The organism is Pseudomonas cistanchae (genome assembly GCF_054483635.1).
The window spans coordinates 280,213-498,022 of record NZ_JBTLWN010000003.1; the positions used below are offsets into that span (position 1 = coordinate 280,213).

The following is a 217,810-nucleotide window of genomic DNA, read 5'->3' on the forward strand; positions in this document are numbered from 1 at the left end:
TGGGTGCCTCGCGCATGTCGTCGGTGTTGGGTTTGAAACTCAGCCCCCACAGGGCAAAGGTCTTGCCTTGCAGGTTCCCGTTGAAATGCGCGCTCAGTTTCTTGAACAGCACTGTCTTCTGCTCGGCATTACGCAGCTCTACAGCCTTGAGCAAGGTCGGCTCGAAATCGATACTTTCGGCCGTATGAATGAGTGCTTGAACATCCTTGGGAAAACAAGAACCACCGTAACCCGCACCGGCATAGATGAAATGGTAACCAATGCGCGGATCAGAGCCGATACCTTGCCGCACCATCTCAATATCAGCACCAAGCTTCTCAGCAAGATTGGCCATCTCGTTCATAAAACTGATTTTGGTCGCCAGCATGCAGTTGGCAGCGTACTTAGTTAGTTCGGCGCTACGCACATCCATGATGATGATTTTTTCATGATTACGATTGAAGGGTGCGTACAACTCACGCATCACATCTTCAGTCTCAGTACTGCTGGTGCCAATAACAATACGGTCAGGGCGCATGCAATCAGCTACGGCCGAACCTTCTTTAAGAAACTCGGGATTTGAAACCACGTCAAAGCTCAAATCTTCACGACCTCGTTGCGCGAGCACTTCAGCTACGCGGGCGCGAACTTTGTCGGCTGTGCCAACCGGGACAGTCGACTTGTCGATGATGATCTGGTGGCATTCCATATTCAATGCAATGGCTTCGGCTACCGCTAGAACATACTTCAAATCTGCCGAACCATCTTCGTCCGGTGGTGTACCGACAGCGATGAACTGTACTTCCCCGTGCTTAACGCCAGCGGCAGCGTCAGTCATAAAGTTTAACCGTCCGCCAGCATGGTTTTCCTTCACCAGCGACTCAAGACCGGGCTCATATATGGGGATATGCCCTTGATTGAGGCGATCAATTTTATTGCTATCTACATCAACACAAACCACATCATGGCCAACCTCAGCGAGCACGGCCCCCTGCACAAGTCCGACGTAACCAACACCAAACACAGTGACTTTCATAGATATTCCTGCCTAAGCCAAAACTTTATTTAGCGCCTGAAGATGCAGACTGCACAGCGAATAGCGCGGAGTTAACACCCACAGTCAAATGATAAAAATAACAAATAAACCCACTCATAAATTATCGCCTACCGCAGCACAAAAAAAACACCTAGGAACATGTAAAACACCACACCAGCGACGAAGTCACACAGGGAATCTAGAATTTCAGGAAACGCAATGGCAAAAAAAACCAACTCTAACCACACACTACGCTACAACCAGAAACCCCATGCCCAGCAAACAACATTCACCCTCTAAATTTACTTAGTTTGTACTTTCTTACCAATATGCGAACAAGTGCAATGGATACACCAAGCACGCCACCGAGAAAAACACCCACCACAACAATAAGTTTCTTCTTTGGCTCCACTGGCGTCTCAGGCACTTCAGCAGGACTATCAAGAGTAAACACCGAGACCTTATCGGCATTAACATCAATCTTCTTCAGAAAATCCAACCGATTCTCAAGCCCGCGCAACTCAGAGATAAAAGGGTCATCGTTCTCTCTTTTTTCCAAGACATCTAGCTCTGCTCGCACCGCTTTGGCACCACGCATGTACATCAAATTACCGTCAATAAACTCAGCCAGATCACCGTCAGAAGAGGTTTTTCCCGCAACTACTTGAGGAGCTTCCAAACTCACAGCCTCAGCAACTACTAGGGCTTCACGCAAACGTACAATACGATCTTCACGGAGTTTCTGAGCAGTAATACGCAAGGCATCAATTTTCCGCTCTATTTCTTGTGTTTTGGCAGCGATCTCTGTAAGCACATTATCCTGCATGTCTTTTTCAGTTTTCGTGGCTGCCATATCTACATACAAATTCACCCACTCCGCGGCCAACTCCGGAGTTTGATGCACAACCATAATTTCATAAAAACCTGGATTAAGTTTGACATCTGGAGCCCTCACAGTTATGGCACTATTAAAACTAGCCCACAACTGATCCTGCGCAACACCGCGCTGCTCAGGTGTCAAATTTGACAAATAGACCTCACGAAAAAAAGAACGCTTTAACGATGTGGACAACAGGTTATTCTTAAATACCGAGTAGACATCCTCCACTTTAAAACGAGAAAGATCGGCCTCACTACGCCCTACGTTATAACTTGCTATATCACTCAAACGAGGCGGAAGAACACCAGCCTTGGTTTCATACGTCGGTGCACTGAAAAATGCAAAAGCTGCGGCAGCCAAGGCTGTCACCACAGTAAAAGCAATAATTAGCAGCCTTTGTTGCCAGAGTCCCTGAAACAACTCAATCAAATCAATCTCATCGGCGACGGCGGGCATGGGTGTATTCGAGTTCACTGCAACTCCATTTCTAATTCAAGTTTCAAACTATTAAGTATAACTAGATCGGGTGACTTTTCTGCAGCTTATGCTATGCCTGAAATCTTGTTTCGAAGCGCGACTGGCCATAACTTGCTGTAAGGAGAAAACATCTGTAAACCCCAACAGGACATCGGCCTACGGCTAGATAACTCAGCCTCATTCAGACACGCTACCGAGTTTGTATTTATCAAAGGTAAAATAGCGACTGTCGATTTCACTTACCTAGCTTGCTGGGTACTTTTGGATAACACCCAAGCGGGTTACCTACGCAAGCTTTGTCCTCGCCAGAAAATTCGACGCCGGAAACAGCGCACAATCTGCCGACAGCGCACGACCGGCTACAGCCTTTAATTAACGGTCAAAGACCATTACACCAGCGACAGAACTATGGTGCAAAATCAGATAAGAACCACCAGCTAGTGCTTTAACTTCGCTACGCGACGCTTGTCAGTCAGCATGAGGCAGGCTCGAACTCATAAATCCCAATACTGAATGCTCAATTTCAAAGGGCGGCATTGTGCCATGACATAACACTGATCACCATCCTAGAAACCTAACACGGTGGCTATAGATTAATGCAAAGCGACTTTTTGATACTCAAGGCTAGAGAAACGCAATACGAGAAATATTACTCGTCCTCATTAACTCGATCTCGCAATTCCTTTCCCGGCTTGAAATGCGGCACAAACTTGCCATCCAGCCTGACCGAATCACCCGTTTTCGGGTTACGCCCAACACGCGGCGCGCGATAGTGCAGCGAGAAGCTGCCAAAGCCACGGATCTCGATACGGTCACCGGTCGACAGCGCCTGCGACATCTGCTCAAGCATGGTCTTGATCGCCAACTCAACATCCTTGGACGAGAGCTGCCCCTGATGGGTGACGATGCGCTCGATCAACTCCGACTTGGTCATGGTTTTCCCTTCTTTTTCAAGCGGCTAGATCACTAGATAAACAGGTTTTAGCATGCTTGATCGGATTTGAACAGCCTATAAAACAATACGTTAGCGATTTTCAGGCACAAAAAAGGGCGACCGAAGTCGCCCTTTTTCTCTGGATCAACCGAACTTAGTTCTGTTTTTCCATTTGCGCGCGGAGCAGATCACCAAGGGTGGTCGGACCAGCAGTTTCAACTTCCTGCTTGCGCATTTCTTTGATGGCTTCTTTTTCGTCTTCAACGTCTTTCGACTTGACCGACAAGCTGATTACGCGGCTCTTACGGTCAACGCTGATGATCTTGGCTTCGACTTCTTCGCCTTCTTTCAGAACGTTACGCGCGTCTTCAACGCGGTCACGGCTGATTTCGGAGGCTTTCAGAGTGGCTTCGATGCCTTCGGCCAGAGTGATGATGGCGCCTTTGGCGTCAACTTCTTTAACGATGCCGCGCACGATGGTGCCTTTATCGTTAACAGCAACGTAGTCGGAGAACGGATCTTCTTCCAGCTGCTTGATCCCGAGGGAAATGCGCTCACGCTCCGGATCAACGGAGAGGATAACGGTTTCCAGCTCGTCGCCCTTCTTGAAGCGGCGTACAGCTTCTTCGCCTACTTCGTTCCAGGAGATGTCGGACAGGTGAACGAGGCCGTCGATACCACCATCCAGACCAATGAAGATACCAAAATCGGTGATCGACTTGATGGTGCCGGAGATTTTGTCGCCCTTGTTGAACTGACCGGAGAAATCTTCCCACGGGTTAGTTTTGCACTGCTTGATACCCAGGGAGATACGACGACGCTCTTCGTCGATATCCAGAACCATAACTTCGACTTCGTCGCCGACGTTAACGACTTTCGAAGGATGGATGTTCTTGTTGGTCCAATCCATCTCGGATACGTGCACCAGGCCTTCCACGCCTTCTTCCAGCTCTGCGAAGCAGCCGTAGTCGGTCAGGTTGGTTACGCGCGCAGTAACACGGGTGTCCTGCGGGTAACGCGCCTTGATGGCAACCCATGGATCTTCGCCCAGCTGCTTGAGGCCGAGGGAAACACGGTTGCGCTCGCGATCGTACTTGAGGATCTTGACGTCAATCTCATCGCCAACATTGACGATTTCAGACGGATGTTTGATACGCTTCCAAGCCATGTCGGTGATGTGCAGCAGGCCGTCGACGCCACCCAGATCCACGAACGCGCCGTAGTCGGTGAGGTTTTTGACGATACCTTTGACTTGCTGACCTTCCTGCAGGGATTCCAGCAGAGCTTCGCGCTCGGCGCTGTTCTCGGCTTCCAGCACGCTGCGGCGGGAAACGACAACGTTGTTGCGCTTCTGGTCCAGCTTGATGACTTTGAATTCGAGCTCTTTGCCTTCCAGGTGAGTGGTATCACGCACCGGACGCACATCGACCAAGGAACCTGGGAGGAACGCACGGATGCCGTTAACGTCGACAGTGAAGCCGCCCTTAACCTTACCGTTGATAACGCCCGTAACCACTTCCTCAGCGGCGAAAGCTGCTTCCAGAACGATCCAGCACTCGGCACGTTTGGCTTTTTCGCGGGACAGCTTGGTTTCACCAAAGCCATCTTCAACCGCGTCCAGGGCAACGTGAACTTCGTCACCGACCTTGATGGTCAGCTCGCCAGCGTCGTTGTGGAACTGTTCCAGCGGGATGAGGCCTTCAGACTTCAAACCGGCGTGAACGGTTACCCAACCAGCTTGGTAATCGATGTCGACGATGATAGCGGTGATGATCGAGCCAGCCTGAAGATTCAGGGTTTTTAGGCTTTCTTCAAACAGTTCAGCAAAGCTTTCGCTCATTTTAATTCCTGTTGATTCAGGGCGGGGAATCCGCCCAAACCACACTCCAGACAATGTGGGTACGTTCATATAAAAAGAGGCCTACGGGACTAGGACTGGTCTCCCGTATGCCTCCTTGCGAGCTTGCCGACTTAAAGCAGCCGGGGCTCATATCATCCGGCGAGATCGCGGTTGGCGACTTCGCTCAGAATTCGTTCAAGCACTTGCTCGATGGAAAGTTCGGTTGAATCCAGCTGAATCGCATCGGCCGCCGGCTTGAGCGGGGCCACTGCTCGCTGGGTATCACGCTCGTCGCGCGCCCGTATCTCATCAAGAAGACTCGCGAGATTAACATCATCGCCCTTGGCCTTCAACTGCAAGTAGCGGCGGCGCGCGCGCTCCTCGGCGCTGGCAGTGAGGAATACCTTCAACGCGGCCTCGGGAAACACCACCGTACCCATATCGCGACCATCGGCGACGAGCCCTGGCATTTCCTGAAACGCCCGTTGGCGCTGCAGCAATGCCTCGCGCACCGCCGGCAATGCTGCAACCAGCGAAGCGCCTGCGCCGACATGCTCGTTGCGAATGGCGTCGGTCACTTCCTCGCCTTCCAAAATGATTTTCTGACTCTTGCCAGCGGAAGCAGCCACGAACTGCACGTCCAAGTGCGCCGCGAGCACCTTGATAGCCTCCTCATTGGTCAGGTCGACGCCATGGTTACGCGCGGCGAATGCCAACAATCGATACAAGGCGCCGGAGTCCAAAAGATTCCAGCCGAGCTGTTTGGCCAGCAATCCGGCGATGGTGCCCTTGCCCGACCCGCTCGGCCCGTCAATGGTGATGACTGGTGCTTGGGTTGTCATGACTTGCGCTCCTCCGCCACACGGATACCGACCTGCGCTGCCAATGTCAGGAAATTCGGAAATGACGTCGCCACATTGGCGCAATCATGGATACGGATCGGCGCGCTAGCGCGCAGCGACGCCACGCTGAACGACATAGCGATGCGGTGATCGCCATGGCTCCACACCTCGCCGCCGCCAATGCTGCCGCCTTCGATGACAATACCGTCCGGTGTTGGCTCCGCTTTAACGCCCAGGGCGATCAAGCCATCAGCCATCACCTGGATACGGTCGGACTCCTTGACCCGCAACTCCTCAGCACCGCGCAACACCGTACGCCCTTCGGCGACAGACGCTGCCACGAACAGGACCGGGAACTCGTCGATAGCCAGCGGCACCAGGTCTTCCGGAATATCGATGCCTTTCAACTTGGCACTGCGCACGCGAATGTCCGCCACCGGCTCGCCACCTACTTCACGCTGGTTTTCCAGGGTGATATCGCCCCCCATCAGCTTGAGGATATCGATCACACCGGTGCGGGTCGGGTTGACACCGACGTGTTCGAGCACCAGCTCCGAGTCTTGTGCGATGCTGCCGGCGACCAGGAAAAAGGCGGCGGAGGAAATATCTGCCGGAACTTCGATATGCGTTGCGCGCAGCTTATGCCCCGACTCGACGCTGGCTGTGCTGCCATCCACACCTACCGGATAACCGAAACCACGCAGCATGCGCTCGGTATGGTCGCGAGTGGGCGCAGGCTCGGTCACTGCGGTTTCACCGGCCGCGTACAGCCCCGCAAGCAGCAGGCAGGACTTAACCTGAGCGCTGGCCATCGGCATTTCGTAACGCATGCCGCTCAGGCGCTGACCACCGCGTATGGTCAGCGGCGGCCGGCCTTCGGGAGCGGTCTCGATCACGGCGCCCATTTCCCGGAGCGGTTTGGCCACACGATTCATCGGACGCTTGGACAATGACGCATCGCCCGTTAGCGTCACGTCGAACGGCTGTGCTGCGAGCAGCCCCGAAAGCAGACGCATCGAGGTACCCGAATTACCCAGGTAGATCGGCCCAGGCGGCGGCTGCAACCCATGCAGGCCAACGCCATGAATGGTCACACGGCCATGATGCGGGCCTTCGATGACCACGCCCATGTCGCGAAACGCCTGCAGGGTCGCCAGTGCATCTTCGCCCTCGAGGAACCCCTCTACCTCGGTCGTACCCTCGGCAAGCGAGCCGAGCATGATCGAGCGGTGGGAAATTGACTTGTCGCCAGGCACACGGATGCGCCCGGAGAGTTTGCCACCGGGATTTGCCAGAAAAATCAGATCGTTCGAATGCATAGCGTCCACATAGGCCCGACGGGCCAGAATTTTGCTGAAATGCTCGCGGGCCACCCGGGCGCGAGTGAATACGCCCAGCAACTGATGCCCATCCCCTGCGTCGACCGCGGCGCGCAGGGCGTCGAGGTCGTCGCGAAATACGTCCAGTGTGCGCAATACCGCCTCGCGGTTGGCGAGAAAGATGTCGTGCCACATCACTGGGTCGCTGCCGGCAATCCGCGTGAAGTCGCGAAATCCGCCTGCGGCGTAGCGGAATATCTCCAGGTTTTCGTTGCGCTTGGCCAATGAATCGACCAGCCCGAAGGCCAGCAAGTGAGGCAAATGGCTGGTGGCAGCAAGCACCTGGTCGTGGTGCTCGACCTGCATATGCTCGACGTCCGCGCCCAGCTCCCGCCACAGACCATCGATCAGTTGCAGCGCTTGCGGATCGGTCTGCGACAACGGCGTGAGTATCACCTTATGACGACGAAAAAGGTCTGCATTGGCCGCCTCGACGCCGCTCTGCTCGGAACCGGCAATCGGGTGCCCGGGAACGAAGCGCGGCGGCATAGCGCCGAACGCCACTTGCGCAGCACGCACCACATTGCCTTTGGCGCTGCCCACATCCGTGAGGATGGCGTTGCCCAGATCCAGCTTGGCCAACTCGACCAACAGCTTTTCCATGGCCAGGATAGGCACCGCCAACTGAATCACGTCGGCGCCCTGACAAGCGGCCGCCAGATGCTCCTCGCAGCGATCGACCACACCCAACTCGACCGCCAGGCGTCGCGAGTGCGCATCCAGATCGACACCCACCACCTCGCGGCACAGGCCTCGCTCACGCAACCCTTTGGCGAACGAGCCGCCAATCAGGCCCAAGCCCACCACGACCAGGCGACCGATCATAGGTGCGGTGATTTGCGCGTCAGCGCCAGGCGTCGGCTTGCTCTCGCTCACGCGCCCAGCACCTTCGTCAAGGCTTCCAGGAAGCGTGCGTTCTCATCGAGCAGGCCAATGGAAATACGCAGGTAGGTCGGCATGCCGTAGTTCGCCACGGGCCTCACGATTACGCCTTCACGCAGCAGCGCCTGATAGACCGGCATCGATTCACGCGCCAGGTCCACCGCGATGAAGTTTGCCTTCGACGGAATCCAGCTCAGGCCTAAGGTACGGAAGCCGGCCTCAAGCTGCGCCATTCCGGTTTCATTCAAACGGCGGCTTTCAGCCAGGTACTCGGCATCGTCGAACGCCGCGCAGGCAGCGGCAAGGGCCAGGCTGTTGACATTGAACGGCTGACGCACGCGGTTGAGCACGTCGGCTATTTGCGCCGAGCTGATCGCATAGCCCACCCGTAATGCCGCCAGGCCATAGGCCTTGGAGAAAGTCCGCGAGACCAGCAGGTTCGAATGACCGGACAGGTAATCGAGGCCGTCAGGCAACTCCTCGCCCTCGGCATATTCGATATAGGCCTCGTCGAGAACGACCAACACATGCGCAGGAACCTTGGCGAGGAAATCACCGAGCGCCTTGGGGCCGAACCAGGTGCCGGTCGGGTTGTTCGGGTTGGCGATGAACAGCACGCGGGTGTTGGCATCGATAGCCGCCAGCATCCCGTCGAGGTCGTGAGCGTGATTCTTGGCTGGCACCACTTTGCCCTGCGCTCCCACCGCCTGGGTGGCAATCGGGTACACGGCAAATGCATGCTCGCTGAACACGGCGTTAAGTCCGGGCGCCAGGTAGGCGCGGGCGACTAGCTCGAGAATGTCGTTGGACCCGTTGCCCAGCGTGACCTGGCCAACCGTTACACCATAGCGTCGGGCCAGTCGATCTTTCAGCGCAAAGCCATTGCCATCGGGATAACGGGTGAGTTCCGCCAATTCGCGCTGGATTGCCTCAAGCGCCTTACGGCTAGGACCGAGCGGATTCTCGTTGCTGGCCAGCTTGATGATGGTCGCCGGGTCCAGATCCAGCTCTCGGGCCAGCTCGTCCACCGGCTTGCCTGGCACATAGGGCGACAGCTTTTGTACGCCTGGCTGGGCCAGGGCGAGAAAGTCGGTCATAGCAAAGCCTCATCGTCACGCTGAAAGCCGCAAAAACCGCCGGGCGTCGGTACGCCGAGCGGTTTGGCGCTGATTTAAAGTACCGCCTTGGGATAGGAACCCAGCACCTTGAGCGCAACGGCCTCTTGGTTGAGCTTCTCCAGCACATCCTTGATCAGCGGGTCGCGGTGATGGCCGACGAAGTCGATAAAGAATACGTAGGTCCACTTACCGCTGCGTGACGGCCGCGTTTCAATCCGGGTCAGATCGATGCCGTTGTTGTGAAACGGCACCAGCAGTTCATGCAGCGCACCGGGCTTGTTGCGCATCGATACGATGATCGAGGTCTTGTCGTCGCCAGTCGGCGGTACCTCCTGGCTGCCGATGATCAAGAAACGCGTGGAGTTGTCCGGGCGGTCCTCGATCTTCTCGGCCAGCTTGGTCAGGCCATACAGGCTGGCCGCCATGTCGCCGGCGATCGCCGCGCTGTTCCATTCGCTCTTCACGCGCTTGGCCGCATCGGCGTTGCTCGACACTGCCACACGCTCGACGTTGGGGTAATGCGCGTCCAGCCACTTGCGGCACTGCGCCAGGGACTGGGCATGAGAATAGATGCGAGTGATCTTGTCGGTCTTGGTGGTTTCACCGACCAGCAGGTGGTGGTGAATGCGCAGCTCGACTTCGCCGCAAATCACCATGTCATGCTCGAGGAAGCTGTCCAGGGTGTGGTTGATTGCGCCTTCGGTGGAGTTTTCCACCGGCACCACGCCGAAATTCACCGCCCCGGCGGCCACCTCCCGGAATACCTCGTCGATAGCCGCCATCGGCACGCTGATCACCGCATGGCCGAAATGCTTCATTGCTGCCGCCTGGGAAAAGGTCCCTTCCGGGCCGAGGTAGGCGACGCGCAGCGGGTTCTCCAGCGCCAGGCAGGACGACATGATTTCGCGGAACAACCGCGCCATCTCTTCGTTACCCAACGGGCCCTGGTTACGCTCCATGATGCGCTTGAGCACCTGGGCTTCACGCTCGGGGCGGTAGAACACCGGCTTCTCGCCTTCCGGCAGCGCCTTCATCTTGACCCGCGCGACTTCTTCAGCGCAGCTCGCGCGGTCGCTGATCAGCTCGAGAATGCGTTCGTCGAGACTGTCGATGCGCAGGCGCAGGGCCTGTAACTCTTGCTCGGAGATAACGTCGGTCATCAGCCGTGCTCCTTCTCGAACTCGGCCATGTAGGCGACCAGCGCTTCGACTGCATCCAGCCCGACGGCGTTGTAGATCGATGCGCGCATGCCGCCAACCGAACGATGGCCTTTCAGATTGAGCAGACCCCGTGCATCGGCACCCGCCAGAAACGGTTTATCCAAGCGTTCGTCAGCCAGTCGGAACGGCACGTTCATCCAGGAGCGGGCATTCACCGCGATCGGGTTGCTATACAACCCGCTGCTATCGATGGCGCCATACAGCAGCTCCTTCTTGGCGCGGTTGCGCTGCTCCATGGCAGCAACACCGCCCTGTTCCTTCAGCCACTCGAAAACCAGGCCGGAGAGGTACCAGGAGAACGTCGCTGGAGTGTTGTACATCGAGCCGTTATCGGCAGCGATCTTGTAATCGAGCATGGTCGGGCAGGCGCTACGGGCCTTGCCCAGCAGGTCTTCGCGCACGATCACCACCACCAACCCGGACGGGCCGATGTTCTTCTGCGCGCCCGCATAGATAAGGCCGAACTTCGAGACGTCCAGCGGACGCGACAGGATGTCCGAAGACATATCCACCACCAGCGGCACGTCGCCCGCATCAGGAATCCAGTCGAACTGCAGGCCGCCAATGGTTTCGTTGCTGGCGTAATGCAAGTAGGCAGCATCGTTCGACAGCTGCCACTCGCGCTGCTCGGGAATCGCGAAATACTCGTAGGGCTTGGCGCTGGCGGCGACATTGACGGTGCCGTAGCGGCGCGCCTCTTCGATGCTTTTCTTTGACCAGATGCCCGTGTCGATATAGTCGGCGACGCCATTCTCAGGCAGCAGGTTGAGCGGAATCTCGGCGAATTGCTGACTCGCACCACCCTGCAGGAACAGCACCTTGTAGTTTGAGGGAATGGCGAGCAGATCGCGCAGATCCTGCTCGGCCTTTTCGGCGATGGCGGTATATTCCTCGCTGCGATGGCTCATCTCCATCACCGACAGGCCTTTACCCTGCCAATCGAGAAGCTCCGCCTGGGCGCGCTGCAGAACAGCTTCGGGAAGCGCGGCCGGGCCGGCGCAGAAGTTAAAGGCTCGCTTGCTCACATCCACTCTCGCTCATGTTTGTCGCTCCCACGCACGGCCTGGGAGCGTCACCCCGAGCCCCGACGCTGGCGCGCCGGGGCCATCAGAACGGCGCTGTGCCGATCACTCTTCGCTGGCAGGCCCTTCATCGACCTCGATGTCGGCTGCTTGCGCATCGTCCATCACATCGCCATCAAAGCCCTCTTCACCCTCAAGCAGTTCGTCGCCTTCCTCTTGGGACGGCTCCTGAACACGCTCCAGGCCAACCAGTTTCTCGTCCTTAGCCAGCTTGATCAGGGTGACCCCCTGAGTATTGCGACCCAGGCTGGATATCTCGCCGACGCGGGTGCGCACCAAGGTGCCCTGATCGGAGATCAGCATGATCTCCTCGCCGTCGAGTACCTGCACGGCGCCGACCAGCTTGCCGTTACGCTCGTTGCTGACCATGGCGATCACGCCCTGGCCACCACGACCGCGTCGCGGGAACTCGGCCATTGCCGTGCGCTTGCCGTAGCCGCGCTCGGAGGCGGTGAGGATCTGCGCATCGCTCTCAGGGATCAGCATGGAAATAATGCGCTGGCCTTCCGGCAGACGCATGCCGCGCACGCCACGGGCAGTACGGCCCATGGTGCGCACTTTGCTTTCCTTGAAGCGAATCACCTTGCCACCGTCGGAGAACATCATCACGTCACGGGCGCCGTCAGTGATGGCGGCGGCAATCAGTGTGTCGTCTTCGTCGAGACGCAGGGCAATCAGGCCGGTACTGCGCGGACGGCTGAATTGCACCAGTGGAGTCTTCTTCACCGTACCTTTGGCGGTACTCATGAAAATGTAGGCACCCGTTGGTTCGTCTTCGCCTTCGACATCGTCGGCATCGTCGCCTTCGACGAGGTCTTCGACGTCGTCCTGCTCAACCAGCACACCTTCGATATCGTCCGGCTCGTCACCTTCCGGCGCCTGCTGACGCAGGGCTTCGAGGTCGATTTCCAGCATCGCGGTGATGCGCTCGCCTTCATCCAGCGGCAACAGGTTGACCAGCGGACGGCCGCGGGCGGCGCGCGACGCTTCCGGAATTTCATAGGTTTTCAGCCAGTACACCTTGCCCTTGCTGGAGAACAGCAGCAGCGTGGCGTGGCTGTTGGCGACCAGAAGGTGTTCGATGTAGTCCTCATCCTTGACCCCGGACGCCGACTTGCCCTTACCGCCACGGCGCTGCGCCTGGTAAGCGGTGAGCGGCTGGGACTTGGCGTAGCCGGTGTGGGAAATGGTCACCACACGGTCTTCTTCGGTGATCAGATCACCCAGCGTCAGGTCCAGGCGCGCATCCAGAATCTCGGTGCGGCGCTTGTCGCCGAATTCGGCCTTGACTGCTTCCAGCTCTTCGCGGATCACTTCCATCAGGCGCACGGCGCTGGTGAGGATGCGGATCAGCTCGCCGATCTGGGTGAGAATTTCCTGGTATTCGGCCAGCAGCTTCTCGTGCTCGAGGCCGGTCAGGCGGTGCAGACGCAGCTCGAGAATGGCCTGGGCCTGCTCCGGCGACAGGTAGTACTTGCCATCGCGCAGGCCGTATTGCGGCGGCAGGTCTTCAGGTCGGCACGAGTCGGCACCAGCACGCTCGACCATGGCTTCTACCGCCGACGATTCCCAGGCGGTGGAAATCAGAGCTTCCTTGGCTTCGGCAGGGGTCGGCGAGGCCTTGATCAAGGCGATGACCGGGTCGATGTTGGACAGTGCCACGGCCTGACCTTCAAGGATATGCCCACGCTCACGAGCCTTGCGCAATTCGAACACGGTGCGCCGGGTAACCACTTCACGGCGGTGCAGGATGAACGCTTCAAGCATGTCCTTGAGGTTGAGGACCTTCGGCTGGCCGTCGATCAGGGCGACGACGTTGATGCCGAACACGCTCTGCATCTGGGTCTGGGCGTACAGGTTGTTGAGTACCACCTCAGGCACTTCGCCGCGGCGCAGCTCGATGACGATGCGCATACCGTCCTTGTCGGACTCGTCGCGCAGCTCAGTGATACCTTCGAGCTTCTTCTCTTTAACCAGCTCGGCGATCTTCTCGATCAAGCGCGCCTTGTTCAGCTGATACGGCAGCTCGCTGACGATGATCTGCTGACGACCGCCCACCTTGTCGATGTCTTCGATACTGGCGCGGGCACGCATATAGATGCGCCCACGACCGGTGCGGTACGCCTCGATGATGCCGGCGCGGCCGTTGATGATCGCCGCGGTCGGGAAGTCCGGACCGGGGATGTACTGCATCAACTCGTCGACCGTCAGCTCGCCGTTATCGATAAGGGCAAGGCAGCCGTTGATCACTTCAGTCAGGTTGTGCGGCGGGATATTGGTCGCCATGCCGACGGCGATGCCGCTGGAGCCGTTGACCAGCAGGTTGGGAATCTTGGTCGGCATGACCGCAGGAATCATCTCGGTGCCGTCGTAGTTCGGCACCCAGTCCACGGTTTCTTTGTGCAGATCGGCCAGCAGCTCATGGGCCAGCTTGGTCATGCGCACTTCGGTGTATCGCATGGCGGCGGCGTTGTCGCCGTCCACCGAGCCGAAGTTGCCCTGACCGTCGACCAGCAGGTAACGCAGGGAAAACGGCTGAGCCATACGGACGATGGTGTCGTACACCGCAGTATCGCCGTGCGGGTGGTACTTACCGATCACGTCACCGACCACACGGGCGGACTTCTTGTAAGCCTTATTCCAGTCGTTGCCCAGCTCGCTCATCGCGAACAGCACGCGGCGGTGCACGGGCTTCAAGCCATCGCGCGCATCCGGCAGCGCTCGCCCGACGATTACGCTCATCGCATAGTCGAGGTAGGACTGCTTGAGTTCGTCTTCAATATTGACCGGGAGGATTTCTTTGGCCAGTTCGCCCATGAGTAGCCTGATTCCTTTTTCTAGTGAAACTCCGTGCCGCCTATCCTGAACGGGACGAAGTTCGTCGTTGTGGCAAAAGGCCAACTACGACTCACGACAAATCAATGAGTTATGCCATGTAACTGCGCTGATCAGGCACCCTGGACGGGCGCCCCTGAAAGCGGCGGGAGCTTATCACAATCACCGCCTCGCACCTATCCCCGACAGCCAGCCTGACGTCAGGCGCAGGCATGGAAATGTCCGCTCGCGCCAGCGCCGCGCTGGGGACCGAGCGCGGCGCTCAATGCAGGCGCTTGCGGCACATCAGCAGCGCCATTTTCGCTGCATCCGGGCGCTCGACCACGCCCTTCTCGGTCACGATGAAGTCGATCAGATCCGCAGGCGTCACATCGAACACCGGATTGACCGCCTCCACCGCAGCTGCCACGCGCTTGCCGTTGAACTCGAGCAGCTCGCCGCCATCGCGCTCTTCGATGGGGATGTCGTCGCCGCTTTGTATCGTCATGTCGATGGTCGAGCTGGGCGCGACCACCATGAACCGCACGCCATGGTGCATGGCGCTGACGGCCAACTGGTAGGTGCCGATCTTGTTGGCTACGTCGCCATTGGCAGCAATCCGGTCGGCGCCGACGATCACCCAGGTGATGCCACGGGTTTTCATCAGGTGCGCCGCCGCGGAGTCCACGTTCAGGCTTACCGGGATGCCTTCATTGGCCAGTTCCCAGGCGGTCAGACGCGAGCCCTGCAGCCATGGCCGCGTCTCGTCGGCGTACACCCGCTCTACCAGGCCCTCCAGATAAGCACCGCGAATCACCCCGAGCGCCGTGCCAAAACCACCCGTGGCCAGGGCCCCGGTGTTGCAGTGAGTCAGCAGATTCTGCAGGTTGCCCTGATGCTTGCGGATCAGATCAACCCCGAGCTGGGCCATGGTCAGATTGGCCTCGCGATCACTCTGGTGGATGCCCAGCGCTTCGGCCTCCAGCAGGGCGAGTGGATCATCGGTCGGCTTGAGTCGCCCCAGACGGTCGCGCATGCGATCGAGCGCCCAGAACAGGTTGACGGCGGTAGGCCGTGAATTGGCCAGCACCTCGAAATCCTCCTGCAATGCGGCACGCCAGTCGCCACCTACGGCCAACCGCTTACCGGCGGCAAGCACCACTGCATAGGCTGCGGCGATGCCGATTGCCGGCGCACCGCGCACGATCATCAGGCGTATGGCCTCCGCCACCTCAGAAGCAGTGTGGTAGCTGCGCCAGATTTCCTCGAGAGGCAACACGCGCTGATCAAGCAAATGCAGGGCGCCGTCTCGCCATTCGATGGCCTTAACCTTTTCCGCCGCTAGCAGTTGCTCGCGCATCACAGACCTCACCCTGAAAAAGCCGAGCATTATACCCAGACCGCACACGAATGGCTGAAACCGGACGGAGGGCTGATGGCCAGGCCGGATAACCAGCCGAAACGGCCCACCCTCCTTTCAGCTTCAAGCCTGGGGCAATCCCCTATAAACTCGCGCGTTTAAGCCAGCGGAAGCCCTTCCCATGCCAGACGCCCCTCTCGACCTTCTCCTGCTCCCCACCTGGCTGGTGCCGGTCGAACCCGCCGGCGTGGTATTGCACGAGCATGGCCTGGGGATTCGCGACGGCCGCATCGTCCTGATTGCCCCACGCGCAGAGGCGCTCAAGTACTCGGCGCTGGAAGTACGCGAGCTGCCGGATCGTCTGCTCGCACCGGGCCTGGTCAACGCCCACGGGCATGCGGCCATGACCCTGTTCCGCGGGCTGGCCGACGACCTGCCATTGATGACCTGGCTGGAGCAGCATATCTGGCCGGCCGAGGCGAAATGGGTGAGTGAAGACTTCATCCGCGACGGCACCGAACTGGCCATCGCCGAGCAGCTGAAAGGCGGCATCAGCTGTTTTTCAGACATGTATTTCTTCCCGGAAATCGCCAGCGAGCAGGTTCACAACAGCGGCATGCGTGCGCAGATCACCATCCCGATCCTGGACTTCCCGATCCCCGGCGCCCGCGATGCGGACGAGGCGTTTCGCAAGGGCCTGCAGCTGTTCGACGACCTCAAGCACCACTCGCGCCTCAAGGTCGCCTTCGGCCCCCACGCCCCCTATACCGTCAGCGATGACAAGCTGGAAAACATTCGAGTGCTCGCCGACCAGCTGGACGCCAGCATTCATATGCACGTCCAGGAAACTGCATTCGAAGTGCAGCAGAGCCTGGAGCGGTGCGGCGAGCGCCCCCTCGCCCGGCTGGCGCGGCTCGGCCTGCTCGGCCCGCGCTTCCAAGCCGTGCACATGACGCAGATCGACGAGGACGACCTCGAGCTGCTGGTCAGTACCAATACCAGCGTGATCCATTGCCCCGAATCGAACCTCAAGCTGGCCAGCGGCTTCTGCCCGGTGGAAAAGCTCTGGCAAGCCGGGGTCAATGTCGCCATTGGCACGGATGGCGCCGCGAGTAACAACGACCTCGACCTGCTCGGCGAAACCCGCACGGCCGCGCTGCTGGCCAAGGCGGTCGCGGGTTCGGCTACCGCGCTGGACGCCCACCGGGCACTGCGCATGGCGACCCTCAACGGCGCGCGCGCACTGGGCATGGACAAGGAAATCGGTTCACTGGAAGTGGGCAAAGCCGCTGACCTTGTGGTTTTCGATTTATCCGGCCTGGCCCAGCAGCCCGTGTACGATCCGGTCTCCCAGCTGATTTACGCCTGCAGCCGCGCCTGCGTCGAGCATGTCTGGGTCGGCGGCAAACAGCTGCTCGATGGCGGTCGGCTTACCCGCATGGATGAGCAACAGATCGTCGCCAATGCCCGCACCTGGGGCGCCAAGATAGCCACCAGATGATGCATCCATAGGGGTGCGGGACGCCTCGCTGCGACAAACTGACATACAAAGCTGCGCCATGCGGCGCCCACTGCACAACGCGAAACTGGCACCATGGGCAATCGAAACCTCAGCTCTGCCGCCGCCAGTTTATTCAGGGATATCTATGAGCAACGTCGACCACGCTGAAATCGCCAAATTCGAAGCCCTCGCCCACCGCTGGTGGGACCGCGAAAGTGAGTTCAAGCCGCTGCACGACATCAACCCGTTGCGGGTCAACTGGATCGATGAACGCGTCGGCCTGGCTGGCAAGAAGATCGTCGATATCGGTTGCGGTGGCGGCATTCTCAGCGAAGCCATGGCGCAGCGCGGCGGCACCGTTACCGGCATCGACATGGGCGAAGCGCCACTCGCAGTTGCGCGCCTGCATCAACTCGAATCCGGCGTTTCAGTCGACTACCGGCGGACCACCGCCGAAGCCCTTGCCGCCGAAATGCCAGGCCAGTTTGATGTAGTCACCTGCCTGGAGATGCTCGAGCACGTGCCGGACCCCGCCTCGGTCATCCGCGCCTGCCACACCCTGGTCAAGCCCGGCGGTCAGGTGTTCTTCTCCACCATCAACCGCAACCCCAAGGCCTATCTGTTTGCGGTGATTGGCGCGGAATACCTGCTGCGTCTGCTGCCGCGCGGCACCCATGACTTCAAGAAATTCATCCGCCCCTCCGAGCTGGGCGCCTGGAGCCGCGAAACCGGCCTGCAGGTCAAGGACATCATCGGCCTGACGTACAACCCGCTGACCAAGCGCTACAAGCTGGAAGCGGACGTCGACGTCAACTACATGATCCAGACCCTCAAGGAGGCCTAATGCGTTTGCGCGCAGTTCTTTTCGACATGGACGGCACCCTGCTCGACAGTGCGCCGGACTTCATCGCCATCTGCCAAGCCATGCGCGTCGAGCGTGGGCTGGAGCCCATCGATGACAAGCTGATTCGCGACCAGGTTTCCGGCGGCGCACGCGCCATGATCGCCAGTACCTTCGCCATGGCGCCCGAAGCCGCCGGCTTCGAGGCCTTGCGCCTGGAGTTTCTCGAGCGTTATCAGGACCACTGCGCCGTGCTGACCCGGCCTTTCGACGGGATAAACGAGCTGCTCAAGGAAATCGAGCAGGCCAAACTGATCTGGGGCGTGGTAACCAACAAGCCGGTGCGCTATGCCGAACCCATCATGCGCCAGCTCGGCCTGGCCGAACGCTCGGCAATCCTGATCTGCCCGGACCATGTGACCCGCAGCAAGCCCGACCCCGAGCCGATGATTCTCGCCTGTTCGCAACTCGAGCTGGACCCTGCCAGCGTGCTGTTCGTCGGCGATGACCTGCGCGACATCGAGTCAGGCCGCGCGGCGGGCACACGCACCGCCGCCGTCACCTATGGCTATATCCACCCCGACGACAATGCGCGTAACTGGGGTGCCGATGTGGTGATCGACCACCCGCTGGAACTGCTCACGGTGCTTGATCAGGCGCTGTGCGGCTGCTGAGCCACCCACGGCGCCAGATCAGTTGCCGCGCGCTACCTAGGTGCATTCACAACGCTGCCCACCTTTCCCTGAATAGAGAGACCTTACGATGTTCCAGTACTCCGCCCGGCCCGACCTGCTCAAAGACCGAGTGATCCTGGTCACCGGCGCCGGCCGGGGGATTGGCGCCGCCGCCGCGCAGGCATTTGCCGCCCATGGCGCCACTGTGCTGCTGCTGGGCAAAACCGAAGGCAATCTGGCCAAGGTCTATGACGCCATCGAAGCCGCCGGACATGCGCAACCAGCGGTGATCCCCTTCAATCTGGAAACCGCCCTGCCGCATCAGTACGACGAACTGGCGGCGATGATCGAGCGCGAGTTCGGCAAGCTCGATGGCCTGCTGCACAACGCCTCGATCATCGGCCCGCGCACGCCGCTGGAGCAGCTTTCGGGCGACAATTTCATGCGCGTCATGCAGGTCAACGTCAACGCCATGTTCATGCTGACCAGCACCCTGCTGCCACTGCTCAAGCTGTCCAGTGACGCATCGGTGGTGCTTACCTCCAGTAGCGTGGGCCGCAAGGGCCGCGCCTACTGGGGCGCCTACGCGGTATCCAAGTTTGCCACCGAAGGCTTGATGCAAGTGCTCGCCGATGAAGTCGATGGCATCAGCAACGTGCGCGCCAACAGCGTCAACCCAGGCGCTACCCGTACCGACATGCGCGCCCAGGCGTACCCGGGAGAGAACCCGGCGAACAATCCACTGCCCGCTGCGATCATGCCGGTTTACCTGTACCTGATGGGTCCGGATAGTGTTGGGGTAAACGGCCAGGCGCTCGACGCGCAGTAAACCACCGACGCCGCCAATTTTTCGGCGGCGCCTTCTGACCCCTGGCAGCGAATTGCCATGACGGCGTCAGGCAACCGGCAAGAACTTGCCTCCGCCACCCTTAAAATTGCGGCATGTCATTGAAAAATAATGACATTATCTACATGGCTTGATGTTTGCTTCCCTCTGCGTACAACAGCGCCGCGCGCCAGAGGCTGAGCACCATGGGTCCGAATAACCACTCCAACACCATCGACTTCGACGCTGCCAAGCTGCAGCGGTTGGGGTATGCAACCCGTCCCCAGCCGCTCAAGCCGATTGGCTTGGCTCAACTGCGCCAGCAGTTGAATCTGCAATTGCAGACTTCTTTGGAAATGGACCGCATCCTCGAACTGTTCTACCGGGAAGTGCAACGCCTGGTACCGCTGGACGCGCTCGGCTATCAGCTGGCAACTTATAACCTGCGTATCGAACTGGGCGAGCGGGCCAACCATTCGGCCGGCTACCGCCTGTGTCACGATGGCGAATACATGGGCGAGCTGATTTTCCGTCGCAGCCAGCGTTTCAGCGAGGACGAGCTGGGCATGCTCGAATCCCTGCTCGCCAGCCTGCTGTTCCCGCTGCGCAATGCCCTGCTCTATCGCGCAGCGGTATTGAGCGCGCTGCGTGACCCGCTGACGGACACCGGTAATCGCCTGGCGCTGACCCAGTCATTGCAGCGGGAAGTGGACCTGGCGCGACGCAACCTGCAGCCACTGTCCGTGCTGATGCTGGACATTGACCATTTCAAGCAGATCAATGACATGCACGGCCATGCCTATGGCGATGAGGTGCTCAAAGCGGTCGCCGAAACCATGCGCGACCAGCTGCGTAACGTCGACATGGCGTTCCGCTATGGCGGCGAGGAATTCCTGATACTGCTCTCCGGCACCGGTCGTGAAGCGGCCAGCCTGGTCGGCGAACGCCTGCGCAACGCGGTGCAGAACCTGCAATGCCTGAATCAGCATCAGGCAATCATGGTCTCGATCAGCCTTGGCTGCGCGACGCTGCTGCCCGGCGAGTCGCCCGACAGCCTTTTACGCCGAGCAGACAGTGCGCTGTACGCCGCCAAACGCAGCGGCCGCAACCGCCTGAACATGGCTGGCTGAGCCGCCAGAGGCAATAAAAAAGGGACTCTTTCGAGTCCCTTTTTGTTTCACAGCCCACCGGTTATTCAGGCTTGCGGCTACCGCGACCAAAGCCTGGGCGCTGACCTTCACCCGTTGGTTGACTGCGACGTTTCACCGGCGCACCGGCAGGCTTGCGGACTGGGCGTTCAGCCAGTTCGACCCCGGGCCGCTTCGCGGCTGGCTTGGCCGGGCGCTTCTTGTTCACGTCACGTGGGCGATCAGCGACCGGCGTACCTTTGTCAACCTGATTGCGACCCTGGTCCGCGCGTGGCGGACGCGGCGTGCGAGAGCCGCGTTCGCCATTTTCGCCGCCAGAGCGCCCACGTTCTCCACCTTCGCCGCGGGGCGTGCGCACCGGGCGGTCTGCCCCTTCGCTGCGGGGAGCACGCGAACGGCCTTGATCACCGTCCACCTGGCCGCCGCCATGGGCAGGACGCAGGGTCCGCACCGGACGCTCGGCACGACCGACCGGCTTGGCCGATTTGCGCTGCAGACGCTCGAGCTTGTCGCGGGTCTTTTCTTTCATATCCGGCAGGGCCACCGGCTTGAGACCAACTTCCTCGCTGAGGATATCGACCTCGCGCTGGCTCATCTCGCGCCAGCGACCCATGGTCAGGTCCGAGGTCATGAACACCGGGCCGAAGCGCACGCGCTTGAGTCGGCTGACCACCAGCCCCTGGGACTCCCACAGCCGGCGCACTTCGCGGTTGCGACCCTCCATCACCACGCAGTGATACCAGTGGTTGAAGCCTTCGCCGCCGGGCGCTTCCTTGATGTCGGTGAATTTTGCCGGGCCGTCTTCGAGCATGACGCCAGCTTTCAGCCGCTCGATCATCTCCTCATCAACTTCGCCGCGTACGCGCACCGCGTATTCGCGGTCCATCTGATAGGACGGGTGCATCAGGCGGTTGGCCAATTCACCGTCGGTGGTGAACATCAGCAGGCCGGTGGTGTTGATGTCGAGGCGGCCGATATTGATCCAGCGACCTTCTTTTGGCCGCGGCAGGCGATCAAACACCGTCGGCCGGCCTTCCGGGTCGTCGCGGGTGCAGATCTCGCCTTCCGGCTTGTTGTAGAGAATGACGCGGCGCACGCTTTCGGCCGCTTCTTCACGCTTGACCAGGCGACCATCAATGGCGATGGCGTCATGCAGGTCGACGCGCTGACCAAGGCTGGCGACCGCGCCGTTGACCTTGACCCGGCCTGCGCTGATCCAGCCTTCGATTTCGCGGCGCGAAGCCAGGCCCATACGCGCCATGACTTTCTGCAGTTTCTCGCCTGCGGGGCTGTATTCTTCGGATTCACTCATCTGGGCACCTCCCGGTGTTTTCTTTAGTGATTGGACGACTCGGGTCGTCGAAGGGCCGCGGAGCATACGCTAATCGCGGCTGTTAAGCACCTTGAGCCTATAAGCACCTTGAGCCTAGCCGCTCGGCGGGCCGACGTCAGCCTTTGCGACGCCCGGTGGCGGCCAATGCCAGCAGGCGCATATCCGCCTCGGCCAATATCGCGCGACGCTCGGGCTTGTCGAGTTTCTTCCAGGCCCTGATCTCCACCTTACTGCGTCCGCAGCCCAGGCAGATATCGCGCTGGAACTTGCATACTTTGATGCAGGGATCTTTCAACTGTCGATGCCTCGCTCCAGGTGTCGCCAACCGAAACCGCTGCCGTCAGCGGCCGGCTAAATCGTCTTCACCCGACTCCGCAGGCACCGCCGCGTCCTGCTCGGGCAGATCATCGAAGTCGGTTTTCAAGCCCTGCTCCATCGAATCGAGTTCGGCCAGCAAGCTGCTGAAACTGGTTTCCTCGCCCGGCTCGTTCGCAGGCTCATCGGCGTTCGCCAGATCAGCACGTGCCTGCAAGCCTGCCGGCGCTTCCAGCTCATCGTCGAAGGCCAGCAGCGGTTCCGGCTCCAACTCGCGTAGCGCAGCCAGCGGCGGCAGCTCATCGAGACTCTTGAGGTTGAAGTGATCGAGAAACGCCTTGGTGGTGGCGAACATCGCCGGTTTGCCGGGCACGTCGCGGTACCCGACCACGCGGATCCACTCGCGTTCGAGCAGCGTCTTGACGATGTGGCTATTGACCGCCACGCCGCGCACGTCTTCGATCTCGCCACGGGTAATCGGCTGGCGATAGGCAATCAGCGCGAGGGTTTCCAGCATCGCCCGCGAATAGCGCTGCGGCCGCTCCTCCCATAAACGACCCACCCAGGGCGCATACAGCTCACGCACCTGCAGGCGGTAGCCGGAGGCGACCTCCTTGAGTTCGAAGGCGCGGCCGTCGCAGGACTTGCGCAAGTGCTCCAGGGCTTTCTTGAACACCTCGGGTTCGGGCCGCTCGCCGTCTTCGAACAACTCGTACAGGCGCTCCAGGGATTGCGGCTTGCCCGAGGCGAGCAGAAAGGCCTCCAGCAGGCTCGCAAGTTCGCGGGGTTCGGTCAGGTTCATGCTTATTCGGCTCGCGCACGCAAGTGGATCGGCCCGTAAGCCTCGGTTTGTACCAGCTCGACCAGGGATTCCTTGATCAGTTCGAGCACGGCCATGAAAGTCACCACCACCCCCAATCGCCCCTCTTCAGCGGTAAACAGCGCCACGAAAGGAACGAAGCCTCCGCCCTTGAGGCGCTCCAGCACCTCGCTCATGCGCTCGCGGGTAGACAAGGCCTCGCGGGTGACCTGATGACTTTCGAACATGTCGGCGCGGCGCAGCACTTCGGCCATCGACAGCAGCAGTTCCTCCAGGCTGACGTCCGGCAGCAGCTTGCGCGCCCGCGCTTCCGGCGCGTCCAGGCGCGGCACGATGTGATCGCGCCCCACCCGCGGCAAGCGGTCGATACCTTCGGCAGCAGCCTTGTAGCGTTCGTATTCCTGCAGGCGGCGAATCAATTCGGCGCGGGGATCGTCTTCCTCGGCTTCGGCTTCGCTGGAACGCGGCAGCAACATGCGCGATTTGATTTCCGCGAGCATCGCCGCCATGACCAGGTATTCGGCGGCAAGCTCCAGCCGCACCGACTGCATCAGCTCGACGTAGCCCATGTACTGGCGGGTAATTTCGGCAACGGGAATATCCAGTACGTCGATATTCTGTTTGCGAATCAGGTAAAGCAGCAGGTCCAGCGGGCCTTCAAACGCCTCGAGAAAAACCTCTAGAGCATCCGGTGGGATGTACAGGTCCAGCGGCATTTCGGTAACTGCCTGACCATAGACGAGGGCAAACGGCAGCTCCTGCTGGGCATTGGCCTGGCTGTCGGCAACATCGGCGGGCGATGGATTTTCCATAAAGGTCTCGGCCTGGCTCAGCGGTAGTTCAGGCCCAAGGCATGTCGCACCTCGGTCAGGGTTTCGCGCGCTTCGACGCGAGCATGCTCGGCGCCTTCGGCGAGAATGCGCCGCACCAAATCGGGGTTGTCCTGATAATCGGCCGCGCGGGCCTGCAACGGAATCAGCTCCTGCTGCACTGCTTCGATCAGCGGCGCCTTGCACTCCAGGCAGCCGATGCCTGCGCTGCGGCAACCCTCCTCGGCCCAGGCGCGGGTCTGCTCGCTGGAATACAGCTGGTGCAGCGACCACACCGGGCAGCGCTGCGGCTCGCCTGGATCGGTGCGATGAACCCGGGCCGGGTCAGTGGGCATCCGCTTGATCTTTTCCTCGATGTCGTCAGGCCGGTCTCGCAGGAAGATCGCGTTGTGGTTGGACTTGGCCATCTTGCGACCGTCCAGCCCGAGAATCTTCGGCGCCTCGCCGAGCAGCGGCTGCGGTTCAGGCAGCAAGACCTTGCCGCCCCCCTCCAGGTAACCAAACAGGCGCTCCTTGTCGCCCAGGGTAATCGTCTGCTGATCCTTCAGCAGCGCCCGCGCGGTTTCCAGCGCCTCGACATCGCCTTGCTCCTGAAACGCCCGGCGCAAATTGGTATAGAGCGCGGCAGTTTTCTTGCCCAGCTTGACGATGGCCGCTTCCGCCTTGCTCTCGAAACCAGGCTCGCGTCCGTACAGGTGGTTGAAACGCCGGGCGACTTCCCGGGCGAATTCGATATGCGCCAGCTGGTCACCGCCGACCGGTACCACGCCGGCGCGGTAGATCAGGATATCGGCGGCCTGCAACAAGGGGTAACCGAGAAAGCCGAAGGTGCCGAGGTCCTTGCCATGGGCCTGCTCCTGCTGCTCTTTATAGGATGGCACCCGCTCCAGCCAGCTGACCGGGCAGATCATCGAAAGCAGCAGATGAAGCTCGGCGTGTTCCGGCACCTGGGACTGGATGAACAGCGTTGCCGAACTGGGACTGACGCCGGCGGCCAGCCAATCCACGGCCATGTCCATGACGTTTTCGGAAATCTGCCCGACTTCGGCGTAATCGGTGGTCAGCGCGTGCCAATCGACAATGCAGAAAAAGCATTCGTAGGTGTGCTGCAACCTGATCCAGTTCTTCAGCACGCCGTGGTAATGGCCAATGTGCAACTGGCCGCTGGGGCGCATGCCGGAGAGCACGCGGCGCGCAGGGTCAACAAGGCTCAACGGGGTTTACCTAAATGAATCGACAGGGGCCGATTATAGCCAGGGCGTGGGGCGCGCCGACTAGGCCTGATTGGAAAAAGGCGACGCATCGCCACAACCAACCCGAATCACCTGCGGCTCGTCGTCGACCAGACTGACCACGGTAGAGGCTTCCAGGCCGCCAAAACCGCCGTCGATGATCAGGTCGACCTGATGCTCGAGCAACTGACGCATTTCATAGGGATCGCTCATCGGCAAGGCCTCACCTGGCATGATCAAGCTGACGCTCATCAGCGGCTCGCCGAACTCTTCGAGCAGGGCCATGGCGATCGGGTGACTGGGTACACGCAAACCGATACTGCGGCGCTTGGGGTGCAGCAGCATGCGCGGCACTTCGCGGGTGGCGTTGAGGATGAAGGTGTACGGGCCGGGCGTGTGGGTCTTCAACAAGCGGAAGGCAGCGGTATCGACCTTGGCGAACGAGCTGAGCTGCGACAGATCGCGGCACACCAGAGTGAAGTTGTGCTTGTCGTCCAGCTGGCGCAGCCGGCGAATCCGCTCCACCGCGTTCTTGTCGCCGATATGGCAACCGACCGCGTAGGAAGAGTCCGTAGGGTAAACCACCACACCGCCGGCCCGGATGATTTCGACTGCCTGCTTTATCAGACGCAGCTGCGGGTTTTCCGGATGAATCTGGAAAAATTGACTCACGCTCAATCCCTGTTCAGGTTGCAGTAGGCTGCTGGACATGCTGAAAACGCGTCCAAAGGGGTGACAGATCCTCGGGTAATGGGCGATACATGCCCAATTCCGACCAGTCACCCGGTGCATGAAAATCACTGCCGACGCTCGCCAGCAGACCGAATTCCCGCGCCAGGATCGCCAATCCCCCGACCTGCTCGGCCGGTTGCATGCCATTGACCACTTCCAGCGCATGGCCACCGGCCTGGACGAAATCGGCAATCAGCTTGCGACGCTTGCTACGAGTAAAGTCGTACTGCCACGGGTGCGCCAGGCTGATCCAGGCGCCCGCCTGTTCCAGGGTCGCGACCGCCTGCTCCAGCGTTGGCCAGTGCTGTTTGACATCGCCGAGCTTGCCCGAGCCCAGCCACTTGCGGAACGCTTCGGCGCGGTCCTTGACGTGGCCGGCGCGCACAAGGAACTCGGCAAAATGCGGCCGCGCCGGTGCGTTGCCGCTATCGCCCAGTTCCTGCTGCACCGCCCGCGCACCGTCCATCGCGCCTGGCATGCCCTTGGCTTCTAAGCGTTTGCCGATTTCCACCGCACGCAGCCAGCGCCCCTCGTGCAGTTCGGCAATCGACTGGCGCAGGGCCGGCGAATCGGCTGCGAAGGCATAACCGAGCACATGAATGGTTGCGCCACCCCAGGTGCAGGACAGCTCGATGCCGTTGACCAGATCCATGCCCAGGGCCATGGCGGCGACCCGCGCTTCTTCGATGCCTTCAAGGGTATCGTGGTCGGTCAACGCCAGCAGCCTCACGCCGCGCTCATGGGCGCGCGCCACCACCACGGCAGGCGCTAGGGCGCCGTCCGAAGCAGTGCTGTGACAGTGCAAATCAACATCCATAAGGGCCGCTTTCCGAGTCATTTATGTTTGTTATTATGCCGCCACCTGCGATTTCCCGCTGCCGTCGCGTAACAATTCCTCGACTTTGCCCGGCCGTACTGCTTTTCTGCGCGACAGCTCGCCCATCAAAGACTCAATAAGGATTGAGATGCTCTACGCCATCATTGCCACCGACGTCGCCAACTCCCTGGAAAAGCGCCTGGCTGCGCGCCCTGCTCATCTGGAGCGGCTGGGACAGTTGAAAAACCAGGGCCGCCTGGTTCTCGCCGGCCCCCATCCGGCCGTCGACAGCATCGATCCAGGCACTGCGGGCTTTTCCGGTAGCCTGATCGTGGCCGAGTTCGAATCGCTGAGCGCCGCACAGACCTGGGCCGATGCCGACCCTTACCGCGCCGCCGGGGTGTATGCCTCGGTCGTGGTCAAGCCGTTCAAGCTGGTCCTGCCGTAACCCTGAAAACCTCGTGACAACGCTGCTCAACAATAACAATCAGAAAAATAGGAGTTCCGATGCGTCCAGGCCCGTCGTTGTTGCTAATTGCGCTGTTGTTGTCGCCCTATCATGCAAGCGCGGAGCAAAGCCCGCCGCAACCAGCGGTTACGCCGCCATCGCCCCAGGCCGATATCGCGCCGCCAGCGCCACAGCCGCAACCGGTTGCCGACGTGCAGCTGCCCGCCACCCCAGTTACCCAATCGCAAGCCGACGATGGCGAGCGCGATAGCGTTCAGCTGCAGCGCCTGCGGCAGGAAAACCAGCGGCTCAAGCTGCGCTTGAAAGAAGCCCTGGCCGCTGCGCCCGAGCGCCTGGTGAGCGAGCAGCAGCTGTGGTTCGCCATTGGCGCCGGGGCCAGCCTGCTGGGTGTTATCATCGGAGCGTTATTACGCGGCGGTCGTCGCTCGCGCCGCGAATGGCTGAATTGAACCATTTATGAATGCTTTTATATGAGCGCCTTGCTGTTAATCGATGACGATGTCGAGCTGTGCGACCTGCTGGCCAACTGGCTGACCCAGGAAGGCTTTCAGGTCAGCGCCTGCCATGACGGCCTGAGCGCTCGCCGCGCCCTGGCGCATCACACTCCGGATGCAGTGGTACTGGACGTGATGCTGCCCGACGGCAGCGGCCTCGAACTGCTCAAGCAGCTGCGCAGCGATCACCCCGAACTGCCGGTGCTGATGCTCTCGGCACGCGGCGAGCCGCTGGATCGGATCATCGGCCTGGAACTGGGCGCGGACGATTACCTGGCCAAACCCTGCGACCCCCGTGAACTGACCGCCCGCTTGCGCGCGGTGTTGCGCCGCAGCACTACAGTTCCAGTGACGGGACAGTCGCAGCTGGGCGATCTGTGTTTCAGCCCGGCGCGAGGCGTGGTCAGCATCGGCGAGCAGGAAGTGATCCTGACCCTGTCGGAAAGCCGCGTGCTGGAAGCCTTGCTGCATCAGCCGGGCGAGCCGGTGGACAAACAGGTGCTGGCGCAACTGGCGCTGGGTCGCAAGTTGACGCTTTACGATCGCAGCCTGGACATGCACGTCAGCAACCTGCGCAAGAAGCTCGGGCCCCATCCAGACGGGCGGCCACGCATTCTCGCCCTGCGCGGCCGCGGCTATTACTACAGTGGTTGAACAGCCTCCATTGAACCGCACAGCCATGCCACCGACATTCTCTTTACCCAAGCTTTACCCTTGCCTGACCGTCTTTGACCTTGACGGCCCTAAGCTGGGCACATCCGGCGCTGACCGGCCTCAGACAAGGAGACATACCATGCGCACTACCCTCACCGCCCTGCTGCTCGCATTGACGCTGCCGACCCTCGCCATGGCGATGCCCGAAGGTGGCTCACGCCTCGGCGGCCACCACGGCGATCATGGCTACCGGATGTTCAAGGAACTCGACCTGAGCAAAGAGCAGCACCGCGAAATACGTAAACTGATGGGCGATCAAATGAAAGACCGCCATGACATCACTCAGCGCTACCTGGAAAAACTCCCGGCGGCCGAGCAGAAGGCCATGCAGGACGAGCTGAAAGCGGCCAAGGAAAAGCAGCACGCGAGTATCCGCGCCCTGCTCAACCCCGAGCAGCAGAAAGCCTTCGACGAGCAACTGAAGAAAATGCAGGAACGTCGCGCCGAACGGCAAGCACTCGAGGCCTGGAAAGCGGAGCAGGCCCGCAAGAGCTGATATCAACCGTCCACCCTTGCCATCGCCCAGCGGTTCGATGGCAAGGTCTGTTAACAAGGAGGTACCGTGCGATCACTGTTCTGGCGGATTTTTGCCAGCTTTTGGCTAGCCATCGCCCTGGTCGCCGGGCTCTCGCTGCTACTGGGCCGGGCGTTGAATCAGGACGCCTGGATTCTCAGTCAGCATCCGGCCGTCGACGGCCTGGCCGAAGAATGGACGCAGCGTTACGAACACCAGGGCGCCCAAGCCGCCCAGGCGTTTCTCGAGCAGCGTAAAAAGCAGTTCCGGATCAACGTGCAGGTGCTTGGCGACAATGGCCAACCCCTGGTCAGCGGCACCTTCCCGCCCCGCGCGGCCGCCTTCGAAGCGCGTGAAGAACACCGCAAGCGCCTGCCCTGGCGCCGCCTTAATGCCGATTTCCGCAGTGCGGAAAGTGGCGAAACCTACCTGTTCATTTACCGCATCCCGCACCCTGAGCTTGCCGCCTGGCATCGCGACAGCCTGCTCTGGCCGTTGAGCGCGCTGGGAATCGCCCTGGTGGTACTGACCTTGCTCAGCCTGCTGCTCACGCTTTCCATCACCCGCCCGCTGGATCGCCTGCGGGGCGCGGTGCACGATCTTGGGCAAACCGCCTATCAGCAACACAGCCTGACCCGCCTGGCGGGGCGGCGTGACGAACTGGGTGTGCTGGCCAGCGACTTCAACCGTATGGGTGCCCGCTTGCAAGGGCTGATCAGCAGCCAGCGCCAGCTGTTGCGCGATGTGTCCCATGAACTGCGTTCGCCGCTGGCCCGCTTGCGCATCGCCCTGGCCCTGGCCGAGCGCGCCGAGCCTGCTGAGCGGGAAAAGCTCTGGCCGCGACTGAACAAGGAATGCGATCGGCTGGAAGCGTTGATCAGTGAAATCCTCGCCCTCGCCCGCCTTGATGCCGACAGCGGCGCCGCGAAACCCATCGACCTAGTGGCGCTCCTGCACAAACTGCAGGACGACGCGCGCCTGGATGCGCCCGAACAACAGATCAACGTCCGCATTGCAGCCGGGCTCAGCTTCAACGGCTGGCCAGAAATGCTGCAGCGGGCCCTGGAAAACTTGCTGCGCAATGCCCTGCGGTTCAACCCGCCCGGTTACCCCATCAGCCTCAGTGCCGTGCGGCGACCGGGGGAGTTGTGCCTGAGCGTACGTGACCATGGCGTCGGCGTGGCGCCGGAGCACCTCGCGCGCCTGGGCGAGCCGTTTTTTCGCGCGCCGGGGCAGACCACCGCCGGCCACGGCCTGGGCCTGGCCATCGCCCGCAGGGCCGCGGAACGCCACGGCGGACGCCTGGAAGTCAGCAATGATCCGGCAGGCGGCTTCACGGCCCGCCTGATTTTACCGATCAAGGATGGCGCCGACGTCTAGACGGCGCGGCGTGTCTAGGCTGCGGGCCAGGCAGTGACGAAGTCGGCGACCTGCAATTGCGGCGGCGTCCGTAACTCGCGCTCAGGCGTGCCCAGGTACAAAAACCCGATGATCTGCTCGGCCTCGCTCAAGCCAAGCCGGCTGCCAACCAGCGTGTTGTAGGCCAGCTCGCCGGTGCGCCAGACCGCGCCGATGCCCTGCGCATGGGCAGCCAGCAGAATACCGTGCGCCGCACAGCCGGCTGCAATCACCTGCTCCTGCGCGGGCACCTTGCCATTCGCGTGCACACGGGCGATCACCACCACCAGCAACGGCGCCCGTAACGGCATGGCCCGAGCCTTGGCCTGCGCTTCATCGCTGAGCGGCTCGCTGCTGGCGCCTGCCAGGGCTTCGACGAACAGCTCGCCCAATTGCTCGCGCGCCGCGCCTTCGATCGTGAGAAAGCGCCATGGCCGCAATTGCCCGTGGTCCGGTGCGCGCAACGCGGCGCGAAACAGCAGCTCGCGCTGGGCGATATCCGGCGCAGGTTCACGCAGGCGCGGTACGGAAACCCGATTCAGCAGGCCGTCGAGCGCATCCATTGATCTTCTCCTGAAATAAGCAAAAGCCAATTCTAGCGGCCGAGGCCAATCCCCTGGAGAAAAAACCGCACGGCAGCGTGCCTTTAGGGGCCCGGCTAGGCGACCCGGTCGGGCGACAGGCTCGGCTGTATCGGCGGGGTCAGGGGCGGTAACCCATGCGCCTTCCGCGCTTCATCGCAACGCGGGTTGTGCTGGCCGTCCACCCACGACGCCTCGAACTCACGGCAGGGGCTGGCGCGCTGTTCGTACAGCGTGCAACGTACGACGTCACCCACTTCGCCTAGCAAGGCAACGCAGCGGGTAGGCTTGTACTCGGTGCCGCGCATGGCGACCCGATGCGGGGTGATCAGCACCACCTGCTCGTCGGGCACGGTTCCGCCGGCCGACTGGCATTCACCCCAGAAGAAAGACACACGAAAATGCGCGCAGCAGGCGCCACACGTAAGGCAAGGATTAGCGTTCGACATGATTTAGAGGGCTCAGAAACCGGCAAGGGCCGGCACCTGGCGGCTATTCTATGCTGCGCCATGCGCTTGTAAAGCGCCGGATGATGCTCTGCTCAACGGCTCGATTTTCACCGCTGCATGGCACCTGTAATAGCCGGTTTACAGCCGTTTCAGCGCGAGTAGAATGGCGCGCCTCGCCGTCCCACTTCGAGCCCGTTCATGGCTTTTTCGACGCTGCGCATCATCGGCTTCATTCTTGGCATCTTTCTGATCACCCTTGCCGTCAGCATGGTCATTCCCCTGCTGACCCTGGTGATATTCGAGCGCAATGACGATCTGGACGCCTTTCTCTGGTCAAGCTTGACCACCCTGATCGCCGGCCTCGCGCTAATTGCTCCCGGCCGCCCTGCTGATGCCCAGCTGCGCCCGCGTGACATGTATTTGCTGACCACCGCCAGCTGGTTGATCGTCTGCACCTTCGCCGCCTTACCGATGGTGCTGATTCAGCACATCAGCTACACCGACGCGTTCTTTGAAACCATGTCCGGCGTCACCACCACCGGCTCGACCGTCCTGGTCGGGCTGGACAACGCATCACCGGGCTTGCTGATCTGGCGCTCGATGCTGCACTGGCTGGGCGGCATCGGCTTTATCGGCATGGCGGTGGCGATTCTGCCGCTGCTGCGGGTTGGCGGCATGCGCCTGTTCCAGACCGAATCCTCGGACTGGGGCGAGAAGGTTCTGCCGCGATCGCATATGGCCGCCAAATACATTCTGCTGGTGTATTCCGGCTTTACCCTGCTCGGCGGCCTGGCCTTCTGGCTGGCGGGCATGAGCCCCTTCGACGCCATCAACCATGCCATGGCCTCGATCTCCACCGGCGGATTTTCCACTTCGGACTCTTCCCTCGCCCACTGGTCCCAGCCAGCGGTGCACTGGGTCGCGGTACTGTTCATGATTCTCGGCAGCCTGCCGTTCACCCTGTATGTGGCGACGATGCGGGGCAATCGCCGAGTGCTGATGAGGGATCATCAAGTTCGCGGCTTTATCGGCTTCCTACTCGTGAGCTGGCTGATATTCGGCACCTGGCTGCACCTCAACTCCGATCACAGCTGGCTGGACGCATTTCGCATCGTCGCAGTCAACGTCACCTCGGTCGTCACCACCACGGGCTTCGCGCTGGGCGACTACACCACCTGGGGCAGCTTCGCGGTTCTGCTGTTCTTCTACCTGACATTCGTCGGCGGTTGCTCCGGCTCCACCTCTGGTGGCCTGAAGATCTTCCGTTTCCAGGTCGCCTATGTACTGCTCAAGGCCAACCTGCAGCAGCTGGTTCACCCGCGCGCCGTGATCAAGCAGCAATACAACAACCACAATCTTGACGAGGACGTGGTTCGCTCGCTGATCACCTTTTCCTTCTTCTTCGCCATCACCATCGGCGTGATTGCCCTGGGCTTGACGCTGACCGGCCTGGACTGGGTGACTGCGCTGACCGGTGCAGCCACCGCCGTGTGCAACGTCGGGCCTGGTCTCGACCCAATCATCGGTCCGGCTGGCAACTTTTCCAGCCTGCCGGATGCCGCCAAATGGTTGCTGACCATCGGCATGCTGCTCGGCCGCCTGGAAATCCTCACCGTTCTGGTGGTCATCACCCCGGCCTTCTGGAAGCACTGATCACCTGCACGCCCAGCGATTTTTCGGCCGCCCTTACGGCTGACACGCAGATGCTTTTAGAATGGCAGCACTTTTTCCGCGGAAGCCCACTTAATGGCTTGGTCGACCCTGAGAACCATCGCCTTTATCAACGGCATTTTCCTGGTGACGTTGGCCATCAGCATGGCCGTACCGATGCTCACACTGGTGCTGTTCGACCGCGCCCATGAGCTCAACTCGTTTCTCTGGTCGAGCCTGATCACCTTCGTCGCCGGCATCAGCATGATCGCCCAGGGTCGCCCGCTGGACGTTCAGCTGCGTCCTCGGGACATGTACCTGCTGACAGTGTCCAGCTGGGTACTGGTGTGCATCTTCGCGTCCATTCCATTCATGCTCACCCAGCGCATGGGCCTGGCCGACGCGATATTCGAGAGCATGTCGGGGATTACCGCCACCGGTGCCACCGTGCTCATCGGCCTGGACGAGATGTCGCCCGGCATCCTGATCTGGCGCTCGCTGCTGCACTGGCTTGGCGGTATCGGCTTTATCGCCATGGCGGTGGCGATTCTGCCGATGCTGCGAATCGGGGGGATGCGCCTGTTCCAGACCGAATCCTCGGATCGCTCGGACAAGGTCATGCCGCGCTCGCACATGGTGGCCAAATACATGGTCGCCGCCTATGTCGGCATGAGCCTGCTCGGCGTACTGGCGTTCAACCTGGCGGGAATGGGGCTGTTCGACTCGATCAACCACACCATGTCGGCAATCGCCACGGGCGGGTTCTCCACGTCCGACCAGTCCCTGGGCAACTGGACCCAACCTGCCGTTCACTGGGTGGCGGTGGTGCTGATGATTCTCGGCAGCCTGCCCTTCGTGCTCTATGTCTCGACCTTGCGCGGCAACTTTCGCGCACTGATCAAGGACCAGCAGGTGCGCGGGTTTCTCGGCATCCTGTTCAGCGTATGGATAGTACTGGGCGCCTGGTACTGCTACAGCACCGACCTGCACTGGGCTGAAGCGTTGCGCCACGTGGCGGTCAACAGCACCTCGATCCTCACCACCACCGGCTTCGCCCTGGGCGACTACACGCTGTGGGGCGGTTTCTCCGGCATGCTGTTCTTCTATCTGGGTTTCATCGGCGGCTGCTCGGGCTCGACCGCCGGCGGGCTGAAGATCTTCCGCTTTCAGGTCGCCTACATCCTGCTCAAGGCCAACCTGCTGCAACTGGTGCACCCGCGCGCGGTGATCAAGCAGCAGTACAACCGCCATCGTCTGGACGAAGACATCGTTCGCTCGATCCTGACCTTTTCGTTCTTCTTCACCATCACCATCGCCATGCTCGCCCTGGGCCTCACCCTGTGCGGCCTGGACTGGATCACCGCGCTGAGTGGCGCAGCCAGCACGGTTTCCGGCGTGGGACCGGGCATGGGCCCGATCATCGGTCCGGCCGGCAACTTCTCCAGCCTGCCGGACATGGCCAAATGGCTGCTTACCCTCGGCATGTTGCTGGGCCGCCTGGAAATCCTCACGGTACTGGTGTTGCTGATGCCGGCCTTCTGGCGGCATTGATCGCGCCAGCGATGCTCTGGCTGGTCGGGGCACCGCTAAAGGCGCGCGCGGTATTCGCTCGGGGTGATCGAAAACCAGCGGCGGAATGCGCGGAAGAAGTTGCTCGGGTCAGCAAAGCCCAATAGATAAGCCACCTCCAGCAAGGTCAGCTTGGGCTGCGCCAAGTACTGTTCAGCAAGCTCGCGGCGCGTATCGTCAAGCAGGTGCTGGAAACTGGTGCCTTCATCCTGCAAGCGGCGTTGCAGCGTACGTTGCGAGAGGTGCAACGCCTGCGCCACTGTCTCGCGCTTGGGTTCGCCCTGGGGCAGCAGGCGGCACATCACCTGGCGCGCCTGATGTGTCACCCGACTTTCCGAAAAACGCGCCAGATACTCGCCGGCAAAGCGGTCATGCAGCTGGGCCAGCGATTCATTGGCGGTCGGCAGTGACATCTCCATCTCGGCGCGATCGAACACCAGCGCGTAATAGGCTGCGTTGAACTTCAGCGGCGCCTGAAAGACCTGCTGGAACGGTTCGAGATCGGCCGGCGGTGGGCCTTGGAACAATATCTGCTGCGGGCGGATCGGCTTGCCGGTCATCCAGCGGCAGAATGCCAGGGCATACGCCAGCGACGCCTCGATGCTTTGCCGGGCGGGCGGCAGCCGATCGCCGTGAATCGCCAGAACCAGCTCGTAGCCCGACGGCGTGGCGCGAAAGCTCAGGTCCGCGCCCTCGCCAATGATGCGCTGATAGCGAACCAGGCGGGCAAAGCCCTCCTTCAGCGTGCGGCTGGACATCAGCGCATAACCCACCACGTGAAACGAGGCCGGGCGCACTACCTTGGCCATGTTCAAGCCAATCGCCGGGTTGCCCGACAGCTCGACCGCGCGCTGCCACAGGCGCGTCATGCCGTCCTGGGGAAAGCGTGCATCGGGATCTTCCAGTGCGAGGTAATCGAGGCCCAGTTCGGCAAAGATCGACCGGCAGTCAACGCCGCCCATTTCCAATGCCTGGGCGATGCCCAGGGCCCAGTTCGACGAGGTGGTACGTTCGCTCATGGCGGCTTCTTGTTCGAGTCAGCGATAGGCCACTTAGCGCGGCGTGGCGGCCCAAGGATACTAAACTGGCACCTAATGTCACTGGCCCAGCAGGCCTCGACAACTAGACTGCAGGCATCGCCAGCGACCATCCGCCCGCTGGCCAACGACCGACCCGGAGGCATGCCATGGCCACTCAAACCAGCGATCGCTACACCAGCTTCGCCGAGTTCTACCCCTACTACCTGCAGGAGCACAGCAACGACACCTGCCGGCGCCTGCATTACGTCGGCAGCCTGCTAGTTCTGGCGATCATCGCCTATGCCATCGGCAGCGGGCAGTGGCTGTGGTTACTGGCGGTGCCGCTGGCCGGTTACGGGTTCGCCTGGGTCGGTCACTTCGTCTTCGAGAAGAACCGGCCGGCGACGTTTCAATACCCGCTCTACAGCCTGATGGGTGACTGGGTCATGCTCAAGGACGCCCTTACCGGCCGCATCCGTTTCTGAAAGCGCCCGCGCCGCGGGCACTTGCCGGCGATAAAGTCACCCAACCGGTCGATGGCGCAACGACACCGTTCAGCCGCCATGCTTGGCTGTGGCGGCCGTGCTTGGTTATGATCCCCCAACTTTGTCGCTTACCGCTCTGAGTCGGCTGTTGAAACTACCTTCGTAGCCCTCAACGCTGCGGGTTTGCCGACTTCCAGGCGTCCGGTAGAGACGTCGGATACCAGCAGGGATCATCGCTTGCATGAATGTCACCACCATGAACCGGCTTAACGCGCTACCGGCTCCGCCGCTGCGCGAATATTACTCGCGCGTACTGGCGTATATCGCCATTGCCGCAAGTATCGCGGCGGGCACCTACGTTCAGCATTTCGGTTACGACATCCTGTGGATGGTGCCCTACGCCCTGCTCTACCCCCATCTGGCTCACCAGCTGAGCTTGCGCTTCAAGCGTGATCATCCGCAGCGCACCACCCTGGTTCTGCTGTTTGTCGACGCCATGCATACCGGTGCGGGGGTGACCTTGCTCGGTTTCTCCATCGTGCCCAGCCTCATGGCCATGCTCGTTCTGGTATTCAGCGCGCTGGTGGTCGGCGGCCTGCGCTACTTGGGCCTGGCGCTGTTGATCGCGTTCAGCGCCAGCATCCTGATGGCCGCGCTGAGCGAGGTGCGCTTCAACCCTGAAACACCGCCAATAGCCTCCGCGGTCAGCATCATTTTCGCCACCCTGTACATCTGCATCACCGCCTACTTCGTTCACCAGCAGGGCCTGCGCTTGGCCCAGGTGCGCAGCGACATCAAGCGCGAGCAGGAAAAAGCCGCACGGCTGGCTCGCAACCTAGCCAAGTACCTGTCGCCGCAGGTGTGGGAATCGATCTTCAGCGGCAAGAAAAGCGTGCGCCTGGAAACCCAGCGTAAGAAGCTCACCGTGTTCTTTTCCGACATCAAGGGCTTCACCGAGCTGTCCGAAGAGCTGGAAGCCGAGGCGTTGACCGACCTGCTCAATACCTACCTGAACGAAATGTCGAAGATCTGCCTGAAATACGGCGGCACCATCGACAAATTCATCGGCGACAGCGTCATGGTGTTCTTCGGCGACCCCGCCAGCAAAGGCGCCAAGCAGGACGCCGTGGCGGCTGTTTCCATGGCCATTGCCATGCGCAAGCACATGAAGGTGCTGCGCCAGCAATGGCGAGCCCAGGGAATTACCAAACCGCTGGAAATCCGCATGGGGTTGAACACCGGCTATTGCACGGTCGGCAACTTCGGCGCCGACACCCGGATGGACTACACCATCATCGGTCGCGACGTGAACCTCGCCAGCCGCCTGGAAAGCGCCGCAGAAGCCGGCGAGATTCTGATCTCCCACGAGACCTATTCGATGATCAAGGACGTGGTCATGTGCCGCGACAAGGGCCAGATCAACGTCAAGGGTTTCACCCGCCCGGTACAGATCTATCAGGTAGTGGATTTCCGCCGCGACCTGGGGGCGACCTCGAGTTATGTCGAACACGAGCTGCCGGGCTTCTCCATGTACCTGGACACCAACGGCATCCAGAACTTCGACAAGCAGCGGGTCATCCAGGCGCTGCAACAGGCTGCCGAGAAGCTGCGCGACAAGGTCATCATGTAGGGCATAAGACTTCGCCCCCACGATAAATTCACCTCTGCGAAATCGCAGGGCGGACATGCCGCAGGCTTGTCCGCCATTGGCGTGGCCAGCAGCGGTGGACAAGGCTTCGCCATGTCCACCCTACAAATCCACTTAAGAAGCGACATCTGTAGCCCGAATCCAATCCGCCGCCGAGCTAGCAGCCTGCCTGGGAACGGAGCGTCTAGATGCTTGACGCCGACAGCTGGGGTTGCAGGTAGCGTTCGCCGTCGATCAATGGCTGCTGCGCCAGAAAATCCAGGGTCGATGCGCGCCACGATTGCCGCGCTGCCGACTCGACACAACGCTCTTTATCCAGTTGCATTGCGGCGAGGCAGGCGACGCGCAAATCGTCGTCCATCACGCCGGTGACACCGGGCTCGAGCACATCCAGCGGCCCGGCCACTGGGAACGCGGCAACCGGCGTGCCGCAGGCCAGGGCTTCGAGCATGACCAGGCCATAGGTATCGGTACGCGACGGAAACACCAGCACGCTCGCTTGCCGGTAGGCCTCGGCCAGTGCCTCGCCATGGCGATACCCGAGAAATTGCACATGCCCGTACTCGGCCTGCAACGCTTCGCGCTGCGGGCCGTCGCCAATGACCTGCTTACTGCCGGGCAGATCGAGGTCGAGAAAGGCCTGCAGGTTCTTTTCCGGGGCGATCCGGCCGACGTAGAGGAATACCGGTGTGGCCTCATCCGGCTGTTGCGCGGTCGGGCGAAACAAGCCGGTGTCGACCCCTTTGCGCCACACCACCAGGCGCCGCAAACTCTGCCCGGCAAACTCCTCGCGCAGCCGCTCGGTGCTGACCAGAACCGCCTGGCTCGGACGGTGAAACGCACGCAGGTAGGCGTAGCCCCAGCGCAACGGCAGCCATCGCCAGCGGGTGTTGATGTACTCCGGAAAGCGCGTGTGAATGGCGCTGGAAAAAGCCAGCCCGCGCTTTTTCAGCCAGCGCCGCGCCGCCCAGCCCAGCGGCCCTTCGGTGGCGAGGTGCACGCAATCGGGCTGAAAGTCGCGAATCGTCGCGCCGACTCGCCAGAGATCCCAGACCAGCGGAATTTCCGGGTAGCTCGGGCACGGCAGGTGGTTGAAGTCCTGCGGCGACAGCATCTTTACCAGGTGGCCGAGGCCGCGCAGTTCGGTCACCAGCGCCTGCAGGCTGGTGACCACACCGTTGACCTGGGGATGCCAGGCGTCGCTGACGATCAGGATTCTCATGCGAGCTGCCCGAGTGCGGCTACTTCAGCCTCGCGCGCCTGCTCGTCGGCCAGGCGGTAGAGCTGGATGCTGCCGTCGAGGTGCTCGATCAGCGCCGAACAGGATTCCACCCAGTCGCCGCAGTTCATGTACTCGACCTCGCCGACCTTGCGGATCTCGGCGTGGTGGATGTGCCCGCAGACGGCGCCGTCGAGGCCACGCTTGACGCACTCGTGGGCGATCGACTCCTCGAAGTCGCTGATGAAGTTAACCGCGCTCTTGACCTTGTGCTTGAGGTACGCCGACAGCGACCAGTAGCCATAGCCGTAACGGCGGCGCCAGTGGTTGAGCCAGCGATTGAGGGTCAGGGTGAACTCATAGGCCGAGTCGCCGAGAAACGCCAGCCAGCGGTGGTAGCGCGTGATGACGTCGAACTGGTCGCCATGGATCACCAGCAGCCGGCGCCCGTCAGCGGTGACATGCACGACCTCGTTAACCAGACGGATATTGCCCAACACCAGGCTGGAATAGCCGCGCAGGAACTCGTCGTGGTTGCCGGTGACATAGATCATTTCGGTGCCGCGCTTGCTCATGGTGAGCAGGCGGCGGATCACGTTGGTGTGAGCCTGGGGCCAGTAGATGCCGCTTCGCAGCTTCCAGCCGTCGATGATGTCGCCGACCAGGTACACCTTGTCAGCCTGGTAGCGCTTGAGGAACGCCGCCAGGTGCTCGGCCTGACAATCGCGCGTGCCCAGATGAACATCGGAAATCCACAGGGTGCGGACACGTTGCTTGCGACTCGGCTTGACCAGTTGCGCGATGCTCATGGGCGGGCTCCACCAGGGTTTGCCCGAGCTTGCGCACCCAGGGTGAAGCGGTTGTGACAGCGCGGTGGCATTTCGGTGACAGACCTCCCGCGATACTGGCCGCGCAGGGCTGGTAAACTGGCCGCCCCGCTGAGGAAGCCGCCATGTCGTCATTGCTCTCGTTGCGTCGCTACAGCCATGAATTGATCAGCCACAGCCATGCCCACGCGCAGCTGGTGTTCGGCCTGAGCGGGCAACTGGATTTCGAGGTGGACGGCCTGGGCAGCCAGGTCATACGCCAGACGCTGGCGGTGGTACCAGCACAAACGCCCCATGCCTGCGGCAGCGCAGGCGGCAGCCACTGCCTGGTTCTCGATGTGCCCTCCGAAAGCTGGCTGCACCTGCACCTCGGTGCCCATGCCGATGCCGGCAGACGGCTGCTGGACAAACCCGGCGCGCTGCACCTCGCCCCGGCGCAGAGCCAATTGGTCAACTGGCTCGCGGCCAGCGCGATCAACGACCCGGTGATTGCTCAACAGGGCGCGGCGCTGCTGTTGGCGAGCCTGGCCAGCGAGCGTGCGTTCGTTGCCCGCGAGCAACTACCGCTGGCGGCAATCGATGCGCATATCGATCGCCACGCCGCGCACCCGTTGCAGGTGGCCGATCTCGCGCGCCTCGCCGGGCTGTCGGCGGCCCGCTTTCACGCGCGCTTTCTTGCCGAAACCGGGCACACGCCGATGGAGTACGTGCGCGCCCGGCGCCTGCAACTGGCCCGGCACCTGCTGCTGCACAGCCGCCTGGCGGTCGGCGACATTGCCGCGCAGGCCGGCTACAGCTCGCAGAGCGCCTTTACCGCCGCGTTTTCCCGCCAGTTCGGAGTAACCCCGCGAACGCTGCGCGGCGTGCGCGAGTAACGCGCTAAACAGCGCGATTCGCGCGACAGACAAGCGCGGCGCACACACCCTAGACTGCAGCCACGAATGGTCGAGGACAGTGTCATGGCGCACATCGAGTGGGACGATTTTCAACGAGTGGAATTGCGTGTCGGTACCGTGCTGAGCGCGGAGCCGAACCCGAAAGCGCAAAAGCCGGCCTACGTGCTGCAGGTCGACCTGGGTGAATTCGGCGTGAAGACTTCCAGCGCGCAGCTGACCGGTCACTACCGCAGCGCCGAACTGGTCGGCCGCCAGGTACTGTGCGTGTGCAACTTCGCCCCCAAGCGAATTGCAGGCATCCGCTCCGAGGTGCTGGTGACGGGTGTCTACGACGCCGAGCAGAAGGTCGTGCTGGCCAGCTTCGACAAACCCCTACCCAATGGCGCGCGCCTGGCATGACGCAGACGCGGGCACTCCTGGCGATTCACCTCGGCGCCCTGCTGTTCGGCCTTTCGGGTATTTTCGGCAAGCTGGCCGCCACCACGCCCTGGGCGATCGTCGGCGGCCGCGCCATCTTTGCGGTGGCCGCGCTGGCGCTATTCGCCCAGTTGTTCAGCAACCGCCAGGCGCAACGGCCGACTATGCGCCAGTTGGGCATGCTGGCCGTCGGTGGCCTGTTGCTCGGCAGCCACTGGCTGACCTTCTTCGAGTCGGTGAAGATCGCCGGCGTGGCGATTGCGACCCTGGGTTTCGCCAGTTTTCCCGCCTTCACCGTGCTGCTCGAAGGCCTGCTGTTTCGCGAGCGCACCCGCCCGTTCGAATACGCCATGGTCGCGGTGGTCTGCATCGGCCTGGTGCTGGTGACCCCCAGCTTCGATCTGGCCAGCGAGGCCACCCTGGGGTTGTTGTGGGCGGTGTCGTCGGGCCTGCTGTTCGCTTTGCTATCGCTGCTTAACCGCGCCAGCACCCGCGGCCTCGACCCGGTACAGGCGGCGCTTTGCCAGAACCTCACGGTGCTGGTGTGCTTCATGCCGTTCGCCTGGTCGACGCTGCCGAGCATGAGCGCACGTGACTGGTTCTGGCTGGCAATGCTGGGAATCTTCTGCACCGGCCTGGCCCACAGCCTGTTCGTCGCCAGTTTGCGGGTGATCAAGGCGCGCAGCGCTGCGGTGATTTTCGCCCTGGAACCGGTCTACGGCATCTGCTTCGCCTGGTGGCTGTTCAACGAGCAGCCGACGCTGCGCATGCTGGCCGGCGGCACCTTGATCGTGCTGGCGATCTTCGTTTCGGCGCGCATGGCGCGCTGATCAGCGGGTACGCTCGCTATGGCCGAGGTCGCGTTGCGGGTCGATCTGATCGCGCAGGCGCTGCTTGAGCACCTTGGCCTCGGGAAAACCGCCATCGGCCTTGCGTTCCCAGAGCTGCACGCCGTTGCAGGTGATGCGAAACACCCCGCCAGTACCCGGTTCGAGGCTGACCTTGGCCAGGTCGTCGGCGAAGGTCAAGAGCAGCTCCTGGGCCAGCCAGGCCGCGCGCAGCAGCCACTGGCATTGGGTGCAATAGGTGATGGTGACTTCGGCTTTGACGCTGGGCATGCTCTGCTCGACTCGCAGGTGGGGTCGCCATCATAGCTGCCTCGCGGTGAACCGCGCGATCAGCTGCGGTTGCGGCGCATGCCCCAGGCGGCCAGCACGGTCAGGGCGAACACTGCGCCCATCAGCCAGAAACTCTGCTGAAACGCCAGCGCCTCGGCTGCCCGGTCCGCGCCCTCATGACGGTGCCGCCACTCGAGAAAGAATGTCAGTAAGTTGACGCCGAAGGCACCGCCCAACTGGCGCACGAAGGTAATCGCGCCCGCGCCCTGGGCCAGTTCTTCGGCGCTGAGGATATCCAGAGAGCCGGTACTCAGTGCCGGCAGCAGCAGGCCCAGCCCCACCCGGCCGACACAGGCCCAGAAGCACAGTTCGACGAACGAGGCGCCCGGCCCGATCCAGCCGAGGCCCGCCGAGGACAGCGCGAACACCAGCAAGCCACCGATCAGCAGCACCGCCGCCGACAGGCGATCGCTCAACCAGCCGCCGAAAAACGATGCGGCGCCCATCAGAATGCCGGTCGGCAGCAACAGCAAACCCGCGCGCCCTGCACTGTAGCCTTCCACTGTCTGCAGGTAGAGCGGAATCAGGTAGGTCGACCCATACAGCCCCACACCCAGCGTCAGCGCCACCCAGCTGGCGCTGCGAAACCCGGCGTGGCGCCACAGACGCAACGGCAACAAAGGCTTGAGGCTGCGTTTACTGCGCACGAAGAAACCGGTGAACGCGGCCAGGCCAAGCAACCCCGGTAGCCAGACGCGCAGCTCGTACCAGTTGAACCGCTGCGCCTCGGCCAGGGCGCCAAGCGATGCGAACAGCGCCACGCCGAGCAAGGCGAACGCCCAGACATCCAGAAATGGCGTGCTTTTCTCGCGCTGGCTCGGCAGCAGCCATTGCGCGCCGATCAGCGCCAGCACGCACATCGGCAGCGGCAACCAGAACACCGCCGCCCAGCCGAAATGATCGACCAGATAACCGCCGATGGTCGGCCCCAGGGTCGGCGCGACCATCACGCCCAGGCCATACACGCCGAGCGCCATGCCACGTCCGCCCTCGGCGAACACGCGAAAGATCAGCACCGTCGCCAGCGGCTGAATGATGCCGGCACACACGCCCTGAACGATACGCAGGAAAATCAGCTGCCAGGCGCTTTGCGACACCAGCGCCAAGACCGAGGTGATGATGAACAGCAGCAGGCCGAGCTGCGCCGTACGCCGCGCGCCAAAACGCGCCTGGGCCCAGGCCGCCAGCAGCAAGCCTGCGGTCATTGCCGCGAGAAAACCGGTGGACAGCCACTGCGCCATTGGCCGGCCAATGGCGAAATCCAGCATGATCGCCGGCAACGCCACGTTGATGCTGGTCGAGGCCAACACCATGGCCATGCTGCCGACCATCAGGATTCCCAGCAGCCAGCGCGGGTAATGCGCGCCAAAGCGCGCCTGAAGCGCCGCCAGGTCTTCCTGCATCAGCGCTTTTCCAGGTTACTCAGGATGCGCGCGTGCACCAGTTGGCAACGACGCAGCTCTTCTTCGTCGATGCCGTCGAACAGCTCTTTACGCAACTGGGTGGAGATCGCCTCGATCTTCTCGATCAACGGCAGGGCTGGCGGACAGAGCGCGATTTTCTTGGCACGGCGATCTTCCGGCACGGCGTGGCGACTGACCAGGCCCTGCGCTTCAAGGCTGTCGAGCAAGCGCGCCAGGGTCGGCCCCTCGACGCCGACGCTCTGCGCCAGTTCGCGCTGGGTCGGCAGCTCCTTGAAACGGCCCAGGTGCAGGAGCACCAGCCAGCGCGCCTGGGACAGGCCCAACCCGACAAGACGGCGATCCAGCTCGGCGCGCCAGGCGCGGGATAACTGGGCTAATTGCATGGCAAAACGGTGCTGATCTGAGTGGGACATGGATTACGGCTCTAACCATCAAAATCTAATTATTAGTTAGCTAACCATAGCCGCAAGCCCGAGATCAAGGTTGGGTTTACCCTGACGTCGCATTCAGGAATGAAGGCGTCACCACTTCACATATTGGTCCTCGACGAAGCCCCACAGATTGTCGATGGTCACGGCTGGGCGCCCCTGCGGCCGCAACACGCCGCTGAACCGACCGAAAATCTGCTTGAAGTTGCTGGCCAGGATGCCCAGGTTCATCCGCTCCGCATGCAGGCCGTAGGCGTCGAAGCGCAGTTGCACCTGCCCATCGCCCGACTCGATGCGCCATGGCCGTAGCGCGTGGTCGCGGTCAAACTCGAAGCGCACTCCATCGCACCTGATCAGTTCACCGTCGAGCCAGAAACAGTTCTCGCTGAAACTGGTTTCGTTGACCCCGCACGACAGGTTCAGGCCGACGCGCTGAGCGCCCGCCTGGCCGGACAGGCACGCCCAGTTCCAATTGGTTTCCGGGCGCATGTAGCCCGCCGACCAATCGTGGTGGGCGAAGGCGTCGATCGCCGTCAGGTCGAAATCGCCCAGGCTGCTGCGCACCTCGCCCTGGCAGCGCACCCCCGCGACCTTCTGCGCATAGACCCAGCCGTTGACCGCAGTCGGCGTGTTCAGGCACATCGGCTGAAACGCCGGCTGCTGCTCGGAAAAACAGGCGTCGATGCGTGTGCCGTCGTCCAGTTCCACCAGCAGACGCTTCTGCCGCGGCGTTGCGCTGTTCTCCAGGCGCAACAGGTTGCGGCCGCTGCGCAACTCGCAGGTGCCTTGCTGCGGCCGCTGAGAAAAGCGGCTGCCCACTCCCAGGGGCAATTTGAATTGGCGCTTGAACATGCGCCCGCTGGCCGGGTGGAACAGATAGACGAAGCCGACCCCGGCCAGGCTCAGGTTGGCCAGCGCGCAGCCGCCGATCAACTGGTCGCTGATCAACCCGAAATACTGGAACTGGTGAAAACGCCGCCATTTCGCCAAGGCGCCGAGGCGCCTGCCCATGGGCGAGCGGAAGTCGAAATCGCGGTAATTGATCACGTCGGGCGGCGTCTGGAACAGGCCATAGAGCGGCTGGCCATTGGCTTGAATCAGTCGGTCCATCGGGGTCGCGCTCATGAGGAAGTCGCGGCGATGCTAGCACCGCCCCTGCTGAACCACAGTCACTGCAGGCGCCATCGTGAGCGGCAAAATCGGCCAGCGTCTCGCCGCTACACCACCACCTGATTGCGACCAAAGGCCTTGGCCTCGTAAAGCGCCCGGTCGGCATGTTCGTAGAGTTGCGCCAGGGCACCACTCTCGCTGGGTTGCAGGCAGGCCACGCCAATCGACATGGTCAGCGCATCGGCGGTGTCCGAACCGCGGTGCTCGATGGCCAGCGTCTGCAGCGCCGCGCGCAGGGACTCCGCACGGTGGCGCGCCTCATGCGTATCGATGTCGTACAGCAGCACGGCGAACTCCTCCCCGCCCAGGCGTACGGCCATGTCCAGCGGCCGCCGGGCGGACTCCGCGAGCAAGCCCCCGACGCGGGCCAGCACCTTGTCACCGGCCTGATGCCCGTAATGGTCGTTGTACGCCTTGAAGTGATCGATATCGCACAGCAGCAGCGCCAGCGAACGGCCTTCGCGTTGCGCCTGACGCCACAGCAATTCGAACTGGCGGTTGAAGCTGCGGCGGTTATGCAAGCCGGTGAGGCTGTCGTGGTCGGCCAGCACGCGCATCAGCTGGCTGATCAGGAAATGCTCGCGGGATTTCAGCTCCAGCAGGTAACAACCGACCGCGCCGATCAGGTTGCCGAACAGCAGAAAGAAAATATTGTTGGTCAGGCGTGACCCGGGAATGCCCGCGACCCATTCGACGCCGACATAGACCAGCAGAACCACCAGCGAGCAGCCAAGTGCCTGAATTAGGCGCAGCCCCACCAGAAAATACGCGGCCATGCACACCAGCAGCAGACCTTCATAAGGATAGAACGGGTCACCGGTATGGCCGAAGCCGATCACCAGCGAGGAGCCGACGCCGAACGTAAGGATGCTGGCCATGCTCAATTGCGGCAGCCAGGCCAGGTAGCGCCGACGCAGCAGAATGCCAGCGTACCCCACCAGTATCGCCAGCACCGCTACGCGCACGGCCAGCATCCACCAGACCTCGGGGCCCTTCACTAGCAGCACGTCGAACACGGAGAACGCCAGCCAGATCAGGATGCCGACGCACAGCGCCATCCGCCTCAGGTCGTAGGAATCCTCCAGCATGTACGCGCGGTATTCGCGCTCCAGTGGCCGGTTAAAACGCAGGGAACGAAAACCCAGCGCCAGCTGATCGGCATACGGGCTGGGGCGGACATCATCGAGCCAGGCAAGGGGTTGCTGCACCGTGACCTCTACTATGGACGGCCTGCTGAGCCACTGACATCAGTGCAGCACAGTTCGCCGACTTTAACACCGCCCCGCGCCGATAAAACGCACGGATCAGGCTTCGAATTCCGCCTGCAGTGCCGCCCGTACGCAATGCAACACGCCGAGCTCAACGCGCCCGGCGAACAGCTCGCCAATGGTTGCGGCGGCTGGCAATTCGCCTTCGCCATCGAGGAAGGCGTCCTGAATCTCGCCGAGCAACGCCTGCGGCAGGTCCAGCGCCTGCTCGAGGGACAGCTGTTGCCGGCCAATCGCTTCGGCCAGCAAGCCATAGACGTTCTTCTCGGTGCACTTGAGCTGGGCGGCGATCTGCGTCGGGGTCATGCCCGCGCGGGCCAGGCTGACCAGTTCGTGGCGCAGGTCGAGCACTGCGCGGGGCGCCTCGTCCTTGCCTGCCAGTACGTCGAGAAACGCCTCGCCATAGCGCTCCAGCTTGCGCGCGCCGACGCCGCTGACGCGGGCCATTTCGGCCAGGGTACTCGGCTTGCTGCGCAGCATTTCCAGCAAGGTGGAATCGGGGAAGATCACATAAGGCGGTACCCCATGCTCTTCCGCCAGCTTGCGCCGCAATGCACGTAGCGCTTCCCACTGCTCGCGCTCGTCGCCACGCACCAGTTGGCTGGCGGCGCTGCTGGAGCTTTTAGCGGTGTGCTGCGGCTTGAGGTCGCGGCGCAGCTGCAGCGTGACTTCGCCGCGCAGCAAGGGTCGGCAGCTGTCGGACAGGCGCAGCCCGCCGTAACCCTCGATATCGACATCGGCCAGGCCGCGCGCCACCAGTTGGCGGAACAGCGAGCGCCATTCGCCTTCGGCAAGCGCCTTGCCGACCCCGAACACCGACAGGTGCTGATGGCCGAGGCTGCGCATCTTGTCGTTGTCGCGACCGAGCAACAGGTCGACCAGATGCCCAACGCCGTAGCGCTGGCCGCTGCGGTAGATCGCCGACAGTGCCTGGCGCGCCGGCTCGGTGGCGTCCCAGGTCTGCACGCCATCGACGCAGTTGTCGCAATGGCCGCAAGGCTGTGGCAGGTCTTCGTCGAAATACGCCAGCAAGGCCTGACGCCGACAGCGGGTTTCTTCGCACAGCGCGAGCATGGCATCGAGCTTGTGCTGCTCGACCCGCTTGTGCCGCTCGTCGCCTTCGGAATTGTTGAGCATCTGCTTGAGCAACAGCACGTCCTGCAGGCCGTAGGCCATCCAGGCGTCCGCCGGCAGACCATCGCGGCCGGCACGCCCGGTTTCCTGGTAGTAGGCCTCGAGTGACTTCGGCAGGTCGAGGTGGGCGACGAAGCGCACATTGGGCTTGTCGATGCCCATACCGAAGGCGATGGTCGCCACCATGATCAGGCCTTCCTCGTTGAGGAAGCGCTTCTGGTGATAGGCGCGCAACTCGTTGGCCAGGCCGGCGTGGTAAGGCAGCGCCGGGAAGCCCTGCTCGGAGAGGAAAGCCGCCACCTCGTCGACCTTCTTGCGCGACAGGCAGTAGACGATGCCCGCGTCGCTCTTGCGTTCGGCAAGGAAGGCGAGCAGCTGCTTGCGCGGCTGATCCTTGGGCACGATGCGGTAGAAAATGTTGGGCCGGTCGAAGCTCGACAGAAAACGTTCGGCGTTCTGCAGGTGCAGGCGCTGGACGATCTCCTCGCGGGTGCGCATGTCCGCCGTGGCGGTCAGGGCGATGCGCGGAACATTCGGGAACAGCTCGGCAAGCTGGCCCAGCTGCAGGTATTCCGGGCGGAAATCATGGCCCCACTGCGATACGCAATGCGCTTCGTCGATGGCGAACAGGGCGATATCCAGGCGCTGCAGAAACCCCAGCATGCGCGGCTGCACCAGGCGCTCCGGAGCCAGGTAGAGCATCTTGATCTCGCCGCGCTCGATTCGCGCGGCAATCTCACGCTGCTGCTCGGCGCTTAGGGTGGAGTTCAACGCCACCGCCGCCACGCCGAGTTCATCCAGGGTCGCGACCTGGTCATCCATCAGGGCGATCAACGGCGACACCACCACCGCCAGGCCGTCGCGCAACAACGCGGGCACCTGGAAACACAGCGACTTGCCGCCGCCGGTCGGCATCAGCACCAGCGCATCGCCGCCACCCGCCACCCGCTCGATGATCGCGCCTTGACGGCCACGAAAGCTGTCATAGCCGAAAACGTCTTTTAGGATGCGCAGTGCCTGGTCGAGCATGTAGGGGTCTCCGAAACGAGCGGGGCATTATACGCACCTGCTTGCCCGGCAGGTTTCGATCTGTTTTACCGTGGATCTCCTAGAACTCTGGCTGCTGTAACGGGTCTGGACTAGAATCCAGCCTCGTTTACTTCTTCTAGGTAGCCCCCGATGTCCTTCGCCGAGCAATTGTCCCGCCTGCAAGCCTTTCTCGACGCCGATGAGCTGCATGAAGAGGCCCTGGACTACGTGGCCGCTCACGGCTACCTCACCGCCCTTTCGATCTGCCCAGAGCAGGTGCCGACGCGTGAGTGGATCGACGCGCTGTTCTCCGAACCGCCGCATTATCGCAGCGATGCCGAGCGCGACGACATCGAAGCGACCCTGGTGCAGTTGCAGGCCCATATCGCGCGGCAACTGGCCAGCGACGACGACCCGGAAGTGCCCTGCGAGCTGGACCTAGGCGAAGACCCGGACGATTCCGACCTGCGCGGCTGGTGCATCGGGTTCATGGAAGGGGTGTTTCTGCGCGAAGCGGTCTGGTTCGACGACGCCGAAGACGAAGTCAGCGAGCTGCTGCTGCCGATCATGGTCGGCTCCGGTCTGTTCGATGAACAACCCGAGTTCGCCGAAATCGCCCGCGACCGCGATCTGATGGACAGCATGGTTGAGCAGATCCCCGAGCTGCTGACTGCGCTGTTCCTGCTGTGCAATGCGCCGGAAGAAAAACCGGCGCTGCTCAAGCCCCGCCACCACTAAGCCTGCGCCATCGCCATGGCGCGGCGTATCGAAGAAAACGCCAACCCGGCCATCCGCTACGCCCTGCTGACCCTTGGTTGGCTGTGCGTGGTGCTTGGCGTGGTCGGCATCTTCCTGCCGGTATTACCCACCACACCCTTTCTATTGCTGGCGGCTGCCTGTTTCGTGCGCAGTTCCCGGCGTTTCTACCTGTGGCTGGTCGAGCATCCGCAACTCGGCCCATGGATTCGCGATTACCTTGAAGGCCAGGGCATACCGCGTAAGGCCAAGGTCTACAGCATCGCGCTGATGTGGCTCAGCATCGGCCTGTCCTGCTACCTGGTGCCGCTGTTCTGGGCGCGGGTATTCATGCTCAGCAGCGCGGTGCTGGTCAGCCTGTACATCCTCAAGCAGAAAACCCTGGCCGGCCCTCGCTCCGCTCCGGCTACGGCGGACTTCGAGCAAAAAAAACCCGCCACCCACGAGAGTGACGGGCCGCCCCGCCGCGGAAAGTAACCGCCAGTACTCAGCCCCTCACACCCATCACGCGGCGAGGGTTTGATCGCTCAGCATGCCCTCGATGATGGTTGCCGCATCGCCCACGCCGCCGGACAACAGAACGTTCTCCAGGGTGATGGTCTGATCGATGCTGGCGGGGTCCGACACCGTTCCCACGCTGGAGACGCTGATCACCGTATCGGTCGCGGTAAACGCGAAGCTCAGGTAATTGGCCAGCTCGTCGGCATCGCTGCCGTCGCTGACGCCGACCAGCAATTGCGACAGATCCAGCTTGTCCCCCGCGGCGGTATTGAAATCAGCGACGACGTCGCCGTAATCACCGCCCCTGTCGCCTGCATTCCAGACGAAGGTATCACTGCCCTCGCCGCCAATCAGGATGTCGTCGCCCGCTCCGCCGATCAGCGAATCGTTACCACCCAGGCCGGACAGGCTATCGTCGCCGCTGCTGCCCTGGAGTACATCGGCGCTGGCACTGCCGACAAGGCTGCTGCCCGCCTCGATGGTCACCTGCAACGTCACGCTGGAGGTGGCGTCGTTATCTGCATCGCGTACCGCCACCTGGAAGTTGAGGGCAGTGTCCAGGGTCTGGGTCTGGCTGACGATCAAACCGACGTCGGACACCTTGATGACGTCGCTATCGGTCGAATTGCTGAAGCTGGTCAACGAGGTGGAAGCGCCCGACTCACCGAAGTCGCGGTCGTAGTTGATCGCAACGGCGGTGGTGATGCCCTCCACGGTGGCCAGCACCTGGGCGCCATAGATCTGCCAGTTCTCACCTGCAGCGTTGAAGTCGTTGTGCTCGATGACGATGGCGCCGTCATTGTTGTCGAGCACGATGCCGTACACCGCCAGGGCGGCGATGGCGGTCGAGCCGCTGCTCGACCGGTAGATATCCGAGTTGCCGACCACCAGCGCACGGGTGGTGGTCACCCCGCCGGCGCCCACCAGTTTGAGCACCACCACCAGATCGTCGCTGTTATCGACACCGTCGAGCTTCAGGTACATCCCGCTGGCGCGGCCGTCCGGGGTGATCGCCAGGTTGCCGAAGGGATTGCTGGTGAAGAAATTCAGGTCCAGCACTTCGCCCTGGCCGATGGTATCGCCCGCGACGCCGTTGGCGGAATTGGACACCGTGACATAGGACGCCGCCTGGCTGAACAGCTCACCGTTGGCGAACACGCTGCTGTTCGTACTACCGGCCTGCAGGTTGTTGCCGCCGGTGCCACTGCCCGGCTCGGCATAGCTTCTGAACTGCACATAGAAGTCGTCGTCGAGCTTGGACACCGCCACCACTGGGTTGCTGCTGTCCGGCGTGCTGGTGCCGGGGTTGTAGCCAGTGATATTCAGTGAAGCACTGGTCTTGAGAATCTCGAAACCGGTAATCGGCTCGCTGAGGGCGACCGAGTAGGTTCCCGCGACCTTGTCGAAGACCAGGCTGCCAGTGGCCTGTGCGGTGACCGCAGTATTCAGCGGGTTGGGCGCATAGCTGAACTCGATGGAGAAGGACGCGCTGCTGGCGTCTTCCGCAACCCAGGTTACCGATTGCCCGGTGATCGCCCCGCCGCCGACGGTTCCGCTCAGACCGATGACTGTGAAGTCCGAATCGGCCGCGCTGTAGGGCCCGCTGTCGCGCGAATCCGCACCTGTGCTGTAGACGAACAGCCCCTGCCCGCCGGCCGGATTGCTGTCGTTGGCATACACCAGGTGGGTAGAGGCAAGGATCGCCGGTACGTCGTTCTCGACCTGCACCAGAAGCGCGCCGGCCAATGGCAGCGGGTTCGTGCCATCGCTGGCCTTGATCGCGTGGCTCAGGTCGAGCACCAGCAACTGCTCGTCGTCGCCGGCAGCACCCGGATGGTCGAGCGCGCCGAGCAACGTAAAGGTGTAGGCGCCACTGGTTTGCACCACCAGGGTGAACACCGCCGTCGCTCCCGCCAGCGCGGTCAGGGTGTTGCCGGCGAACTGGTAGGTGACCGCGACGCCGTCGGACGTCAACGCAGGCATCGTCGTTGGCGTGCTGTTCAGGCTGAACTGGGCGGAGCCGGTTCCCACCAGCAGGCTGCTCAGGTCGCCGCTGGCGACAGTGGTTTGGCTGTCGTGGTCGCTGATGCCGCCGGCCAGTTCGTCCTCGTCGACGCGGATCACCTCGGGCGCCACGTCTTCGACGGCGACGGTCAGCTGCGCCTGCGCGGTGTCGCCATCGCGGTCGATCAGGGTGTAGACGAACACCTCATTGCTATCGGCTGCCACACTTTGTGGCGCGTTGTAGGCCCAGTTGCCGGTGGCAAAATCGAAACTCAAGCTGCCACCCAGGGCGGTGGTGATGTTGTGCAGCTGGCTGCCGACGACATCCGCGCCGACGCTGGCGTCGATGGTGTTGACGCCGTCCCAGGTGTACAGCACGCCGTCGATTTCAATCGACAGAATCTGGCCGGCACCGTCGGCACCGAAGCCATCGTCGTCGCCGCCGCCAAGCACACCGTCGTTGCCGAGCAGCACGTTGCCGCTGACATCGCCGCTCCCGACCTGTTCCAGCAAGGTATCGATCAGCTCATCAACGCCGGTGAGCAGAATCGGTGCCCCGCTGCCGTCAAGATCGACATCCTGCAGCCGCACCAGGTTGATGCCATCACCCACGCCAATGGCGGTGACGCTGACACCGTTGCTGTCGACGAAGCTGTTCCAGGCTGCGGCAGTCGCATCGCTCAGCGAATTGCCGGCCGTGCCGGTCTGCTGGTTCGGGTTGCCGTCGCTGATGAAGAACACCTGGTTGCTCCAGCCCGGCATTGCGCTGTAGGCATCCAGGGTTTCCTCGATCGCCGCGGTGAAGTCGGTCTGCCCGCTGAAGGGGCGGTTGTCGATGATCTGTTCTATCAGCGCATTGAACGCCGCCAGCGTGGTTACCGGCGCGTAGGATGCCGCGTCGGAGGAAAACGCCACGACAGTGACATTCACCTCGCCGCTGGTGCCATTGAACAACGCCTGCCCCGCCGCTTTCACCGCGTTCAGCATGCTGGTGAATTCGCTGTTGCTGATGCTGCCGCTGGAATCGAGAACGAAGGCGACGTTGAAGTCCTTGCCGCCGTCTTCCACCACAGTCGCGCTGTCGGCAAAGGCCTGGGGCGTATCGTCGTCGACATTGATCGACAGGCTGCCGGTGGCGCTGTCGCCATCCTGGTCGGTAACCCGATAGGTGAGCGTGAACGCCTGGTTGTTCTCCTGGTCGCCCACCCCATGCAGGATGGGCGCGTTCTGGGTAACGCTGTAGCTGCCGTCGGTGGCGTTCAGCGTCACCGTCAACACCGTTACGCTGCCCTGGTTGACCAGCAACGACGTGCCGGCGCTGTGGTAGCTGAAACCGAGCGGCGCGCCGCTGGTCAGCCATTGCACGCTGCCTGCACCGTCCGCACCGTAGTTCAGCCCGAGGGTGCCGCTGGCGTTCAGCGAATCGACGCCATCGCCCGTGCCACCTGCAATGCCATTCGCCAGCGCGTCGTCATCCAGCAGCACGCCGGGGTTGGCCTGGGTCGAAGGGCCGTCGTCGTCGAAGGCAATCTTGCCGCCCAGGTCGAGCACCTTCACGGCGCTGGCCAGGTCGTCATCACCATCGCTGATGCTCGCCTGCAGCTTGACCCCGACCAGCCCGGCCGCAAGAAACTGCTCCTGGCTGGCATATGCGGTGGTGACACCGGGAAGAGCATGGGTGATGGCCTGCAACTGGGTCAGCGTCACCACACCCGTGGCCGAATCGATCGCCAGCGAGAAGACCGTATTGCCGGCGGTGATTCCCGCCTGGGTGACGGCGGTGGAGCCGACGATCTCGTTACCCACCTTGTAGAGAAGCACGACGCCGCTGCCGCGGGTTATGCCGCTGGGCTGCGGGCCGCCGGGCGGTCCGGCAAGCAGTCCGAGGCTGTACACCTGCTGAACAAGGCCCGGGCCGTCGGCGCCATGATCGGCATTGACGACAAACCCCGCCGCGAAGTTTGCGCTGGCGCTGTCCGAAGCGGCGCCGATGGTTTGCCCGTCCTGGGTGTTGAGCACCGGCAACGCAGTGCTGGTGAGCGCCAGGCTGATGCTTGGGCCGTCGTCGTCGAAGGCGACTTTGCCGCCCAGGTCGAGCACCTTGTCGGCAGACGCACTGTCGCCGTCGCCATCGGTGATGGTGACCGTGGCTCTGAGGCCGACCAGGTTGCTGGCCAGCACCGCCTCCTGATTGCCGTACAGGCTGGTCGCAGCGTCGGCGCCATGGTCGATTTCCTGATGCTGGACCAGGGTGACCTGGCCAGTATTCGTGACCGACAGGCTGAACACGCTGTTACCACTGTTCACCCCGGCCTCGGTGGCCGATGTCGAAGCAATGACCACCCCGGCTTGCTCGTACAGATAGAGGGTGGCGCCGTTGCTGCTCAAGCCGGCGGGGCTGCCTTCACCAGTCAGCAGGGTCAGCGCGTAGCTGGTGGTGACGCTGCCGGCACCGTCCGCACCGAAGCTCGAAGTGATCACGCTGAACGCGCCACTGAAACTCTGGCTGTGACTGTCCGAAGCCGCGTCTATGGTCTGCGCATCCTGGGTGTTGAGTACCGGCAGCGCGCCGCCGGCGAAGCCCAGGCTGATACTCGGACCGTCGTCGGCAAACGCGACCTTGCCGCCCAAGTCGAGCAGCGCGGTGTCGCTATGGCTGTCGCCGTCGTAATCCGTTATTGAAGCCCTGCCTTCCAGCGCCACCAGCCCGGCCCCTAGCATCAGTTGCTGGGCGTCATAAGGACTACCGCCTGCCGGTGCGTGATCGATCTCGGCGTATTGGTTGAGGGTCACCTGCCCGCTGCCGCTCACCGACAAGCTGAAGATGGTGTTGCTCGCGCCGACGGCTCCTTCGCTGTTGGCAGTCGAACCGATCAGGGTGCCGTCGCCGGACTGATACAACTTGATGCTGAGACTGTTGCTGCTCAGGCCTGCCGCGCCACCTTCGCCGATCAGCAGTTTCAGCGCGTAGTTCCAGCTCACCGCCCCTGGGCCGTCGGCGCCATGGTTGGCTAATGCAGAAAATGCACCGCTGAAGTCGCTGCTGGCACTGTCGAGGTTCGCGCCAATGGTCTGGGCGTCCTGCGTGCCGAGCACGCTCGGCTGCATGCCGCTGAGCTGAGCATCGACAAGTGGAATGTCATCTTCGACATGGATCAGGAACTCCCCTGCCAATGGCAGCGGGGCAACGCCATCGCTTGCCTGCAGGATGCTGGTGAAGTTCAGCGTCAGCAGCTGCCCGTCGTTGCTGCCATCGAGCGGATGGTCCAGCGCCTGCTTCAGGTTGAAGCTGTAGCTGCCATCGCTCGCCACCTGCAGGATAAACACCACGGCGCCCAGCGGGCCGGCCGTGGCGGTCAGGGTATTGCCGAACACGCTGTACACCAGGACAACCCCCGCCGCCGATGCAGCGGTCAGCCCGCTGGTATCGCCGGACAGGCTGAACTGCGCGCCGGCATCCGGCCCGAGCACCAGCGTGGCAACATTGCCACTGACCACATCGCTGACCGAGTCGGCGTCGCCAATGCCCGCCGGCAGGTCGTCCTCGTCGACATAGCCTTCGACCGCGCCGGCGCCTTCGACGTGAATGTGCAGCGTGGCGCTGGCAGGATCGCCGTCATTATCGACGATGACGTAATCGAACTGCTCCGTCCGGTCGCCGACGACATCCGCCGCAGCCTGATAACTCCAGGCGCCGCTGCTGAAATTGAACGACAGCTTGCCGCCTTCGGCGGTGGTGATGGCGGTGAGCTGTTCATCGCCATCGACCACGCCGTCCCAGTCATACACCACGCCATTGATTTCGATGGACAGAATCCGCCCCGGCCCATCGGCGCCAAAGGCATCGTCGTCGACGCCTGGGGCATTATCGCTGCCCAGCAACAGGTTGCCGTTGACCAGACCACCGCTCACCTGTTCGAGCAGCGTGTCCACCAGGTCAGCGAAATTGGCCACCAGGATCGGTGTGCCGACACCGTCCAGATCGACATCCTGCAGACGGTTGCTGTTGATGCCATTGCCGATGCCCAGGGCGGTGACATGAATGCCGTGGCTATCGACGAAGCCGTTCCACGCACTGGCGGTCGCGTCGCTCAGGGCGTTGCCGCCAGTACCGGTCTGCTCGTTGGGGTTGCCGTCGCTGATGAAGAACACCTGATTGCTCGCGCCAGGCAGCGGAGTGAACGCGGCCATGGTGGTTTCGATCGCCGCGGTGAAGTCGGTCTGCCCGGAGAATGGTCGGGTTCCACCATCGGCCGGGTTGAGGCTCTCGAGCAACGCCGAGAAGGCGGCGAAATCGGTCACCAGCGGATAGGCGCTCGCCGTGCCGGAGAATGCGACGAGCTGGATGCTCACCTCGCCACTGGTGCCCTCGAACAGTGCCTGCCCCGCCGCGCGCACGGCGTCGAGCATCTGGTCGAGTTCACCGTTATCGATACTGCCGCTGAAGTCGAGAACGAAGGCGACGTTGAAGTCGAGCCCCTCGCCCGCCAGCACGATGGCGTGGTCATTCTGCGCGAGAGGTACGTCGTCCTCGACCTGCACGACGAAACTACCAGCCGCGAAGCCGTTGACCGGGTCGCCGTCGCCATCGACTGCCGTCAGCACGCCGGAGAAATCGATGGGCAGGCCGAGCAGCTGGCCGTCATCGTCGCTGCCCGGCAGCGGATGATCCAGCGCGCCGAGCAGATTGAAGCTGTAACTGCCATCGGCGTTCACCTGCAAGGTGAAGACCGTCGCCGCCCCTGCGCTGGCGGTCAATACGTTGCCCAGCACGGCGAAGCTCAACGCCGCTCCGCCGCTGGTCAGGCCCTGGCCTTCCAGTGTGCCTATCGCCGCCGGTACGTTGCTCAGGCCAAAGGCTCCGGGGCCATCGGCGCCAAAATTCACCAGCGCATTCAGCGTACCGGCAACTCCGCCGGCAGCACTGCCCTGGCTGTCGCCATCGGTAATGCCGCCGCTCAGCTCGTCCTCGTCGACCTGGGCCGAGACGCCGAGCTTCACTTGTTGCTGCTGGCCATAGCCCAGGCTGACGGCAAGCGGGATATCGTCTTCAACCTGAATCACGAAGCTGCCGGGCGACAAACCAACGAGCGGATCGCCGTCCCCGTCGGTGGCGCTGATCAGTGCAGAAAAGTCGATGGGCAATGCCAGCTGTTCGTTATCACCAGCGGGCGTGCCGTCGGCCAGCGGATGATCCAGCGCGCTGAGCAGATCGAAGCTGTAGCTGCCATCGGCGTTCACCTGCAGGGTAAACACCGGTGTCGCGCCCGCCATGGCGGTCAGCAGGTTGCCCACAACCGAATAAGTCAGTTCGATGCCGCCGGATGACAGGTTTTGCGCGGTCAGGGTGGCGACCCCAGACGGGCTGGCGGACAAGCCAACCGAGCCGGGGCCGTCGGCGCCAAAGTTAATGGCCGCATGCAGCGCACCCGCGGCGCCATTGGCCTGGGTTGCGACACCGTCGCCATCGCTGATGCCACCGGACAGTTCGTCTTCGTCGACCTGATTGCCAACCCACGGCCGTTGGCCGACCTCGCGCGCCACGGGTACATCGTCTTCCACGTCGATGGCGAAGCTGCCGCCGGCTAGCGTCAGCGTCAGCGGGTCGCCGTCGCCGTCTGTGGCGGTCAGCATCTGCGAGAAATCGATGCCCACGCCGGCCAGCGTTTCATCGTCGCGCGCCGCGTCGGCCAACGGGTGATCGAGCGGGCCGCTGAGGATGAAGGTATAGCTGCCATCGTCGTTGACGGTCAGGCTGAACACCGGCGTACCGTTGGCGCTTGCGCTGAGCACGTCGCCAACGACCGCATAGCTCAGGGCCACGCCAGCGGAGGTCAGACCTTGCTCGACGAGCGCCGTGACATCATCGGACAGGCCCATCGCACCGGGCCCGTCGGCGCCGAAAGCGACAACGCCGAACAGCGCGCCAGCTCCGCCACTGACGGTGACGGTCTGGCCAACACCCTCCTGATTGCCCGCGTGGGGCGCACCACCGCCCAGGGTCAGGGCATCCTCCTGCACCTGCAGGTTGATCGCTGCCGCGCCGTCGAGCGATGGCAGGGGTACGTCGTCTTCGACGGCGATGACGAAACTGCCCGGTCGAAAGCCGTCCAGCAAGGGGTCGCCATCACCATCGGTGGCGCTCAGCACACCCGAGAAATCGACGCCAAGGGCGGGCAGGCTCTCGCCATCGTCGCCATTGCCCAGGGGATGATCGAGCGGCCCTTCGAGTATGAACTGGTAGGCGCCGTCTGCGCTCACCGTCAAACTGAACACGGTGGCGCCACCTGCGCTCGCGGTCAGCACATTACCGGCCACGCTGTAGCTGAGCGCGACGCCACCGCTGCTCAGGCCCTGCAGCGTCATCGTGCTGAGGTCGCCGGTAAGCGCGAAGCTGCCCGGCCCGTCGGCGCCAAAATCGACCAGCGCTGACAAGCTGCCGGCCGCGCCGCTGGCGCTGATGCTCTGGCCACCTTCAGGATTACCCTCGTGGGGCGCTCCATCGGCGACAACCAGCGCATCTTCCTGAACCTCGCCGCGCACCTGGATGAACCCCTGCCCCTCGCCACGACTGGCCAGAACCGGCACGTCATCCTCCACATCAATGACGAAGCTGCCGGCGTTGAAGCCAGTTAGCGCATCGCCATCGCCATCGGTGGCATTCAACAGGCTGGAGAAATCGATCGACACGGCAAGTCGTTCGTCGTCGTTGCCGTCGGCAGTCGGGTGATCGAGCTGGCCGAGCACGCTAAAGCTGAAACTGCCGTCGCCGCCTACCTGCAGGGTGAAGATGGTCTCCGCGCCCGCCGAAGCAGTCAGCAGGTTGCCGATCACGCTGTAACTCAGCGCGCTACCGCCAGAGCTCAAGCCCTGGGCTTCAAGGGCCGCGGTCGCGCCGGGGCCGGCCAGCAGGCCAAAGCCGCCAAGGCCATCCGCACCGAAATTGACCAGCGCACCGAGGGCACCCGGGCCACCGGTTGCCACATTGCTGACGCCGTCGCCGTCGCTTATGCCGTCGACGGTTTCATCCTCGTCAACCACTGCGGCCACCTGGGCGCCTTCGCCTTCAAGCAGCAGCGGCCCGTCATCATTGATCAACACATTGAGCTGCGCGGGCGGCGAAACGTCGCCGTCCAGATCGAATACCCGAACGGCAAAGCTTTCGCCGACCTGGTCGGCGGCGCCTGTGGCGTTGGGGTTGCCATGGTCGAGGGTGTTATTGGTCAGGCTGTAGGTCCAGTTGCCCGCAGCATCCACATTCAAGATGCCGTACTGGCCGACCACCACGCCGCCAGCGGTGACATCAACCCAGACGCCGTCAAAGCCCTGCACCTGTAGCGAGGCGACGCCGTTCGGAGAGCTGATGACGAACGCGCCGCTGGCTTGCTCGGCTGCGCTGTCAGGATTGCTGCCATCGTCCAGCGCCTGCTCCTCGACCAGCGCCGGGCCAGCGCCAACCTGCCCGCTGAAATCGCGATAGACGACCTCGACCTGCGGTGCCGAATCCTCTGCAGCGGGTTCTGGCGTGGCAACGGGATCGGGGTCTGGAAACAGCACCGCGCTGCTCAAGCCCTCGGTTGGAAAGCCAATGACCGGGTCGAGCGCACCACCGACGGCATCCAGCAGCACAAAGCTGTGGCCGCCACCTGCGCCGCCCGCTCCGCCTGCACCCGCGCCCGGACCTGCGGCAGTGGCTTCAGCTGCAAGGCTGGGGTCGACTCCCGCGGCGATGGCCGCCTGCAACTGCTCGACATCGCTCAGCTCGGCGTCGCTGGGCGCCGGAGCGGACGCTGATGGTTCAGCCGCAGGGTTATTGGGGGTTTGCGCCAGCAGCTGTGCGTCGAGCATCAGGCTGCTATCGCGGCCAACGGTCAGTTGCTGGCCGTTGTTCAAGGCTATTGCGACGGCACCGGAGGCGCCCGTCACGATCTGCTCACCCGCGAAGACCCGATCACCCTCGCCGAGCAGCCGCCGCAATCCATCGCCGGACACCGCATACACCTCGCCGACAACCTGACTGACGATACCGATTAACGTCGCCATGATTCCTTCCTCACTACAGCTGCCGACTGCCGTCGACACGTTGAAAAAGGTCAAGACACCGCGAGAAATCCGGGCACAACCTACAGCAACCAAGCAGATGGAATGGCGCTAAAAAACACTAAACTTTATTCGACAATAATTTGTCACACCCTTGCGCTATCCAGGTGACTTGCTTTTATTTCGCCCTAGCTGGTGCTTAACCACCTTTTTTGCCACTGGATGAGGGCTCCCCCTCGAAATCCGCGGCTATTTGATAAAAACAATGTGCTGCTTTTCTCAGCCTGCATAAGATTTTTTCCTCATATGCCTTGTAGCAATTTTTTCTCAGCGTTCTGCGAAAAGTGTTCTTAGCTGGGAGTTACACGCCCTAACTATAAAAACCAGAAAACTGCCAAATATTTGGCAGCAGGAACCGAACACCCATCACGGAGATTCGACAATGCGCGTTTTAAATCCACTGTGGAGCTGCATCATGGTGTCGCTGGTGTGCGTCAACGCCGAGGCCATGACCCTGTCCGAAGCGATCCAGAGCACCCTCGACAACCACCCTGAGATCCAGGCCGGCATCAACAGTCGCCTGGCAGCGGATGAAGAGGTGAAGTTCGCCAAAGGGGGCTACCTGCCTACCGTGGACTTGCTGCTCGGTTACGGCCGTGAACACACCGACAGCCCGACCACCCGCGCATTGGGCGACCACAATACCGAGACGCTGACCTACGGCAGTTCGGAACTGCGCTTGCGGCAGATGCTGTTCGATGGTTTCAACACCCCCAATGAAGTGGCGCGCACCGAAGCGGTGTCCAATTCCCGCGCCTACCGTGTGCTGGGCAACTCGGAAAGCCTGGCGCTGCGAACCGTAGAGGTTTACCTGGAAGTGTTGAAGCGCCGTGAGATGGTGGCGCTGGCGAAGAACAACCTGCTCGCCCACCAGCGCATCAACGATCAGATCGACCTGCGCAGCCAGCAAGGCGTTGGCAGCACCGCAGATTTCGATCAGTCCAGCGCGCGCCTGGCCCTGGCCGAAAACAACCACTACACCGAACTGGTCAACCTGGCTGACGCTGAGGCGAATTTCCTCAGCGCAACCGGCCGCATGCCCGACGAGTTGGTGGCACCGTCGACTGTCAAGGGCGCCATGCCGAGCGATCTGCAAACCGCGCTGCAAACGGTCATGGCCAACAACCCGTTCCTCAAGTCCGCGCAGGCCGACGTCAATGCTGCAGAGCAGCAGTACGAAGTCGCCAAGTCGCCGTTCTACCCGCGAGTGGATCTTGAACTGGCCGGCGGCGCCAACAACAACATCCAGGGCGATGAAGGCCACAACAACAACTGGCGCGCCGGGGTGGTGGTCAACTACAACCTGTTCAATGGCATGCGCGACAAGGCACGCCTGCGCTCCACCTCGCACCAGATCAACGAGGCGATGGACATCCGCAACAACGCCCTGCGCGTGCTCAACGAGAACCTCTCGCTGGCCTGGAACGCCATGAACAACGCGCAGCAGCAAACCCCCAAAGCGCGTGAGTACGCGGATTACACGGCGCGCGTGCGCGAAGCCTATCAGCAACAATTCGGCCTGGGTCAACGCACCCTGCTCGACCTGCTCGACAGCGAGAACGAGCTGTTCACCGCCAACCGTCGCTACGCCGAAGTGCGCTACACCGAAGAGTTCGCCATGTACCGGGTGATCGCCGCCATGGGCGACCTGTTGCGCCAGCAGCAAGTGGTCGTTCCCGCCGAAGCGATCGCCTCGTCCGAGGTGAAGAACGAGGCGCGTCTGCCAGCAATGCAATAGTTGTGACGCGGGAGTAGGCAATCGTGACGAGCATGGAACGAGCGGGCCCTTCGGGTGACCCGCGGCTGAGCCACGACGATCCGTTACTGGATGGTTTGTTGATTCTCTGCAAGCTGCACGGCTGTTCGGCCAGCCGGGGCAGCCTGAGCGCCGGCCTGCCCATGCCGCAACAGCGTCTCAGCGCGGAGCTGCTGCCCCGCGCTGCCGCCCGCAGCGGCCTGCAGGGTCGCTTGCTGCAGCGTGAGCTGGGGGCGATTTCCGCACTCAATTTGCCGGTGTTGCTGCTGCTCAAGGGCGGTCGCTGCGCGGTGCTGCGCAAGTTGGGGGAGAACGGCAAAGCGTTGATTCTGCCGAGCGAGGCCGAGGGCGGCGAGCAATGGGTCAGCGTTGAACAGTTGGCCAGCGAGTACACCGGCCGTGCGCTGTTCGCCCGCCCGCGGCATGAATTGGAAGAAGCGCGCACGCCGCTGGTGCCGCGGATGGAGGCATGGTTCCGCGACACCCTCAAGCTGTCGCGCTGGCTGTATACCGATGCCGTGCTGGCCAGCCTGCTGATCAACCTGCTGGGGTTGATGGTGCCGCTGTTCGTCATGCAGACCTACGACCGCGTGGTGCCGAACCAGGCCACCTCGACCCTGTGGGTGCTCGCCATCGGCCTGTTCATCGGCACCGGCTTCGAGCTGCTGCTGCGCATATTGCGCGCGCACCTGCTCGACACCGCCGGCAAGAAAACCGATGTGGTGCTGTCCGCCAGCCTGTTCGAACGCATCACCGGCATGTCGATGAAGGCCCGCCCGGCCACCATTGGCGGCTTCGCCCAAAGCATTCACGACTTTCAGGGGCTGCGTGAATTTCTCACCGCCGTGACCCTGACCAGCCTGATCGACCTGCCTTTCGCCCTGCTGATGATCGGCGTGATCGGCCTGATTGGCGGCTGGCTGGTGATCATTCCGCTGCTGGCATTCCCGATCACCGCGATCTTCGCCCTGATCATTCAGTCGCGCCTGCGCGACACCGTACAAAAAAGCCTGGCGCTCGCCTCGCAACGCCAGGCGCTGTTGATCGAAACCATCGGCGGGTTGGAAACACTCAAGGCCTGCGGTGCCGAAAGTGAGCGCCAGCATGACTGGGAGAAGACCCACGGCGCCCTCACCCGCCTCGATGCACATGCGCGCTTTCTGTCCTCGCTGGCCACCAACGTCACCCTGTTCTTCCAGCAATTCGCCGGCATGGCCACGATTGTCGCCGGGGTGTACGCCATCATCGCCGGCAGCCTCAGCGTCGGTGCCCTGGTCGCCTGTTACATGCTCGGCAGCCGCGTGCTGGCACCGCTCGGCCAGGTGGCCGGGCTGATCACCCGCTACCAGCAAGCCCGGCAAACCATGGTCAGCACCGACGCATTGATGGCCCTGCCCCAGGAACGTCAGGCGAAACAGCGCCCGCTGGAACGCACTCACCTGCATGGCGGCCTGGAAGTTCGCCAGGCAACCTTCAGTTACCCCGGCCAGAGCACCCCGGCGCTGGCCAACGTCAGCCTGCGCCTGGCGCCGGGCGAGCGCGTCGGCATCATCGGCCGCAGTGGTTCCGGCAAGAGCACCCTGGCCCGGATACTGATGGCGTTCTACACCCCGGACCAGGGCCAGATCCTGCTCGACAACCTGGACCTGCGCCAGCTCGATGTCAGCGACCTGCGCCACCAGATCGGCTACGTCGCCCACGATCTGCCGCTGCTGGCCGGCAGCCTGCGCGACAACCTGACCCTGGGTGCGCGCTACGTCAACGACGCGCGCATGCTTGAAGTAGCCGAGCTGACGGGCGTCAGCGAACTGGCCCGGCAACACCCGCAAGGCTTCGATCGGCCTGTCGGCGAGCGAGGTCAACTGCTCTCCGGTGGCCAACGCCAGGCCGTGTTGCTGGCCCGCGCCCTGCTGCTGGACCCGCCGATTCTGCTGCTCGACGAACCCACCAGCGCGATGGACAACAGCAGCGAGGAAGTCCTGCGCAATCGCCTGCATGGCTGGGCACAGGGCAAAACCCTGCTACTGATCACTCACCGGTCGTCGATGCTCAGCCTGGTCGACCGCCTGATCGTGCTGGACAACGGTCACATCGTCGCCGACGGCCCGAAGGAATCGGTCATTGAAGCGTTGCGCAAAGGCCGTGTCGGTCAAGCTGCTCTATAGACCCGCTGCCCAGGAGTAATGCAGATGCAACCGCGTCACAGCTTTCGCGACTACTTCGCCCGCCTGCGCCGAAACAAGCAGGACACCGAGTTCATGCCGGAGGTCGACGGCACCATTCTGGAAGACTCACCCTGGTTTGCCCGCATCACTGTCTGGGTGGTCAGCGCGTGCCTGATCGTCGCGCTGATCTGGGCTAACTTCGCCGTGCTGGAAGAAGTCACCACTGGTGAAGGCAAGGCCGTTCCGTCGAGCAAGATTCAGGTGATCCAGAACCTCGAGGGCGGCATCGTCAGCGAGATCTTCGTGCGCGAAGGCCAACTGGTGGAAAAGAACGATGTGCTGATGCGCCTCGACGACACCCGCTTTCTGTCCAACCAGGGCGAAACCGAAGCAGACCGCCTAGCATTGATCGCCCGCATCGAACGCCTCAGCGCCGAAGCCGAGGGGCGCGCCATTGCCATGCCGGAGGAAATCAGCCGGGACGCACCGCAACTGGCCGAGGACGAACTGGCGCTGTACAACTCGCGGCAACAACGGCTGAAGAGCGAGCAGCGCACCCTGGGCGAACAGCTGCAGCAGAAGACCCAGGAACTCGCCGAGTTTCGCTCCAAGGTGTCGCAGTACCGCTCCAGTCTCGGCCTGCTGCAGCAGGAGCTGAACATGTCGCAGCCGCTTGTAGCCACGGGGGCGATTTCCCAGGTCGAGATTCTGCGTTTGCGTCGCAGCGCGGTGGAAGTGCGCGGCTCGCTGGACGCCACTACCTTGGCCATTCCCCGGGCCGAATCGGCGGTCAGCGAGATCGAGAGCAAGATCGAGGAATCCGAGCTGGCGTTTCGTGCCGATGCCTTTAAGGAACTTAACGACGCGCGCACGGAGCTGAAAAAGATCACCGCCTCAGGCTCGGCGATTCAGGATCGGGTCAGCCGCACCACGGTGGTTTCGCCGGTCCGCGGCGTGATCAAGCAGATGAAGGTCAACACCATCGGTGGTGTGGTGCAGCCCGGCAGCGACATGCTGGAGATCGTGCCACTGGAAGACAACCTGCTGATCGAGGCAAAAGTGCGCCCCCAGGACGTTGCCTTCCTCCACGGCGGCCAGAAGGCCATGGTCAAGTTCAGCGCCTATGACTACACGATTTACGGCGGCATGAAGGCCAGCCTCGAGCTGATCAGCGCCGATACCATCACCGACGACGACGGCAACAGCTTCTACCTGATTCAGGTGCGCACCGAAAAGAACCACCTCGGCAGCGCCGAACACCCGCTGTTAATCATCCCCGGCATGATCGCGACCGTGGACATCATCACCGGTGAAAAAAGTGTGTTGGATTACCTGCTTAAACCCGTCCTCAAGGCACGCGCTGAAGCCATGCGCGAGCGTTGAGCCGCCGGGTTCTGCACCCAGCGGCTGGCCGGCTTGCGCCGGCGCCTGTTGAACAGGTATCGGTTAAACGGTATCGACGCGCAGGGCATTGTCGCCGAGCATGCCATCGATAATCTGCGCCGCCCCTGAGCTGCCAACCATCCCGCCAGCACCCGGGCTGACGCCGTAGTGAGCCGCCAGGTCGATGCCGGACAGCTCGATGCTCTGACTAGGCGGTTGCCCTGCAGCGCTGCTGAGCGATACCACGGTGCTCACCGTGCCGCCGTTGTCGCTCACGGCGAAGTTGAAGTAATCCGCCAGGTTTCCACTCTCTTCGCCACTGAGCAGATCGCTCAGGTCCAGGGTATCGCCATTCGGCCCGCCGATGGTGAAGTCGAAAATACGGTCGACGCCCTGCTCGCCTGCGTTCCAGACGAAACTGTCCTGACCGCTGCCGCCAAGCAGAATATCGTCACCTTCCCCGCCAATCAGACGGTCGTTGCCACCCTGGCCGAACAACAGATCGTTACCAGCACCGCCATTCAGCAGGTCATCACCGCCGCGCGGGTCACTCGCCTGGTTCAAGGTTTGGGCCTGGGCAACGATGTATTCGCGCACCTGCGTAACGCTGGGCGCAACACCGCCGTTGCTGGCCTGCAGGTAATTCAGCAGCGCCTGGTAGCCCTGACCGTCATGACTGCCCGCGGGCTGCCCGGCCCAGGCTAGATGGTCGGTATTCAGGCTGTCGCCAAACAGGATGTCATTGCCAGCGCCGCCGCTGAGCGCGTCATCTCCAAGCGGCAACGGCACTATGGTGGTTGAACCGCCGCTGAGTAGCGCCTGCAGTTCATCGGCGGTATGGACGATCTGCGAATTGCCGGTTGGCGCCGTCACCGCAGTGCCGTCCGGCAGGGCCACGCTGCCCACGCCGCTGGGGCCCGTGTTGTCGAACATGTCGAGAATCGCCGAGGTGCTGGCAGAACCGATGCTGACACTGTGGACCTGAATCGGCTCACCGCCGATGCCGGTGTACAGCAGGCTGTTGGCGGCTTGCAGCGCTTCGTCGACATCACGGAAGTTGGTGATATTGGCGGTGTCGATGATCGGGTTGCCCAACTCGTCGAGGTACATGGTCGGCTGACCGTCCGAAAGGAAGAACGCCAGCTGCTCGAAGTTGGCCCCACTGTCCGCGCCGTTATCGACGATTTGCTCATTGAACCAGCGGGTTGCCTCGTAAAAGGCCGCTTCGTAGTTGGTGTGACCGGTCAGGCTGAGGGCGTCGATGGCCGCCAGCAATATGCCAACATTGGCCGCGTTCAACCCCTTGATCTGGGTCACCGTGCCGACGTCGCTATTGAACGGCAGCAACTGCACGTTGATCACGCCATCGTGATCCTTGAGCTGGTTGGCCAGATTGGTCAGGGCGTCCTTGGTCAGTTGAATGCGCGATATACCCGAGCCGGAATCGCGCTCCATGCTCCCCGAGGTATCGACGATCAGCGAGATGTTGTAGTTCTTGCCTGGTTCGGTAAGGCTCTGCACGCCCCCGACATCACCAATCAGCACATCGTTGCCCGAGCCGCCCTGCAGGCCGCCAGCCGCATCGGGGTTGGCCGGGTTTGGCAGCACGTGGGGCGTATCGGCGCCCTCCACATCACTGGCATTGCTGCCGACCACTAGCGCCGGTGGCACATCGACCGGCGGCGTTTCCGGATCAGGATCGGGCGGGGAGGCTTCGGGCGACGCCTCGTCGAGCGCCACTGGCAGCAGATCGGGCTCGAGTAGGTTCAGAGGCAGCGGCTGGGTGTCGAAACCGATTTCCGGCGAGAGTTGCCCAGCCGTCTCGTCCAGCAATACGAACGAATGACCACCACCACTGCCGCCCTGGCCACTGACCTGCGGGCCGGCGGCCGTTGCTTCTGCGTCTTCGGTGGGGTCTTCACCAGCGGCGATGGCACGTTGCAGCTCTTCGACTTCCGCCAGCTGCTGCGCATCCGGGTTGTCGTCCACCGGCTGTGCGCTCGCCTCGCCCGCCAGCAGCGAAGTGCTGAGCGTCAGCGTACTGGCGCGGCCCATGGTCAGCTCGCCGCCTTTGTCCAGCTGAATCGCAATGGCGCCATCGCTACCCGACACTAGCACCTCGCCCACGAACACCCGATCACCTTCGATCAGCTGGCGAGAACTCCCATCGATGCCAACCACCAATACTTCGCCGATTACCTGCCTGACTACGCCAATGGAACTGGGCATATGCACTCTCCCTTGTTAACCGCTACCTACCTGGAGGCCGCTGGATGCGTGGAACCAAGCCAAGCCATCGCACGCGCGCCGATTCGATCTGAAATGCATGGCACTGCAAACTGATCGTTGGGCAAGCAATTGGGTCGATTGGTTTAAGGGATTGTTAAGACCGTTTTGGCTGGCAAGCGGCTGCGGTCAGCACTTTTTACAAATCAACGTCGGACGGGCAGCACATAAATCGCCGAATGCCTGGCCAATTATTCAAACGTTGCGGACCGCGTCAGTCGTGACCAAGGTGATTGCGCTGGTATGTCTGCTCGCCCATCGCGTCGATCTGGCCATCAATCAAGGCATCGAAGGGCTTCAAGAGCGCGTCGAAACGCTGCGGCGCTTCGAGCAGATCGAGGGCGTTGACGATGGCTTCAAGGGTCGACACGGCATCTGCCGCTGGCGCCTTGCGCAAGCGATAACGCGACGGTTTCCCCGCTGGTAACGTCACCCGGGGAAGGCTTCCCAGCAGCGGATTGCAGTGCAGCAGCTTGCGCGCTTTGCGCCAGGTGCCATCCGGCACCACCAGTAGCATCGGCTGCGCTGTCGTGTGTTGCGCGACCTGCGCCAGCGACAGGGCGGTTTCCCCCGGAAACAGCAGATGGGCGGCATAGCCCGGCTGCGTCAGCAGCGTTGGCAGGTCCTCGAAGACCTCACCGACCTTCAGCGTTGCATTGAGCAGGCCGAGCGCGGCAAAACGCGCCGTATTGAGCGCGTGCCGGGTTTCACTCGGGTGTTGCAGGATCAGTATGCGTGTGCGGCTCGACAGGCGGGGAATCAGGGCACACAGGCAGCGGTCAAGCGGTCGGTCACAGCGGGGGCATTGAAGGCGGGGCATCGGCATCTCCTGACGCCGCGCAGTGTGCCACAGGCTTCAGGCGAAGCGCTGCAGCAAGTGCCCACCGAGAACACGTCAGGTGCTCGCCTGTCGAAATTGCGCAGTTTAGAGGCGGCCTGGTCTGCTCGTATCAGCAGACGCCCGCAATCAACGGCGTCGGCGTGGAGACTGCGGGCGACGCGAGTCGTCGTTGCGTACGGGGATGGGTTGCAGCTGCGGGCGGTCGAGCAAGCCCAGGGCAACCAGCAGATCGTGTAAGGCGTTATGCAACTTGGCGATCATGGAATTACCTCCTGCCAAGGACTTCGAGAAGGTGCTCAACGCACCCAGTGTCAGCGTAGATGAACCCCGGCGAATTGCCGAGGCCCGGGGCGAATCGAACCGCGTTTATACGACCAGCTGTCATGCCATCCGACGGCCGTATCACCTGCTATCGGCCGCGATGCCCGATTCTGTATCGACGTGTCAGACACAGATGCGTTCAATCAGGCGAATATTCAAGGGTGCGACACGTCTTGATACGCAATGCCGCGCGCCTCGGTCACTCCGTGCGCTCGGCTTTGCGTCGGTAAGGGAATACGTCGATCACCTTGCCGGCGCGGATCGCATCCTGCAGCCCTTTCCAGTAATCGGCGTCGTACAGATCACCGTGCAGCTCGCTGAACAGCTTGCGCTGCTGCATGTCGGCGAACAGGAACGGCGGGAATTCCTCGGGGAATACGTCCAGCGGCGCTACCGAATACCAGGGCTCGGAAGACATTTCATCCTCCAGGTAACGCGGCGGCGGAATGCGCCGGAAGTTCGCCTCGGTGAGATAACAGATTTCGTCGTAGTCGTAGAACACCACCCGGCCGTGGCGAGTGACGCCGAAATTTTTCAGCAGCATGTCGCCGGGAAAGATGTTGGCCGCCGCCAGCTGTTTGATCGCCAGACCGTAATCGTCCAGCGCTTCACGCACCTGGGCTTCGCTGGCACTTTCCACATACATGTTCAACGGAATCATGCGCCGCTCGGTCCAGCAGTGACGTACCAGCACCGTATCGCCGTTGACCTCGACGGTCGACGGTGCCACCTCCAGCAGTTCGGCCAGGCATTCCGGCTCGAATTTGCTGACCGGAAAACGAAAGTCGGCGAACTCCTGGGTATCGGCCATGCGCCCTACCCGGTCGACGGTTTTCACCAGGCGGTATTTCTCGATCACCGTGGCACGGTCGACGTTCTTCGACGGCGAGAACCGGTCCTTGATGATCTTGAACACGGTGTTGAAGCCCGGCAGGGTGAACACGCTCATGACCATGCCGCGCACGCCGGGGGCCATGATGAACTTGTCGTCGGTATTGGCCAGGTGATTGATCAGCGCGCGGTAAAACTCCGATTTGCCGTGCTTGTAGAAACCGATCGAGGTGTACAGCTCGGCGATATGCTTGCCCGGCAGAATGCGCTTGAGGAAGCCGACGAACTCCGCCGGGTAACCGACCCGCACCATGAAATAGGATCGGGTGAAGGAAAAGATGATCGACACCTCGGCTTCGTCGGTGATCAGCGTATCGACCTGAATGCCCTGCCCTTCGCGGTGCAGCAGCGGAATCACCAGCGGCCACTGCTCGTCGCGGGTATTAATGCGCCCGACCAGGTACGCGCCCTTGTTGCGATACAGCCGCGAGGAGAACAGCTCGATGCTCAGGTCCGGGTCCTTGCACACCCAGTCCGGCAAGTTTTCGCGCATCTGCTTGAGTAGCCGGGTCAGGTCGCGCGACAAGTCCTCGTACGCCACTTCGAAGCGGTAGTCGTCGAAGATCTGCCGCAGCGTACCCTCGATATCGCCCTTGGGCTGATAGACACGCGTCAGCGGCACGGGCGCATTGGCTCGCATGGCCGGTCGAGTGGTGTGAATGAACATGCAGCCGTCGTTGATCTGGTCATGGCTGAACAGGCCGCAATAGATCGAGTTGAACCAGGTTTCCGCCAATTCGTCGTCGCACCGCAGGTCGATCAAGGCGATGTAGGCCGACTTGACCAGCGGCCACTGGCTGACATCCAGAAGCACCTCATCGGCATAACTGCCGCGCAGCCGCTCGCCGGTTTCGCCCACGCACTCTTCGTAAAGCGCGATGCGGGCGGCCGACGCCTGCTGGATTTCCTGCCACTGGGCCTGCTCGAAACGCAGCCGCGCGCCATTGGTGATCTGGCGGAACTGCTCGCGATAGTCGTCGAAGCCATCGAGGATAAGCTTGGCGATATCGCCGGCTGGCCATTGCTGTGGCATGAACGAACCCCTGCTGAACGCGCTGATGATGCGGCGAGCTTAGCCAGTGCCGTCGCGGAGGAAAAGCGCCGATTGCACGATGCTGCAAGTAGCCCGCTCACAGGCCGGCCAAGGCGCGAATATAAAAGCGCTTTTCGGATTGCCTTGCGGCGCCCGGACCGGCAACACTGCGCGCCTTTCAAATGATTTGGAGGCCACTGTGCGCCCCGCCGATCTGATGCGTTTGCTCATGCTCGCCGCCGTCTGGGGCGCAAGCTTTCTGTTCATGCGCATCATCGCGCCCGTGCTGGGCAGCATGCCGACCGCGTTTTTTCGCGCCAGCCTCGGCGCGCTTGGCCTGCTGGTGATTTTGCTGATGATGCGGGTGCCTTGGGATTTTCGAGGCAAGCTCAGGCAGTGCCTGGTGCTTGGGGTGATCAACGCCGGCCTGCCGTCCGCCATGTACTGCCTGGCCGCGCTGGTTCTCCCCGCGGGTTACTCGGCCATCTTCAACGCCACTACACCGATGATGGGCGTGTTGATCGGCATGCTGTTCTTCGCCGAAGCGCTGACCCTGAGCAAAGCCGCAGGCGTCGCCCTGGGTCTGTTCGGCGTGGCGGTACTGACCCGAACCGGGCCGGTGGCCTTCGACCTTGACCTGTTGCTGGGCGCCGCGGCATGCCTGGTGGCAACCACCTGCTATGGTTTTGCCGGCTTTCTGGCCCGGCGCTGGATTGGTCAGCAAGGCGGCCTGGACAATCGCCTGACGGCCTTCGCCAGCCTGTGTGGCGCCAGCCTGTTCTTGCTGCCGTTGTTCGGCGGCGCGATGGCGGTGCAACCGCCTGCGCACTGGGGCGGCTTGGACGTCTGGCTGTCCCTGGCGGGGCTGGGCCTGATCTGCACGGCGTTCGCCTACGTGTTGTACTTTCGCCTGCTGACGGATGTCGGGCCGATCAAGGCATCGACGACCACCTTCCTGATCCCGCCTTTCGGCGTGCTCTGGGGCGCGCTGCTGCTGGACGAACCCTTGTCCTGGGCGTACCTGTACGGCGGCGTGCTGATCGCCATCGCGCTCTGGCTGGTGGTCCGGCCCACAACAACCCCGGCGCCGATCAAAGCCAGCTAAGCCGATAAATGGCGGATATCGAATTGCGCCATGCCTATCCGGGGTGCGCTATGTAGGGTGGACATAGCGGAGCGTTGTCCACCGCTGGCTGCCCAATGGCGGACAAGCCTTCGGCATGTCCGCCCTACGATGCCGGTGGTGCGGCCCAGTGCAGCGAAAGTGTAGGGTGCGCTGCGCGCACCAATGGACGGTCGTTTTGGTGCGCACGGCGCACCCTACAAAAAAGCCGCCCGAAGGCGGCTTGATCACAGGCCAGTGCACCCTTACTGCTGCAATTCCTGATCGGTAAACAGGTCGGCGAACAGCATGCTCGACAGGTAGCGCTCGCCGGAATCCGGCAGGATTACCACCATGGTCTTGCCTTGCATCTGCGGCTCGGCTGCCAGTCGCAACGCAGCTGCCATGGCCGCGCCGCAGGAAATGCCGCAGAGGATGCCCTCTTCGCGCATCAGCCGCTGGGCAACCGCCTTGGATTCTTCGTCAGTGACCTGCTCAACCCGGTCGACCATTGCCAGGTCGAGGTTGTTCGGCACGAAACCGGCACCGATGCCCTGGATCTTGTGCGGGCTGGGTTTGACTTCGTCGCCGGCGAGGGTCTGGCTGATGACCGGCGAGCTGACCGGCTCCACCGCGACCGACAGAATCGGCTTGCCCTGGATCTGCTTGATGTAGCGCGACACCCCGGTGATGGTGCCGCCTGTGCCTACGCCGGAAACCAGCACATCCACCGCGCCCTCGGTGTCGTTCCAGATTTCCGGGCCAGTGGTTTTTTCGTGGATCGCCGGGTTGGCCGGGTTGTTGAACTGCTGGGGCATGAAATAGGTTTCAGGGTCGGACGCCGCGATTTCCGCAGCCTTCTCGATCGCGCCCTTCATGCCCTTGGCCGGTTCGGTCAGTACCAGCTCGGCGCCCAGGGCTTTCAATACCTTGCGCCGTTCCAGGCTCATCGAGGCCGGCATGGTCAGCACCAGCTTGTAACCGCGCGCTGCGGCAACGAACGCCAGACCGATGCCGGTGTTGCCCGAGGTCGGTTCGACGATGGTCATGCCTGGCTTGAGCACGCCGCGCTCTTCTGCATCCCACACCATGCTGGCGCCGATCCGGCACTTTACCGAGTAGGCCGGGTTGCGCCCCTCGATCTTGGCCAAGATGGTTACACCGGCCGGCCCCAGGCGATTGATTCGAACCAGAGGGGTGTTGCCGATAGTTTGTGCGTTGTCTGCGAAGATGCGGCTCATGGCGATGTCCTTGTGCGTGCGTTGCCGAATAAGCGCTCAAGCCTAAGACTCATGAGCGCGGCAGTCCAGTGCCCGAATATTTGCTGGAACCCAGCCGTGGGTAACGAGTCAGTCTATTCATGAAAAGACGCTACAGCATTCCCCAATGGATACTCCTCGGCCTGCTCATCGCTTTGGTGGTGCTGCATTTCACACTGCCAATCCTGGTGCGCAACTACTTGAACGACAAGCTCGCCGACATGGGCGATTACCGTGGCCAGATCACCGATGTGGACCTCGCATGGTGGCGCGGCGCATACCAGATCAACGGGCTTGAAATCGTCAAAACCGATGGACGTGTGCCGCTGCCATTCGTCGAAGCGCCGGTTATCGATCTGGCGGTCAGTTGGAATGCGCTCTGGTACAAACGCGCCATTGTCGCCCAGGTGATATTCGAGCAACCGGTGCTCAACTTCGTTGACGGCGGCACCGACGAACAGGCCTCGCAGACGGGTGAAGGCACTGATTGGCGCGAGCAGCTGAAAAAGCTGCTGCCGATCACTCTGGATGAATTGCGCGTGGTCGATGGGCGTATTCATTTCCACAATTTCACCTCGGATCCACCGGTCGAACTGCAGGCCAGCGATGTCGATGCCAGCGTGTACAACCTGACCACCGTGGCGGACGAACAAGGCCGGCACGTTGCCCGCTTCGAGGGCAAGGCGCAGCTGCTTGGCCACGCGCCCCTGGAAGCCACCGCGTCGTTCGACCCGCTGGCCGATTTCGAGAACTTCGAACTCAAGCTGCGCACCACCGACATCAAACTGCCCGAACTCAACTCCTTTTCCAGCGCCTACGGCAAGTTCGACTTCAAGGCCGGCACCGGCAATCTGGTGGTCGAAGCCCGCGCCGACGACGGCGAGCTCAGCGGCTATATCAAACCGCTGCTGCGAGACGTTCAGGTCTTCGATTGGGAACAGGACGTAACCCGCGACGACAAGGGTTTCTTCCGCTCGGTCTGGGAAGCCATCGTTGGCGGCAGCGAAAACCTGCTGAAAAACCAGCGCGTCGACCAGTTCGCCACCCGGGTGGAACTCAGCGGCAACGTCCATCAGCAGGACGTCAGCGCCTTCCAGGCGTTTATTGCGATTCTGCGCAACGGCTTCATCCAGGCCTTCAACACCCGTTTCGAGTCCTCGCTCGAAGAGGGTGATCCCGCCCCAGCGGCCGAGTAACCGGCCATTCAGTGACTGAATGAGGCTTCTGCGTTCACAGAGGCCAAGGTCGCGCGTTATAGTCGGCGCTTCCAAATACTGAACCCGCGGGTATCGCCTGCGTATTTTTTCGTTCGAGGATTTACCGATGAAGTTCGAAGGCACCCAGTCCTACGTCGCCACCGACGACCTCAAGCTTGCGGTCAACGCTGCCATCACCCTGGAGCGACCCCTGCTGGTCAAGGGCGAGCCCGGTACCGGCAAGACCATGCTGGCGGAGCAACTGGCTGAATCCTTCGGCGCTCGCCTGATCACCTGGCACATCAAGTCCACCACCAAGGCTCATCAGGGCCTCTATGAATACGATGCGGTCAGCCGCCTGCGTGATTCCCAACTGGATTCCGAGAAAGTCCACGATGTGCGCAACTACATCAAGAAGGGCAAGCTCTGGGAAGCCTTCGAATCCGAGGATCGGGTGATCCTGCTGATCGACGAAATCGACAAGGCCGATATCGAGTTCCCCAACGACCTGTTGCAAGAACTCGACAAGATGGAGTTCTACGTTTACGAGACTGACGAGACGATCAAGGCGAAAAAGCGTCCGATCATCATCATTACCTCGAACAACGAAAAGGAACTACCGGACGCCTTCCTGCGCCGCTGCTTCTTCCACTACATCGCCTTCCCTGACCGCGCGACGCTGCAGAAGATCGTCGACGTGCACTACCCGGACATCAAGAAAGACCTGGTGGCCGAAGCGCTGGACGTGTTCTTCGATGTGCGCAAGGTGCCGGGCCTGAAGAAGAAGCCGTCGACCTCCGAGCTGGTTGACTGGCTGAAATTGCTGATGGCCGACAACATCGGCGAAGCCGTGCTGCGCGAGCGCGATCCGACGAAGGCCATCCCGCCACTCGCCGGCGCCCTGGTGAAGAATGAGCAAGATGTGCAGTTGCTCGAGCGCCTGGCGTTTATGAGCCGCCGCGCCAGCCGCTGATTGAAGCCTGCCGCCTGCGGCAGGCCATCCCGCTGATGGAGGAAGTGTTATGCATACCGGAAGCTGCCTGTGTGGCATCGTCAAATACCGCATCGACGCGCCTATCACGGCTCTGAGCCACTGCCACTGCAGCATGTGCCGTAAAGCGCACGGTGCTGCTTTTGCGACCTATGCCAGCGTGCCGCTGGAGGCTTTTCATTTCACTGAAGGCAAGGATCAGCTCGGCGCGCATCACTCCTCCGAACATGTAACTCGCACGTTCTGCAAACGCTGCGGAGCCAACCTGCAATTTGTCGACAACCGCGATCACACCGTCGGCGTGACTGCCGGCACCCTCGACTCGCCACTCGGGGTGCTGCCGCAGAAGCATATCTTCACCGGCTCCAAGGCCGACTGGTATGAGATTCGCGACGGCCTGACTCAGCACACCGGCGACACTTGATAACGGCTTTATTTCCTGTGCCTTGATACGTCGGCACGACCTGAGGTGCCCATGCTGCTCAACCTATTCAATGAAATGCGCGCCGCCAAGGTGCCGGTATCGGTGCGCGAGCTGCTCGACCTGATCAACGCGTTGAAACACAACGTGGTGTTCGCCGATATGGACGAGTTCTATTTCCTCTCGCGCACCATCCTGGTCAAGGACGAGCGGCATTTCGACAAGTTCGATCGCGCGTTCGGCGCCTACTTCAAGGGCCTGGAAAACCTCAACCAGCACATTGAGGCGTTGATCCCCGATGAGTGGCTGCGCAAGGAATTCGAGCGCTCGCTGACTGACGAGGAGCGCGCCAAGATCGAGTCCCTCGGCGGCCTCGACAAGCTGATCGAGGAGTTTAAGAAGCGCCTGGAAGAACAGAAAGAACGCCACGAAGGCGGCAACAAGTGGATCGGCACTGGCGGCACCAGCCCGTTCGGCTCCGGCGGTTTCAACCCGGAAGGCATCCGCGTGGGCGACGCCGGCAAGCGCCAGGGCAAGGCGGTCAAGGTCTGGGACCAGCGCGAGTACAAGAACCTCGACGACCAGGTCGAACTGGGCACGCGCAATATCAAGGTGGCCCTGCGCCGCTTGCGCAAGTTCGCTCGCCAGGGCGCCCAGGATGAACTCGACCTCGACGGCACCATCGACCACACCGCCAAGGACGGCGGCCTGCTGAACATCCAGATGCGCCCGGAGCGGCGCAACACGGTGAAACTGCTGATTCTGTTCGACATCGGCGGCTCGATGGACGCCCATGTGAAGGTCTGCGAAGAGCTGTTCAGCGCCTGCAAGACCGAGTTCAAGCACATGGAGTACTTCTACTTCCATAACTGCGTGTACGAGTCGGTGTGGAAGAACAACCTGCGTCGCACCTCCGAGCGCTTCTCCACTCAGGACCTGCTGCACAAGTATGGCGCCGACTACAAGGTGGTGTTTGTCGGCGATGCGGCCATGGCGCCCTACGAGATCACCCAGGCCGGCGGCAGCGTCGAGCACTGGAACGAGGAACCGGGCTACGTCTGGATCAAGCGTTTCATGGAGAAGTACAAGAAGCTGATCTGGATCAACCCCTACCCCAAGGACACCTGGGGCTACACGGCCTCGACCAACATCATGCGCGAGCTCGTGGAAGACCAGATGTACCCGCTGACGTTGCAGGGCCTGGAAGACGGCATGAAATTCCTGTCGAAATAACCACACCTCTCAGACAATCAAGGCCTTTTACGGGCCTTGATTGTTTTAGCGGCTGTTTACGCTTACTGCCTGATGGCCGACGTGGAGCACACCGCAGGGAGGTGCTTAACGCCAGTGCCGCTGCTGCACTTTCTGACTGCGTCCTGCACCCAACAGCATGCCCACCAGCAGTACCAGGCTTTCCAGCAACCAGGCCAGCAGCAGTGCGCAGGCAATGCCCCAGGCGATGGCTTCCGGCGCCAGCAACACCTGATAGCGGTAGGCCGCGAAGGTTTCCTCGATCAACTCGGGGTCGGCGGCGGTCGCAAGGTGCCAGACTTGGCCATACCAAGGCCCCTGCATGGCCTTCGCTTCCATCTCCAGAAACTGTCCGCGCTGCACCAGCACGCTCACACTGTGCGCATCGCTGCGCATCACTGGATCCTTGCTAACCTGATAATGGGCCACCAGCGCATCCAGGTCACCCTTGAAAAAGCGTCGGGCGGTGTCACGAAAGCCCTTGAGTCCCTGCTCCGACTCGATCCGATGCGCCTCGACCCGCTTGCTGTAATCGTCAATAAAACCAGGCACCTGAACGCCCACCAGCAGCCCCAGACCAAACAGCGCCAACCGCAAGTAACTCCTGAACATCGCTCCCCCCTCTGGAAAAATCCTGCACGAAACAATCACTCAGTCGGCCATGCCCCAGGCCACGCACTCGCCACCCTGCCACAAGCGCCATTCCCCCGGCTGGAACAGCGCCCAGCTTTCGTTCGCGGTTAACGGCTCGGTGGCAACCACCGTCACCACGTCGTTGGGGGTGGTTTCCGCTTGAAAATCCACCTGCAGGTCGGCGTCGCGCAGGTAGGCCGGACCGAATGGCGCGCGCCGGGTGATGTGTGCCAGCTTGCTCGAGCAGAAGCTGAACAACCAGTCGCCATCGCTGAGCAGGCAGTTGAAAACGCCATGCTGGCGATAACCGGCGCAGGCTTCGACCAGCGCCGGCAACAGCACCTCCACGGCCACCGGCTCGGGGAACGCGTTACGCAGACGGTTGAGCAAATCGCAGAACGCCGTTTCGCTGTCCGTGTCGCCAATCGGACGATAGAAATCGGCACTCGCCGGCAGATTGGCCAGCTGGCCGTTATGGGCGAAACACCAGTTGCGCCCCCACATTTCCCGGACGAAGGGATGGGTATTGGCCAGGCAGACGCGGCCGACATTGGCCTGACGAATATGGCCGATCACCACCTCGCTCTTGATCGGATAACGCTGCACCAGCAACGCCACCTCCGACTCGCTGCTCGCCCGCGGGTCCTGGAACAGGCGCAAGCCACGCCCTTCATAAAAGGCCACGCCCCAGCCGTCGCGGTGCGGGCCGGTTCGACCGCCGCGCTGCATCAACCCGGTAAAACTGAACACGATGTCGGTGGGCACGTTGGCGCTCATACCGAGCAACTCACACATGGGCAAGCTCGCTTTCCAGGGCTGCGCGCAAGCGCTGCGCCTGCTCGTGCAGGCTGCGTTCCAGACGCTTGCGGCCGAACGGCAGAAAGCGCGTCGGCACTCGCCAGATCAGCGACAGCAGGTCGCCGGCACGCCGTGGAATCAGGTGCAGATGCAGGTGCGGTACATGCTGGTTGGCCGAAGGGCCGTCGTTGATCAGGAAGTTGATGCCTGGCGCAGCATAGCCGCTGGCGCGCATCGCGGCGGCGATACGCTCGGCCAGTGGCAACAGGCGGTCACGGGCAACAGGGCAAAGATCACGGAGCAGCGGAGCGTGCTGGCGGCTGACGATCAGCACATGGGCGGGACGCAGCGGGAAGATGTCCAGCAGGACGATGAACTGTTCGTCCTCGAAGATGCGATGGGCCGGAAGCCGGTCATTGGCGATTGCACAGAACACGCAGTCCATAAGCCCTCCTTGTATGCGGTGGGCCTATGCTGAACGCCCGGCGTAAGCGACGCAAGCGGTGCGCCGCCGGAACCCGTCTAGATCCGCGGTTCCAACCGCAGGCGTCGGTCGCCATTCTGGTCGTAGCGGGTGTCGCCGTGATCCTGTTCCTGCTGCATGCGCTCGCGCAGGGTAGGTTCATAATCATCGTCGCCTGCACTGGCCGGGCCGCGCCGCGCGCGCAGCCAGCGCGCTATCGGCCAGCGCACCGCCACGAACAGCAGGTACAGCGCGAACGCGATCAGGCCATACATGGCCAGGTCAGCCACCGCCCGCCAGACGTTGTTGCCCATGTCGAAGATGAGGTCGAGGGCGGTGATGGCGATGGAGGGTGCGAACAGTTCTTTAGCCGGGTCGACGATGGTCGGGCTGAACAGCAGCACCGCCATCAGCACCCGCAGCGGCTCACGGGCGTATCGCCACATCCAGCGGGTCAGCCGGAACCCTACCAACAGGCAACCAAGCGCGGCGATGGCATAGGCGCCCCATGCGAGCAGATAGTCGTTTTCAGTCATTGAACGGCGTGTCCATATCGAAGCAAAGCTGCAGGCTGGGAAAAAATGCAACGCCGCTGCATTTTTCAACGGCTGGCCTGCGACGTGGGGCTTATGATAACGGCTTTTGCCGGGCTCGGCGCCCCTGCTGTCGGCCATCATCCATTGGAGTAGCGCTATGTCCCTCGCCCCCATCGCCCGTATCGAGCCCGGTGACGACCCTTACCGCTGGCTGGAAAACCGCGATCACGACGACGTACTCGATCACCTGCGCGCCGAGAACGCCTACCTCGAAGCCGAACTCGCCGAGCAGAGCAAACTGCGCGAAAGCCTGTTCCAGGAGATCAAGGCGCGCATCCGCGAGACCGATCTGTCGCTGCCTTCGCCGTGGGGCGACTACCTCTATTACCAGCGCACCACTGCGGGCGACGAATACCCGCGTCATTACCGCTGCCGCAAACCCGCCGACGGCTCGCTGACGGTGGACAGCCAGAGCGAGCAGTTGCTGCTCGACCCCAATGCCCTGGCTGACGGCGGTTTTCTCTCGCTCGGCAGCTTCAGCGTCAGCCCGGACCAGCAGCGACTCGCCTATAGCCTCGACACCAGCGGCGACGAGGTCTACCGGTTGTTCGTCAAGGAGCTGAACAGCAATCTCATCAGCGAACTGCCGTTCGCCGATTGCGATGGCAGCATGACCTGGGCCAATGACAGCCAGACGCTGTTCTTCGGCGAGCTGGACGATACCCATCGGCCGCACAAGCTCTACCGGCATCGCCTCGGCGGCGACGGCGCGGAGCTGGTGTTTCATGAACCCGACGGGCGCTTCTTCCTCAATTGCTACCGCAGCAGTTCGGAGCGGCAGCTGATACTGCTGCTGGGCAGCAAAACCACCAGCGAATCCTGGGTGCTGGCCGCCGACTCGCCACAACAGGCGTTTCGCTGCGTGGCCCCGCGCGAGGAAGACCACGAATACTACGTCGACCATGGCCAGCTCGACGGCGAATGGGCGTGGTTCATCCGCAGCAACCAGAGCGGCATCAACTTCGCCCTGTATTACGCGCCAGACGCCGACCCGCAGCAAACGCCAGCCCGTCAGCAGTGGCAGGTACTGCGCGAACACGAGCCGCAGGTGATGCTCGAAGACCTCAGCCTGAATGCCGGCGCGCTGATTCTCAGCCTGCGTGAAGGCGGCCTGCCGATCATCGAAGTGCAGCCTCAGGGCCAACCTGCGTACCGTGTGAAGTTGCCGGACGCGGCCTACAGCCTGCATGTGCAGGACAACCTCGAATTCACCAGCCCGGTTATTCGCCTGCGCTACGAAGCGCTCAATCGACCGGCGCAGATCCGCCAGCTGAACCTGAGCGACGGCGATCAGCAGGTGCTCAAGCAGACGCCGGTAGAAGGCCCCTTCGACGCCGAGGCCTATATCAGCCAACGGCTGTGGGCCACCGCCGCCGACGGCACGCAGGTGCCGATCAGCCTGGTGGCTCGGCGTGACGTGCTGGGTCAGGCTGCCCCGCTCTACCTGTACGGTTACGGCTCCTATGGCGAAAGCCTCGACCCGTGGTTTTCCCACGCCCGCCTGAGCCTGCTGGACCGCGGCTTCGTCTACGCCATCGCCCATGTGCGCGGCGGCGGCGAACTGGGCGAGGCCTGGTATCGCGCCGGCAAACTGGAGCACAAGCAGAACAGCTTCGGTGATTTCATCGCCTGCGCCGAACACCTGATTGCCAACGGTTACACCCGTTCCGATCAACTCGCCATCAGCGGCGGCAGCGCCGGTGGCCTGCTGATCGGTGCAACCCTCAATCAGCGCCCCGAGCTGTTTGCCGCGGCCATTGCCGAGGTGCCGTTCGTTGATGTGCTCAACACCATGCAGAACCCGGATCTACCGCTGACCGTGACCGAGTACGACGAGTGGGGCGACCCCAACCAGGCAGAGGTGTATGCCCGCATCAAAGCCTATGCGCCCTATGAAAACGTTAGCGCCCAGGCCTACCCCGCCATACTCGCGGTAGCCGGTTACAACGACAGCCGCGTGCAGTATTGGGAAGCGGCCAAATGGGTGGCCAAGCTGCGCGCCAGTAAGACCGATGACAACCTGGTGCTGCTCAAGACCGACCTGGGCGCCGGCCACGGCGGCATGAGCGGGCGCTATCAGGCGCTCAAGGATGTGGCACTGGAATACGCGTTTATTCTCAAAGTACTCAACCGGACGTAACTGCATTTACCCGCCACGCAGGCAACTCTGCGCGGCGCAAACACGACGACAATCCAAATGCCCGACAGCTCCCTGATCAACGAAATCCACACCATGCTGCTCGACAGCGGCATGCTCAATGGCCTGCAACCCAGCGAACTGCTGTGCGCGGCAGGTTACTTCAGCATCAGCCGGGTCGAGCAGAACCAGGTCATCTGCAACGAGGGCGACGCCGGAACCTTCATGTGCATCATCCATTTCGGCGCGGTGTCGGTGCTCAAGACCAATTCCAGCGGCGAAGCGCTGGAGATCGCCAAGCTGCGCAAGGGTCGGGCGTTCGGCGAGATGGCGGTACTCGATGGCGAGAGGCGTTCCGCCAGCTGCGTGGCGATCAGCGAGTGCACCTTGCTGATACTCGCCAAGGACTCGCTGGACAAGATGCTGCAGGAGGCGCCAAAACCGGCGGCCAAGCTGATCCGCGCCATCGCGGTCGCCATGTCCAAACGCCTGCGCATGGCCGATGGGCAGCTCGTCGAGCAGCAGCTCTAGGCGCCGTTACTCGCTGCGTTGCTCGCTGCGAGGCGCCGGTGACGGGCTCTCGCGCTGGCGTTGCTGCTCGAGCAACGGCAGTTCCCCATCGCGCTCCGGCAGTGTCGCTGGACGCGGGTTCATGCGACTGCCGGAGCTGTTGTCGAGCAATGGCGGACTGCTCGGCGTGGCATTGGGTAGCGGGCGCGGTGCGGGAATCTCGAACGGATGCGGGGTGGCAGTGCCGGGAGAGCCCGGCGCGCGATCATTGCTGGCCAGCATCGCATCCTGGGCCTGTACGGCACCGATCAAGGCGAAACTGAGTGCCAGGGTGGCGAGGGTTCGCATCGTCATATCCTCCTTGCAGTTATAGGCGTTGGGCTCCCGTCGCCGCGGTAAGTGCCCCTTGCGGGCATTCTCCCCGACCACCGGCGGGGCTACACTGTCGACACACCGCGCCCTGACACGAGACAGCGTCCCATGAGTACCGACAAAGCCCCCTCGGCCACCGCCAAGCTCGACCGCATCCTCGCCGACGCCCAGCGCTCGCGCGAAGAAGGCTACCGCGACAAGGCCCTGAAGATGTATCCGCACGTGTGCGGCCGCTGCGCCCGCGAGTTCTCGGGCAAGCGCCTGAGCGAACTGACGGTGCACCACCGCGACCACAACCACGACAACAACCCCCAGGATGGCTCCAACTGGGAGCTGCTGTGCCTGTACTGCCACGACAACGAACACTCGCGCTACACCGACCAGCAGTACTTCAGCGAAGGCTCGACCGCCAGCCAGCAAGGGCCGAAGTCGACCCACAAGGCATTTGCCGATCTCGCAGCGTTGCTGAAAAGCAAAGAATGAGGGCGCCGGGCCGGCAGCACGTATACTGCCGCCCCTTTGCATGAAGGCCCAGGTTCGTGGCGAAACGATACAGCTGCATCGGTTTATTCAACCCTAAATCCCCGGAAAACGTTGGCGCGGTGATGCGCGCGGCCGGCTGCTATGGCGTTGCCTCGGTGTTCTACACCGGCAAGCGCTATGAGCGCGCCCGCGACTTCATCACCGACACCAAGAAGATTCATCAGGACATTCCGCTGATCGGCATCGACGACCTGCAGAAGATCATCCCGCTGGGTTGCACGCCGGTGGCGGTGGAACTGGTCGATGGCGCGCGACCATTGCCGGAGTACACCCATCCGGACCGGGCGATCTACATCTTCGGCCCGGAGGACGGCTCGCTGGACAAGAGCATTCGTGCCTGGTGCGAGGACGTGGTCTACATCCCGACCCAGGGCTGCATGAACCTCGCCGCCACGGTCAATGTCGTGCTGTATGACCGCATGGCCAAGGGCAACAACACCAAGTCCGGACCGAAATTCTGAGCCAGTCTGCTGGCGCCGAGATTACTTCAGCAGCTTGCTGTCGAGCACCTCGGACGCCTTGCCCATCACGTTCTCGCTGATTTCGATCAGGTCGCGGGTGCTGGCCTTGTCCAGGCGCATCAGACCGCGGGTGACATCGTCCAGGGAGCGCGCTTCACCGTCCTTGGTGGCTTGGCGGATTTCCCGATCGAGTTCCTGCAGCAACAGCACCGCACGCGCGGTCACCGGCCCCGTAGCGTTTTCGCCGCGCAGGCTCTTTACCGGCTTGCTCCACTCGATCAGGTGCTCGCGCACGCTCTGGTAGCGATCCTCGCTCATGCCACCGGCGCGGCGCATCAGTTCGATCGCGTAGTACTCGGCCAGGCCCTCGCTGATCCAATCGCTCTTATCGGTGTCACGGATGCGGCTGAACACATGCACCAGTTCATGCACCAGTGAGCTGGTGCCGTTTTCGCTGACCAGTGGCCGGTCGGCGTGCATGAAATAGGAGTTGGCCGCCGACAGGCCGCCACGCCACATCGGGTCGCCCGCGCCAACGATCAACAGCTTGTCCGGGTCGCGGGGAAACACCGCCTGGGCCTCGGGCCAGACGACCGTCAGCAGCGTCAGGATGTCCATGCGGCGCATGCCCTCGCCAACCGGCGCGGCGACTGTCACGTCGGTTTCGCCGAGCTTGGCCCGACGAGTGCCGATCTTGCCGGCGAGAATCCAGCCCGTCGGCCGGTCGAACTTGCGATCCGGCACGTTGATCCGGAACTTGTTCTTGCCAATGCGCGGCCAGCCGGTTTCCACGCCCCGCCAGCCTTTCGGCAGCTCGAACGTCAGCCGCGAGACCAGCTGCGTGTTGTCTTGCTGGCGCAGCACCGCGCTCGGCACCAGATCGTCGCCGCGCAGCAACGCCCAGTCTTTGGTCATCCGCGCGTCGAAACGGTCGTCCTTGCGCGGGTGGTTGATGCGCACCCGGTAACTGAGGCTGGACTGGCCTTTGGCCGGCTTCCACACGCCCGACTCGGGGCTGTTCTGGGTCCACTGCCCGTCACCCTTGAAGTCGCTGTAGTAGCCCTTGTCGCCCAAGTTGAACGTGAGACTGACTACCCGCTCGCCTTTTTCCAGAGTCAGGCGCACTTCGGCCTGGTCGCTCTGCGGCAGGAAGCTAACGTGATAGTCCAGATCGACTTTCTGCGCCGCCCACACAGGCGTGCTCAGGCACAGCAGCAAAGCGGACGACAAGGCACGGTAGATCGACATGCGGAAAGCTCCAGAATGCTAAAGGTCAATGCGCTAAACCCTAGACCACCGATAAGCGGTGTCGTTGCCCAGGGCCGTCAGCCGGCGCGAAAGATCAGGTAGTCCTCCCAGTCGTCCTCGGCCACGCTGTTTTCGCTGAGCATGCGGCCGGACTGGGAAATGCGTTCGTGATGCACTGCCTGGGGGTCGCCACACACTAGATGGTGCCAGAGCGGCAGGTCCTTGCCCTCGCTGACCAGGCGATAACCACAGGTTGGCGGCAGCCACTGGAACTGGTCGGCCTGGGCTGGCGTGAGCTGAATGCAATCGGGGACGAACTGGGTACGGTTGGCGTAATCGGTGCAGCGGCAGCTTTTCAGATCGAGTAGCTTGCAGGCGATACGGGTGTAGTAGACGCCGCCATCTTCCTCGTCTTCGAGCTTCTGCAGGCAGCACAGGCCGCAGCCGTCGCACAACGACTCCCACTCCGCCTGATCGAGCTGAGCGAGGGTTTTGCGTTTCCAGAAAGGTTCGACTTTGGCGGCCATGGGCGGGCATTACTGACGGGCGAAAAGGCCGGCAGTCTAGCGTGCGTGGCCCTTGCGGCCAAGGCCGGCGAGTCGAATGCCGGTCAATAACCGCGGCTGAAATCGACGCCGCCGCGCACCGCACGACCGCTGCGCCAGTTCGCCAGGTTGTCGAGGAACAGCTGCGCCAGCAAACGCGGCTCGGTCGGTGCCGAACTGTGGCCGGTGAGCAGCAACCGCGGCGCATGCCAGAACGGGTGCGCTGTCGGCAAAGGCTCCTGCCGGCATACGTCGATCACCGCACCCGCCAGCTGACCCTGCTCGAGCGCGCGCACCAGGTCGGCATCAACCACGGCGACGCCACGCCCGGCATTGATGAACAGCGCGCTTGGTTTCAACACGGCAAACAAGGCCGCGTCGAACAGGTCGCGGGTTACCGGGGTATCCGGCAGCAGGTTGATTAGGTAGTCGGCGGTGGCAGCCAGCTGTGGCAAACCATCAAGCGCGGCGACTTCGCTGAACGGCGCCAGCACTCGCGCGCGGCTGGCCACACCGACCAGCTCGACCCCGAACGGTGCCAGGAACTGCGCAACCTGCACGCCGATATCGCCGGTGCCGACGATCAGTGCACGGCGCCCGGCCAGGCTGCGTGGCGCGCGATTGTCCCAGTGCCGCTGCGCCTGCGCGGCCCGCTGAGCGAACAGCGCGCGTTCATGGGCCAGCAGGTGGCACAGCACGTACTCGGCCATCACCTGGCCAAAAATTCCCACCGCGCGGGTCAGCAGGTAATCCTTCGGCAGGTCCGTGGCGAGCAGCGGCGTAATACCGGCCCAGGTCGACTGCAACCACTGCGGCTTGTGCCCCTGACGCAGCAGGCCGGCCAGCAGATCGGGCTGACCCAGCCACACCGGGCAGGACGCCGCATGCCTTGCCAGCTCAGCGGGATCGGCGCTGCCGAGCAGCTCGACAGAGGGCGCGGCCACGCTCAGCAACTCGGCATAGGTGAGGTGGTCGGTCTCGCCAATCAGCACGCGCACGGCGGATTCGTTAGCCATGGCTCAGACCGGATCGTTCCGGCGCAGCAGCTCTTCCGGCAGGTGCTCGATGTAGTCGTCTTCCGGCGGCGGCATCTGCAGGTGATAGCCCTGGGCTTCCAGGTTGGCCAGCACCTGGTGAATGTCCTCGCGGGCCAACTCGCGTTCCGGCGTCAGCACCAGGCTGAAGGCCAGCGCTGGCGGGCCGAACGCAGCCAGCAGGGTTTCCGGCACGCGCGCCAGCCCGTCGCTTTTCAGCACGTAGAGGTACATCTCGTTCTTGCGCGGGCTTTTGTAGATCGAGCAGATGCGTTTCACGGGCACTCTCCTTCAGCCAGGCAGTCGAGCAGCGCCTGGCCCATCAACGTCCGCCGCCAGCCCCTCAGGGAATCAGGCAGGCGGTAAGGTCCATCGGGGTAGCCACTTTTCAGCAAGGCTTCGAGGGTTTTCTTGCGCAGCATCAGCTCGGGCGCGATGTGCAGCCGCTCGCCTTCGCGCTGGCCAATGGCGCGCAGCTTCTTCAACAGCGCCGAGGCTTCGATCGGCAGCGGCTCCGGCAGCGGTTCGGGCCAGTTTGCAGCAGGCGTCGAGGCGGCCTGCTTGATCAGTTGCAGAATGAACTCGCCATCCTGACGTACGGTTTTCGGGTGCATGTCCTCGATCCGCGCCAGCGCCACCAGGTTGTCCGGCTGGGTCCGCGCCAGCGGCCACAACGAGTGCTCGCGAATGATCCGGTTGCGCGGCTGGTTGCGCGCCCGCGCCTGGCGTTCGCGCCAGGCGCAAACGGCTTGCAGCACCGCGAGCTGTTGCGGCGAAAGCTTCCAGGCCAGCTTGGCCTCGCGATACGCCAACTCGGGGTCGACTTCGCGGCCCAGGTTGGCGACCAGCTCGGCGCCGTCTTCGAGCACCCAGGCGTATTTCTCGTCGGACAGCTGCGCTTTCAGCAGCACATACATCTCCGCCAGGTGCAGGGCGTCCTCGGCGGCATAGCTGACCTGGGTCGCAGAAAGCGGTCGCTGCAGCCAGTCGGAACGGGTTTCACCCTTAGGCAGTTCGATGTTCAGCACCGCCTGGACCAGGCGGGAATAGCCCATGGAAAAACCCAGGTTGAGGTAGCCGGCGGCCAGTTGGGTGTCGAACAAGGGTGTGGGCAGACTGCCGGTCAGGCGCAGAAACACTTCCAGGTCCTCGCTGCAGGCATGCAGCACCTTGACCACGGCCGGGTCCTGCAGCAGCTCGGCGAAAGGCGTCCAGTCGCTGATCAGCAGCGGATCAATCAGGTAGGCCCGCTCGCCCTCGCTGATCTGCAACAAACCGGCGATCGGGTAAAAGGTGTCGACCCGCATGAATTCGGTATCGACCGCCACAAACGGCAGACGCCGCCATTCGCTGCACTGTGCTGCCAGGCTGGCGTCGTCACTGACCCAGTGAATTTCAATAGCCACACGGCTCTCCCATCAAGAATGCCGCGCAGTATATATCGCCCCGCCTCGCTACCGGGCATGGCGTCCCGGATCGACGGCGCTCACCCATTCAACCGGCGCCTGCGCACGCCATCGCATTAAGAGGCCGCATCTGTGTATTCTTGCGGCCGCTCGCCTGACTCGGGCGCACTTCAGCACAGGGACAATAATAATGAAGACACTGCTCGGACTTCTGCTGGCGGTCATCGCCGCCGCGGCCATCTACCTCGCCGTTACCCCCAGCCCGATCGATCCGCTGGCCTGGCAGGCGCCAGAAATCCCACCCATGACAGGCGTGCTGGAACCCAACGACACCCTGATGAAAGCCGAGCTGCTCGGCCGCGGCCAGGTGCACGGCCCGGAAGACACGGCGGTAGATGCCCAGGGCCTGGTGTACGCTGGCCTGCATGACGGCACGATCGTGCGAATCAAGGCCGATGGCAGCGTGGAAACCTTCGCCGACACCAAAGGCCGCCCTCTCGGCATGGACTTCGATGCCGCCGGTAACCTGATCGTCGCCGACGCCTACAAGGGCTTGCTCAGCATCGACGCCCAGGGGCAGATCAAGGTACTTACCACCGAAGCCGATGGCGTACCGTTCAAGTTCACCGACGACCTGGATATCGCCCGCGATGGCACCATCTATTTCAGCGACGCCTCGGCGCGTTTCGAGCAACCGGATTACCTGCTCGACCTGCTCGAAGCCCGCCCCCATGGCCGCCTGCTCAGCTACAACCCGGCCAGCGGCGAAACCAAGGTGTTGCTCAAGGACCTGTACTTCGCCAACGGCGTGGCACTGTCGGCCAATGAGGACTTCGTGCTGGTCAACGAAACCTACCGCTACCGCATCACCCGTTACTGGCTGAGCGGCGACAAGGCCGGCACCCACGACGTCTTTATCGACAACCTGCCCGGCCTGCCGGACAACCTGCAGGGCGACCGCAACGGCACCTTCTGGGTCGCCCTGCCGACCCCGCGCAAGACCGACGCCGACATGCTGCACCGCTCGCCCTGGGCCAAGGCGCAACTGGCCAAGCTGCCGCGCGCCTTCTGGCCCAAGGCCGTGCCTTACGGTTTCGCCATTGCCCTGAATGAACAGGGCGAAATCACCCAGAGCCTGCACGACACCAGCGGCACCCACCTGCGCATGGTTACGTCGGTCAAGCCAGTGGGCGACTATCTGTACTTTGGCAGCCTGGATAATGATCGGATTGGTAAGCTGAAAATCCGCTAAGAATCTGCCCAACGCCTGCTGTGCGTCGGCCCTGCTGCGTTAAAAACAGGCTGGTGCGCCAGCCCGGTCGCAAGCCGCTTGCGGCTAACGCGCTTTAGCGCGGCCCGAAGGGCGAGCGAAGCGAGCAATGCTCATGTACAGAAGTACACTCGCGTGCGAGCCCAGTCCGCTTCCTCAGCCGTTTTCGCCTTGTTTTGCTCTAGCTCGCGAGATCCGAAACAGGCTCTAAGCCGCCAATACAAAAAAGCCCGCGCAACTGCTCAGTTGCGCGGGCTTTTTAATGTTCGGGGATTTGCCTATTTGATCTTTTCGGCGATCCAGATGGTATGCCGGGTGCCCTTATTGCCATGGGCGTAAACCTGCAATTCTTCGACCTTGAAACCGGCCTTGCGCACCTTGTCGCTGAACTGCCGGTCGGCGCTGGCCGACCACACTGCCAGTACGCCCTTGTTACGTAATGCCTGGTAGCAGCGCTGCAAACCCTGGGCGGAATACAGCCAGCTATTGCGCTTCTGGGTCAGGCCCTCTGGGCCGTTGTCGACGTCCAGCATGATCGCGTCATAGCGCTGGTCGGCGTTTTTCAGGCAGTTCGCCACATCGTCCTGAATCACCCGGGTACGCGGGTCGAGGATCGGATAACCGGCCTTGGCGCCAAGCGGGCCGCGGTTCCACTCCACCACTCCAGGCACCAGCTCGGCCACTACCACCTCGGCGGTCTTGCCCAGGTTCTGCAACGCTGCCGCCAGGGTAAAGCCCATCCCTAGGCCTCCAATCAGCACCCGCGACTCCGGGCGACCCGCGACCTTCTTGCACGGGATTGCCGCCAGTGCATCTTCGGAGCCATGCATGCGCGTGTTCATCAACTGGCCGCCATCACCGCCGGCGATCTTGATGACGAAATCCTCGCCGTACTCAAACAGACACAGTGCGCCCGTGCCGTCGGGGATCGGGGCCGTGTCGAGCAATACAAAACGCTTCATGGGTCGCTGCTGCCAGTCAGAGAAAAACGGGGCAGGCAGCATGCACACAAATGAACAAATATGCAGCGGTCAACGCGGCCTGCACGCATAAATTCTGCACATCGCGGCTTCCCGAGTGCCTGGTAGCCGGGTTTATCATGCCCGCGACCTTTACCTGCCAGAGGATGACGGCATGCCACTCGCTCAACTGATCACCGCGGCGCAGCTGCAGCAGCGCATGCAACGCGCGGACCTGCTGATTCTCGATTGCCGCTTCGCCCTCGACGATCCGGCGTACGGGCAGCGCAGCTACGCGCAGGGCCATATCGATGGCGCGCAGTTCGCCGACTTGGAGCGCGACCTGTCCGGCCCGGTGCAGAAAGGCATGACCGGCCGCCACCCATTGCCGGCCCCTGCCGACCTGCTGCAGCGTCTGCGCGAATGGGGCCTGCATGATCACAGCGAAGTGGTGCTGTACGACGACGGTCCCGGCGCGTTTGCCGCCCGCGCCTGGTGGCTGCTGGCCTGGATGGGCAAGCGCGACGGCGTCTACCTGCTCGACGGCGGTTTGAGCGCGTGGCGCCAGGCTGGCTTCGAGCTGAGCCAGGCGCAACCGAACGCACCGCTCGGCACCTTCGACGGCGCTGCCGATGCAGCCATGGTGCTCGACGCCGCAGGTCTGCAGCATCGCCTCGACGACCCGCAGCTGACTCTGCTGGATGCCCGTGCCTTACCGCGCTTTCGCGGCGAGGTCGAGCCGCTCGACCCGGTGGCAGGGCACATCCCCGGTGCGCGCTGCGCCGTATTCACCGACAACCTGGGCGCCGATGGACGCTTCCTCGGCGCCGAGCAGCTGCGCCAGCGTTTCGCCGCGCAGCTGGGCCCGCGCCCAGATACAGGTGTGGTGGCGTACTGCGGCTCCGGGGTGACGGCCTGTCATAACCTGTTCGCCCTGTGCCTGGCCGGCTATCCACTCGCACCGCTGTACGCCGGCTCCTGGAGCGAGTGGATTACCGATCCGCACCGCCCGATTGCAACGGGTGACTGATGCGTTTCGCTGCAATCTGGTCAGCACGGGTAGCCGACGGTAGCTCACCTGCCTAATTGCCACGCGGAATATAGGTAATAACCGAAAGCTGAAAACATTTTAAAAACAGCCTTTTACAGCCCATATATCGCACTACACTTCAAAACAAGCGGCTAAGCCCGCTTCCGGTGTGGCCTTTCCAATAAACGAGACGCTGCCAGTCGCTCAGGCCCACCGGTCATCTTTTCCCGAGGTACCTATGGGAATCGCCGCTTGTGACCTGTCACAACACGTCATCCGCCCCACGCTGATCTACCTGGGTCGCCACTCCCCTGCCGCCGAAGCCCTGTTGCTGGGCACGGCCGCCAGCCAGTCGGGACTCGGTGCGGCGCTCGACGACCAGCATGGTTACGGCCTCTATCGCATCGCCGCGCTGCGCCATCAGCGGTTGTGGGACCTGCACCTGGCGCTCGACCCGGACCTGGCGAGCCGAGTTCGCGGCCTCGCCAGTCAGCATGCCTTTCTCGCCGCGCCGCATCTGGAACTCACGGTAAACCTGCGCTACGCCACGGCCATTGCCTGGATGCTGGTAGAAGCGCAAACCGCTGAACTACCGGCTAGCGATGATCTTCGCGGCCTGGCCCAGGTATGGCGCAAGGTGTTTCGCCCCAAGGGCCGAACCAGCGATTTCATCGACGCCTGGCACCGCTGCGTCGGTACACTGAGCCGGGTGGCGTGACACATCGCCGCACCCAGGCGCTTCTCGCACGATCATTGCAAATGCCAGCATTTAGCCGCCATTTGTAGGACAAAATTGATATAAATCATGAACTTCCTTGGCTTCTCATGGGTCAGGAAACTTGCTAGTTTCCGCGTCCCGTTTACCCAAGGAGCACTCTGTGAGCCAACGAGTTTTAAAAACCAGCCTCGCGTTCGCGATCGCCGCCGCTTCCAGCCAGACCCTGGCGAGTGGCTTTGCCATCAACGAACAGAGCGTCAGCGGCATGGGCACTGCATTCGCGGGTCGTTCCTCCTCGGCTGAAGATGCCTCGACCATCTTCGGCAATCCGGCCGGCATGTCGCGCCTCGACCGCGAGCAGGTCAGCGGCGGCGTCGCGCTGTTGCACGCCAAGACCGATATCGAGGACGCCAGCGGCAGCGCTGCGGGCAGCAACGACGGCGATATGGTGCCGTTCATCGGCGCACCCATGGGCTATTACGTAAAGCCGCTGGACGATAACTGGACGTTCGGCTTCGGCATGTACGTGCCGTTCGGCCTGGTCACCGATTACGAACGCGAGTTCCAGGGCCGCGCCTACGGCGACCGCAGCGAAGTGCGGATCATCACCCTGCAACCGACCTTGAGCTATCGCTTCAACGACCAGCTCTCGATCGGCTTCGGCCCGACCATCAACCGCATCGACGGCGAGCTGTCATCGACCGTGCCGGATCCCTTCCTGCCAGGCAACAGCGCCGGTGTGAAGATCAAAGGCAACGACACCGCCCTGGGCTTCAACGCCGGCGTGCTGTTCGAACTCAGCCCGCAGACCCGCTTCGGCATTACCTACCACTCCAAGGTGGATTACACGCTCGAAGGAGATACCGAGATCGAAGGCGGCGGCCTGTTCGCCAGTGCGGCGGGCAAATACGACGCTTCGCTGGATCTGGAAACTCCGGAGTCGGTGGACTTCTCGGTCACCCACGACCTCAACGAACGCTGGACGGTCTATGCCGGCAGTACATGGACCCGCTGGAGTCGCCTGGAAGCCATCACCGTCGAAAGCGAAGGTATCAGCGGACCGCTGTCGCCGGTATTCAGCACCATCAGCGAAGAACAGGAGTGGCACGACACCTGGGCCCATGCAGTAGGCGCGGCCTACAAGCTGAACCCGCAGTGGGTACTCAAGGCCGGTCTGGCGGTCGATCAATCGCCCACCAACAACGCCCACCGCTCGCCGCGCATTCCCACCGGTGATCGCAAGATTGCCAGCCTGGGTGCCGCCTGGAGTCCGAACGCCGACGTCACCGTCGACTTCGCCTATTCCTACCTGAAGGAAGACGACACCGATATCGAGCTGAACGAACCGCTCAAGGGCTCCTACCGTTCGACCTATAAAAACTCTGCCCATGGCCTGGGCGCGCAGGTCACCTACCGCTTCTAACCACCCAGGCGATTTGCGTTACACTCGCGCGGCGATAACCACAATAAAAAGACCGCGTGAGACAGCCATGACAGCACTCTGTACTGCCTTGCCCGAGCAGCTCTGCCTGCTATTGGTAGACGACCATCGGATCTTCCTCGACGGCCTCAGTTTGGCCCTCGCCCCGCTCTGCCCCAATCTGATCATCCACACCGCCGAAACCGCTGCCGAAGCCGAAACCTGGCTGGCCAACTGCAGTTTCGACCTGATTCTGCTCGACCTGCGCCTGCCCGATATCACCGGCCTCGAACTGCTCCAACGCTGGCAGCAACAGGGGCGCATGACGCCCGTGGCAATCCTCAGTGCCAGCGACTCGAACCTGGATGCCCAGGCCGCGATTGCCGCAGGCGCGCTGGGTTTCATTTCGAAAAGCGCCAACAGCGACGACCTGCGTCAGGCCGTCACCCGGGTGCTCCTGGGCGAGACGCTGCCGCCGCCGGCCCGCAGCGAAAAGCCGCAGCTGACGCCACGGCAGCAGGAGATTCTGCTATTGCTGGCGAACGGCTTGCCGAACAAGGCGATCAGCCGTCAGCTGGGTGTCTCCGAAGACACGGTGAAAACCCACCTGAAAGCCTTGTTTCAGGAACTCGACGCGCACAACCGCACCGCCTGTGTCAGCGCGGCGCGACAACGGGGCTGGCTGTAGCTCGGTTCAGTCGCCCAGCGTGGCCGGCGCTTTTTCCGCAATGGATGGCGCCGGCAGCACCACCTGCAAGGCCTGCCGCAGGCGCGCCGGCAACAGGGGTTTGCCGAGCAAGGTGACATGGGCCGGCGTGCAGCGTTCCTGCAACTCCGGACTGATATCGGCGGTGATCAGCAATGCAGGCAGCATCTGCCCGGCTTCCTCGCGCAGGCGCTCGAGCGCGCGCAGACCATCTTCGGTTGCCGCCAGGCGGTAGTCGCTGATCAGCAGCTGTGGCGCCGCTACCGCCAGACAACCCAGCGCGGCCTCCAGGTCGGCGCACGCCCATACCTGGCAGCCCCAGCGCTGTAACAGCCCCGCCAGCGCCTCGCGGCTGGCAGCATCGTCCTCGAGCAGCAGAATGCGCCCTTCCAGGTTTACGCCTGTTGGCGCCTGCAATGGATAGAGCCCGGCATCGGCGAGCGGCAGACGCAATGAAAAGCATGCCCCCTGCCCCGGGCTGGATCGCAGCTGCAGCGGGTGTTCGAGCAGCGTCGCCAGTTGCTGGACGATGGCCAGGCCGAGGCCGAGGCCACGTTCCGCGTTGCGTCCGGGGTTGTCCAACTGGCTGAATTCCTCGAAGACCTGCGCCTGCTCCTCGGCACTCAAGCCACGCCCATCGTCCGCGACTTCCAGCACCACGCAGTTGGCCTCGACCCTGGCGGTGAGCGTGACCAGGCGCGCCTGGGCATGGCGCAGTGCGTTGGTCAGCAGGTTGCGCAACACCCGCTCGAGCAACAACGGATCGCTGCGCACCCAGGTTTCGCCGCATTGCAGGTGCAACTCGACGCCCTGAGCCTCGGCTTCGCCGCGGGTTTCGCTGCTCAGCCGCTCGAGCAGAGGTCGCAACGGGAACACTTCAGGCTTGACCTGTACGCCGCCCGGCAAGGTCAGCCGCGAGTAATCGAACAGCGACTGCAGCAGGCGGCTGAGCTGCTCGACCGAGATGGCCAACTGGCTGCTGACCCGGCGCACGGAGGGCTCCTGGGCCTGTTCGAGCAGGTGCTGGGCGTACAGGCCCATCGCGTTAAGCGGTTGGCGCAAGTCATGGCTGGCGGCGGCCAGCAGGCGTAGCTTGCGCGCATCGTCGCCTTCCGCGCGCTGGCGGGCGAGGTCGAGCAGACGCAGGTTGAGCCAGGCGCCACGTTGCCCATGCTCCTGCAAATAGGCGCCAACGCTGCCGATCATGTTTGCGCAGATCAGGAACAGGCTCTGATACGCCAGCGTCGAACCAGCCTCGGTCAGCACCAGGCCGAGGCCGAGAAACAGCCCGCAGAAACCCCAGGCCGCCACGCTGATCGCGCGAAACGAGACGCCGAGCAACACGTAGCCGAACAACAGAATCAGGAACAGCCCGTCGTAGGGCATCGCCACGCCCTGCATCAGGCAGACGTAGATGATTAGCACGACGCAGCCGCCGTTGAGCGCGTAGGCACTGATATAGGCCAGCAGCGCACGGCGCGGAAGGCTGTCTGGCCGCTGGCAGTAAACGAAGGCACCGGCCACGCCGAGAATGCCCAGCAAGCGCAGCGGCACGACCGACAGGCTGACCGCCAGCGGCAGCAGCACCAGATCGAGGAAGGTGTAGATGAGCTGGAAAATGATCGCCGTGCCGACGATCAACCCGAGCCGGCGGCCCGTGCGCTGAAACCGATGCTCGACGAAGCGCTCTTCCAGCTCGGGAACGAAGCGCAGGCGGCGGTAGCCGCGCCGCTGCTGCGCCAGCAGCAGGCGTTCTTCCTGCTCCAGCGGCATCATGGGCGCCACCGCGTACCGATGCTGGATTTACAACTCGGGGGAGTCGGTTTCGGTGTCCTGCTGTTTGGCGGCAATGGCGTCATAGGTGTCGACTCGATGCTGATCTTCGGCGCTGAACAAGCGCTGGCGCAGACGCTGCTGTTCCTGCTGCCGATCCGCCGAGCTCAGGCCGGCGCCCTGCATTTTGGCCAGTTCGTCGCGGTAAGCCGTGTAACGCTGCTGCCAGCCGCGCTCGTTGCGTTGTTCGACGAGCAAGCGCTCGACCGTAGCGGGATCATAGGTCACGGCAAGGAAATGGCGCATCTGTTCCTCGCTCGCGCCGTCGCGCAGCATCTGCTCGCGCTGGCTCTGCTGGGCCAGCGCCTGGACCTGGCGCTCTTCGCTGGCACGCATGGCCTCGGGCAACTGGGCGCGCAGTTGCTCCTGCATCTGCGCTTTGGCGGTATCACTCAAATCTTCCCGCGCACCCACCGCAAGGCTTTCCAGGGTGTAGCGGGCGTAGGCCTCTTCGGCGCCGAACAGGGCTTCCGCCGCTGCAGCGGAAAAATGCGTGCGGCGCATCTGCCCCAGGCGATCGAACGCCTGCTGCAATGCCGCCAGATGGCTTTCAGGCTGCGCCTGTTGCTGGGCGCTCAGGGGCTGCTGCATCAGCTCGAGGCTGGCGCGCTTGTAATCCAGGTAGTTGCCCAGCAGGCCGATCAACTGACCGAGCGCGGGCTCCTGCAGACGCGAACCCGCATCCGCCAGCAGCGCCTCGACGGACGCTTCCAGCCCCGCTTGATCGGCAGCGCTGAGGAAATAATCGAAGTAGTCACGTACCGCCAGCTGCAGCACCAGATTGCCGTTGCTGTCGGTCTTCAGCTCGCCGTCGACCTCGGTGCCTTGTAGGTTGGGTAATTGGATATGCGACTTGGCCTGACCCGGTGCGCGGCTTGCGGCAGGCGCGAGCAAGGGGATTGGCGTTGGCAGCGCCGCTGCGATTGGCGCGGGCGCCGCCGCTACGCTACGCGGCGCTGCCGCCGGCCACTGCCAGTACAGCGTGACGGCGGCGGCGCTGACAGCCAGTACGCTTACCAGGCCGATAGAACGATAACGCGAGGACATGCAACCTCCAGAACCACTGCGGCGATATGCCAGAACAACTTACCCGGCGAAAACCACAACGCCCGGCAGATCGAAGCCTGCCAGGCGCTGAGTTTGGTTACTGCCTGATGTCGATCAGACGCCTTTGTTCTTCAGACGGTTGGCGTGCTGACGGTACAGCGATACAGGCTCGGTCCAGCCGCGCACACCGAACAGGTGGTTGATTGCATCGACGTGGTTCATGTTGTAGCTGTCGCCCAGCACCTGACCCAGGTAGGTCGAGCACACGCCAACCAGGCCGTCGTTTTTCTCGCCGCCGTACGCCAGGCCGGTGATGGCCAGGAACGGGTCGACCGCGTCGAAGACGTTGGTGTAGGAGGTGTTGCCGGTCCAGGAGAAGTAACGGATGTTGTGCCCGCGCACGTTGTGCAGTTCCGACGACTTGGCGCAGTAGCTGCTGTTGTTCACGCCCCAGGGGTGGCGGCTGTTCAGCGCAGCGGTACCTGCGGTGGTCAGGGTCTTCAATGCGGCCAAGCCGTTTTGCGAGTTGTTGCTGCCGGACAGCAGGTTGATCAACGAACCCAGGGCATTGGCGACCGCATTGGCACCGCCTTCGATCGCGCCGTTGGCGGGAATCAGACCGCGCACCACATCGGCAACCTTGGAGCCTTTGTTGACGCCGTTGATCGAGGTCACCGACGCCACCAGATCAGGCCGCAGCGAGGCAGCGACTCGCGAGGTGGGCGATCCCTGGCTGTGGCCGATCAGGTTGACCTTGCCGCCGTTGGCGCTGGCCCAAGGTGCGATCTGGCGGGCCAGTTCGGCACCGCGCTGCTCGCTGTCGTTGAACGCGGCCACACTGGCGACATAGACCTTGGCGCCATCACGCTCGAGGTTCCAGGGAATGGTGTGGAAGTAGTTGATCAAGCCGCCGATGGTGTTGAAACCGGTTACGCCGTGCACCAGCACGATCGGGTACTTGGTTTGGGTGTAGTTGGCTTGAGCCTCGACGGCGCCAAGCAGGGCCATTCCGGCCAGGGCAGTAGTAACAGCGCGACGCATGGGTGCCTCCTTATTTTTCTTGTTGGCACGCCGGGGGGACTGCGTCCGGCGTCCAGCAAGTCTAGGGAGTCACCCGCAGCCATCCCATCGCCCAGATGGGTGAATGGCTCTTCGATGGCGGCGGCGCGGAGCAGGGCTTCAGGGGCCCGAGGCGATGGCCTGCTCCACGGCCTCAATCAGCCTCGGGTCATCCGGTTCGACCCGGCTGGAAAAACGCGCGACCACCTTGCCCTGGCGGTCGATCACGTATTTGTTGAAGTTCCAGTCGGGCGCCTGGCTTTGCGCCGTCAGCGCCTTGAACAGCGTGGTGGCGTCGGCGCCGGTAACGACCTGCGGCTCGCTCATGGTGAAGGTCACGCCGTAATTGACGTAGCACACGCTGGCCGTTTCCTCGACATCGGCGGACTCCTGCTTGAAGTCATCGGACGGTACGCCCAGCACCTCCAGACCCTCAGCCCTGTAGCGTTGATACAGCGCCTCGAGCCCCTTGAACTGCGGCGTGAAGCCACAGAAGCTGGCGGTATTGACCACTACCAGCGGCTTGCCGGCGAACTGCTCGCAGAGGTCGATGCGCGCCTTGCTGCGCAGCTTCGGCAACTCGCCCTGCAGCAGCGCCGGGCACTGCGCCGCCAGCGCCGGTGCGGCAAACAAACCAATCAGCAGAACGAGCAAACCGTTACGCAGCGACATACATCAATCCTCGAAAAATGCTCGCGGCAACCCGCGCTCAACACACCATCGTGGCCAACTGCAAAATGGCCAATCCCCCCTGCTGCCAGCCCCACCAGGCCAGACCCAGCAACAGCACGCCCAGCACCGCCGCCAGGGCGCCCCCCATTCGGCTGCTCATGCACCCACCTGGAGTTTCTGCAGGCGCGCCACCGGCTGCTCGCGCACCGGCCAGTTCAACGCTGCCGCCAGCAGGCTGAGAACGATGGCGATCTGCCAAACCAGGTCATAGCTGCCCGTGCGGTCATACAGATAACCGCCGAGCCAGCCGCCAAGAAACGCACCGAGCTGGTGAAACAGGAACACGATGCCACCCAGCATCGACAGGTTGCGCACGCCGAACAGGGTCGCCACCGTGCCATTGGTCAGGGGCACCGTGGACAGCCACAGCAGACCCATGGCGATACCGAAGGCGTAGGCGCTCCACACCGTCAGCGGCGCAACCACGAACGCGGTGATCACCACCGCGCGCGCCAGGTACAGGGCGCTGAGCAGCCGCGGTTTGGACATGCGCCCACCGAGCCAGCCGGCGATGTAGGTGCCGAAGATATTGAACAGGCCGACCAGCGCCAGCACCGTGGTGCCGACCAATGCAGGAAGGTGCTGATCAACCAGAAACGCCGGCAGGTGCACGCCGATAAACACCACCTGAAACCCGCAGACGAAAAAGCCCAGGGCCAGCAACCAGAAGCCCGAGTGTGCACAGGCTTCGCGCAGCGCCTCGGCGAGGGTCTGCTCGTGGCCCATGCGTGGCATCGGCACGTCCTTGATCATCGCGGCCAGGGGCACGATCAGCGCCACCAGCAAGCCCAGCGCGAGCAACGCCGCCGACCAGCCTAGCCAGCCGATCAACCCCAGCGTGCCCGGCAACATGGCGAACTGCCCGAACGAGCCGGCCGCGGCGGCGATGCCCATCGCCATGCTGCGCTTTTCCGCCGGCACCGCACGCCCGACCACGCCGAGAATGACCGAGAACGAAGTACCGGACAGGCCGATGCCGATCAGCAAACCGGCACTCAGCGACAGTGTTGTCGGCGAATCCGCCAGGCCCATGCAAAGCAGGCCAAGCGCATACAAAATGCCGCCGATGATCACGGTGCGCTGGGCGCCGAAACGATCCGCCGCGGCACCGGCGAACGGCTGGGCCAGGCCCCAGATCAGGTTCTGCAGGGCGATGGCGAAGGCAAACACCTCGCGCCCCCAGCCGAACTCCGCGCTCATCGGCGGCAGGAACAAGCCAAAGCCGTGGCGAATGCCCAGCGACAGCGCCAGGATCAGCGACCCGCCTGCCAGAATCCATCCACTCGTTCGCCACACTGAGGTCATCTGATCCTCCCCTGAGATTCTCGTTAAATTGCGCCCGCTTAGGTTGAGCCCGACCGGCGCAGAAGGCAATTCGACTAACGACGTCCAGCGTCTGGTTACCGCAACGCGCCGTTGCCCCGCTCGTCACATCAGCGGCAAAACTGTTGAACACCCCTGCGGCCTCTCGGTCAACCGCCCACCACACGCTAGAACGGAGGAACGACCCATGAATCTGCAATCCCTCAACTCGCCCCGCTATGCATCCTGCATCCAGGCCTGCAGCGCCTGCGCCATTGCGTGCGAGGTCTGCGCTTCGGAGTGCCTCAAGGAGGAGGACGTAAAGATGATGGCCACCTGCATCAAGCTTGATCGCGACTGCGCCGACATGTGCCGCCTGGCGGAAGCGCTGATGGCCCGCGACAGTGCCCTGGTCGACGAAATCTGTCGCCTCTGCGCGGTGGCCTGCCAGGCCTGTGCGGAAGAATGCAGCAAGCACCACCATGAGCATTGCCAGCAATGCGCCCAGGCGTGCCAACGCTGCGTCGAGGAATGCGAAAGCATCAGCATGGCGGCCTGAGCCGGTTGAGGCGCTGCCGCTTAATCGACTAGCAGCGCCAGGCCAAGCAGCATCAGACACTCCAGCACTTCCACCAGCGCGCCCGCGGTATCGCCTGTGGTGCCGCCGAGGCGTTGCAGCATCATCCGCCGCAAGGCCCAGAAACCGCCGGCGGCCAACAGCAATGCAACCAGCGCCTCGATACCGGCCAGCGCCGGCAGCACCAGCGCGACGGCTGCCAGCACGCGCCACCCCGCCGGCCGCGGCAACTGCTCGGCGAGGGTCTGACCCAGGCCACCCGGCCGCACGTAGCCCGTGGTCAGAAACAGCGCCAGCACTGCCGCGCGCCCCAGCACTGCCACCAGCGGCATGCTCCAGGCCTGGGCCGCCTCGATCAGCGTCACCAGCGCGGCAAACTTGAGCAACAGCAGCAACACCAGCACGACCACGGCAATCGGACCGCTGCGGGGGTCTTTCATGATCGCCAGGGTGCGTTCGCGGTCACCGTAGCCGCCGATCCAGGCGTCGGCGCTGTCGGCCAGCCCGTCCAGGTGCAAGCCGCCGGTCAGCCCCACCCACAGGGCCAGCAACAGGGCCGCCTGCAACAGCGGCGAACTGTCATCGATCAGCCCGTGCGCAGCGAGCAGCAACAGCCCCAGCAGCGCACCTACCAGCGGGTACCAGAGCAGCGAGCGGCCAACCTGCTGCGGCGTTGGCAGCTCGGCCAGGCGCACGGGCAGGCGGGTGAGAAACTGCACGGCAATCAGCAGCGCAATCATCCGAGCTCTCGCAGCGTGCCGCGGCCATCCAGGGTCAGGCGCAAGCGCTCGGCGTAACCGACATTGACCTGCAACAAAGCGCTGCGTGGCAACGCCCGTGCCCGTGCCAGTAGCAGGCGCATCACCCCGCCGTGGGTGATCAGCAACAAGCGCTCGCCAGCATGCAGTGCGTGGAGCCGCTGCAGCGCGCCGAGCACCCGCACCTCGAATGCCAGCAGCGGCTCGCCGCCCGGTGGGGTGAATGCGTAGGGATCGGCCCAGAAACGGCCGAGGTCGTCGGCGTCGGTCTGCATCAACTCGGCGGCGCTGCGCCCTTCCCACTCGCCGAAATGCAGTTCCTGTAAATCAGGTTCAAGGCTCAACGGCAAGCCGTGCTGCTGGGCCAGCTCTTCGGCAAAGCGGGCGCAGCGCTGCAGCGGCGAGCTGATCAGGCGCTGCCAGGGCCCTGCATTGGCCATGGCGTCACGCAGCTGCGCCCAGCCCGTTGCGGTCAGCGCATCGTCGAGGCTGCCGCGCAGGCCGCCGCCCAGTTCGGTCTCGCCGTGGCGCAGGAGTTCCAGATGCAGGGTCATGCCTGACGCTCGGCCACGGCGGCTTCGGCAAAGGTCGCCATCTCGTTGTGCAGACGACAGGCAAGCTGCAATAGAGGCACGGCCAAGGCGGCGCCGCTGCCTTCGCCCAGGCGCAGGCCGAGATCGAGAAGTACCTCGGCGCGCAGCGCCGCGAGCACCACCTGGTGCCCGGGCTCGGCGCCGCAATGGGCGAACAGCAGCCACTCGCGCGAGGCCGGGTTCAGACGCACCGCCAGCAGCGCGGCGACGCTGCAGATATAGCCATCGACCAGGGCGACGATGCCCTGTTGCGCGCAGGCCAGGTATGCGCCGACCAGCGCGGCGATTTCAAAACCGCCAAGCGCCGCCAGGGCCTCGATTGGCTCGAGCGGACGCAGGCGGTGCAGCGCGAGCGCGCTATCGATCACCGCCAGCTTGCGGGCGATGCCCGCATCATCAAGTCCCGTACCAGGGCCGACCAGCGCACCCGCCGGGCGCTCCAGCAGCAGGCAGGCCAGCGCCGTAGCGGCGGTGGTATTGCCGATGCCCATCTCGCCGCCGAGATACAACTCGCAGCCGCGCTGCTGGGCGCGCAACACCGTCTCGCGACCTGCCGCCAGCGCAGCGGTAACCTGGGCCGCGCTCATCGCCGGGCCATGAAGAAAGTTCGCGGTGCCCGCACCGAGGTTCAGATGCAGCACGCCCGGCAGCGGGTCCAGGGGCACGGCGGTGCCCAGGTCGATCACTTCCAGGCTGGTCTGCAGATGGCGCGCCAGCACGCTGATCGCGGCGCCGCCGCTGACGAAGTTGCGCAACATCTGCCCGGTCACCGCCTGCGGAAAGGCGGACACGCCCTCCGCCACCACGCCGTGATCGCCGGCAAAGATGGCGATCGACACCCGCTCGACCCGCGGCCGTTCGCTGCCCTGCAGCGCCGCCAGCTGAATCGCCAGCTGTTCGAGCTGGCCTAGCGAGCCGGCCGGTTTGGTCAGTTGCTGCTGACGGGCCTGGGCCTTGCCCCGGGCCACGTGATCAAGCGGCTGACAGGGTTCTTGCCACCAGTGCATGCTCATAGCGCTTCTCCTTTCAACAGCATCGGCAGGCCGGCAACAGTGAAGATCACCCGCTGACAACGTGCGGCCAGGGCCTGATGCAGCCAGCCTGCGGCATCGACATAGCGCCGGGTCAGCTCGCCCATCGGTACCACGCCCAAACCGGTTTCGTTGCTGACCAGAATGATCCGCCCCGGCAACTCGGCCAGGCTGGCGAGCAGCGCGTCGCGCTCGGCATCCAGGCGCGCCGGGTCGTCCAGCATCAGCAGGTTAGTCAGCCACAGGGTCAGGCAATCGACCAGCAGGCAACGCTCGGCCGCCGCATGCTCGCGCAGCACCCGCGCCAGCTGCACGGGCTCTTCCGCCAGCGCCCAATGCGCCGGCCGGCGCTGACGGTGGTGAAGGATGCGTGCATCCATCTCGCCGTCCAGCGCCTGGCTGGTGGCGATATAGGTAACCGCCAGCCCGCTTTCGCCGGCCAGCTTTTCCGCCAGCGCGCTCTTGCCGGACCGGGCACCGCCGAGAATCATTTCAAGCATCGCCACTCCGTAGGGTGCGCCGCGCGCACCATTGCTGTCTCGGTTGGAGCCTCGGTGGTGCGCACGGCGCACCCTACGCCAGACCGCATAGCTGGCGCAGCTGCGCCGTATTCAAATGCTGCTCGACCATATCCGCCAGGCGCTCAATATCGCGCTCACGCAAAGCGTGATAATCCACCGGCTGCACATCGCGCAGCCCGGCCCAGCGCAGCAAGGCGCTGCAGGCCTGCGGTGTTTCAAACAGGCCATGCAGGTAGGTGCCAAGCACCTGGCCATCGGCACTCAACGCACCATCGACGCGACCATCGTCCAGCCGCACGGCGGCGTTCAAGCCCTCGCCTGTACTGACCCCGGCATGAATTTCGTAGCCGCTGACCGGCACGTCTTCCAGGCACAGCCGGCCGCGCACGTTGCGCAGCTGCTTTTCCGCTTCCAGGCGCGTGGTGAAATCCAGCAGACCGAGCCCCGCGCTGCTGCCGGCGGCGCCTTCCAGGCCATGGGGGTCGTCAATACGCTTACCGAGCATCTGCAAGCCGCCGCAGATCCCCAGCAGTTTGCCGCCATAACGTAGGTGCTTATGAATCGCCCCCTCCCAGCCCTGCTCACGTAGAAACGCCAGGTCGGCGCGCACGCTCTTCGAGCCCGGCAGAATCAGCAGATCGGCCGGCGGAATCGGCTGGCCAGGCCCGACAAAAGTCAGCTGAACCTGCGGGTGCAAGCGCAGCGGATCGAAGTCGGTGTGGTTGCTGATGCGCGGCAGCACCGGCACCACCACCTTGAGCGTCTCGGCGGTCTTGTCGCCCTGGCGAACGTCGATGGCGTCCTCGGCTTCCAGGTGAAAATCCATCAGGTAGGGCAACACCCCGAGCACCGGCTTGCCGGTGCGCTGTTCGAGCCAGTCCAGGCCCGGTTGCAACAACGCGATATCGCCGCGAAACCGGTTGATCACGAAGCCCTTGATCCGCGCCTGTTCCGATGCGCTGAGCAACGCGAGCGTGCCGACCAGATGGGCGAACACGCCGCCCTTGTCGATATCGGCGATCAGGATCACCGGGCAATCCACCGCCTCGGCAAAGCCCATGTTGGCAATGTCGCCGGCGCGCAGGTTGATCTCCGCCGGCGAACCGGCGCCTTCCACCATCACCACCGGATAAGCGGCCGTCAGACGCTGGTGGGACTCCAACACGGCGTTCATCGCCACCTTCTTGTAGTCGTGGTAGGCGACCGCATCCATGCTGCTGAGGGCGCGGCCGTGGATGATCACCTGGGCGCCGATATCGCTGTTGGGTTTGAGCAGCACCGGGTTCATGTCGGTGTGCGGCGGCAAACCCGCGGCCTGGGCCTGTACCGCCTGGGCACGGCCGATCTCGCCACCATCGGCGGTCACCGCGCTGTTGAGCGCCATGTTCTGCGGTTTGAACGGGACCACAGCAACGCCTTGGCGGCGCAACCAGCGGCACAGCGCGGTGACCAGGGTACTTTTGCCGGCATCGGAGGTGGTGCCCTGGACCATCAGGGTCGCGCTGCGCGCCGTTAGCTGACTCATGCGGTTTCCTTGGCGAATACGTGGAGCGCCTGCTCGAGGCGCAGCCAGCCCTGCTCATCCGCGGGCAAGCCGAAACGCAGGCTGCAGGGGCTGTCGAACAGGCGGGTGAGAATGCCGTTGCAGGCGAGAAATTCGTGCAGCACGGGCGCCAGGTCGCTGGCGATCCATTGAAACAAGGCGCAGCCGCCCGTTGCCGGCAGGCCCTGCTCGGCCAGCAGCGCGGCGAGCCGCTGGCCATCGGCAAGCAGACGCTGACGCTGGCGCTGCTGGCCCGCGGCATCCTGCAGCAAGGCCGTCGCCACGGCCCGGCTTGGCCCGCTGACGGTCCAGGGCCCGAGCAATTCGGCCAGTTGATCGAGCAGCACCTGTTGCGCCAGGACGAAACCGAGGCGAATGCCGGCCAGGCCGAAGAACTTGCCGAACGAGCGCAGCACGATCAGCCCCGGCAAGCCGCTGTGCGGCGCCAGGCTCTGCTCCGGGGTGCAGTCGATAAAGGCTTCGTCGACCACCAGCCAGCCGCCGCGCTCGGCCAGCCGGGCATGCCAGATCAACAGTTGTTCGCGCTCGAAACGGCGGCCAGTGGGGTTGTTCGGGGTGATCAGCAGCAGCACATCGAGACGCTCGAGCGCGCGGTTGACGCTCGCTTCGCTGATCGTCAACACCCGGTGGCCTTCGCGTTGCCAAGCCGCGGCGTGTTCGGCGTAAGCCGGCGAGACGATGCCGACCGTGGCATTACGGCGTAGGCGCGGCAACGCCTGCAATGCGGCCTGGGAGCCAGCGACCGGCAGCAGATGGCTGACCGCGTAATAGTCGCGCGCGGCCGCTTCCAGGCCGTCGTCCTGCTCCGGCAGGCGCGCCCAGGCCGCCGCCGGTATGGCCGGCAGCGGCCAGCCGTAGGGCGCGATGCCGGTCGACAGGTCCAGCCAGTCGCCGACTGGAATGCCGTGGCGCAGCGCCGCCGCGCGCAGACGGCCGCCATGCTCAAGCACGCTGCAGGCTCCACAGTAGTAGCACGGCCAGCCACAGCAGGACGCCGCCGTAGACCAGATTCAGCGCCCGCTCGATGTCGCGCGCGGCGGCCGGCGGCCCCTCACCGAGCTGCGGGCGCAGGTGCAGTTCGCCGTGGTATTCGGCCGCACCGCCCAGGCTGATGCCCAGGGCACCGGCGCCGGCCGCCATCACCGGCCCGGCGTTGGGGCTGTCCCACAGCGGCGCCTGGGTGCGCCAGCAGCGCAGCGCCAGCGCGGTGCGGCCGAGCACTGCATAGGTCAACGCGACCAGGCGCGCCGGCAGGTAGTTGAGCACGTCATCGATCTTCGCCGCGGCCCAGCCAAAACGCTCGAACCGTTCGTTGCGATAGCCCCACATGGCATCCAGGGTATTGCTCAGGCGGTACAGCACCACGCCAGGCGCGCCGGCAACCAGGAACCAGAACAGCGCGGCGAATACCGCATCGGAGCCGTTTTCCAGCACCGATTCGCTGCCGGCGCGGGCCACGCCTGAGGCGTCGAGCTCCGCGGTAGTGCGGCTGACCATATAGCCCACCCGCTCGCGCGCCAGCGGCAGATCGCCCAGACGCAACGCCTGGGCCACCGGCAATGCGTGCTCGGCCAGGCTCTTCAGCCCGAGGGCGACATACAGCGCGATGATTTCCACCGCCCAGCCCAGCAGCGGCAACTGCGCCAGCAACCCCACCAGCAGCGTCAGCGGCAGCACCGCAAGGCACCAGGCGCTGACCCCGTGACTGCGCCAGCCACTGCCGGCCGGGTTGAAGCGTTGCTCGATGCGCGCCGCCATGCGCCCGAACGCCACCAGCGGGTGCCAGCCCTTCGCTTCGCCGAGCAGCGCATCCAGGGCCACACCGGCTACCGCGCCAAAGACCAGGCTCATGGGTTCAGCGCCAGACAGCCGCGAATTAGCGTGTGCAACTGGCGCACCCCATCGGTCAGCGCTGCCGGCCCGGCCTGGAGGATGTCGGGCGACTTGATCTCGAACAACTGTCCATTGCGCACCGCGGGTATCGCCTGCCAGCCGGGGCGCGCGGCGACCTGTTCAGGGCGAAAGCGCTTGCCGCACCAGGAGCCGACGATCAGCTCGGGCGCACGGCGCACCACTTCCATGGGGTCGGCGATGATCCGCTGCTTGGCCCGCTTGTACCCGCCCAGCTCGGCGAAGCAATCCTCGCCACCAGCCAGTTCGATCAGTTCGCTGACCCAGCCGATGCCGCTGATCAGCGGCTCGTTCCATTCCTCGAAATACACCTTGGGCCGCCGCGGCAACTGCGCGGCGCTGGCGCGAATGGCGGCAAGCCCGGCCTGCAGCTCGTCGATCAGCCGCTCGGCGCGTTCGTTGGCGTGCACCAGGGCGCCGAGGGTTTCGATCATGCGCAAGGTGCCGGCGATGTCGCGCTGGTTGAACAGGTGCACTTCCAGCCCTTCCCGGGCCAGGTCGGCGGCGATATCGGCCTGCAGGTCGCAGTAGCCGAGCACCAGGTCGGGCTTGACCGCGAGAATCTTATCCAGCCGCGCCGTGGTGAAGCCGCTGACCTTGGGCTTTTCCTTGCGCGCCTGGGGCGGGCGCACGGTGAACCCGGAGATGCCGGCGATACGCGCCTGCTCGCCGAGCAGGTAGAGGGTTTCGCAGGTTTCCGAGGACAGGCAGACGATCCGTTGCGGGCCTTTGCTCACAGGCGTGCTCCCCATTGTTCGTGAAAGACCAGTTCGTCGAGCGGTCGCGGCTCGGCCCAGCCCAGCTGCGCCAGCATCGGCGCCTCGTAAAAGGCCTCGACCGGGCCCAGGCACAGCAGCGCGACCGGCGTGCTGCCGGGCGGCATGCCGAGCAGCTCGGCCAGCGCGGCCGGCTCGAACAGCGACACCCAGCCCATGCCAAGACCTTCGGCGCGGGCGGCCAGCCAGAGATTCTGAATGGCGCAGGCAACGGACGCCAGGTCCATCTCCGGCAGCGTGCGGCGACCGAAGACGTGCGCCTCACGCCCTTCCATCAATGCCACTACCAGCAGCTCGGCGCAGTCGCGAATGCCCTCGACCTTGAGCCGCATGAATGCATCGCTGCGCTCGCCGAGGGCCTCGGCGGTGCGTACCCGCTCGGCCTCGACCAGGCCATGGATGGTGTCGCGCAGGTGCGGCCGGGTGATGCGGATAAACCGCCAGGGCTGCATCAGGCCCACACTGGGCGCCTGGTGCGCGGCCTCGAGCAGCCGGGCCAGCACCTCGGGCGCCACCTCACCGCCGCTGAAGTGACGCATGTCGCGGCGCTCGGCGATGGCCCGGTACACCGCCGCGCGTTCCTCTGGGCTGAACGCATGGGCGCTCATGAGCGCTGCCTTGGCAGAAACAGCGCGGCGGCTGCAGCGGGATCGGATGGCAGGTAAAAGTGGATGTACGAGGCTGTCAGCCGGCCGACGCGATACACCGCCTCGGCGGTGCGCCGGTAGTTCGGACATTCACCGTGGGCAATCGGCGTCAGCGCCGTGCTCAGCGCCGAATGGTGAAAGGTGTGGCCGCGCAGACGGCCTTCCGCCAGTTGCGTGTCCTGCAAGGCCAGCGCGGTAAGGCGCGGTTGCAGGCTGGCCTCGCCTGGCAGCAGGCCGAGCATCGGCGCGCTGTCGCCCGCTTTGTCGGTCAGCCGCTCGAATAAATAGAGCATGCCACCGCACTCGGCATGGATCGGCTTGCCGGCAGCATGGTGGGCGCGAATTGCCGTGGCCATGGCCTGGTTGGCGGCAAGCCGTTGCAGATGCAATTCGGGGTAACCGCCGGGCAGGTAAAGGCTGTCGACCTCCGGCAGTTCGCTGTCGACCAGCGGTGAGAAAAACCGCAACTCGGCGCCCAGCTCGCGCAGCAGGTCGAGGTTGGCCTGGTAGAGAAAAGCAAAAGCACTGTCGCGCGCCACGCCGATGCGCACACCGGCCAGCAGCGGCACCAGGGCACGCGGCGCGGCGGCGGCAAACTCGACCGCGGGCGGCAGGCCGACATCGGCACTCGCCGCCAGGGCATCGGCTGCGGCGTCCAGGCGGGCGTCCAAATCGGCGAGTTCCTCGGCCTGAATCAGGCCCAGGTGACGACTCGGCAATTCGACCTCGGCGCTGCGCGGCAAGGCACCGTACCAGCGGATCGACGCGGGCAGCGCATCGCGCAGCATCTCGCCGTGGCGCGCGCTGCCGACCCGGTTGCCCAGCACGCCGGAAAACGGCAGATCGGCCTGGAAGGTTGCCAGGCCATGGGCCAGCGCGGCGAACGTCTGAGCCATGGCTGAGGCGTCGATCACCGCCAGCACCGGCACGCCGAAGCGGCGCGCCAGATCGGCGGCGGACGGTGAGCCATCGAACAGCCCCATCACCCCTTCGATCAGAATCAGGTCGGCCTCGCCTGCCGCCTGCCACAGCAAACGCCGGCTATCGGCCTCACCGACCATCCACAGGTCGAGCTGGTACACCGGCGCGGCGCTGGCGCGGGCGAGGATCATCGGGTCGAGAAAATCCGGCCCGCACTTGAACACCCGCACCCGCTTGCCCTGGCGCGTATGCAGGCGCGCCAGGGCGGCGGTGACGGTGGTCTTGCCCTGGCCCGAGGCCGGTGCGGCGATCAGCAGCGCCGGGCACGCTCTGGGATTCATGCTCAATACTCGACACCTTTCTGCGCTTTGACGCCGGCCTTGAAGGCATGTTTAACCAGGCTCATCTCGGTGACGGTGTCGGCCGCCTCGATCATGCCCGGCAGCGCACCACGCCCCGTCACCACCACGTGTTGCAGCAGCGGCCGGGCTTCGATGTCGGCGAGCACCGTGTCCAGCTCCAGGTAGCCGTATTTCAGGGCGATGTTCAGCTCATCGAGCACCACCAGGCCGATGGCCGGGTCGCTCAGCAACTGGCGCGCCACCGCCCAGGCCTGCTGCGCCTTGTCGATGTCGCGCTGACGGTCCTGGGTTTCCCAGGTGAAACCCTCGCCCATCACGTGGTAGCTGACCTCATCGGGAAAGCGCCGGAAGAAGGTTTCCTCGCCGGTGCTGGCCGCGCCCTTGATGAACTGCACCACGCCGACCTTGAAGCCATGGCCGAGGGCGCGCGCCACCATGCCGAAGGCCGAGCTGCTCTTGCCCTTGCCGTTGCCGCTGTGCACCAGCAGCAGGCCGTATTCGTCCTGGGCCTGGGCGATCTTTTCGTCGATCAGGGCCTTTTTCCGTTCCATGCGCGCCTTGTGCCGGGCATCGCGTTCGGCCGACTCGCTCATCGCTTGGCCTCGGCGCGGCGCTGCAGCAGTTGCCAGGAGCGCGCGCCGACATACAGCAGCGTCGCCAGGCCGACGTACAATGCCAGGTTGCCCAGGTAGCGCGGGTAATACACGGCAATGCGTTCTGCCAGCACTGCCAGGCTCGGCTCGGGATAGCGGCCGGAGAAGAACAGGAAGCCGCCGCCGGAAAACAGGTAGCAGACCAGGGCGCTGACCGCGACGACCGCCGCCAGCAGCAGAAGGCTGCCAGGCTGATCACGGTGCCAGCGGGCATACAGGCGCCCACCCAGCCACAGCGAACCGTAGGCCGGCACCAGCATCCAGTAGGCCGGCGACATGCACCAGTCGCTCACGCCCGCCCATTGAATCGCGGCGAAATCCAGCAACGACGCTTCGATGAACAGCGCCGGAAATACCCAGCGCGGCTTGAGCAGCACGCCCGCCAGGAAAAACACCGCCCAGGAGGCGCTGGGCAGGTTGACCGTGGCGAAGTGCTGACCACGGGTCATGGCCATCAGCGCGGCCAGGGCCAGGCCGAGCAGCAGTTGGGTACGCGGTGTCAGATTCATCCTGTAGCTCCTTGTTGAGGCGCGCAGCGGCCGAATGCCGACACGCGCCGGTCGCGGTTAGAGGGCTTGGTATCGAACGCTGAAATACACCGCCTGGCCGGGCTGGTTATAGCCCTCGGCGGTTTCGTAATCGGCATTCAGCAGGTTGGCCACCCGGGTTTGCAGGCGCCATTCGGGGGTGAGGCGGTATTCGCCACGCAGGTCCAGGGTCGCGTAGCCAGACAGTTCCTTGGTGTTGGCCAGGTCGTCGTAGCGCTGACCCTCGGCATGCAGGCTGGCGCCGAGGTTGAACGCGCCGAGGCGACGGTCCAGATCCAGGTTGAAGATCTGCTTGGCCCGGCGCGCCAGCTCGTTGCCGGCGTTGGCACCGTCGGCGCTGTTTTCCGGCTCCATCAGGGTGTAGTTGGCGTTCCAGTCCACCCCGAGCAGCTGGCTGCCGAGCACCAGCTCGACGCCGCGAATGCGCGCCTTGTCGATATTGGCCGGCGCCTGGATGCTCGAGTCGTAGGCAATCAGGTCGTCGACGCGGGTGCGAAACGCATTGACCGCCCAGGTGCCCCACTCCTGCTCGCCGGCCAGGCCGACTTCGAGGCTGCGTGAGGTTTCCGCATCCAGTTGCGGGTTGCCGTAATCGGGAAAGTACAGCTCGTTGAAGGTCGGCGCCTTGAACGCCGTGCCGTAGCTCACCGTCGCGCTCAGCCGGTCGGTCAGGGCGTAGCCATAAGCGAGGTTGCCGGTGTCGTGTTTGCCGAACTGCTGGTTGTCGTCGCGGCGCAACGACAGCTGCCAGTCGTGCCTGCCCACCTCGCCGAGGTACTGGACGAAGGCGCCGCTGTTGTCGCGGGAGTCCTCGGCGTAAGCAGTGCTGCCGTTGACCTCATCAAGCTGATAATCGAGACCAACGATCAGGCTGTGCCCGGCCGCCAGGCTCAGGTCGTTCTGCCAGCTGAAGGTGTCGCGGCGGGTGTCGAAGCGCGAGCTGAAGCGCCCGTCCAGGTAGGCGTCGGATTTGTCTTCGCTGCGTCCGGCCTGCAGGGTGACCTGCCAGGGTTGCAATGGCGAGAAACGCGCGCGAGTGCCGACGACCCTCGACAGGCTGTCGGCGTTGGCGCGAAAGCCCGAGGTGCGGGTGCGGTTGACCTGGTCATAGTCGTTGTGGCCCTTGGCGTGCAGCAGGTTGGCGTCCAGCTCCAGGCCGTTGTCGAAGCGGTAACCGGCGCGCACTGATCCGGACAGGTTGCGGTAGCCATCGGCATCGTTTTCGTAACCGCTGGCCTGCTGTGGCTTGGTGTTGATCCCGTCGCTGTCCGTACCGCTGACGCCCAGGCTGTACCAGGCCTTGCCATCGCCGCCGGAAACCCCGGCACCGCCGCTGTAGCTGTCATGGGTGCCGTAGCCGGCAGACAAGAACGGTTTGACGCCGCGGCCATCGCCCTTGCGGGTGAATATCTGGATCACCCCGCCAATCGCCTCCGAGCCGTACAGCGAGGAGCGCGGCCCGCGCACCACTTCGATCCGTTCGATCAGCTCCAGTGGCAGGTCCTGCAACGCGGCGCCGCCGGAGGTCGCCGAACCGGCCTTGACCCCGTCGATCAGCACCAGCACATGGTCGGACTCGGTGCCGCGCATGAACAGCGAACTGTTCTTGCCCGGCCCGCCGTTGTTGCTGAAGGACACACCCGGCACGCTGCGCAGCAGTTCCGGCACCGAGCTGGCCTGGCTGCGCTCGATCTGCGCACGGTCGAACAGCGTCACCGCCGCCAGGCTCTGGCGAGTGGTCTGCGCGGTGCGGGTGGCGGTCACCACCTGATCATCCAGGTGGGTGGGTTCGGCCCCATGGGCCAGGGGAATGCAGCAGAGGCCGCACAGCACCAGGGCTGTCGGCTCTAGAAGGGTCTTGCTCATCGCGTTGTATGCTCCGTCGCTCTCACCCGGGCGACACAGGCTGGGAAAGGCATACGGAGAACGACGACGCACGGGCTGGCAATGGCGCAGCCCACACGCCAGACAACGCCCTCCGCGGTGCCATGGACTGCAGCAGGCCGGTCTCCGGGCTTACGAGCGGCGTCTCTGGAAAACCAGAGCGCCACCGAACGCACCTTCCCATGCCGGCAGATCGAAGACCTGCAGTGCACAGTGGTTGAAAAAGCGTCGGTTTGACTCGTCTACCGTTGCGGGGGCAGCGTCGGAATTGTTGGCGGCTGAGGCCAAACGCACCGACTTCCCTGTTTCACCCCTCGACGCATTGCGCGGGGGCACCTGTTGCAAGGCGCGAAGGGTAGAGACTTGGGCCAATGGCGTCAAACTCGGGCATCTGTTCGCGCGCCGGCTGGCCAGCTATTTTTCGCGACTGCTCACCGCTTCCGCTCAAGAGCGGCTCGCATTTTGATAGGCTCGCGCCTTCAAAGGCGGTGTTGACGGATGTCGCAGCGCCCGCGCAAAGGGTTTTGTGCAATTAGGCTGAACAAAGCGGCCAGGGCGGGTCCAAAAAGAATGCAATGGCAGAGCGGGACTATGGAAATCACAGACGACGATCAGACCTTGTTGCGCCAACAGAAGGTGCTGGCCGAGTTCGGCAAGTTTGCATTGCGGTCCGACGACCTCGATAAAATCTTCGCTGAAAGCTGCAAATTGGTCAGGGAAGCCTTGGATACCGACCTGGCGAAGGTGATCCAGATCGGCAACGACGGCAACAGCCTGCTGGTCCGTGCCGGCGTCCACTGGAAGCCCGGCATCGTCGGCGAGCTTCGCCTGACGGCATCCCCAGGCTCACCGGAAGCCTACTCACTGGCCACCCGCGCGCCGGTCGTTTCTGCCAACGTCGCCACGGAAACCCGTTTTCGTTACCACGATTTCCTTCTCGACCACGGCGTCGAGGCGTTCGTCAACGTGCTCATCCTTGGCGCGGAAGACGAACCCCCGTTTGGCATCCTTGAAGTCGATAGCCGCGTGCCACGGGCCTTCACCGACAACGACATCGATTTCCTGCAGAGCTACGCCAACCTGATCGCCGCCGCAGTGGAGCGCCAGCGCACCATGGCGCGGATCGTCAGCGTCGAATCTAATCTGCGCCAGAGCGAGCGCCACTACCGCATCTCGGCGCGGCTCAACCCGCAGCTGCTCTGGGGCGCCGACGCCCGTGGTGAGATCACCTATGTCGACGATCGCTGGCTGGAAGCCACGGGGCTGGGCCGTGCGGACATCTTCGGCAGTAACTGGCGAGCGTTGATCCACACCGAAGATCGCACCCGCGTCTACGGGGAATGGGCTGATTGCATCATCAGCCACAAACCCCTCGACGTCCGGGTGCGCCTGTGCACCAAGACCGGCAGCTATGGCTGGTTTCGGGTTCGCGCCTTTCCTGATGTGGACGTGCGCGGCGAATGCGTGCAGTGGTACGGCACCGTTGAGGACATTCGCGAACGCATGCAGCTCGAAGCGGCGCTGCGCGAAGCCAACGAGTCCCTCGAACAGCGGGTTGCCGACCGTACCGAGAAACTCGAATCGGAACAGCGCCAGCGCGCCGAAGCCGAAGAGAAGCTGCGCCAGAGCCAGAAGATGGAAGCGGTCGGTCAGTTGACCGGCGGCATCGCCCACGACTTCAACAACCTGCTGGCCAGCATCATGACCAGCCTGGAGCTGATGCAACTGCGCATCGACAGCGGCAAGTTCAATGACCTGGCGCGCTACAACAACCTCGCGGTGCGCACCGTGAAGCGTGCGGCGGCGCTGACCCATCGCCTGCTGGCGTTTTCCCGCCAGCAGGCGCTGGAACCCAAGCAGCTGCAGTCGAGCCAGGTGGTGGTCGAGCTCGAGGAACTGATTCGCCGTACCGTGGGGCCGAACATTACGGTAACGAGCAAGCTGGGCGCCCGGCAGAATATCCTTTGCGACCCCAACCAGCTCGAGAACGCACTGATCAACCTGGCCATCAACGCCCGTGACGCCATGCCGCTTGGCGGCGCGCTGATCATGGAAACCCGCGATGTGGTGCTGGATGAACAGCAGGCAATGGAATACCAGCTCGCGCCCGGCGGCTACGTCAGCATTGCGGTGACCGACAACGGTTCCGGCATGTCGCCCGAGGTGGTGGCCCGCGCGTTCGACCCGTTCTTTACCACCAAGCAGACCGGCGAAGGCACCGGCCTGGGCCTGTCGATGATCTACGGCTTTACCCAGCAGTCCGGCGGGCAGGTGCGCATTCACAGCCAGTTGGGCGTGGGTACCACGGTCACCATGTACTTTCCGCAACTGCCGGAAAGCCAGGAGCACGATGCCCTGGACATCAACGCCATGCTCGATCTGCCAATGGCCAGGGGCGAAGTGGTGCTGCTGGTGGACGATGAAGTCGTGGTCCGCCAGCTGGTCTTCGAACTGCTGCGCGAACTGGGCTACCGCGCCGTGGCAGCCATCGACAGCACCTCGGCGTTCAAGCAGAGCAAGAAGATGCCGCACATCGACCTGATCGTCACCGACATCGGCCTGCCCGGCGCGATAAACGGCATGCGCCTGGCCGAGGCGATCCGCGATATCCATCCAAATGCCAAGGTGCTGTTCATCACCGGCTTCGCCAAGGACCCCGGACTCGACCAGGCCATCAAGCTGCCTGGCACGGCGCTGCTGACCAAGCCGTTCGGCATCGAAGAGTTCAGCGTGCGGGTACGCAGCCTGCTCGACGGCGAATAGCCGAGCGCCACACCCCTCGGCTGGCCGGTTTCTTCCCCCTACGTGATGTAGGGGTTTCCCCGATTTCGCCATGACGCAGCGAGTCCTATTGTCTCCAGCACTTGAACCTCGCTGGGAACGTCGCCGTGTTGGCCTATTGCACTCTGTGGTTGGGAATTGTTGTCTGTCTGGCTGGCATTGGTTTCGACCTGCCCTGGGTTGCAGCTGCCGGCGCCATACTGGCGGCAATCGCCGCCCTGCTGCTGCGCCCGAAAAAACCGGCGCTCGAACCGGCCGAGGCGCCCATCGAAGCACCCGCCCCGCCCAGCTGCGAGCCGCTGCTGATTGCCGTACTGCCAGCCTGGAACCAGAACCTCGGGCAGGTGCGTCAACTGCTGAACCAGAACGTCGGCCAGCTGTTCGAGCGCTTCGCCAGCCTGGCGCAGGGCCTGGAACAGACCCTGGTGCGCTCGGATGGCGTGATCGGCGATACCGGCATGACCGACAGCCTGCGTCGGGCCCAGCGCAGCCTCGATGAAGTCACCAGCGCCTTCCACGCCGCCAGCGTGCACAAGAACGAACTGCTCGCCACCATCAGCCACCTCAACAGCTATGCCAGCGAACTGCAGGCCATGTCCAAGCACGTGCAGGACATCGCCAGCCAGACCAACCTGCTCGCCCTCAACGCCGCCATCGAGGCGGCCCGCGCCGGCGAATATGGCCGCGGTTTCTCGGTGGTCGCCGATGAGGTGCGCAAGCTCTCCAGCCTGTCCGCAGAGACCGGCCAGCGCATGGTGGAAAAGGTCGGCGAGATCAACAAGGCCATCCGCTCCACCGTCAGCGCCGCCGATGAACTCTCCAGCAATGAGGTCAACAACCTGCGCTACCTCGACCAGGTTGCCGGCGAAATTATGCAGAGCCTGAGCGGCAACCTCGAGTCACTCACCGAAACCTCCCGCGATCTGCAACAGGGCGCCCGCACGACCCAGGCCGACATTCAGGAAATCGTCGTCAGCCTGCAGTTCCAGGACCGTACCGACCAGATGCTCGACCACCTGCAGCTGGACCTCGAGCGCCTGCAGCGTGCCGTCGAACAGCAGGACCCGATCATCGCCCGGCCGCAGCAGTGGCTGGACGAGCTGCGCCATCAGTTCACCACCGACGAAGAGCGCGGCGGCAAGCCTGCAGGCGCCAATGGCCGCAGCAGCCAGAACGAAGTCACCTTTTTCTGATACGTCCCCTTGCCTACCCGCCGGAGCCCCGCCCCATGGCCAAAACAATCCTTATCGTCGATGACTCACTCTCCATGCGTCAGCTGGTCAAGATGACCCTGACCGGCGCCGGCCATCAGGTCATCGAGGCGGTCGACGGGCGCGACGCGCTGACCAAGCTCAACGGCCAGAAGATCAACCTGATCATCAGCGACGTGAACATGCCCAACCTCGACGGCATCGGCCTGGTGAAGGAGATCAAGACCCGCAACGAATACCGCTTCACGCCGATCATGATGCTCACCACCGAAAGCGAGCAGGGCAAGAAAGCCGAAGGCCAGGCGGCCGGGGCCAAAGCCTGGATCGTCAAGCCATTCCAGCCGCAGCAATTGCTCGCGGCCGTCGACAAGCTGGCCAGCTGACATGTACCAGTTAAATACGCGCGACACCGACAATCGCAGCCTCAGTGGCAGCCTGACCATCTACGAAGCCCGCGACGCCCACCAGGCCTTGCTGGCCGCCAGCTGCGACGCCGAACCCGGGCCCTGGACACTCGACGTGCAGGGGCTGGACGAGCTGGACAGCGCCGGCGTGCAGTTGCTCCTTGCCCTCGACCGCCACCTGCGCCAACGCGGCGCCGAGCTGCAACTGCTGCAACCGGCCGACGCGGTGCGCGATCTGCTCGACCTGCTGCGCCTGCAGGCCCTGTACCCCTCCGCTCAAACAGCCTGACAGGACGACACGATGCTCAACGGAGAACAATGGAGCCAGTTGCTGCTGGGCTTCATCGAGGAGGCCCACGACCTGACCAAACAGGCCGAGGAGTACCTGCTGCAGCTCGACCAGGAACCGGAAAACCAGGACGCCATCAACGGTCTGTTCCGCGCCATGCATACCCTCAAGGGGTCGGCGGGCCTGTTCTCCCTGACACCGCTGGTCAGTTTCACTCACCACCTGGAAAACCTGCTGATGGCCGTGCGTGACGGCCATCGCCAGCTGTCGCCGCCGCTGATTTCGGTGATGCTGCGCTGCCTCGACGAGATCGGCTCGATGGTCGGTCTGATCGACGCCAGCAGCGGCGATCTGCCGGTCGACACCACGCACCAGGAAGAACTGCTCGCCGCGCTTAACCAGCACAGCGGCGTCGAGGCACCCCTGGTACTGATCGATACCCTCGACACCGACTGCCAGAACCGCGGTCGCCTGGAGCGCTGTTCGAGCTGCGATGCCGACGGCGCCTGGCACATCTCCCTGCGTTTCGATGGCGAGCTGCTGCGCAACGGCTTCGATCCGGCGGCCTTTATCCGCTACCTGCAGCGCCTCGGCGAAATCCTCAACCTGCAGGTGATGGACGACACCCTGCCGGTGCTCGCTGAGCTCGACCCCGAGCAGTGCTACCTGGGCTTTGAAATCGACCTGTGCAGCAACGCGAGCAAAGTCGAGATAGAGGATGTGTTCGAATTCATCCGCGAGTTCTGCACCCTGCGCATCCTGCCGCCGAACAGTGCGCTGGACGACTACCTGCAGCTGATTCACGAGCTGCCAGAAACCGACGCACGGGTCGGCAGCATCCTGGTCGCCAGCGGCCTGCTGACCGAAAACGAATTGCAGCAAGGCCTTGCGGTGCAGGCCGAAGCCAGCGAACTGAAACCGGCCCTGGGCGCGGTGCTGGTACAGGAAGGTCTGGTGGCGCCGCAAGCGGTCAACGCCGCACTGGCCAAGCAGCAGTCGTCGCGTGATCGCAAGGCCCAGGAAAGCACCCAGATTCGCGTCGCCGCGCACAAGCTCGACGAACTGATCAACCTGGTCGGCGAACTGGTGATCAGCGCGGCCGGTGCCCAGCTGCATGCGCAGACCCAGGGCAACAGCCAGTGCATCGAAAGTGCGCAAACGGTCAACCAGCACGTCGAGCAGATTCGCGAAGCGGCGCTGAAGCTGCGCATGATCGAAATCGGCGACACCTTTAACCGCTTCCACCGCGTCGTTCGCGACGTCAGCCAGCAGTTGAACAAGGACATCCGCCTGGAAATCCGCGGCGCCGACACCGAGCTGGACAAGTCGGTGATCGACAAGCTGGCCGATCCGCTGACGCACCTGGTGCGCAACGCTATCGACCACGGCATCGAGTCCGCCGAACAGCGCGTGGCTGCCGGCAAGCCTGCCGAAGGCCACCTGCGCCTGAACGCCTTTCACGAGTCGGGGATGATCGTCATCGAGGTCGCCGACGACGGCCATGGCCTGAATACCGAACGCATTCGCGAAAAAGCCATTGGCCGCGGCCTGATCGATGCGCAGGCCAACCTGGCCGAACATGACATCCACATGCTGATCTTCGCCGCCGGGTTTTCCACCGCCGACGCCGTCTCCGATCTGTCCGGCCGTGGCGTCGGTCTGGACGTGGTGCGCAGCGCCATCGACGCGCTGCGGGGCAGCATCGAAATCGACTCGCGGGCCGGCGTCGGCTGCACCTTTCGCATTCGCCTGCCGCTGACCCTGGCGATCATCGACGGCTTCCTGGTCAACCTTGGCGAGGAATATTTCGTGATTCCGCTGGACCTGGTGACCGAATGCCTGGAGCTCGATCACCACCAGCTCGAAGACTGCAAATACGGCCACCTGAGCCTGCGCGGCAAGCCCCTGCCCTGCGTCGACCTGACCGCGCATTTCGGCTTGCCGACCAGCCGCAGCAAGCGCCGCAACATCGTCGTGGTCAACCTCGGCCGGCATCAAGCCGGGCTGATCGTCGACAGCCTGCACGGCGAGCTGCAAACCGTCATCAAGCCGCTTGGCCTGCTGTTCCAGCATCTGCAGGGCATCAGCGGCTCCACCATCCTGGGCTCCGGGCAAGTGGCCCTGATCCTCGATATCGCCAGCCTGTTCCGCCACCTGCAACAGAACATCGACGGCCAGTCGGCCGAGACCCGTACCCCACATCTGCGTCAAGAGCTCAAGGGCATCTAGGAGAACCACCATGCAATTCATTCGAAACATGAAGATCGGCGTCCGCCTGATTGCCGGCTTTACCCTGGTGGTTATCCTGACCATCGCGGTAGGCCTGATCGGCATTCGCAACCTGGCCCACGTCAACGACCTGTCCGACGACATGTACAGCCGTGACCTGGTCGGCCTGAACATCATTCAGAACGCCAACTACACCCTGATCATCGCCGGCCGTGCGCTGCGCAGCTCGCTGCTCGCCAGCACCGTCGAAGAGCGCGATACAGCCGCTCAGGCCAGCCGCAAGGCGATGGCGGACACCGCCGCCCTGGTCGAGCAGGCAACAGCCAGCTTCACCACCGACGAAGGTCGCGCCGTGATCGGCAAGCTCACCGAGCCCATGCAGCAGTACAACCAGGCGCTCGAGCAGGTACTCAGCATGCACTTGAGCAGCGGTCAGCTGGCCGAACGCACTGCGGTCAGCGACCTGTTGCCCGCGCTCTCGCAACGCGGCAAGGTGGTCGATGACCTGCTCAGCGAAGTGGTGGAATACCGCCGCAAGAGCGCCAGCGCCGCCAACGACGAGATCACGAGTATTTATCTCAGCTCGCGCACCCAGATGATCGGTCTGGTGGTGATCGCCGCGCTGCTGGGCTTTGCCATCGGCATCTTCGTCACCCGCAGCATCGTTCGTCCGCTCAACCGCGCCGTTGGCGTGGCCGACAGCCTGGCTGCGGGCGACCTCAGCGTGCAGGTTGAAGTCGACAGCCGCGACGAAACCGGCAAACTGCTTGCCTCGATGCAGAACATGACCGAGCGCCTGCGCAGCGTCATGGGTGATGTGCGCAGCGCCGCCGACTCCTTGTCATCGGCCTCCGAAGAAGTCAGCGCCACCTCGCAATCGCTGAGCCAGGCCTCGACCGAACAGGCCGCCAGCGTCGAAGAAACCACCGCGTCGGTGGAGCAGATGTCCGCCTCCATCTCGCAGAACACCGAAAGCGCGCAGATCACCGACGGCATCGCCGGCAAAGCGGCCAACGACGCCGTCGAGGGCGGCCGCGCCGTACGTGAAATGGTCGTGGCGATGAAACAGATCGCCGACAAGATCGGCATCATCGATGACATCGCCTACCAGACCAACCTGCTGGCCCTGAACGCCGCCATCGAAGCCGCCCGTGCCGGCGACCATGGCAAAGGCTTCGCCGTGGTGGCCGCCGAAGTGCGCAAGCTGGCTGAACGCAGCCAGGTAGCCGCCCAGGAAATTGGTGGTGTGGCGAGCAACAGCGTGCAACTGGCCGAACAGGCCGGGCGCCTGCTCGATGAAATCGTGCCGAACATCCAGAAGACCTCGGACCTGGTCCAGGAGATCACCGCGGCTTCCCAGGAGCAGAGCACGGGTGCCGGGCAGATCAATATCGCCATGGGCCAGATGAACCAGATCACCCAGCAGAACGCCTCGGCCTCCGAGGAATTGGCAGCCACGGCCGAAGAGATGAACGCCCAGGCCAGCCAGTTGCAGGAACTGATCAGCTACTTCCGTCTGGACAACGCACCGGCCGGCAAAACCCAGCGCGTCGAGCCGCGGCCGAACAACGTCCGTCCGTTGCACCGCGAGGTTGCCCGCAAGGCGACTCCGGCGCCGGCAGATGAAGGCCAATTCGTCAGTTTCAATTGAGGCCGACCGCCATGAACTCACAACACGCGCTGTTGGCGGAAATCGCCCCCGGCAGTATCCAGCACCTGTCGTTCCGGGTGCGCAAGGAGCGCTTCGCCCTGCCCATCGAACTGATCCGCGAGATCATCGAGTACGGGCAAATCACCACGGTGCCGATGATGCCCAGCTTCATCCATGGGGTCATCAACCTGCGCGGCAACGTGGTGCCGGTGCTCGATCTGGCGGCACGCTTCGGCCTGGAGCTGACCGAGCCGGGCAAGCGCACCTGCATCGTGATCATCGAGCTGCCGCTGGATGATCAGGTACAACGCATCGGCCTGGTGGTCGATGCGGTGGACGCGGTGCTGGACATCGACGCGGACGAGGTCGAACCGGCCCCGCCGTTCGGCGCCGGCTTGCGCACCGACTTCATCTCCGGCATGGCCCGCGACGACCGGGGCTTTACCATCATTCTCGACGTGCGCCGGGTGCTTTCATTGGATGATATTCGCCAGTTGAGCCTGGCCCAGCAGGCTGGCTGATGCCGGCTAGCAACCTGCCCAAGCTTAGCGACCACGATTTCCGCCGCCTCCAGCAGATGATGCAGGAGGCGTCCGGAATCGTCATGGCCGAACAGAAGCGCACGCTGATGGCCGGCCGCCTGATGTGTCGCCTGCGCAGCCTGGAGCTGACCAGCTATGGCGACTACCTGCGCCTGCTGGAAGACCCGCAGCAACAGGAAGAGCGGCGCAAGGTCATTGATCTGCTGACCACCAACGAAACCTATTTCTTTCGCGAGCCCCAGCATTTCCAGGTGCTCGGCGACTGGCTGGCGCAGCAGCGCGGCCCGCTGAAACTCTGGAGCGCGGCCAGCTCATCGGGGGAAGAGGCCTACAGCATGGCCATGACCGCCTGCGAGCGGGCCAAGGGCGACTGGTCGATCTTTGCCAGCGACCTAAGCCGCCGCGTGCTGGACCAGGCGCGTCAGGGCGTTTACAAGCTCGAACAGGCGCAGAAATTCCCTCCCGGCTGGCTAGAGCGCCACTGCCTACGTGGCATCTGCGACAGCGACGGGCTGTTTCGCGTCGCTCAGCCGTTACGCCAGCGGGTGAGCTTCGCCGAGGTCAACCTGACCCGGCCTCTGCGCCAGGAGCTGGGCCAATTTGATGTGATCTTCCTGCGCAATGTGCTGATCTACTTCGCCGCCGACGAGAAGCGCGCAATCGTCACCCGCCTGGTTGAACGCTTGCGTCCAGGCGGGCTGTTGTTCATCGGCCATGCGGAGAGCCTGCATGGCCTGAACCTGCCGCTGCGTACCGTACGCCCATCCGTATTCGAACGTTTATGAAGGATTCGGCATGATCAAGGTTTTTATCGTCGATGACTCGGCACTGGTGCGCCAGGTGCTGACGGCCTGCCTGGCCAATCACCCCAGCATCGAGGTGATCGGCCAGGCGGCCGATCCCATCTTTGCCCTGGAAAAAATGCACAAGCGCTGGCCCGACGTGCTGGTGCTCGACGTGGAAATGCCGCGCATGGACGGCATCACCTTCCTGCGCAAGATCATGGCCGAACGACCGACCCCCGCGATCATCTGCTCCACACTGACCGAAGCGGGCGCAGCCATCACCCTGGATGCCCTGGCGGCCGGTGCGGTTGGCGTCTTCACCAAAGCCAAGGTCGGCCTCAAGGAGAGCCTGCAACAACTTTCCGGCGAGCTGATCAAGCAGATCGAAATCGCCGCGCGCAGCCATCCCCACGCAATGCCGGCACGGAACGGCGCCGCGTCAGCGGCCAGGGAAATGCCCCGTGCGCCGGAACCGTCCGCAGCGATCCTGATTTCCACTACCGACCGGGTGGTGGCCCTCGGCACATCCACCGGCGGCACCCAGGCCCTGGAGGTGGTGCTGCGCCAGCTGCCGGTGGATTGTCCCGGCATCGTCATCGTCCAGCACATGCCGGAGAAATTCACCGCGGCCTTCGCCCAGCGGCTGAACCAGGTGTGTGCCATCGAAGTGCGCGAAGCGCGGCACATGGACCGGGTCCGTTCCGGCCTGGCGCTGGTCGCCCCCGGCGGCCGGCATATGCAGCTCAAACGCAGTGGCGCGCAGTATTTCGTCGAGGTGCTCGACGGTCCTCCGGTAAACCGGCACAAGCCATCGGTGGACGTGCTGTTCCGCTCCGTGGCCAAGCACGCCGCCCACAACGCCCTGGGGGTGATCATGACCGGCATGGGCGACGATGGCGCGCGCGGTCTGCTGGCCATGCGCGACGCTGGCTCACGCACCGTCGCCCAGGACGAAGCCAGCTGCGTGGTCTTCGGCATGCCCAAGGAAGCCTTGCGCATGAACGCGGCGCAGAGCTGCGAATCCTTGAACAACCTGCCCAGGTTGATCATCCAATACGCATCCAGCTAGCCTTTACGGAACACTGCGCCGGGATAACGCAGCCCGCCCGTCAGTACCGCTCTGCAATATTCGGCGCAATGCCGAGCGACTTTTGCGCAACTTCACAGTTCGTCATCTGCTACTGCGACTGGGCAAAATTCAGCCGAACCTTCATGGCTGGATGCCACTCACTACCAGTAGAACAAATCGCCAGGGGGGTGAACCATGACTCGAACGCAACGCATCGTCGATGCCTGGAAACAGCACCGATTCAATCCGACGACAACGCAGGTCAGCGGATGACCTGTCGGCTGTTGCTGGCCGATGACCACGCGCTGATACGCGCGGGCGTTAGGGCGATGATCCACGACCTGCCCGGGTACGAGATCGTTGGCGAAGCTCAGGACGGGCAACAGGCAATCAACCAGGCTCAGGCGCTGCAGCCGGACATCATTCTGCTCGACGTGACCATGGAGGGCCTAAGCGGCATCGACGCCTTGCAGCACCTGAAAACCGTTGCGCCGCAGTCGCGGGTGTTAATGCTGTCGATGCATTCCGAGGCCAAGGTCGTGCTCTCTGCGCTGGAGGGTGGCGCCTACGGCTATCTGCTCAAAGACGCTGCCGTGGCCGAACTGCACATGGCCCTGAGCGCGGTTGGTCGTGGCCAACGTTATCTGAGCTCGGCCATTGCTCAGCCGGTAATCGCCCAGGCGCTAGCCCGTAGCCAGGCGGCCGAGGACCGCACCCTGACGCAGCGCCAGATCGAGATCCTGCGTTTGATCAGCCGGGGGGTTTCCACCCGCGCCATTGCCGACGGTCTGGGCCTGAGCGTGAAAACCGTCGAGGCCCATCGCGCGCAGATCATGAAACGCCTGCAGATACACGACGTGCCTGGCCTGGTTCTCTACGCCGTTCGGGCGGGCATTATCTATTTGGACGATTGAGCGGCCGACCGCTGCCTTGGGGATAGGCAGTCGCTAGTGTCGGGGCATAAATCCGGCCGGCTTGGTTGCGAGCCACTCGACGAAGGTGCGCAGGCGTTCGTCGCCAAGCAGCGCCTCGCGGCTGTTGTAGGTCAGCGCCAGTTCCTTTTCGCTGAACAGCCGATGGATCTGGTTGTGGCACGCGCGACAGACCCAGAGCGTGGCGGCGATGCGCTCGTGCTTGGCGTAGCGTTTCTGCACGTAGGGCTTGTCGTGCAGGGCCTTGGGTATCAGATGATGGCGAGTGAGCGGCGCGGCCCGCGCGCAGAGTTCGCAGTGATCGGGCTGGGGCGGCAGGCGAATGGCGTCGGGCATGCGGGTTGCCGGCGGCTCAGCGTTTGCGGCAGAGCGTCAGCCCATCGCCAAGCGGCAGCATCGACAGGTCGACACGCTGGTCGTCCTTCAGGGCCAGGTTGAGCGCCTGGATCGCCTGGGTGTCGGCGCTGCTCGGCTGCTGTTCCAGCACGCGACCGCTCCACAGGGTGTTGTCGAACAGAATCAGGCCGGCCTGGCGAACCAGGCGCAGGGCGAACTCCAGATAATGCGGGTAGTTGGCTTTGTCGGCATCGATGAACATCAGATCGACGCTTGCGCCCCAGCCTTGCGCTTCGAGGGCGGCGAGGGTTTCCAGGGCCGGCGCCAGGCGAAGTTCGATCCGCTCGGCAAGGCCGGCCTCATGCCAGTAGCGTTCGGCGACGCGGTTGTAGTCGCCGGGGATATCGCAACAGACCAGGCGCCCTTCCGCACCCATCGCGCCGGCCATGCAGATCGCGCTGTAGCCGGTAAAGGTGCCGACCTCGACGATGCGCCGGGCTCCGAGCAGCTGCACCAGCAATGCCATGAACTGCCCCTGCTCCGGCGCAATTTGCCAGCGGGCATTGCTCAGCTGTGCGGTCTCATCGCGCAGGCGCCTGAGCAGCGGCGATTCGCGCAGCGATACGTCGAGCAGGTAGCGGTAGAGGTTGTCGTCGAGATCGAGGGTGCGATTGGTCATAGGTCGCCTGCCGATTCAAAGTGCTGCGCTGGCGCGCCAGCAGCGGACAAGCCCGGCGATGCCGCTCAGGGATTGCTCGCCAGCTCCGGGCTGAACACGCGCTTGGCGTTCAGGTAGGTACGTTGCCAGTAGGTGTTGCTGAGGCTGTCCAGCCGCACGGTGCCGCCGCTGGACGGCGCATGGACGAAGCGCCCTTCGCCGACATAGATGCCCGCATGGCTGACCTGCCGCCCGCCGTTGGTGGCGAAAAACACCAGATCGCCGCTTTGCAGTGCATCGCGCCCCACCACCGGGGCGCGCATGCTGATCAGCTCGCGGGTAGAACGCGGCAGACGTATGCCGGCAGCATCGCGGTAGACGTAGCCGATCAAGCCACTGCAGTCGAAACCACCGTCCGGGGTGTTGCCGCCGTAACGATAAGGCGTACCGACCAAGCCCAATGCGCGAAACAGCACGTCGTGGGCATTGCCAGACTGGCCGCCGATTGGAGTAGTGATTATGGGTTGTGGCGCGGAGGATGGTGCGGGGGCGTGCCCGGCGCAGGCGGTGAGCAGCGCAACCAGGGCAACTAAGGCGAGACGAGCGATAACAGTCATGGACGAGGCAACCCTGAACCGGGATGCGCCCACTCTGCCGGCTAGCGCTGCGTAGTGCAAGCTTTAGCTTTGTGCGGCAGGTCGTTGAAAACTATCAGGATCGAATGGCGCGGACTGAATCCCAGGTTGCTGGCAGCACTGCCCAGCAGGTCGAGGACCTGCTGGGCGGACTCAGGGATGGCGCGCGCCGGGCTCGCTTGGCGCCAATGCCAGCGCGCGCTTGGCCTCGATAAACGTACGGTTCCAGTAGCGATCTTCCAGGCTATCGACCCGCACACCGCCGCTGCGGCTGCTGGAGGAATGAATGAACTGGTCATCGCCCAGGTAGATACCGGCATGGCTGACGCGACCGCGGCCATTGGTGCTGAAGAACACCAGATCGCCAGGTTCAAGTTCTTCGCGCTCGACCAGAGGCGCGTCGATGTTGATCATTTCGCGGGTCGAACGCGGCAGCTGCATGCCAAGCTCTTCCTTGAACAGATAACCGATAAAGCCGCTGCAATCGAAGCCCGATTTCACCGAACTGCCGCCGTAACGGTAGCGGGTGCCCACCAGGGACAATCCGTGGGTGAGAATGCTGTCGGCCAGATTGGGCAGCTCATAGGGCTTTTCGCCGAGCGACGCCGTTACGTCTTCGTCGCTGAGCATCACCGGCTCGACGGCGACGACCGGCTCGTTCGGTACGTTCGAATGCGGGTTGGGAGTGTGGTTGGCACAGGCGGCCAGAACCAGGGTAAGTGCAATAGGCACGAGGGGTGCGAGGCGTTTTAGCATGGGCACGACCGTGTCGGGAAACTGTCTAAGGCCGCGACTATGCCCACTATGGCCATCATTTGCAAATTCTATGGCGTCAAATGTGACCCAGTAGTTTCGGCAAAACATCTAACGCGCGCCCTTGCAGGTGCACATCCACCCGCTCGCTCAGGTCGGTGCGCGCCGGGTTGATTTCCACGGTAAACCCACCCGCCTGACGGGTGCGCAGCACCGGCTCGACGATGTACGGAAAGCTCGAACTGGTGCCGATGCTGATCACCACGTCGAAGCCCTTGCCCAGCTCCCTATAAAGGGTATTCAGGGCGCGCTCCGGCAGCATTTCCTCGAACAGCACCACGGGCGGACGCAGCACGCCCGCGCAGTGCTGACAGCGCGGCGGCAGGGGTTTGTTGAGGTGCTCGACCAGGTCGGCATCGACTGCGCCGCAGGATTGGCAATACAGCGGGGCCAGTTCTCCGTGAATCTCGATCAGCCGCTCCGGCGGGCTGCCGGCGCTGCGGTGATAGCCGTCGATGTTCTGGGTCAGTAGCCAGCACTCGGGCTTGAGCCGTTGCAGTTCGGCAATCGCACGGTGACCGGCATTGGCCTCGGCGCCCAGGCAGGCTTCGCCGAGCTGGGCCAGGTATTTCCAGCACAGCGCTGGGTCGCGCTGCAGCATCGAGCCGGACAGCGCGGCCTCGATGGGGATGCCTTCCTCGGTATGGCCGTTGTACAGACCGCACAGCCCGCGGTAGGTCGGCAGCCCCGAATCGGCGGACAACCCAGCACCGGTGATCAGCAGAATGCGTTCAGCCGCTACGATTGCCTGGGCAACACGGGCAATGACCTCGTCCATCTCGACCCCTCATGCGTAGGGTGGACGACGCTCTTGTCGTCCACCGCAACAGCGCCATGGTGGATGGAAAAACGTCATCCACCCAACCCTACCTGCTCAGTGGTTGACCGTATGCGCGAGCATTACCGACAGCTGACACAGCGGCCGGCCGCTTTCGGCATGCCACTGATTGAACGCCGCCTGCACCGCCGCGCGGTCTCTCTGGCTGGTAGGCGGCTTGTCGATGATCTTCTGCGCCTTGAGCGCGGCGACCATGTCGTCGCTGGGAATAAAGGTGTCCTTGCCGACCATGCGCAGAAAGCGCGGCGCGGACAGGCCGCCGAGCTGGCTTCCCTGCTTGGCGAGGTATTTCCACAGGCCGACGATGTCGGTTACTGGCCAGTCGGCGATCAGCGCGCCGAAGCTGCCCTTCTCCTTCTGCACATCAAGGATGAACTGGGCGTTGCGCGGCACGCTCTTGAGCTTGCCCAGGTGGCGAATGATGCGCGCATCCTGCATCAGGTTCTCCAGCCGCTCGCCGCCCATCAGCACGACCTTTTCCGGATCGAAGCCAAAGAACACCTGCTCGAACGCCGGCCACTTGGCGTCCACCAGGCTGTGCTTGAGGCCGGCACGGAAGATCCGCAGGCTGAGCGTCGACAGGTAACGGTCGTCGCTGATCAAGCGCAGCTCCGCGGCTGAGCGTGGTTGCGGCAGGCGCGCTTCGAGGGCGGCGGCCGAGCCGAAACGGTTCAGGCAGTACTCGTTAAGCCATTTGTAATCGCGCATCGGGAGTCCTTGAGCCGGGAAACCGCTGGATCAGAGGTTCATTACATCGAGGAAGCGCGGCGTGGCGCTGTCGTCGATCTTCAGGCTCTTGAAGTCGAACAGGTTGCGGTCAGCCAACTGCGACGGCACCACGTTCTGCAGGGCGCGGAACATGATCTCGGTGCGCCCCGGCGACTTGCGCTCCCAATCCTGCAGCATTTCCTTGACCACCTGGCGCTGCAGGTTTTCCTGGGAGCCACAGAGGTTGCACGGAATGATCGGGAATTCTTTGAGCACGCTGTAGGCCTCGATATCGCTCTCGCTGCAATAGGCCAGCGGGCGAATCACCACATTGCGTCCGTCGTCGGCGCGCAGCTTGGGCGGCATGGCCTTGAGCGTGCCGCCGTAGAACATGTTGAGGAAGAAGGTTTCCAGGATGTCGTCGCGGTGATGCCCCAGGGCCATCTTGGTCGCGCCGATCTCATCGGCAAAGGTATACAGCGTGCCGCGGCGCAGGCGCGAGCACAGCGAGCAGGTGGTCTTGCCTTCCGGGATCTTCTCCTTGACCACCGAATAGGTGTCCTTTTCGACGATGTGGTACGCCACACCGATGGACTCCAGATACGCCGGCAGCACGTGTTCTGGGAAGCCTGGCTGCTTCTGGTCCATGTTCACTGCAACGATCTCGAACTTGATCGGTGCGACCTTCTGCAAATGCAGCAGCACGTCGAGCATGGTGTAGCTGTCCTTGCCGCCAGACAGGCAGACCATGACCTTGTCGCCATCCTCGATCATGTTGAAGTCGGCGATGGCTTCGCCGGCCTGGCGACGCAGGCGTTTTTGCAGTTTGTTTTGGTTGACCGAGAGGCTGCCCATGGTGCGCTGGAATCCGGAGGCTTACGAAAGTGCGGCATTTTACGCAGAAAGCGGGATGTGCCCTACCCCATTCAATTTGAAATGTTAGGCTCGGCCGATGAACGACGAACTAGACCCCAGCCTCGACCTGCCCGAGCAATTGCATCAGTTGCTCCAGGCCGTACCCGCCGGACTTGGCGAATACCAGCTGATCCAGCTCCTCAAGGATCGCCACAGCACGCACATCCCCAACCTGCCGCTGACCGACAAGCTGGTGCTGTTTCGCACCCATTTCCTGATCTTCAACGCGCTGTACCTGCTGCGTGATCGGTTATGGGCGGCGCAGGCGGGTTTCGTCCAGATCAGCCCGCTGCATATCCAGTTGCTGCCTTATCAGCCCGGCAGCGGCGAACTGAACACCCATGATCCGCTGCGCGAGTACTACCTGGACCTGAGCCAACTGAGCGACACCGACGAGCGCGACGTGGAGAAGCTGCTAATGAGCTTCTGGACCCGCATGCAAGGCGGCGAGGAGAAACAGGCTGCGCTGGAGCTGTTCGAGCTTGCCGACGACGCGCAGGCGCTCGACCTCGCCGTTATCAAGCACCGCTACCGGCAGCTGGTGAGCCTGCATCACCCGGATCGCGGCGGCAGCACGTCACGCCTGCAATCGATCAACAAGGCCATGGAAATTCTCGAACGCTATTACGGCCGACATTGAGAGGCCGATTTGCTCTAAGCCACGCGCCCTCTTTCCTGCAATCCGCTGCCTATACTGCGACATACGGTCGCATTGGTTCGGCCCAGTACCCGGTAGCGCTGCCTACGCGCGCCGGGCGCTTCGCTGGGGGGCGACTGCCATAACAATAGGAGTGCTTGCATGATCCATCACGTTTGGGGCCTCTTCACCCATCCCGACCAGGAATGGCAGGAAATTCGTGGCGAAGAAGAAACGATCAGCCACATGTACCTCACCCATGTCTTGATTCTCGCGGCGATTCCCGCCATATCCGCCTTTATCGGCACGACCCAGGTTGGCTGGTCCATCGGCAGCCGAGCACCGGTGATGTTGACGGAAGGCAGCGCCTTGCAGATGACGATCATGACCTACCTGGCCATGCTCGCCGGGATTGCCGTCATGGGCGCGTTCATCCACTGGATGGCGCGTACCTACGACGCAAGCCCAAGCCTGACCCAGTGCGTGGTGTTCGCGGCCTATACCGCAACGCCCTTGTTCATCGGCGGGTTGGCGGCGCTCTACCCGCACCTTTGGCTAGCCATGGTGGTCGGCACTGCAGCGATCTGCTACACGGTCTACCTGTTGTATGTGGGCATCCCCACGTTCATGAGCATTCCCGAGGACGAAGGCTTCATGTTCTCCAGCTCCGTGCTGGCGGTCGGTCTGGTCGTGCTGGTTGCGATGATTGCCTGCTCGGTGATTCTCTGGGGTTTCGGGGTCGGCCCGGTCTACACCAGCTGATTGGTCATGCCTGACAAAAAGGCCGCCCGCATGGGCGGCTTTTTCATGCACGCCCGTAATGACCTGCTCCGAGTTCGGCGCGCCTCAATTACATGGAACCGCGCGCCATCGGCGCCGTTCAAAAACTCCATTACCGGTTGCGGCTTGCCCCGCACCGTTAGCCGCTTGGCAGATGGAGAACTCCGCATGATCCCGCACTTCGTAACCCTGTTGACCCGCCCCGACCAGGCCTGGACCGATATCCGCCGCGACGAGGAACAGCACGGCGCCAACTACCTGCTGCACCTGCTGCTGTTCGCCTTGCTGCCGGCAGTGTGCATGTTCATCGGCACTCGCTTTGTCGGCTGGAGCCTGGTCGAAGACGAGCGTATTCGCCTGGACACCATCAGTGCCCTGCAACTGAGCGTGCTGATCTACCTCACCATCGTCATCGGCGCATTCATCATGGGGTTCTTCCTGCGCTGGATGTCCCGCACCTTCGAGGCGCGGCCGACCTATAACCAGTGCGTGGGCTTTATCGCCTATATCTGCACGCCGTTCTTTATTGCCGGGCTGGGCGCGCTGTACCCGACCCGCTGGGTCGCGATCACCGTGTTGGTCCTGGCGGGCCTGCATGCCAGCTATCTGCTGTATGTCGGCATGCCGAAGTTCATGCGCATCGATTATCGCCAGACCTTTCTGTACGCCGCCTGCACCTGGGGCGTCGGCTTGCTGGTCCTGGTCAACATCAAGGTCGGCATGATCCTGATGTGGCTGTGGTTCCTCGAACCCACCTACGAGCGCACTCTGCAGCAGGACCAGAGTTACGGTACCGAGCAGCAGCGGCCCCAGGACGCATCCGGCGAGCGGGAACTGCAGTAAGGCCAGGCATGCGGCATAATCGGCCCGCATTCTTCAGCAGCAACCGCCATGCCCGAACATATTCAAGCCCGCGTCGAGGCCTGCTACCAGCAGGCCGAAGCCTTCTTCAAGCGATCATTCCAGCGTGCCGAGGTCAGTTTCAAACTGCGCGGGCAGAAGGCCGGGGTCGCCCATCTGACGGAAAACAAGCTGCGTTTCAACCCACAGCTGTACCGGGAGAACCGCGAGGATTTTCTCCGTCAGACCGTGCCCCACGAGGTGGCGCATCTGATTGCCCATCAGCTATTCGGCCCGCGGATTCAACCGCACGGCGAGGAATGGCAGCTGATCATGCGCGGCGTGTACGAGCTGCCGCCCAATCGATGCCACAGCTATGAGGTGCAACGCCGCCAGGTCAGCCGCTTCATTTACCGGTGCGGGTGCCCGGAAGCCGAATTTCCCTTCTCCAGCCAGCGCCATACGCTGGTCGGCAAAGGCCGTCGCTATTACTGCCGACGCTGCAAGGTGACGTTACGCTTCAGTGGCGAACAACGGCTGGAGTGATCTCAATCGCGGCTGTACCGCTCGGGTTACAGCACATAGAAGCTCACCGCGATGAAGTGCATCAGGCTGCCGCCGACCACAAACAGGTGCCAGATGCCGTGCCAGTGGCGAAAGCGGCTGTCGTAGGCAAAAAAGATGATACCCACGGTATAGAGCACCCCGCCGCCCGCCAGCCAGGCAAAGCCGCTGGTGCCCAGCGCGGCAATGAGCGGGTTGACCGCCACCAGCACGATCCAGCCCATCACTGCGTAGATGATGATCGACAGCACCCGGGCCTCGGAGCGCGGCTTGATCTCCTGCAGCATGCCGATCACCGCCAGGCTCCAGACCACGCCGAATAACGACCAGCCCCACGGGCCTGCGAGTGTCACCAGGCAGAACGGCGTGTAGCTGCCAGCGATCAGCAGGTAGATCGACAAGTGATCGAGCTTGCGCATCACCACTTTCGCGCGGCCCCGCACGCTGTGGTACAGCGTCGAGATGCTGTAGAGCAGCACCAGCGTGACGCCGTAGATCGCCACGCTGACGATCTTCACCGGCTCGCCGTCGAGGCTGGCGACCACCAGCAGCCACACCGCACCGATACAGGCCAGCACTGCGCCAACCAGATGGGTCCAGGCGTTGAATCGCTCACCGTGATACATGTTTTCCGTCCCGAAAGGCCTCAGTCGTGCAAGTGCCCAGGCTTATGCCGGAAAACGCGCGGTATTGCGAGCCCCTGATGAAAGGCCGGGGCCGTAGCGCTGCCGTTGCAGCGGGCTAGGCGACCACCCCGCTGGCCCTCAGCTCGCCAATCTGCTTGGTGGAATAGCCCAGCTCGCGCAACACCGCTTCGGTATCCGCACCAAGCGCTGCGCCGATATGCCGAGGCGCGGGCAGGCCGCCGGAAAACTTGATCGGGCAGGCAATCTGCGGCTGCGGCGGCGCGTCGCCACGGGGTACGTCGGTCACCAGCTGGCGTGCACTGAGCTGCGGATGGGTGACTGCCTCGGACAGGCGCAGCATCGGCTCCACGCAGGTATCAAGCCCGGCGAACAGGGCGCACCAGTCGTCGAAGTCGCGCTTCTCCAGCTCCATTTCGATTTCGCGCTTGAGCGCCCGCTGATCCTGGGGATTCTGCGACAGCCCACGCGAAGCCAGCTCGGGGCGGCCGATGGCAGCGCAGAACTGCTGCATGAACTGCGGTTCCAGGCTGCCGACCGACAGCCAGCGACCATCGCGGGTGCGGTAGTAATCGTAGAAGCTGCCGCCATTGAGCGGCTGGTTTTCCATGTCCGGCTCGACTCCCGCCGCCAGGTAACCCGCGCCGGCCATGCCGTGCAGGCTGAACGCGCAGTCGGTCATGCTGATATCGACGGCCTGGCCCTGCCCCGTCACCTGGCGCTGCACCACCGCAGCCAGCAGCCCGATCACCCCGTGCAACGACCCGCCGGCGATATCGGCCGCCTGGATGCCCAGCGGCAGCGGCCCGCTTTCGCGCCGCCCGGTGTAGCTGGCGATGCCGGCCAGCGCCAGGTAATTGATGTCATGCCCGGCGCGATCCCGGTAGGGCCCGGTCTGCCCGTATCCGGTGATCGACACGTAGATCAGCCGGGGATTGATCGCCTTCAGCGCCTCGTAGCCAACCCCCAGCTTGTCCATCACGCCGGGGCGAAACTGCTCCAGAACGATGTCGTAATCGGCCACCAGGCGCTTGACCATCGCCACCGCTTCGGCCTTTTTCAGGTCGAGGGCAATGCTGCGTTTATTACGATTGAGGTAGGCGTGGCTGGCCGATACGCCGCCGTCGTGAGGCGGCAACACCCGTACCAGGTCCAGTCGGCTGGGGGACTCGACGCGCAGCACCTCCGCGCCCATGTCGGCGAGCAGCAAGGAAGCGAACGGCCCGGGCAGCAGCGTGGAGAAATCGAGAATCTTCAGGGAGGACAGCGGGCCTTTCATCACGGTTGGGATTCCTTATGTAGAGGGGCTAGCTGCATGGAGGCGCTTTTATGTGCAATGCCTGCAATCTCGTAGGGTGGACATGCCGAAGGCTTGTCCACCATCGGGACTACAAAGCGCACTTCGTAGCCTCGACGCAATCCGGGCTAGGCCAAGCCGCCTATCTATTGCCAATGCAGCGGCTGGCTGGCATCAAGCGTGGCCAATTCGTCGACGTAACGCGCTTCCAGCACGTTACGACGGATTTTCATGGTCGGCGTCATGCAGCCGTTGTCCACGGTCCAGGGCTCGCGCACCAGCACGAAATGGCTGAGCCGTTCATGGGCCTCAAGCTGGGCATTGAGCTGCTGCAGGGTTTGCGCAAGATCCGCGGCCACCTGCTCGCGCGGCTGCTCACGGGCGGCTGGCGACAGCTCGATCAGCGCGAGCGGCTGATCCAGGTTGCTGCCCATCAGGCAGACCTGCTCAACCCATAGGTTCTTGGCGATTTCGCCCTCAATCGGCGCCGGAGCGATGTACTTGCCCTTGCTGGTCTTAAAGATGTCCTTCACCCGCCCGGTGATTTTCAGGTAGCCGGCCGCATCCACCTCGCCTTTATCGCCAGTGTGCAGCCAACCGTCGGTGATGGTTTCGGCGGTCTTCTGCGGGTCCTGGTAATAGCCCAGCATCAGGCTCGGGCAACGCAAGAGAATTTCGCCATCCTCAGCGATGCGCAATTCATTGCCCGGCATGGGCCGCCCCACGGTGCCGAAATGCACCTGCCCCGGCCGGTTGAAACAGCCATAGGCCAGGTGTTCGGTCAGGCCGTAACCCTCGCAAATGGTCATGCCGATGCTCCGGTACCACTCCAGCAACGCGCGCGGAATCGCCGCCGCGCCGCTGACCAGAATACGTGCGCGATCCAGCCCCAAGCCCTTGCGAATCTTGCGCGCCACCAGGCCGCCGATCAGGGGGATGCGCAGCAATCGCGCCAGCCTGGCCTGCGGCAGCTGCTCCAGCACGCCCTGCTGAAAGCGCGTCCACAGGCGCGGCACGGAGAAGAACACCGTCGGCCGCACATGGCGCAGGTCACTGGCAAAGGTCTCCAGCGACTCGACAAAGGCCACCCGCCCACCGCTGTACAACGCATTCATTTCCACCAGAAAACGCTCGGCGGCGTGGGACAGCGGCAGGTAGGAGAAATACTGGTCCTGCTCGGTGATTTGCAGCTCCTTGACCGACTGACTGCCGGCATGGGCAAACGCCCTGGCCGAGAGCATCACGCCCTTAGGCTGGCCGGTGGTGCCGGAGGTATAGAGGATGCTCAGCAAGGCCTCGGGCACCTGCCGGTGCACTTGCGTTAGGGGCTGGTGCGCCGCCAGCAAATCCTGCCAACCCATAGTGGCCTCGATGGTCGGGTACGGCATGGCGATGCGTATCACCTCGGCCGGAATGCCCGCAGCGAGTTTGGCCGGTTCATCCAGCTTGCCGAGGAAGATCGCCTTGCACTGCGAATGGCGCAGCACATAGTCGATGCTTTCGGCCGACTGCAGCGGATACAAGGGCACGCTGACCAGCCCGGCGAGCATGATCGCCAGGTCAGCAATGATCCATTCGGCGCAGTTCTTCGCCAGCAACGCGACCCGCTCACCAGGCGCGCACCCCAGGGCCTGCAAGGCCGTGGCCATGCGCCGCGCCTGGTCGTTCACCTGCGCCCAGGTGAAGTCGTGCCACTGGCCGTTTACCGGCTGGCTGAGCCAGACCGCATCCGGGCGTTTCTCGACCCAGAGCGCCAGCCGCTCCAGGGGCAGTTGTTCGTCCATGTGCAACCCTCATTTCATGCCAAAGCCAATGGTGCGCAAGGCGCCCCCTTCGATCGCCGCAGCATGCGCCACGCGCACCACCCAGTCACGATCACCGCAGCGTGCGCCGTGCGCACCACCCAACCATAGTGAACCCGCTGATCAAAGCTTCATCCCACGGCTGATGATTTCTTTCATGATCTCCGAGGTGCCGGCAAAGATGCGCTGGATACGTGCGTTCGCGTACATCTTGCAGATCGGGTATTCCCACATATAGCCCCAGCCACCGTGCAGCTGCACGCCTTCATCGACCACCTTGCCGAGCAGCTCGGTGGTGAACAGTTTGGCCTCGGCGGCCACTTCCGGAGTGAGCTTCTTCTGGTTGTGGTCCATCACGCAGCGGTCGACGAAGACCTGTGCGACGTCGACCTGGGTACGCATTTCGGCGAGCTTGAAGCGGGTGTTCTGGAAGTGCGAGATCGGCCGGTCGAAGGCCTTGCGCTCGCGCACGTAATCGATGGTCACCTGCAACGCCGCTTCGGCGCCGGCCACCGCACCGCAGGCGTTGGTGAGGCGTTCCTGGGCGAGCATGTTCATCAGGTAAAGGAAGCCGCCCTTGGCATCGCCCAGCAGGTTGGCCTTGGGCACCTTGACGTTGTTGAAGAACAGCTCGGCGGTGTCCTGGCTTTTCATGCCGAGCTTTTTCAGCGGCGTGCCGCGCTCGAAACCGGCCATGCCGCGCTCCACCAGAAACAGGCCCATGGCGTGCTTGTTAGCCGGGTCGGTCTTGGCCGCGACTATGATCAGGTCGGCGAGGATGCCGTTGGAGATAAACACCTTGGAGCCGTTGAGCTCATAGTGGTCGCCCTTGTCCACCGCGCTGGTGCGCATGCCGGCCAGGTCCGAGCCAGCACTCGGCTCGGTCATCGCCACTGCGAGAATGGTCTCGCCGCTGATGATGCCGGGCATAAACCGCGCCTTCTGCTCGGCATTGCCGTACTCGGCGATATAGGGGCCGCACAGTGCCGAGTGCAGCGGCAGCATAAAGCCCGGCTCGTTTATCCGCGCCAGCTCCTCACACATGATCTGCTCGTAGCGAAAATCCTTGAGCCCTGCACCGCCGTATTGCTCATCCGCCCAGGGCAGCAGAAACCCCATGTCGCCGGCCTTCTTCCACACGTCGCGGCTGACAACGCCGGCCGTCTCCCACTCGTCCTGATGGGGCACCACCTCCTTGTTGAGGAATGCGGCGAAGGCGTCGCGGAACATCTGGTGTTCGGTGTCGAAAATAATGCGCTGCATGCGGATGTGCCCCTGAGCGAAGTCGTCCCGCAGGGTAGGCGCCCCCGCCCCGCTCCCTCAATGACGCATGCGCTCAGGCTCGATTGACCCATTCGGTCATCGTCCGGCGCCAAATCCCAGGCGAAAAAAAGCCCGTCGCGAGACGGGCCTGACAGGCCGTTGGCAACCTAGGCGAGACGCGCCCGTTTTAACGCCGCGCGGCTAACGCAGGTGGTTGCCAATGGCCTGGTCAATGACCTGTTCAGGTCAGCAGCCACACACCAGCATCAAACGACCTCGCGGCTCGCGGCCGCCACAATCGGTTGCTCGGCCTTGGCACCGGCGGCCAGCTCGCGTTGCAAGGTGTCTTCGTCGAGCTCCTTGCACCATTTGGCAACCACGAGGGTGGCCACGCCGTTGCCGATCAGGTTGGTCAACGCGCGCGCCTCGGACATGAAGCGGTCGATGCCGAGAATCAACGCCAGACCGGCAACCGGCAGATGGCCGACCGCGGACAGGGTTGCCGCCAGCACGATAAAGCCGCTACCGGTTACGCCCGCCGCGCCCTTCGACGCCACCAGCAGCACCAGCAACAGGGTGATCTGGTGGCCAAGGTCCATCGGCGTATCGGTGGCCTGGGCGATAAACACCGCGGCCATGGTCAGGTAGATCGAGGTGCCGTCGAGGTTGAACGAGTAACCGGTCGGGATCACCAGGCCGACCACCGATTTCTTCGCACCGAGCTTCTCCAGCTTGGTCAGCATCCGCGGCAGCACCGATTCCGACGACGAGGTGCCGAGCACGATCATCAGCTCCTCGCGGATATAGGCGATGAAACGCAGGATGTTGAAGCCATGGGCGCGGGCGATACCGCCCAGCACCACCAGCACGAAGAACACGCAGGTGATGTAGAAGCAGATCATCAACTGGCCGAGCTGCACCAGCGAACCGACGCCGTACTGGCCGATGGTGAAGGCCATGGCGCCAAACGCGCCAATCGGCGCGAGCTTCATGATCATGTTGATGATGCCGAACATCACCTGGGCGATGCGCTCGATGAACTCCAGCACCGGCCGGCCGTAGTCGCCCATGCGCTGCAGGGCGAAGGCGAAGATCACCGAGAAGAACAGCACTTGCAGGATATCGCCATTGGCGAACGCGCCGACCACGGTGCTGGGGATCACGTTGAGCAGAAAGCCGATGGTGCTCTGCTGCGCGCCGGCCGAGGCATAGCTGGCGATGCTGCTGGCATCCAGGGTGGCCGGATCGATATGCATGCCGACACCCGGCTGCACCACATTGACCACGATCAGCCCGATGACCAGGGCGATGGTGGAAACGATCTCGAAATACAGCAAGGCATAGCCGCCGGTCTTGCCGACGGTTTTCATGTCCTGCATGCCGGCGATGCCGCTGACCACGGTGCAGAAGATGATCGGCGCGATGACCATCTTGATCAGCTTGACGAAACCATCGCCGAGCGGCTTCAGCGCCACGCCGGTGTCCGGGTAGAAGTGGCCGAGCAGAATGCCGATGGTGATGGCGACCAGCACCTGGACATAGAGCATTTTGTAAAACGGTTGGCGCGGGGCGTCAGTCGTTATGGCAGTCATGGCAGATCCTCAGCGGTGCTGCGCGGTCGTCTTCTTGGCGACCCGCAAGCGTTCGATAAGCGCGAACCCTCCTAGCTGGAGGGATTTGTCATAGGCGCGTCTGGCGCATCCTTGGTTGGCTTATCGCAAGGCCCATGCCATGCCCTGAAACTATAAAAAAACCATTTATAAACAATGGGATATAAACATCTGAAAAGGCTCTTCATGGATTAACCTGGCGGGTTTCCGCACGGTGCGGCGCTGTGACTGCGGGTAAACCGCCAGAGACGAAGCAGCCCGCGCGGGCGATGCGAGCGCGACGGTCGCTTGTTGCGTCAGCCCCGAGCTGGCTACCATCGCCCAGCCTTTTCAGATGAGCACGTCCATGCGCGAACGCACCATCGCCAGCCATTTCGTCCGCGCCGCCCTGCGCGGCGCCCAGTCCCATGGCCACGACTGCACCCCGCTATTGCGCCAGCTGGCGATCCAGCCGGCACTGCTCGACGAACCACGGGCACGCATCGCCCCGGAACAGTTCGCCCGGCTGATGCAGGTGCTGTGGGAAACCCTCGACGACGAATACCTGGGCTTTGGCCGGCAGCGCAGCAAGCGCGGCACCTTCGCAATGATGTGCCACGCCATCATCCATTGCCGCTCGCTGGAAAAAGCCCTGAGCCGCGGTGCGCTGTTCTACAGTCTGTTCCCCGACGCGCCGGGCATCACCCTGGCGCGCGAAGGCGACTGGGCGCGCCTGAGCGTCGACGGTGCCAACCTGTGCGACCCGGATCACTTCCTGGTGGAAAGCCTGCTGGTGATCTGGCATCGCCTCGGCAGCTGGCTGATCGGCCAGCGCATTCGCCTCGAAGAAGCCACCTTCACCTACGCCAAGCCCGACCACGCGGCCGAATACGAACTGCTGTTCCCCTGCTCCCGCCGCTTCTCGGCCGGCCGCACCAGCTTGCTGTTCCACGCGCGCTACCTGGCCATGCCGCTGTTGCAGGACGAACGCACGCTCAAGCAGTTTCTCCAGCATTCCCCCGCCGACCTGCTGGCCCGCCCCGATGGCGGCGACAGCCTGATCAGCCAGATCCGCCGCCTGCTCGGCCGCGACTGCAGCAACTGGCCCGACCTCGACACAGTCGCCCAGCAACTGCACATGAGCCCGCAAACCCTGCGCCGGCATTTACGTGAGGAAGGGTCGAGTTTTCAGGAATTGAAGGACCACCTGCGTCGGGACCTGGCGATTTATCATCTGGGGCGTGATGAGCTCGGTATTCAGGATATCGCCGAGCAGCTGGGGTTTTCTGAGCCGTCCGCGTTTCATCGGGCGTTTAAGAAGTGGACGGGGCTGACGCCGGGGGCTTATCGGGCGCAGGAGGGGTGAAGGGCCTGCCGTGCCCATGCCGTATCCATCTGCACGCTCATAGCCAAGCTAAACAAAGACAGTTGCCGCAGGCCGCGAGCCGGCCTCCACAAAAAACAAATACCAGCGGCGAACTGGTTCGGCTGGAATCTTTTGCCGAATACCGCCACTCATTCCGAATGGCTAATGGATGTGGAGGCGCTACATGCGCATTGAGCACGACCTTGACTTCAATACCGAGGAGTTTCGCCGCAACGCATACGCCTACTATCGACAATTGAGGGCCGAAGCTCCGGTGTTCCTGAGTCAGCCGGCAGGGCAATTTCCGGTGTGGTACGTGACCGGTGCGGTTGAGGTCGAACAGGTGCTGCTGGACAGTCAGCGTTTCGCGCGCGACCCCTCTGCCATCTCGTCCGAGTACGCTGCGATGTTCCGGATGGGTGACAAAAGCATCTCTGCGATGGTCGATAACCACATGCTGAACCGCGACGGCGAGTCCCACCGGCGATTGCGCAAGTTGGTCAGCAAGGCTTTTACGCTGAAAGCGATAACGGCGATGCGCCCGCGGATCCAGCAGATTGCCAATGAGCTACTCGACCCCGTCGTGCCCAACGGAAAAATGGAGTTGGTACAGGATTACGCATTCCCGTTACCCATCATCGTCATTGCAGAGCTGCTAGGCGTGCCGGACGAGCGACGCGAAGACTTCAGGCGCTGGTCCGATGTCATGGTACGAGCGGATGGTGAAAACATTCCCGAATTGGAAAAGTGCTACCGCGACTTTTCCAATTACATGCTTGAGTTGATCGGTCAGCGCCGCCTGCAACCACAGGACGACTTGATCTCCTCCTTGGTCCATATCGAAGATGAAGGCGCGCGCCTCGCGGAGGGCGAACTGTGCAGCATGATCGTTTTGTTGATCGTGGCAGGCCATGAAACCACTGTGTCACTCATTGGCAATTCCATTTCGGCGCTGCTGCAGCACCCGACCGCGTTGCGAGACCTGCAGGCGTCACCAGAGTTATTGCCTGGAGCCGTTGAAGAACTCTTGAGGTATGACCCACCTGTAGAGCGCGCCATGGTCCGGTTCATTACCGACGCCACCGAACTCGGTGGGCAAGCCCTGCAGCGGGGCCAGATAGTGTTCGCAATACTGGCATCGGCCAATCGTGACGAGCGAACCTGCCCCAATGCCGAAACCTTGGATATTCGTCGCCCGGCCTGCCCGCATATGGCTTTTGGAAAAGGTATTCACTATTGCCTGGGCGCTTCGCTGGCGCGGCTGGAGACAGAAATTGCCATTGGTACACTGCTGCGGCGCCTGCCTGCATTGGAAATGGACATCGCACCTGAGCAACTTCGCTGGCGCAACACAGCTAATTTTCGCTCATTGACGCAGTTGCCGGTGCGCTGGGCAGTCAGTTGAGACAGGTATCCGCCCTGTTGATGTGGACAATCTAGGATTTTCAGGGATTAAGAAATGACCGCTTTCAACTGGCACAGCGATCCAATCACAACCGAAACGCGGGTAACCGACACCTACCTGAATACGCAAAACGTGCGTCGATTCTTGACTGAAGCCTGCGGGCCAGACTTCAAGTTCGACAGAGCATTGATGGCCTGGATCAAGGACGGACGGCCCAAAACAATGGGCGAGGTAGCGGCTGAGTGGCTGCAGCGACATAAACCCTGACCATGCGCTCCCCCATTCCGGCGGCGGGAGGGATAGGTCGAACCCAGCCGACTGGCTGGCCTCTAACGACTGTCTGTATTGGAGGAAACGTCTTATGTCCCACCTACCCGAGCCCGTTCTGCAAGCCATGCAGCGCGGCGATCATGACCAGGCCATTCGCATGCTCACCGTGAATCAGGGCCTCAGTCCGGAAGAAGCCCAGGAGCAGCTGAACATCTACCTTGAAGAAAACCCGCCGGTTCGCCTGCGCGGTGCCGGCATCGTCGGGCTGAGCAGGACCAACGCGCTGATCTGGCTGGGCCTGATCGTGCTGATGGGCGTGGTTTATCTGGTACTGGCGAGCTAAAGGCGCAGCCTGCACCGGCGTTGTTTGGTTCTCGAAGCAGCTCTTCAGATTGCAACGGGTTAGCCCCGTAGCGGTGAGATGCTCGCGTGTTTGACGCGCAGCGCACTTGGGCGCAGCAGCAGGCAAGTTCGCGGCTAAATCACCTGCCTTTTTTACAACTTGCGGGCCAACCAGCCAGCGGCCACAAACAGTGCCGTCAGCGCGGCCAGAAGCGGCAGCCAGCCGGCATGTTCCCAGATATACCCGGCGGCATAGCCAATCACGCTGGACCCCAGGTAATACGCGCAGAGATACAACGCCGAAGCCTGGGCCTTGGCGCCACTCGCCCGTTGCCCGACCTGCCCGCTGGCCACCGCATGGGCGGCAAAAAAGCCCAGGGTGAACAAACCCAGGCCAACGATCACCGCCGCCAGCCATGGCGTGGCACAAAGCGCGACGCCGCTCAGCATGATGGCGATACCGCCCTGCAACACCTGACGCGCGCCGATATGGGAAACCAGCCGCCCGGCCCAGCCTGCGCTGAAAATCCCGATCAGGTAGACGGTAAAGAGCAAACCGATCAGCGTCGACGACAGGCTGAATGGCGGCGCGGCCAGGCGGAAACCGACGTAGTTGAACAAGGCGACGAAGCCGCCCATCAGCAGAAACGCCACGCCGAACAGGCGGCGCAGCTCGCCGTTGCCCAGGTGCAAGGCGAAGTTGCCGAGCAAGCCGCGAATCGATAACGGCTGCGCGCGAAAATGCCGCGATGGCGGCAGCAGCCAGACGAACAGTACGAGCGCCAGTAGACCGATGCCGGCGATGCCACCCAAGGCCAACTGCCAGCCGCCGATATCGCTGAGCAAGCCGGCCAGCAAGCGACCGAGCAATCCGCCCAATGCGGTGCCGCCGATATACAGGCCCATCGCCGCCGGCAGTGCTTCGGGGTCGAACTCCTCGCCCACATAGGCCATCGCCAGTGCGGGCAAGCCGCTGAGGGCAAGCCCGAGCAAGGCGCGCAACCAGAGCAGATGGTTCCAGCTGTCGACCCAGGCGCAGCCGATGCCAAGCAGCAGGGCAATGGCCAGCGCCGCCGCCATCACCGGTTTGCGTCCCCAGCTTTCCGCCAGGGCGCCGGACACCAGCAGGCACAGCGCCAGGCTCAGGGTACTGAGCGACAGCACCAGGCTGCTGTCGGCCGCCGATACCGCGAAATACCCGGCCAGCAGCGGCAGCAATGGCTGCACGCAATACAGCAACGCGAAGGTGGCAAAGCCTGCGCAGAACAGCGCGAGGGTGGCGCGCCGGTAGGCAACAGTGCCACGCGTCAGATGAGCGGGTGCATCGGCAACAGGCATGGTGGGCTCGCATGATGGCTCTAGATCGGCCGTTCCGGCAGATTAGCACGCAGCCATTGGCACCGGCTTTGCGCACGAGGCACAGCCGTTTTGCACGGCAAGAACAACGATCAGAAGAAACGCCATCCGTCTTAATTCATCTCGGCGTTTTATCCTTATAGAGAGTAAGGTCTAAGCTGATCGTTACTTCTGAATGGAGTCAGCCGCGATGCCCCCCTACAACGACGAGCGCGCGCAGAAAGGCAAGGAAACTCGCCTGTTCCTGTTTCTCGTGGTCTGCCTCTTCCCCCTGCTGTCCATCGCCCTGGTAGGTGGCTACGGTTTCTTTATCTGGTTTTTGCAAATGCTGGTCGGCCCACCTGGACCGCCCAGCTGAAACATCCTTTTCACAGAACCTGCTCACGATCTCGCGAGCTAGAGCACTACAAGGCAAAAACAGGCGAGGAAGCGGAGTTTACAGTTGTAAATGAGCATTCCGAGCCTGTTTTTAACGCAGTAGGGCCGACGCGCAGCAGATCGTGAACAGGTTCAATCTGGAGCCACGGAACATGGCCGACCCTCTGCACATCGCCAGCCTGCTGGTACACGCCCGCCCCGAGCTGTTCGAGGCGGTGAAAGCCAACCTGCGCGTGCTCGAGGGTGTCGAGCTGCACCAGCAGAGCCCACTAGGCAAGCTGGTGGTGGTGCTGGAAACCGCCGACGAGCAGCAGATTCTTGAACGCATCGATCAGATCAGCAACCTGCCGGGCGTGCTCAACGCTGCGCTGGTCTACCACGAAGTGCTCAGCCCCGAAGGAGCCGCCGAATGAGCATGACCCGCCGTCAATTCGCCAAAGCCAATGCCGCCGCTATTGCCGCCGCAGCGGCGGGCCTGCCGATCGCCACTTCGGCCAGCAACCTGATTACCGAAGCGGACATGACCACGCTGAACTGGAACAAGGCGCCCTGCCGCTTCTGCGGCACCGGCTGCAGCGTGATGGTGGCGACCAGGAACAACCGCGTGGTGGCCACCCACGGCGACGTCAAGGCCGAGGTCAACCGCGGCTTGAACTGCGTCAAAGGCTACTTCCTGTCGAAGATCATGTACGGCGTCGACCGCCTGACCCAGCCGCTGCTGCGGATGAAAAACGGCGCGTACGACAAGCAGGGCGAGTTCCAGCCGATCAGCTGGGAGCAGGCCTTCGACATCATGGAGCTGAAGTTCAAGGAAGCGCTGAAGAACAAGGGCCCCGAATCGGTGGGCATGTTCGGCTCCGGGCAGTGGACGGTCTGGGAAGGCTACGCGGCCAACAAGCTGATGAAGGCCGGGCTGCGCAGCAATAACATCGACCCCAACGCGCGCCATTGCATGGCCTCAGCGGTGATGGGCTTTATGCGCACCTTCGGCGCCGATGAGCCGATGGGCTGCTATGACGATATCGAAGCGGCCGACGTGTTCGTGCTGTGGGGTTCGAACATGGCCGAGATGCACCCGATTCTCTGGAGTCGGGTCACCGATCGCCGCCTGAGCCACCCGCAGACCCAGGTCGCGGTGCTTTCGACCTTCGAGCACCGCAGCTTCGAGCTAGCCGACATCCCTATGGTGTTCAAGCCGCAGACCGACTTGCTGATCCTCAACTACATCGCCAACCACATCATCGAAAGCGGCGCGGTGAATCAGGAGTTCGTGCGCAAACACGCCAAGTTTGCCCTGGGCGCCGACGACATCGGCTACGGCCTGCGCCCGGATCACCCGCTGGAAATGCAGGCGAAGAACGCCGACAAGGCCAATACCTGGACGGATATGTCCCTCGAGCAGTTCGCCGCCTTCGTCAAACCCTACACCCTGGAACGCACCGCTACGGAAACCGGGGTGCCGGCCGAACGCCTCAAGGCCCTGGCCGAGCTGTATGCCGACCCCAAGCGCAAGGTCATGTCGTTCTGGACGATGGGTTTCAATCAGCACACCCGTGGGGTGTGGGCCAACAACCTGATCTACAACATTCATTTGCTGACCGGCAAGATCAGCGAGCCGGGCAACAGCCCGTTCTCGCTCACCGGTCAGCCCTCGGCCTGCGGCACCGCGCGCGAGGTCGGCACCTTCTCTCATCGTCTGCCTGCCGACATGGTGGTGACCAACCCCAAGCACCGCACCATTGCCGAAAGAATCTGGAAGCTACCTGCTGGCACAATTCAGGAGAAACCCGGTTTCCACGCCGTGCAGCAGAGCCGCATGCTCAAGGATGGGGTGCTCAATGTGTACTGGACCCAGGCCAGCAACAATATGCAGGCCGGGCCGAACATCATGGGCGAAGTGCTGCCAGGCTGGCGCAACCCGGACAACTTCGTGATCGTCTCCGACGTCTACCCCACCGTCTCCGCCCAGGCCGCCGACCTGATTCTGCCGAGCGCCATGTGGGTGGAAAAGGAAGGCGCCTACGGCAACGCCGAACGTCGCACACAGTTCTGGCACCAGTTGGTGACTGCGCCCGGCGAGGCAAAATCCGACCTGTGGCAGCTGGTGGAATTTTCCAAACGCTTCACCACCGATGAAGTCTGGCCCGCCGAGTTGCTGGCCGCAGCACCGCAGCACAAGGGCAGCACCCTTTACCAGGTGCTGTTTGCCAATGGTCAGGTCGATCAGTTCCCCAGCGAGCAGATTGAAGCAGGCCACCTCAATGATGAAGCCAAGGCCTTTGGGTTCTACCTGCAAAAAGGCCTGTTCGAGGAGTACGCCCAGTTCGGTCGGGGACATGGCCACGACCTTGCCGACTTCGACCGTTATCACAGCGAACGTGGCATGCGCTGGCCGGTCGTGGATGGCAAGGAAACCCGCTGGCGCTACCGTGAAGGCCTCGACCCCTATGTGGAAAAAGGCAGCGGCGTGCAGTTCTACGGCTACCCGGACAAGAAGGCGATCATCTTCGCCCTGCCCTACGAGCCGCCCGCCGAAGCACCGGATGCCGACTACCCGTTCTGGCTCAGCACCGGCCGGGTGTTGGAGCACTGGCACACAGGCAGCATGACCCAACGCGTCGAAGAGCTGCACAAGGCGGTGCCCGACGCCCTGGTGTACATGCACCCGGACGATGCCAAGGCGCTCAACGCGCGGCGCGGCAGCGAAGTCAAAGTGATCAGTCGGCGCGGCGAAATGCGCGCACGCATCGAAACCCGCGGCCGCAACAAACCGCCCCAGGGCCTGGTGTTCGTGCCGTTCTTCGACGCCAACAAGCTGATCAACAAGGTCACCCTGGACGCCACCGATCCGATCTCTAAGCAGACCGACTACAAGAAGTGTGCGGTGAAGATCGAACTGATCAGCATGGCCTGAGGAGAACGCCGATGAACATTCGCCTACTGCCTTTTCTGCTGCTGGCCGCGTTCGGCATTGCCGTGGCCGCCGAGGTCGATTACCCGCTGGACGCACCGGCACCGGATGGCCGTCGCCCGGGCGGCACCATCAGCCAGAGCCTGCCGGCACCCGCCATCGCCAACGAGGAAAACGACGACCTCAGGCGCGAGCGCAACTACCCCGAGCAGCCACCGACTATCCCGCACAGCATCAGCGGTTACCCGATCGACAAGAACGGCAACAAGTGCCTGGCCTGCCATAGTCGCGCCAACAGTGCACGCAGCCAGGCGCCGATGATCAGCATCACCCATTACATGGACCGCGACGGCCAGGCGCTGGCGGCAGTGTCGCCACGGCGCTACTTCTGCAACCAGTGCCATGTCTCGCAGCACGATGTGAAACCGCTGGTGGGCAACAGCTTCAAGACCATCGACACGCTGTTGCAGGATGAAATCAATGCCCCGGCGAACCCCTGAGGAGGCGTCATGAAGTCATTGCTTGCGCTGCTCAAGGACTACTGGCGCATCCTGCGTCGCCCGAGCGTGCATTACAGCCTGGGCTTTCTGACGCTTGGCGGTTTCATCGCCGGGATCATCTTCTGGGGCGGATTCAACACCGCGCTGGAGGCCACCAACACCGAAACCTTCTGCATTTCCTGCCACGAAATGCGCGACAACGTGTACGTCGAGCTGAAGGACACCATCCACTACACCAACCGCTCAGGGGTGCGCGCCACCTGCCCGGACTGTCACGTGCCGCACCAGTGGACCGACAAGATCGCGCGCAAGATGCAGGCCTCCAAGGAGGTATGGGGCAAGATCTTCGGCACCATCAATACCCGCGAAAAATTCCTCGCTCACCGCCGCGAACTGGCGGAACACGAATGGGCGCGGCTGAAAGCCAATGACTCGCTGGAATGCCGCAACTGCCACAACTTCGAGTTCATGGACTTCACTCGCCAAGGCCTGCGCGCTAGGCAGATGCACGCCACCGCCCTGGCCGCCGGCGAGGCTACCTGCATCGACTGCCATAAAGGCATCGCCCACAAGCTGCCGGACATGAGTGGGGTGCCGGGCTGGTAAAGGTGGGAAAGATCCGCACCGAAGCATTCGCGGCTAAAGCCCCCTCCCACCAGTGGCGGAATCGCAGTGGGGGCACCAGAAACCACCTCGTAGGGTGCGCCGCGCGCACCACCCGGCGCACCACAGACGCCTGGTGCGCACAGCGCACCCTGCCGCTGCTGCCACAAGGCTCGCAGCCGCAAATGTGTGGAATGGGCCGGACGACGCTCCGCTTTAGCCGCGAAGAACCAAAAAAAACGGGAGCCCAAACGGGCTCCCGTACTCATTCTCTGAGAAATGCCGGAGCAAGCCTCACGCCTGCACCAGCTACAACCTCACCTGCGTCCCGAAGAACGCGGCGGCAGTGTGACAAAATCGACAGACGCAAACCGTAGTGCTTTGTTAGCGCTTTGCAAAGAAATGTAAACGCCACGCTGGCTGGCAGATCGCAGCGCGGCGCGGCAGAATGCCCGCATGATCGATGCCTTCCTCCCCGCCTGTTGCAGCCCCCTGAACGACCACTGGCCGCTGCCGCAGCGCCGGGCTGGCGCGCACCTGGTCAGCACCTTCTTCGACAGCACGCAACTGCACCCCGAGGACTTCCAGCGCAGCGGCATCGCACCGGTGAGAGGCGTGGCGAAACGCCAGGGCGAATACCTCGCCGGGCGCTTGTGCGCACGGCAGGCGCTGCGCCGCCTGACTGGCATCCCGAGCGTGCCGGCGGTTGGTGCAGATCGGGCGCCGCAGTGGCCATCCGGCGTGGTCGGCTCGATCACCCACGGCGGTGGCTGGGCTGCGGCCGTGGTGGCGCAGCAGAGCATGTGGCGCGGGCTGGGTCTGGATGTGGAAAAACAGCTAGCGGCCGAACGCGCCGAACGCCTGGCCGGGGAAATCCTCACCCCCGCGGAGCTGGCCAGGTTACAGGGCCTGCCAGCGGCCGAACGCGCCCGGCGGATCGGCCTGACCTTCTCGCTCAAGGAAAGTCTGTTCAAGGCGCTTTACCCGCTGGTGCTGCGGCACTTCTATTTTCACGATGCTGAGCTGCTCGACTGCGGACATGGCGACGCGGTATGCCTGCGCCTGCTGATCGACCTGCACCCGGACTGGCCCGCTGACAGCGAGCTGCATGGCCAATTTGTCGAGTTCGACGGCTATCTGTTGAGTCTGGTCAGCATTCCGGCCTGATCCACCGGCTACGCGCCCGGCAAATCCGATAAACTCCAGCCATTGCCGCCTGGAGTGCCCTATGCGCGAAGAACTGAACCAAGGCCTGATCGATTTCCTCAAGGCCTCGCCAACCCCTTTCCATGCCACCGCCAGCCTGGCCCAGCGCCTTGAAGCCGCAGGCTACCAGACGCTCGACGAGCGCACGCCCTGGCACACCACCGCAGGCGGGCGCTACTACGTTACCCGCAACGATTCTTCGATCATCGCCTTCAAGCTGGGCCGGCGGCCGCCCATCGAAGGCGGCATCCGGCTGGTTGGCGCCCACACCGACAGCCCCTGCCTGCGGGTCAAGCCGCAACCGGAACTGCAGCGCCACGGCTTTTTCCAGCTGGGCGTCGAGGTGTATGGCGGCGCGCTGTATGCACCCTGGTTCGACCGCGACCTGTCGCTGGCCGGGCGCGTCACCTATCGCCGCGACGGCAAGGTGGAAAGCCAGCTGATCGACTTCCAGTTGCCGATCGCGGTCATCCCGAGCCTGGCCATTCACCTCAACCGCGAAGCGAATCTGGGCTGGCCGATCAACGCGCAAAACGAATTGCCACCGATCCTCGCGCAGCTGGCGGGCACAGATGCCACCGACTTCCGCGCCCTGCTCACCGAGCGCCTGGCCCAGGAGCACGCGTTCAGTGCCGATGCAGTGCTGGATTTCGAACTGAGCTTCTATGACACCCAGCCGGCCGCGGTTATCGGCCTGAACCGCGACTTCATCGCCGGCGCGCGTCTGGACAACCTGCTGTCATGCTATGCCGGGCTGCAGGCACTGCTGGCCGCGCCAGACGAGGAAACCTGCGTACTGGTCTGCACCGACCATGAAGAAGTGGGCTCCACCTCGGCCTGTGGCGCCGACAGCGCCATGCTCGAACAGGTGCTGCGCCGCGTGCTGCCCGAAGGCGAAGGCTATGTGCGCAGCATCCAGCGCTCATTGCTGGTCTCCGCCGACAACGCCCACGCCCTGCACCCCAACTACCCCGACAAGCACGACAGCAACCACGGCCCCAAGCTCAATGCCGGTCCGGTGATCAAGATCAACAGCAACCAGCGCTACGCCACCACCAGCGAAACCGCCGGGTTCTTCCGCCACCTCTGCCTGGAAAACGAAGTACCGGTGCAGAGCTTTGTCACCCGCAGCGACATGGGGTGCGGCTCGACCATAGGGCCGATCACCGCGAGTCATCTCGGGGTGCGGACGGTGGATATCGGCCTGCCGACGTTCGCGATGCATTCGATCCGCGAACTGGCCGGCAGCCATGATCTGGAGCACCTGGTGAAAGTGCTGACGGCGTTCTACGCGAGCGCCGAGCTGCCCTGAGGGACTGCCTACAGCTCACGTCGTAGTCCGGTAGGGTGGATGACGTCTTTTTCATCCACCATCGCGGTTGGGTGAATGGATTAAGCGCCATCTCCCCTACGCCTCATAGATCTTGCACAAGACATAGGCTCTACAGGGCTTTTACTCCGGCACTTCGACGCTCACATGCAGGGCGTCGTGACGCCAGATTTCCAGGTCGCAATCGATCAGGCGGCCATGCTGATCGCGGTTGACCCGCACGATGCGCAGCGCCGGGCTGCCAACGGCGACCTTCAGCGCTGCCGCGGCTTCGCTGTGCAACGCGGTTGGCACCATATCAAAACGTACTCGGCCGTAATGGATGGCGTATTCGCTGGCGTACAGCTCGGTCAGCGAGCGGGTCAGATCGAAGTCCAGTACGCCGGGAAAGTAGCTGGGGTTCAGGTAGTGCTCGACATACAGCACCAGCCGGCCGTCGATGCGCCGCGCCCGGCGAATCTGGTACACGCTGGACAGTGGCGGCAACCCCAGTAACTGGCTGACTTCGCTATTGGCCGGCATCAGCCGCGCGCTGATCACTTCGGTAGCCGGCACGCGGCCCTGCTCGGCGACCATCGCGTGAAAGTGGCTGCGCACTAGCGGGTTGTAGGCGATACGGGCCGGCGAGACGAACCAGCCGCGGCGCTCCTCCCGATAAATCAGTCCCTGCGCCTCCAACTGGCCGAGCGCTTCGCGCAAGGTGATGCGGGTGGTATCGAACACCTCGCTAAGCTTGCGCTCGGCCGGCAGCTGACAGCCAGGCACCAATAGACCGTGGCTGATCTGCTCTTCCAGAGCCCGACAGATTGCGGTTACCGCTCGTGGTGCTGCGTCACGCATCAACAATCCTGAATTGGACTAGTCCAATTGTCGTTCATCTTTATCGAGAGGCGACCGGGCCGCCCGCTGTGGCAATGCTAAGCAGCCTAGATGACTGTGCCGTGACATCAATGTCATTTTTTCCAAGAAGCCCGATCTAGAGCACTGCGGCGCCTCCATTCAGCACGCGACGACGCATGGTCTACGCTAGATGAGCACTCTGCCTGCAGTAGCGTTCGCCATGGCGCGAGGCATACCACGACATAAAAATGTCATCGACAGCGCCTAGATTGGTGAGGTTTTCGCTGATCTAGACCAACACTCTCGCACCGCCAAGGAGTTTCAAATGAAACAACTGCTGCTCGCTTCACTGATGGGTGCCGCCATTGCAGTGGCAACCCAGGCGATGGCCGCCGACATGGATTTGAAAGCGCTGGAACAAGCCGCTCGCGCAGAAGGCGCGGTGAACAGCGTCGGCATGCCGGACAGCTGGGCCAACTGGAAAGACACCTGGGCCGACTTGGAGAAACTCTACGGCCTCAAGCACATGGACACCGACATGAGCTCGGCCCAGGAAATCGCCAAGTTCGCCGCCGAGAAGGACAACGCCAGCGCCGATATCGGCGACGTCGGCGCCGCATTCGGCCCTATCGCCGTGCAACAAGGCGTGACCCAGGCCTACAAGCCAAGCACCTGGGAACAGATCCCGAGCTGGGCCAAGGACAGCAATGGCCACTGGATGCTCGCCTACACCGGCTCCATCGCCTTTATCGTCAACAAGCAGTTGGTCAAGGATGTACCGAAAAGCTGGGCCGACCTGAAAACCGGTAAATACCGCGTCGCCATCGGCGATGTCAGTGCCGCCGCGCAGGCGGTCAACGGCGTGCTGGCTGCCGCCATCGCCAACGGCGGCGACGAGAAGAATATCCAGCCGGGCCTGGACTACTTCGCCGAGATCGCCGAACAAGGCCGCCTGTCGCTGGCTAACCCGACCATACAGACCCTGGAAAAAGGCGAAGTGGAAGTCGGCGTGGTGTGGGACTTCAACGGCTTGAGCTACCGCGACCAGATCGACCCAAGCCGCTTCGAAGTGCTGATCCCGTCCGATGGCTCGGTGATTTCCGGCTACACCACCATCATCAACAAGTACGCGAAGAACCCCAACGCCGCCAAACTGACGCGCGAGTACATCCTCAGCGACGCCGGTCAGATCAACCTGGCCAAGGGCAACGCCCGGCCGATCCGCGCCGAGCACCTGACCCTGCCAGCCGAAGTACAGGCCAAGCTGTTGCCGAACGAGCAGTACGCCAACGTCAAGCCGATCAAGGATGCCGCCGCCTGGGAAGCCACTTCCAAGGCCCTGCCGCAGCAGTGGCAGGAAAACGTCATCATTAATATGGAGTAACAGCTCAAGCAACGTAGCCCGGGTGCAATCCGGGTTACGGTCTTTTTGGCTCCATCCGCAATTTTTCTACGTAGCCTGGGTTGAGCGCAGTGATACCCAGGGCAGATTTCCCGGGTGTCGCTGCGCTCGACCCGGGCTACGAATCAATGATGAATCTTTCACACAGGACAACCCATGGCGTCCAAGGTCATCCTCGTCATTCTCGACGGCCTGAACTACGAGGTTGCCCGGCACGCGCTGGGTCACCTGCAGGCCTACTGCGGCGCCAAGCGCGCAGCGCTGTACAAGCTCGAATGCGAGCTGCCGTCGCTCTCCCGCCCGCTGTATGAATGCATCCTCACCGGGGTTGCCCCCATCGATAGCGGCGTGGTGCACAACAATGTGGTGCGCCTGTCCAACCAGCGCAGCATCTTCCACTACGCCCGCGACGCCGGCCTGACCACCGCCGCGGCGGCCTATCACTGGATCAGCGAGCTGTACAACCGCGCGCCTTTCGACGCCGCCCACGACCGTCATACCGATGACCTCGAACTGCCGATCCAGCACGGGCATTTCTACTATGCCGATCACTACCCCGACTCCCACCTGTTCGCCGACGCGGAAAGCCTGCGCCTGCGCCACAGCCCGAATTTCCTTTTGGTACACCCGATGAATATCGACGACGCCGGCCACAAGCACGGCCTCGACAGCGCGCAGTACCGCAACAGCGCGCGGGGCGCCGATGTCGTTCTTGCCGACTATCTGCAGGGTTGGCTGGATGCCGGGTACCAGGTGCTGGTCACCGCCGATCACGGCATGAACAACGACCGCAGCCACAACGGCCTGCTCCCGGAGGAACGCGAAGTGCCGCTGTTCGTGCTGGGCTCGGCGTTCAGCCTGCACAGCGAAGCGCGGCCACGGCAGACCGATCTGTGCGGCACCATCTGCGAGTTGCTCGGTGTATCTCACGATAAATCGGTCTGTCGGGACCTGCTGAAATGAGCGCGCCCCTCGACGACAACCTCAAGCTGCCCGGCGACATGCACGCCAGCACGATTGCAGCACCCCGCGCGCCTAGCAGACACATCAAATGGCTGCCGCTGCTGTGCCTGGTGCCCTTCGCCGTCTTCTTCATCGCCTTTCAGATCGCGCCGCTGGTGTGGGTGGCGATCAACAGCCTGAACAGTGCCGAAGGCTGGGGCCTGGCCAATTTCAGCAAGGTAATTAGCTCCAAGTTCTACTTGCAGGCGATCAAGCACAGCCTGCAGATTGCCTTCTGGTCGAGCCTGTTCGGCATGGCGATTGCGATACTCGGCAGCTATTCGCTGCATCAGGTCGATTCCAAGCTGCGCGATTTCGTCATGGCCTTCTCCAACATGACCAGTAACTTCGCCGGGGTGCCGCTGGCCTTCGCCTTTATCATCCTGCTCGGCTTCAACGGCGCGCTGACCCTGCTGCTGATCAAGATCGGCCTGATCGAGAGTTTCAACCTCTACTCGAAAAATGGCCTGATCGTGCTCTATACCTACTTCCAGATTCCCCTCGGCGTGCTGCTGCTCTACCCGGCCTTCGACGCCCTGCGCGAGGATTGGCGCGAGTCCGCCGCGCTGCTCGGCGCCGGCACCTGGGCTTTCTGGCGGCATATCGGCCTGCCAGTGCTGACCCCGGCGCTGCTCGGCACTTTCGTTATCCTCCTGGCCAACGCCCTCGGCGCCTACGCCACCGTGTACTACCTGACCACCGGCAACTTCAACGTGATGCCGATCCGCATCGCCGGCCTGGTTTCCGGCGATATTTCCCTCGACCCGAACCTCGCCAGCGCCCTGGCGATGATCCTGGTCGGCCTGATGGCGGTGATCACCGTGGCCCATCAGCTGCTGCTGAAGAGGAGCTACCATGCTTCGCGCTGACCGAACGCCCGCCGCGCTCTACCACCGCGTCGTGGTCTGGCTCTTGTTTCTGATACTGCTGACACCGCTGGCCGGCACCCTGCTCTATTCGCTGTCCACCAGCTGGTCGGCGAGCATTCTGCCGGATGGCCTGACGCTCAAGTGGTACCTGGCGCTGTGGAGCGATCAGCGCTTTCTCAATGCCTTCGGCCAGTCACTGCTGGTGTGCTTCGGTGCCCTGGCGCTGTCAGTGGTGCTGATTCTGCCGCTGCTGTTCGTGGTGCATTACCACTTTCCCAAGCTCGACGGGCTGATGAACATCCTGATCCTGCTGCCGTTCGCCGTGCCGCCGGTGGTGTCCTCGGTGGGCCTGCTGCAGCTGTACGGCTCCGGTCCGCTGGCGATGACCGGCACACCGTGGATTCTGATCGGCTGCTACTTCACCATCGCCCTGCCGTTTATGTACCGCGCCATCACCAACAACCTGCAGGCGATCAACTTGCCGGACCTGATGGACGCGGCCCATCTGCTCGGCGCCAGCACCTGGAAGGCAGCGTTTCTGGTGGTGCTGCCAAACCTGCGCAAAGGCCTGATGGTCTCGCTGTTTCTCTCGTTCAGCTTTTTGTTCGGCGAGTTCGTGTTCGCCAACATGCTGGTCGGCACCCGTTACGAGACGCTGCAGGTCTACCTCAACAACATGAAAAACAGCAGCGGCCACTTCAACAGCGCCCTGGTGATTTCCTATTTCTTCTTCGTGCTGGTCTTCACCTGGGCCGCTAACCGCCTGAACAAGGACAAGTCATGAGTTATCTGAGCATCCGCGGCCTGCACAAGAGCTACGGCGCCACCTCGATCTTCAGCGATATCGACTGCGAAATCGGCAAGGGCGAATTCGTCACCCTGCTCGGTCCCTCGGGCTGCGGCAAATCCACCCTGTTACGCTGTATTGCCGGGCTGACCGAGGTAAACGGCGGGCAAATCCTTCTGGATGGCGAGGATCTGGTGCCGCAAGCACCGCAAAAGCGCGGCATCGGCATGGTGTTCCAGAGCTACGCGCTGTTCCCCAATATGACCGTGCAGCAGAACGTCGCCTTCGGCCTGCGCATGCAAAAGGTCGCCAAGGAAGAAAGCGCCGAACGCGTGCGCGAAGCCCTGGCTATGGTCGAACTCGGCGACTTCGCCACGCGCTATCCGCACCAACTGTCCGGTGGCCAATGCCAGCGCGTGGCCCTGGCCCGCTCGCTGGTCACCCGCCCACGCTTGCTGCTGCTCGACGAGCCGCTGTCGGCGCTGGACGCACGGATTCGTAAACACCTGCGTGAACAGATCCGTTCGATTCAGCAAGACCTCGGCCTGACCACCATTTTCGTCACCCACGATCAGGAAGAAGCCCTGGTGATGTCTGATCGGATCTTCCTGATGAACGCCGGCAAGATCGTCCAGAGCGGCGATGCGGAAACCCTCTACACCGCGCCCGTCGATGCCTTCGCCGCCGGCTTTATCGGCAACTACAACCTGCTCGACGCCGACGCCGCCAGCCGCCTGCTCGACCGGCCGATAAACAGCCGCATCGCCATCCGCCCCGAGGCCATCCACCTCGGCGGCGAAGGCAACATTAAAGGGCACGTCCGTAGCCACAGCCTGCTCGGCAACGTCATCCGTTACCGCGTCGAGGCACGCGGTGTGGAATTGCTGGTCGACGTATTGAACCGCTCGGCGAGCGACATGCACGACAGCGGCCAGCACATCGCGCTGAGCATCGACGCCGACGCTATCCGGGAGGTGGCGTGATGGCCCTGGCAATTTTCGACCTCGACGAAACCCTGATCCACGGCGACTGCGCCAGCCTGTGGAGCGAGGAAATGGCCAAGCTCGGCTGGGTGGACGCGGAGTCCTTCCTCGACAAGGACCGCGAACTGATGGCGCTGTATGCCGAGGGCAAACTGGCCATGGAGGACTATATGGCCTTCAGCCTCTCGCCCCTGGTCGGGCGCAGCGCCGAGGAAGTCGCCTTCGTCGTCGAGCCCTATGTCGAGGACGTGATCGAGCCGCTGTTCTACAGCGACGCTACCCGCTGCCTGGCGACCCACCGCCAGGCTGGCGACCGCATCCTGATCATTTCCGCCTCCGCGCATTTTCTCGTCAGCGCCATTGCCGCGCGCTTGAACGTCGACGATGTGCTGGCGATTGATCTGGAGCTGCAGCACGGCCATTACAGCGGTCGCACCCAAGGCGTGCTCACTTACCGCGAGGGCAAAGTCAACCGCCTGCATACCTGGTTGCAGGAACAGGGCGAGTGCCTGGATGGCGCCTATTTCTATTCGGATTCGCGCAACGACCTGCCGCTGCTCCAGCAGGTGGACAACCCGCGCGTGGTCAATCCGGACCCGGTGCTGCGCGAACATGCGCAGCACGCGAACTGGCCGATTCTCAGCTGGCGCTAGCCGCCGACACGGCAGGTGCTCCATGGTCTCCCTGCCCGCGGAACAGGCCGGCAAGCGCTGCTGAACGTTTTCTGAACAGCCCCAGTTCGGCGTTCGTGCCACTCCGGTTTGAATGATTTCGCCGGCCAATGGTCCGTGTTAGAGCGCCTGTTCGATGAATTGGCGTGAATGCTGGCACTTTGATCAGCTTTCGTTCTTGCCAGGCGTGAACAAAGCTCGGCATCCTTAGGGAACTGCGACTAAAGTACCGGCCATGGCAAGACCACTTCTGCGAATGCTCACGCGCCTGCGCAATGACTTCCAACTCTCCATCATCACGCTGATGGGCTTGATTGGTGTTGTCGGCATTACCCCCTACGCGGTTTATCGCCTGCTTCAGGGCAACCTTCTGGTTGGCGTGGCGGACACCATCATCGTGCTCTCGACCACCGCTGCGGTGATCTACGCCTGGCGCACCGGCAACACCGAAAAGCCCGGTATTTTCCTGGCGACCGTATTCACCGTGGGCTCCACCCTGGTTGCGATCAACCTGGGGGTCAACGGGGTGTTCTGGATCTATCCGCTGGTGCTGTTCAACTTCTTCATGGTGACCCCCGGCAAAGCGGTGATCGCGACCCTGCTGGTGCTGGTCAGCCTGGTCACACATGCGGTACTTGTGCCAGGGACGGTATTCCAGAGCACCTACCAGATGACCTCGTTTCTGGTCACCAGCCTGATGGCCGGGCTGCTCGCCTTTATCTTTGCCTACCGCACCCGCAGCCAACGCGAACAGCTGCAGCTGCTGGCCATACAGGACCCGCTGACCGGCGCCCGCAACCGGCGCTCGATGAACGAAGAGCTGAAGATCGCCGCTTCGATTCATCGTCGCCACGGCAACAACTACGGCATTCTGGTGATGGATCTGGACCACTTCAAACTGATCAACGACAACTTTGGCCACCAGGCCGGCGACCGGGTGCTGACCGCTTTCGTAAACCTGATCAAGAAATCCTCGCGTCAGGAAGACCGCTTGTTCCGCTTTGGCGGCGAGGAGTTTCTGATGCTCCTGCCCAGCACCGACAAGCCGGGCCTGCTGGCCGCCGCCGAGCATTTGCAGCAGCAGTTGAGGTTGCACCTGCAGGGTCCGGGCGGACCGGTGACGATGTCGATCGGCGGTTCCATCCTGCGCGACGGCGAACATTGGGAGAGCTGGCTGCAGCGCGCCGACCAGCGCCTGTACCGCGCAAAAAGCGCAGGGCGCAACTGCTCGATCATCGAAGACGAGCTGCAACCTGCGGCACCCTTGCAGCTGGGCGCCAGCTAGCGGCACAGCTACTGCGTGATCGGCCGTTTACAAGGGCACCACGGCTGCAATCGCCTGTTACATGCGCCGCACCGGCTTCTGTAACAATCCCCTGGCTGCCCAGTCTATTCAGCACATTCTCTGCTCGGGAACCGCCATGAAACGACGCGCCTTTATCCAGGGTTTCGCCCTGTTACCCGCCCTGCCCTTGCTCGGCAGCTCGCTGACCCTGAGCGCGGCCACGCCGCAGCAAGGTATCGCACCGACCTTCACCCCACTGGATAAACCCCATGCTGCCTGGCGCGAGCTGCTCAGCCCGCAGGCCTATGCGGTGCTGTTCGAAGAAGACACCGAGCGCGCCGGCAGCAGCCCGCTGAACCAGGAAAAGCGCCCAGGTACTTATATCTGCGCAGCCTGTTACCTGCCGCTGTTCGACAGCCAGCACAAATATGAAAGTGGCACCGGCTGGCCCAGCTTTACCCAGGCCATTGAGGGCCACACAGCATTCAAGCGCGACTTCAAGCTGATCTTCCCGCGCACCGAATACCACTGCGCCCGCTGCGGCGGTCATCAGGGCCACCTGTTCGATGACGGCCCGGCGCCGCGCAACGAGCGCTGGTGCAATAACGGTGTTGCATTGAAATTCGTGGCCCAGGGTGAAACCTTGCCCGCCTTGAGGAATTGAACATGGCATTTTTCGAATCGATCCAACGCGCACCGCGTTACCTGGCGCCGCTGCTGCTCGGCCTATCGCTGACCGCCTGCGAACAGAGCTCCGCGCAAGCGCCGGCGGCTCCAGCCAAGTCCGATACAAACGCCAGTAGCGCTACCACACAGGCCACCGCCGTATTTGCCGGCGGATGCTTCTGGTGCACCGAAGCAGACTTCGACAAGTTGCCCGGTGTGCTTGAAACCACCTCGGGCTATATCGGCGGCACCGTCGAGAATCCAACGTACGAGCAGGTGTCGGCGGGCACCACCGGCCATATCGAAGCGGTGCAGGTGCGGTTCGACCCCAGCAAGACCAGCTATGGTGCACTGCTGGAAGCCTTCTGGCCAACCATCGACCCGCTGACGCCCAATGCCCAGTTCTGCGACCAGGGCGCGCAGTATCGCAGCGCGATTTTCTATGCCAACGAGCAGGAGAAGGCCCTGGCCGAAGCCTCGAAAGCGGCGTTGGACGCATCAGGACGCTTCCAGCAAAAGGTGGTCACCGAAGTGCTGCCAGCCACGACCTTTTACCCAGCCGAGGAGTATCACCAGAACTACCATCAGAAGAACCCGCTGCGCTATTCCTACTACCGTAATGGCTGTGGGCGGGATGATCGGCTGGAACAGCTGTGGGGCAAGTGACCACGAAGCGAACTCGCCGCCGACTACCAACGGATGATGGCCGGGCATTCAGCTAGTGATTCAAAGCGGCGGCAGGCGGTTCGCTCGGCTACGGTGACGTTCTCACAGCCGGCGCAGGCATTCCGATGGCACCGTTGAAGCCACTGTTCAAAATCGCATCCTTGGTGGCCCTGGCGGGCTGGCTGGCGCTGATCTGCCTGCCGTTCTGGCAACTGACCGACGAGCTGGTTCTGGGCATTTCGGTACTTCTGCTGGGGTTCATCTACGTCTGGCTGCTGGCAGTTGCCATGCGCCAGCGACCCGAGCCAGGCAGCGGCAAGCCAGGGTTCTTCAGCCTTGGCGGGGTACTGGCGCTGCTGCGCCAGCCCACCGCCGCACTGGCAGCCTGGGTGCATATCCTGTCGTTCGACCTGATGGTGGGGCTATACATCCGCAGCGAAGGCGCAATCGCCGGTATCAGCCATTGGGCCCTCGTGCCCTGCTATCTACTGACGCTGATGTTCGGCCCGCTGGGTTTGCTGGTTTTCCTCGCGCTGCGCTGGTGGCTAGGCACTGCCATCTAGCAACGTGGCAGGGTCAACGGCTGCGCTGGTAAGTCTGGCTGCTATGCCCCGGTAGACGCTGCACTTCATAGCCGTTGGGGTACTCGATGCTCTGGCGGATTCCGCCGCGACTCTCGATCGACTGGCTGCCCTGGTAACTTTCCTGCCGCTCAAGGGTTCCGTCGCCAGGCAAGCGCTGCCCGCCATACAGGTTGTGACTTTCATGGTATTGCGAACCGCTCACACTGCCACTGGCACCTGGGCTGACGTAGGTTTTCGGGATGACTCGAATGGTCTGCGGTGCCTGTTGCTCCGCGTGCAATGAGGCAATCAACAGCAGGCAAGCCAGAACGACCAGATAGCTAGCTTTCGTCATCACAACCTCTGCGCCTTGAGCGCGCGAAATGAACCTAAAGGTTTGGCCAGCTGTACAAGCCGGTGGTTCCGTCCATTGATCAGACCCAGCCAACGCGCCTGAGCCCACACACCGTGACCGATCATCCATTCACAGCATAAACCTGTACCCGCCAACCCGTTTCGCGATACCCATCGCGCTTCGTCCGAACGGCATTCTTTACTATCAGCGGCTCCGCACTCGAACCGAGCTTCGCCCACCAGATGACCATGCGTACCCTTCTATTACTGCTCCTTTGCCTCCCAGGCATCGCAGCAGCCGAGCCCTTCAGCTGCAGGGCCGTGACCATCAGCGAGGGCGACACCTTCACCTGCCTGACCACGGAGAACCAACGTCTGCGAGTTCGTCTGGCCGAAATCGATGCTCCAGAAAGAAAACAGCCGTATGGCGCCGAAGCCAAACAGGCACTGGCTGAAATGATCTTTGAAAAACAGGTAGTACTGGATGTTCAGGACGTCGATCGCTACGGCAGAACCATCGCCCGCGCTTACGTCGGCGGCCGAGATGTTAATTACCTGCTGGTTGAGCAAGGCGCGGCCTGGGCCTCTGCCAAACAGCTGAAGGACCACAGATTGAAGGACGCCGAAACGCTGGCCAGAAACATGGACAAAGGTCTTTGGCAGCTCCCAGCGGAGTCCATAGTCCCGCCCTGGGAATGGCGCTACGCTGGCAGAATCTCAATGCCAGAAAAGGTCAAACCAGGCCGGACCGCTTCGTTTTCCCAGTTTGGAGGTGGTTAAACCGCCCCAGGTCCGCTCAATAGAACAGGCCGGCAATACCGGCCTCTGTTTAAAAAGGTGCTGGAGAGCGAAGATCACTTGCTGGGCAATTCGATGCGATCTTCGTGGATCACGATGCGGCCCTGCTTATACAGGCCGCCAATCGCTTTCTTGAAGTTGCCCTTGCTGACCCGGAACAGCGCGCTGATCGCTTCCGGTGAGCTTTTGTCGTTGAGGTTCAGTTGCCCACCGTTCTCGCGCAGCTTGAGCAAAATCTGCTCGCCAAGGCTGCTGGCGGCCTCCTGACCGACAGGCTGCAGACTCAGGCTAATCTTGCCGTCGGCGCGCACCTCCTTGATAAAGCCTTTTTCCTGCATGCCGCTGCGCAGGAACTTGAACAGCTCGTTCTTGTGAATCAGCCCCCAGTGCTTGCCGTTGATGATGGCCTTGAAGCCCATGTCGGTGGAATCGGCCACCAGCAGGTCGACTTCCTGACCGGGCTGATAATTGGCGGGGAGATTGTCCAAATAACGGTCGAGGCGCGCGGTTGCGGTGATGCGCTTGCTGCGTTTGTCGAGGAACACATGAACGACGCAATAATCCCCCACCTGTAACGGGCGCTTTTCCTCGGAATGGGGCAGCAACAGATCTTTCGGCAAGCCCCAGTCGAGAAACAGCCCCACACGGTTGATATCCACGACTTTCAGGCTGGCAAACTCGCCCACCTGCACTTTGGGCTTTTCCGTGGTGGCGATTAACTTGTCATCGCTGTCCAGGTAGATGAATACGTTCAGCCAGTCCTCCACCTCGCTGGGTGTATCGGACGGGATATACCGCTTGGGCAGAAGTATCTCGCCGTCCGCGCCGCCATCCAGATACAAGCCAAAATCCGTGTGTTTGACGACCTGCAAACTATTCATTCTTCCGATAACAGCCATGTGCCTACCCTCTTTGCGAGCCGCGCATTCTACCCGAGTTGCGCCCTCGTTTCGCGCGCTCGCATGCGCAGGGCAAAACCTAATCAATTATTGGAAAAGAAATGCATCTACTTTACGAGTCGATATAAATCAGCAACTTGAGAATATATTCAGCCACTTCGCGTAATTAAATAAACGATTTATAGCGGGTTAATAAGCGCTTCGGCCGTTATTAATCGAGCAATTGTCAAGTCGTTCGCGTACAATCGCCTGCCAAATTAATTTTAAAAAGGTTAATGGCCGCCATGCGCGTAAAAGCATCCAACAGCAAACCAAAACCCGCTCCAGCCGTTGAAACCAGCGCTTCTATCGATGCGCAGATTGCCGCATTTCTGAAGTCCGGCGGCGAGATCCAGCAAATCGCCAAGGGCGTAAGCGGTCAGGTCTACGGCACCTCCAAGCAGATCACCATCGGCAAGAAATAAAGCCCGCCAAGCCCCGCAGCGCTTTGCTGGCTACCACAAAGCGCTGGGCTGCACATCCTCCCCGCCTCATCCCCTCCGCATCGAAAACATTTTCATTTATTTAGCAAACCGCCACTGGCGCGTAGCACAACCTTGTTTCAGAATCATGACAAGCCGTCCTAAGTGGCGCCTTTCGCGCGTTGCGAGCGGTTTGTTCAGGAGTTGTTGTGCGACCTTTCAGCCATCGGCTGCAATATCCAGGCGCCTTGCTGGCGCTGGGTACCTTGTTCATCCTCATTCCTCTGATCAGCCGCGTTGCGCTGGATTGGACACACCCCTATGGCCTGCTGTCAGACCTAGCCATTGGCTGCCTGCTGGTCGCACTGTTGCATCAACGCAGCTGGCTGCTGAGCGTTCCGGTCATCCTGGCGTGGTGCGTATTCATTCTGGGCACTGCAGAACTCGTCAGCGCGGTCGGGCGCATGCCCGAGCTGGCAGACCTTCACTACCTGACCGACGCGCAATTCGTCAGCCACTCCACGCAGGGCAGCGGGCTCAGCCAACCCTTGCTGGCACTGGCTCTGGGCCTTGCTATCGTCGTTTATCTGGTGGTGCGGTGGCGCCAATCCGGCGGAGCTCGCCAGCGCTTCTCCCCGATTTGGCTGGTGCCCGGAATCGCCCTGCTGATCGGCCATGCGGCTTTGCAGTACCGCAACCCCAGCGAGGCCGACCAGTGGCTGCAGTTCAACCTGACTCACAAACTGTTGGCTGAAAGCCTCAGCAGCGCGCAACTGCGCGTGGAGGACTGGGTTTCTAGTGATCTGCCTTCAAGCCCGGCGGATATCAGCGACCTGACCCAGCTTGACCTCAACGGCACGCCTTTGCTCAAGCAGGCGGGAGCCGCCCGTAACGTTCTGATTATCACCCTCGAAGGCATTCCAGGCGCTTATCTGGATGCCAGTCGCAAGGCCATCGGCAGCAGCTACCAGCAAAACCCCATGCCGCGCCTGAGCGAATGGGCCGAGCGTGGCATGCTGACCCCCGATTACGTACTGCACAGCCACCAGACCATCCGCGGCCTCTACGCGATGCTCTGTGGCGACTACAGCAAACTGGACTCCGGCACGCCCAAAGGCGTCGAGCTGCTGAACAACCCGACACGCAGTGAGCAATGCCTACCGGCGCAACTGCGCGAGAACGGCTTCAGCACCCACTACCTGCAAGGCGCTGGGCTGCGCTTCATGGCCAAAGACCAGATCATGCCGCGCATGGGCTTCGACAAGACCCTGGGCCGCAGCTGGTTCAAGAACAAGCCGTACCTGGAATTCCCCTGGGGCATGGACGACAAGGCGTATTTCGAAGGCGCGCTCGGTTATGTCAAGCAACTGCGCAAGGGCAAGCAACCCTGGATGTTGACGCTGCTAACCGTCGGCACCCATCAACCTTACTCCGCGCCGCCGGATTACCTTGAGCGCTTCCCGACGGCCAAGCAGGCGGCAATTGCCTACCTCGACGATGCGGTGGCTGATTTCCTGCAGGGGCTGGAACGGCAAGGTGTGCTCAAGGACACACTGGTCATGGTCACGTCAGACGAGTCCCACGGCATCGAAAAGGTTCGCCTGGCCTCGGCCTGGGGCTTCAATCTGATACTCGCGCCCGAGCAGAAGCAGCTGCCCTCGTTGAAGACTGGCACTTACGGGCATGTCGACCTGGCCGCCTCGGTGCTCGATTACTTCGACCTGCCCATGCCGGCGGATATCGCCGGGCGCTCGCTGCTGCGCGACTACAGCAGCGGTCGACCGATCATGTCCTACACCAATGGCCTGCTGCGCCAGCACGACGGCCAGGGCACCTTCATCGAATGCGACTTCCGCAAGGTCTGCCGACGTTATGCCAGCGCCGGCTTCATCGCCGATAGCGCGCGTTACCTGGGCCGTGAAAGCGGCCGCCCCGCGCGTTTGATTAGCCAGCGGGCCGCTTTGCTCGACCAATCGCTGCAGACCGGCGAAGTCAGCCTGCGCTATCAGTTCGCCAACCGCACGCCGATTCAGCTCAACTCAACCGCTGGCGATGACTGGGCCGACAATCTGGTGGGTGCCCAGTACTTGGAACTGCCAAAGGGCACGCAAACCACCGTGACCCTCAAGATACGTGCCGTGCGCATGGACAAGCACGGCGCCAGACTGCAGTTGAAGACCAAGGAGTACGACCGCGACGTGGTTGTCCAGATCCCCGATCTGCCGCTGCTGACCGCCGACCGGCCCGTCGAGGTGAGCTTCGTCTTCGACAACCTCGACACCCGCAAAGCCTTCTCTTTTCACCTGCTGGGGCAAGGCCAAGGCAGCATCGAGATCACCGACTTCAGCGTGATCAGCGAACACCGTGAAGATCAGCTGATCGCGGCCAAGCGCGACAAGGACGAAGTCGGTCTCCAGGCCCAGTAGACCCGAATGTCAGTCGGCCTGCAGGCTCAGGCGCAACAGCTGCCCTTTCGCCGAGTCGGTCAGCACATAGAGGTAGCCATCCGGGCCCTGGCGCACGTCACGAATGCGCGCATCGAGGTCCTCCAGCAGACGCTCTTCGCGTTTCACCCGGTCGCCGTCCAATTCCAGGCGAATCAGCGCCTGCCCTGCCAGCGCACCAACGAACAGATTGCCCTGCCACTGCGGAATGCGCGTCGCGTCGTAGAACGCCATCCCGCTGATCGCCGGCGACTTCTCCCAGACATGATGCGGCGCTTCGGTACCCTCGACCACCTCACCCTGTGCTTCGGGAATAGCCAGCATTGAATAGTTGATGCCGTGGGTTGCAAGTGGCCAGCCATAGTTCTTGCCAGCCAGGGGAATATTGATCTCGTCGCCGCCACGCGGGCCGTGCTCGTGGGTCCAGAGCGCCCCGGTCCGGGGATTGAGCGCCGCGCCCTGCTGGTTGCGATGGCCATAGGACCAGATTTCCGGCCGCACGCCCTGCTGACCAACAAAGGGGTTGTCGCTCGGTACCCGGCCATCGGCGTGCAGTCGCACGATCTTGCCCTGCAGCTTGGCGAGGTCCTGAGAGGTCGGTCGCTGATTGTTCTCGCCCAGCGCGACGAACAGATAACCGTCGCGGTCAAACACCAGGCGGGAGCCGAAATGGGTGCCGGTCGAGAGCTTCGGTTGTTGCCGGAAAATCACCTGAAAATTCGTCAGATCGCGGTGGTCCGCCGACAACTCGCCGCGGCCGACCGCAGTGCCCGCGCGCTGGTCTTCGCCTTCTTCGGCGTAGGAGAGGTAAACCAGCCGGTCCTTGCTGAAGTTCGGCGACAGCACGACATCCAGCAACCCGCCCTGGCCGGTGGCGAATACCTCAGGCACCCCGCTGATTGGCGCCGACAGCTCGCCACCGGCAGTCACCCGGCGCAGGTTGCCTGAGCGCTCGGTGACCAGCATGCCCTGCCCGTCCGGTAGGAACGCCAGGCTCCACGGGTTGCTCAGATCAGCCACCAGGGTTTCGACCTGCACCTCGCCCAGCTCACTCGGCAGCAGCTGAACGTCGGCATGCGCCATGGGCGCCGTGAGCACAGCGGTCAAGGCCAAAAGAGACAACGGACGTAGCCGAAACGGCGTTTGCGGGGACATGGGGCACTCCTGGATGGATGATTGCGGACCCGCCGGAGTGTGCAACAGGCTTGACCGGCTTTCAGCAGCCAGACGGTTTCATCAGGTTTCAGGTCGATCAATACATCGCGTACTTGCGTTCGATGGCTGCGTACTGCCCGCTTGCACGTAGCGTGGCCAGGCCCTGGTTGAACTGGTCACGCTGCTGCTGCAAGCGAAACCCGACCTGATACGGCGTCGGCTCGAACAAGCGAAACCAGCTCAATGGCTGGCTGACATCGACCTGGTCGTACACTTCACGGTTGAAGTATTGAAGGATGCGCACGTCGGCGATCACCACGTCCACCCTACCGCTGTACAGCAGGCGATTACGGGCAATTTGGTTGGCCTCTTCGCGGTAGCGCGGGTTGGCTTCTGCCATCTGGCGAAACTCGTCGCCCAGCAGATGACGCGCTCGCTGAAAGGCACTGACGGAATAATCTTTCAAATCGGCGATCTGCTTGATCGGGTACTGGCGCGCACGCAGCGACACGGCGACATTCTGGTAATGAATGTAGGGGTCGGAATAGAACGCGCTGACGCCGCTGCGCTCACTGGTGGTGGCGATGGCATCGACCTGGTCGCGCTGCAACAACAGATGCAGACGCTCCATGGGTGCGTAAAACACCTCGACCTGCAGCCCTGCCAAAGTGGCGGCAGCATTGATGATCTCGTACTCAAGCCCACGGGGCTCGTTCTCGAATATGTAAGGCGGCTTGTGGGTACCAAACCCAAGGCGCAGGTGCTCCGCCATCAGTAACTGGCTCGCGAACAACAACGTGAAACCTAATAGCCACCTCATGCCCACACCTTAAACCTGGATAGATGCAGCATAGCTGGACATGGGTTCGGTATGCGCGCAGGCCACGCCGCCCCACTGGGGTCGGCACAGCTAAGCCTTCGCCGAGCTCAGCCCTACTTCGCTGCTACGGCTGAAACTCGACCTGGCTGGCTACCCGTAGTTCGGCAAGCGGGGATATGGCACTAAACGAGATTGGCTTTGGCCGCCGTATCGTCAAAGACCTCCGGCACCAGCGCCGCCGTACCCTGATCGTCGAGCAACTCGCGGGAATGCTCGCCTCCCGGAATGCTGCTGTCGATCATGCTCAGCAGTTGCAGGCCCCGTGGCGTCAGCACGAAGTTCTCGCCGTTGCCGCCCTCATCTTCCGGCCGTGGCTCGATAAAGCCCGCTTCGAGCAACTGCGACTCGTAATCCGCCGCCTGCGCCTTCAGCGCATCCAGATTGCTGGTGTGCTCGCCTGCGCGCTCAAGCTCCTGCGCCAGCTCTTCGGCATAGGCCCGTGGCGCGAAATTTTTTCCGGCGGAATTTTGCACTTCATGCAGCAGGCGCTCGATAAGATCCCAGTTATAAGACATAGCATCCTCTCCCATTCGCGTAGCGCTCCACCCAGTGGCAGGCGCGAGGGCCTCGTTGCGGTCGCCCTCATCATTTCGGACCCGCCCAGGCCTGTTTAGGTTCGACCTGGCGCCGCAGCGCGCCCTGAACCATGCCCCGGCGCCAGCAGTCAGACGTACGCCAACCGTTCCGCTTCGAGGTTTCCGCCCCATGCGCCTGTTCCAGCCCCTGCTCGCCGTTGCGCTCTTGCTCACCACCGCAGCCGTTCAGGCGGACGCACCGCTTCGCCTGGTGCACCTGCAGCGCTGTGGCGATCTGTTCGATGAGCGCCAGCTACTATTCTGCCTCGACAGCCAGGGCCTGAACCGCGGCGCGTTCACCGTGCTGCTCAACGGCACGCCATTGCCGAACGCGGCAATCGAGCGCAACGGCAAGGCATTGCAGATCAGGATCGCCAGGGATACCCAACAAAGCGGGCCGATCTGGCTGGAGCAGCAGGGTCAGGCCAGCAATCCGGTCTGGCTGTCGCTCAAGGGCAGCCATGTGCTGGCGGCCAAACCCGGCGAAGTGGCGAAGAACATGGATGGGCTGACCACCTATGTCGACCTGATCAGCCTGATCATCGAAGAGGACGCCGATGGCCTCGCGGTGTCCCGACAGCTCGCAAAAAAATACGGCGCCGAAGTGGTGGGGGCCATCGCGCCGCTGAACACCTACCAGCTGCGCCTACCCGTGGACAACCTCACCGAGCGTGACGCCATGGTGCTGCGCCTCGGCAGCGAGGTCAGTGTGGACGCCGTGGTGATCGAGGAGTCCGCTGCCGAGGAAGGCGAAGCCGAAGCCCAGTACAGGCCGTCAACAACCATGCCGAACCAAAACGAATGGGCAGCGAACCGCTTTCTCGATGCGGTCAATTACTACCAGCGGCGCATTCCTGCTAAGGACGCGCCCGTGCCGACCACGCCGGTGCGCATCGGTCTGATCGAACGCGACGTGGATTTCGATGCAGCCGATTTCAACGACTACCTGGGCGCAGCCCATCGCGCCGATGACCAACCGCACACTCGCCTGTATGCACGGGATGCGGCGCGGCCGGACGGGCACGGCTCTACCGTGGCCGGCATCCTCGCGGCGCGCTGGGACAAGGGCGGCAACACGGGTTTCCTGCGCGGCCTGGACGGCGCCGGCCCGGGTTTTGAGGTAATCGTGGAACGCAACTCCGATGCGGGCATCACCGCCAACATCGCGGCCTCGGTCAACCTGGTGGAAGACGGTGTACGGGTGCTCAACTGGAGCTGGGGCATTCACCGGATCGGTGCGAAGAATATCCGCGGGGACGAAGTCGACTCGCTGGTTCGCTCGGGTCTTGCCATGAGCGGCTACGAAGAATTGCTCGAAGAGTTCTTCCTGTGGCTGCGCAGCGAGCATCCGCAGGTGGTGGTGGTCAACTCGGCCGGCAATGGCGCGTCGTTTTCCGGCGCCGACGAATATCGGCTGCCCTCGTCGTTTATCACCGATCAATTGCTGGTCGTCGGCGGGCACCAGCGCAGTGAGCGCGATGTGCCGGTAGAGGACCCCGGATACGCGATCAAGCGCAGCTCGTCGAACAGCGATACCCGGGTCGATATCAGCGCCGCCGCGTGCGTGCACGCCTCCACCACGGGCGAGAACAAGCAGGGCGAGATCCATTGCGGAACCTCCTACGCCACGCCGCTGGTGGCCGGCCTGGTCGCCGGGCTGTTGTCGATCAACCCCGATCTGCACCCCGCCCAGCTGCGCATGCTGCTGCGCCGTAGCGCCATGACCCTGGGCGAGGAATTCGACTTCGAGCCGACCGATGCAGAGGACCTGACCGCGCCAATTCTGCCCTCCGAGCGCAACTACGAGCTGAACAACCCGGACATCGGCCGCTCCGCGCGACTCGACATGCAGAAGGCCCTCGACCTTGCGGTAAAAAGCCGCGATCGCGTGCGCTAGGTTCGCTCGCCGATCGGGTAAGGCGTGGCGCGCAGCCTGAACTTTCCTCGGCCGGGCGTACTCAACCGGGCACGTCAGCCTGTTGCTGTGAGGACATTGCCATGAGAACCACCCTGCCAAGCAAAACCGCCCTGGGCATGTGCGCCGCCTTTGCTCTGTTCGCCCAGAGCACGGCCTACGCCTCCTGCAGTTCTGAGGAGGCGACCGCCAAGGCCGAGCAACTCGCGGCCAAGATCGAAGAGATCACCCAGAAAGACCCTGCCCGCGCCGCCCAGCTGCGCGCAGAGCTGAAGGAAACTTCGCCGGAAACCTCTTCAGACGAACTGGAAAACGGCTGCGAAGGTTATGACCAGCGCCTCAAGGAGCTGGAAAAAGCTGGCGACGAGGTTGACGCCGGCAACAACTAGCGCCATCCACCTGCCGCAATCACCCAGATCGATAACAGAGGATTCGTCGCGCCTTGGCCACTCCGGTCTAGACTTCAGCCACTTTGCTCAGCCCTAACTGGAGACCTCCCATGCTTAAAGCCGAATATCAGACCCGCGGCCCCGTTCCCCACGAAGCGATTGCCGCAGTTGCGTTGCAGCTACCTGCCCTGACCGCCGGCCAGGCGCGGGTAAAGGTGCTGGCGGCGCCCATCAACCCTTCAGACGTGCTTACCCTAACGGGCGAATACGGCATGTTGCCGCCGCTGCCAGCCATCGGCGGCAACGAAGGGGTCGGCCGAGTGGAAGAACTGGGCCCCGACGTCAGCCACCTCAAGGTCGGCCAAATGGTATTGCTGCCGGTCGGCTGCGGTACCTGGGTCAGCCACCTGAACGCTCCAGCCAACAAGCTGATTCCCCTGCCTGAGGCCGACCCGCAGCAGTTGGCGATGATGACCGTGAACCCACCGACGGCGTCGTTGATGCTCAGCGAATTCGTCGACCTGAAGCCGGGCGACTGGGTGATCCAGAACGCCGCCAACTCGGGTGTCGGTAGCTACCTCATCCAGCTGGCCAAGCTGCGCGGTTTCAAGACGGTCAACGTGGTGCGCCGCGAATCGGCGGTCGCCGGAGTGGAAGCCGAAGGCGGCGACGTGGTGCTGGTCGACGGCGCTGACCTGGCCAAGCGCGTGCGTGCAGCGACTGGCGGCGCGGCAATTCGCCTGGGCATCGACGCAGTTGGCGGCGAATCAACCGACCACCTTGCCGCCAGCCTGAGCGAGGGTGGCGTACTGGTCAATTACGGGATGATGAGCCGGCAACCCTGTCAGGTATCGCCCGCCTCTTTCGTCTTTCGCGACGTCAGCCTGCGCGGCTTCTGGTTGGCCAAGTGGTTCCAGAATGCCAGCCAGGCCGAGCAGATGAAGGTATTCGGCGAGCTGACCCAACTGATCGCCAGCGGCAAACTGCATACCCGCGTCGCCGCGACCTATGACGTCAGCGAGATCAAGCAGGCCGTGGCAGCCGCCGCCAGTGGCGAGCGCGACGGCAAGATCCTGATCGTTCCGAAGTAATCGCACGCTGACGACGGCGGGCAGCCTCGTAGGATGGATGACGCTTCACCCATCCACCAACTGCGATGGTGGATGAAAAAAGCGTCATCCACCCTACAGAGCTCGTGGACGCAATCCGGGACAAACGCTGCGTGCACCGCTGCGACCATAGCGATCTTGTCGGGTTACGCGGCGGCCGGTGGCGATGACGCTGCGCAAAATGCGATAGGCGCCGCTAACCCGACCTACCCTGCTACGAACACGCCCTGCAAATACGGATTATTCCGCGCTGGGCTTGCGGCGTTTCAACGGCGCCAGGCCATCCTGGCTGACCAGCACGGGCGCATCGACTTTTGGTTTGTTGATCGTGTTGCGCTTGCTCGGCGCCTTGGCGGCCGGCTTCTTCGCAATCTTCTTGCCGGTTTTGGGGTCGACCTTTTTCTTCTTCGGGCCCACTGCCTTGCCGGACGCCTTGAGGTTCTTCGGCCCTTGATAGATGCCTTTGAGGTCCTTGATATTGCGGCGTTCGAAGCGCTGCTTGAGGTAGCGCTCGATGCTCGACATCAGCGCCCAGTCGTTGTGACAGATCAGCGAGATCGCCAGACCTTCTGCGCCGGCACGGCCGGTGCGGCCGATGCGGTGCACGTATTCGTCGCCGGAGCGCGGCATGTCGAAGTTGATCACCAAGTCCAGACCGTCAACATCCAGGCCACGGGCGGCGACATCGGTGGCTACCAGAATCTTCACCGCGCCCTGCTTGAGGCGGTCGATGGCCAGCTTGCGGTCCTTCTGGTCCTTTTCGCCGTGCAGCACGAAGGTTTTAAAGTCATGGGCGACCAACTTGCCATACAGGCGATCAGCCTGAACCCGGGTATTGGTGAAGATGATTGCCTTGTCGTAGGTCTCGTTTTTCAGCAACCACTCGACCAGACGCTCCTTATGGTGGTTATGGTCGGCGGTGATGATCTGCTGACGGGTGCCCTCGTTCAGCTGGCTGACGCGGTTGAGCTGCAGGTGCTGCGGCTCTTTCAGGACCTTTTCGACCATCTCGCGCAAGCCGGCGCCGCCACTGGTGGCGGAAAACAGCAAGGTCTGGCGCTCGGCATTGCACAGTTCGCTGAGGCGCTGGACGTCTTCGGCAAAACCCATGTCGAGCATGCGGTCCGCTTCGTCGAGCACCAGCACCTCGACCTCATCGAGCAGCAGATTGCCGGCGTTGGCGTGTTCGATCAGACGCCCTGGCGTGCCGATCAGGATGTCGACCCGACGCAGCATCGCGGCCTGCACCTTGAAGTCCTCGCCACCGGTGATCAGACCGGCCTTGAGAAAGGTGAATTGGGCGAAGCGTTCGACTTCCTTGAGAGTCTGCTGGGCCAGCTCGCGGGTCGGCAGCATGATCATTGCGCGAACGCTCATGCGTGGCGATGAGGCGCCATCGCCAAGTAGGCGGTTGAGCATCGGCAGCACGAAGGCTGCAGTCTTGCCGCTGCCGGTCTGCGCGGTTACCCGCAAATCCTGCCCCTGCAGCGCCAGTGGAATGGCCGCCACCTGCACCGGGGTAGGCTCGGTAAAGTTCAGCGCAGCCACGCCTTTAAGCAGGCGTTCATGCAGGGCGAATTGGGAAAACACGGGAGCAACCTCGACAAAAACAAAAAATCAGCCGCATAGCCTAACGCTTTCCGGCGCTACGGCCGAATTTCTTTGCATAAACCTGACGGCATACCGCGGTATGCCGACGTTCGCCATGGCTGACCAACTCCGCCTAAGCGCCTGCCAGAGCGCCCCGGTTTGGCCAACCCTCAGTTTCGCTGTTGCTTGATCAGCAGCCGCGCACTGTCCCACCCCACCAGTACCACGGCCAGCCAGATCGGCAGGTACGTCAGCCACTGAGCGACGTCGAAGGATTCACCGAGAAAAACCAGCGCCACCAGAAACAGCAGCACCGGTTCGACATAACTGAGAATGCCGAACAGGCCCAATGGCAGCAGCCGGCTCGACGCCATCATCGCGGCGAACGCTAGCGCGCTGAGCAGCCCCAGGCCCGGCAGCAACCACCAGAGTTGCGGTACTGCGGCGAAAACGCCGCGGGGCCCGCAGACAATAATCAACCCGATGGCGACCGGTAATAGCATCAGCATTTCCAGGACGAAACCAGATAACGCATCCATGCGCATCCAACGACGCAGCATGAAATACGGCGGATAACCCAGGACGGTCACCAGCACTACCCAGGAAAACGCCTGGGTTCGCCACAGTTCATGCAGTACGCCAAGCAGCGCGCAGGCCACCGCCAGTCGCTGCAGCGGGCGCAGGCGTTCGCCATAGAACAGCCGCCCGACCAGGACCATCGCCAGCGGCAGGAGGAAATAACCCAGGGACACCTCGAGCATGCGCCCGGCCAGCGGCGCCCAGACGAACAAGGCCCACTGGATGCCCATCAGCAACGCCGCCAGCGGCAACGCTGTCAGTAACAAGGGTTCGCGGCGCAACCGGGCGCAGGTCGCGCCCAGCACCTGCCACTGCCGCGCCAGGGTAACCAGCAGCAATACCGCGGGAATGGACCACAGCACGCGCTGGGCGAACACCTGCACCCCGTCCAGCGGCGCAAGCAGCTGCACGTAACCGGGCACCAGGGCAAACAGAATCGAGGCGACTATCGACAAACTCACGCCGCGCCCGGACAGTTGCATCGCGTCCTCCTGATCAGATGAAAGCCCGTCGCGGCTTACCTGGCGCGACACGCCATCGCGCGACTGTAACCGCAGTTAAGACCTCACGCGAATGGGCCGATTGAAAGCGCGGCCGAACAAAAGCCCCGATCCCCCTAATCCGTTGTGTTCGGGCGTCGGCGCCCAGGCTGTAAGGGCCGTAGGGTGCGCCATGCGCACCAATACCAATACCAACGCCAATACCGGTGCCTTGTGCGCACGCCCCAGGCGGGCCCGCGCACCCTACCTTTGCGGTCGCTACGCGCAACGTCACGCTGATCCAGGTGCGCCATGCAACACGCTATCGGGCATATCCAATAAAAAAGCCCGGCACACCGCTTGCGCAGGTGGCCGGGCAATCGCGCCCAGGAGCGGCGGGCGCCAGGAGACTCGTTCGATCAGGAAACGGCAGCGATCTGCGCCTTGGCTTCGCTCAGGCCACGCTCCATCGACTCGCCGCCGAGGTTCAGGCCTTCGGCGTGAATGAAACTGACATCGTGAATGCCGATAAAGGCCAGTGCCTGGCGCAGGTAGGGTTCCTGATGATCCATGCTGCCACCGGCATAAATGCCGCCGCGCGCGGTCAGGACGAAGGCGCGCTTGCCGCTGAGCAGCCCCTGCGGGCCGGTTTCGGTGTATTTGAAGGTGACGCCTGCACGCAGCACATGGTCGAGCCAGGCCTTCAGGGTGCTGGGAATCGCGAAGTTGTACATCGGCGCTGCCAGCACCAGTACATCAGCGGCGATCAGCTCGTCGGTCAACAGGTTGGAACGCACCAGCGCTGCACGCTCGGCCTCGCTCTGCTCCTGCGCCGGGGTCATCCAGCCGCCCAGCAGATTGGCGTCCAGGTGCGGCACCTGCTCCACCGCCAAGTCGCGGACGGTGATCTGATCGGCCGGATTGGCAGCCTGCCAGTTGGCAATGAACTGCTGGGTGAGCTGACGCGAGATCGAACCTTGCTGGCGGGCGCTGCTTTCAATGACAAGAACGTTGGACATGAGGCTTACTCCATCGAAGGGGGTTGAAGTCGATGGAGCAACGATATCCAGCAGCCAATCGATTAAAAAGCGCAAAAAATAGCTTCTAATAATCGATTAAATTGATTTATAACAGCGGTCAACTTGTCTCAGTTGCAGCGAATCTAGGGCGTTATTGCAACTCACAGGTCAATTGCACGCGCAGGCGGATGATGCTGCGGGTGAAGCGGACCGTCATGTTGTTGCTCTGCCCGGCGCCCAGGGTGACCTTGCGGGTGCGCGGCGCTTCCGGGCCGTTGCGAAATACCGCGGTACATTCCGCTGCACTTTGGCCGTAGTTGTACAGCCGTACCGCGCCCATGTTGTGGTCGATCTCCTGGGTCGTTGCTGACACTTCAGCGCCGTTGAGTTGTTTCTCCAATTCGATCGGGTACGCCAGGGCGGTGATGGGCAACACAGCGAGCAGCGCAAACAAATAGCTTTTCATTCAGCGGTCTCCAACAAGGAGCCGCCAGTTTAGGGTCAGATCGCGCCAATGTGCACCCGGATTGAGCGACGTCAACCAGTAGAGGAACAACGATGAAGGCGCCCCGCGTCACCCTGGACCAATGGCGAACCCTGCAAGCGGTGGTCGACCAGGGCGGTTTCGCCCAGGCTGCGGAGGTGCTGCACCGCTCGCAGTCATCGGTCAGCTACACCGTTGCGCGCATGCAGGAGCAGCTTGGCGTTCCGCTGCTTCGTATCGACGGGCGCAAAGCGGTGCTCACCGAGGCCGGCGACGTTTTGCTGCGCCGCTCTCGGCAACTGGTCAAGCAGGCCAGCCAGCTGGAAGACCTGGCCCACCATATGGAACAGGGTTGGGAAGCCGAGGTGCGCCTGGTGGTCGATGCCGCGTACCCCAACGCGCGTCTGGTCAGGGCCCTTACCGCGTTCATGCCACAAAGCCGCGGCTGCCGGGTGCGCTTGCGCGAAGAAGTGCTGTCCGGGGTCGAGGAAGTATTGATCGAAGGCACCGCGGACCTGGCGATCAGCGGAGTGAGCATCCAGGGCTTTCTCGGCCGGGAGATGAGCTCGGTGGAATTCATCGCCGTTGCCCACCCTGCCCATCCGCTGCACCAGCTGCAACGGGAGCTGACCTTCCATGATCTGGAAACCCAGATGCAGGTCGTGATCCGCGATTCCGGGCGGCAGCAGCCGCGGGACGTCGGCTGGCTCGGCGCAGAACATCGCTGGACAGTCGGCAGCCTCGCCACCGCCGCCACCTTCGTCAGCAACGGCCTTGGGTTCGCCTGGTTACCGCGCCACCTGCTCGAACGCGAATTGCGCGACGGTCTGCTCAAGCCGTTGCCGCTGAACCAGGGGGGTTGCCGCAACCCGCGGTTTTCCCTGTATGCCAACAAGGACAAGCCGCTTGGCCCGGCCACCCAGATACTCGTCGAGCTGATCCTGCGCTTCGACGCCGCCCCGCTGGACACAGCCTTCGCTGCGCCCTTGCCTTCCGCATGACAGGACGTTGAAGCATGCCCTATCTCGATAAACACGGTTGCCGCCTGTACTACGAAGAACTGGGCCAAGGTGCCCCGCTGCTGCTGGTGCATGGCCTAGGGTCGAGCACCCGCGACTGGGAATACCAGGTAGCGGAGCTCGCCAAGCACTACCGGGTAATCGCCCTGGATGTGCGCGGCCATGGCCGCTCCGACAAACCCCGAGAGCGCTACAGCATTGCCGGCTTTGCCGACGACGTGGCCGCCCTGATCGAGCACCTGCAACTGGGTCCGGTGCACCTGGTCGGGATATCCATGGGCGGCATGATCGGCTTTCAGCTTGGCGTCGACCATCCACAGCTGCTGCGCACGCTGACCGTCGTCAACAGCGGCCCGGAAGTGAAAGCCAGAAGCCCGCGCGATTATCTGGAAATCGCCAAGCGCTGGACCCTGTCACGGCTGCTCAGCCTAGACACCATTGCCAAGGCGCTGGGCAAGCTGCTGTTCCCGAAGCCCGAGCAAGCGGAGCTGCGGCGCAAGATCGAAGAGCGCTGGCCGCAGAATGACAAGCGCGCCTACCTGGCCAGCCTCGACGCCATCATTGGCTGGGGCGTGCGGGAACGCCTGACACGCATCACCTGTCCTACGCTGGTTGTCAGCGCGGACCGCGATTACACCCCGGTCACGCAGAAAGAGGCGTACGTCAGGGAACTGCCCAATGCCCGCTTGCTGGTAATCGAGGATTCACGACACGCTACACCGCTGGACCAGCCGGAGCGCTTCAACAGCAGCCTGCTGGCCTTTCTCGCCGAACACGCAGCACCCAACCTCCAATAAGGAACCCATGAGAATGTTGAAAAAACTCGCCCTCGCCGCCTGCTCCATGCTGCTGGCCAGCAGCCTGTTGGCCGCGGAGAACCCGAAAGTGCTACTGACCACCAGCCTCGGCGAAATAGAAATCGAGCTGGAAGCCGAGAAGGCGCCGATCAGCGTGGCCAACTTCCTCGCCTACGTGGACAGCGGCTATTACAACGGCACCCAGTTCCACCGGGTTATCCCCGGTTTCATGGTGCAGGGCGGCGGCTTTGACGCCCAGATGCAGCAGAAGGAGACTCAGCCTTCGATCAAGAACGAGGCCGACAACGGCCTGCACAACGTTCGCGGCACCCTCGCCATGGCCCGCACCCAGGCGCGTGATTCGGCGACCAGCCAGTTCTTCATCAATCACAAGGACAACGCCTTTCTCGACCACGGTTCCCGCGATTTCGGCTATGCGGTCTTCGGCAAAGTGGTGAGCGGCATGGACGTGGTCGACAAAATCGCCCAGGTGCCGACCGCCAACAGCGGCGGCCACCAGAACGTGCCGCGCGAGCCGGTCCTGATCGTCGAGGCCAAGCGCCTGTAAGGCTGTAAAAAAACAGTGGCCCGTTCGGGCCACTGACTGCTCTTCCTTTCTCGCTAGCGCTACGGCAGCCACCAGCGGTTACCGCGGCGCGCTGGACTTAGCCGCCACAGCAGCCGCAGACAGACATTTCCCCGACCACCGTCGTCGTCCAATTGCCATTCCAGCCGCCTTTGCTTTTGCAGGTTTGCGCGCATTTCTGCTGCGCATCGCTGTTGTTCCAGATCGGTCCGGCCTGCACATCCACCGCTTTGCACTGCCCCTGCATGACATCGTCGAAGATGTGGCTGAGGCTGGCGGAAGGCAGGGTATTGCTTTCGGTGGTCTGGTAGTTATGGCAACCAAAGCAGTTGGAAACGAACGAGGAATTGAGGTCGACATTCTGGAAGGTGGTTTCCATCACCGAATTGGCCAGGCGCATGGAGCCACGCTGATTGGTGATGGTCGACGACGGCTGGGTGATGTCGTTCTCCCACAGCGCGCCGACGTTCATGTAGTTCTGCCAGACCGACATCGGGTTATCGCTCGGCAGGGCGGCCAGGAAACCCTGAATCTGGCTATTCAGGCCATCAATGATGGCGATGTTGTCCGCGCCTTCATGGTCCGTCGGGTTGCTGCCATCGTGGTTGAGCCGGCAGATCTCCGTTGGCGTGCCGGTCAGGCTCGAGCTTGGCGCCGCCGTGTTGAACGCGCATTCGACCGGCGGGTTGGCCAACTGCGCCGCGCAGGTGGCGCTGGTGAACGACCAGCCCGCCGCAGGTGCCGGCGCGGGATTGGTGCATTCGGGCACATTGCTGCGGTGCTCGAAGGTCGCCCAGATGAACTCCGGATGCAATGCCGTGGCGATGACCATGTGAAAACCGATCATGCCCAGCAGCTCGTTACCCGCCACTCCATCGATATTGGCCTCCATCCAGAAATAGCTAGGTTTCTCCGCCTCGCTGATGATCCGCCACGCCGACTTCAGCTCGGTGGTGCCCGCTGGAAAGTTCGGCGCCGCCTGGATCTGCCCCACATTGCACAGGTTGCGGCTGAAGCGTATGTCGTAAAACACCACGTTGCCGTTCTGGTCGTAGATGGTGTCACCCCCGCCCGCCTGACCGGTGCGCTCCGGCAGAACGAATGGCGTATTGGCGTCCAGCGGCTTTTCGGTGCGCACGAACATCGCCTGCAGCGGCGCATCGCTGGAGCAGGAGTCCACTCCCGTGGCCTGCAACAACGGGTAGTCGGTGGCAACCTCGAAATTCCGCACGCTAGGGTCCGCCTGGGAGGGGCTGACCAGGTCGAGGAACCACTGCCAGCTGAACTGGTAGAAGTCGCAGAACTGCGCGTTCGCTCCGTTGGGCACCTCCCCCGGAGGGTTGGGATTGCTGATCCAGCTTTCGCTGGCCGGGCACGCGGGGGCGGCAGACACGGGTGGTACGGTAAGCAGGGGCGCGGCCAGGCAAAGGGCCAGGAATGTTGCCTTGATCAGGCGGGGTTTGAGTGGGTAGGTCATTTTGTTCTCCATGAGCAAACGCGCGAATCGTCCGGTGAATAACGTCAGAACTTTGGCTAGCGGATTGGCTGTCGGTGGTATCTCCTGCTGTGTGGCTGCGCCGCAGCAGCCTGTATGCCTGGCAGTCGACGGCGCTGCATGCGGCAAGGGTGCGTGCTGGGTGAGCGCAGCAAAGGGGGCCGAGGGCGATAGCTCGCACCGGATCAAGGTAGGGGTGTTGCGTCCCTTCATCGTCGCCTCCCATGCTCACGATTGCTTCACCGCAGCAGCCCCCAAAGGGTGCGGCGTTGGCAATCGATGCAGCGGTTCGGAAGCGCGTCGGACTACAGCCAAATGACTCCTGTCTGCGGATGCTTCCTGCACGAATTGACGCTAGAAGAGCGCTGCACGCTTGGCAAGGCGACAGCGGCGATCGGCCCAACGCGCACCAGCCGGGTGCCGCGCCCCGCGGCGCTACATGCCAGGCGAACCGCCGGTTTCCAACCTGGGCTGTGGCGGACAGCGGGATTGCCAGCTGACCAACGGCCGTGCGCCGTAATAGGCCTTCGTGAGGTGTACGGCAATGTGCAGATCGCCCCAGGTGATCCTGCGGGCACCCGGAACGGCTTCCAATTGGGGGTAGAATCGGCCCTCGCTTACTACCAAGGCAGCTGACATGCTGTTCCGCCGCTTCGAAGCCCTGATCGACGTATTCAAACCCAGCCCGGACGTCGAACCCCCCAAGGGGATTCTGCCGTTCTACGCCCATTACCTGCGTCAGGTCTGGCCCTTGATGATCGCCGTGCTGGTCATCGGCTTCTTCGCGGCGATCATCGAAGTGGCGCTGTTCAGCTTCCTTGGCCGCTTGATCGACATGACCCAGGCCACGCCAAGCAGCGCGTTTTTCAGTGAGTATCGCAATGAGCTGCTGTGGATGCTGTTGGTCGCACTGGTGATCCGCCCGCTGGTGTTCGGCCTGCATGATCTGCTGGTCAACCAGGCGATTTCACCGAGCCTGACCAACCTGATCCGCTGGCAGAACCACCGCTACGTGCTCAAGCAGAGCCTGGGCTTCTTCCAGAATGACTTCGCCGGGCGTATCGCCCAGCGCATCATGCAGACCGGCCCCGCCTTGCGTGATTCGGCGCTGCAGGTGGTCGACGCGCTCTGGCACGTGCTGGTGTATGCGGGCAGCGCGATCTATCTGTTTGCCGAAGCTGATGTACGCCTGATCATCCCGTTGCTGCTGTGGATCGTCGGCTACTGCGCGACGCTGTGGTACTTCGTCCCGCGGATCAAGGATCGCTCCGCCACTGCCTCGGCGGCGCGCTCGAAACTGATGGGCCGCGTGGTTGATGGCTACAGCAATATCGCCACCCTCAAGCTGTTCGCCCATACCCGTGAAGAAGAGCACTACGCCCGCGAAGCCATGCAGGAGGTGCTCGACAAGGTACGCCTGCAAACCCGCACGGTGACTGCGCTGGACTTCAGCGTGACCTGCCTGAACGGCCTGCTGATCGGCGCCACCGGTTCGCTGGCACTCTGGCTGTGGAGCGAGAACCTGATCAGCGCCGGCGCCATTGCATTGGCCATCGGCCTGGTGATCCGCATCAACAACATGGCCGAGTGGATCATGTGGGTGGTCAATGGCATCTTCGAGAACGTCGGCACCGTGCAGGACGGCATGAAGACCATTGTCCAGCCCCGCGAGGTGCTTGACCGGCCCGATGCCAAGCCACTGCGGGTCAGCCAGGGCGCGGTACATTTCGACGCCATCGACTTCCATTACGGCAAGCGCGGCGGCGTAATCAGCGGCCTCGACCTGCAGGTACGAGCCGGCGAGAAAATCGGCCTGGTCGGCCCCTCCGGCGCTGGTAAATCCACCCTGGTCAGCCTGCTCCTGCGCCTCTACGACTTGCAAAGCGGGCGCATCCTGATCGATGGTCAGAACATTGCCGAGGTCAACCAGGCAAGCCTACGCGCGCAGATCAGCCTGGTGACCCAGGACACCTCGCTGCTGCACCGCTCGATCCGCGACAACCTGCGTTATGGCAAACCGGACGCCAGCGACGCTGAGCTGCTGGAGGCGGTGCGCAAGGCCCGCGCCGATGGGTTTATCCCCCTGCTGGATGACGGCCAGGGCGGCCGCGGTTTCGATGCGCAGGTTGGCGAACGCGGGGTCAAGCTGTCGGGCGGTCAACGCCAGCGCATCGCGATTGCCCGCGTACTGCTAAAGGATGCGCCGATTCTGGTACTCGACGAGGCGACCTCGGCGCTCGACTCGGAAATCGAAGCGGCGATTCAAGAAAGCCTGGATGTACTGATGCAGGGCAAGACGGTGATCGCCATCGCCCACCGGTTGTCGACCATCGCGCGAATGGACCGCCTGGTCGTGATCGATCAGGGGCGGATCGTCGAAACCGGTAGCCACAGTCAACTGATCGCCAGCGGCGGCCTGTACGCGCGGTTGTGGCAACACCAGACGGGAGGATTTGTCGGCGTCGAATAAGCGCTGCTACAACCCCAGCTCCCGTGCCCTGGCGCTGAAACGCTCGGCCTGCGCGGCATTCGCGGGTATTCCGGCAGCGCCCTCACGGTACATCTGCGCCAGCCGCTGCGCAGCCAGCGGATGACCCGCATCCGCGGCCAGGCTCCACCAGCGCAGCGCCCCCTCGGGGTCCGGCGCGTTGCGGGTATCGCCGGCCATGCTCAACAGGCCCAGCTGGTAAGCCGATTTTCCATCCCCCGCCGCGGCTGCCAGGCGCAGCAAGCGGATGCCCTCTTCCCGCGCGCCAAGGCCTTGGCCACGGAACAGCAGGATATGCCCATAGAAGCTTTGCGCGGCGACATCACCCAGGTTGGCCATGCGCGCGAACTGACCTTCCAGCCAGCGCCAGCCACGTGGCTGCCGGACCAGCCATGACCAGTGAAACAGCCGTCTGGCCACGGCATAACTCAACCGCGCCCGCACACGCATCAACACTTGAAAGTCCTCAGGCTCAGGGCTCCTCGGGGTAGTCGAACTCGAACACGCGCACCACTTCAGCGGCATGCCAGGAAGCGGCCGCGACGCCATCGGACGCGCCGGTAAAGCGGCCGAGGCGAGTCGCGCATTCGAAAAAACCCGTGCGCGGCAGCCGGCTTGCACCCTGGCTGATCACCAATGCGCTGCGCAACGGCCGCTCGGCCCGTGCATCCAGGGTGGCGAGGTGCTCCAGCGCCGCCGCCAGGGTTTGCATGGCTGGGCTGGGCAGCGCCAGGCGCTCGATCAAGGCGCGGTAGGTCAACAGATGGCGCTGGCGCCGCGCGGTGGCCAATTCATCAAGCAGTGCCTGCCAGTGCTGCCGGCTGATGCGCACGCTCAAGAGTCCGCCTCCCACGCCGTGACACCGAGTGTCCAGGCCAGCGAGCGCTGGATAGCCGCATCTGGCTGTCGCTCGCCACTCTCGATCATGCTCAGATAATGCGGGCTGATCCCGACGGCCTTGGCCAATTGTTCCTGGGACAGGCCCTTCTGCTCGCGCAACTGAGTGAGCTCGGAAAGCCGGGGCTGCCGGTCAGGCGCTTTTTCTTCACGCCCCAGGCCTTGCTGGCCCGCCGCCTGCAACAACGCCTGGTACTCCGCCCAGGGCAGTACGGCGTATTCGGGTTCGCCATCGCGCCTGATAACTTGCACATTCATCGTTGGATCTCCGTCCATGTCGACCGTGATCTGCTCACAGCAAAGGGCGTAACCTAAGCGGCCTGCCTGCCGATATGCAAGTACTGGCAATTGGAACTGCGTGGTGCAGCGACTGGCTGATCCGCCGGCGCTCGCCACACCCCAAGCGGTTATTTCTCAGGGTCGTGAGCGAGACTTTTCGGGTCCGGCAACCGTTCGATCACTGCCAGGCGTTCGGGCGTCTGCTTGTCGCGCCATTGGCGAAATGCCTCCAGCTCACCGCTCCAGGTACGTACCACCCAGGCCAGAACCGCCAGATCGTCGATCAGGCCGACGCCAAGCAACCAGTCCGGCACCGTGTCCAGCGGCGTGACCAGATACAGCAGCCCCGCCACCACAGCCAGCAGTGCCTGGCTGCTGATCGCCCGGTATTCCCCCCGCCACCAGGCAAGACAGAGTCCTTGCAGAAGGCGCAGATCATCCTTCACATCGGCGAGCCGATGCCCCTGCTTGCCACCTTTGCGGGCAACCGCTAACAGCAGAACGGGCAACCGCCCTCGCACCAGAAAACGTTGCGCCAAAGGCAGGTAACGGGAAAAGTTTTTCGGTAATTTCATGCTTGCTCCTTGTCGGCCCCGCATGGCTGCTGGGCTGCCTCAGGTTATCCACCGAAACTGTGGATAACCTTGTGAACAGAATCTGGATGAGCGTGGCAAAGGCCCGGCCCACGCGGCCTTGGCTCAGATCGGGCGTTTTTTGCCCAGCAACTAAAAACCAATAAAATCAACAACTTAAAAATTGCAAAAGGTTTTTATCGAGTCACAACGCAATTGCTACGGGGCGTCCTGGCAAATGTGCATAACCGTAACACCGATGCGTCATCAACCCTTCTTTCAGACCCTTAAGTCAACCCCCGGTTCGTGTTTTCGCGACACAGAAACGACAACGCCCCGTCGAGACGGGGCGCTGCAACATCGATGGATTTACTGCTGCGTTGCAGGTGCTGCTTCGGCTTCGCTTGCATCTGGAGCAGCAGGAGCGGCGTTGGCATCCTTGATCCCCAGCAACTCGAGGTCAAACACCAGCACCGAGTTGGAAGGGATGGCCGGAGTCGGGCTCTGGTCGCCATAAGCGAGTTCGCTTGGAATGTAGAGCTTGTACTTCTCGCCAACGTGCATCAGCTGCAGGCCTTCGACCCAGCCTGGGATCACACCGTTGACCGGCAGATCAATAGGGCTGCCACGCTCCACCGAGCTGTCGAATACGGTACCGTCAGTGAGCTTGCCTTCGTAGTGAACTGTCACCACGTCGGTGGCTTTCGGCTGAGCGCCGTCGGCCTTCTTCACAACTTCGTACTGCAGACCGGAAGCGGTGGTGGTGACACCTTCGCGCTTGGCGTTCTCTTCCAGGAACTTCTTGCCGGCCTTGGCCGACTCTTCGTTCATCGCAACCATGCGCTCTTCGGCACGCTTCTGCAGGAAGGCGAAGGCTTCGATCAGCTCTTCGTCTTTCAGGCGCTGTTCTTTCTTGCCGATAGCATCTTCGATGCCCTGGGCCACGGCGTCGGAGTCCAGATCATCCATGCCTTCCTGGGCCAGGCTCTTGCCCATGTTCAGACCGATACCGTAGGAGGCCTTCTGCGCCGGCGTCTCCAGCTTGATTTCGCTGGTTTGCGAATCACAACCTGCGAGAACCAAACCAACCAGGGCGACCGCCGCCGCTAAACGATGTTGTTTCATGCTTATTCCTTGTCCGGTGCGCCCTAGGGCAAACGAGTGAAGGCGCGAGCTTAGCAGGCCGCTGCGATCAATAGCTACCGCCATACGAGCAAGGAAATGCGTATAAGTTCAGATGTTTAGAAGATCTAGCGAGGATTGCAGACAGGGCTGCGAGAAAACTGCGGAAGGAGATGGAGCGAGGAAAAAATGGCGCAGCGGACGGGACTCGAACCCGCGACCCCCGGCGTGACAGGCCGGTATTCTAACCGACTGAACTACCGCTGCGCGTAACTTCAAAAACGAGTTTGGTGGGTGATGACGGGATCGAACCGCCGACCCTCTGCTTGTAAGGCAGATGCTCTCCCAGCTGAGCTAATCACCCTTCACTCTCGAAGTGGGGCGCATTCTAGAGAGCCACCTGGCCCTTGGCAAGCCCTCATTTAAATATTTTCTATCGACACAGCAAAGGCTTAGCGCAGGGTTGGCCTGAGCCGCCAAGGGGAGAATAATGCGCGCTTTGCGTTAACGGAGAGTCATCCCCTCATGTGGTTTCGTAACCTGCTGGTTTATCGCCTCACCCAGAACATCCCGTTTGATGCCGAGGCTCTCGAAGCTGCACTGGCCAGCAAACCAGCGCGTCCCTGCGCCAGCCAGGAGCTGACCACCTATGGCTTCGTCGCGCCCTTCGGCAAAGGTGGCGATGCGCCGCTGGTGCACGTCAGCAGCGACTTCCTGCTGATCGCCGCGCGCAAGGAAGAACGCATGCTGCCCGGCAGCGTGATCCGCGACGCGCTGAAGGACAAGGTCGACGAGATCGAAGCCGAGCAGATGCGCAAGGTCTATAAAAAGGAGCGCGATCAGCTCAAGGACGAAATCGTGCAGTCGTTCCTGCCGCGTGCCTTTATCCGCAAATCGGCGACCTTCGCTGCGATCGCGCCCAAGCAGGGCCTGATTCTGGTCGATGCCTCCAGCCCAAAGCGTGCCGAAGACTTGCTCTCGACCCTGCGCGAAGCCATCGGCTCGCTGCCGGTGCGCCCGTTGACGGTGAAGATTGCCCCGAGCGCGACCCTGACTGACTGGGTCAAGACGCAAAAAGCCGCTGCCGACTTTCACGTGCTGGACGAGTGCGAACTGCGCGACACCCATGAAGATGGCGGCGTTGTGCGCTGCAAGCGCCAGGACCTGACCGGCGACGAAATCCAGTTGCACATGACGTCGGGCAAGCAGGTCACCCAGCTGTCGCTGGCCTGGCAGGACAAGCTGTCATTTGTGCTCGACGATAAACTGGTGATCAAGCGCCTGCGTTTCGAGGACTTGCTGCAGGATCAGGCCGAGCAGGACGGCGGCGACGATGCGCTCGGCCAGCAGGACGCCAGCTTCACCCTGATGATGCTGACCCTGGTCGACTTCCTCCCGGCGCTGTTCGAAGCGCTCGGCGGCGAGGAGATTCCCCAGGGAATCTAAACCGCTACCGGTTCGCCATCGCATCTGTAGCAACGCCGCAGCGGAAGCACCCTCGATCCTCTGCGGCTTGTCTTGTGCAGGCGCACGTGCAGAATACTGCACAACGTGAGGACGACCTCACCACTTCTCGAAGTAACCATTCCGGGGGCGGCCCCGGCTCGCCGTAACTCTGGAGGTTGAAATGTCGTGGATCATTCTGTTTTTCGCCGGCTTGTTCGAAGTCGGCTGGGCGGTCGGCCTGAAGTACACCGACGGCTTCACCCGCCCTCTCCCCACCCTACTGACTGTCGGCGCGATGGCCGTCAGCCTTGGCCTGCTTGGCCTGGCCATGAAGGAACTGCCGCTGGGTACCGCCTATGCCATCTGGACGGGCATCGGCGCGGTCGGCACCGTGATTGCGGGCATCATCCTGTTCGGCGAATCCGCCAGCCTGATCCGCCTGGCCAGCGTGGCGCTGATCGTTTGCGGTCTGCTGGGCCTCAAACTCAGCCACTAACGCTCGCCCGCGTGAAGCTGTAATCACCCGCGCCGGTCTCGACCGGCGCGGGCAGCAGGGCTCACCGCCGCTCGCCGCGCAGTTGAGCAACCTGCTCCTGCAATACGCCGCGCTTGGCTGCCTCGGCGGCAATTGGCGCGCCAGCCACCAGGGTGATCCGCGACCACAGTCGCCGGAACATGCCCTTGTGCGGAGCACGGCTGAAGAAGCTGCCCCACAGCCCCTGCAGCGCCATGGGAATGACCGGCACCGGGTTTTCTTCGAGGATGCGCTCGACCCCGTTTCTGAACTCGTTGAGCTCACCGTCGCCGGTCAGCTTGCCTTCCGGAAAGATGCACACCAGCTCGCCGTTGCGCAGGTACTCGGCGATCTTCTTGAATGCTGCTTCGTAGATCAGCAGGTCTTCGTTGCGCCCGGCAATCGGTACGGTGCCGGCTGTGCGAAAGATGAAATTGAGCACCGGCAAGTTGTAGATCTTGTAGTACATGACGAAGCGTATCGGCCGGCGCACCGCACCGCCGATCAGCAGCGCATCGACGAAGGACACATGGTTGCAGACCAGTACCGCCGCACCTTCATCCGGGATCTGCTGCAGGTCCTTATGCTCGACCCGGTACATCGAATGGCCGAGCAGCCAGATGAGAAAGCGCATGCTGAACTCGGGCACGATCTTGAAGATGTAGGTGTTGACCGCGATGTTCATCAACGACACCGCGAGGAACAGCTGCGGAATCGACAGCTCAGCAAGGCTCAGAAACAAAATCGAGACGATCGCCGAAACCACCATGAACAGCGCATTGAGGATGTTGTTCGCCGCAATCACCCGCGCCCGCTCGTGCTCCACCGTCCGCGACTGGATCAGCGCATACAGCGGCACGATGTAGAAGCCGCCGAACAGGCCAATACCGAGGATCGAACCGAGGATCCACCAGGCCTGCCCATGGCTCAGCACCGCGAGCCAGTCGTGGGCCGCCTCGCCCTGGGGGAAGCCGCCGGAGTGCCACCACAGCAGGATGCCAAACAGGGTCAGGCCGAGGGAGCCAAACGGTACCAGGCCGATTTCCACCTTGTGCCCGCTCATGCGTTCGCAAAGCATCGATCCCAGGGCGATGCCGACGGAGAACACGGTGAGAATCAGGGTCACCACACTCTCGTCGCCATACAGCCACTCCTTGGCGTAGGCGGGAATCTGGGTCAGGTAGATCGCGCCGAGAAACCAGAACCACGAGTTGCCGACCAGCGAGCGTGATACCGCCGGACGCTGGCCCAGGCCGAGTTTCATGGTCAGCCAGGATTGGCGAAAGATATTCCAGTCCAGCTTCAGTTCCGGCAGCGCCGGCGCCGCGGCAGGGATCGCGCGACTGGCCAGGTAGCCGAGCACGGCAACCAGCACGACCGAGCCTGCGACAAGGCTGGCGTACCCGCTGCTGGCCATCATGATCCCGGCGCCGATGGTGCCAGCCAGAATGGCCAGAAATGTGCCCATTTCCACCAGGGCATTACCGCCCACCAGCTCCTCTTCACGCAGGTGCTGCGGCAGGATCGAATACTTCACCGGGCCGAACAGCGCCGACTGGGTGCCCATGGCGAACAGCACGCCCAGCATCAACGGCAGGTTGTCCAGCAGCACACCGGCGGCGCCGGCAAGCATGATCACGATCTCGGCGAACTTGATCTTGCGGATCAGCGAATCCTTGGCGAATTTTTCGCCGAACTGCCCGCCCAGCGCCGAAAACAGGAAGAACGGCAGGATGAACAGCAAGGCGCACAGGTTGACGAGCAGGTCGCGGTCGGCGCTTACCGTCAATTTGTAGAGGATCGCGAGGATCAACGACTGCTTGAAGATGTTGTCGTTGAAGGCGCCAAGCAATTGGGTGGTGAAGAACGGCAGGAAGCGCTTGTTGCGGAGCAAGGCGAACTGCGAGTGCTGGGTCATCGTCCGTGTACCTATTTCTAAGGCTGACTGGGGGGCGTCGAGCATTGGACTGCAAGACGCAGGCGCAACGCCATAGCTATCGCCAACATTTGCCAGGTTTTTCCGCGCAAATCGAGTTAAAGCGGGAGTTGCCCCAACGCCCAGCGCAGCATGAAAAATACCAGCAGCCCGCCGCCAATGGTTGCCAGCAGATGGCGGGTCAGCGCCGCGATGGCGATGGCTACGAGGCCCGCTAGCAGGTAGGCATTGTCCAACCGCAGCGCCAATTGCTGGCCATCGGGAATCAGCATGCCGGGCACGACGATGGCCGTCAGCACCGCCGTGGGAACGTAATGCAAACCCTGACGCACCAGCGGTGGGAAACGCAGGTCGGGAAAGGCGAACAGGCTGTAGCGGATCACGAAGGTGATCAGCGCCATGCCGGCAATCAGCAGCCAGATGTCCATTTACGTGCCCTCCTCGACCGTCGCGCGGCTGCCACGCCGTTCCAATACCACGCCAATGGCGATGCCACAGAACGCTGCGGCCATCAAGCCAAGCTTGTAGGGCCAGGCGTGACATGCCAGTGCCACGGCGCCCGCCACCAGCGCCGCGGCGATTTGCGGCTGGTTGCGCAGTGCGGGCACTACGATGCCGATAAAGGTCGCCAGCATGGCGAAATCCAGCCCCCAGCCCGCCAGGTTCGGCACGCTCTGGCCGAACAGCGCGCCGGTCAACGAGCTGCTTACCCAGGACAGATAGAGCGCCAACGCCACACTTGCGTGGTACCACTGCGCATAGCCGGCCATGCCGCGTGACAGGTAGCGGCGTTGTACCACCGCAAAGGTTTCATCGGTCAGGCCGAACGCCAGCGGCAGGCGCCAGCGCTGCGACAGTTGCCCGACATAAGGCTGCAGCGCTGCGCTGTAGAGCACATGGCGCAGGTTGACGATCAGCGTGGTGAACAGAATCACCGCCGCTCCGGTGCCCGCCGTCAGCAGGCTGATGGCGATGAACTGCGCCGAGCCGGCGTAGACCAGCAGCGACATGCCCACTGCCTGCCACAGGCTGAGCCCCGCCAGGCTGGCCAACGCGCCATAGATCAGACCGAACGGCAAAATGCCGACGATCATTGGAATGCTGTCGCGAACACCGGATAAAAAGACGTGCGAACGGGTCATGGTCGTTCCTCCAGCGCGCAGCCTAGCGCCTGGCCGACCAGCCGTCTTGAATGATCTTGCGCAGTTGCACACGGCCAGCGAACGGCCTTAGCGTCTGTAGGCGATCCCTCGAGCAACTGCCCTATGCGGACGAAGACACTACGGAGCAGGCCTTGCGATAGGTGGCCGGCCCTACGCCGTAGGCCTGTTTGAACTGACGACTCAGGTGGCTCTGGTCGGCGAACCCCAGCTGCATGGCCACCGCCACTGGCAGGCAGCCCTGCTTCAACAGGCTGCGCGCCTGTTCCAGGCGGCGCTGCAGTAGCCAGGTGTGCGGCGGCATGCCGGTGGCGCGGCGAAACACGCGGGCGAAATGAAACGGCGACAACGCCACTGCCGCGGCCAGCTCTTCCAGCGACGGCGGATTGGCGATGCGGCTGGCGAGCAGTTCCTTGGCCCGCTTCACCGCGAGGGGCTCATGCCCTGGAGCGATACCCGCCGGCAAGCGGGCATGACGGCGAAACAGCAGCTCGATCGCCTCGCGCCAGGCCAACTGCTGGTGCAGCGCGCTGGCCGGGCTGTCGAGCAGACGGTGCAACTCGCTGAACACCCGGCTTACCAGCGGGTCGTGCAACACGCTGTCCTCGAAACTGGGCAGGCCGCCGCGCCCCAGCTGCAGCTCATCCAGCACCGGAACGATCTGCTCGATCGGCGGGTAAAACGCGCGGTAGCGCCAGCCCTGTTCATGGGCCTTGGAACCGGTATGCAATTCGTCCGGGTTGATCATCACCATGCTGCCGACCGGCGCGAGGTGATCGCTGCCGCGGTGACGAAAGCGCTGGGCACCGCGCTCGATCACGGTAAACACATAGCCTTCGTGAACATGCGGGGCGAAGCGCTGTTCGATGTAGTGGGCGTGCAGCAGCTCCACGCCCGCCAACTCGCGGGACTGCCAGAACCGGGTCTGCTCGACGCCCTCCTGCTGCATGCTCAACCGCCGAAGCGCGCCTCCAGCTGTTGCTTGATGGCCGGCCATTCCTGATCGGTGATGCTGTAGAGCACGCTGTCGTCCAGGCGTCCATCGGCCAGTCGGCGATGGTTGCGCAACACGCCTTCGCGCTGGGCACCGAGCTTTTCAATGGCGCGCTGCGAACGCTGATTGCTGCCGGCAGTTTTCAGCTGCACCCGCACCATGCGCCAGCTTTCGAAGGCATGACGCAGCATCAGGTATTTGACCGTGTTGTTCAGGCCGGTGCCGTGCTGGCTGCTGTCGAGCCAGGTCCAGCCAATTTCGGCGGCCGGCAGGCTGGGCATGAAATCACCAAAGCGAGTGGTGCCGACCAGTTGCTCGCCGAGACGGATCACGAACGGCAGGGACTTGCCTTCGCGCTGTTCGGTCAGCCCGCTGCGGTACCAGTCCAGGCGTTGCGGGCCGTTCATGTAGACCAGCTCCTGACGGTTGGCTTCGGCCAGTGTGACTAGCGCTGGAATATCGGCATCGAGCATGGGTTCGATACGCAACGCTCCGCGCTGCAGGGTAATCAATTGCGGCTTGAACATGGGGTCCCTCCTCCGACTAGGCGCAAGCGCGCCACGCTAACAGGGCAGGTGCCCGACCACAATTGCCCGCGCGCATCGGCGCACGGATTGATGGGTGTATTTGCGACCTTGGTCGCGCCTGACGGCACGCCACTTTGCTGCGACACTGCTGAGCATTCATTTCACGTATCGTCTCGTTTTAGCGGGCTGCGCTCGACCTCGTACGGTTTGATCACGGATCTACCAACGCCGCGCCGGCCGGTTTTCACGCTGAGCCTATGACCGAATAAGTTCCACATAGTTTGCTGCCGGGGTGTTCATGTCGTTGTCCAGCGGGCTGATCGCAGCGGTCGCCTTGATCTACATGGCTGTTCTGTTTGCCATCGCCTTCTATGGCGACCGTCGCCGCACGCCGATGCCGCCGCGGGCGAGCGCCTGGGTCTACAGCCTCTCGCTGGCCGTGTACTGCACCAGCTGGACGTTTTTCGGTGCGGTCGGTCAGGCCGCCGAACAGCTCTGGTCGTTCCTGCCCATCTACCTCGGGCCGATCATCGTGTTGCTGTTCGCGCCCTGGGTGCTGCAGAAAATGGTGATGATCAGCAAACAGGAAAACATCACCTCGATTGCCGACTTCATCGCCGCGCGCTATGGCAAGTCGCAATCCCTGGCGGTGGTGGTGGCGCTGATCTGCCTGGTCGGCGTGCTGCCTTATATAGCCCTGCAGCTCAAAGGCATCGTCCTCGGCGTGAACCTGCTGATCGGCACCAGCGCAGGCGCCAATGGCACCAGCGCCCAGGACACGGCACTGATCGTCTCGCTGGTGCTGGCGCTGTTCACCATTCTGTTCGGCACCCGCAACCTGGACGTCACCGAACACCACCGCGGCATGGTGCTGGCCATCGCCTTCGAATCGCTGGTCAAACTGCTGGCGTTTCTCGCCGTCGGCGCATTCGTCACTTACGGCCTGTACAACGGCTTCGCCGACCTGTTCAGCCAGGCCAAGACCAGCCCAGCACTGGAGGATTTCTGGGCGGAAGCGGTGAACTGGCCGGCGATGCTGATGCAGACTGGCCTGGCGATGATCGCCATCATCTGCCTGCCGCGGCAATTCCACGTCGCCGTGGTGGAAAACATCGATCCTGCCGACCTCAAGCTGGCACGCTGGGTGTTTCCGCTGTACCTGGTGCTGGCCGCACTGTTCGTGGTGCCGATCGCCCTGGCCGGGCAGATGCTGCTGCCGGCTGGCGTCACCCCCGATTCATTCGTCATCAGCCTGCCGCTGGCCCAGGCTCATCCTGGGCTGGCGATGCTCGCCTTTATCGGCGGCGCATCGGCCGCCACCGGCATGGTGATCGTCGCCTCGGTGGCGCTGTCGACGATGATTTCCAACGACATGCTGCTGCCCTGGCTACTGCGCCGGCAGAATACCGAGCGGCCGTTCGAGGCCTTCCGTTACTGGATGCTCACCGCCCGCCGGGTCAGCATCGTGCTGATCCTGCTGCTGGCCTATGTGTGTTATCGCCTGCTCGGCTCGAATGCCAGCCTGGCAACCATCGGCCAGGTCTCGTTCGCCGCCATCGGCCAACTGGCGCCGGCGATGTTCGGCGCACTGGTGTGGAAGCAGGCCAATCGGCGTGGGGTCTTTGCCGGGCTGATCTTTGGCGCGCTGATCTGGTTCTACACCCTGATCATGCCCCTGGTGGCGCGCAGCCTGGGCTGGTCGCTGGACAGCCTGCCGGGGTTGCAGGCGCTGTTGTATGCGCCTATCGGTTTCGAGGTCGATGCCCTGACCCGCGGCGTGGTGCTGTCGCTGGCGGGCAACTTCCTGTTGTTCGCCTGGGTGTCGTATTTTTCCCGCACCCGGGTCTCCGAACACTGGCAGGCCGGGCGCTTCATCAGCCAGGACTTCGGCGCCAAACCGAGCAGTCGCAGCATGCTGGCGGTGCAGGTCGAGGACTTGCTGCTGCTGGCCAGCCGCTTCGTTGGCGAGGAGCGCGCACGCGAAAGCTTCAGCCGTTTCGCCTCTCGCCAAGGCAAGGATTTCAACCCCAGCCAGCCCGCCAACAGCGAGTGGATCGCCCATACCGAACGCTTGCTGGCCGGCGTGCTCGGCGCCTCGTCGACTCGCGCAGTGGTCAAGGCTGCCATCGAAGGGCGGGAAATGCAGGTCGAGGATGTGGTGCGCATCGTCGGCGAAGCCAGCGAGGTGCTGCAGTTCAACCGCGCCCTGCTGCAAGGGGCGATCGAGAACATCACCCAGGGCATCAGCGTGGTCGATCAGGCCTTGCGCCTGGTGGCCTGGAACCATCGCTACATCGAACTGTTCGACTACCCCGACGGCCAGGTGTATGTCGGCCGGCCGGTGGCCGAGCTGATTCGCTTCAACGCCGAGCGCGGCCTGCTCGGTGGCGGCGATATCGACGAGCATGTGAACAAGCGCCTGTACTGGATGCGCCAGGGCACCGCGCACACCTCGGAGCGCCTGTTCCCCAACGGCCGGGTCATCGAACTGATTGGCAACCCGATGCCCGGCGGCGGTTTCGTCATGAGCTTCACCGACATCACCGAATTCCGCGAGGCCGAACGCGCGCTCAAGGAGGCCAATGAAGGCCTGGAGCAACGGGTCATCGAGCGCACCCATGAGCTGTCCCAGCTCAATCAGGCGCTGATTGAAGCCAAGGGCACCGCCGAGTCGGCCAACCAGTCGAAAACCCGCTTTCTCGCCGCCGTCAGTCATGACCTGATGCAGCCATTGAACGCCGCTCGGCTGTTTTCCGCCGCCCTCTCCCACCAGGAAGAAGCGCTGCCGCGTGAAGCCAAGGAACTGGTGCGTCACCTCGACAGCTCGTTGCGCTCGGCAGAGGACCTGATCAGCGATCTGCTGGATATCTCGCGCCTGGAAAACGGCCGCATCAGCCCCGAGCGCAACGCGTTTCCGCTGGCCACCCTGTTCGACACCCTCGGCGCGGAATTCCGCGTACTGGCCGCCGAACAGGGCATCGACCTGCGCGTGCGCGGCAGCCGCCAGTGGGTGGACAGCGACATCAAACTGCTGCGTCGGGTGCTGCAGAACTTCCTGACCAACGCCTTCCGCTACGCCAAGGGCCGCGTGTTGCTCGGCGTACGCCATTGCCCCGGCCAGCTGCGCCTGGAAGTCTGGGACCGCGGCCCCGGTATTCCCGAGGACAAGCGCAAGGTGATCTTCGAAGAGTTCAAGCGCCTGGACAGCCACCAGACCCGTGCGGAAAAAGGCCTGGGGCTGGGCCTGGCGATTGCCGATGGCCTCTGCCGCGTGCTCGATCACCCCATCGAGGTACGCTCCTGGCCGGGTCGCGGCAGCGTGTTCAGCGTCAGCGTGCCGCTGGCCCGCGCCCCCGCACCGTCCGTCCAGCACGCCAGCAATGCGCCGGTCGGCCAGCTGCTGACCGGCAGCCAGGTGCTGTGCATCGACAACGAGGACAGCATTCTTACCGGCATGCACAGCTTGCTGTCGCGCTGGGGGTGTCAGGTGTGGACCGCCCGCAATCGCCTGGAATGCGAGCACCTGCTCAGCGAAGAGGTGCGCCCGCACCTGGCCCTGGTCGACTACCACCTCGATGAAGGCGATACCGGCACCGAGCTGATGGCCTGGCTGCGCACCCGCCTGGGTGAACCGGTACCGGGCGTGGTGATCAGCGCCGACGGTCGCCCCGAACTGATCGCCGCGATCCATGCCGCCGGCCTCGACTACCTGGCCAAGCCGGTCAAGCCGGCAGCGCTGCGGGCGCTACTCAGCCGCCATCTGAAGCTGCGGTAGGCGTTGTAGTGGCTGGCCGTTGCGCCCCATAAGCCAGTGACTCCATAGGCGTCTCGGCCGAACGGCCACGCGCCCAACCATTCCTGACCTGGGCAACGACCTACCGCGGCCTCCGACTAAACTGCAGCGATCACACCCTACCGAGGACGCCATGCCCGAAGCCTTGGATACCCTGCTGAATTTCGTCAGTGCCCTAGCGATCGGCCTGCTGATCGGTGCCGAACGCGGCTGGCAGGAGCGCAACAGCGAGGACGGCCAGTTTGCCGCGGGCATCCGTACCTTTGGCTTGAGCGCCCTGCTCGGCGGCATCGTCTCGTCCACCGCAATGACCGTTTCCCTCGCCCGCCTGAACCAGGGCCGCCAGTTGCAAGCGCTGCTCGCCTGCGGCTTGCTGACCACCTCGGCGCTGATGTTTCCGCGGGTGCTGCTGGAGGTCGGCCTGATCAACGCCAAGCTCTTGCCGCACTTGATCTGGCCCCTGAGCGCAGCGGCAGCGGTCTATGCCCTGGGCGCGCTGTTCTACTACCGGCTCGCCAGCAAGCAGAACGATGAAAACGCCGAACCACCGCTGAAAAACCCCTTCGAACTAGGGCCGGCCCTGCGGTTCGGCATGTTGTTACTGCTGATTCTGTTTCTGGTGGAGGCGGCGCAACACTGGCTCGGCGACGCCGGGGTCTATCTGGTGGCGCTGGTCTCCGGACTGGCCGATGTCGATGCCATCACCCTGTCGCTAGCGCGCAGCGCGGATGGCGAATTGAGCGCTCAGGTGGCGGTACACGGTATCTTCCTCGCAGCACTAAGCAATAGTCTGGTCAAAGGTCTGCTGATCGCCCTAATCGGCGGCCGCCAATTGGCCCTGCGCACCCTGCCGGTAATGGCCGCGGGCTTGCTCGCCGGCCTCGCAGTGCTGCTACTGCTTTAACAGCCACTACTCCTCGGCGCTTTCCTCGAACTGCGGCAAACCGGCGGCGCGTTCCAGTACGTCGGCGGGCAGGCTTTTGCTCGCACGGGCGCCGAGCAGCTTGAGGTTCTCCACCCGGCTGACGATATTGCCGCGGCCGTCGCTGAGCTTGTTGCGCGCCGCGGCGTAGGCCTTGTCGAGCTGCTGCAGGCGTGCGCCGATCTCGTCGAGGTCCTGGATGAAGGCGACGAACTTGTCGTACAGCGCCCCGGCACGCTCGGCGATTTCCCGGGCGTTCTGGCTTTGCCGCTCCTGACGCCACAGGCTGTCGATCACCCGCAAGGTGGCGAGCAAGGTGGTCGGGCTGACGATCACGATGTTCTGCTCGAAGGCTTCCTGGAACAGACCCGCGTCAGCCTGCAAGGCGGCGGCGAAGGCCGCTTCGATCGGCACGAAAAGCAGGACGAAATCCAGACTGTGCAGCCCTTCCAGGCGTTGGTAATCCTTTAGCGACAAGCCTTTCAGGTGGCTGCGCAGCGACAGCACATGCTGTTTCAGGGCCTGCTGGCGCTCGCCATCGGTGTGCGCCACCACGTATTGCTGATAGGCGGTCAGGCTGACCTTGGCATCCACCACCACCTGCTTGTCGCCGGGCAGCTGGATCAGCACGTCCGGCTGGAAGCGCTCGCCGTCGGCGCTCTTCAGGCTGACCTGGGTCTGGTATTCGCGGCCGTTCTGCAAGCCGGCGTGTTCCAGCACCCGCTCCAGCACCAGCTCGCCCCAGTTGCCCTGGATTTTCTGGCCCTGCAGGGCGCGGGTCAGGTTGGTCGCCTCGTCGCCCAGGCGCTGGTTGAGCTGCTGCAAGCGCTCCAGTTCCTTGCCCAGGGAAAAGCGCTCGCGGGCCTCCTGCTGATAGCTTTCCTCGACACGTTTTTCGAACGACTGGATGCGTTCCTTGAGCGGGTCGAGCAACTGGCCGAGGCGCTGCTGGCTGGTTTCGGCGAAACGCTGCTCTCGCTCATCGAAGATTTTCCCGGCCAGCTCGGCGAACTGCGCGCGCAGCTCGTCACGCGAGCCTTGCAGGTCGTTCAAGCGTTGCTGGTGGCTGTCCTGCTGCTCGCGCAGCTCGGCGCTCAGGGCCGCACGCTCGGCGCCCAATCGGCGCAGCTCGGCCTCCTGCTGTTCGCGCTGGCTTTGCCAATTCAACGCGCTGTCACGAGCGATCTGGCGCTCGTGCTGCAACAGTTCGGTTTCGCGGCGCAGCGCTGCCAGCTCGGCCTGCTGGTCAGCCTTGATTTCGCCGACCTCGGCGACTTCCTGGCGGCAATCGTCGAGTTGCGCGCTCAGGCCTGCCTGGGCCAGCTGTGCGCTGTTCAGGCGTTCTTGCAACAGGCTGCATTCGAGCTGATGGCCACTCGCCCGCCGCTGCAGCGCCCAGACCCAAACCAGCAAGGGCACGGCGGCCAGGATCAACCCGAGCAGAATGGCTGCGAGCTGGGAAGAGGGATCGATTGGCATGAAAGGCTCCGCGCAAGACTGCCCGGCAGTATAACCAGGCCCGCGCGCAGCGGTCAGATGGCGTCGGAGCCGAGCAGTTGCCTGGCTTCGGATGAGCCCTGGGCCGCGGCCAGTTCCAGCCAGTGCCGCGCCTGCTGCGGCTCGTTATGCCGCGGCAGGCGGTACAAGCGCCCGAGTTCCAGCTGGGCATGACGGTCACCGGCACGGCCGGCCTGGCGCAGCAGTTCCAGCCCGATGCGCCGGTCACGCGGGTTGCCGCAATCGCAGCACAGCAAACGACCCAGGCGACTCTGCGCCACCACCACACCCTGCAACGCGGGTTGCTTGAGCAGGCGCCCGGCAAAACGTTTCACGGTGGGCGCGTGGCCGAGGTGCGGGCTGTCCAACAGCCACACGGCTACCCGCAACGGCAAGCGTGGGCGACTGGAAGCATGTTCGAGGGTCGGTCGGGAAATGGCGCGGGGCATGGGAAGCTGCGGTAGCGGAAAAGCGCGCCACTCTACTCCTTTTTTCTACCAGGTAAAGCCTTGCAAAAGCGGCTCACCCGCGTTCTAGAGCAAGCGCTTGGGACAATCCACAGAAGCTGTGGATAACTCGGTGGACAACATGGGAGCAAGCGGCCTGACGGCAGATAGGATGGGGCTTGAGGTTAAACTGACGATTTTTTCACCAACTCAAAAAATTCATATTTTTCATTGACTTATAAATTCAGCTTGGAGAATCAACGATTTACGTCAATCACAAAATGACCCTTGACAAGGTGCTGGCCAATTGTGCACAAGTTTTTCCGCAGGCCGTCTGGAACGCCCCTTTTGGGGGCAAAAACCGCGTCATTTTGCCCCTTGCGCTGCACCATTAAAGAGGGTGGCGTAGCGGCGGCCCTTCTCGCCTGCGAACAAACACCGCCCATCGCTTTTTTCCTCGGGCGAATGTGCGCCAAGCCGGTGCATACATCTTCATGCCCAACCAGGGCTGAACAACGAGGAGGTAAACGCGTTGTGACTATGGGGGGTCGGCCTTGCGATTGGCAGTGCGGCGCCCATGGGTTACCGTCGCGCTCGACCACGACTCAACGACGGGTACACAGCCATGATCAGCCGGCGTAGCGGACTGCGACTTACCGGCATAGTGACGCTGTGCTTGCTGCTCGGCCTGCTTGGCTACACCAGCTGGCTGCGCCTGCTGGAATGTCACGATATTCGTCAGCTGAGCTGGCAAGGCGCGAGCCTGTCATCCGCCGGCATCGGTCTGGCGCGTCTTAGCCTGCACCAGCACAGCGCTGCCGGAATCGCCCGCATCGACCTGCAGCAGCTGCAGCTGAGCTGGCGCCAGTTCAGCCTCAGCCCACCGTTCTGGCAGCACATCGAGCTGCAACGCCTTGACCTGGATTGGCAATCCGCCCCCTCACCCGCGCCAAGCGCGCCCAGCGCGGCAGTGGAAATCGCGCAGGTCGTCGAAAACCTCGCCTGGTTGCCACGCAGCCTGCGCATTGCCGAGCTCAATGCCGAGCTGCCCTGTGCCAGCGGCCGTTGCACCCTGCTGGGCGATATGCAGTTGCTCCGCGACCAGGCGCAACCGCTTACGCTGGACGCGACGCTCAATCTCCAGCATCAGCAGCGCCAGCTGAATTGGCATGCCCTCCTTACCGGCGCGGATGATTCCCTGGCCGTGCAGCTGAGCCTGGCGGTCGATCAAACCCTGCAACTGAAGCTGGACACCCAGCTGCAACGTGGCGCCGATGAGCTGAGCTGGCGCGGCGAGCTCGCCAGCGCAAGCCTGAGCGAAGCCTTCATGCTGCAGAGCTGGCTGCGTCAATGGGCGCCGGCGGCGGACGTGGGGATTCCCGATGCGCCAAGCGCCGGACAGTTATCCGCGCGCTGGGCCCTGACGCTGCCCGGCGCCAGTTTGAGCAGCGAACACTTAGGCAACGCCAGCGGCCAGCTCGCCGCTGACATCCAGCTGCCCGAGCCTTGGCCAATACCGGGGCTCGGGCAGGCGCAAGGCGAGCTGAACATGGCCGCGCATGCCATCGCCGGGCAGTGGTTCATCGACCGGTTGCACAGCGATCTGCACCTGCAACAACTGTCCGGCGGCTGGCTAAAAGGTTTACCGCCCGCGTTGCACGCCGACTCCCTGCGCCTGCGTATTCAACCCGGTACGCCGCTCGCCGAGCTGCCGGCCAGCCTGGTCGGGCGCTCGCTGCCGCTGGCAATCCAGCTGACCAGCCAGGGCCCTACCGAACTTGAGCTTAAGGCCAATCTGGCGCTGGCCAATACGCCACCATGGGCCGCGCAAATTGCTGACGGCCGCCTGCGCGCCAGCAGCGCGGCGTTGGCCTTGGCTGGCTGGAAAGCCCGCCAATTACAGGCCGACCTGCATGTCGAGGGCTATCTGGATCGCGAGCAATTACACCTGAGTCTGAACAAGCCCTCACGCCTGAGCGCTGGCGAATTGCGCAATTCCGACCTCCGCCTCGAGCAGCTAAGTGCCAGCTTCGCGGGCCTGCAGCTCGAGGTCGGCTACCCGGCCGGCAGCCCTTACCGTCTGCAACTGAGTGGTGCTCACAGCCTCAGCACGCAGCGCCTCAGCCATCCACGCCTGAAGCCTCAGGCGTGGCGCTGGCAGGGGCAGCTCGCGGCCGACCTGCAGCAGGTGAAACTGGACGGCCAACTGAGTACTGACAACGACCTGTTGCTGCATGTCCAACTGCTGCAGCACGCCGTCGCCGGGCTCACCCTGCAGGCGCAACTGCCGCCACTGTTTCTCCGTGCCGGAAACCCGCTGGCACAGACTCTGGCGGACTGGCCCGCGCTGCTCGACCTGAACAACGGCCGCCTGAGCGCGGACGCGACCTTGCGCCAACCGCCAGGCGGCGCACCCGGGTTCGAGCTTGCCCTGGCGAGCGAAGGCGTGGCCGGCATCTATGACCGCAGCTTGCTCAAGGGATTGGATGGGCAGCTGCGTGCCAGCCTGAAAGGCCAGCAACTGGCGGTCGAATTCGACGAGGTGCGCGTGGGCGAAATCAACCCGGGTGTCCCACTCGGGCCGCTGCTGCTGAGCGGCCGCTACAGCGCGCCGCTGGCCCAACCTGCGGCGGGCACGCTGGCAATCGACCAGGCCCGGCTCGCGCTGATCGGCGGCACCGTTACCCTTGCGCCGGACAGCTGGGACCTGAAGCAGCTGCCGTTGACGGTTCCCCTGCAGGTACAGGGCCTGTCGCTCGAACAGCTGTTCATCCTCTACCCGACCGAGGGCCTGGCCGGCAGTGGCCTGCTCGATGGCGAGCTGCCGCTGCGCATCGGCAGCGATGGCGTCGCGATCAACGCCGGGCACCTGGCGGCGCGAGCACCGGGCGGGCGCCTGCGTTTTCAATCCGAGCGCATCCGCGCATTGGGGCGCAGCAACCCAGCCATGCAGCTGGTCACCCAGTCGCTGGAGGACTTTCATTACTCGACCCTGAGCAGCGCCGTCGATTACCACCAGGATGGCAAGTTGAACCTGGCAATGCGCCTCGAAGGCCGCAACCCGGCCATCGAAGGCGGCCGGCCGATTCACTTCAATATCAACCTGGAAGAGGACATCCCCACCCTGCTGGCGAGCCTGCAACTGACCGACAAGGTGAACGAGATCATTACCCGGCGAGTCCAGCAGCGTATGCTTGAGCGCAATTCGGCGGTGCCCGACGCGCCTGGTACGCCCGACGCCCCGAGCCCTAACTAGATAGTCAAAGGAGGCACCATGCGCTTGCGTAGCTGTTTTGCCGTTCTGCTGCTGAGCTGGCTGAGCGCAGCCTGTACCCCGACGGTGCAGCTGGCGATGCCGAACGAGCCGATCAACATCAATCTCAATGTGAAGATCGAGCACGAAATCTATATCAAGGTGGATAAGGCGCTGGACGACATGTTCAGCGAATCCAGCGGACTGTTTTGAGGAGCACGATCATGACCCTGTTTACCCGCATCGCCAGCCTGCTGCTGTTGCTTAGCCTGAGCCTGCCAGCCGCCGCCCTCACCCTCAACGAAGCCATGGCCGCCCTCGGTGATGCCAAGGCCAGCGGACACGTGGGTGAAATGCCCAATGGTTACCTTGGCGTCGTCAACGCTAGCGGCCAGTCGGCCGAGATCGCCCACCTGATCAACCAGGCCCGCCGCGCCGAGTACCAGAAGCTGGCTCAGCAGAACGGCATCAAGCTCAGCGACGTGGAAGCCATCGCCGGGCAGAAGGCGCTCGATAAAACCCCAGCGGGCCAATACATCCAGCTGCAGGGCGAGTGGCGGCGTAAATAACGCCACGCCCATTGCGCCACCGGAGTGAGCCGGAGCACGGCCGGCTCATCTGCAAAGCGCAGCGCCAGCGGTCAACAACGCTGCGTTTCCCTCACCGCCGTTGCCTGCTGCGATTGGTCACCCGCGTCGGCATTCCACGCCCTGCCCTGCGCGCCCCTTGACCACCCGCCAGCGTCATGAGACACAACCGAACCGCCCTTTGCCTGACGGACATCAAGATGGCCCTGCACACCTGGCTGCTGTTTCTTACCGCCGTTATCGGCCTGTCGCTGACACCTGGCCCCAATGGCTTGCTGGCGCTGACCCACGGCGCGCTCTACGGCCATCGCAAGACCTGCTGGACAGTCGCGGGCGGCATGATCGGCTTCGTCGTGCTGATGGCCTTGTCGATGTTCGGCATCGGCGCGCTGCTGAAAGCCTCGGCCAACGCGCTGCTGGTGCTCAAGTGGCTGGGCGGCGCGTACCTGATCTGGCTCGGCATCCAGCTCTGGCGCGCCCCGCCGCTGCACCTTGAAGCCCTCGGCCCGGCGCCCGGAAAACCGGCTCAGGCGTTGTTCCGCCAGGGGTTTTTCTCGGCGATTTCCAACCCGAAGGTGATCCTGTTCTTCGGTGCCTTTCTCCCACAATTTCTCGACCCACGCGGCGATATCTGGCTGCAGTTCGCGATCATGGCGCTGACCTTTGCCGTGGTCGAAGGCGTGGTCGAATACCTGCTGGCGCGGCTGGCCCACCGCATCCGGCCCTGGCTGCAACGCAGCGGCAAAGGCTTCAACCGCTGCTGCGGCGGGCTGTTCGCGCTGATGGGTGCGGCGCTGCCGATGACGCGCTGACGAGCGGCCGGGTAAAGCGTGATCGGGTTGGCGTTCCCGCGGCCAACCCACCCATTGGGGTCATGGTTTGGTCATTGTCGGCTGGGATACTTTCCGCCCTTCAGCCTGAAGTAGCGGCGTGAAAAACAATCCCAAGCAAGGAGCCCGAACCATGCCTATCACCAGAATCCTGCTCGCCCTGACCCTGAGCGTCAGCTGCGCCGCTCAAGCAGCGATATGCCCTGACTACCAGACGCCGCAACAGGCGCCCAGCGCGCCAGTCCCGGCGAAGAAATCCTTCAAGCATTTCGGCAACCGGATCCTCGCCGGTATCTATCAGCCCTGGCACATGGTGCACGACTCGCTGGTGGCTGAAGGCCAATACCCCTACCTGGTCGGCAAGTTCGACTACGACGCCGTGCTGCACAAGGACCTGGAAGACGAGCGCGTGCACGTCTACCTGTTCGGCACCGGCATGCAGAACTGGGAATACCTGGGCAGCCGTGTCACCGACAGCGACGGCAAGATTGCCATGACCCTGGCCCCGCGCCCGGCCGGCGACTACCGCGTGCGCATGGTGGTGGAAGGCGACCGGTCCAGCGTCGACGGCTGGCTGACGGTGGTCGAGCGCGGCCGCGAAGCCGTGCTGTTCGACGTCGATGGCACCCTGACGATCAACGACTTCGAGGCCTATGCCGATTACGTCGGCGTGAAAACCGCCACCGCCTACCACTACGCACCGCAGACGGTCCGCGCCTATCAGGACAAGGGTTATCAGGTGCTCTACCTGACCGCACGGCCCTACTGGGTAACCCGCGACGGCCGCGAATGGTTCGGCAAGCAGAACCTGCCGGCCTGGCACTACCGCAGCAACCCCTACGGTGATGGCCCCATCCCGCCGAACACCGTGGAGCACAAGGCCAATTACGTGCGCTACCTGCGCGACACCGTGGGCCTGAACATCATCCGCGCCTACGGCAACGCCACCACCGACATCGAGGCCTACGCCAATGGCGGCATGCCCAAGGCCAACACCTGGATCATCGGCGAACACGCCGGCAAGGAAGGCACCCAGGCGCTGAGCGGCGACTACGCGCTGCATTACAGCACCGTGGTGCAGAACACCCCGCTGGCAGCCTGCAAACGCTGACCAAGGCTGAGTGAAAAAACCGGGCGCGGGTCGCCCGGTTTTTTTTGGCCCTGTCCCCGTAGTCTGTTGTGTTCAGGCATCGGCGCCTAGGTTTGCCCGGGCTGCGCGCACCACTACCAATGTCATTACCAGTATTTGGTGCGCACGGCGCACCCTACGTGCCTTAACTTTGCGGGCGCTGCACACTAGGTCCAGCTTATCCAGGTGCGCTATGCAACACGCTGTTGGGACAAAGCCTTTTTTGCCGGCATTCGTCAGTGCACGCTCCCGTCATTGCTACTGGCCATCAAGACCTTAGTCGTAGAGCCCCGACATCGGTTAGGCGCGCTCGCCTGATCGGTGAATAATGCCCGGCTTCACTACCGGAGCCTGCACGATGACCGCCCCCACCCACCCGAGCGCCCCACGCCTTTCGCCTCGCGCGATCATGCTGATCGAGCTGGCCCTGGCACTCGGCGGTTTCGCCATCGGCACCGGGGAGTTCGCGATCATGGGCCTGATGCCCAACGTCGCGCAGGACCTTGGCATCAGCGAGCCGCAGGTCGGCAACGTGATCAGCACCTACGCCCTCGGCGTCGTGGTCGGCGCGCCGCTGCTGGCGATTCTCGGCTCGCAGCTGTATCGCCGGCACCTGCTGCTGTTGCTGATGGCGACGTTCGCCATCGGTAATTTTGCCAGTGCGCTGGCACCGGATTATCAGGCATTGATGCTCTACCGCTTCTTCGCCGGCCTGCCCCACGGCGCCTATTTCGGCGTGGCGATGCTGGTCGCCGCCTCGATGGCGGCGCCGCATAAACGCGCCAAGGCGGTCAGCCGGGTCCTGATGGGCTTGACGGTCGCCATTCTGATCGGCAATCCGGTCGCTACCTGGCTCGGCCAGTGGCTGAGCTGGCGCTATGCGTTCGCCATGGTCGGGGTGATCGCGCTGCTGACCGTGGCGATGGTGGCGATCTTCCTGCCGCTGGATAAGCAGCAGCCGCGCAGCTATCCGATGCGCGAGTTGCGCGCCTTCAACCGCGCGCCGGTATGGCTGGCCCTGGCGATCAGTTCGGTCGGCTTCGCCGGGATGTTCTGCGTGTTCAGCTACATGGCGCCGACCCTGCTGGAGGTGACCCGGGTAAGGGAAAGCTGGATTCCTTTCGCCCTCGCCGCGTTCGGCCTGGGTGGCATCCTCGGCAACATGTTCGGCGGCTGGCTGTTCGACAAGCTGCGCTTCAAGGCCATTGCCTGGCTGCTGCTGTGGAGCGCGCTGGTGTTGCTGGCGTTTCCCTTCGCGGCGCATTCGGCCTGGACAGTATTCCCCGCGGTATTCGCGGTCGGCACCATGGTGTCGCTGTCACCCGCCCTGCAAACCCATTTGATGGACGTCGCCCAGGATGCCCAGACCCTGGCTGCCGCCTCCAATCACGCGGCGTTCAACATCGCCAACGCACTGGGCCCCTGGCTCGGCGGCCTGGCCATCACCGCGGGATTTGGCTGGACCTCCACCGGCTACATCGGTGCGGTTACCGCCCTTGCCGGCTTGCTGGTCTTCTGGCTGGCCTGGCGGGTGCAACCGGGGTACGCGGGCGCTAATCGCACAAGCTAAGCCGCCAGGCCATCCCGAGCCGTATTTAGTTCGCTTAGTCAGGGTGCCGTGCGTCGCTTCCGGCGCACGCCAGGTCGGCAGACGGGGTCTCAAGCACAGCGGCTATACTGCCGAGACGCTGGTCCGCTCCCTGTTCCTCTGTACGAGTTCCTGTTTTGCCCTCGATGCGAATTATCCTGATCCTTCTGACTCTGCTCTGCGCCGGGCTCCAGGCCGACGAGCGCCCGTTGCGCTTTCCGGTCAGCGACAGCTGGGCGATGCCGCTGATCCAGATCGAAGACGGCGAAGCGGTTGGCGGCATCCTGTTCGAATTGCAGAACCGGCTCGCCGCCAAGGTAGGTCGGCGTGCCGAATTGATCGTGATGCCGCGCCAGCGCATTCAGCTCGCCATGGAGCGCAACGACATCGACATGCGCTGCTATGTCACCCCGGACTGGCTCACCGGTTCACACCACCAGTACGTCTGGAGCCTGCCCTTTGTGACCCAGCGCGATGTGCTGGTCGCGCGCCGGCCGCAGACCGAACCCCTGCATCCGGAACAGCTGCAGAACGAGCGCATCGGCGCGGTGCTGGGCTTCACCTACCCCAGCCTGCAACCGCTCTTCGACAGCGGCCAGCTGGTACGCGAGGACGCCCGCACGCAGATCCAGGTGCTGCACAAGCTCCAGGCCGGACGTTATCGCTACGCGGTCAGCAACGAACTCTCCCTGCAGTGGTACAACAAGCGCCTGCCCGCCCGCCAGCGCCTGCATGCCGTAGGCGAAGCCTCGCTGGAACCGGTGTCCTGCATCGTGCGCAATGCCGCGGATGTGCCCACCATGGCGCTGCTGCGGGCCATGGTGCAGATGCGTCAGTCCGGCGAAATCGACGAAATCCTTTCCCACTACCGCTAAGTGTTTCAGTGGGTCCGTTAGCGCGTGGAGGGTACCTCCAGCGCTGCCAGCACCTGATTGACCCGCTGCGCCAGCGAGCCCGTCAGCAGGCTGTAGCGCCAGCCGCGCTGCTGCAACTGCTCGAGATACCAGCGATTCTGCCGGCGCCGAAATGCCTCGCCCTGGCGCGTACCGTCCTGCACGAACGGGAAGTCGTCGGCGCACAGAAACAGATGGTGGTAAAGCCGCCGCGCCAGCTGTTCGAGTTCGGCTTCGGCGCGGCCGAATTGGTCCTGGCAGTAGAACAGCGTGGTCAGTGGCGTCGTATCGCAGACCAGATAACGCCGCGCCTGGCCTGCCAATTGATCTTCCCGGGCAACCTGGGTGCGGCCGATGTGCAGCAGGTCGTCATAGCCCAGCTGCCCGTCGCAGGCGAGCCAGTGCTCGCGGCCGAACTCGGCGGCGTAGCGGGTATCCAGCGCGCCAGCCAGGGCCTGGGCAAGGCTGCTCTTGCCAGTCGATTCGCCGCCGAGCAGGCCGATGCGCTCGACGAAATCGCCATACACCGCCGGCGCGAGAAACGACCGCAGCCCATGGATATCGGCGCGCAGGCGCGAGCCGGATATCGCGACCTGGCTACGTTGCGGGTCCAGCCCGAGGTGCCGGACCGGCTGGCCGAAACGCTGCGCCAGGTGCGCGGCGAAGCCATCGCCATAGGCCTCGCTGGTGAACACCGCTTCCACCGGATCGCCCAGCACCTGCTGGCAGAACCGCGCGACGAACTCGCGCTGGGTCTCGTCATCCTCATGGTTGTACGGCAAGTCCGGCAGGTCGAGGCCGGCGCGCTGCCACTGCGCGACACGCTCGGGCGTCAGCACCCAGTGCTTCAGCGTCGGGAAGCGCAGCGCCAACCAGCGTGCGCGCCGCTCGGCCTCATAACCCGGCAGTTCGGGCCTCGACCAACTGAGCAGATAAAGCTGTTCGCAATGGCCCTGGGCATGACGGATCAGGTGTTCGTGGCCAAGGTGCAACGGTGCGAACTTGCCGACCACCAGACCGCTGCGAAAACGCGCCGCCATTGCTCAGGCCCGCTGCCCGTCTGTGACATGCGCCATCGCCTGCGTCTGCCCGGCCAGCTCGCGCCGCCAGCGGTACAGGCCGTACCAAGCATTGCACCAGAACAACGCGTAGATAAAGCCGGTCAGGTACAGCTCGCGAGACAGGAACAGCGGCACCGCGAGGCTATTGACCAGGAGCCAGCAGTACCAGGTTTGCAGCTTGCGGCGCATCAGCAGCAGTTGCGCCAGCACGCTGAAGGTCAGCACCAGGGAATCGAGAAACGGCGCGTACGCGTCGGTCAGGTAATGCAGCAAGGCGCCGTAGGCAACGGCCACCAGCACCGCCATCAGCAGCGCGCCAACCAATGCGGGCCAGGGCGCACGGCTGATCGGCATCGCCCCGCCGCGCTTGCCGTATAGCCAGCTCCACCAACCGAACAGGCTGGTCAGCACGTAGAACACCTGCAGGGTGAGGTCGGCGTACAGTTGCACCTGATAGAACAGTGCGCCGAACAGCACGCAGCCGATCAGGCCGATCGACCAGGTGTGCACCGAGTTGCGCGCGGCCAGCAGTACGGCCACCAGGTAAAAACCATTGGCGAAGATTTCCAGCGTTGACGGCATGCGTAAATCCTTGCGGCGGGAAGGCTGAGCTAACGCCAGCGCCCCGTTGAGAAGCCTAAGCGCCGCGCCTAAGCGCGCGATGGGGCAGATCGATAAGCCGCGAGCGCCAGGGTCTATCCCGGGCGCTAGGCCACAGACGGGGGCAGGTTATTTGTCGTCAGGCAGGATATCGAAGCCGCCTTGCGACTGACTGACGATGCGGAACAGCTTGCTCTGCCCGGCGACCACCGGCACGGCCAGTTCACGGCGCAAGCGGCCATAACCGCACAGGGTGTCATCCTGTTTGTCGACGCCGATGCCGAGCACACGGGTGCCGGCCGGCACTTGGAAGCTGGCGACCTCGCCCATGGCGATCCGCGCTGCGACTTTGCGGTCCACCAGAATGGCGACGTAGCAGCCGCCGCCCATCATGCCCAAGTCGCGATTGACCACCAGCTGCCCGGTGTTTGCGCCAGGTTCCTGATACGCCAGCAAACGGTCGCTGGGCACTGGTTTGATGTCTTCCGGCGCAGCCCTGAAGGATGAACAACCGGCCAACAGTAGCAAGGGCAGAACGGCATAGATCAAGCGCATGGAAATTCCTTATTGGAGGGGGGAAGCAGTAGACCTGATTTATCTCGACGAAGTCTGCACTACCCTAGCAGGCCGTTGAGAAACTACCTACATTGGCAATACCGCGTTAAAAACGGCCTCAAAATGCTCATTTACAGCCCGTACTTTGCGCTTTTTCGGCCGTTTTGCCTTGTCTTGCCTACTTCGCCTACGTTTTTCAACAGCCTGCTAGCCCGAATCGGTTACTGCGCAATCGGCTGCAGCCAAATCGCAGCGGGCACGAGCCTACGGCAGTGCCTGATGCAGCGTGGCCTCTTCGCGGCGCCAGGCGCACAGAGCGTCTTCGTCATAGCGACTGAACAGCCAGCCGGTGCGCGCCCCGACCAGGGTCGTGACCGCATGGTAACGGCCCAGCCGGTTGTGCCGGGCCAGGTACAGGGCGCCGTCGCGCAGCACCGCAAGCACGCGGCTATTGGACTGGAATAACGGCGTCAGCAAGCGACTGGCCTGCCTGTAGTAGCGCAGGTGTTGGCGGCGCGCCGCTGCGTAATCGGCAAAGACCCAAGGCCAATCACGGGCATCGCTGGCCGAGCCGGCCTGCGGATGCAACGCCGTCGCCAGCGCGGCTGCGTCGACCAGCGCCATGTTCGCGCCCTGGCCCAGTTGCGGGCTCATGGCGTGGGCGCAGTCGCCGATGGCGAGCACGCGGCCGTCGTGCCAGCGCTGCATGCGCACATCGGCGTAGGTGGCGAACGTCAACTGCGACGAACACTTGATCCGTTCGAGGAAGGGTTCGGCGCCCGCGCCGGCCAGTTGCCTGACGCGGGTTTTCCAGGCGTCCAGCCCGGCGGTGCGCCAGGCGTCGTGAGCCGCCGTCGGCAAGCTCCAGAACAGGCTGCTCAGGGGCGTATCAGGGTTTGCATGGGTGCGCCCGGTCGGCATTACGCCGAACATCTCCGAGCAGCCGCGGTACCACTGGCGCAGGTCGGTGGATGCCGAGGATGTGGGTGTTGGCTGGATGCTCCACAACGCGCCCCAGGGGTAAGGCGTTACCCACTGTTTGACGCGCATCTGCGCGCGCAGTGTCGAGCGCACGCCGTCGGCGAGAATCAACGCGCAGAAGTCGCCAAAAAGCCGCTCGCCGCCCTGGCCGTTGTCCTGGAACAGGCTGACGTGGCTTGCAGTCTGGCGAAACCGGTTGATCGTCACACCGGTCTCGATGCGCACACCGGCCTGCCGGGCGGCGTTCAGCAGCGCCGTCATCAACACCGCGCGGTGGATGCCCAAACCGAAACTGCCCGGCTGCCAATCCTCATAGCGGGTATCGAGAATGACACGCTCGCACGCGGTGGTGCCATACAGGCGACTCACCGGCGCGCCCAGCCCGGCGCATTCCGCCAGTAGCCCGAGCTGGCGCAGCACCGCCAGGCCGGAGGGCTGCAAGAGAATCCCTGCCCCCACCGGCTGCAGTTCCGCCACCCGTTCGAGCACCGTCACCTGCATTCCCTGGCGTGCCAGCAGAATTGCGCTGGCCAACCCCGCCGTACCTGCCCCCACCACAACAATCGGCAATCCCTTCAAACCCAGGCTCCCTAAGCCGGCTGCATCATTCGGCAGATGGTACTGCCATCGATCAGCATTCGACAGCTACCCATTTTGGCAAAGGCAACACGGCGGACCACTCGACTGAGCGCCCGCCGGGGCTGAAGCGTTACCGGTTACAGGTACACGCCGCCCGCGGCCTCGATGCGCTGGCCGTTGATCCAGCGCCCTTCCTGAGCCAGCAATACCGCGATGGCGCCGCCAATGTCATCGGGTTGGCCGACGCGGCCCAATGCGGTGTTGCTGGCGATATCGGCGTTCAACTCAGGGTTGTCGCGCACCAGGCCGCCACCGAAATCGGTCTCGATGGCACCGGGCGCCAGCACGTTCACGTTGATCCCGCGCGGGCCCAGCTCCTTGGCCAGGTAGCGCGTCCAGACCTCGACTGCGCCTTTCATGGCCGCATAGGCCGCAAAGCCCGGCATGGTGAAACGGGTCAGGCCGCTGGAGATATTGAGAATGCGGCCCTGATCGGCAATCAGCGGCAACAGCGCCTGGGTCAGGAAGAACGGACCCTTCAAGTGAATATTCACCATCTGGTCGAACTGCGCCTCGCTGGTTTCGGCGAAGGCTGCGAAGGCGCCGGTACCGGCGTTGTTGATGAGCACATCGAAACGCTTGCGACCGAAGTGCGTCTGCAGCGTGTGCCCGATCTGCTCAGCAAACTGGACGAAGTGGCTGCTCTGGGCGACATCCAGCTGAAGCATCGTGGCGCGCCCGCCGAGCGCTTCGATTTCCGTCAGCAGCGCCTGCGCATCCGCCTCCCGGCTCTGGTAGGTGCCGATGATATCGAAGCCACGGGCCGCCAGATGCAGCGCCGCGCTCTTGCCCAGGCCGCGGCTTGCGCCGGTGATCAATGCGATTTTACGGGTCATGGTCGTGCTCCTTGGTTGCGCTGGTTAAGTCAGCACGGCCAGGTTATTGTCCGTAGCAGAGACGATAAACATCGCGAAACCGGAAACACTGACCGGTTTAAACGAACAATAAGGCATAGCCATGAACAAGCTCGAGCTGCTGCGCACCTTCGTCCGCGTCAGTGAACTGGCCAGCTTCACCCAGGCGGCGCAGAGCCTCGGCCTGCCCCGCTCCACCGTTTCCGAGCAGGTGCAGCTACTGGAAGAACTGGTTGGCGCGCGTTTGCTCCACCGCACCACCCGCAAGGTGCAGCCAACCCAGGACGGCGCGGTGCTGTATGAGCGCAGCAAGGACATGCTCGCCAACATGGATGAGCTGGAAACCCTGTTCCGCCAGGACAACACGCAGCTGGGCGGACGCCTGCGGGTCGACATGCCAACCTCCATCGCGCGACTGCTGGTAGCGCCCCGCTTGAGCGAATTTCTCGATCGGCATCCGGCCATCGAGCTGGAGCTGAGCAGCAGCGACCGCCGGGTGGACCTGGTGCGCGAGGGTTTCGATTGCGTGCTACGCGTGGGTGAGATCGTCGACAGCAATCTGATCGCCCGCCCGCTGGGCCATTTTCGCCAGGGCAACTATGCCAGCCCCGCCTACCTGGCCCGCTATGGCACGCCGCGCAGCCTGGAGGATCTGGCGTCGCACCGGTTGATCCACTACGCCCAGGTGCTGGGCACCCGCACGACGGGCTTCGAGTACCAGGCGGGCGGTACGCTGCATTACCTGCCGATGGCAGGCAGCGTCACGGTGAACAATATTGATGCTTACGAAGGCGCCTGCCTCGGTGGGTTGGGCATTATCCAGGCGCCACTGACCGGCTTTCATGAGCTGCTGGCGAGCGGGCAGCTGTGCAGCATTCTGCCGGAATTCGTGCCGCCGCCCATGGCGGTCTCGCTGCTCTATCCACACCGCCGCTACCTGCCGCAACGGGTTCGCGTGTTCATGCAATGGCTGAGCGAGATCATCCAGCAGGAGCTGCACATCAGCCCGCCGGGCTCAGCGGCTTGAGCCGCACTGGCGGGTACAGACTCCGGCCCGGCAACGATTGGCCTGGTGCTTGGGATCGTCGCGCATCAACCGGCGGGTGACTCCGTTGGTCCAGCCGAAGCCATCCTGCAACGGGTATTCGCCGCCTTTTGCGTAAGCCGCCGAAGGGCGCAGCACGTACTTCTCGACCAGCTTGCTCTCACGCTCGAACAGGTCCGCGACTATTGCCAGCCAGCGCTGCTCGATGGTGTCGGCCAAGGCGTGATGGCCATAGTGCTGCAGGCCGCGAATGCCCATCAGCTGCAGCGGTGCCCAGCCATTGGGACGGTCCCACTGCTGATCGCCCACGCTGATCTCGGTGGTGGATAAACCGCCAGGCGCCAGCAGCCGCTCGGCAACGGTCGCCGCCACCCCCGCCGCCTGCTCGGCGCTGGCCAGTTGCACGAACAACGGCGTCAGCGTCGCCGCCGTGAGGTTCGTTCGCTGGCAGCCGCGCTGCCAGTCGTAATCCAGGTACGCGCCGCTGGCCTCGCTCCACAGGTACTTATCAATGGCACTTTTGCGCCGCGCCGCATGGCCGCGAAACTCTTGCGCCGAGTGCAGGTCGCCCTTGATCTCGCTCAGGCGGGCGATCTGCCGCTCCAGCTTGTAGAGAAAGCTGTTGAGGTCGATTGGCACGATCCGCGTGGTGCGGATGCTCGACAACTGCTCGGGGTCGTCAAGCCAGCGCGAGCTGAAATCCCAGCCCGACTCGGCGCCCGCGCGCAGGTCGCGGTACACGTGGCGCGGCGGCCGGTCGCAGCTCTTAGCGGTGTGCACATCCTCGCGATAGGATTCTTCGCGCGGCGTGTCGCGGTCATCCCAGTAACGGTTGAGCACGGCGCCGTCGGCCATGCATACGCAGCGCCGATGGGTCTCGCCCGGCGCCAGCAGCTCGCTGCCGCTCATCCAGAAGGCGTACTCCTTGCGCAGCTGCGGCAGGTAATCGCTGGCGCGGCGAATGCCGCATTCCTCGAACAGGTCGGTCATCAGGGCGAATACCGGCGGCTGCGAGCGGCTCAGGTAGTACGAACGGTTGCCGTTGGGTACATGGCCGTAGGTGTCGATCAGGTAGGCGAAGTTGTCGGCCATGGCGCGCAACAAGTCGCATTGCCCACTTTCATCGAGGCCGAGCATGGTGAAGTAGGAATCCCAGTAATACAGCTCGGTGAAGCGCCCGCCCGGCACCACGTAATCGTAGGGCAGCGGCAGCAGCGAGGAGCGAGGCGGGTGTTCGCACGGATGGCGCGTGAGCACCGGCCACAGACGGTCGATATGCTCGCTGAGGCTGTTGTTCGGGTTGGCGACAAACTCCCGCGGGGCGAACTCGAACACGCTGAAGTGCTCGTGGACGAATGCGCCAAGGTCGAAGTCTGGCGCGTCGCGCTGCGCCCGGTAGGCATCCAGAATGCGCTCGGGGTACTGCCGCGGCGCGCAGTCGACGAAGGTCTTGCTGTCGGCGAATACGCCACTGGTCTGCACCGCAATGAACAACTCCTGATAGCGGTCGGCAGGTGACAGGGTGTCGGCGGCGCCCACTTTTGCCAAGGCGCGGCTAAAGGGATCGACCTGCTCGATATCGCTCACTGTTCGCTGTAATGCCACAACAGACCTCCATCGACGACCAGCGTGGTGCCGGTGATGTAATCGGCGTCATCGGACGCAAGAAACGCCACAGCGCCAGCGACGTCCCGTGGCTGACCCAGGCGCCGCGCAGGGATATTGCACAGCAGGGCGGAGAGTTTTTCCGGCTGATTCATCAGCGAGCTGTTGATCGGCGTTTCGATCGCCCCCGGTGCGAGGTTATTGACGGTGATGCCCAGCGGCGCCAGCTCGATGGCCAGGTTGCGCATCATCATCTTCAAGCCGCCCTTGCTCATGCAGTAACTGGTGAAATTGGGAAACGGCAGCTCTTCGTGCACCGAACTGTTGTTGATGATCCTGCCGCCGCGCCCGCTGTCCATCAGGTGCTGCGCCACCGCCTGGGCAATGAAGAACGGCGCGCGCAGATTGACGTTGAGAATCAACTCGTAATCCGCCTCGCTGGCCTGGAGAAACGCCGTGTGCTTCTGCACCCCGGCGTTGTTCACCAGAATATCGATGCGGCCCATCTGCTCGATGCTCTCGGCCACAAGCCGTTTGCAGTTGGCCACCGTGGCCAGGTCGGCGGGAATGATGCAGGCCCGCCGCCCCTCGGCACGCACCAGTTCGGCGCTGGCGCGTGCATGTTCGTCGTCGTGGCGACCGTTGATGATCACGTCCGCGCCTTCGCGTGCCAACCGCTGTGCGATTCCGCGGCCGATTCCCTGGGTGCTGCCGGTGACCAGCGCCACCTTGTGTTCGAGCCTCATGCCTTTCTCCCCTCTGCCGCAAGCGCAGCGGCCATTCATCGATAGGATTGAGACGAACTCACCCGCTCGACGTTCCCGGGCAAACTTTGCAGGAAGTTAGCGCAGCGCCGATTCGCCGGTGCCAAGCCCTCCACTGCGGCATTAACGACACCAGCGAAGCCACTGAATCAGCGCGTGCGCCGAGCCCCAGGCGCAGGTATCTTCTCAGCCCCTATTCCGATCCAGGACACCGCAGATTTATGCGCATGACCTTCGTTGCGGCTGCCCTCCTATGCGCCTCGCTGTACACCACCGCCACGCTCGCCAAAGTCGAGGTCGAAGCGGCTCAACACAAGACCCTCGGCGCGGTACTGGCGGTGAAACTCTCCGAAGACATCGCCCCCGGCGACTACGAAGCCCTGCTCGACGGCATCAAGGCCAACCCTGGCAAGTTCGCCCGCAAGATTGCCCTGCTCGACAGCATTGGCGGCAGCGCCCCCGAAGCCATCCGCATGGGCCGCCTGCTGCGCGAAACCGGTTTCGACACACTGGTACCGAGCAACGGCGTCTGCCAGGGCAGCTGCATCTACCTGCTGGCCGCCGGCCGGAAAAAAACCGTAAAGGGCCACGTCGGCCTGCACCGCCCGCACTTCCCCGCTGGCGAATCGGCTCAAGCGCAACGGCTGCACAAAACCCAGGGTTACAACCCGACCGCCTACTTCCGCGAAATGAACATCCCACCGCGCCTGGCGCAGGACATGCAACGCATCGCCCCGCATCAGATGCGGGTACTGACGGAGAAAGAGCTGGTGGGGTATGGGTTGAAGTGACGGGCGGAAGGATGGCTTGTTAACAGAGCGCGGCATTGTTGAATCGGCTGACTTCTTTGAAAGCATTCGCTCAAGTACCGATGTAGCCACTCGATAAACGCCAGAAGAATCCGCTAGTCTTCCTGTCGCCCTAGCCGCTTGAGCGAGCAGCCACAGTTTTTTGCCATGGTGTATAACTCCCCCTTACGGTCAAAGCACAGCAGCAAACCCCTGAGTTAGAAGGCTCGATGCAAAAAGACAAGAATGTTATCCACCACGCCCGTCCGGGTAGTTATGCACCATTTGGTGTCTATTTATAGTTAGGGTAAGAACATGCTCCTTCAGCTAAACGCCAATAAAGACAACCACAGGAAGGTCTTAGCTGAGTTGATAAAACGCTCTGAAATATCTGTACTGTGCTCTGGATGGCTGAAACAGGCAGGGCTTAAACACTTACTTCCCGCCATTGATCTCGCCTTAAAAAATAAAAGCCAAATCACAATTTACTCAAATAAAAAACATACTGATAGCGAAGCAATAGAATCTCTAAAATCAAGAGAGTCAATTCTCCACATAGTAGTAGACGACAGTACTAAATATCTTCATTCAAAAATATACTACTTTGAGAACGCTGGTAAATATAAAGCAATCATAGGTTCTGCGAACATCACAAACGGCGGATTAACCTCTAACGAAGAGCTTTCAGTAAGCCTGGCAGGAACTATAGGTGACAGTCAGAATAATCAAATAAAAAAATATCTCGCTCGGCTTAAAATCGTGGGCCACCACTAACTAGTGGTTCAAACCGTTCGCTGCGCTCACTGGGACGGGCTAAAGCCCGCCCCTTAACCAAACGTTAGGAGCCATTTCGGTGCCTCTTGCAATCAACAAACCTGGAGAACTTGCTATAGGCCAGTTCTTTGAAAGCTGCTCATTTCACCCATGCTTGTGCTGTGAGGTTGATTCCGCAGGGGTTCAAATCGAAGGCATTTCCCTCGTCGATGGAAAAATCCATTACTGCAATATCAGGCACTGTGGGTTACGGCTATTAAGCACCGAAGAAGCAATTCAATGGAAATTAAACGGCCCAGCAGATCAAAACTTGGCCCCTGAACGGCAGTGGTGGTAGTGGCTCCTAACAATGCGCTCAAAGCGCTCACTCCGTTCGCTGGGACCGGCGAAGCCGGCCCCTTAGCTTAATCGTTAAGTGTCTTCAGGAAGAAATCATGGAATTAAAAGTAGGAAGCTTCACCTTCGGAAGATGCGACAAAATTGCTGCGGAATGGATGCACCAACATGGTCAAGCCCTACTAAAATACTCAATGTCAATTATATTCATATGGCTTGGCGCTCTAAAACCACTTGGCATAAGTCCAGTAAATGACCTAGTGACAAATACAATAACGTGGCTCCCTCCAGATGTATTCATTCCCATACTGGGATTATGGGAAATAGCCATTGGCGTTTGCCTTCTCATCAAGCCTCTATTGAGAGTTGCATTAACCTTACTATTTCTGCAACTATTCGGAACCGTATTACCATTATTTATTCTGCCTGAAGTGTGTTTCATTAAATTCCCTTACGCCCCAACACTTGAAGGTCAATACATAATTAAAAATTGCGTAATATTAAGCGCCGCAATTGTCGTTGGTGGCGGTTTAAGCAAAGAGGCTTCCCAGTACGCCGGTCAAAGCGCACAAGACACTTAACAAGTGGTTCAAGCCGCTCGCTTCGCTCACTGGGACGGGCTAAAGCCCGCCCCTTAACCAAACGTTAGATTACTACTCTATGAAACTCATCAAGCTTCTAATTGGTGCCATATTCTTCATTACCCTGTGCGGCTCAGGCATGATGCTCATTGTCCTGCTCCTTGGCTTCTTTGACGGGCACATAAATACTCGCTCCTTGTTATCACTTCCAATTGCCGTTAGTATATTTTTAGGTTCATCTATTTCGCTATATTATTTATCGCGCACAGAAGCAAAGGATCAGCTTAGCGAAACAGCAAAAAAATTCAAATCTAGAAAACTTACATTTCAACTTCTAATAATTTCACTTATAACACTATTCATAATTGCCATGCCATTTTTGGCCACCTCCACAACTCACGTACGCCTTCTGGCCTCCGTAATACTTGTCCTGTTCTTTGGGCTATATATACTGCTTGCCCGAAAGCTGTGGCGGTGTCCAGAGTGCGAAGAGCAGCTTCCTTTTATGAACCAGCATAAAGATCGCCATTCAATTAAGTGTTGTCCAAGCTGCTCAACTCAACTTCAGTAATCTAACAACTGGTTCAAGTCGTTCGCTTCGCTCACTGGGACGGGCTAAAGCCCGCCCCTTAACCAAACGTTAGAAGCGGCTCTTAATTTTGGTGGTTTATATGCACGGAAGCATTAATTCAGTTCCTCAGCCAAATATCAGCGCAGTTGCAAGCATTGAGCGTCGGCGCGCAAAACATCTGAATGTTCGTAGCCTTTCGCGGTGGCGTTGCCGGCCCATCGCTGGGGCAAACGCCATTGGTCGTCCTACCGCTATGTATCTGCCAGCCCACGCACGTTCGTTGCCCAACATCTCGGTTCGGCTTCAGGTACATTTGGCGTCGCCTGAAAATTCCGAGCTCGATTTGTCACCGCGTCTAACTACTGGTTCAAGTCGCTCGCTCCGCTCGCTGGGACCGGCTAAAGCCGGCCCCTTAACCAAACGTTA

General features: G+C 62.8%; 203 protein-coding genes, 2 tRNA genes, 2 pseudogenes and 1 riboswitch (1 of these 208 cut by a window edge). Of the genes and pseudogenes, 97 read left to right on the forward strand and 110 right to left on the reverse strand.

Annotated elements, in window-relative coordinates; translation table 11 throughout:
- The 11 genes from ACX0MV_RS11335 to mtnA all read right to left on the reverse strand — a co-directional run.
- Positions 1-1,015, reverse strand: the 5' portion of a protein-coding gene (locus ACX0MV_RS11335; RefSeq protein WP_458982611.1) for a UDP-glucose dehydrogenase family protein. Its footprint begins 308 nt before the window's first position; the window shows 1,015 of its 1,323 coding nt (coding positions 1-1,015); the start codon lies at positions 1,013-1,015; the stop codon falls past the left edge of the window.
- Between the two features lie 289 nt (positions 1,016-1,304).
- Positions 1,305-2,351, reverse strand: coding sequence for an LPS O-antigen chain length determinant protein WzzB (locus ACX0MV_RS11340; RefSeq protein ID WP_458982612.1), 1,047 nt, complete (start codon positions 2,349-2,351; stop codon positions 1,305-1,307).
- A 670-nt stretch (positions 2,352-3,021) separates the two neighbouring features.
- Complete coding sequence (gene ihfB / locus ACX0MV_RS11345) at positions 3,022-3,306, reverse strand: integration host factor subunit beta (protein ID WP_090387490.1); 285 nt, start codon at positions 3,304-3,306, stop codon at positions 3,022-3,024.
- 154 nt (positions 3,307-3,460) lie between these two features.
- The gene (rpsA, locus tag ACX0MV_RS11350; RefSeq protein WP_339409884.1) at positions 3,461-5,146 is read right to left on the reverse strand and encodes a 30S ribosomal protein S1; all 1,686 of its coding nucleotides are present in this window, start codon (positions 5,144-5,146) and stop codon (positions 3,461-3,463) included.
- A gap of 152 nt (positions 5,147-5,298) precedes the next feature.
- Entirely contained in the window at positions 5,299-5,988 is a 690-nt protein-coding gene (gene cmk / locus ACX0MV_RS11355; protein ID WP_458982613.1) for a (d)CMP kinase, read from the reverse strand.
- Positions 5,985-8,192, reverse strand: coding sequence for a bifunctional prephenate dehydrogenase/3-phosphoshikimate 1-carboxyvinyltransferase (locus tag ACX0MV_RS11360; protein WP_458982806.1), 2,208 nt, complete (start codon positions 8,190-8,192; stop codon positions 5,985-5,987). The genes cmk and ACX0MV_RS11360 overlap by 4 nt, the downstream gene beginning before the upstream one ends.
- A 47-nt stretch (positions 8,193-8,239) precedes the next feature.
- Positions 8,240-9,346 carry a histidinol-phosphate transaminase gene (gene hisC, locus ACX0MV_RS11365; protein ID WP_458982614.1) on the reverse strand — a complete coding sequence of 369 codons (1,107 nt, stop codon included), beginning with the start codon at positions 9,344-9,346 and terminating at the stop codon, positions 8,240-8,242.
- A gap of 74 nt (positions 9,347-9,420) precedes the next feature.
- Complete coding sequence (gene pheA, locus ACX0MV_RS11370) at positions 9,421-10,527, reverse strand: prephenate dehydratase (protein WP_458982615.1); 1,107 nt, start codon at positions 10,525-10,527, stop codon at positions 9,421-9,423.
- The gene (gene serC, locus ACX0MV_RS11375; RefSeq protein WP_458982616.1) at positions 10,527-11,612 is read right to left on the reverse strand and encodes a 3-phosphoserine/phosphohydroxythreonine transaminase; all 1,086 of its coding nucleotides are present in this window, start codon (positions 11,610-11,612) and stop codon (positions 10,527-10,529) included. The genes pheA and serC overlap by 1 nt, the downstream gene beginning before the upstream one ends.
- 102 nt (positions 11,613-11,714) lie before the next feature.
- Positions 11,715-14,486, reverse strand: coding sequence for a DNA gyrase subunit A (gene gyrA / locus ACX0MV_RS11380; RefSeq protein WP_458982617.1), 2,772 nt, complete (start codon positions 14,484-14,486; stop codon positions 11,715-11,717).
- Positions 14,487-14,766: 280 nt separating this feature from the next.
- Complete coding sequence (mtnA, locus tag ACX0MV_RS11385) at positions 14,767-15,843, reverse strand: S-methyl-5-thioribose-1-phosphate isomerase (protein WP_458982618.1); 1,077 nt, start codon at positions 15,841-15,843, stop codon at positions 14,767-14,769.
- Between the two features lie 181 nt (positions 15,844-16,024).
- Between mtnA and ACX0MV_RS11390 the strand changes: the two genes are divergently transcribed.
- The 5 genes from ACX0MV_RS11390 to ACX0MV_RS11410 all read left to right on the forward strand — a co-directional run bounded on the left by ACX0MV_RS11390 (position 16,025) and on the right by ACX0MV_RS11410 (position 20,815).
- Positions 16,025-17,344 (forward strand): TRZ/ATZ family hydrolase, encoded by a 1,320-nt coding sequence (locus tag ACX0MV_RS11390; protein ID WP_458982619.1) that lies wholly within the window; start codon positions 16,025-16,027, stop codon positions 17,342-17,344.
- Between the two features lie 145 nt (positions 17,345-17,489).
- On the forward strand, positions 17,490-18,188 hold the full coding sequence (gene ubiG / locus ACX0MV_RS11395) for a bifunctional 2-polyprenyl-6-hydroxyphenol methylase/3-demethylubiquinol 3-O-methyltransferase UbiG (RefSeq protein WP_458982620.1): 699 nt from the start codon (positions 17,490-17,492) through the stop codon (positions 18,186-18,188).
- On the forward strand, positions 18,188-18,859 hold the full coding sequence (mupP, locus tag ACX0MV_RS11400) for an N-acetylmuramic acid 6-phosphate phosphatase MupP (RefSeq protein WP_458982621.1): 672 nt from the start codon (positions 18,188-18,190) through the stop codon (positions 18,857-18,859). The genes ubiG and mupP overlap by 1 nt, the downstream gene beginning before the upstream one ends.
- 88 nt (positions 18,860-18,947) lie before the next feature.
- The gene (locus tag ACX0MV_RS11405) at positions 18,948-19,688 is read left to right on the forward strand and encodes a YciK family oxidoreductase (protein WP_458982622.1); all 741 of its coding nucleotides are present in this window, start codon (positions 18,948-18,950) and stop codon (positions 19,686-19,688) included.
- 203 nt (positions 19,689-19,891) lie between these two features.
- Entirely contained in the window at positions 19,892-20,815 is a 924-nt protein-coding gene (locus tag ACX0MV_RS11410; RefSeq protein ID WP_458982623.1) for a GGDEF domain-containing protein, read from the forward strand.
- Positions 20,816-20,876: 61 nt separating this feature from the next.
- Here ACX0MV_RS11410 and rluB read toward each other — a convergent pair whose 3' ends face one another.
- The 7 genes and pseudogenes from rluB to ACX0MV_RS11445 form a co-directional block, all read right to left on the reverse strand.
- Positions 20,877-22,145 (reverse strand): 23S rRNA pseudouridine(2605) synthase RluB, encoded by a 1,269-nt coding sequence (gene rluB, locus ACX0MV_RS11415; protein WP_458982624.1) that lies wholly within the window; start codon positions 22,143-22,145, stop codon positions 20,877-20,879.
- 136 nt (positions 22,146-22,281) lie between these two features.
- A complete protein-coding gene (locus ACX0MV_RS11420; RefSeq protein WP_458982625.1) occupies positions 22,282-22,461 on the reverse strand; it encodes a DUF1289 domain-containing protein in 180 nt (59 codons plus the stop codon).
- 105 nt (positions 22,462-22,566) lie between these two features.
- Positions 22,567-23,283 (reverse strand): annotated as a pseudogene (gene scpB / locus ACX0MV_RS11425) (SMC-Scp complex subunit ScpB); the annotation flags it as partial.
- 2 nt (positions 23,284-23,285) lie between these two features.
- A complete protein-coding gene (locus ACX0MV_RS11430) occupies positions 23,286-24,113 on the reverse strand; it encodes a segregation and condensation protein A (RefSeq protein ID WP_487247655.1) in 828 nt (275 codons plus the stop codon).
- 17 nt (positions 24,114-24,130) lie between these two features.
- The gene (locus ACX0MV_RS11435) at positions 24,131-25,345 is read right to left on the reverse strand and encodes a tryptophan--tRNA ligase (RefSeq protein WP_458982626.1); all 1,215 of its coding nucleotides are present in this window, start codon (positions 25,343-25,345) and stop codon (positions 24,131-24,133) included.
- A 60-nt stretch (positions 25,346-25,405) separates the two neighbouring features.
- On the reverse strand, positions 25,406-26,035 hold the full coding sequence (locus ACX0MV_RS11440) for an L-threonylcarbamoyladenylate synthase (RefSeq protein ID WP_458982627.1): 630 nt from the start codon (positions 26,033-26,035) through the stop codon (positions 25,406-25,408).
- 13 nt (positions 26,036-26,048) lie between these two features.
- A complete protein-coding gene (locus tag ACX0MV_RS11445) occupies positions 26,049-26,912 on the reverse strand; it encodes a PHP domain-containing protein (protein ID WP_458982628.1) in 864 nt (287 codons plus the stop codon).
- A 148-nt stretch (positions 26,913-27,060) separates the two neighbouring features.
- Between ACX0MV_RS11445 and ACX0MV_RS11450 the strand changes: the two genes are divergently transcribed.
- From ACX0MV_RS11450 to ACX0MV_RS11470, 5 genes are all read left to right on the forward strand, one after another.
- On the forward strand, positions 27,061-27,360 hold the full coding sequence (locus ACX0MV_RS11450) for a YciI family protein (protein WP_458982629.1): 300 nt from the start codon (positions 27,061-27,063) through the stop codon (positions 27,358-27,360).
- Positions 27,361-27,419: 59 nt separating this feature from the next.
- On the forward strand, positions 27,420-27,830 hold the full coding sequence (locus ACX0MV_RS11455) for an SH3 domain-containing protein (RefSeq protein WP_458982630.1): 411 nt from the start codon (positions 27,420-27,422) through the stop codon (positions 27,828-27,830).
- 21 nt (positions 27,831-27,851) lie between these two features.
- The gene (locus ACX0MV_RS11460) at positions 27,852-28,529 is read left to right on the forward strand and encodes a response regulator transcription factor (RefSeq protein WP_458982631.1); all 678 of its coding nucleotides are present in this window, start codon (positions 27,852-27,854) and stop codon (positions 28,527-28,529) included.
- 139 nt (positions 28,530-28,668) lie between these two features.
- Positions 28,669-29,085 carry an LTXXQ domain protein gene (locus ACX0MV_RS11465; RefSeq protein ID WP_458982632.1) on the forward strand — a complete coding sequence of 139 codons (417 nt, stop codon included), beginning with the start codon at positions 28,669-28,671 and terminating at the stop codon, positions 29,083-29,085.
- Positions 29,086-29,151: 66 nt separating this feature from the next.
- Positions 29,152-30,483: a HAMP domain-containing sensor histidine kinase gene (locus ACX0MV_RS11470; RefSeq protein WP_458982633.1), complete on the forward strand. Its 1,332-nt coding sequence runs from the start codon at positions 29,152-29,154 to the stop codon at positions 30,481-30,483.
- A 14-nt stretch (positions 30,484-30,497) separates the two neighbouring features.
- Here ACX0MV_RS11470 and ACX0MV_RS11475 read toward each other — a convergent pair whose 3' ends face one another.
- Both ACX0MV_RS11475 and ACX0MV_RS11480 read right to left on the reverse strand, forming a co-directional pair.
- Positions 30,498-31,064, reverse strand: coding sequence for a nitroreductase family protein (locus ACX0MV_RS11475; protein WP_458982634.1), 567 nt, complete (start codon positions 31,062-31,064; stop codon positions 30,498-30,500).
- A gap of 95 nt (positions 31,065-31,159) precedes the next feature.
- Positions 31,160-31,531, reverse strand: coding sequence for a YkgJ family cysteine cluster protein (locus tag ACX0MV_RS11480; protein ID WP_458982635.1), 372 nt, complete (start codon positions 31,529-31,531; stop codon positions 31,160-31,162).
- Between the two features lie 198 nt (positions 31,532-31,729).
- Here ACX0MV_RS11480 and ACX0MV_RS11485 point away from each other — a divergent pair, with 198 nt between their 5' ends.
- Together ACX0MV_RS11485 and ACX0MV_RS11490 are read left to right on the forward strand one after the other, a co-directional pair.
- Complete coding sequence (locus ACX0MV_RS11485) at positions 31,730-33,184, forward strand: TrkH family potassium uptake protein (RefSeq protein ID WP_458982636.1); 1,455 nt, start codon at positions 31,730-31,732, stop codon at positions 33,182-33,184.
- 93 nt (positions 33,185-33,277) lie between these two features.
- Entirely contained in the window at positions 33,278-34,732 is a 1,455-nt protein-coding gene (locus ACX0MV_RS11490; protein ID WP_458982637.1) for a TrkH family potassium uptake protein, read from the forward strand.
- A 35-nt stretch (positions 34,733-34,767) separates the two neighbouring features.
- Here the strand turns inward: ACX0MV_RS11490 and ACX0MV_RS11495 are convergent, their stop codons facing one another.
- Positions 34,768-35,769: an AraC family transcriptional regulator gene (locus ACX0MV_RS11495; RefSeq protein WP_458982638.1), complete on the reverse strand. Its 1,002-nt coding sequence runs from the start codon at positions 35,767-35,769 to the stop codon at positions 34,768-34,770.
- A 167-nt stretch (positions 35,770-35,936) separates the two neighbouring features.
- Between ACX0MV_RS11495 and ACX0MV_RS11500 the strand changes: the two genes are divergently transcribed.
- Together ACX0MV_RS11500 and ACX0MV_RS11505 are read left to right on the forward strand one after the other, a co-directional pair.
- Positions 35,937-36,254, forward strand: a complete 318-nt coding sequence (locus tag ACX0MV_RS11500) for an Mpo1-like protein (protein WP_458982639.1) — start codon at positions 35,937-35,939, stop codon at positions 36,252-36,254.
- Between the two features lie 241 nt (positions 36,255-36,495).
- A complete protein-coding gene (locus ACX0MV_RS11505) occupies positions 36,496-37,884 on the forward strand; it encodes an adenylate/guanylate cyclase domain-containing protein (RefSeq protein WP_458982640.1) in 1,389 nt (462 codons plus the stop codon).
- Positions 37,885-38,086: 202 nt separating this feature from the next.
- Here ACX0MV_RS11505 and ACX0MV_RS11510 read toward each other — a convergent pair whose 3' ends face one another.
- Positions 38,087-39,124 carry a glycosyltransferase family 4 protein gene (locus ACX0MV_RS11510; RefSeq protein WP_458982641.1) on the reverse strand — a complete coding sequence of 346 codons (1,038 nt, stop codon included), beginning with the start codon at positions 39,122-39,124 and terminating at the stop codon, positions 38,087-38,089.
- The gene (locus ACX0MV_RS11515; RefSeq protein WP_458982642.1) at positions 39,121-39,930 is read right to left on the reverse strand and encodes a UDP-2,3-diacylglucosamine diphosphatase; all 810 of its coding nucleotides are present in this window, start codon (positions 39,928-39,930) and stop codon (positions 39,121-39,123) included. The genes ACX0MV_RS11510 and ACX0MV_RS11515 overlap by 4 nt, the downstream gene beginning before the upstream one ends.
- Before the next feature lie 143 nt (positions 39,931-40,073).
- Between ACX0MV_RS11515 and ACX0MV_RS11520 the strand changes: the two genes are divergently transcribed.
- The 3 genes from ACX0MV_RS11520 (at position 40,074) to ACX0MV_RS11530 (ending at position 42,091) form a co-directional block, all read left to right on the forward strand.
- A complete protein-coding gene (locus ACX0MV_RS11520) occupies positions 40,074-40,823 on the forward strand; it encodes a helix-turn-helix transcriptional regulator (RefSeq protein WP_458982643.1) in 750 nt (249 codons plus the stop codon).
- Between the two features lie 84 nt (positions 40,824-40,907).
- A complete protein-coding gene (locus ACX0MV_RS11525) occupies positions 40,908-41,243 on the forward strand; it encodes a tRNA-binding protein (protein WP_458982644.1) in 336 nt (111 codons plus the stop codon).
- The gene (locus ACX0MV_RS11530) at positions 41,240-42,091 is read left to right on the forward strand and encodes a DMT family transporter (protein WP_458982645.1); all 852 of its coding nucleotides are present in this window, start codon (positions 41,240-41,242) and stop codon (positions 42,089-42,091) included. Before ACX0MV_RS11525 ends, ACX0MV_RS11530 begins: the two co-directional genes overlap by 4 nt.
- Here the strand turns inward: ACX0MV_RS11530 and ACX0MV_RS11535 are convergent, their stop codons facing one another.
- From ACX0MV_RS11535 to recQ, 6 genes are all read right to left on the reverse strand, one after another.
- Positions 42,092-42,379 (reverse strand): Rdx family protein, encoded by a 288-nt coding sequence (locus tag ACX0MV_RS11535; RefSeq protein WP_458982646.1) that lies wholly within the window; start codon positions 42,377-42,379, stop codon positions 42,092-42,094.
- A gap of 59 nt (positions 42,380-42,438) precedes the next feature.
- Entirely contained in the window at positions 42,439-43,842 is a 1,404-nt protein-coding gene (locus tag ACX0MV_RS11540; RefSeq protein ID WP_458982647.1) for a DHA2 family efflux MFS transporter permease subunit, read from the reverse strand.
- A complete protein-coding gene (locus tag ACX0MV_RS11545; RefSeq protein WP_458982648.1) occupies positions 43,842-44,276 on the reverse strand; it encodes a MarR family transcriptional regulator in 435 nt (144 codons plus the stop codon). The genes ACX0MV_RS11540 and ACX0MV_RS11545 overlap by 1 nt, the downstream gene beginning before the upstream one ends.
- Positions 44,277-44,384: 108 nt before the next feature.
- Positions 44,385-45,401 (reverse strand): DUF2804 domain-containing protein, encoded by a 1,017-nt coding sequence (locus ACX0MV_RS11550; protein ID WP_458982808.1) that lies wholly within the window; start codon positions 45,399-45,401, stop codon positions 44,385-44,387.
- Between the two features lie 107 nt (positions 45,402-45,508).
- Entirely contained in the window at positions 45,509-46,669 is a 1,161-nt protein-coding gene (locus ACX0MV_RS11555) for a GGDEF domain-containing protein (RefSeq protein WP_458982649.1), read from the reverse strand.
- 96 nt (positions 46,670-46,765) lie between these two features.
- Positions 46,766-48,892 (reverse strand): DNA helicase RecQ, encoded by a 2,127-nt coding sequence (gene recQ, locus ACX0MV_RS11560; RefSeq protein WP_458982650.1) that lies wholly within the window; start codon positions 48,890-48,892, stop codon positions 46,766-46,768.
- A 150-nt stretch (positions 48,893-49,042) separates the two neighbouring features.
- Here recQ and ACX0MV_RS11565 point away from each other — a divergent pair, with 150 nt between their 5' ends.
- On the forward strand, positions 49,043-49,630 hold the full coding sequence (locus ACX0MV_RS11565; RefSeq protein ID WP_458982651.1) for a UPF0149 family protein: 588 nt from the start codon (positions 49,043-49,045) through the stop codon (positions 49,628-49,630).
- Between the two features lie 15 nt (positions 49,631-49,645).
- Positions 49,646-50,041: pseudogene (locus tag ACX0MV_RS11570) on the forward strand (YbaN family protein); the annotation flags it as partial.
- A 111-nt stretch (positions 50,042-50,152) separates the two neighbouring features.
- On the opposite strand, the gene ACX0MV_RS11575 reads toward ACX0MV_RS11570, so the two are convergent.
- Entirely contained in the window at positions 50,153-60,196 is a 10,044-nt protein-coding gene (locus ACX0MV_RS11575) for a retention module-containing protein (RefSeq protein ID WP_458982652.1), read from the reverse strand.
- A gap of 439 nt (positions 60,197-60,635) precedes the next feature.
- Between ACX0MV_RS11575 and ACX0MV_RS11580 the strand changes: the two genes are divergently transcribed.
- The 3 genes from ACX0MV_RS11580 to ACX0MV_RS11590 are packed head-to-tail and all read left to right on the forward strand — an operon-like array spanning position 60,636 to position 65,557.
- Positions 60,636-61,991 (forward strand): TolC family outer membrane protein, encoded by a 1,356-nt coding sequence (locus ACX0MV_RS11580; RefSeq protein WP_458982653.1) that lies wholly within the window; start codon positions 60,636-60,638, stop codon positions 61,989-61,991.
- 23 nt (positions 61,992-62,014) lie between these two features.
- Positions 62,015-64,174 (forward strand): type I secretion system permease/ATPase, encoded by a 2,160-nt coding sequence (locus ACX0MV_RS11585; protein ID WP_458982654.1) that lies wholly within the window; start codon positions 62,015-62,017, stop codon positions 64,172-64,174.
- A 24-nt stretch (positions 64,175-64,198) separates the two neighbouring features.
- The gene (locus ACX0MV_RS11590) at positions 64,199-65,557 is read left to right on the forward strand and encodes an HlyD family type I secretion periplasmic adaptor subunit (RefSeq protein WP_458982655.1); all 1,359 of its coding nucleotides are present in this window, start codon (positions 64,199-64,201) and stop codon (positions 65,555-65,557) included.
- A 63-nt stretch (positions 65,558-65,620) separates the two neighbouring features.
- On the opposite strand, the gene ACX0MV_RS11595 is transcribed toward ACX0MV_RS11590, so the two are convergent.
- The 4 genes from ACX0MV_RS11595 to aceK form a co-directional block, all read right to left on the reverse strand.
- Positions 65,621-67,786, reverse strand: coding sequence for a retention module-containing protein (locus ACX0MV_RS11595; RefSeq protein WP_458982656.1), 2,166 nt, complete (start codon positions 67,784-67,786; stop codon positions 65,621-65,623).
- Between the two features lie 271 nt (positions 67,787-68,057).
- Positions 68,058-68,663: a tRNA-uridine aminocarboxypropyltransferase gene (locus ACX0MV_RS11600; protein WP_458982657.1), complete on the reverse strand. Its 606-nt coding sequence runs from the start codon at positions 68,661-68,663 to the stop codon at positions 68,058-68,060.
- Positions 68,664-68,810: 147 nt separating this feature from the next.
- Complete coding sequence (locus tag ACX0MV_RS11605; RefSeq protein WP_458982658.1) at positions 68,811-68,945, reverse strand: PA1414 family protein; 135 nt, start codon at positions 68,943-68,945, stop codon at positions 68,811-68,813.
- Between the two features lie 259 nt (positions 68,946-69,204).
- Complete coding sequence (gene aceK / locus ACX0MV_RS11610; RefSeq protein ID WP_458982659.1) at positions 69,205-70,929, reverse strand: bifunctional isocitrate dehydrogenase kinase/phosphatase; 1,725 nt, start codon at positions 70,927-70,929, stop codon at positions 69,205-69,207.
- 199 nt (positions 70,930-71,128) lie between these two features.
- Between aceK and ACX0MV_RS11615 the strand changes: the two genes are divergently transcribed.
- Complete coding sequence (locus ACX0MV_RS11615) at positions 71,129-72,034, forward strand: DMT family transporter (protein WP_458982660.1); 906 nt, start codon at positions 71,129-71,131, stop codon at positions 72,032-72,034.
- A 263-nt stretch (positions 72,035-72,297) separates the two neighbouring features.
- On the opposite strand, the gene cysK is transcribed toward ACX0MV_RS11615, so the two are convergent.
- Positions 72,298-73,272, reverse strand: a complete 975-nt coding sequence (gene cysK, locus ACX0MV_RS11620; RefSeq protein WP_458982661.1) for a cysteine synthase A — start codon at positions 73,270-73,272, stop codon at positions 72,298-72,300.
- Positions 73,273-73,391: 119 nt separating this feature from the next.
- On the opposite strand from cysK, the gene ACX0MV_RS11625 reads away from it, so the two are divergent.
- The 4 genes from ACX0MV_RS11625 to ACX0MV_RS11640 all read left to right on the forward strand — a co-directional run bounded on the left by ACX0MV_RS11625 (position 73,392) and on the right by ACX0MV_RS11640 (position 77,131).
- Positions 73,392-74,486 carry a DUF748 domain-containing protein gene (locus ACX0MV_RS11625; RefSeq protein WP_458982662.1) on the forward strand — a complete coding sequence of 365 codons (1,095 nt, stop codon included), beginning with the start codon at positions 73,392-73,394 and terminating at the stop codon, positions 74,484-74,486.
- A 127-nt stretch (positions 74,487-74,613) separates the two neighbouring features.
- Positions 74,614-75,459: an AAA family ATPase gene (locus ACX0MV_RS11630; RefSeq protein ID WP_458982663.1), complete on the forward strand. Its 846-nt coding sequence runs from the start codon at positions 74,614-74,616 to the stop codon at positions 75,457-75,459.
- 49 nt (positions 75,460-75,508) lie between these two features.
- Positions 75,509-75,901, forward strand: coding sequence for a GFA family protein (locus ACX0MV_RS11635; protein ID WP_458982664.1), 393 nt, complete (start codon positions 75,509-75,511; stop codon positions 75,899-75,901).
- Between the two features lie 51 nt (positions 75,902-75,952).
- Positions 75,953-77,131, forward strand: a complete 1,179-nt coding sequence (locus ACX0MV_RS11640) for a vWA domain-containing protein (RefSeq protein WP_458982665.1) — start codon at positions 75,953-75,955, stop codon at positions 77,129-77,131.
- 105 nt (positions 77,132-77,236) lie between these two features.
- Here the strand turns inward: ACX0MV_RS11640 and ACX0MV_RS11645 are convergent, their stop codons facing one another.
- The 4 genes from ACX0MV_RS11645 to ACX0MV_RS11660 all read right to left on the reverse strand — a co-directional run bounded on the left by ACX0MV_RS11645 (position 77,237) and on the right by ACX0MV_RS11660 (position 79,579).
- Positions 77,237-77,761: a DUF2937 family protein gene (locus ACX0MV_RS11645; protein ID WP_458982666.1), complete on the reverse strand. Its 525-nt coding sequence runs from the start codon at positions 77,759-77,761 to the stop codon at positions 77,237-77,239.
- Positions 77,762-77,800: 39 nt separating this feature from the next.
- Positions 77,801-78,577, reverse strand: a complete 777-nt coding sequence (locus ACX0MV_RS11650; RefSeq protein ID WP_458982667.1) for a class II glutamine amidotransferase — start codon at positions 78,575-78,577, stop codon at positions 77,801-77,803.
- The gene (locus ACX0MV_RS11655; protein ID WP_458982668.1) at positions 78,570-79,025 is read right to left on the reverse strand and encodes an HIT family protein; all 456 of its coding nucleotides are present in this window, start codon (positions 79,023-79,025) and stop codon (positions 78,570-78,572) included. Before ACX0MV_RS11655 ends, ACX0MV_RS11650 begins: the two co-directional genes overlap by 8 nt.
- A 77-nt stretch (positions 79,026-79,102) precedes the next feature.
- Positions 79,103-79,579 (reverse strand): MFS transporter, encoded by a 477-nt coding sequence (locus tag ACX0MV_RS11660; protein ID WP_458982669.1) that lies wholly within the window; start codon positions 79,577-79,579, stop codon positions 79,103-79,105.
- A gap of 157 nt (positions 79,580-79,736) precedes the next feature.
- Between ACX0MV_RS11660 and ACX0MV_RS11665 the strand changes: the two genes are divergently transcribed.
- The gene (locus ACX0MV_RS11665) at positions 79,737-81,779 is read left to right on the forward strand and encodes a S9 family peptidase (RefSeq protein WP_458982670.1); all 2,043 of its coding nucleotides are present in this window, start codon (positions 79,737-79,739) and stop codon (positions 81,777-81,779) included.
- Positions 81,780-81,836: 57 nt separating this feature from the next.
- Entirely contained in the window at positions 81,837-82,307 is a 471-nt protein-coding gene (locus ACX0MV_RS11670; protein ID WP_458982671.1) for a cyclic nucleotide-binding domain-containing protein, read from the forward strand.
- A 6-nt stretch (positions 82,308-82,313) separates the two neighbouring features.
- Here the strand turns inward: ACX0MV_RS11670 and ACX0MV_RS11675 are convergent, their stop codons facing one another.
- Positions 82,314-82,634, reverse strand: a complete 321-nt coding sequence (locus ACX0MV_RS11675; protein ID WP_458982672.1) for a hypothetical protein — start codon at positions 82,632-82,634, stop codon at positions 82,314-82,316.
- A gap of 132 nt (positions 82,635-82,766) precedes the next feature.
- Between ACX0MV_RS11675 and ACX0MV_RS11680 the strand changes: the two genes are divergently transcribed.
- Together ACX0MV_RS11680 and ACX0MV_RS11685 are read left to right on the forward strand one after the other, a co-directional pair.
- Positions 82,767-83,141: a YajD family HNH nuclease gene (locus ACX0MV_RS11680; RefSeq protein ID WP_458982673.1), complete on the forward strand. Its 375-nt coding sequence runs from the start codon at positions 82,767-82,769 to the stop codon at positions 83,139-83,141.
- 56 nt (positions 83,142-83,197) lie between these two features.
- Positions 83,198-83,662 (forward strand): RNA methyltransferase, encoded by a 465-nt coding sequence (locus ACX0MV_RS11685; protein ID WP_458982674.1) that lies wholly within the window; start codon positions 83,198-83,200, stop codon positions 83,660-83,662.
- A gap of 21 nt (positions 83,663-83,683) precedes the next feature.
- On the opposite strand, the gene ACX0MV_RS11690 is transcribed toward ACX0MV_RS11685, so the two are convergent.
- The 5 genes from ACX0MV_RS11690 to rnd form a co-directional block, all read right to left on the reverse strand.
- Positions 83,684-84,910 carry a hypothetical protein gene (locus ACX0MV_RS11690; RefSeq protein ID WP_458982675.1) on the reverse strand — a complete coding sequence of 409 codons (1,227 nt, stop codon included), beginning with the start codon at positions 84,908-84,910 and terminating at the stop codon, positions 83,684-83,686.
- 77 nt (positions 84,911-84,987) lie between these two features.
- Positions 84,988-85,437: a YcgN family cysteine cluster protein gene (locus tag ACX0MV_RS11695; protein WP_458982676.1), complete on the reverse strand. Its 450-nt coding sequence runs from the start codon at positions 85,435-85,437 to the stop codon at positions 84,988-84,990.
- 83 nt (positions 85,438-85,520) lie between these two features.
- On the reverse strand, positions 85,521-86,453 hold the full coding sequence (locus ACX0MV_RS11700; RefSeq protein WP_458982809.1) for a D-2-hydroxyacid dehydrogenase: 933 nt from the start codon (positions 86,451-86,453) through the stop codon (positions 85,521-85,523).
- Between the two features lie 21 nt (positions 86,454-86,474).
- Complete coding sequence (locus ACX0MV_RS11705; RefSeq protein WP_458982677.1) at positions 86,475-86,768, reverse strand: YcgL domain-containing protein; 294 nt, start codon at positions 86,766-86,768, stop codon at positions 86,475-86,477.
- Complete coding sequence (gene rnd, locus ACX0MV_RS11710; protein ID WP_458982678.1) at positions 86,765-87,895, reverse strand: ribonuclease D; 1,131 nt, start codon at positions 87,893-87,895, stop codon at positions 86,765-86,767. The genes ACX0MV_RS11705 and rnd overlap by 4 nt, the downstream gene beginning before the upstream one ends.
- Positions 87,896-88,085: 190 nt before the next feature.
- Between rnd and ACX0MV_RS11715 the strand changes: the two genes are divergently transcribed.
- Positions 88,086-89,147 (forward strand): SMP-30/gluconolactonase/LRE family protein, encoded by a 1,062-nt coding sequence (locus ACX0MV_RS11715; protein WP_458982679.1) that lies wholly within the window; start codon positions 88,086-88,088, stop codon positions 89,145-89,147.
- 296 nt (positions 89,148-89,443) lie between these two features.
- Here ACX0MV_RS11715 and ACX0MV_RS11720 read toward each other — a convergent pair whose 3' ends face one another.
- Positions 89,444-90,127: a spermidine synthase gene (locus tag ACX0MV_RS11720; protein WP_458982680.1), complete on the reverse strand. Its 684-nt coding sequence runs from the start codon at positions 90,125-90,127 to the stop codon at positions 89,444-89,446.
- 172 nt (positions 90,128-90,299) lie between these two features.
- Between ACX0MV_RS11720 and ACX0MV_RS11725 the strand changes: the two genes are divergently transcribed.
- From ACX0MV_RS11725 to ACX0MV_RS11740, 4 genes are all read left to right on the forward strand, one after another.
- Positions 90,300-91,154 carry a sulfurtransferase gene (locus ACX0MV_RS11725; RefSeq protein ID WP_458982681.1) on the forward strand — a complete coding sequence of 285 codons (855 nt, stop codon included), beginning with the start codon at positions 90,300-90,302 and terminating at the stop codon, positions 91,152-91,154.
- A gap of 238 nt (positions 91,155-91,392) precedes the next feature.
- Positions 91,393-91,872: a hypothetical protein gene (locus ACX0MV_RS11730; RefSeq protein WP_458982682.1), complete on the forward strand. Its 480-nt coding sequence runs from the start codon at positions 91,393-91,395 to the stop codon at positions 91,870-91,872.
- A 160-nt stretch (positions 91,873-92,032) separates the two neighbouring features.
- Positions 92,033-93,295 carry an OmpP1/FadL family transporter gene (locus ACX0MV_RS11735; protein ID WP_458982683.1) on the forward strand — a complete coding sequence of 421 codons (1,263 nt, stop codon included), beginning with the start codon at positions 92,033-92,035 and terminating at the stop codon, positions 93,293-93,295.
- 67 nt (positions 93,296-93,362) lie between these two features.
- Positions 93,363-93,980 (forward strand): response regulator transcription factor, encoded by a 618-nt coding sequence (locus tag ACX0MV_RS11740; RefSeq protein WP_458982684.1) that lies wholly within the window; start codon positions 93,363-93,365, stop codon positions 93,978-93,980.
- Positions 93,981-93,986: 6 nt separating this feature from the next.
- On the opposite strand, the gene ACX0MV_RS11745 is transcribed toward ACX0MV_RS11740, so the two are convergent.
- From ACX0MV_RS11745 to ACX0MV_RS11770, 6 genes are all read right to left on the reverse strand, one after another.
- Positions 93,987-95,774: a hybrid sensor histidine kinase/response regulator gene (locus ACX0MV_RS11745; protein ID WP_458982685.1), complete on the reverse strand. Its 1,788-nt coding sequence runs from the start codon at positions 95,772-95,774 to the stop codon at positions 93,987-93,989.
- A 27-nt stretch (positions 95,775-95,801) separates the two neighbouring features.
- The gene (locus tag ACX0MV_RS11750) at positions 95,802-96,878 is read right to left on the reverse strand and encodes a lipase secretion chaperone (RefSeq protein ID WP_458982686.1); all 1,077 of its coding nucleotides are present in this window, start codon (positions 96,876-96,878) and stop codon (positions 95,802-95,804) included.
- A gap of 114 nt (positions 96,879-96,992) precedes the next feature.
- Positions 96,993-97,919 (reverse strand): esterase/lipase family protein, encoded by a 927-nt coding sequence (locus ACX0MV_RS11755; protein ID WP_458982687.1) that lies wholly within the window; start codon positions 97,917-97,919, stop codon positions 96,993-96,995.
- A gap of 138 nt (positions 97,920-98,057) precedes the next feature.
- On the reverse strand, positions 98,058-98,609 hold the full coding sequence (locus ACX0MV_RS11760) for a glutathione peroxidase (RefSeq protein ID WP_458982688.1): 552 nt from the start codon (positions 98,607-98,609) through the stop codon (positions 98,058-98,060).
- Positions 98,610-98,646: 37 nt separating this feature from the next.
- Complete coding sequence (locus tag ACX0MV_RS11765; protein ID WP_458982689.1) at positions 98,647-98,769, reverse strand: hypothetical protein; 123 nt, start codon at positions 98,767-98,769, stop codon at positions 98,647-98,649.
- Positions 98,766-99,974 (reverse strand): MFS transporter, encoded by a 1,209-nt coding sequence (locus tag ACX0MV_RS11770; protein WP_458982690.1) that lies wholly within the window; start codon positions 99,972-99,974, stop codon positions 98,766-98,768. Before ACX0MV_RS11770 ends, ACX0MV_RS11765 begins: the two co-directional genes overlap by 4 nt.
- Before the next feature lie 205 nt (positions 99,975-100,179).
- Here ACX0MV_RS11770 and ACX0MV_RS11775 point away from each other — a divergent pair, with 205 nt between their 5' ends.
- Positions 100,180-100,530, forward strand: a complete 351-nt coding sequence (locus tag ACX0MV_RS11775) for a four-helix bundle copper-binding protein (protein WP_458982691.1) — start codon at positions 100,180-100,182, stop codon at positions 100,528-100,530.
- Positions 100,531-100,550: 20 nt separating this feature from the next.
- Here the strand turns inward: ACX0MV_RS11775 and ACX0MV_RS11780 are convergent, their stop codons facing one another.
- The 13 genes from ACX0MV_RS11780 to btuB form a co-directional block, all read right to left on the reverse strand.
- Positions 100,551-101,288, reverse strand: a complete 738-nt coding sequence (locus tag ACX0MV_RS11780; RefSeq protein WP_458982692.1) for an adenosylcobinamide-GDP ribazoletransferase — start codon at positions 101,286-101,288, stop codon at positions 100,551-100,553.
- The gene (cobC, locus tag ACX0MV_RS11785) at positions 101,285-101,860 is read right to left on the reverse strand and encodes an alpha-ribazole phosphatase family protein (RefSeq protein ID WP_458982693.1); all 576 of its coding nucleotides are present in this window, start codon (positions 101,858-101,860) and stop codon (positions 101,285-101,287) included. Before cobC ends, ACX0MV_RS11780 begins: the two co-directional genes overlap by 4 nt.
- Positions 101,857-102,912 carry a nicotinate-nucleotide--dimethylbenzimidazole phosphoribosyltransferase gene (cobT, locus tag ACX0MV_RS11790; protein WP_458982694.1) on the reverse strand — a complete coding sequence of 352 codons (1,056 nt, stop codon included), beginning with the start codon at positions 102,910-102,912 and terminating at the stop codon, positions 101,857-101,859. Before cobT ends, cobC begins: the two co-directional genes overlap by 4 nt.
- Positions 102,909-103,430: a bifunctional adenosylcobinamide kinase/adenosylcobinamide-phosphate guanylyltransferase gene (gene cobU / locus ACX0MV_RS11795; RefSeq protein WP_458982695.1), complete on the reverse strand. Its 522-nt coding sequence runs from the start codon at positions 103,428-103,430 to the stop codon at positions 102,909-102,911. Before cobU ends, cobT begins: the two co-directional genes overlap by 4 nt.
- Positions 103,431-103,503: 73 nt before the next feature.
- Positions 103,504-104,976: a cobyric acid synthase gene (locus ACX0MV_RS11800; protein ID WP_458982696.1), complete on the reverse strand. Its 1,473-nt coding sequence runs from the start codon at positions 104,974-104,976 to the stop codon at positions 103,504-103,506.
- Positions 104,973-105,965, reverse strand: coding sequence for a threonine-phosphate decarboxylase CobD (gene cobD, locus ACX0MV_RS11805; protein WP_458982697.1), 993 nt, complete (start codon positions 105,963-105,965; stop codon positions 104,973-104,975). The genes ACX0MV_RS11800 and cobD overlap by 4 nt, the downstream gene beginning before the upstream one ends.
- Entirely contained in the window at positions 105,958-106,866 is a 909-nt protein-coding gene (gene cbiB, locus ACX0MV_RS11810; protein ID WP_458982698.1) for an adenosylcobinamide-phosphate synthase CbiB, read from the reverse strand. Before cbiB ends, cobD begins: the two co-directional genes overlap by 8 nt.
- On the reverse strand, positions 106,863-107,663 hold the full coding sequence (locus tag ACX0MV_RS11815; protein WP_458982699.1) for a cobalamin-binding protein: 801 nt from the start codon (positions 107,661-107,663) through the stop codon (positions 106,863-106,865). Before ACX0MV_RS11815 ends, cbiB begins: the two co-directional genes overlap by 4 nt.
- Positions 107,660-108,310: a 5,6-dimethylbenzimidazole synthase gene (bluB, locus tag ACX0MV_RS11820; protein ID WP_458982700.1), complete on the reverse strand. Its 651-nt coding sequence runs from the start codon at positions 108,308-108,310 to the stop codon at positions 107,660-107,662. Before bluB ends, ACX0MV_RS11815 begins: the two co-directional genes overlap by 4 nt.
- Positions 108,307-109,611: a cobyrinic acid a,c-diamide synthase CobB gene (locus ACX0MV_RS11825; RefSeq protein WP_458982701.1), complete on the reverse strand. Its 1,305-nt coding sequence runs from the start codon at positions 109,609-109,611 to the stop codon at positions 108,307-108,309. Before ACX0MV_RS11825 ends, bluB begins: the two co-directional genes overlap by 4 nt.
- Before the next feature lie 2 nt (positions 109,612-109,613).
- Positions 109,614-110,225 carry a cob(I)yrinic acid a,c-diamide adenosyltransferase gene (gene cobO, locus ACX0MV_RS11830; protein WP_458982702.1) on the reverse strand — a complete coding sequence of 204 codons (612 nt, stop codon included), beginning with the start codon at positions 110,223-110,225 and terminating at the stop codon, positions 109,614-109,616.
- Positions 110,222-110,794 (reverse strand): hypothetical protein, encoded by a 573-nt coding sequence (locus ACX0MV_RS11835; protein WP_458982703.1) that lies wholly within the window; start codon positions 110,792-110,794, stop codon positions 110,222-110,224. The genes cobO and ACX0MV_RS11835 overlap by 4 nt, the downstream gene beginning before the upstream one ends.
- A gap of 57 nt (positions 110,795-110,851) precedes the next feature.
- The gene (gene btuB / locus ACX0MV_RS11840) at positions 110,852-112,699 is read right to left on the reverse strand and encodes a TonB-dependent vitamin B12 receptor (RefSeq protein WP_458982704.1); all 1,848 of its coding nucleotides are present in this window, start codon (positions 112,697-112,699) and stop codon (positions 110,852-110,854) included.
- Positions 112,700-112,817: 118 nt separating this feature from the next.
- Positions 112,818-113,072: riboswitch (cobalamin riboswitch) on the reverse strand.
- 236 nt (positions 113,073-113,308) lie between these two features.
- Between btuB and ACX0MV_RS11845 the strand changes: the two genes are divergently transcribed.
- The 10 genes from ACX0MV_RS11845 (at position 113,309) to ACX0MV_RS11890 (ending at position 124,592) form a co-directional block, all read left to right on the forward strand.
- Entirely contained in the window at positions 113,309-115,480 is a 2,172-nt protein-coding gene (locus ACX0MV_RS11845; protein ID WP_458982705.1) for an ATP-binding protein, read from the forward strand.
- A gap of 476 nt (positions 115,481-115,956) precedes the next feature.
- Positions 115,957-116,691, forward strand: coding sequence for a methyl-accepting chemotaxis protein (locus tag ACX0MV_RS11850; protein ID WP_458982810.1), 735 nt, complete (start codon positions 115,957-115,959; stop codon positions 116,689-116,691).
- A 35-nt stretch (positions 116,692-116,726) separates the two neighbouring features.
- Positions 116,727-117,092 (forward strand): response regulator, encoded by a 366-nt coding sequence (locus ACX0MV_RS11855; protein ID WP_458982706.1) that lies wholly within the window; start codon positions 116,727-116,729, stop codon positions 117,090-117,092.
- 1 nt (position 117,093) lies between these two features.
- A complete protein-coding gene (locus ACX0MV_RS11860) occupies positions 117,094-117,402 on the forward strand; it encodes an STAS domain-containing protein (RefSeq protein ID WP_458982707.1) in 309 nt (102 codons plus the stop codon).
- Positions 117,403-117,414: 12 nt separating this feature from the next.
- Complete coding sequence (locus ACX0MV_RS11865) at positions 117,415-119,631, forward strand: chemotaxis protein CheA (protein ID WP_458982708.1); 2,217 nt, start codon at positions 117,415-117,417, stop codon at positions 119,629-119,631.
- 10 nt (positions 119,632-119,641) lie between these two features.
- The gene (locus tag ACX0MV_RS11870; protein WP_458982709.1) at positions 119,642-121,282 is read left to right on the forward strand and encodes a methyl-accepting chemotaxis protein; all 1,641 of its coding nucleotides are present in this window, start codon (positions 119,642-119,644) and stop codon (positions 121,280-121,282) included.
- Positions 121,283-121,293: 11 nt separating this feature from the next.
- Entirely contained in the window at positions 121,294-121,803 is a 510-nt protein-coding gene (locus tag ACX0MV_RS11875; protein WP_339410722.1) for a chemotaxis protein CheW, read from the forward strand.
- On the forward strand, positions 121,803-122,609 hold the full coding sequence (locus ACX0MV_RS11880) for a CheR family methyltransferase (protein WP_458982710.1): 807 nt from the start codon (positions 121,803-121,805) through the stop codon (positions 122,607-122,609). Before ACX0MV_RS11875 ends, ACX0MV_RS11880 begins: the two co-directional genes overlap by 1 nt.
- A 10-nt stretch (positions 122,610-122,619) precedes the next feature.
- On the forward strand, positions 122,620-123,678 hold the full coding sequence (locus ACX0MV_RS11885) for a protein-glutamate methylesterase/protein-glutamine glutaminase (protein ID WP_458982711.1): 1,059 nt from the start codon (positions 122,620-122,622) through the stop codon (positions 123,676-123,678).
- Between the two features lie 269 nt (positions 123,679-123,947).
- On the forward strand, positions 123,948-124,592 hold the full coding sequence (locus tag ACX0MV_RS11890; protein ID WP_458982712.1) for a response regulator: 645 nt from the start codon (positions 123,948-123,950) through the stop codon (positions 124,590-124,592).
- A 33-nt stretch (positions 124,593-124,625) separates the two neighbouring features.
- Here the strand turns inward: ACX0MV_RS11890 and ACX0MV_RS11895 are convergent, their stop codons facing one another.
- From ACX0MV_RS11895 to ttcA, 7 genes are all read right to left on the reverse strand, one after another.
- Positions 124,626-124,946 (reverse strand): hypothetical protein, encoded by a 321-nt coding sequence (locus ACX0MV_RS11895; protein ID WP_458982713.1) that lies wholly within the window; start codon positions 124,944-124,946, stop codon positions 124,626-124,628.
- 16 nt (positions 124,947-124,962) lie between these two features.
- Positions 124,963-125,625: an O-methyltransferase gene (locus ACX0MV_RS11900; RefSeq protein ID WP_458982714.1), complete on the reverse strand. Its 663-nt coding sequence runs from the start codon at positions 125,623-125,625 to the stop codon at positions 124,963-124,965.
- 65 nt (positions 125,626-125,690) lie between these two features.
- Positions 125,691-126,221 carry a C40 family peptidase gene (locus ACX0MV_RS11905; RefSeq protein ID WP_458982715.1) on the reverse strand — a complete coding sequence of 177 codons (531 nt, stop codon included), beginning with the start codon at positions 126,219-126,221 and terminating at the stop codon, positions 125,691-125,693.
- A 171-nt stretch (positions 126,222-126,392) separates the two neighbouring features.
- Positions 126,393-126,995 carry a C40 family peptidase gene (locus tag ACX0MV_RS11910; protein ID WP_458982716.1) on the reverse strand — a complete coding sequence of 201 codons (603 nt, stop codon included), beginning with the start codon at positions 126,993-126,995 and terminating at the stop codon, positions 126,393-126,395.
- 76 nt (positions 126,996-127,071) lie between these two features.
- Positions 127,072-127,830 (reverse strand): NAD-dependent deacylase, encoded by a 759-nt coding sequence (locus ACX0MV_RS11915; protein WP_458982717.1) that lies wholly within the window; start codon positions 127,828-127,830, stop codon positions 127,072-127,074.
- Between the two features lie 96 nt (positions 127,831-127,926).
- Positions 127,927-128,598 carry a DNA-3-methyladenine glycosylase I gene (locus tag ACX0MV_RS11920; protein ID WP_458982718.1) on the reverse strand — a complete coding sequence of 224 codons (672 nt, stop codon included), beginning with the start codon at positions 128,596-128,598 and terminating at the stop codon, positions 127,927-127,929.
- 30 nt (positions 128,599-128,628) lie between these two features.
- Positions 128,629-129,453 carry a tRNA 2-thiocytidine(32) synthetase TtcA gene (ttcA, locus tag ACX0MV_RS11925; RefSeq protein ID WP_458982719.1) on the reverse strand — a complete coding sequence of 275 codons (825 nt, stop codon included), beginning with the start codon at positions 129,451-129,453 and terminating at the stop codon, positions 128,629-128,631.
- 97 nt (positions 129,454-129,550) lie between these two features.
- Between ttcA and ACX0MV_RS11930 the strand changes: the two genes are divergently transcribed.
- The 4 genes from ACX0MV_RS11930 to ACX0MV_RS11945 all read left to right on the forward strand — a co-directional run bounded on the left by ACX0MV_RS11930 (position 129,551) and on the right by ACX0MV_RS11945 (position 132,316).
- Positions 129,551-130,153: a DNA-J related domain-containing protein gene (locus ACX0MV_RS11930; RefSeq protein ID WP_458982720.1), complete on the forward strand. Its 603-nt coding sequence runs from the start codon at positions 129,551-129,553 to the stop codon at positions 130,151-130,153.
- A 159-nt stretch (positions 130,154-130,312) separates the two neighbouring features.
- Positions 130,313-130,912, forward strand: a complete 600-nt coding sequence (locus ACX0MV_RS11935) for a Yip1 family protein (protein WP_458982721.1) — start codon at positions 130,313-130,315, stop codon at positions 130,910-130,912.
- Between the two features lie 186 nt (positions 130,913-131,098).
- Complete coding sequence (locus tag ACX0MV_RS11940; RefSeq protein ID WP_458982722.1) at positions 131,099-131,773, forward strand: Yip1 family protein; 675 nt, start codon at positions 131,099-131,101, stop codon at positions 131,771-131,773.
- Positions 131,774-131,791: 18 nt separating this feature from the next.
- Positions 131,792-132,316, forward strand: a complete 525-nt coding sequence (locus ACX0MV_RS11945; protein WP_458982811.1) for a SprT family zinc-dependent metalloprotease — start codon at positions 131,792-131,794, stop codon at positions 132,314-132,316.
- A gap of 26 nt (positions 132,317-132,342) precedes the next feature.
- Here the strand turns inward: ACX0MV_RS11945 and trhA are convergent, their stop codons facing one another.
- The 5 genes from trhA to ACX0MV_RS11970 form a co-directional block, all read right to left on the reverse strand.
- Complete coding sequence (trhA, locus tag ACX0MV_RS11950; RefSeq protein ID WP_458982723.1) at positions 132,343-132,960, reverse strand: PAQR family membrane homeostasis protein TrhA; 618 nt, start codon at positions 132,958-132,960, stop codon at positions 132,343-132,345.
- 115 nt (positions 132,961-133,075) lie between these two features.
- Positions 133,076-134,257 carry a CaiB/BaiF CoA transferase family protein gene (locus ACX0MV_RS11955; RefSeq protein WP_458982812.1) on the reverse strand — a complete coding sequence of 394 codons (1,182 nt, stop codon included), beginning with the start codon at positions 134,255-134,257 and terminating at the stop codon, positions 133,076-133,078.
- A 164-nt stretch (positions 134,258-134,421) separates the two neighbouring features.
- Entirely contained in the window at positions 134,422-136,059 is a 1,638-nt protein-coding gene (locus tag ACX0MV_RS11960; protein WP_458982724.1) for an AMP-binding protein, read from the reverse strand.
- Between the two features lie 141 nt (positions 136,060-136,200).
- Positions 136,201-137,340: an acyl-CoA dehydrogenase family protein gene (locus ACX0MV_RS11965; RefSeq protein ID WP_458982725.1), complete on the reverse strand. Its 1,140-nt coding sequence runs from the start codon at positions 137,338-137,340 to the stop codon at positions 136,201-136,203.
- Positions 137,341-137,606: 266 nt separating this feature from the next.
- Complete coding sequence (locus tag ACX0MV_RS11970) at positions 137,607-138,932, reverse strand: dicarboxylate/amino acid:cation symporter (protein WP_458982726.1); 1,326 nt, start codon at positions 138,930-138,932, stop codon at positions 137,607-137,609.
- A 364-nt stretch (positions 138,933-139,296) separates the two neighbouring features.
- On the opposite strand from ACX0MV_RS11970, the gene ACX0MV_RS11975 reads away from it, so the two are divergent.
- The 4 genes from ACX0MV_RS11975 (at position 139,297) to ACX0MV_RS11990 (ending at position 142,313) form a co-directional block, all read left to right on the forward strand.
- Positions 139,297-140,295 (forward strand): AraC family transcriptional regulator, encoded by a 999-nt coding sequence (locus tag ACX0MV_RS11975; RefSeq protein ID WP_458982727.1) that lies wholly within the window; start codon positions 139,297-139,299, stop codon positions 140,293-140,295.
- Positions 140,296-140,479: 184 nt separating this feature from the next.
- Complete coding sequence (locus ACX0MV_RS11980; RefSeq protein WP_458982728.1) at positions 140,480-141,700, forward strand: cytochrome P450 family protein; 1,221 nt, start codon at positions 140,480-140,482, stop codon at positions 141,698-141,700.
- 54 nt (positions 141,701-141,754) lie between these two features.
- Entirely contained in the window at positions 141,755-141,967 is a 213-nt protein-coding gene (locus ACX0MV_RS11985; protein WP_458982729.1) for a DUF6434 domain-containing protein, read from the forward strand.
- A gap of 94 nt (positions 141,968-142,061) precedes the next feature.
- On the forward strand, positions 142,062-142,313 hold the full coding sequence (locus tag ACX0MV_RS11990; protein WP_458982730.1) for a hypothetical protein: 252 nt from the start codon (positions 142,062-142,064) through the stop codon (positions 142,311-142,313).
- A gap of 152 nt (positions 142,314-142,465) precedes the next feature.
- On the opposite strand, the gene ACX0MV_RS11995 is transcribed toward ACX0MV_RS11990, so the two are convergent.
- Positions 142,466-143,650 (reverse strand): MFS transporter, encoded by a 1,185-nt coding sequence (locus ACX0MV_RS11995; protein ID WP_458982731.1) that lies wholly within the window; start codon positions 143,648-143,650, stop codon positions 142,466-142,468.
- Positions 143,651-143,858: 208 nt separating this feature from the next.
- Here ACX0MV_RS11995 and ACX0MV_RS12000 point away from each other — a divergent pair, with 208 nt between their 5' ends.
- The 7 genes from ACX0MV_RS12000 to ACX0MV_RS12030 all read left to right on the forward strand — a co-directional run bounded on the left by ACX0MV_RS12000 (position 143,859) and on the right by ACX0MV_RS12030 (position 150,578).
- Positions 143,859-144,026 carry a periplasmic nitrate reductase, NapE protein gene (locus ACX0MV_RS12000; RefSeq protein WP_458982732.1) on the forward strand — a complete coding sequence of 56 codons (168 nt, stop codon included), beginning with the start codon at positions 143,859-143,861 and terminating at the stop codon, positions 144,024-144,026.
- A 172-nt stretch (positions 144,027-144,198) separates the two neighbouring features.
- Positions 144,199-144,459, forward strand: coding sequence for a chaperone NapD (locus ACX0MV_RS12005; RefSeq protein ID WP_458982733.1), 261 nt, complete (start codon positions 144,199-144,201; stop codon positions 144,457-144,459).
- Entirely contained in the window at positions 144,456-146,960 is a 2,505-nt protein-coding gene (gene napA / locus ACX0MV_RS12010; RefSeq protein ID WP_458982734.1) for a nitrate reductase catalytic subunit NapA, read from the forward strand. Before ACX0MV_RS12005 ends, napA begins: the two co-directional genes overlap by 4 nt.
- Positions 146,961-146,971: 11 nt before the next feature.
- Positions 146,972-147,457 (forward strand): nitrate reductase cytochrome c-type subunit, encoded by a 486-nt coding sequence (locus tag ACX0MV_RS12015; protein WP_458982735.1) that lies wholly within the window; start codon positions 146,972-146,974, stop codon positions 147,455-147,457.
- Between the two features lie 9 nt (positions 147,458-147,466).
- A complete protein-coding gene (locus ACX0MV_RS12020; protein WP_458982736.1) occupies positions 147,467-148,063 on the forward strand; it encodes a cytochrome c3 family protein in 597 nt (198 codons plus the stop codon).
- A 453-nt stretch (positions 148,064-148,516) separates the two neighbouring features.
- Positions 148,517-149,227, forward strand: a complete 711-nt coding sequence (locus ACX0MV_RS12025) for a 4'-phosphopantetheinyl transferase family protein (RefSeq protein ID WP_458982737.1) — start codon at positions 148,517-148,519, stop codon at positions 149,225-149,227.
- 61 nt (positions 149,228-149,288) lie between these two features.
- Positions 149,289-150,578 (forward strand): M18 family aminopeptidase, encoded by a 1,290-nt coding sequence (locus tag ACX0MV_RS12030; RefSeq protein ID WP_458982738.1) that lies wholly within the window; start codon positions 149,289-149,291, stop codon positions 150,576-150,578.
- Positions 150,579-150,719: 141 nt separating this feature from the next.
- Here ACX0MV_RS12030 and ACX0MV_RS12035 read toward each other — a convergent pair whose 3' ends face one another.
- Positions 150,720-151,436, reverse strand: a complete 717-nt coding sequence (locus ACX0MV_RS12035; protein ID WP_458982739.1) for a UTRA domain-containing protein — start codon at positions 151,434-151,436, stop codon at positions 150,720-150,722.
- 325 nt (positions 151,437-151,761) lie between these two features.
- On the opposite strand from ACX0MV_RS12035, the gene ACX0MV_RS12040 reads away from it, so the two are divergent.
- From ACX0MV_RS12040 to ACX0MV_RS12085, 10 genes are all read left to right on the forward strand, one after another.
- Positions 151,762-152,820 carry an ABC transporter substrate-binding protein gene (locus ACX0MV_RS12040; protein WP_458982740.1) on the forward strand — a complete coding sequence of 353 codons (1,059 nt, stop codon included), beginning with the start codon at positions 151,762-151,764 and terminating at the stop codon, positions 152,818-152,820.
- Positions 152,821-152,994: 174 nt separating this feature from the next.
- Positions 152,995-153,801, forward strand: a complete 807-nt coding sequence (locus ACX0MV_RS12045; RefSeq protein ID WP_458982741.1) for an alkaline phosphatase family protein — start codon at positions 152,995-152,997, stop codon at positions 153,799-153,801.
- A 38-nt stretch (positions 153,802-153,839) separates the two neighbouring features.
- Positions 153,840-154,709 (forward strand): ABC transporter permease, encoded by an 870-nt coding sequence (locus ACX0MV_RS12050; protein WP_458982813.1) that lies wholly within the window; start codon positions 153,840-153,842, stop codon positions 154,707-154,709.
- Complete coding sequence (locus ACX0MV_RS12055; RefSeq protein WP_458982742.1) at positions 154,696-155,493, forward strand: ABC transporter permease; 798 nt, start codon at positions 154,696-154,698, stop codon at positions 155,491-155,493. Before ACX0MV_RS12050 ends, ACX0MV_RS12055 begins: the two co-directional genes overlap by 14 nt.
- Positions 155,490-156,479, forward strand: coding sequence for an ABC transporter ATP-binding protein (locus ACX0MV_RS12060; protein WP_458982743.1), 990 nt, complete (start codon positions 155,490-155,492; stop codon positions 156,477-156,479). The genes ACX0MV_RS12055 and ACX0MV_RS12060 overlap by 4 nt, the downstream gene beginning before the upstream one ends.
- Positions 156,479-157,132 (forward strand): HAD family hydrolase, encoded by a 654-nt coding sequence (locus ACX0MV_RS12065; protein ID WP_458982744.1) that lies wholly within the window; start codon positions 156,479-156,481, stop codon positions 157,130-157,132. Before ACX0MV_RS12060 ends, ACX0MV_RS12065 begins: the two co-directional genes overlap by 1 nt.
- Before the next feature lie 253 nt (positions 157,133-157,385).
- Positions 157,386-158,435, forward strand: a complete 1,050-nt coding sequence (locus ACX0MV_RS12070; protein WP_458982745.1) for a GGDEF domain-containing protein — start codon at positions 157,386-157,388, stop codon at positions 158,433-158,435.
- A gap of 136 nt (positions 158,436-158,571) precedes the next feature.
- The gene (gene msrB, locus ACX0MV_RS12075) at positions 158,572-159,099 is read left to right on the forward strand and encodes a peptide-methionine (R)-S-oxide reductase MsrB (RefSeq protein WP_458982746.1); all 528 of its coding nucleotides are present in this window, start codon (positions 158,572-158,574) and stop codon (positions 159,097-159,099) included.
- A 2-nt stretch (positions 159,100-159,101) separates the two neighbouring features.
- On the forward strand, positions 159,102-159,767 hold the full coding sequence (gene msrA, locus ACX0MV_RS12080) for a peptide-methionine (S)-S-oxide reductase MsrA (protein WP_458982747.1): 666 nt from the start codon (positions 159,102-159,104) through the stop codon (positions 159,765-159,767).
- 125 nt (positions 159,768-159,892) lie between these two features.
- Positions 159,893-160,330, forward strand: coding sequence for an ABA4-like family protein (locus ACX0MV_RS12085; protein WP_458982748.1), 438 nt, complete (start codon positions 159,893-159,895; stop codon positions 160,328-160,330).
- A gap of 13 nt (positions 160,331-160,343) precedes the next feature.
- Here ACX0MV_RS12085 and ACX0MV_RS12090 read toward each other — a convergent pair whose 3' ends face one another.
- Positions 160,344-160,685, reverse strand: a complete 342-nt coding sequence (locus tag ACX0MV_RS12090; RefSeq protein ID WP_458982749.1) for a hypothetical protein — start codon at positions 160,683-160,685, stop codon at positions 160,344-160,346.
- Between the two features lie 320 nt (positions 160,686-161,005).
- Between ACX0MV_RS12090 and ACX0MV_RS12095 the strand changes: the two genes are divergently transcribed.
- The gene (locus ACX0MV_RS12095) at positions 161,006-161,464 is read left to right on the forward strand and encodes a thermonuclease family protein (protein WP_458982750.1); all 459 of its coding nucleotides are present in this window, start codon (positions 161,006-161,008) and stop codon (positions 161,462-161,464) included.
- A 74-nt stretch (positions 161,465-161,538) separates the two neighbouring features.
- Here the strand turns inward: ACX0MV_RS12095 and ACX0MV_RS12100 are convergent, their stop codons facing one another.
- On the reverse strand, positions 161,539-162,381 hold the full coding sequence (locus ACX0MV_RS12100) for a CvfB family protein (protein ID WP_458982751.1): 843 nt from the start codon (positions 162,379-162,381) through the stop codon (positions 161,539-161,541).
- Between the two features lie 275 nt (positions 162,382-162,656).
- On the opposite strand from ACX0MV_RS12100, the gene ACX0MV_RS12105 reads away from it, so the two are divergent.
- Positions 162,657-162,845, forward strand: coding sequence for a hypothetical protein (locus ACX0MV_RS12105; RefSeq protein ID WP_458982752.1), 189 nt, complete (start codon positions 162,657-162,659; stop codon positions 162,843-162,845).
- 206 nt (positions 162,846-163,051) lie between these two features.
- The gene (locus ACX0MV_RS12110) at positions 163,052-165,268 is read left to right on the forward strand and encodes an LTA synthase family protein (RefSeq protein WP_458982753.1); all 2,217 of its coding nucleotides are present in this window, start codon (positions 163,052-163,054) and stop codon (positions 165,266-165,268) included.
- Positions 165,269-165,277: 9 nt separating this feature from the next.
- Here ACX0MV_RS12110 and ACX0MV_RS12115 read toward each other — a convergent pair whose 3' ends face one another.
- From ACX0MV_RS12115 to ACX0MV_RS12125, 3 genes are all read right to left on the reverse strand, one after another.
- Positions 165,278-166,369, reverse strand: a complete 1,092-nt coding sequence (locus tag ACX0MV_RS12115) for a PQQ-dependent sugar dehydrogenase (RefSeq protein ID WP_458982814.1) — start codon at positions 166,367-166,369, stop codon at positions 165,278-165,280.
- 169 nt (positions 166,370-166,538) lie between these two features.
- The gene (locus ACX0MV_RS12120) at positions 166,539-167,261 is read right to left on the reverse strand and encodes a substrate-binding periplasmic protein (RefSeq protein ID WP_458982754.1); all 723 of its coding nucleotides are present in this window, start codon (positions 167,259-167,261) and stop codon (positions 166,539-166,541) included.
- A 182-nt stretch (positions 167,262-167,443) separates the two neighbouring features.
- A complete protein-coding gene (locus ACX0MV_RS12125) occupies positions 167,444-167,836 on the reverse strand; it encodes a transcriptional regulator (RefSeq protein ID WP_458982755.1) in 393 nt (130 codons plus the stop codon).
- 190 nt (positions 167,837-168,026) lie between these two features.
- Between ACX0MV_RS12125 and ACX0MV_RS12130 the strand changes: the two genes are divergently transcribed.
- The 3 genes from ACX0MV_RS12130 (at position 168,027) to ACX0MV_RS12140 (ending at position 171,291) form a co-directional block, all read left to right on the forward strand.
- A complete protein-coding gene (locus ACX0MV_RS12130) occupies positions 168,027-169,793 on the forward strand; it encodes a S8/S53 family peptidase (RefSeq protein WP_458982756.1) in 1,767 nt (588 codons plus the stop codon).
- Positions 169,794-169,894: 101 nt separating this feature from the next.
- The gene (locus ACX0MV_RS12135; RefSeq protein WP_458982757.1) at positions 169,895-170,200 is read left to right on the forward strand and encodes a hypothetical protein; all 306 of its coding nucleotides are present in this window, start codon (positions 169,895-169,897) and stop codon (positions 170,198-170,200) included.
- Between the two features lie 110 nt (positions 170,201-170,310).
- Positions 170,311-171,291 carry a zinc-dependent alcohol dehydrogenase family protein gene (locus ACX0MV_RS12140; RefSeq protein WP_458982758.1) on the forward strand — a complete coding sequence of 327 codons (981 nt, stop codon included), beginning with the start codon at positions 170,311-170,313 and terminating at the stop codon, positions 171,289-171,291.
- Positions 171,292-171,549: 258 nt separating this feature from the next.
- Here ACX0MV_RS12140 and ACX0MV_RS12145 read toward each other — a convergent pair whose 3' ends face one another.
- The 4 genes from ACX0MV_RS12145 to ACX0MV_RS12160 all read right to left on the reverse strand — a co-directional run bounded on the left by ACX0MV_RS12145 (position 171,550) and on the right by ACX0MV_RS12160 (position 175,442).
- Positions 171,550-172,899 carry a DEAD/DEAH box helicase gene (locus ACX0MV_RS12145; protein ID WP_458982759.1) on the reverse strand — a complete coding sequence of 450 codons (1,350 nt, stop codon included), beginning with the start codon at positions 172,897-172,899 and terminating at the stop codon, positions 171,550-171,552.
- A 170-nt stretch (positions 172,900-173,069) separates the two neighbouring features.
- On the reverse strand, positions 173,070-173,960 hold the full coding sequence (gene rarD / locus ACX0MV_RS12150) for an EamA family transporter RarD (protein ID WP_458982760.1): 891 nt from the start codon (positions 173,958-173,960) through the stop codon (positions 173,070-173,072).
- A 416-nt stretch (positions 173,961-174,376) separates the two neighbouring features.
- Positions 174,377-174,976, reverse strand: a complete 600-nt coding sequence (locus tag ACX0MV_RS12155; RefSeq protein ID WP_458982761.1) for an FMN-dependent NADH-azoreductase — start codon at positions 174,974-174,976, stop codon at positions 174,377-174,379.
- 151 nt (positions 174,977-175,127) lie between these two features.
- A complete protein-coding gene (locus tag ACX0MV_RS12160; RefSeq protein WP_458982762.1) occupies positions 175,128-175,442 on the reverse strand; it encodes a 3-phosphoglycerate kinase in 315 nt (104 codons plus the stop codon).
- 92 nt (positions 175,443-175,534) lie between these two features.
- On the opposite strand from ACX0MV_RS12160, the gene ACX0MV_RS12165 reads away from it, so the two are divergent.
- The 3 genes from ACX0MV_RS12165 to ACX0MV_RS12175 are packed head-to-tail and all read left to right on the forward strand — an operon-like array spanning position 175,535 to position 177,844.
- On the forward strand, positions 175,535-176,461 hold the full coding sequence (locus tag ACX0MV_RS12165; RefSeq protein ID WP_458982763.1) for a PA3225 family LysR-type transcriptional regulator: 927 nt from the start codon (positions 175,535-175,537) through the stop codon (positions 176,459-176,461).
- A gap of 14 nt (positions 176,462-176,475) precedes the next feature.
- Positions 176,476-177,276: an alpha/beta fold hydrolase gene (locus ACX0MV_RS12170; protein WP_458982764.1), complete on the forward strand. Its 801-nt coding sequence runs from the start codon at positions 176,476-176,478 to the stop codon at positions 177,274-177,276.
- A gap of 13 nt (positions 177,277-177,289) precedes the next feature.
- The gene (locus ACX0MV_RS12175; protein WP_458982765.1) at positions 177,290-177,844 is read left to right on the forward strand and encodes a peptidylprolyl isomerase; all 555 of its coding nucleotides are present in this window, start codon (positions 177,290-177,292) and stop codon (positions 177,842-177,844) included.
- 97 nt (positions 177,845-177,941) lie between these two features.
- On the opposite strand, the gene ACX0MV_RS12180 is transcribed toward ACX0MV_RS12175, so the two are convergent.
- The gene (locus tag ACX0MV_RS12180) at positions 177,942-179,339 is read right to left on the reverse strand and encodes a mannan-binding lectin (protein WP_458982766.1); all 1,398 of its coding nucleotides are present in this window, start codon (positions 179,337-179,339) and stop codon (positions 177,942-177,944) included.
- A gap of 655 nt (positions 179,340-179,994) precedes the next feature.
- Between ACX0MV_RS12180 and ACX0MV_RS12185 the strand changes: the two genes are divergently transcribed.
- The gene (locus ACX0MV_RS12185; RefSeq protein ID WP_458982767.1) at positions 179,995-181,827 is read left to right on the forward strand and encodes an ABC transporter ATP-binding protein; all 1,833 of its coding nucleotides are present in this window, start codon (positions 179,995-179,997) and stop codon (positions 181,825-181,827) included.
- A 6-nt stretch (positions 181,828-181,833) separates the two neighbouring features.
- Here ACX0MV_RS12185 and ACX0MV_RS12190 read toward each other — a convergent pair whose 3' ends face one another.
- The 7 genes from ACX0MV_RS12190 to ACX0MV_RS12220 all read right to left on the reverse strand — a co-directional run bounded on the left by ACX0MV_RS12190 (position 181,834) and on the right by ACX0MV_RS12220 (position 185,079).
- Entirely contained in the window at positions 181,834-182,295 is a 462-nt protein-coding gene (locus ACX0MV_RS12190) for a tetratricopeptide repeat protein (RefSeq protein ID WP_458982815.1), read from the reverse strand.
- Positions 182,296-182,317: 22 nt separating this feature from the next.
- Positions 182,318-182,683, reverse strand: a complete 366-nt coding sequence (locus tag ACX0MV_RS12195) for a hypothetical protein (protein WP_458982768.1) — start codon at positions 182,681-182,683, stop codon at positions 182,318-182,320.
- Complete coding sequence (locus ACX0MV_RS12200) at positions 182,680-183,000, reverse strand: helix-turn-helix domain-containing protein (RefSeq protein WP_458982769.1); 321 nt, start codon at positions 182,998-183,000, stop codon at positions 182,680-182,682. The genes ACX0MV_RS12195 and ACX0MV_RS12200 overlap by 4 nt, the downstream gene beginning before the upstream one ends.
- 149 nt (positions 183,001-183,149) lie before the next feature.
- Positions 183,150-183,596: a YkvA family protein gene (locus ACX0MV_RS12205; RefSeq protein WP_458982770.1), complete on the reverse strand. Its 447-nt coding sequence runs from the start codon at positions 183,594-183,596 to the stop codon at positions 183,150-183,152.
- A gap of 366 nt (positions 183,597-183,962) precedes the next feature.
- Positions 183,963-184,718 carry a BamJ family beta-barrel-assembly machinery protein gene (bamJ, locus tag ACX0MV_RS12210; RefSeq protein WP_458982771.1) on the reverse strand — a complete coding sequence of 252 codons (756 nt, stop codon included), beginning with the start codon at positions 184,716-184,718 and terminating at the stop codon, positions 183,963-183,965.
- A gap of 187 nt (positions 184,719-184,905) precedes the next feature.
- Positions 184,906-184,982: transfer RNA gene (locus tag ACX0MV_RS12215), tRNA-Asp, on the reverse strand.
- Positions 184,983-185,003: 21 nt separating this feature from the next.
- Positions 185,004-185,079, reverse strand: a tRNA-Val gene (locus tag ACX0MV_RS12220).
- Positions 185,080-185,240: 161 nt separating this feature from the next.
- On the opposite strand from ACX0MV_RS12220, the gene rdgC reads away from it, so the two are divergent.
- Positions 185,241-186,161, forward strand: coding sequence for a recombination-associated protein RdgC (gene rdgC / locus ACX0MV_RS12225; protein WP_458982772.1), 921 nt, complete (start codon positions 185,241-185,243; stop codon positions 186,159-186,161).
- 181 nt (positions 186,162-186,342) lie between these two features.
- Positions 186,343-186,657 carry a quaternary ammonium compound efflux SMR transporter SugE gene (sugE, locus tag ACX0MV_RS12230; protein ID WP_458982773.1) on the forward strand — a complete coding sequence of 105 codons (315 nt, stop codon included), beginning with the start codon at positions 186,343-186,345 and terminating at the stop codon, positions 186,655-186,657.
- 61 nt (positions 186,658-186,718) lie between these two features.
- On the opposite strand, the gene ACX0MV_RS12235 is transcribed toward sugE, so the two are convergent.
- From ACX0MV_RS12235 to ACX0MV_RS12255, 5 genes are all read right to left on the reverse strand, one after another.
- On the reverse strand, positions 186,719-188,593 hold the full coding sequence (locus ACX0MV_RS12235; RefSeq protein ID WP_458982774.1) for an MFS transporter: 1,875 nt from the start codon (positions 188,591-188,593) through the stop codon (positions 186,719-186,721).
- A gap of 116 nt (positions 188,594-188,709) precedes the next feature.
- The gene (locus ACX0MV_RS12240) at positions 188,710-189,039 is read right to left on the reverse strand and encodes an AzlD domain-containing protein (protein ID WP_458982775.1); all 330 of its coding nucleotides are present in this window, start codon (positions 189,037-189,039) and stop codon (positions 188,710-188,712) included.
- On the reverse strand, positions 189,040-189,753 hold the full coding sequence (locus ACX0MV_RS12245; RefSeq protein WP_458982776.1) for an AzlC family ABC transporter permease: 714 nt from the start codon (positions 189,751-189,753) through the stop codon (positions 189,040-189,042). It lies immediately after the preceding gene.
- A gap of 121 nt (positions 189,754-189,874) precedes the next feature.
- Positions 189,875-190,720, reverse strand: a complete 846-nt coding sequence (locus ACX0MV_RS12250) for an AraC family transcriptional regulator (RefSeq protein ID WP_458982777.1) — start codon at positions 190,718-190,720, stop codon at positions 189,875-189,877.
- Between the two features lie 2 nt (positions 190,721-190,722).
- Entirely contained in the window at positions 190,723-191,292 is a 570-nt protein-coding gene (locus ACX0MV_RS12255) for a GNAT family N-acetyltransferase (protein WP_458982778.1), read from the reverse strand.
- Positions 191,293-191,590: 298 nt separating this feature from the next.
- Here ACX0MV_RS12255 and ACX0MV_RS12260 point away from each other — a divergent pair, with 298 nt between their 5' ends.
- Together ACX0MV_RS12260 and ACX0MV_RS12265 are read left to right on the forward strand one after the other, a co-directional pair.
- Positions 191,591-195,067: a hybrid sensor histidine kinase/response regulator gene (locus ACX0MV_RS12260; RefSeq protein WP_458982779.1), complete on the forward strand. Its 3,477-nt coding sequence runs from the start codon at positions 191,591-191,593 to the stop codon at positions 195,065-195,067.
- A 151-nt stretch (positions 195,068-195,218) separates the two neighbouring features.
- Complete coding sequence (locus ACX0MV_RS12265; protein WP_458982780.1) at positions 195,219-195,989, forward strand: MgtC/SapB family protein; 771 nt, start codon at positions 195,219-195,221, stop codon at positions 195,987-195,989.
- Between the two features lie 6 nt (positions 195,990-195,995).
- Here ACX0MV_RS12265 and ACX0MV_RS12270 read toward each other — a convergent pair whose 3' ends face one another.
- The gene (locus tag ACX0MV_RS12270) at positions 195,996-197,360 is read right to left on the reverse strand and encodes a DNA recombination protein RmuC (RefSeq protein ID WP_458982816.1); all 1,365 of its coding nucleotides are present in this window, start codon (positions 197,358-197,360) and stop codon (positions 195,996-195,998) included.
- 179 nt (positions 197,361-197,539) lie between these two features.
- Positions 197,540-197,953 carry a tetratricopeptide repeat protein gene (locus ACX0MV_RS12275; protein ID WP_458982781.1) on the reverse strand — a complete coding sequence of 138 codons (414 nt, stop codon included), beginning with the start codon at positions 197,951-197,953 and terminating at the stop codon, positions 197,540-197,542.
- Positions 197,954-198,575: 622 nt separating this feature from the next.
- Between ACX0MV_RS12275 and ACX0MV_RS12280 the strand changes: the two genes are divergently transcribed.
- The 7 genes from ACX0MV_RS12280 (at position 198,576) to ACX0MV_RS12310 (ending at position 206,212) form a co-directional block, all read left to right on the forward strand.
- Positions 198,576-201,206, forward strand: a complete 2,631-nt coding sequence (locus ACX0MV_RS12280) for an intermembrane phospholipid transport YdbH family protein (RefSeq protein WP_458982782.1) — start codon at positions 198,576-198,578, stop codon at positions 201,204-201,206.
- An 18-nt stretch (positions 201,207-201,224) separates the two neighbouring features.
- On the forward strand, positions 201,225-201,416 hold the full coding sequence (locus ACX0MV_RS12285; protein ID WP_458982783.1) for a YnbE family lipoprotein: 192 nt from the start codon (positions 201,225-201,227) through the stop codon (positions 201,414-201,416).
- A gap of 11 nt (positions 201,417-201,427) precedes the next feature.
- A complete protein-coding gene (locus tag ACX0MV_RS12290; RefSeq protein ID WP_458982784.1) occupies positions 201,428-201,772 on the forward strand; it encodes a YdbL family probable chaperone protein in 345 nt (114 codons plus the stop codon).
- Positions 201,773-201,990: 218 nt separating this feature from the next.
- Entirely contained in the window at positions 201,991-202,602 is a 612-nt protein-coding gene (locus ACX0MV_RS12295; RefSeq protein WP_458982785.1) for a LysE family translocator, read from the forward strand.
- A 151-nt stretch (positions 202,603-202,753) separates the two neighbouring features.
- On the forward strand, positions 202,754-203,731 hold the full coding sequence (locus tag ACX0MV_RS12300) for a lipin/Ned1/Smp2 family protein (protein WP_458982786.1): 978 nt from the start codon (positions 202,754-202,756) through the stop codon (positions 203,729-203,731).
- A gap of 376 nt (positions 203,732-204,107) precedes the next feature.
- Positions 204,108-205,319, forward strand: a complete 1,212-nt coding sequence (locus ACX0MV_RS12305; protein WP_458982787.1) for an MFS transporter — start codon at positions 204,108-204,110, stop codon at positions 205,317-205,319.
- A gap of 164 nt (positions 205,320-205,483) precedes the next feature.
- Positions 205,484-206,212, forward strand: coding sequence for a substrate-binding periplasmic protein (locus ACX0MV_RS12310; protein ID WP_458982788.1), 729 nt, complete (start codon positions 205,484-205,486; stop codon positions 206,210-206,212).
- 17 nt (positions 206,213-206,229) lie between these two features.
- Here the strand turns inward: ACX0MV_RS12310 and ACX0MV_RS12315 are convergent, their stop codons facing one another.
- From ACX0MV_RS12315 to ACX0MV_RS12335, 5 genes are all read right to left on the reverse strand, one after another.
- Positions 206,230-207,270, reverse strand: a complete 1,041-nt coding sequence (locus ACX0MV_RS12315) for an AAA family ATPase (RefSeq protein ID WP_458982789.1) — start codon at positions 207,268-207,270, stop codon at positions 206,230-206,232.
- Positions 207,271-207,273: 3 nt separating this feature from the next.
- Positions 207,274-207,873 (reverse strand): nicotinamide riboside transporter PnuC, encoded by a 600-nt coding sequence (gene pnuC / locus ACX0MV_RS12320; RefSeq protein ID WP_458982790.1) that lies wholly within the window; start codon positions 207,871-207,873, stop codon positions 207,274-207,276.
- Positions 207,874-208,020: 147 nt separating this feature from the next.
- Positions 208,021-208,446 carry a PQQ-binding-like beta-propeller repeat protein gene (locus ACX0MV_RS12325; RefSeq protein ID WP_458982791.1) on the reverse strand — a complete coding sequence of 142 codons (426 nt, stop codon included), beginning with the start codon at positions 208,444-208,446 and terminating at the stop codon, positions 208,021-208,023.
- Positions 208,447-208,710: 264 nt separating this feature from the next.
- Positions 208,711-210,006, reverse strand: coding sequence for an FAD-dependent oxidoreductase (locus ACX0MV_RS12330; protein ID WP_458982792.1), 1,296 nt, complete (start codon positions 210,004-210,006; stop codon positions 208,711-208,713).
- Between the two features lie 137 nt (positions 210,007-210,143).
- The gene (locus tag ACX0MV_RS12335) at positions 210,144-210,902 is read right to left on the reverse strand and encodes an SDR family NAD(P)-dependent oxidoreductase (protein ID WP_458982793.1); all 759 of its coding nucleotides are present in this window, start codon (positions 210,900-210,902) and stop codon (positions 210,144-210,146) included.
- A gap of 121 nt (positions 210,903-211,023) precedes the next feature.
- Between ACX0MV_RS12335 and ACX0MV_RS12340 the strand changes: the two genes are divergently transcribed.
- Positions 211,024-211,947, forward strand: a complete 924-nt coding sequence (locus ACX0MV_RS12340; RefSeq protein ID WP_458982794.1) for a LysR family transcriptional regulator — start codon at positions 211,024-211,026, stop codon at positions 211,945-211,947.
- On the opposite strand, the gene treF is transcribed toward ACX0MV_RS12340, so the two are convergent.
- Both treF and ACX0MV_RS12350 read right to left on the reverse strand, forming a co-directional pair.
- The gene (treF, locus tag ACX0MV_RS12345) at positions 211,936-213,552 is read right to left on the reverse strand and encodes an alpha,alpha-trehalase TreF (RefSeq protein WP_458982817.1); all 1,617 of its coding nucleotides are present in this window, start codon (positions 213,550-213,552) and stop codon (positions 211,936-211,938) included. The genes ACX0MV_RS12340 and treF overlap by 12 nt on opposite strands.
- The gene (locus ACX0MV_RS12350; protein ID WP_458982795.1) at positions 213,549-214,316 is read right to left on the reverse strand and encodes an SDR family NAD(P)-dependent oxidoreductase; all 768 of its coding nucleotides are present in this window, start codon (positions 214,314-214,316) and stop codon (positions 213,549-213,551) included. Before ACX0MV_RS12350 ends, treF begins: the two co-directional genes overlap by 4 nt.
- 239 nt (positions 214,317-214,555) lie before the next feature.
- On the opposite strand from ACX0MV_RS12350, the gene ACX0MV_RS12355 reads away from it, so the two are divergent.
- The 3 genes from ACX0MV_RS12355 to ACX0MV_RS12365 all read left to right on the forward strand — a co-directional run bounded on the left by ACX0MV_RS12355 (position 214,556) and on the right by ACX0MV_RS12365 (position 216,813).
- Positions 214,556-215,125 (forward strand): COG3904 family protein, encoded by a 570-nt coding sequence (locus ACX0MV_RS12355; protein ID WP_458982796.1) that lies wholly within the window; start codon positions 214,556-214,558, stop codon positions 215,123-215,125.
- A gap of 312 nt (positions 215,126-215,437) precedes the next feature.
- A complete protein-coding gene (locus tag ACX0MV_RS12360; protein ID WP_458982797.1) occupies positions 215,438-215,896 on the forward strand; it encodes a restriction endonuclease PLD domain-containing protein in 459 nt (152 codons plus the stop codon).
- A gap of 434 nt (positions 215,897-216,330) precedes the next feature.
- Positions 216,331-216,813 (forward strand): hypothetical protein, encoded by a 483-nt coding sequence (locus tag ACX0MV_RS12365; RefSeq protein ID WP_458982798.1) that lies wholly within the window; start codon positions 216,331-216,333, stop codon positions 216,811-216,813.
- Positions 216,814-217,810: the final 997 nt, after the last annotated feature.

Coding starts and splice junctions, on each gene's coding strand:
- ACX0MV_RS11340 (WP_458982612.1), bottom strand. CDS start 2,351: ATGCCCGCCGTCGCCGATGAGATTGATTTGATTGAGTTGTTTCAGGGA.
- ihfB (WP_090387490.1), bottom strand. CDS start 3,306: ATGACCAAGTCGGAGTTGATCGAGCGCATCGTCACCCATCAGGGGCAG.
- rpsA (WP_339409884.1), bottom strand. CDS start 5,146: ATGAGCGAAAGCTTTGCTGAACTGTTTGAAGAAAGCCTAAAAACCCTG.
- cmk (WP_458982613.1), bottom strand. CDS start 5,988: ATGACAACCCAAGCACCAGTCATCACCATTGACGGGCCGAGCGGGTCG.
- ACX0MV_RS11360 (WP_458982806.1), bottom strand. CDS start 8,192: ATGATCGGTCGCCTGGTCGTGGTGGGCTTGGGCCTGATTGGCGGCTCG.
- hisC (WP_458982614.1), bottom strand. CDS start 9,346: ATGACCGACTTTCTCGCCCTGGCCCAGCCAGGCGTACAAAAGCTGTCG.
- pheA (WP_458982615.1), bottom strand. CDS start 10,527: ATGACCGACGTTATCTCCGAGCAAGAGTTACAGGCCCTGCGCCTGCGC.
- gyrA (WP_458982617.1), bottom strand. CDS start 14,486: ATGGGCGAACTGGCCAAAGAAATCCTCCCGGTCAATATTGAAGACGAA.
- mtnA (WP_458982618.1), bottom strand. CDS start 15,843: ATGCGCGAGCAACTGCTAGCGGCGGAAAAGGTTAAGGCCATCGAATGG.
- ACX0MV_RS11390 (WP_458982619.1), top strand. CDS start 16,025: ATGCCAGACGCCCCTCTCGACCTTCTCCTGCTCCCCACCTGGCTGGTG.
- ubiG (WP_458982620.1), top strand. CDS start 17,490: ATGAGCAACGTCGACCACGCTGAAATCGCCAAATTCGAAGCCCTCGCC.
- mupP (WP_458982621.1), top strand. CDS start 18,188: ATGCGTTTGCGCGCAGTTCTTTTCGACATGGACGGCACCCTGCTCGAC.
- ACX0MV_RS11405 (WP_458982622.1), top strand. CDS start 18,948: ATGTTCCAGTACTCCGCCCGGCCCGACCTGCTCAAAGACCGAGTGATC.
- ACX0MV_RS11410 (WP_458982623.1), top strand. CDS start 19,892: ATGGGTCCGAATAACCACTCCAACACCATCGACTTCGACGCTGCCAAG.
- rluB (WP_458982624.1), bottom strand. CDS start 22,145: ATGAGTGAATCCGAAGAATACAGCCCCGCAGGCGAGAAACTGCAGAAA.
- ACX0MV_RS11430 (WP_487247655.1), bottom strand. CDS start 24,113: ATGGAAAATCCATCGCCCGCCGATGTTGCCGACAGCCAGGCCAATGCC.
- ACX0MV_RS11445 (WP_458982628.1), bottom strand. CDS start 26,912: ATGGATGTTGATTTGCACTGTCACAGCACTGCTTCGGACGGCGCCCTA.
- ACX0MV_RS11450 (WP_458982629.1), top strand. CDS start 27,061: ATGCTCTACGCCATCATTGCCACCGACGTCGCCAACTCCCTGGAAAAG.
- ACX0MV_RS11455 (WP_458982630.1), top strand. CDS start 27,420: ATGCGTCCAGGCCCGTCGTTGTTGCTAATTGCGCTGTTGTTGTCGCCC.
- ACX0MV_RS11460 (WP_458982631.1), top strand. CDS start 27,852: ATGAGCGCCTTGCTGTTAATCGATGACGATGTCGAGCTGTGCGACCTG.
- ACX0MV_RS11465 (WP_458982632.1), top strand. CDS start 28,669: ATGCGCACTACCCTCACCGCCCTGCTGCTCGCATTGACGCTGCCGACC.
- ACX0MV_RS11475 (WP_458982634.1), bottom strand. CDS start 31,064: ATGGATGCGCTCGACGGCCTGCTGAATCGGGTTTCCGTACCGCGCCTG.
- ACX0MV_RS11480 (WP_458982635.1), bottom strand. CDS start 31,531: ATGTCGAACGCTAATCCTTGCCTTACGTGTGGCGCCTGCTGCGCGCAT.
- ACX0MV_RS11485 (WP_458982636.1), top strand. CDS start 31,730: ATGGCTTTTTCGACGCTGCGCATCATCGGCTTCATTCTTGGCATCTTT.
- ACX0MV_RS11490 (WP_458982637.1), top strand. CDS start 33,278: ATGGCTTGGTCGACCCTGAGAACCATCGCCTTTATCAACGGCATTTTC.
- ACX0MV_RS11495 (WP_458982638.1), bottom strand. CDS start 35,769: ATGAGCGAACGTACCACCTCGTCGAACTGGGCCCTGGGCATCGCCCAG.
- ACX0MV_RS11500 (WP_458982639.1), top strand. CDS start 35,937: ATGGCCACTCAAACCAGCGATCGCTACACCAGCTTCGCCGAGTTCTAC.
- ACX0MV_RS11505 (WP_458982640.1), top strand. CDS start 36,496: ATGAATGTCACCACCATGAACCGGCTTAACGCGCTACCGGCTCCGCCG.
- ACX0MV_RS11510 (WP_458982641.1), bottom strand. CDS start 39,124: ATGAGAATCCTGATCGTCAGCGACGCCTGGCATCCCCAGGTCAACGGT.
- ACX0MV_RS11515 (WP_458982642.1), bottom strand. CDS start 39,930: ATGAGCATCGCGCAACTGGTCAAGCCGAGTCGCAAGCAACGTGTCCGC.
- ACX0MV_RS11520 (WP_458982643.1), top strand. CDS start 40,074: ATGTCGTCATTGCTCTCGTTGCGTCGCTACAGCCATGAATTGATCAGC.
- ACX0MV_RS11525 (WP_458982644.1), top strand. CDS start 40,908: ATGGCGCACATCGAGTGGGACGATTTTCAACGAGTGGAATTGCGTGTC.
- ACX0MV_RS11530 (WP_458982645.1), top strand. CDS start 41,240: ATGACGCAGACGCGGGCACTCCTGGCGATTCACCTCGGCGCCCTGCTG.
- ACX0MV_RS11535 (WP_458982646.1), bottom strand. CDS start 42,379: ATGCCCAGCGTCAAAGCCGAAGTCACCATCACCTATTGCACCCAATGC.
- ACX0MV_RS11540 (WP_458982647.1), bottom strand. CDS start 43,842: ATGCAGGAAGACCTGGCGGCGCTTCAGGCGCGCTTTGGCGCGCATTAC.
- ACX0MV_RS11545 (WP_458982648.1), bottom strand. CDS start 44,276: ATGTCCCACTCAGATCAGCACCGTTTTGCCATGCAATTAGCCCAGTTA.
- ACX0MV_RS11550 (WP_458982808.1), bottom strand. CDS start 45,401: ATGGACCGACTGATTCAAGCCAATGGCCAGCCGCTCTATGGCCTGTTC.
- recQ (WP_458982650.1), bottom strand. CDS start 48,892: ATGCTCGACCAGGCACTGCGCATCCTAAAAGACGTTTTCGGCTATGAC.
- ACX0MV_RS11565 (WP_458982651.1), top strand. CDS start 49,043: ATGTCCTTCGCCGAGCAATTGTCCCGCCTGCAAGCCTTTCTCGACGCC.
- ACX0MV_RS11575 (WP_458982652.1), bottom strand. CDS start 60,196: ATGGCGACGTTAATCGGTATCGTCAGTCAGGTTGTCGGCGAGGTGTAT.
- ACX0MV_RS11580 (WP_458982653.1), top strand. CDS start 60,636: ATGCGCGTTTTAAATCCACTGTGGAGCTGCATCATGGTGTCGCTGGTG.
- ACX0MV_RS11590 (WP_458982655.1), top strand. CDS start 64,199: ATGCAACCGCGTCACAGCTTTCGCGACTACTTCGCCCGCCTGCGCCGA.
- ACX0MV_RS11595 (WP_458982656.1), bottom strand. CDS start 67,786: ATGCCCAGTTCCATTGGCGTAGTCAGGCAGGTAATCGGCGAAGTATTG.
- ACX0MV_RS11600 (WP_458982657.1), bottom strand. CDS start 68,663: ATGCCCCGCCTTCAATGCCCCCGCTGTGACCGACCGCTTGACCGCTGC.
- ACX0MV_RS11605 (WP_458982658.1), bottom strand. CDS start 68,945: ATGATCGCCAAGTTGCATAACGCCTTACACGATCTGCTGGTTGCCCTG.
- aceK (WP_458982659.1), bottom strand. CDS start 70,929: ATGCCACAGCAATGGCCAGCCGGCGATATCGCCAAGCTTATCCTCGAT.
- cysK (WP_458982661.1), bottom strand. CDS start 73,272: ATGAGCCGCATCTTCGCAGACAACGCACAAACTATCGGCAACACCCCT.
- ACX0MV_RS11625 (WP_458982662.1), top strand. CDS start 73,392: ATGAAAAGACGCTACAGCATTCCCCAATGGATACTCCTCGGCCTGCTC.
- ACX0MV_RS11630 (WP_458982663.1), top strand. CDS start 74,614: ATGAAGTTCGAAGGCACCCAGTCCTACGTCGCCACCGACGACCTCAAG.
- ACX0MV_RS11635 (WP_458982664.1), top strand. CDS start 75,509: ATGCATACCGGAAGCTGCCTGTGTGGCATCGTCAAATACCGCATCGAC.
- ACX0MV_RS11640 (WP_458982665.1), top strand. CDS start 75,953: ATGCTGCTCAACCTATTCAATGAAATGCGCGCCGCCAAGGTGCCGGTA.
- ACX0MV_RS11645 (WP_458982666.1), bottom strand. CDS start 77,761: ATGTTCAGGAGTTACTTGCGGTTGGCGCTGTTTGGTCTGGGGCTGCTG.
- ACX0MV_RS11650 (WP_458982667.1), bottom strand. CDS start 78,577: ATGTGTGAGTTGCTCGGTATGAGCGCCAACGTGCCCACCGACATCGTG.
- ACX0MV_RS11655 (WP_458982668.1), bottom strand. CDS start 79,025: ATGGACTGCGTGTTCTGTGCAATCGCCAATGACCGGCTTCCGGCCCAT.
- ACX0MV_RS11660 (WP_458982669.1), bottom strand. CDS start 79,579: ATGACTGAAAACGACTATCTGCTCGCATGGGGCGCCTATGCCATCGCC.
- ACX0MV_RS11665 (WP_458982670.1), top strand. CDS start 79,737: ATGTCCCTCGCCCCCATCGCCCGTATCGAGCCCGGTGACGACCCTTAC.
- ACX0MV_RS11670 (WP_458982671.1), top strand. CDS start 81,837: ATGCCCGACAGCTCCCTGATCAACGAAATCCACACCATGCTGCTCGAC.
- ACX0MV_RS11675 (WP_458982672.1), bottom strand. CDS start 82,634: ATGCGAACCCTCGCCACCCTGGCACTCAGTTTCGCCTTGATCGGTGCC.
- ACX0MV_RS11680 (WP_458982673.1), top strand. CDS start 82,767: ATGAGTACCGACAAAGCCCCCTCGGCCACCGCCAAGCTCGACCGCATC.
- ACX0MV_RS11690 (WP_458982675.1), bottom strand. CDS start 84,910: ATGTCGATCTACCGTGCCTTGTCGTCCGCTTTGCTGCTGTGCCTGAGC.
- ACX0MV_RS11695 (WP_458982676.1), bottom strand. CDS start 85,437: ATGGCCGCCAAAGTCGAACCTTTCTGGAAACGCAAAACCCTCGCTCAG.
- ACX0MV_RS11715 (WP_458982679.1), top strand. CDS start 88,086: ATGAAGACACTGCTCGGACTTCTGCTGGCGGTCATCGCCGCCGCGGCC.
- ACX0MV_RS11720 (WP_458982680.1), bottom strand. CDS start 90,127: ATGAAGCGTTTTGTATTGCTCGACACGGCCCCGATCCCCGACGGCACG.
- ACX0MV_RS11725 (WP_458982681.1), top strand. CDS start 90,300: ATGCCACTCGCTCAACTGATCACCGCGGCGCAGCTGCAGCAGCGCATG.
- ACX0MV_RS11730 (WP_458982682.1), top strand. CDS start 91,393: ATGGGAATCGCCGCTTGTGACCTGTCACAACACGTCATCCGCCCCACG.
- ACX0MV_RS11740 (WP_458982684.1), top strand. CDS start 93,363: ATGACAGCACTCTGTACTGCCTTGCCCGAGCAGCTCTGCCTGCTATTG.
- ACX0MV_RS11745 (WP_458982685.1), bottom strand. CDS start 95,774: ATGATGCCGCTGGAGCAGGAAGAACGCCTGCTGCTGGCGCAGCAGCGG.
- ACX0MV_RS11750 (WP_458982686.1), bottom strand. CDS start 96,878: ATGTCCTCGCGTTATCGTTCTATCGGCCTGGTAAGCGTACTGGCTGTC.
- ACX0MV_RS11755 (WP_458982687.1), bottom strand. CDS start 97,919: ATGCGTCGCGCTGTTACTACTGCCCTGGCCGGAATGGCCCTGCTTGGC.
- ACX0MV_RS11760 (WP_458982688.1), bottom strand. CDS start 98,609: ATGTCGCTGCGTAACGGTTTGCTCGTTCTGCTGATTGGTTTGTTTGCC.
- ACX0MV_RS11765 (WP_458982689.1), bottom strand. CDS start 98,769: ATGAGCAGCCGAATGGGGGGCGCCCTGGCGGCGGTGCTGGGCGTGCTG.
- ACX0MV_RS11770 (WP_458982690.1), bottom strand. CDS start 99,974: ATGACCTCAGTGTGGCGAACGAGTGGATGGATTCTGGCAGGCGGGTCG.
- ACX0MV_RS11775 (WP_458982691.1), top strand. CDS start 100,180: ATGAATCTGCAATCCCTCAACTCGCCCCGCTATGCATCCTGCATCCAG.
- ACX0MV_RS11780 (WP_458982692.1), bottom strand. CDS start 101,288: ATGATTGCGCTGCTGATTGCCGTGCAGTTTCTCACCCGCCTGCCCGTG.
- cobC (WP_458982693.1), bottom strand. CDS start 101,860: ATGACCCTGCATCTGGAACTCCTGCGCCACGGCGAGACCGAACTGGGC.
- cobT (WP_458982694.1), bottom strand. CDS start 102,912: ATGAGCATGCACTGGTGGCAAGAACCCTGTCAGCCGCTTGATCACGTG.
- cobU (WP_458982695.1), bottom strand. CDS start 103,430: ATGCTTGAAATGATTCTCGGCGGTGCCCGGTCCGGCAAGAGCGCGCTG.
- ACX0MV_RS11800 (WP_458982696.1), bottom strand. CDS start 104,976: ATGAGTCAGCTAACGGCGCGCAGCGCGACCCTGATGGTCCAGGGCACC.
- cbiB (WP_458982698.1), bottom strand. CDS start 106,866: ATGAGCCTGGTCTTTGGCGCGGTAGCCGGTGTGGCCCTGGATGCGCTG.
- bluB (WP_458982700.1), bottom strand. CDS start 108,310: ATGAGCGCCCATGCGTTCAGCCCAGAGGAACGCGCGGCGGTGTACCGG.
- ACX0MV_RS11825 (WP_458982701.1), bottom strand. CDS start 109,611: ATGAATCCCAGAGCGTGCCCGGCGCTGCTGATCGCCGCACCGGCCTCG.
- cobO (WP_458982702.1), bottom strand. CDS start 110,225: ATGAGCGAGTCGGCCGAACGCGATGCCCGGCACAAGGCGCGCATGGAA.
- ACX0MV_RS11835 (WP_458982703.1), bottom strand. CDS start 110,794: ATGAATCTGACACCGCGTACCCAACTGCTGCTCGGCCTGGCCCTGGCC.
- btuB (WP_458982704.1), bottom strand. CDS start 112,699: ATGAGCAAGACCCTTCTAGAGCCGACAGCCCTGGTGCTGTGCGGCCTC.
- ACX0MV_RS11845 (WP_458982705.1), top strand. CDS start 113,309: ATGGAAATCACAGACGACGATCAGACCTTGTTGCGCCAACAGAAGGTG.
- ACX0MV_RS11850 (WP_458982810.1), top strand. CDS start 115,957: ATGACCGACAGCCTGCGTCGGGCCCAGCGCAGCCTCGATGAAGTCACC.
- ACX0MV_RS11855 (WP_458982706.1), top strand. CDS start 116,727: ATGGCCAAAACAATCCTTATCGTCGATGACTCACTCTCCATGCGTCAG.
- ACX0MV_RS11860 (WP_458982707.1), top strand. CDS start 117,094: ATGTACCAGTTAAATACGCGCGACACCGACAATCGCAGCCTCAGTGGC.
- ACX0MV_RS11865 (WP_458982708.1), top strand. CDS start 117,415: ATGCTCAACGGAGAACAATGGAGCCAGTTGCTGCTGGGCTTCATCGAG.
- ACX0MV_RS11870 (WP_458982709.1), top strand. CDS start 119,642: ATGCAATTCATTCGAAACATGAAGATCGGCGTCCGCCTGATTGCCGGC.
- ACX0MV_RS11875 (WP_339410722.1), top strand. CDS start 121,294: ATGAACTCACAACACGCGCTGTTGGCGGAAATCGCCCCCGGCAGTATC.
- ACX0MV_RS11880 (WP_458982710.1), top strand. CDS start 121,803: ATGCCGGCTAGCAACCTGCCCAAGCTTAGCGACCACGATTTCCGCCGC.
- ACX0MV_RS11885 (WP_458982711.1), top strand. CDS start 122,620: ATGATCAAGGTTTTTATCGTCGATGACTCGGCACTGGTGCGCCAGGTG.
- ACX0MV_RS11890 (WP_458982712.1), top strand. CDS start 123,948: ATGACCTGTCGGCTGTTGCTGGCCGATGACCACGCGCTGATACGCGCG.
- ACX0MV_RS11895 (WP_458982713.1), bottom strand. CDS start 124,946: ATGCCCGACGCCATTCGCCTGCCGCCCCAGCCCGATCACTGCGAACTC.
- ACX0MV_RS11900 (WP_458982714.1), bottom strand. CDS start 125,625: ATGACCAATCGCACCCTCGATCTCGACGACAACCTCTACCGCTACCTG.
- ACX0MV_RS11905 (WP_458982715.1), bottom strand. CDS start 126,221: ATGACTGTTATCGCTCGTCTCGCCTTAGTTGCCCTGGTTGCGCTGCTC.
- ACX0MV_RS11910 (WP_458982716.1), bottom strand. CDS start 126,995: ATGCTAAAACGCCTCGCACCCCTCGTGCCTATTGCACTTACCCTGGTT.
- ACX0MV_RS11915 (WP_458982717.1), bottom strand. CDS start 127,830: ATGGACGAGGTCATTGCCCGTGTTGCCCAGGCAATCGTAGCGGCTGAA.
- ACX0MV_RS11920 (WP_458982718.1), bottom strand. CDS start 128,598: ATGCGCGATTACAAATGGCTTAACGAGTACTGCCTGAACCGTTTCGGC.
- ttcA (WP_458982719.1), bottom strand. CDS start 129,453: ATGGGCAGCCTCTCGGTCAACCAAAACAAACTGCAAAAACGCCTGCGT.
- ACX0MV_RS11930 (WP_458982720.1), top strand. CDS start 129,551: ATGAACGACGAACTAGACCCCAGCCTCGACCTGCCCGAGCAATTGCAT.
- ACX0MV_RS11935 (WP_458982721.1), top strand. CDS start 130,313: ATGATCCATCACGTTTGGGGCCTCTTCACCCATCCCGACCAGGAATGG.
- ACX0MV_RS11940 (WP_458982722.1), top strand. CDS start 131,099: ATGATCCCGCACTTCGTAACCCTGTTGACCCGCCCCGACCAGGCCTGG.
- trhA (WP_458982723.1), bottom strand. CDS start 132,960: ATGTATCACGGTGAGCGATTCAACGCCTGGACCCATCTGGTTGGCGCA.
- ACX0MV_RS11955 (WP_458982812.1), bottom strand. CDS start 134,257: ATGAAAGGCCCGCTGTCCTCCCTGAAGATTCTCGATTTCTCCACGCTG.
- ACX0MV_RS11960 (WP_458982724.1), bottom strand. CDS start 136,059: ATGGACGAACAACTGCCCCTGGAGCGGCTGGCGCTCTGGGTCGAGAAA.
- ACX0MV_RS11965 (WP_458982725.1), bottom strand. CDS start 137,340: ATGCAGCGCATTATTTTCGACACCGAACACCAGATGTTCCGCGACGCC.
- ACX0MV_RS11970 (WP_458982726.1), bottom strand. CDS start 138,932: ATGACTGCCATAACGACTGACGCCCCGCGCCAACCGTTTTACAAAATG.
- ACX0MV_RS11975 (WP_458982727.1), top strand. CDS start 139,297: ATGCGCGAACGCACCATCGCCAGCCATTTCGTCCGCGCCGCCCTGCGC.
- ACX0MV_RS11980 (WP_458982728.1), top strand. CDS start 140,480: ATGCGCATTGAGCACGACCTTGACTTCAATACCGAGGAGTTTCGCCGC.
- ACX0MV_RS11985 (WP_458982729.1), top strand. CDS start 141,755: ATGACCGCTTTCAACTGGCACAGCGATCCAATCACAACCGAAACGCGG.
- ACX0MV_RS11990 (WP_458982730.1), top strand. CDS start 142,062: ATGTCCCACCTACCCGAGCCCGTTCTGCAAGCCATGCAGCGCGGCGAT.
- ACX0MV_RS11995 (WP_458982731.1), bottom strand. CDS start 143,650: ATGCCTGTTGCCGATGCACCCGCTCATCTGACGCGTGGCACTGTTGCC.
- ACX0MV_RS12000 (WP_458982732.1), top strand. CDS start 143,859: ATGCCCCCCTACAACGACGAGCGCGCGCAGAAAGGCAAGGAAACTCGC.
- ACX0MV_RS12005 (WP_458982733.1), top strand. CDS start 144,199: ATGGCCGACCCTCTGCACATCGCCAGCCTGCTGGTACACGCCCGCCCC.
- napA (WP_458982734.1), top strand. CDS start 144,456: ATGAGCATGACCCGCCGTCAATTCGCCAAAGCCAATGCCGCCGCTATT.
- ACX0MV_RS12015 (WP_458982735.1), top strand. CDS start 146,972: ATGAACATTCGCCTACTGCCTTTTCTGCTGCTGGCCGCGTTCGGCATT.
- ACX0MV_RS12020 (WP_458982736.1), top strand. CDS start 147,467: ATGAAGTCATTGCTTGCGCTGCTCAAGGACTACTGGCGCATCCTGCGT.
- ACX0MV_RS12025 (WP_458982737.1), top strand. CDS start 148,517: ATGATCGATGCCTTCCTCCCCGCCTGTTGCAGCCCCCTGAACGACCAC.
- ACX0MV_RS12030 (WP_458982738.1), top strand. CDS start 149,289: ATGCGCGAAGAACTGAACCAAGGCCTGATCGATTTCCTCAAGGCCTCG.
- ACX0MV_RS12035 (WP_458982739.1), bottom strand. CDS start 151,436: ATGCGTGACGCAGCACCACGAGCGGTAACCGCAATCTGTCGGGCTCTG.
- ACX0MV_RS12040 (WP_458982740.1), top strand. CDS start 151,762: ATGAAACAACTGCTGCTCGCTTCACTGATGGGTGCCGCCATTGCAGTG.
- ACX0MV_RS12045 (WP_458982741.1), top strand. CDS start 152,995: ATGGCGTCCAAGGTCATCCTCGTCATTCTCGACGGCCTGAACTACGAG.
- ACX0MV_RS12050 (WP_458982813.1), top strand. CDS start 153,840: ATGCACGCCAGCACGATTGCAGCACCCCGCGCGCCTAGCAGACACATC.
- ACX0MV_RS12055 (WP_458982742.1), top strand. CDS start 154,696: ATGCTTCGCGCTGACCGAACGCCCGCCGCGCTCTACCACCGCGTCGTG.
- ACX0MV_RS12060 (WP_458982743.1), top strand. CDS start 155,490: ATGAGTTATCTGAGCATCCGCGGCCTGCACAAGAGCTACGGCGCCACC.
- ACX0MV_RS12065 (WP_458982744.1), top strand. CDS start 156,479: ATGGCCCTGGCAATTTTCGACCTCGACGAAACCCTGATCCACGGCGAC.
- ACX0MV_RS12070 (WP_458982745.1), top strand. CDS start 157,386: ATGGCAAGACCACTTCTGCGAATGCTCACGCGCCTGCGCAATGACTTC.
- msrB (WP_458982746.1), top strand. CDS start 158,572: ATGAAACGACGCGCCTTTATCCAGGGTTTCGCCCTGTTACCCGCCCTG.
- msrA (WP_458982747.1), top strand. CDS start 159,102: ATGGCATTTTTCGAATCGATCCAACGCGCACCGCGTTACCTGGCGCCG.
- ACX0MV_RS12085 (WP_458982748.1), top strand. CDS start 159,893: ATGGCACCGTTGAAGCCACTGTTCAAAATCGCATCCTTGGTGGCCCTG.
- ACX0MV_RS12090 (WP_458982749.1), bottom strand. CDS start 160,685: ATGACGAAAGCTAGCTATCTGGTCGTTCTGGCTTGCCTGCTGTTGATT.
- ACX0MV_RS12100 (WP_458982751.1), bottom strand. CDS start 162,381: ATGGCTGTTATCGGAAGAATGAATAGTTTGCAGGTCGTCAAACACACG.
- ACX0MV_RS12105 (WP_458982752.1), top strand. CDS start 162,657: ATGGCCGCCATGCGCGTAAAAGCATCCAACAGCAAACCAAAACCCGCT.
- ACX0MV_RS12115 (WP_458982814.1), bottom strand. CDS start 166,369: ATGGCGCATGCCGACGTTCAGCTGCTGCCGAGTGAGCTGGGCGAGGTG.
- ACX0MV_RS12120 (WP_458982754.1), bottom strand. CDS start 167,261: ATGAGGTGGCTATTAGGTTTCACGTTGTTGTTCGCGAGCCAGTTACTG.
- ACX0MV_RS12125 (WP_458982755.1), bottom strand. CDS start 167,836: ATGTCTTATAACTGGGATCTTATCGAGCGCCTGCTGCATGAAGTGCAA.
- ACX0MV_RS12130 (WP_458982756.1), top strand. CDS start 168,027: ATGCGCCTGTTCCAGCCCCTGCTCGCCGTTGCGCTCTTGCTCACCACC.
- ACX0MV_RS12135 (WP_458982757.1), top strand. CDS start 169,895: ATGAGAACCACCCTGCCAAGCAAAACCGCCCTGGGCATGTGCGCCGCC.
- ACX0MV_RS12140 (WP_458982758.1), top strand. CDS start 170,311: ATGCTTAAAGCCGAATATCAGACCCGCGGCCCCGTTCCCCACGAAGCG.
- rarD (WP_458982760.1), bottom strand. CDS start 173,960: ATGCAACTGTCCGGGCGCGGCGTGAGTTTGTCGATAGTCGCCTCGATT.
- ACX0MV_RS12155 (WP_458982761.1), bottom strand. CDS start 174,976: ATGTCCAACGTTCTTGTCATTGAAAGCAGCGCCCGCCAGCAAGGTTCG.
- ACX0MV_RS12160 (WP_458982762.1), bottom strand. CDS start 175,442: ATGAAAAGCTATTTGTTTGCGCTGCTCGCTGTGTTGCCCATCACCGCC.
- ACX0MV_RS12165 (WP_458982763.1), top strand. CDS start 175,535: ATGAAGGCGCCCCGCGTCACCCTGGACCAATGGCGAACCCTGCAAGCG.
- ACX0MV_RS12170 (WP_458982764.1), top strand. CDS start 176,476: ATGCCCTATCTCGATAAACACGGTTGCCGCCTGTACTACGAAGAACTG.
- ACX0MV_RS12175 (WP_458982765.1), top strand. CDS start 177,290: ATGTTGAAAAAACTCGCCCTCGCCGCCTGCTCCATGCTGCTGGCCAGC.
- ACX0MV_RS12180 (WP_458982766.1), bottom strand. CDS start 179,339: ATGACCTACCCACTCAAACCCCGCCTGATCAAGGCAACATTCCTGGCC.
- ACX0MV_RS12185 (WP_458982767.1), top strand. CDS start 179,995: ATGCTGTTCCGCCGCTTCGAAGCCCTGATCGACGTATTCAAACCCAGC.
- ACX0MV_RS12190 (WP_458982815.1), bottom strand. CDS start 182,295: ATGCGTGTGCGGGCGCGGTTGAGTTATGCCGTGGCCAGACGGCTGTTT.
- ACX0MV_RS12200 (WP_458982769.1), bottom strand. CDS start 183,000: ATGAATGTGCAAGTTATCAGGCGCGATGGCGAACCCGAATACGCCGTA.
- ACX0MV_RS12205 (WP_458982770.1), bottom strand. CDS start 183,596: ATGAAATTACCGAAAAACTTTTCCCGTTACCTGCCTTTGGCGCAACGT.
- bamJ (WP_458982771.1), bottom strand. CDS start 184,718: ATGAAACAACATCGTTTAGCGGCGGCGGTCGCCCTGGTTGGTTTGGTT.
- rdgC (WP_458982772.1), top strand. CDS start 185,241: ATGTGGTTTCGTAACCTGCTGGTTTATCGCCTCACCCAGAACATCCCG.
- sugE (WP_458982773.1), top strand. CDS start 186,343: ATGTCGTGGATCATTCTGTTTTTCGCCGGCTTGTTCGAAGTCGGCTGG.
- ACX0MV_RS12235 (WP_458982774.1), bottom strand. CDS start 188,593: ATGACCCAGCACTCGCAGTTCGCCTTGCTCCGCAACAAGCGCTTCCTG.
- ACX0MV_RS12240 (WP_458982775.1), bottom strand. CDS start 189,039: ATGGACATCTGGCTGCTGATTGCCGGCATGGCGCTGATCACCTTCGTG.
- ACX0MV_RS12245 (WP_458982776.1), bottom strand. CDS start 189,753: ATGACCCGTTCGCACGTCTTTTTATCCGGTGTTCGCGACAGCATTCCA.
- ACX0MV_RS12250 (WP_458982777.1), bottom strand. CDS start 190,720: ATGCAGCAGGAGGGCGTCGAGCAGACCCGGTTCTGGCAGTCCCGCGAG.
- ACX0MV_RS12255 (WP_458982778.1), bottom strand. CDS start 191,292: ATGTTCAAGCCGCAATTGATTACCCTGCAGCGCGGAGCGTTGCGTATC.
- ACX0MV_RS12260 (WP_458982779.1), top strand. CDS start 191,591: ATGTCGTTGTCCAGCGGGCTGATCGCAGCGGTCGCCTTGATCTACATG.
- ACX0MV_RS12265 (WP_458982780.1), top strand. CDS start 195,219: ATGCCCGAAGCCTTGGATACCCTGCTGAATTTCGTCAGTGCCCTAGCG.
- ACX0MV_RS12275 (WP_458982781.1), bottom strand. CDS start 197,953: ATGCCCCGCGCCATTTCCCGACCGACCCTCGAACATGCTTCCAGTCGC.
- ACX0MV_RS12280 (WP_458982782.1), top strand. CDS start 198,576: ATGATCAGCCGGCGTAGCGGACTGCGACTTACCGGCATAGTGACGCTG.
- ACX0MV_RS12285 (WP_458982783.1), top strand. CDS start 201,225: ATGCGCTTGCGTAGCTGTTTTGCCGTTCTGCTGCTGAGCTGGCTGAGC.
- ACX0MV_RS12290 (WP_458982784.1), top strand. CDS start 201,428: ATGACCCTGTTTACCCGCATCGCCAGCCTGCTGCTGTTGCTTAGCCTG.
- ACX0MV_RS12295 (WP_458982785.1), top strand. CDS start 201,991: ATGGCCCTGCACACCTGGCTGCTGTTTCTTACCGCCGTTATCGGCCTG.
- ACX0MV_RS12300 (WP_458982786.1), top strand. CDS start 202,754: ATGCCTATCACCAGAATCCTGCTCGCCCTGACCCTGAGCGTCAGCTGC.
- ACX0MV_RS12305 (WP_458982787.1), top strand. CDS start 204,108: ATGACCGCCCCCACCCACCCGAGCGCCCCACGCCTTTCGCCTCGCGCG.
- ACX0MV_RS12310 (WP_458982788.1), top strand. CDS start 205,484: ATGCGAATTATCCTGATCCTTCTGACTCTGCTCTGCGCCGGGCTCCAG.
- ACX0MV_RS12315 (WP_458982789.1), bottom strand. CDS start 207,270: ATGGCGGCGCGTTTTCGCAGCGGTCTGGTGGTCGGCAAGTTCGCACCG.
- pnuC (WP_458982790.1), bottom strand. CDS start 207,873: ATGCCGTCAACGCTGGAAATCTTCGCCAATGGTTTTTACCTGGTGGCC.
- ACX0MV_RS12325 (WP_458982791.1), bottom strand. CDS start 208,446: ATGCGCTTGATCTATGCCGTTCTGCCCTTGCTACTGTTGGCCGGTTGT.
- ACX0MV_RS12335 (WP_458982793.1), bottom strand. CDS start 210,902: ATGACCCGTAAAATCGCATTGATCACCGGCGCAAGCCGCGGCCTGGGC.
- ACX0MV_RS12340 (WP_458982794.1), top strand. CDS start 211,024: ATGAACAAGCTCGAGCTGCTGCGCACCTTCGTCCGCGTCAGTGAACTG.
- ACX0MV_RS12350 (WP_458982795.1), bottom strand. CDS start 214,316: ATGAGGCTCGAACACAAGGTGGCGCTGGTCACCGGCAGCACCCAGGGA.
- ACX0MV_RS12355 (WP_458982796.1), top strand. CDS start 214,556: ATGCGCATGACCTTCGTTGCGGCTGCCCTCCTATGCGCCTCGCTGTAC.
- ACX0MV_RS12360 (WP_458982797.1), top strand. CDS start 215,438: ATGCTCCTTCAGCTAAACGCCAATAAAGACAACCACAGGAAGGTCTTA.
- ACX0MV_RS12365 (WP_458982798.1), top strand. CDS start 216,331: ATGGAATTAAAAGTAGGAAGCTTCACCTTCGGAAGATGCGACAAAATT.